Annotated in this window: 227 protein-coding genes, 1 pseudogene and 2 riboswitches (2 of these 230 only partly in view); of the genes and pseudogenes, 206 read left to right on the forward strand and 22 right to left on the reverse strand. The window is 36.9% G+C overall.

The window, feature by feature from the left end; all coding sequences use genetic code 11:
* The 10 genes in view from priA to QN089_RS03525 are tightly spaced (at most 57 nt apart) and all read left to right on the forward strand, a layout consistent with a single transcriptional unit that may run on beyond the window.
* Nucleotides 1–2,312, forward strand: the 3' portion of a protein-coding gene (priA, locus tag QN089_RS03480) for a primosomal protein N' (RefSeq protein ID WP_285215970.1). The gene continues 97 nt to the left of window position 1, outside the view; only the last 2,312 of its 2,409 coding nucleotides appear in the window; the start codon falls outside the window, past its left edge; it ends in the stop codon at nucleotides 2,310–2,312.
* Nucleotides 2,313–2,331: 19 nt separating this feature from the next.
* A complete protein-coding gene (gene def / locus QN089_RS03485) occupies nucleotides 2,332–2,829 on the forward strand; it encodes a peptide deformylase (RefSeq protein WP_285215971.1) in 498 nt (165 codons plus the stop codon).
* Between the two features lie 2 nt (nucleotides 2,830–2,831).
* Nucleotides 2,832–3,773, forward strand: a complete 942-nt coding sequence (fmt, locus tag QN089_RS03490; protein ID WP_285215972.1) for a methionyl-tRNA formyltransferase — start codon at nucleotides 2,832–2,834, stop codon at nucleotides 3,771–3,773.
* Nucleotides 3,770–5,191 carry a 16S rRNA (cytosine(967)-C(5))-methyltransferase RsmB gene (rsmB, locus tag QN089_RS03495; protein ID WP_285215973.1) on the forward strand — a complete coding sequence of 474 codons (1,422 nt, stop codon included), beginning with the start codon at nucleotides 3,770–3,772 and terminating at the stop codon, nucleotides 5,189–5,191. Before fmt ends, rsmB begins: the two co-directional genes overlap by 4 nt.
* A 57-nt stretch (nucleotides 5,192–5,248) precedes the next feature.
* Complete coding sequence (gene rlmN, locus QN089_RS03500; protein WP_285215974.1) at nucleotides 5,249–6,361, forward strand: dual-specificity RNA methyltransferase RlmN; 1,113 nt, start codon at nucleotides 5,249–5,251, stop codon at nucleotides 6,359–6,361.
* Nucleotides 6,362–6,375: 14 nt separating this feature from the next.
* Nucleotides 6,376–7,146 carry a Stp1/IreP family PP2C-type Ser/Thr phosphatase gene (locus QN089_RS03505; RefSeq protein WP_121175711.1) on the forward strand — a complete coding sequence of 257 codons (771 nt, stop codon included), beginning with the start codon at nucleotides 6,376–6,378 and terminating at the stop codon, nucleotides 7,144–7,146.
* Complete coding sequence (gene pknB, locus QN089_RS03510) at nucleotides 7,124–9,094, forward strand: Stk1 family PASTA domain-containing Ser/Thr kinase (protein WP_350310904.1); 1,971 nt, start codon at nucleotides 7,124–7,126, stop codon at nucleotides 9,092–9,094. The genes QN089_RS03505 and pknB overlap by 23 nt, the downstream gene beginning before the upstream one ends.
* A gap of 18 nt (nucleotides 9,095–9,112) precedes the next feature.
* Nucleotides 9,113–9,994: a ribosome small subunit-dependent GTPase A gene (rsgA, locus tag QN089_RS03515; protein WP_285215976.1), complete on the forward strand. Its 882-nt coding sequence runs from the start codon at nucleotides 9,113–9,115 to the stop codon at nucleotides 9,992–9,994.
* 2 nt (nucleotides 9,995–9,996) lie between these two features.
* Nucleotides 9,997–10,662, forward strand: coding sequence for a ribulose-phosphate 3-epimerase (gene rpe / locus QN089_RS03520; RefSeq protein ID WP_068454988.1), 666 nt, complete (start codon nucleotides 9,997–9,999; stop codon nucleotides 10,660–10,662).
* Nucleotides 10,659–11,315 (forward strand): thiamine diphosphokinase, encoded by a 657-nt coding sequence (locus QN089_RS03525; RefSeq protein ID WP_068454986.1) that lies wholly within the window; start codon nucleotides 10,659–10,661, stop codon nucleotides 11,313–11,315. The genes rpe and QN089_RS03525 overlap by 4 nt, the downstream gene beginning before the upstream one ends.
* Nucleotides 11,316–11,370: 55 nt before the next feature.
* Here QN089_RS03525 and rpmB read toward each other — a convergent pair whose 3' ends face one another.
* A complete protein-coding gene (gene rpmB, locus QN089_RS03530) occupies nucleotides 11,371–11,559 on the reverse strand; it encodes a 50S ribosomal protein L28 (protein WP_068454984.1) in 189 nt (62 codons plus the stop codon).
* Between the two features lie 363 nt (nucleotides 11,560–11,922).
* Here rpmB and QN089_RS03535 point away from each other — a divergent pair, with 363 nt between their 5' ends.
* From QN089_RS03535 to QN089_RS03860, 66 genes are all read left to right on the forward strand, one after another.
* Nucleotides 11,923–12,285 carry an Asp23/Gls24 family envelope stress response protein gene (locus QN089_RS03535; protein WP_068454983.1) on the forward strand — a complete coding sequence of 121 codons (363 nt, stop codon included), beginning with the start codon at nucleotides 11,923–11,925 and terminating at the stop codon, nucleotides 12,283–12,285.
* An 18-nt stretch (nucleotides 12,286–12,303) separates the two neighbouring features.
* On the forward strand, nucleotides 12,304–13,938 hold the full coding sequence (locus QN089_RS03540) for a DAK2 domain-containing protein (protein WP_087682435.1): 1,635 nt from the start codon (nucleotides 12,304–12,306) through the stop codon (nucleotides 13,936–13,938).
* Nucleotides 13,939–14,193: 255 nt separating this feature from the next.
* The gene (gene sdaAB / locus QN089_RS03545) at nucleotides 14,194–14,856 is read left to right on the forward strand and encodes an L-serine ammonia-lyase, iron-sulfur-dependent subunit beta (protein WP_068454981.1); all 663 of its coding nucleotides are present in this window, start codon (nucleotides 14,194–14,196) and stop codon (nucleotides 14,854–14,856) included.
* 12 nt (nucleotides 14,857–14,868) lie between these two features.
* Complete coding sequence (sdaAA, locus tag QN089_RS03550) at nucleotides 14,869–15,765, forward strand: L-serine ammonia-lyase, iron-sulfur-dependent, subunit alpha (RefSeq protein ID WP_068454979.1); 897 nt, start codon at nucleotides 14,869–14,871, stop codon at nucleotides 15,763–15,765.
* The gene (recG, locus tag QN089_RS03555) at nucleotides 15,758–17,806 is read left to right on the forward strand and encodes an ATP-dependent DNA helicase RecG (RefSeq protein WP_285215977.1); all 2,049 of its coding nucleotides are present in this window, start codon (nucleotides 15,758–15,760) and stop codon (nucleotides 17,804–17,806) included. Before sdaAA ends, recG begins: the two co-directional genes overlap by 8 nt.
* Nucleotides 17,807–17,909: 103 nt before the next feature.
* Nucleotides 17,910–18,488 carry a transcription factor FapR gene (fapR, locus tag QN089_RS03560; RefSeq protein ID WP_285215978.1) on the forward strand — a complete coding sequence of 193 codons (579 nt, stop codon included), beginning with the start codon at nucleotides 17,910–17,912 and terminating at the stop codon, nucleotides 18,486–18,488.
* Nucleotides 18,485–19,477, forward strand: coding sequence for a phosphate acyltransferase PlsX (plsX, locus tag QN089_RS03565; RefSeq protein ID WP_068454970.1), 993 nt, complete (start codon nucleotides 18,485–18,487; stop codon nucleotides 19,475–19,477). Before fapR ends, plsX begins: the two co-directional genes overlap by 4 nt.
* Nucleotides 19,477–20,436 carry an ACP S-malonyltransferase gene (gene fabD, locus QN089_RS03570; RefSeq protein WP_068454967.1) on the forward strand — a complete coding sequence of 320 codons (960 nt, stop codon included), beginning with the start codon at nucleotides 19,477–19,479 and terminating at the stop codon, nucleotides 20,434–20,436. Before plsX ends, fabD begins: the two co-directional genes overlap by 1 nt.
* Nucleotides 20,426–21,169: a 3-oxoacyl-[acyl-carrier-protein] reductase gene (gene fabG, locus QN089_RS03575; RefSeq protein WP_285215979.1), complete on the forward strand. Its 744-nt coding sequence runs from the start codon at nucleotides 20,426–20,428 to the stop codon at nucleotides 21,167–21,169. The genes fabD and fabG overlap by 11 nt, the downstream gene beginning before the upstream one ends.
* A gap of 117 nt (nucleotides 21,170–21,286) precedes the next feature.
* Entirely contained in the window at nucleotides 21,287–21,523 is a 237-nt protein-coding gene (acpP, locus tag QN089_RS03580) for an acyl carrier protein (protein ID WP_068454961.1), read from the forward strand.
* Nucleotides 21,524–21,684: 161 nt separating this feature from the next.
* A complete protein-coding gene (rnc, locus tag QN089_RS03585; RefSeq protein WP_068454959.1) occupies nucleotides 21,685–22,437 on the forward strand; it encodes a ribonuclease III in 753 nt (250 codons plus the stop codon).
* Nucleotides 22,438–22,447: 10 nt separating this feature from the next.
* Complete coding sequence (gene smc / locus QN089_RS03590; protein WP_285215980.1) at nucleotides 22,448–26,008, forward strand: chromosome segregation protein SMC; 3,561 nt, start codon at nucleotides 22,448–22,450, stop codon at nucleotides 26,006–26,008.
* Between the two features lie 15 nt (nucleotides 26,009–26,023).
* Nucleotides 26,024–27,274 (forward strand): signal recognition particle-docking protein FtsY, encoded by a 1,251-nt coding sequence (ftsY, locus tag QN089_RS03595; RefSeq protein WP_285215981.1) that lies wholly within the window; start codon nucleotides 26,024–26,026, stop codon nucleotides 27,272–27,274.
* Between the two features lie 543 nt (nucleotides 27,275–27,817).
* Nucleotides 27,818–28,150, forward strand: a complete 333-nt coding sequence (locus QN089_RS03600; RefSeq protein ID WP_068454951.1) for a putative DNA-binding protein — start codon at nucleotides 27,818–27,820, stop codon at nucleotides 28,148–28,150.
* Between the two features lie 12 nt (nucleotides 28,151–28,162).
* A complete protein-coding gene (gene ffh / locus QN089_RS03605; protein WP_068454948.1) occupies nucleotides 28,163–29,518 on the forward strand; it encodes a signal recognition particle protein in 1,356 nt (451 codons plus the stop codon).
* Between the two features lie 156 nt (nucleotides 29,519–29,674).
* The gene (rpsP, locus tag QN089_RS03610) at nucleotides 29,675–29,947 is read left to right on the forward strand and encodes a 30S ribosomal protein S16 (RefSeq protein WP_068454945.1); all 273 of its coding nucleotides are present in this window, start codon (nucleotides 29,675–29,677) and stop codon (nucleotides 29,945–29,947) included.
* A 32-nt stretch (nucleotides 29,948–29,979) separates the two neighbouring features.
* Nucleotides 29,980–30,213: a KH domain-containing protein gene (locus tag QN089_RS03615; RefSeq protein ID WP_068454942.1), complete on the forward strand. Its 234-nt coding sequence runs from the start codon at nucleotides 29,980–29,982 to the stop codon at nucleotides 30,211–30,213.
* Nucleotides 30,214–30,277: 64 nt separating this feature from the next.
* Nucleotides 30,278–30,793 (forward strand): ribosome maturation factor RimM, encoded by a 516-nt coding sequence (rimM, locus tag QN089_RS03620; protein ID WP_068454939.1) that lies wholly within the window; start codon nucleotides 30,278–30,280, stop codon nucleotides 30,791–30,793.
* Entirely contained in the window at nucleotides 30,793–31,530 is a 738-nt protein-coding gene (gene trmD, locus QN089_RS03625) for a tRNA (guanosine(37)-N1)-methyltransferase TrmD (RefSeq protein ID WP_068457516.1), read from the forward strand. Before rimM ends, trmD begins: the two co-directional genes overlap by 1 nt.
* Nucleotides 31,531–31,666: 136 nt before the next feature.
* A complete protein-coding gene (gene rplS / locus QN089_RS03630; RefSeq protein ID WP_068454936.1) occupies nucleotides 31,667–32,011 on the forward strand; it encodes a 50S ribosomal protein L19 in 345 nt (114 codons plus the stop codon).
* A 112-nt stretch (nucleotides 32,012–32,123) separates the two neighbouring features.
* On the forward strand, nucleotides 32,124–32,690 hold the full coding sequence (gene lepB, locus QN089_RS03635) for a signal peptidase I (protein ID WP_068454933.1): 567 nt from the start codon (nucleotides 32,124–32,126) through the stop codon (nucleotides 32,688–32,690).
* Between the two features lie 16 nt (nucleotides 32,691–32,706).
* Entirely contained in the window at nucleotides 32,707–33,561 is an 855-nt protein-coding gene (ylqF, locus tag QN089_RS03640) for a ribosome biogenesis GTPase YlqF (RefSeq protein ID WP_068454930.1), read from the forward strand.
* 104 nt (nucleotides 33,562–33,665) lie between these two features.
* The gene (locus tag QN089_RS03645) at nucleotides 33,666–34,436 is read left to right on the forward strand and encodes a ribonuclease HII (protein ID WP_087680173.1); all 771 of its coding nucleotides are present in this window, start codon (nucleotides 33,666–33,668) and stop codon (nucleotides 34,434–34,436) included.
* 7 nt (nucleotides 34,437–34,443) lie between these two features.
* On the forward strand, nucleotides 34,444–36,447 hold the full coding sequence (locus QN089_RS03650; protein ID WP_285215982.1) for a hypothetical protein: 2,004 nt from the start codon (nucleotides 34,444–34,446) through the stop codon (nucleotides 36,445–36,447).
* Nucleotides 36,444–36,722 (forward strand): EscU/YscU/HrcU family type III secretion system export apparatus switch protein, encoded by a 279-nt coding sequence (locus QN089_RS03655; RefSeq protein ID WP_285215983.1) that lies wholly within the window; start codon nucleotides 36,444–36,446, stop codon nucleotides 36,720–36,722. The genes QN089_RS03650 and QN089_RS03655 overlap by 4 nt, the downstream gene beginning before the upstream one ends.
* 171 nt (nucleotides 36,723–36,893) lie before the next feature.
* Nucleotides 36,894–38,054 carry an ADP-forming succinate--CoA ligase subunit beta gene (gene sucC / locus QN089_RS03660; protein WP_068454917.1) on the forward strand — a complete coding sequence of 387 codons (1,161 nt, stop codon included), beginning with the start codon at nucleotides 36,894–36,896 and terminating at the stop codon, nucleotides 38,052–38,054.
* Between the two features lie 17 nt (nucleotides 38,055–38,071).
* Nucleotides 38,072–38,974, forward strand: a complete 903-nt coding sequence (gene sucD / locus QN089_RS03665; RefSeq protein ID WP_068454914.1) for a succinate--CoA ligase subunit alpha — start codon at nucleotides 38,072–38,074, stop codon at nucleotides 38,972–38,974.
* Nucleotides 38,975–39,092: 118 nt separating this feature from the next.
* The gene (gene dprA / locus QN089_RS03670) at nucleotides 39,093–39,983 is read left to right on the forward strand and encodes a DNA-processing protein DprA (protein ID WP_285215984.1); all 891 of its coding nucleotides are present in this window, start codon (nucleotides 39,093–39,095) and stop codon (nucleotides 39,981–39,983) included.
* 94 nt (nucleotides 39,984–40,077) lie between these two features.
* Complete coding sequence (gene topA / locus QN089_RS03675) at nucleotides 40,078–42,165, forward strand: type I DNA topoisomerase (protein ID WP_087680169.1); 2,088 nt, start codon at nucleotides 40,078–40,080, stop codon at nucleotides 42,163–42,165.
* A gap of 151 nt (nucleotides 42,166–42,316) precedes the next feature.
* Nucleotides 42,317–43,627, forward strand: a complete 1,311-nt coding sequence (gene trmFO / locus QN089_RS03680; protein WP_285215985.1) for an FADH(2)-oxidizing methylenetetrahydrofolate--tRNA-(uracil(54)-C(5))-methyltransferase TrmFO — start codon at nucleotides 42,317–42,319, stop codon at nucleotides 43,625–43,627.
* A gap of 263 nt (nucleotides 43,628–43,890) precedes the next feature.
* Entirely contained in the window at nucleotides 43,891–44,790 is a 900-nt protein-coding gene (xerC, locus tag QN089_RS03685; RefSeq protein WP_285215986.1) for a tyrosine recombinase XerC, read from the forward strand.
* A gap of 20 nt (nucleotides 44,791–44,810) precedes the next feature.
* On the forward strand, nucleotides 44,811–45,356 hold the full coding sequence (gene hslV, locus QN089_RS03690; RefSeq protein ID WP_068454899.1) for an ATP-dependent protease subunit HslV: 546 nt from the start codon (nucleotides 44,811–44,813) through the stop codon (nucleotides 45,354–45,356).
* Entirely contained in the window at nucleotides 45,353–46,747 is a 1,395-nt protein-coding gene (hslU, locus tag QN089_RS03695) for an ATP-dependent protease ATPase subunit HslU (RefSeq protein ID WP_285215987.1), read from the forward strand. The genes hslV and hslU overlap by 4 nt, the downstream gene beginning before the upstream one ends.
* 83 nt (nucleotides 46,748–46,830) lie before the next feature.
* Nucleotides 46,831–47,610 carry a GTP-sensing pleiotropic transcriptional regulator CodY gene (codY, locus tag QN089_RS03700; RefSeq protein ID WP_068454893.1) on the forward strand — a complete coding sequence of 260 codons (780 nt, stop codon included), beginning with the start codon at nucleotides 46,831–46,833 and terminating at the stop codon, nucleotides 47,608–47,610.
* A gap of 704 nt (nucleotides 47,611–48,314) precedes the next feature.
* Complete coding sequence (flgB, locus tag QN089_RS03705) at nucleotides 48,315–48,707, forward strand: flagellar basal body rod protein FlgB (protein WP_285215988.1); 393 nt, start codon at nucleotides 48,315–48,317, stop codon at nucleotides 48,705–48,707.
* Between the two features lie 2 nt (nucleotides 48,708–48,709).
* Nucleotides 48,710–49,174 carry a flagellar basal body rod protein FlgC gene (gene flgC, locus QN089_RS03710; RefSeq protein ID WP_068454887.1) on the forward strand — a complete coding sequence of 155 codons (465 nt, stop codon included), beginning with the start codon at nucleotides 48,710–48,712 and terminating at the stop codon, nucleotides 49,172–49,174.
* A gap of 24 nt (nucleotides 49,175–49,198) precedes the next feature.
* Nucleotides 49,199–49,501, forward strand: a complete 303-nt coding sequence (gene fliE, locus QN089_RS03715) for a flagellar hook-basal body complex protein FliE (RefSeq protein ID WP_087680168.1) — start codon at nucleotides 49,199–49,201, stop codon at nucleotides 49,499–49,501.
* A gap of 45 nt (nucleotides 49,502–49,546) precedes the next feature.
* Complete coding sequence (fliF, locus tag QN089_RS03720; RefSeq protein ID WP_068454881.1) at nucleotides 49,547–51,151, forward strand: flagellar basal-body MS-ring/collar protein FliF; 1,605 nt, start codon at nucleotides 49,547–49,549, stop codon at nucleotides 51,149–51,151.
* An 18-nt stretch (nucleotides 51,152–51,169) separates the two neighbouring features.
* The gene (gene fliG, locus QN089_RS03725) at nucleotides 51,170–52,186 is read left to right on the forward strand and encodes a flagellar motor switch protein FliG (protein WP_068454878.1); all 1,017 of its coding nucleotides are present in this window, start codon (nucleotides 51,170–51,172) and stop codon (nucleotides 52,184–52,186) included.
* Complete coding sequence (gene fliH / locus QN089_RS03730; protein ID WP_285215989.1) at nucleotides 52,179–52,949, forward strand: flagellar assembly protein FliH; 771 nt, start codon at nucleotides 52,179–52,181, stop codon at nucleotides 52,947–52,949. Before fliG ends, fliH begins: the two co-directional genes overlap by 8 nt.
* 6 nt (nucleotides 52,950–52,955) lie before the next feature.
* Nucleotides 52,956–54,278, forward strand: coding sequence for a flagellar protein export ATPase FliI (gene fliI / locus QN089_RS03735; RefSeq protein ID WP_068454872.1), 1,323 nt, complete (start codon nucleotides 52,956–52,958; stop codon nucleotides 54,276–54,278).
* Nucleotides 54,278–54,730 carry a flagellar export protein FliJ gene (gene fliJ / locus QN089_RS03740; protein ID WP_276309720.1) on the forward strand — a complete coding sequence of 151 codons (453 nt, stop codon included), beginning with the start codon at nucleotides 54,278–54,280 and terminating at the stop codon, nucleotides 54,728–54,730. Before fliI ends, fliJ begins: the two co-directional genes overlap by 1 nt.
* Nucleotides 54,731–54,734: 4 nt before the next feature.
* Nucleotides 54,735–55,370 (forward strand): MotE family protein, encoded by a 636-nt coding sequence (locus tag QN089_RS03745; RefSeq protein ID WP_087680167.1) that lies wholly within the window; start codon nucleotides 54,735–54,737, stop codon nucleotides 55,368–55,370.
* 24 nt (nucleotides 55,371–55,394) lie between these two features.
* Complete coding sequence (locus QN089_RS03750; RefSeq protein ID WP_285215990.1) at nucleotides 55,395–56,768, forward strand: flagellar hook-length control protein FliK; 1,374 nt, start codon at nucleotides 55,395–55,397, stop codon at nucleotides 56,766–56,768.
* Nucleotides 56,769–56,771: 3 nt separating this feature from the next.
* Entirely contained in the window at nucleotides 56,772–57,416 is a 645-nt protein-coding gene (flgD, locus tag QN089_RS03755) for a flagellar hook assembly protein FlgD (protein ID WP_087680165.1), read from the forward strand.
* A gap of 12 nt (nucleotides 57,417–57,428) precedes the next feature.
* Nucleotides 57,429–57,797: a TIGR02530 family flagellar biosynthesis protein gene (locus tag QN089_RS03760; RefSeq protein WP_068454863.1), complete on the forward strand. Its 369-nt coding sequence runs from the start codon at nucleotides 57,429–57,431 to the stop codon at nucleotides 57,795–57,797.
* Between the two features lie 87 nt (nucleotides 57,798–57,884).
* Nucleotides 57,885–58,676 carry a flagellar basal body rod protein FlgG gene (flgG, locus tag QN089_RS03765; protein ID WP_068454860.1) on the forward strand — a complete coding sequence of 264 codons (792 nt, stop codon included), beginning with the start codon at nucleotides 57,885–57,887 and terminating at the stop codon, nucleotides 58,674–58,676.
* Nucleotides 58,677–58,745: 69 nt separating this feature from the next.
* Nucleotides 58,746–58,973, forward strand: a complete 228-nt coding sequence (locus QN089_RS03770) for a flagellar FlbD family protein (RefSeq protein WP_068454857.1) — start codon at nucleotides 58,746–58,748, stop codon at nucleotides 58,971–58,973.
* Nucleotides 58,960–59,391, forward strand: coding sequence for a flagellar basal body-associated protein FliL (fliL, locus tag QN089_RS03775; protein ID WP_285215991.1), 432 nt, complete (start codon nucleotides 58,960–58,962; stop codon nucleotides 59,389–59,391). Before QN089_RS03770 ends, fliL begins: the two co-directional genes overlap by 14 nt.
* A gap of 33 nt (nucleotides 59,392–59,424) precedes the next feature.
* Nucleotides 59,425–60,423 (forward strand): flagellar motor switch protein FliM, encoded by a 999-nt coding sequence (fliM, locus tag QN089_RS03780; RefSeq protein ID WP_068454854.1) that lies wholly within the window; start codon nucleotides 59,425–59,427, stop codon nucleotides 60,421–60,423.
* Complete coding sequence (fliY, locus tag QN089_RS03785; protein WP_285216410.1) at nucleotides 60,416–61,711, forward strand: flagellar motor switch phosphatase FliY; 1,296 nt, start codon at nucleotides 60,416–60,418, stop codon at nucleotides 61,709–61,711. Before fliM ends, fliY begins: the two co-directional genes overlap by 8 nt.
* A gap of 22 nt (nucleotides 61,712–61,733) precedes the next feature.
* Nucleotides 61,734–62,096 (forward strand): response regulator, encoded by a 363-nt coding sequence (locus QN089_RS03790; RefSeq protein WP_068454851.1) that lies wholly within the window; start codon nucleotides 61,734–61,736, stop codon nucleotides 62,094–62,096.
* Between the two features lie 5 nt (nucleotides 62,097–62,101).
* Entirely contained in the window at nucleotides 62,102–62,788 is a 687-nt protein-coding gene (locus QN089_RS03795; RefSeq protein ID WP_068454848.1) for a flagellar biosynthetic protein FliO, read from the forward strand.
* Nucleotides 62,781–63,446, forward strand: coding sequence for a flagellar type III secretion system pore protein FliP (gene fliP / locus QN089_RS03800; protein ID WP_087680164.1), 666 nt, complete (start codon nucleotides 62,781–62,783; stop codon nucleotides 63,444–63,446). Before QN089_RS03795 ends, fliP begins: the two co-directional genes overlap by 8 nt.
* An 18-nt stretch (nucleotides 63,447–63,464) precedes the next feature.
* Nucleotides 63,465–63,734, forward strand: a complete 270-nt coding sequence (fliQ, locus tag QN089_RS03805; protein WP_068454841.1) for a flagellar biosynthesis protein FliQ — start codon at nucleotides 63,465–63,467, stop codon at nucleotides 63,732–63,734.
* Between the two features lie 4 nt (nucleotides 63,735–63,738).
* Nucleotides 63,739–64,515, forward strand: a complete 777-nt coding sequence (gene fliR / locus QN089_RS03810) for a flagellar biosynthetic protein FliR (protein ID WP_285215992.1) — start codon at nucleotides 63,739–63,741, stop codon at nucleotides 64,513–64,515.
* 3 nt (nucleotides 64,516–64,518) lie between these two features.
* Nucleotides 64,519–65,601 (forward strand): flagellar biosynthesis protein FlhB, encoded by a 1,083-nt coding sequence (gene flhB, locus QN089_RS03815; RefSeq protein WP_087680163.1) that lies wholly within the window; start codon nucleotides 64,519–64,521, stop codon nucleotides 65,599–65,601.
* Nucleotides 65,602–65,613: 12 nt separating this feature from the next.
* The gene (gene flhA / locus QN089_RS03820) at nucleotides 65,614–67,647 is read left to right on the forward strand and encodes a flagellar biosynthesis protein FlhA (RefSeq protein WP_068454831.1); all 2,034 of its coding nucleotides are present in this window, start codon (nucleotides 65,614–65,616) and stop codon (nucleotides 67,645–67,647) included.
* Nucleotides 67,644–68,765, forward strand: coding sequence for a flagellar biosynthesis GTPase FlhF (gene flhF, locus QN089_RS03825; RefSeq protein ID WP_285215993.1), 1,122 nt, complete (start codon nucleotides 67,644–67,646; stop codon nucleotides 68,763–68,765). The genes flhA and flhF overlap by 4 nt, the downstream gene beginning before the upstream one ends.
* Nucleotides 68,765–69,634, forward strand: a complete 870-nt coding sequence (locus QN089_RS03830) for a MinD/ParA family protein (protein WP_231726951.1) — start codon at nucleotides 68,765–68,767, stop codon at nucleotides 69,632–69,634. Before flhF ends, QN089_RS03830 begins: the two co-directional genes overlap by 1 nt.
* Before the next feature lie 4 nt (nucleotides 69,635–69,638).
* The gene (locus QN089_RS03835; protein WP_087680162.1) at nucleotides 69,639–70,733 is read left to right on the forward strand and encodes a protein-glutamate methylesterase/protein-glutamine glutaminase; all 1,095 of its coding nucleotides are present in this window, start codon (nucleotides 69,639–69,641) and stop codon (nucleotides 70,731–70,733) included.
* Nucleotides 70,734–70,743: 10 nt separating this feature from the next.
* Nucleotides 70,744–72,792 (forward strand): chemotaxis protein CheA, encoded by a 2,049-nt coding sequence (locus QN089_RS03840; RefSeq protein WP_285215994.1) that lies wholly within the window; start codon nucleotides 70,744–70,746, stop codon nucleotides 72,790–72,792.
* 15 nt (nucleotides 72,793–72,807) lie between these two features.
* Nucleotides 72,808–73,254 (forward strand): chemotaxis protein CheW, encoded by a 447-nt coding sequence (locus tag QN089_RS03845; protein WP_068454818.1) that lies wholly within the window; start codon nucleotides 72,808–72,810, stop codon nucleotides 73,252–73,254.
* 9 nt (nucleotides 73,255–73,263) lie between these two features.
* Entirely contained in the window at nucleotides 73,264–73,893 is a 630-nt protein-coding gene (locus QN089_RS03850) for a chemotaxis protein CheC (protein WP_411257683.1), read from the forward strand.
* 1 nt (nucleotide 73,894) lies between these two features.
* Nucleotides 73,895–74,395, forward strand: coding sequence for a chemotaxis protein CheD (locus QN089_RS03855; protein WP_068454812.1), 501 nt, complete (start codon nucleotides 73,895–73,897; stop codon nucleotides 74,393–74,395).
* Nucleotides 74,395–74,757 carry a hypothetical protein gene (locus QN089_RS03860; protein ID WP_285215996.1) on the forward strand — a complete coding sequence of 121 codons (363 nt, stop codon included), beginning with the start codon at nucleotides 74,395–74,397 and terminating at the stop codon, nucleotides 74,755–74,757. The genes QN089_RS03855 and QN089_RS03860 overlap by 1 nt, the downstream gene beginning before the upstream one ends.
* Before the next feature lie 146 nt (nucleotides 74,758–74,903).
* Here QN089_RS03860 and QN089_RS03865 read toward each other — a convergent pair whose 3' ends face one another.
* Nucleotides 74,904–76,154: a M20 metallopeptidase family protein gene (locus tag QN089_RS03865; protein WP_285215997.1), complete on the reverse strand. Its 1,251-nt coding sequence runs from the start codon at nucleotides 76,152–76,154 to the stop codon at nucleotides 74,904–74,906.
* Nucleotide 76,155: 1 nt separating this feature from the next.
* A complete protein-coding gene (locus QN089_RS03870) occupies nucleotides 76,156–77,439 on the reverse strand; it encodes an MFS transporter (RefSeq protein WP_285215998.1) in 1,284 nt (427 codons plus the stop codon).
* 206 nt (nucleotides 77,440–77,645) lie between these two features.
* On the opposite strand from QN089_RS03870, the gene QN089_RS03875 reads away from it, so the two are divergent.
* The 54 genes and pseudogenes from QN089_RS03875 (at nucleotide 77,646) to QN089_RS04140 (ending at nucleotide 137,771) form a co-directional block, all read left to right on the forward strand.
* Nucleotides 77,646–78,320 carry a GntR family transcriptional regulator gene (locus tag QN089_RS03875; protein WP_285215999.1) on the forward strand — a complete coding sequence of 225 codons (675 nt, stop codon included), beginning with the start codon at nucleotides 77,646–77,648 and terminating at the stop codon, nucleotides 78,318–78,320.
* A 95-nt stretch (nucleotides 78,321–78,415) separates the two neighbouring features.
* The gene (locus QN089_RS03880) at nucleotides 78,416–79,186 is read left to right on the forward strand and encodes a FliA/WhiG family RNA polymerase sigma factor (RefSeq protein WP_285216000.1); all 771 of its coding nucleotides are present in this window, start codon (nucleotides 78,416–78,418) and stop codon (nucleotides 79,184–79,186) included.
* A gap of 29 nt (nucleotides 79,187–79,215) precedes the next feature.
* Complete coding sequence (locus QN089_RS03885) at nucleotides 79,216–79,524, forward strand: hypothetical protein (RefSeq protein WP_068454795.1); 309 nt, start codon at nucleotides 79,216–79,218, stop codon at nucleotides 79,522–79,524.
* A 15-nt stretch (nucleotides 79,525–79,539) separates the two neighbouring features.
* The gene (locus QN089_RS03890; protein WP_285216001.1) at nucleotides 79,540–80,055 is read left to right on the forward strand and encodes a hypothetical protein; all 516 of its coding nucleotides are present in this window, start codon (nucleotides 79,540–79,542) and stop codon (nucleotides 80,053–80,055) included.
* Nucleotides 80,056–80,214: 159 nt separating this feature from the next.
* The gene (rpsB, locus tag QN089_RS03895; protein ID WP_068454789.1) at nucleotides 80,215–80,937 is read left to right on the forward strand and encodes a 30S ribosomal protein S2; all 723 of its coding nucleotides are present in this window, start codon (nucleotides 80,215–80,217) and stop codon (nucleotides 80,935–80,937) included.
* A gap of 96 nt (nucleotides 80,938–81,033) precedes the next feature.
* Nucleotides 81,034–81,918 (forward strand): translation elongation factor Ts, encoded by an 885-nt coding sequence (tsf, locus tag QN089_RS03900; protein WP_068454787.1) that lies wholly within the window; start codon nucleotides 81,034–81,036, stop codon nucleotides 81,916–81,918.
* A 95-nt stretch (nucleotides 81,919–82,013) separates the two neighbouring features.
* Nucleotides 82,014–82,727 carry a UMP kinase gene (pyrH, locus tag QN089_RS03905; protein ID WP_068454784.1) on the forward strand — a complete coding sequence of 238 codons (714 nt, stop codon included), beginning with the start codon at nucleotides 82,014–82,016 and terminating at the stop codon, nucleotides 82,725–82,727.
* A gap of 18 nt (nucleotides 82,728–82,745) precedes the next feature.
* Nucleotides 82,746–83,303 (forward strand): ribosome recycling factor, encoded by a 558-nt coding sequence (gene frr / locus QN089_RS03910; protein WP_068454781.1) that lies wholly within the window; start codon nucleotides 82,746–82,748, stop codon nucleotides 83,301–83,303.
* 158 nt (nucleotides 83,304–83,461) lie between these two features.
* Nucleotides 83,462–84,247, forward strand: a complete 786-nt coding sequence (locus tag QN089_RS03915; RefSeq protein WP_068454778.1) for an undecaprenyl pyrophosphate synthase — start codon at nucleotides 83,462–83,464, stop codon at nucleotides 84,245–84,247.
* A gap of 3 nt (nucleotides 84,248–84,250) precedes the next feature.
* Nucleotides 84,251–85,045, forward strand: coding sequence for a phosphatidate cytidylyltransferase (locus tag QN089_RS03920; protein WP_285216002.1), 795 nt, complete (start codon nucleotides 84,251–84,253; stop codon nucleotides 85,043–85,045).
* Nucleotides 85,046–85,056: 11 nt separating this feature from the next.
* Nucleotides 85,057–86,202 (forward strand): 1-deoxy-D-xylulose-5-phosphate reductoisomerase, encoded by a 1,146-nt coding sequence (gene dxr / locus QN089_RS03925; protein WP_285216003.1) that lies wholly within the window; start codon nucleotides 85,057–85,059, stop codon nucleotides 86,200–86,202.
* 41 nt (nucleotides 86,203–86,243) lie between these two features.
* On the forward strand, nucleotides 86,244–87,503 hold the full coding sequence (rseP, locus tag QN089_RS03930; protein ID WP_285216004.1) for an RIP metalloprotease RseP: 1,260 nt from the start codon (nucleotides 86,244–86,246) through the stop codon (nucleotides 87,501–87,503).
* Nucleotides 87,504–87,545: 42 nt separating this feature from the next.
* On the forward strand, nucleotides 87,546–89,255 hold the full coding sequence (locus QN089_RS03935) for a proline--tRNA ligase (RefSeq protein WP_068454766.1): 1,710 nt from the start codon (nucleotides 87,546–87,548) through the stop codon (nucleotides 89,253–89,255).
* Nucleotides 89,256–89,370: 115 nt separating this feature from the next.
* A complete protein-coding gene (locus QN089_RS03940) occupies nucleotides 89,371–93,237 on the forward strand; it encodes a PolC-type DNA polymerase III (RefSeq protein WP_285216005.1) in 3,867 nt (1,288 codons plus the stop codon).
* Between the two features lie 712 nt (nucleotides 93,238–93,949).
* Entirely contained in the window at nucleotides 93,950–95,344 is a 1,395-nt protein-coding gene (gene ltrA, locus QN089_RS03945; protein WP_285216006.1) for a group II intron reverse transcriptase/maturase, read from the forward strand.
* The gene (locus QN089_RS03950; protein WP_285216007.1) at nucleotides 95,304–95,888 is read left to right on the forward strand and encodes an HNH endonuclease; all 585 of its coding nucleotides are present in this window, start codon (nucleotides 95,304–95,306) and stop codon (nucleotides 95,886–95,888) included. Before ltrA ends, QN089_RS03950 begins: the two co-directional genes overlap by 41 nt.
* Before the next feature lie 112 nt (nucleotides 95,889–96,000).
* A pseudogene (locus tag QN089_RS03955) lies at nucleotides 96,001–96,516 on the forward strand (helix-hairpin-helix domain-containing protein); the annotation flags it as partial.
* 137 nt (nucleotides 96,517–96,653) lie between these two features.
* A complete protein-coding gene (gene rimP / locus QN089_RS03960) occupies nucleotides 96,654–97,136 on the forward strand; it encodes a ribosome maturation factor RimP (RefSeq protein ID WP_068454760.1) in 483 nt (160 codons plus the stop codon).
* An 18-nt stretch (nucleotides 97,137–97,154) separates the two neighbouring features.
* Nucleotides 97,155–98,282, forward strand: a complete 1,128-nt coding sequence (gene nusA / locus QN089_RS03965) for a transcription termination factor NusA (RefSeq protein ID WP_285216008.1) — start codon at nucleotides 97,155–97,157, stop codon at nucleotides 98,280–98,282.
* 18 nt (nucleotides 98,283–98,300) lie between these two features.
* Complete coding sequence (gene rnpM / locus QN089_RS03970) at nucleotides 98,301–98,573, forward strand: RNase P modulator RnpM (RefSeq protein WP_068454754.1); 273 nt, start codon at nucleotides 98,301–98,303, stop codon at nucleotides 98,571–98,573.
* 1 nt (nucleotide 98,574) lies between these two features.
* Nucleotides 98,575–98,895, forward strand: coding sequence for a YlxQ family RNA-binding protein (locus QN089_RS03975; RefSeq protein WP_068454751.1), 321 nt, complete (start codon nucleotides 98,575–98,577; stop codon nucleotides 98,893–98,895).
* Between the two features lie 182 nt (nucleotides 98,896–99,077).
* Entirely contained in the window at nucleotides 99,078–101,051 is a 1,974-nt protein-coding gene (infB, locus tag QN089_RS03980) for a translation initiation factor IF-2 (RefSeq protein ID WP_068454748.1), read from the forward strand.
* Complete coding sequence (locus QN089_RS03985) at nucleotides 101,051–101,329, forward strand: DUF503 domain-containing protein (RefSeq protein WP_068454745.1); 279 nt, start codon at nucleotides 101,051–101,053, stop codon at nucleotides 101,327–101,329. Before infB ends, QN089_RS03985 begins: the two co-directional genes overlap by 1 nt.
* 18 nt (nucleotides 101,330–101,347) lie before the next feature.
* The gene (gene rbfA / locus QN089_RS03990; RefSeq protein ID WP_068454743.1) at nucleotides 101,348–101,695 is read left to right on the forward strand and encodes a 30S ribosome-binding factor RbfA; all 348 of its coding nucleotides are present in this window, start codon (nucleotides 101,348–101,350) and stop codon (nucleotides 101,693–101,695) included.
* A 68-nt stretch (nucleotides 101,696–101,763) separates the two neighbouring features.
* On the forward strand, nucleotides 101,764–102,675 hold the full coding sequence (truB, locus tag QN089_RS03995) for a tRNA pseudouridine(55) synthase TruB (protein WP_068454740.1): 912 nt from the start codon (nucleotides 101,764–101,766) through the stop codon (nucleotides 102,673–102,675).
* A gap of 11 nt (nucleotides 102,676–102,686) precedes the next feature.
* The gene (gene ribF, locus QN089_RS04000) at nucleotides 102,687–103,637 is read left to right on the forward strand and encodes a riboflavin biosynthesis protein RibF (RefSeq protein ID WP_068454737.1); all 951 of its coding nucleotides are present in this window, start codon (nucleotides 102,687–102,689) and stop codon (nucleotides 103,635–103,637) included.
* A gap of 171 nt (nucleotides 103,638–103,808) precedes the next feature.
* On the forward strand, nucleotides 103,809–104,078 hold the full coding sequence (gene rpsO / locus QN089_RS04005) for a 30S ribosomal protein S15 (protein WP_087680152.1): 270 nt from the start codon (nucleotides 103,809–103,811) through the stop codon (nucleotides 104,076–104,078).
* 201 nt (nucleotides 104,079–104,279) lie between these two features.
* The gene (gene pnp / locus QN089_RS04010; protein WP_285216009.1) at nucleotides 104,280–106,400 is read left to right on the forward strand and encodes a polyribonucleotide nucleotidyltransferase; all 2,121 of its coding nucleotides are present in this window, start codon (nucleotides 104,280–104,282) and stop codon (nucleotides 106,398–106,400) included.
* A gap of 105 nt (nucleotides 106,401–106,505) precedes the next feature.
* Nucleotides 106,506–107,729 carry a M16 family metallopeptidase gene (locus QN089_RS04015; protein ID WP_285216010.1) on the forward strand — a complete coding sequence of 408 codons (1,224 nt, stop codon included), beginning with the start codon at nucleotides 106,506–106,508 and terminating at the stop codon, nucleotides 107,727–107,729.
* Between the two features lie 220 nt (nucleotides 107,730–107,949).
* Complete coding sequence (locus tag QN089_RS04020) at nucleotides 107,950–108,990, forward strand: aspartate-semialdehyde dehydrogenase (RefSeq protein ID WP_285216011.1); 1,041 nt, start codon at nucleotides 107,950–107,952, stop codon at nucleotides 108,988–108,990.
* A 30-nt stretch (nucleotides 108,991–109,020) separates the two neighbouring features.
* Nucleotides 109,021–109,917 carry a 4-hydroxy-tetrahydrodipicolinate synthase gene (dapA, locus tag QN089_RS04025; RefSeq protein ID WP_285216012.1) on the forward strand — a complete coding sequence of 299 codons (897 nt, stop codon included), beginning with the start codon at nucleotides 109,021–109,023 and terminating at the stop codon, nucleotides 109,915–109,917.
* A gap of 195 nt (nucleotides 109,918–110,112) precedes the next feature.
* Complete coding sequence (locus tag QN089_RS04030; RefSeq protein WP_068454720.1) at nucleotides 110,113–111,780, forward strand: ribonuclease J; 1,668 nt, start codon at nucleotides 110,113–110,115, stop codon at nucleotides 111,778–111,780.
* Between the two features lie 83 nt (nucleotides 111,781–111,863).
* Nucleotides 111,864–114,224 carry a DNA translocase FtsK gene (locus QN089_RS04035; RefSeq protein WP_285216013.1) on the forward strand — a complete coding sequence of 787 codons (2,361 nt, stop codon included), beginning with the start codon at nucleotides 111,864–111,866 and terminating at the stop codon, nucleotides 114,222–114,224.
* Nucleotides 114,225–114,563: 339 nt separating this feature from the next.
* The gene (locus tag QN089_RS04040; RefSeq protein WP_068454714.1) at nucleotides 114,564–115,292 is read left to right on the forward strand and encodes a GntR family transcriptional regulator; all 729 of its coding nucleotides are present in this window, start codon (nucleotides 114,564–114,566) and stop codon (nucleotides 115,290–115,292) included.
* Between the two features lie 61 nt (nucleotides 115,293–115,353).
* Nucleotides 115,354–116,418, forward strand: coding sequence for a BMP family lipoprotein (locus QN089_RS04045; RefSeq protein ID WP_068454711.1), 1,065 nt, complete (start codon nucleotides 115,354–115,356; stop codon nucleotides 116,416–116,418).
* Between the two features lie 159 nt (nucleotides 116,419–116,577).
* Nucleotides 116,578–118,116 carry an ABC transporter ATP-binding protein gene (locus QN089_RS04050; protein ID WP_285216014.1) on the forward strand — a complete coding sequence of 513 codons (1,539 nt, stop codon included), beginning with the start codon at nucleotides 116,578–116,580 and terminating at the stop codon, nucleotides 118,114–118,116.
* The gene (locus QN089_RS04055; RefSeq protein ID WP_068454704.1) at nucleotides 118,116–119,183 is read left to right on the forward strand and encodes an ABC transporter permease; all 1,068 of its coding nucleotides are present in this window, start codon (nucleotides 118,116–118,118) and stop codon (nucleotides 119,181–119,183) included. Before QN089_RS04050 ends, QN089_RS04055 begins: the two co-directional genes overlap by 1 nt.
* A 1-nt stretch (nucleotide 119,184) precedes the next feature.
* Nucleotides 119,185–120,144 (forward strand): ABC transporter permease, encoded by a 960-nt coding sequence (locus QN089_RS04060; protein ID WP_068454702.1) that lies wholly within the window; start codon nucleotides 119,185–119,187, stop codon nucleotides 120,142–120,144.
* A 221-nt stretch (nucleotides 120,145–120,365) separates the two neighbouring features.
* Nucleotides 120,366–121,631, forward strand: coding sequence for an EF-P 5-aminopentanol modification-associated protein YfmF (gene yfmF, locus QN089_RS04065; protein WP_285216015.1), 1,266 nt, complete (start codon nucleotides 120,366–120,368; stop codon nucleotides 121,629–121,631).
* Nucleotides 121,632–122,930 carry an EF-P 5-aminopentanol modification-associated protein YfmH gene (gene yfmH / locus QN089_RS04070; RefSeq protein ID WP_285216016.1) on the forward strand — a complete coding sequence of 433 codons (1,299 nt, stop codon included), beginning with the start codon at nucleotides 121,632–121,634 and terminating at the stop codon, nucleotides 122,928–122,930.
* Nucleotides 122,931–122,934: 4 nt separating this feature from the next.
* A complete protein-coding gene (gene ymfI / locus QN089_RS04075; protein ID WP_285216017.1) occupies nucleotides 122,935–123,663 on the forward strand; it encodes an elongation factor P 5-aminopentanone reductase in 729 nt (242 codons plus the stop codon).
* A gap of 194 nt (nucleotides 123,664–123,857) precedes the next feature.
* Nucleotides 123,858–124,655, forward strand: coding sequence for a DUF3388 domain-containing protein (locus tag QN089_RS04080; RefSeq protein WP_068457490.1), 798 nt, complete (start codon nucleotides 123,858–123,860; stop codon nucleotides 124,653–124,655).
* Between the two features lie 21 nt (nucleotides 124,656–124,676).
* Nucleotides 124,677–125,585, forward strand: a complete 909-nt coding sequence (locus tag QN089_RS04085; RefSeq protein WP_285216018.1) for a helix-turn-helix domain-containing protein — start codon at nucleotides 124,677–124,679, stop codon at nucleotides 125,583–125,585.
* 90 nt (nucleotides 125,586–125,675) lie between these two features.
* Nucleotides 125,676–126,254 (forward strand): CDP-diacylglycerol--glycerol-3-phosphate 3-phosphatidyltransferase, encoded by a 579-nt coding sequence (pgsA, locus tag QN089_RS04090; RefSeq protein WP_068454685.1) that lies wholly within the window; start codon nucleotides 125,676–125,678, stop codon nucleotides 126,252–126,254.
* A 105-nt stretch (nucleotides 126,255–126,359) separates the two neighbouring features.
* Entirely contained in the window at nucleotides 126,360–127,616 is a 1,257-nt protein-coding gene (locus tag QN089_RS04095) for a competence/damage-inducible protein A (protein WP_068454681.1), read from the forward strand.
* A 159-nt stretch (nucleotides 127,617–127,775) separates the two neighbouring features.
* The gene (recA, locus tag QN089_RS04100) at nucleotides 127,776–128,840 is read left to right on the forward strand and encodes a recombinase RecA (RefSeq protein ID WP_068454680.1); all 1,065 of its coding nucleotides are present in this window, start codon (nucleotides 127,776–127,778) and stop codon (nucleotides 128,838–128,840) included.
* Nucleotides 128,841–129,218: 378 nt separating this feature from the next.
* Nucleotides 129,219–130,775 (forward strand): ribonuclease Y, encoded by a 1,557-nt coding sequence (rny, locus tag QN089_RS04105; RefSeq protein ID WP_068454677.1) that lies wholly within the window; start codon nucleotides 129,219–129,221, stop codon nucleotides 130,773–130,775.
* Nucleotides 130,776–130,856: 81 nt separating this feature from the next.
* A complete protein-coding gene (locus QN089_RS04110; RefSeq protein ID WP_068454674.1) occupies nucleotides 130,857–131,654 on the forward strand; it encodes a TIGR00282 family metallophosphoesterase in 798 nt (265 codons plus the stop codon).
* A gap of 270 nt (nucleotides 131,655–131,924) precedes the next feature.
* Nucleotides 131,925–133,673: a 2-oxoacid:acceptor oxidoreductase subunit alpha gene (locus tag QN089_RS04115; RefSeq protein ID WP_285216019.1), complete on the forward strand. Its 1,749-nt coding sequence runs from the start codon at nucleotides 131,925–131,927 to the stop codon at nucleotides 133,671–133,673.
* Nucleotides 133,674–134,540, forward strand: a complete 867-nt coding sequence (locus QN089_RS04120; RefSeq protein WP_087680145.1) for a 2-oxoacid:ferredoxin oxidoreductase subunit beta — start codon at nucleotides 133,674–133,676, stop codon at nucleotides 134,538–134,540.
* A gap of 114 nt (nucleotides 134,541–134,654) precedes the next feature.
* Nucleotides 134,655–134,945, forward strand: coding sequence for a hypothetical protein (locus QN089_RS04125; protein WP_121176230.1), 291 nt, complete (start codon nucleotides 134,655–134,657; stop codon nucleotides 134,943–134,945).
* Between the two features lie 119 nt (nucleotides 134,946–135,064).
* Entirely contained in the window at nucleotides 135,065–136,603 is a 1,539-nt protein-coding gene (gene miaB / locus QN089_RS04130; protein WP_285216020.1) for a tRNA (N6-isopentenyl adenosine(37)-C2)-methylthiotransferase MiaB, read from the forward strand.
* A gap of 1 nt (nucleotide 136,604) precedes the next feature.
* Entirely contained in the window at nucleotides 136,605–136,958 is a 354-nt protein-coding gene (locus tag QN089_RS04135) for a YlbF/YmcA family competence regulator (RefSeq protein WP_068454649.1), read from the forward strand.
* Between the two features lie 72 nt (nucleotides 136,959–137,030).
* Nucleotides 137,031–137,771 carry an alpha/beta fold hydrolase gene (locus QN089_RS04140; RefSeq protein WP_285216021.1) on the forward strand — a complete coding sequence of 247 codons (741 nt, stop codon included), beginning with the start codon at nucleotides 137,031–137,033 and terminating at the stop codon, nucleotides 137,769–137,771.
* A gap of 61 nt (nucleotides 137,772–137,832) precedes the next feature.
* Here QN089_RS04140 and QN089_RS04145 read toward each other — a convergent pair whose 3' ends face one another.
* Complete coding sequence (locus QN089_RS04145; RefSeq protein ID WP_068454643.1) at nucleotides 137,833–138,099, reverse strand: TIGR03643 family protein; 267 nt, start codon at nucleotides 138,097–138,099, stop codon at nucleotides 137,833–137,835.
* Between the two features lie 78 nt (nucleotides 138,100–138,177).
* Here QN089_RS04145 and QN089_RS04150 point away from each other — a divergent pair, with 78 nt between their 5' ends.
* The gene (locus QN089_RS04150) at nucleotides 138,178–139,617 is read left to right on the forward strand and encodes a DASH family cryptochrome (RefSeq protein ID WP_068454641.1); all 1,440 of its coding nucleotides are present in this window, start codon (nucleotides 138,178–138,180) and stop codon (nucleotides 139,615–139,617) included.
* Nucleotides 139,618–139,750: 133 nt separating this feature from the next.
* Here QN089_RS04150 and QN089_RS04155 read toward each other — a convergent pair whose 3' ends face one another.
* Both QN089_RS04155 and QN089_RS04160 read right to left on the reverse strand, forming a co-directional pair.
* A complete protein-coding gene (locus QN089_RS04155; protein WP_285216022.1) occupies nucleotides 139,751–141,172 on the reverse strand; it encodes a cryptochrome/photolyase family protein in 1,422 nt (473 codons plus the stop codon).
* Nucleotides 141,173–141,247: 75 nt separating this feature from the next.
* Complete coding sequence (locus QN089_RS04160; protein ID WP_285216023.1) at nucleotides 141,248–142,687, reverse strand: MFS transporter; 1,440 nt, start codon at nucleotides 142,685–142,687, stop codon at nucleotides 141,248–141,250.
* Nucleotides 142,688–142,830: 143 nt separating this feature from the next.
* Here QN089_RS04160 and mutS point away from each other — a divergent pair, with 143 nt between their 5' ends.
* The 7 genes from mutS to QN089_RS04195 all read left to right on the forward strand — a co-directional run bounded on the left by mutS (nucleotide 142,831) and on the right by QN089_RS04195 (nucleotide 151,533).
* Nucleotides 142,831–145,431 (forward strand): DNA mismatch repair protein MutS, encoded by a 2,601-nt coding sequence (gene mutS / locus QN089_RS04165; RefSeq protein WP_481810423.1) that lies wholly within the window; start codon nucleotides 142,831–142,833, stop codon nucleotides 145,429–145,431.
* An 18-nt stretch (nucleotides 145,432–145,449) separates the two neighbouring features.
* Nucleotides 145,450–147,300 carry a DNA mismatch repair endonuclease MutL gene (mutL, locus tag QN089_RS04170; RefSeq protein ID WP_285216024.1) on the forward strand — a complete coding sequence of 617 codons (1,851 nt, stop codon included), beginning with the start codon at nucleotides 145,450–145,452 and terminating at the stop codon, nucleotides 147,298–147,300.
* A 19-nt stretch (nucleotides 147,301–147,319) separates the two neighbouring features.
* Nucleotides 147,320–148,984 carry a glycerol-3-phosphate dehydrogenase/oxidase gene (locus QN089_RS04175; RefSeq protein WP_087680136.1) on the forward strand — a complete coding sequence of 555 codons (1,665 nt, stop codon included), beginning with the start codon at nucleotides 147,320–147,322 and terminating at the stop codon, nucleotides 148,982–148,984.
* Nucleotides 148,977–149,921, forward strand: coding sequence for an alpha/beta fold hydrolase (locus QN089_RS04180; RefSeq protein ID WP_285216025.1), 945 nt, complete (start codon nucleotides 148,977–148,979; stop codon nucleotides 149,919–149,921). Before QN089_RS04175 ends, QN089_RS04180 begins: the two co-directional genes overlap by 8 nt.
* Entirely contained in the window at nucleotides 149,899–150,837 is a 939-nt protein-coding gene (miaA, locus tag QN089_RS04185; RefSeq protein WP_068454623.1) for a tRNA (adenosine(37)-N6)-dimethylallyltransferase MiaA, read from the forward strand. Before QN089_RS04180 ends, miaA begins: the two co-directional genes overlap by 23 nt.
* Before the next feature lie 35 nt (nucleotides 150,838–150,872).
* A complete protein-coding gene (gene hfq, locus QN089_RS04190) occupies nucleotides 150,873–151,103 on the forward strand; it encodes an RNA chaperone Hfq (RefSeq protein ID WP_285216026.1) in 231 nt (76 codons plus the stop codon).
* A gap of 130 nt (nucleotides 151,104–151,233) precedes the next feature.
* Nucleotides 151,234–151,533, forward strand: a complete 300-nt coding sequence (locus tag QN089_RS04195) for a rhodanese-like domain-containing protein (RefSeq protein WP_068454617.1) — start codon at nucleotides 151,234–151,236, stop codon at nucleotides 151,531–151,533.
* Between the two features lie 111 nt (nucleotides 151,534–151,644).
* On the opposite strand, the gene QN089_RS04200 is transcribed toward QN089_RS04195, so the two are convergent.
* Nucleotides 151,645–153,003, reverse strand: a complete 1,359-nt coding sequence (locus tag QN089_RS04200; RefSeq protein ID WP_285216027.1) for a zinc ribbon domain-containing protein — start codon at nucleotides 153,001–153,003, stop codon at nucleotides 151,645–151,647.
* Nucleotides 152,990–154,405, reverse strand: a complete 1,416-nt coding sequence (locus tag QN089_RS04205) for a zinc ribbon domain-containing protein (RefSeq protein WP_285216028.1) — start codon at nucleotides 154,403–154,405, stop codon at nucleotides 152,990–152,992. The genes QN089_RS04200 and QN089_RS04205 overlap by 14 nt, the downstream gene beginning before the upstream one ends.
* A 124-nt stretch (nucleotides 154,406–154,529) precedes the next feature.
* Here QN089_RS04205 and QN089_RS04210 point away from each other — a divergent pair, with 124 nt between their 5' ends.
* The 5 genes from QN089_RS04210 to glnA all read left to right on the forward strand — a co-directional run bounded on the left by QN089_RS04210 (nucleotide 154,530) and on the right by glnA (nucleotide 159,864).
* Nucleotides 154,530–156,053 (forward strand): hypothetical protein, encoded by a 1,524-nt coding sequence (locus tag QN089_RS04210; RefSeq protein WP_285216029.1) that lies wholly within the window; start codon nucleotides 154,530–154,532, stop codon nucleotides 156,051–156,053.
* Between the two features lie 72 nt (nucleotides 156,054–156,125).
* On the forward strand, nucleotides 156,126–157,376 hold the full coding sequence (locus QN089_RS04215; RefSeq protein ID WP_121176210.1) for a methionine gamma-lyase family protein: 1,251 nt from the start codon (nucleotides 156,126–156,128) through the stop codon (nucleotides 157,374–157,376).
* 257 nt (nucleotides 157,377–157,633) lie between these two features.
* On the forward strand, nucleotides 157,634–157,894 hold the full coding sequence (locus tag QN089_RS04220) for a hypothetical protein (RefSeq protein ID WP_141272477.1): 261 nt from the start codon (nucleotides 157,634–157,636) through the stop codon (nucleotides 157,892–157,894).
* 206 nt (nucleotides 157,895–158,100) lie between these two features.
* Nucleotides 158,101–158,478 (forward strand): MerR family transcriptional regulator, encoded by a 378-nt coding sequence (locus tag QN089_RS04225; protein ID WP_068454597.1) that lies wholly within the window; start codon nucleotides 158,101–158,103, stop codon nucleotides 158,476–158,478.
* Nucleotides 158,479–158,529: 51 nt separating this feature from the next.
* Nucleotides 158,530–159,864 (forward strand): type I glutamate--ammonia ligase, encoded by a 1,335-nt coding sequence (gene glnA / locus QN089_RS04230; protein WP_068454595.1) that lies wholly within the window; start codon nucleotides 158,530–158,532, stop codon nucleotides 159,862–159,864.
* Between the two features lie 107 nt (nucleotides 159,865–159,971).
* Here glnA and QN089_RS04235 read toward each other — a convergent pair whose 3' ends face one another.
* The gene (locus QN089_RS04235; protein WP_285216030.1) at nucleotides 159,972–160,487 is read right to left on the reverse strand and encodes a DUF4352 domain-containing protein; all 516 of its coding nucleotides are present in this window, start codon (nucleotides 160,485–160,487) and stop codon (nucleotides 159,972–159,974) included.
* Nucleotides 160,488–160,697: 210 nt separating this feature from the next.
* Here QN089_RS04235 and QN089_RS04240 point away from each other — a divergent pair, with 210 nt between their 5' ends.
* The 11 genes from QN089_RS04240 (at nucleotide 160,698) to QN089_RS04290 (ending at nucleotide 171,086) form a co-directional block, all read left to right on the forward strand.
* Nucleotides 160,698–161,138 carry a hypothetical protein gene (locus QN089_RS04240; protein ID WP_285216031.1) on the forward strand — a complete coding sequence of 147 codons (441 nt, stop codon included), beginning with the start codon at nucleotides 160,698–160,700 and terminating at the stop codon, nucleotides 161,136–161,138.
* Between the two features lie 134 nt (nucleotides 161,139–161,272).
* Entirely contained in the window at nucleotides 161,273–162,091 is an 819-nt protein-coding gene (locus QN089_RS04245) for an ABC transporter ATP-binding protein (protein ID WP_285216032.1), read from the forward strand.
* 14 nt (nucleotides 162,092–162,105) lie between these two features.
* Nucleotides 162,106–163,014 (forward strand): iron-hydroxamate ABC transporter substrate-binding protein, encoded by a 909-nt coding sequence (locus QN089_RS04250; RefSeq protein WP_068454583.1) that lies wholly within the window; start codon nucleotides 162,106–162,108, stop codon nucleotides 163,012–163,014.
* A 70-nt stretch (nucleotides 163,015–163,084) separates the two neighbouring features.
* Nucleotides 163,085–164,089 carry a FecCD family ABC transporter permease gene (locus QN089_RS04255; protein WP_285216033.1) on the forward strand — a complete coding sequence of 335 codons (1,005 nt, stop codon included), beginning with the start codon at nucleotides 163,085–163,087 and terminating at the stop codon, nucleotides 164,087–164,089.
* 28 nt (nucleotides 164,090–164,117) lie between these two features.
* The gene (locus QN089_RS04260; RefSeq protein ID WP_285216412.1) at nucleotides 164,118–165,083 is read left to right on the forward strand and encodes a FecCD family ABC transporter permease; all 966 of its coding nucleotides are present in this window, start codon (nucleotides 164,118–164,120) and stop codon (nucleotides 165,081–165,083) included.
* 37 nt (nucleotides 165,084–165,120) lie between these two features.
* On the forward strand, nucleotides 165,121–166,212 hold the full coding sequence (locus QN089_RS04265; protein ID WP_285216034.1) for a family 20 glycosylhydrolase: 1,092 nt from the start codon (nucleotides 165,121–165,123) through the stop codon (nucleotides 166,210–166,212).
* A gap of 31 nt (nucleotides 166,213–166,243) precedes the next feature.
* Nucleotides 166,244–166,720, forward strand: coding sequence for a glutathione peroxidase (locus tag QN089_RS04270; RefSeq protein ID WP_068454575.1), 477 nt, complete (start codon nucleotides 166,244–166,246; stop codon nucleotides 166,718–166,720).
* A gap of 40 nt (nucleotides 166,721–166,760) precedes the next feature.
* Nucleotides 166,761–166,955: riboswitch (cobalamin riboswitch) on the forward strand.
* A gap of 367 nt (nucleotides 166,956–167,322) precedes the next feature.
* Nucleotides 167,323–167,961 (forward strand): GntR family transcriptional regulator, encoded by a 639-nt coding sequence (locus QN089_RS04275; protein WP_068454572.1) that lies wholly within the window; start codon nucleotides 167,323–167,325, stop codon nucleotides 167,959–167,961.
* Nucleotides 167,962–168,162: 201 nt separating this feature from the next.
* Nucleotides 168,163–169,365, forward strand: coding sequence for a quaternary amine ABC transporter ATP-binding protein (locus tag QN089_RS04280; protein ID WP_068454569.1), 1,203 nt, complete (start codon nucleotides 168,163–168,165; stop codon nucleotides 169,363–169,365).
* On the forward strand, nucleotides 169,358–170,209 hold the full coding sequence (locus QN089_RS04285) for an ABC transporter permease (RefSeq protein WP_068454566.1): 852 nt from the start codon (nucleotides 169,358–169,360) through the stop codon (nucleotides 170,207–170,209). The genes QN089_RS04280 and QN089_RS04285 overlap by 8 nt, the downstream gene beginning before the upstream one ends.
* 10 nt (nucleotides 170,210–170,219) lie before the next feature.
* A complete protein-coding gene (locus tag QN089_RS04290) occupies nucleotides 170,220–171,086 on the forward strand; it encodes a glycine betaine ABC transporter substrate-binding protein (protein WP_285216035.1) in 867 nt (288 codons plus the stop codon).
* Between the two features lie 107 nt (nucleotides 171,087–171,193).
* On the opposite strand, the gene QN089_RS04295 is transcribed toward QN089_RS04290, so the two are convergent.
* The 3 genes from QN089_RS04295 to lexA form a co-directional block, all read right to left on the reverse strand.
* Nucleotides 171,194–171,898, reverse strand: a complete 705-nt coding sequence (locus QN089_RS04295; RefSeq protein ID WP_285216036.1) for a DUF4309 domain-containing protein — start codon at nucleotides 171,896–171,898, stop codon at nucleotides 171,194–171,196.
* A gap of 203 nt (nucleotides 171,899–172,101) precedes the next feature.
* Nucleotides 172,102–173,874 carry a bifunctional metallophosphatase/5'-nucleotidase gene (locus tag QN089_RS04300; protein WP_231726949.1) on the reverse strand — a complete coding sequence of 591 codons (1,773 nt, stop codon included), beginning with the start codon at nucleotides 173,872–173,874 and terminating at the stop codon, nucleotides 172,102–172,104.
* Between the two features lie 306 nt (nucleotides 173,875–174,180).
* The gene (lexA, locus tag QN089_RS04305) at nucleotides 174,181–174,828 is read right to left on the reverse strand and encodes a transcriptional repressor LexA (protein ID WP_231727006.1); all 648 of its coding nucleotides are present in this window, start codon (nucleotides 174,826–174,828) and stop codon (nucleotides 174,181–174,183) included.
* Between the two features lie 160 nt (nucleotides 174,829–174,988).
* Between lexA and yneA the strand changes: the two genes are divergently transcribed.
* The 5 genes from yneA (at nucleotide 174,989) to QN089_RS04330 (ending at nucleotide 178,915) form a co-directional block, all read left to right on the forward strand.
* Nucleotides 174,989–175,291, forward strand: coding sequence for a cell division suppressor protein YneA (gene yneA / locus QN089_RS04310; protein ID WP_068454557.1), 303 nt, complete (start codon nucleotides 174,989–174,991; stop codon nucleotides 175,289–175,291).
* Nucleotides 175,291–175,950, forward strand: a complete 660-nt coding sequence (locus tag QN089_RS04315; protein ID WP_068454555.1) for a YneB family resolvase-like protein — start codon at nucleotides 175,291–175,293, stop codon at nucleotides 175,948–175,950. The genes yneA and QN089_RS04315 overlap by 1 nt, the downstream gene beginning before the upstream one ends.
* Before the next feature lie 140 nt (nucleotides 175,951–176,090).
* Nucleotides 176,091–176,327 (forward strand): DUF896 domain-containing protein, encoded by a 237-nt coding sequence (locus QN089_RS04320; RefSeq protein ID WP_285216037.1) that lies wholly within the window; start codon nucleotides 176,091–176,093, stop codon nucleotides 176,325–176,327.
* Nucleotides 176,328–176,486: 159 nt separating this feature from the next.
* Nucleotides 176,487–178,484 (forward strand): transketolase, encoded by a 1,998-nt coding sequence (gene tkt / locus QN089_RS04325; RefSeq protein WP_087680127.1) that lies wholly within the window; start codon nucleotides 176,487–176,489, stop codon nucleotides 178,482–178,484.
* A 191-nt stretch (nucleotides 178,485–178,675) separates the two neighbouring features.
* Nucleotides 178,676–178,915 (forward strand): YneF family protein, encoded by a 240-nt coding sequence (locus QN089_RS04330; RefSeq protein ID WP_068454549.1) that lies wholly within the window; start codon nucleotides 178,676–178,678, stop codon nucleotides 178,913–178,915.
* A gap of 61 nt (nucleotides 178,916–178,976) precedes the next feature.
* Here the strand turns inward: QN089_RS04330 and QN089_RS04335 are convergent, their stop codons facing one another.
* Complete coding sequence (locus QN089_RS04335) at nucleotides 178,977–179,963, reverse strand: alpha/beta hydrolase (protein ID WP_285216038.1); 987 nt, start codon at nucleotides 179,961–179,963, stop codon at nucleotides 178,977–178,979.
* Between the two features lie 120 nt (nucleotides 179,964–180,083).
* Here QN089_RS04335 and QN089_RS04340 point away from each other — a divergent pair, with 120 nt between their 5' ends.
* Nucleotides 180,084–180,332 (forward strand): YqkE family protein, encoded by a 249-nt coding sequence (locus QN089_RS04340; protein ID WP_068454547.1) that lies wholly within the window; start codon nucleotides 180,084–180,086, stop codon nucleotides 180,330–180,332.
* A 130-nt stretch (nucleotides 180,333–180,462) separates the two neighbouring features.
* Here the strand turns inward: QN089_RS04340 and QN089_RS04345 are convergent, their stop codons facing one another.
* Nucleotides 180,463–181,365: an aldo/keto reductase gene (locus QN089_RS04345; protein ID WP_068454545.1), complete on the reverse strand. Its 903-nt coding sequence runs from the start codon at nucleotides 181,363–181,365 to the stop codon at nucleotides 180,463–180,465.
* Nucleotides 181,366–181,441: 76 nt separating this feature from the next.
* On the opposite strand from QN089_RS04345, the gene QN089_RS04350 reads away from it, so the two are divergent.
* From QN089_RS04350 to QN089_RS04380, 7 genes are all read left to right on the forward strand, one after another.
* The gene (locus QN089_RS04350; RefSeq protein ID WP_285216039.1) at nucleotides 181,442–181,996 is read left to right on the forward strand and encodes an NUDIX domain-containing protein; all 555 of its coding nucleotides are present in this window, start codon (nucleotides 181,442–181,444) and stop codon (nucleotides 181,994–181,996) included.
* A gap of 198 nt (nucleotides 181,997–182,194) precedes the next feature.
* Nucleotides 182,195–182,662, forward strand: coding sequence for a ferric iron uptake transcriptional regulator (gene fur / locus QN089_RS04355; protein WP_068454541.1), 468 nt, complete (start codon nucleotides 182,195–182,197; stop codon nucleotides 182,660–182,662).
* Nucleotides 182,663–182,779: 117 nt separating this feature from the next.
* Nucleotides 182,780–183,685, forward strand: coding sequence for a site-specific tyrosine recombinase XerD (xerD, locus tag QN089_RS04360; protein ID WP_285216040.1), 906 nt, complete (start codon nucleotides 182,780–182,782; stop codon nucleotides 183,683–183,685).
* A 123-nt stretch (nucleotides 183,686–183,808) separates the two neighbouring features.
* Nucleotides 183,809–185,005: a phosphopentomutase gene (gene deoB / locus QN089_RS04365; RefSeq protein WP_068454535.1), complete on the forward strand. Its 1,197-nt coding sequence runs from the start codon at nucleotides 183,809–183,811 to the stop codon at nucleotides 185,003–185,005.
* Between the two features lie 16 nt (nucleotides 185,006–185,021).
* Complete coding sequence (locus tag QN089_RS04370) at nucleotides 185,022–186,344, forward strand: thymidine phosphorylase (RefSeq protein ID WP_285216041.1); 1,323 nt, start codon at nucleotides 185,022–185,024, stop codon at nucleotides 186,342–186,344.
* Nucleotides 186,345–186,524: 180 nt separating this feature from the next.
* A complete protein-coding gene (lysA, locus tag QN089_RS04375) occupies nucleotides 186,525–187,838 on the forward strand; it encodes a diaminopimelate decarboxylase (RefSeq protein WP_285216042.1) in 1,314 nt (437 codons plus the stop codon).
* A 105-nt stretch (nucleotides 187,839–187,943) separates the two neighbouring features.
* Entirely contained in the window at nucleotides 187,944–188,315 is a 372-nt protein-coding gene (locus QN089_RS04380) for a GNAT family N-acetyltransferase (protein WP_068454530.1), read from the forward strand.
* Nucleotides 188,316–188,334: 19 nt separating this feature from the next.
* Here the strand turns inward: QN089_RS04380 and QN089_RS04385 are convergent, their stop codons facing one another.
* Entirely contained in the window at nucleotides 188,335–188,838 is a 504-nt protein-coding gene (locus QN089_RS04385; protein WP_068454526.1) for a DUF309 domain-containing protein, read from the reverse strand.
* A 54-nt stretch (nucleotides 188,839–188,892) separates the two neighbouring features.
* Between QN089_RS04385 and QN089_RS04390 the strand changes: the two genes are divergently transcribed.
* The 9 genes from QN089_RS04390 (at nucleotide 188,893) to QN089_RS04430 (ending at nucleotide 198,162) form a co-directional block, all read left to right on the forward strand.
* Nucleotides 188,893–189,672: a segregation/condensation protein A gene (locus QN089_RS04390; RefSeq protein ID WP_285216043.1), complete on the forward strand. Its 780-nt coding sequence runs from the start codon at nucleotides 188,893–188,895 to the stop codon at nucleotides 189,670–189,672.
* Complete coding sequence (gene scpB, locus QN089_RS04395; RefSeq protein ID WP_068454519.1) at nucleotides 189,644–190,243, forward strand: SMC-Scp complex subunit ScpB; 600 nt, start codon at nucleotides 189,644–189,646, stop codon at nucleotides 190,241–190,243. The genes QN089_RS04390 and scpB overlap by 29 nt, the downstream gene beginning before the upstream one ends.
* A gap of 42 nt (nucleotides 190,244–190,285) precedes the next feature.
* Nucleotides 190,286–191,017, forward strand: coding sequence for a pseudouridine synthase (locus QN089_RS04400; protein ID WP_068454516.1), 732 nt, complete (start codon nucleotides 190,286–190,288; stop codon nucleotides 191,015–191,017).
* A 34-nt stretch (nucleotides 191,018–191,051) separates the two neighbouring features.
* Entirely contained in the window at nucleotides 191,052–191,582 is a 531-nt protein-coding gene (gene resA / locus QN089_RS04405; RefSeq protein ID WP_068454513.1) for a thiol-disulfide oxidoreductase ResA, read from the forward strand.
* Nucleotides 191,583–191,601: 19 nt separating this feature from the next.
* Entirely contained in the window at nucleotides 191,602–193,242 is a 1,641-nt protein-coding gene (gene resB, locus QN089_RS04410) for a cytochrome c biogenesis protein ResB (RefSeq protein WP_285216044.1), read from the forward strand.
* Nucleotides 193,239–194,426 carry a c-type cytochrome biogenesis protein CcsB gene (ccsB, locus tag QN089_RS04415; protein ID WP_285216045.1) on the forward strand — a complete coding sequence of 396 codons (1,188 nt, stop codon included), beginning with the start codon at nucleotides 193,239–193,241 and terminating at the stop codon, nucleotides 194,424–194,426. The genes resB and ccsB overlap by 4 nt, the downstream gene beginning before the upstream one ends.
* Nucleotides 194,427–194,701: 275 nt before the next feature.
* A complete protein-coding gene (locus QN089_RS04420) occupies nucleotides 194,702–195,418 on the forward strand; it encodes a response regulator transcription factor (protein WP_068454504.1) in 717 nt (238 codons plus the stop codon).
* On the forward strand, nucleotides 195,411–197,192 hold the full coding sequence (locus QN089_RS04425) for an ATP-binding protein (RefSeq protein ID WP_068454500.1): 1,782 nt from the start codon (nucleotides 195,411–195,413) through the stop codon (nucleotides 197,190–197,192). Before QN089_RS04420 ends, QN089_RS04425 begins: the two co-directional genes overlap by 8 nt.
* Before the next feature lie 92 nt (nucleotides 197,193–197,284).
* Nucleotides 197,285–197,420, forward strand: a riboswitch (FMN riboswitch).
* Nucleotides 197,421–197,580: 160 nt separating this feature from the next.
* Entirely contained in the window at nucleotides 197,581–198,162 is a 582-nt protein-coding gene (locus QN089_RS04430; protein ID WP_285216046.1) for an ECF transporter S component, read from the forward strand.
* Between the two features lie 52 nt (nucleotides 198,163–198,214).
* Here the strand turns inward: QN089_RS04430 and QN089_RS04435 are convergent, their stop codons facing one another.
* Entirely contained in the window at nucleotides 198,215–198,766 is a 552-nt protein-coding gene (locus tag QN089_RS04435; RefSeq protein WP_068454494.1) for a biotin transporter BioY, read from the reverse strand.
* Between the two features lie 282 nt (nucleotides 198,767–199,048).
* Between QN089_RS04435 and QN089_RS04440 the strand changes: the two genes are divergently transcribed.
* Entirely contained in the window at nucleotides 199,049–199,456 is a 408-nt protein-coding gene (locus QN089_RS04440; RefSeq protein WP_068454491.1) for a hypothetical protein, read from the forward strand.
* 68 nt (nucleotides 199,457–199,524) lie between these two features.
* Entirely contained in the window at nucleotides 199,525–199,689 is a 165-nt protein-coding gene (locus QN089_RS04445) for a hypothetical protein (RefSeq protein ID WP_165442635.1), read from the forward strand.
* Here QN089_RS04445 and QN089_RS04450 read toward each other — a convergent pair.
* On the reverse strand, nucleotides 199,670–200,557 hold the full coding sequence (locus tag QN089_RS04450) for a LysR family transcriptional regulator (RefSeq protein ID WP_068454488.1): 888 nt from the start codon (nucleotides 200,555–200,557) through the stop codon (nucleotides 199,670–199,672). The genes QN089_RS04445 and QN089_RS04450 overlap by 20 nt on opposite strands.
* 11 nt (nucleotides 200,558–200,568) lie before the next feature.
* A complete protein-coding gene (locus QN089_RS04455; RefSeq protein ID WP_087680113.1) occupies nucleotides 200,569–201,141 on the reverse strand; it encodes a metallophosphoesterase family protein in 573 nt (190 codons plus the stop codon).
* Between the two features lie 192 nt (nucleotides 201,142–201,333).
* Between QN089_RS04455 and QN089_RS04460 the strand changes: the two genes are divergently transcribed.
* From QN089_RS04460 to QN089_RS04470, 3 genes are all read left to right on the forward strand, one after another.
* Nucleotides 201,334–202,494: a C40 family peptidase gene (locus QN089_RS04460; RefSeq protein WP_285216047.1), complete on the forward strand. Its 1,161-nt coding sequence runs from the start codon at nucleotides 201,334–201,336 to the stop codon at nucleotides 202,492–202,494.
* Nucleotides 202,495–202,649: 155 nt separating this feature from the next.
* Nucleotides 202,650–203,819 carry an MFS transporter gene (locus QN089_RS04465; protein ID WP_240626030.1) on the forward strand — a complete coding sequence of 390 codons (1,170 nt, stop codon included), beginning with the start codon at nucleotides 202,650–202,652 and terminating at the stop codon, nucleotides 203,817–203,819.
* Between the two features lie 12 nt (nucleotides 203,820–203,831).
* A complete protein-coding gene (locus QN089_RS04470) occupies nucleotides 203,832–204,851 on the forward strand; it encodes an NAD(P)H-dependent flavin oxidoreductase (RefSeq protein ID WP_068454479.1) in 1,020 nt (339 codons plus the stop codon).
* Nucleotides 204,852–204,951: 100 nt separating this feature from the next.
* Here the strand turns inward: QN089_RS04470 and QN089_RS04475 are convergent, their stop codons facing one another.
* From QN089_RS04475 to QN089_RS04485, 3 genes are all read right to left on the reverse strand, one after another.
* Nucleotides 204,952–205,734 carry an enoyl-ACP reductase FabI gene (locus QN089_RS04475; protein WP_068454476.1) on the reverse strand — a complete coding sequence of 261 codons (783 nt, stop codon included), beginning with the start codon at nucleotides 205,732–205,734 and terminating at the stop codon, nucleotides 204,952–204,954.
* Nucleotides 205,735–205,809: 75 nt separating this feature from the next.
* Nucleotides 205,810–206,013 (reverse strand): hypothetical protein, encoded by a 204-nt coding sequence (locus QN089_RS04480; RefSeq protein WP_068454473.1) that lies wholly within the window; start codon nucleotides 206,011–206,013, stop codon nucleotides 205,810–205,812.
* Between the two features lie 140 nt (nucleotides 206,014–206,153).
* The gene (locus QN089_RS04485) at nucleotides 206,154–206,402 is read right to left on the reverse strand and encodes a ferredoxin (RefSeq protein WP_068454470.1); all 249 of its coding nucleotides are present in this window, start codon (nucleotides 206,400–206,402) and stop codon (nucleotides 206,154–206,156) included.
* Between the two features lie 105 nt (nucleotides 206,403–206,507).
* Here QN089_RS04485 and QN089_RS04490 point away from each other — a divergent pair, with 105 nt between their 5' ends.
* The 4 genes from QN089_RS04490 to QN089_RS04505 all read left to right on the forward strand — a co-directional run bounded on the left by QN089_RS04490 (nucleotide 206,508) and on the right by QN089_RS04505 (nucleotide 210,937).
* Complete coding sequence (locus QN089_RS04490) at nucleotides 206,508–207,524, forward strand: YpbB family protein (protein ID WP_068454467.1); 1,017 nt, start codon at nucleotides 206,508–206,510, stop codon at nucleotides 207,522–207,524.
* Nucleotides 207,525–208,961 carry a RecQ family ATP-dependent DNA helicase gene (locus QN089_RS04495; RefSeq protein ID WP_068454464.1) on the forward strand — a complete coding sequence of 479 codons (1,437 nt, stop codon included), beginning with the start codon at nucleotides 207,525–207,527 and terminating at the stop codon, nucleotides 208,959–208,961.
* A gap of 74 nt (nucleotides 208,962–209,035) precedes the next feature.
* Entirely contained in the window at nucleotides 209,036–209,785 is a 750-nt protein-coding gene (locus QN089_RS04500) for a LysM peptidoglycan-binding domain-containing protein (protein WP_285216048.1), read from the forward strand.
* A 189-nt stretch (nucleotides 209,786–209,974) separates the two neighbouring features.
* Entirely contained in the window at nucleotides 209,975–210,937 is a 963-nt protein-coding gene (locus QN089_RS04505) for a YpdA family putative bacillithiol disulfide reductase (RefSeq protein ID WP_285216049.1), read from the forward strand.
* A gap of 53 nt (nucleotides 210,938–210,990) precedes the next feature.
* Here QN089_RS04505 and QN089_RS04510 read toward each other — a convergent pair whose 3' ends face one another.
* Nucleotides 210,991–211,965: an asparaginase gene (locus QN089_RS04510; RefSeq protein WP_068454455.1), complete on the reverse strand. Its 975-nt coding sequence runs from the start codon at nucleotides 211,963–211,965 to the stop codon at nucleotides 210,991–210,993.
* A 74-nt stretch (nucleotides 211,966–212,039) separates the two neighbouring features.
* Between QN089_RS04510 and prsW the strand changes: the two genes are divergently transcribed.
* From prsW to aroA, 21 genes are all read left to right on the forward strand, one after another.
* The gene (gene prsW / locus QN089_RS04515) at nucleotides 212,040–212,711 is read left to right on the forward strand and encodes a glutamic-type intramembrane protease PrsW (RefSeq protein WP_068454452.1); all 672 of its coding nucleotides are present in this window, start codon (nucleotides 212,040–212,042) and stop codon (nucleotides 212,709–212,711) included.
* A gap of 124 nt (nucleotides 212,712–212,835) precedes the next feature.
* Nucleotides 212,836–213,492, forward strand: a complete 657-nt coding sequence (locus QN089_RS04520) for a flagellar brake protein (protein ID WP_068454450.1) — start codon at nucleotides 212,836–212,838, stop codon at nucleotides 213,490–213,492.
* A 121-nt stretch (nucleotides 213,493–213,613) separates the two neighbouring features.
* Nucleotides 213,614–214,288 carry a (d)CMP kinase gene (cmk, locus tag QN089_RS04525; RefSeq protein WP_197409919.1) on the forward strand — a complete coding sequence of 225 codons (675 nt, stop codon included), beginning with the start codon at nucleotides 213,614–213,616 and terminating at the stop codon, nucleotides 214,286–214,288.
* A gap of 1 nt (nucleotide 214,289) precedes the next feature.
* A complete protein-coding gene (locus QN089_RS04530) occupies nucleotides 214,290–214,889 on the forward strand; it encodes a lysophospholipid acyltransferase family protein (RefSeq protein ID WP_068454446.1) in 600 nt (199 codons plus the stop codon).
* A gap of 69 nt (nucleotides 214,890–214,958) precedes the next feature.
* Nucleotides 214,959–216,137, forward strand: coding sequence for a 30S ribosomal protein S1 (gene rpsA / locus QN089_RS04535; RefSeq protein WP_121176166.1), 1,179 nt, complete (start codon nucleotides 214,959–214,961; stop codon nucleotides 216,135–216,137).
* Nucleotides 216,138–216,366: 229 nt separating this feature from the next.
* A complete protein-coding gene (gene der / locus QN089_RS04540; protein ID WP_068454440.1) occupies nucleotides 216,367–217,677 on the forward strand; it encodes a ribosome biogenesis GTPase Der in 1,311 nt (436 codons plus the stop codon).
* Between the two features lie 16 nt (nucleotides 217,678–217,693).
* Nucleotides 217,694–218,707 (forward strand): NAD(P)H-dependent glycerol-3-phosphate dehydrogenase, encoded by a 1,014-nt coding sequence (locus QN089_RS04545; RefSeq protein WP_068454437.1) that lies wholly within the window; start codon nucleotides 217,694–217,696, stop codon nucleotides 218,705–218,707.
* 995 nt (nucleotides 218,708–219,702) lie between these two features.
* Complete coding sequence (locus QN089_RS04550; protein ID WP_068454434.1) at nucleotides 219,703–219,975, forward strand: HU family DNA-binding protein; 273 nt, start codon at nucleotides 219,703–219,705, stop codon at nucleotides 219,973–219,975.
* 200 nt (nucleotides 219,976–220,175) lie between these two features.
* Entirely contained in the window at nucleotides 220,176–220,760 is a 585-nt protein-coding gene (gene folE / locus QN089_RS04555; protein ID WP_276309714.1) for a GTP cyclohydrolase I FolE, read from the forward strand.
* Nucleotides 220,761–220,821: 61 nt separating this feature from the next.
* The gene (mtrB, locus tag QN089_RS04560) at nucleotides 220,822–221,043 is read left to right on the forward strand and encodes a trp RNA-binding attenuation protein MtrB (protein ID WP_068454431.1); all 222 of its coding nucleotides are present in this window, start codon (nucleotides 220,822–220,824) and stop codon (nucleotides 221,041–221,043) included.
* Between the two features lie 61 nt (nucleotides 221,044–221,104).
* Nucleotides 221,105–221,869, forward strand: a complete 765-nt coding sequence (locus QN089_RS04565) for a heptaprenyl diphosphate synthase component 1 (RefSeq protein ID WP_068454428.1) — start codon at nucleotides 221,105–221,107, stop codon at nucleotides 221,867–221,869.
* A gap of 20 nt (nucleotides 221,870–221,889) precedes the next feature.
* Entirely contained in the window at nucleotides 221,890–222,594 is a 705-nt protein-coding gene (locus QN089_RS04570) for a demethylmenaquinone methyltransferase (protein ID WP_068454425.1), read from the forward strand.
* A 20-nt stretch (nucleotides 222,595–222,614) separates the two neighbouring features.
* Nucleotides 222,615–223,589, forward strand: coding sequence for a heptaprenyl diphosphate synthase component II (hepT, locus tag QN089_RS04575; protein WP_068454422.1), 975 nt, complete (start codon nucleotides 222,615–222,617; stop codon nucleotides 223,587–223,589).
* 100 nt (nucleotides 223,590–223,689) lie between these two features.
* On the forward strand, nucleotides 223,690–224,112 hold the full coding sequence (gene ndk, locus QN089_RS04580; protein WP_068454418.1) for a nucleoside-diphosphate kinase: 423 nt from the start codon (nucleotides 223,690–223,692) through the stop codon (nucleotides 224,110–224,112).
* Nucleotides 224,113–224,360: 248 nt separating this feature from the next.
* On the forward strand, nucleotides 224,361–225,134 hold the full coding sequence (locus QN089_RS04585; protein WP_068454413.1) for a CheR family methyltransferase: 774 nt from the start codon (nucleotides 224,361–224,363) through the stop codon (nucleotides 225,132–225,134).
* A 179-nt stretch (nucleotides 225,135–225,313) separates the two neighbouring features.
* Nucleotides 225,314–226,495 (forward strand): chorismate synthase, encoded by a 1,182-nt coding sequence (gene aroC, locus QN089_RS04590; RefSeq protein WP_068454410.1) that lies wholly within the window; start codon nucleotides 225,314–225,316, stop codon nucleotides 226,493–226,495.
* Between the two features lie 2 nt (nucleotides 226,496–226,497).
* Complete coding sequence (gene aroB / locus QN089_RS04595) at nucleotides 226,498–227,571, forward strand: 3-dehydroquinate synthase (protein WP_068454407.1); 1,074 nt, start codon at nucleotides 226,498–226,500, stop codon at nucleotides 227,569–227,571.
* Between the two features lie 12 nt (nucleotides 227,572–227,583).
* Nucleotides 227,584–227,946, forward strand: coding sequence for a chorismate mutase (aroH, locus tag QN089_RS04600; RefSeq protein WP_285216050.1), 363 nt, complete (start codon nucleotides 227,584–227,586; stop codon nucleotides 227,944–227,946).
* 30 nt (nucleotides 227,947–227,976) lie between these two features.
* On the forward strand, nucleotides 227,977–229,077 hold the full coding sequence (gene hisC, locus QN089_RS04605; RefSeq protein WP_087680104.1) for a histidinol-phosphate transaminase: 1,101 nt from the start codon (nucleotides 227,977–227,979) through the stop codon (nucleotides 229,075–229,077).
* On the forward strand, nucleotides 229,074–230,174 hold the full coding sequence (locus QN089_RS04610; RefSeq protein ID WP_068454397.1) for a prephenate dehydrogenase: 1,101 nt from the start codon (nucleotides 229,074–229,076) through the stop codon (nucleotides 230,172–230,174). The genes hisC and QN089_RS04610 overlap by 4 nt, the downstream gene beginning before the upstream one ends.
* Before the next feature lie 13 nt (nucleotides 230,175–230,187).
* On the forward strand, nucleotides 230,188–230,686 hold the 5' portion of the coding sequence (gene aroA, locus QN089_RS04615) for a 3-phosphoshikimate 1-carboxyvinyltransferase (protein ID WP_481810424.1). Its footprint extends 788 nt past the window's final position; the window shows 499 of its 1,287 coding nt (coding positions 1–499); its start codon is at nucleotides 230,188–230,190; its stop codon lies off the right edge, out of view.

Below are 230,686 nucleotides of genomic sequence, written 5' to 3' on the forward strand. Positions count from 1 at the left end.
GTAGTCGTGTGAAAGTACCTTTTGGGCATCGCGATGTACTTGGCTTTGTCATTTCTGTAACAGAGGAGACAGAGATTGCATCGAATAAGATGAAGTCGATTTCCACATTACTTGATTTAGAACCTGTTTTAACAGAGGAAATGTTAGAGATGGCGAAGTGGATGACAAAGCAGACACTTTGCTATGAAATTGACGCACTACAAGCAATGCTACCATCTGCACTGAGAGCAAAATATGAAAAACAAGTGGAATGTTTAGTAGAAGTATCCATGTTACCACCGTCTTTACAAGCTCATTTTACGAAGAAGATGCGTGTTCCGTATAAGTTATTTGAAACGGAAGCACTCTTACTTGAATTGAAAAAAGCAGTGAAGTCTAAACAAGTACAAATTGTGACGGTTGTGAAGCAACAAGGGCGTATTAAATCAATTCGTAAGTTTGAAGTACATGCAGACCTTACTTTTTTACAGCAAAAACATGAGGAACTTTCTAATCGCGCACGCAAGCAAAAGCAAGCGATTGAATGGTGTATGGAACATGTGGGTGAGCGTTTTTTACCACAATACCTAGCAGATGAAATTTTTATATCCGCTTCTGTTCAAAAAGCACTTGTGGAATTAGGTGTTGGGAATTTTGTTGAAGAAGAGCTATACCGAGACCCTTTTACGCAGGAGATTACGCCTTCTTATGCTTTGCAACTTACGGATGAGCAACAAGTGGCGCTCGATGCGATTACAGAGAAGATGAATGAACAGCAACCAGAGACCTTCTTACTACATGGCATTACAGGTAGTGGGAAGACAGAAGTCTACTTGCGTGCGATTCAACATGCACTCGATCAAGGAAAAGAAGCGGTTGTACTCGTACCTGAAATTTCACTTACACCGATGATGACAGAACGATTTCGCGCGCGTTTTGGTGAACTTGTGGCAGTCATGCACAGTGGTTTATCACAAGGCGAAAAATATGATGAATGGCGAAAAATGCAACGTGGTGAAGTGAAAGTAGTAGTAGGAGCTCGTTCGGCAATTTTTGCACCGTTTACGAATATCGGTTTACTCATACTCGATGAAGAACATGAAACAACATATAAACAAGAAGATACGCCGAGATATCATGCACGCGATGTAGCCATTTGGCGTGGTATGCACTATCAATGTCCTGTTATTTTAGGAAGTGCAACACCTGCATTAGAGAGTTTTGCACGCGCGCAAAAAGGTGTGTATCATCTATTAACATTGAAACAACGTGCAAAAACACAAGCATTACCGACTGTCCAAGTCGTAGATATGCGTGAAGAATTGCATACAGGGAATCGCTCGATGTTCTCAAGAGCATTAGCAGATGCTATAAGAGAACGATTAGAGAAAAAGGAACAAATTGTTTTGTTCTTAAATCGACGCGGATTTTCTTCATTCGTCTTATGTCGTGATTGTGGTACAGTTGTTCAATGTGACAACTGCGATATCTCCATGACATATCACCGAAGTAGTGAAAAGTTAAAATGTCATTATTGTGGTGATGAAAAGCCTGTTCCGACCGAATGTCCAGAATGTCAAAGTGAACATATTCGCTTCTTTGGAACGGGTACACAGAAAATTGAGAGTGAGATTTATAAAGTGTTCCCAGAAGCACGCGTTATTCGAATGGATGTGGATACGACACGTCAAAAAGGTGCGCATGAACGTTTGCTGAATGATTTTGGTGAAGGGAAGGCAGATATCTTACTTGGTACACAGATGATTGCAAAAGGTTTGGATTTTCCGCGTATTACATTAGTCGGTGTTATGAGTGCAGATACATCACTTCGTTTACCAGATTTCAGAGCAGCAGAAAAAACGTATCAATTACTCACACAAGTAAGTGGACGTGCAGGTCGACATGAATTACAAGGTGAGGTTATCATTCAATCGTATGAACCAGAACACTACGCGATTGAATTAGCAAAAGAACAAATTTTTGAACCTTTTTATGAACAAGAGATGCGCATTCGACGTCGTTTTTCATATCCACCGTATTATTATGTTGTCTTAATTCAGGTAAGTCATGAAGATGTCATGCTTGCAGCAGAGTATGCGTCTTTAGTACATGAATATATTGGGCAGCATCTATCGAACCAAGTACAAATTATTGGGCCAACTGCTGCTTCCATTAGCAGAATACAAAATAGATATCGTTATCAATGTTTGATAAAATATAAAAGAGAACCACAACTACATGATGTATTAAAACAATTAATTAAGATATACCGTACAGATTGGATGAAGAAAGGTGTTCTAATGACCGTCGATTTAGACCCGACATCCATCTAGCAGTAGAAAAGAGGAAACAATGGCTATTTTACCAATTATTAAAAATCCAGCAGATGTTTTAACAACACCTGCAAAAGAAGTAACACAATTTGATGAAAAATTAGCGACGCTTTTAGATAATATGTATGAGACAATGGTTGATTCAGATGGTGTAGGAATTGCCGCACCACAAGTAAATGAAGGCATTAAAGCAGCTGTACTTGAAATTGGGGAAGAACGTGAGATTTTAGAAATCGTCAATCCTGAAATTATCGAGTACTCAGTTGATACAAATGTCGATTTAGAAGGATGCCTAAGCTTCCCAGGATTATTTGGCGAAGTAGAACGTTCAAACGGTATTCGTGTAGAAGCGCAAGATCGCAATGGTAATCTATTTGAAATCGAAGCATATGACTATGATGCACGTGTTTTACAACATGAGATTGACCATTTAAACGGTGTACTATTCGATTCGAAAATTACACGCATCTTAACGGAAGAAGAACTTGAAGCACTTTATGCAGAGGAGGAAGAATAAATATGACATCGATTGTATTTATGGGAACACCTCAATTTTCTGTGCCAATTTTACAGATGCTCCATGCAGAAGGTTATGACATTAAAGCAGTTGTCACACAACCAGATCGTCCTGTTGGTCGTAAACGGGTGTTAACACCACCGCCTGTAAAAGCAGCGGCAGTTGAGCTTGGTTTACCGGTTATTCAACCAGAAAAATTACGTGGTTCAGAAGAATTACAACAGATTATTGACTTAGGTGCAGACTTAGTTGTAACAGCTGCATTCGGCCAAATTTTACCGAAAGCATTACTTGATGCACCGAAGCTTGGTTGTATTAATGTCCATGCCTCATTATTACCGAAATATCGTGGTGGCGCACCCATTCACCAAGCTGTATTGGATGGTGAACAAGAAACAGGCGTAACGATTATGTATATGGCTGAAAAGTTAGATGCAGGTGATATCATTTCACAAAAAGCCATTCCAATTCACGATACGCATACAACGGAGCAATTATTCGATGAATTAAGTATCGTTGGGCGTGATTTATTAAAGGAAACATTACCAACGATTATCGCAGGTACGAATGAACGTATTGTGCAAGATGAGTCACAAGTGACGTTTGCTTCAAATATCTCACGTGAACAAGAGCGCATCGACTGGACAAAATCAGCGCGTACAATTTTCAACCAAGTACGTGGATTAAACTCATGGCCGGTTGCTTATACAACATTAAACGGTGAGAATGTGAAAATTTGGGCAACAAAGCCTTCAGAGCAAACAACGGATGAAAAACCAGGTACGGTCATTTCAAAATCGAAAAAATTCTTTACGGTGGCAACAGGTGAAGGACAAGCAATCGATATTTTAGAATTACAACCAGCAGGAAAAAAAGCGATGCCAGCAGTCAATTATTTAAATGGTGTAGGGTCGAAATTGGAGATTGGGGATCACTTTGAATGAGTAAAGCAAAAACAGAAAAAAAGCGTGCACGTCAAGCAGCCAACGGAAATAAAGGCGCACAAGCAAAAAAAGGTAAGCCAGCTATTTGGGATGGCAATGTACGTGATGCAGCGTTAACAATCTTACTCGCTGTTGATCAAAATCAAGCCTATAGTAACCTTTTGTTACACCAAACAATTGAAAAATATAAAATTGATGCAAAAGATCGCGGTCTTTTAACCGAGCTAACTTACGGTACATTACAATATAAAATGACACTTGATTACTATCTTGAACCGTATGTTCGTGGTAAACTAGATGACTGGGTTCGTTGGTTATTACGTCTTTCTTTATACCAAATTGTGTATTTAGACAAAATTCCAGACCATGCGGCTGTAAATGAAGCGGTTGAGATTGCTAAACATCGTGCGAGACATCGCGGTGTCAGTGCAACAGTGAATGGTATTTTACGCTCTATTTTACGTGAAGGTGTACAAGATACGACAAAAATTGAAGATGTGGCAACACGTATTTCAATCGAAACAAGCCACCTAGAATGGTTAGTTCGTCGTTATATCGATGCATTCGGTGTAGAAAAGACCGAAGACTTATTAATCGAGAATAACTTCCCGCCATTACAAACTGTACGTGTCAATGCAACGAAAGCAGACACGACAAAAGGTCTTGAAACATTATGGGAAGAAAAATATGCGGTGCGCCGTAGTCAAACTATTCCAGAATGTTTACACATTGTAGAGGGACAACCGGCAAAATCACAAGCATTCAAAGATGGTGTCATTACGATTCAAGATGAGAGTTCGATGATTCCAGCATATGCACTAGATGTCGAACCAGGCATGCGTGTATATGATATGTGTTCAGCTCCTGGTGGGAAAACAACGCATATTGCAGAGAAGATGAATAACGAAGGTGAACTCATTGCGACGGATTTACATCAGCATAAGATGAAGTTAATTCAGCAAAATGCAGATCGTCTTGGTTTATCAATCATTCAAACACAAGTAATGGATGGACGAAAAGCGACCGAAGCTTTTGAAAAAGAGTCGTTTGATCGTATTTTAGTCGATGCGCCATGTAGTGGTTTAGGCGTTATTCGTCGCAAACCAGATATTAAATATACAAAAAGTGAAGCGGATTTTGCTTCATTACATGTGATTCAACTTGATTTATTAGAATCAGCATATGAACTATTAAAAGTGGGCGGTAAGATGGTCTATAGTACATGTACAATAGACAAACTAGAGAACAATGGAACGGTAGAAGCTTTCTTAGAGAAGCATCCAGACCTTGTACTTGCGCCGGTAGTAAATGCACCAGAAGCCTTAACGGAATTACGTGAAACAGGTATGATGCAAGTATTCCCACAAGATTTTAATAGCGATGGATTTTTTGTAGCAGCCTTTGAGAAAAAAGCATAAATGAAGTGCTGAACAGGTTATAATACCTCTAAGCCAAAACGTTAGGAGATTCCAACAGTGGAACAAGAAAATTTAAAACCAGTAACAGAAACAAAACGTGTAAAAAAAGAAAAACCAGTCTTACGTGAATCGATCTATTCTCTTTTACCAGAGCAATTAGAAGATTGGTTAAAAGCCAATGGTGAAAAAGCATTCCGCGCGAAACAAATCTATGATTGGTTATACGTAAAGCGTGTCGGTACGTTTGAAGAGATGTCGAATTTATCAAAAGGTCTACGTGATAAATTAGCTGAGAACTTTGAATTAAGTACATTAACAACATTAGTAAAACAAGAATCAACAGACGGTACGATTAAATTCCTATTCCAATTACAAGATGGTTATTCAATCGAAACAGTATTAATGCGCCATAATTACGGAAATTCAATCTGTGTAACTACACAAGTAGGTTGCCGTATCGGTTGTACATTCTGTGCGTCAACACTAGGTGGGCTAAAACGTCATCTATTAGCAGGCGAGATTATCGAACAAGTTGTTAAAGTACAACGTCAATTAGACGAAGTAGATGAACGCGTATCAAGTATTGTTATTATGGGGATTGGTGAACCATTTGATAACTACGACAATATGATGCAGTTCTTACGTGTTATTAACCATAAGCAATCATTAAATATTGGTGCACGTCACATCACTGTATCAACTTCAGGAATCGTACCAAAAATTTATGAATTTGCAGATGAAGAATTACAAATTAATTTTGCAGTTTCATTGCACGCACCAAACCAAGAAGCACGTCAAAAATTAATGCCAATCGCAAAAGCTTATAAATTAGATGAACTGATTAAAGCTGTAAAATATTACACGCAAAAAACAGGTCGTCGTGTAAGTTTTGAGTATGGTTTAATGTCTGAACAAAACGACTCAGTTGAAATTGCGAACGAATTAGCTGACTTAATCCAAGATGTAAAATGCCATGTGAATTTAATTCCGATTAACTATGTACCAGAACGTGATTATATCCGTACATCACGTAACCGTATTTTTGCTTTTGAAAAAGCCTTAAAAGATCGTGGAATTAATGTAACAATTCGTCGTGAACAAGGTTCAGACATTGCCGCTGCTTGTGGTCAATTACGTGCACAAGAACGTACAGAAGAAACTGCACACTAAATGAGGTGAAAGTTGTGAGGTATACCGTTGAAAGTGATATCGGGCAAAGAAGGTCAGTCAATGAAGATCGCGCAACTGTCATTTCCCGCAGCAATAATCAAATCCACCTAGCCATCGTAGCAGATGGCATGGGTGGACATAATGCTGGGGATGTTGCCAGTACATTAACTGTAGAAGGTTTTAAAGAAAGATTTGAACAAGTCGATGACGACGAATTTTCAACCGCAGCAAATCGTAAAGATTGGCTCTTTGAAACAGTTGTTGATTTGAACCGTCACGTATATCAATATGCGATGACACACGAAAATTGTACAGGTATGGGAACGACGCTAATTGCTGCTGTAATTGTAGGAAATGAAGCGTCTATTTGTCATGTTGGCGATAGTCGTGCCTATCATATTGATGACGAAACGATTGAAATGATTACACGAGATCACTCGTATGTGAATGTTTTAGTTGATAGTGGTGAAATTAGTGAAGAAGAAGCTGAAACGCATCCGAAAAAGAACTATATTATTAAATCATTAGGCACAGAAGATGTAATTGAACCTGATTTTTATGAATATACATTTAAGCCGAACGAATATTTACTCATTTGTTCAGATGGCTTAACGAATAAAGTAAATCAGCAAGCATTACATAAAGTCATTACCTCTTGGCAATCAATCGACGAAAAAGGAAAAGAATTAGTGCAGCTGGCAAACGATCATGGTGGTGAAGATAATATTACTGTTATCCTTGCACAGCCTCTAGGAGATGGAGGTGCCGAAGTTGCTGATAGGTAAGAGAATTAATGGTCGCTATAAACTTTTAGAAGTAATTGGTGGCGGCGGTATGTCGAATGTGTATTTAGCACACGATATGATTTTAAATCGAGATGTAGCAATTAAGATTCTACATAATAACTTTAGTAATGAAGAAGAAGCACATCGACGTTTTCAACGTGAAGCATTATCTGCTACAAGCTTAAATCATCCAAATATTGTTAGTATTTATGATGTAGGAGAAGAAGAGGGGCTTCAATATATTGTGATGGAGTATGTTAAAGGAATGACATTGAAGCAATACATCACGCAATATGCACCGTTAGAGCCAGCACGCAGCGTTGAAATTATGAAGCAATTGACGTCAGCAATTGCGATGGCGCATCAAAATCAAATCATTCATCGCGATATTAAACCGCAAAATATTTTAATGGATGAAGAAGGTAATGTGAAGATTACGGACTTTGGTATTGCGATGGCATTGACTGCTACATCCTTTACAAAGACAAATTCAGTTTTAGGAACTGTACATTACTTATCACCCGAACAAGCGCGTGGTGGTATTGCGACAAAGAAGTCTGATATTTATTCACTCGGTATTGTATTGTATGAATTATTAACAGGTGAATTACCGTTCTCTGGTGAGTCAGCCGTATCAATTGCACTCAAACATCTACAGTCTGAAACACCGTCTGTACGAGCGATTGTACCGACGATCCCACAAAGTTTAGAGAATGTTGTTTTAAAAGCAACAGCTAAAGATGCACAACATCGCTATTTTACAGTGGAAAAGATGCACGAAGATTTAGAAACAGTTTTATCACCTGAGCGTATACACGAACCAAAATTCATGATTCCAGAAGATCATGATGCAACACGAGCGATGCCTGCGATTAAAGAACGTCCTATTCCACAAGAAGAAGATTTAGAAAAAACAATCGCTGTATCACCTGAACCAACACAAGAAGTGTCTCTGAAAAAGAAGAAAAAGAAAAAAGGTTTGTATGTTACATTAACTATTTTGGCTCTTATTATTGCAATTGGACTCGTTTTATTCATGAATCCGAGTATTATAACAGGTAAAAATGTTGAAGTACCTGATGTTCAAAATGCAACATTAGACGAAGCGATTGATTCACTACAAACTGCTGGTTTTACAATTGGCACACAAACAGCGCAAACCTCTGATACTGTCAAAGAGGGGGACATTGTCGGAACAGATCCAGAAGCAGGTTCAAAGCTTAAAAAGGGCACAGAGGTTAATTTAATCGTAAGTTCGGGCAAAGAAAAAGTAGCGATGCAAGATTATACAGGTAAAAATGTAGATCAAGTGAAAACATTACTAGAGAAAAAAGGCTTTAAACAAGTAACGGTTAAAAAAGCATATTCAACAGAGGAGTATGATGACGTTATTAAACATACACCTGCAGCAGGTAAAAAAATTGTGTCAAGTGCAACAAATGTTGTTTTAACAATTAGTCAAGGTGAAAAACAAAATGTCGTATCGAATCTCATTGGATTTGATGAAGCGGCACTTAAAACCTATGCAGATTCATCAGGCTTTAATATTAAAATCACTGGTGAAGATTATTCAGAAAATCTAGAAGCTGGAAAAGTGATGTCGCAAAATATTGAAGCGGGTACGACGTTAAAAGTAGGTTCAACAATCAATGTAGTACTTTCGAAAGGTCAAAAAGAAAAACCAGTAAAACTTTACATGAAGAAACTTGACCTCGATTTTGACCCTGAAGAAGATGAGAATGGACAGGAAGCGAGTTATCAAGTCGTTCAAATCTATTTACAAGATCGTACACATAACGGAGATAAGGTAGCGCAAGAATTCCGTATTAAAGATGATATGGAAAAACGCATTACACTTGAAATTGAAGAAGGTAAAAATGCATCGTATAAAGTATTAATTGACGGCGAAGTTGAATATGAAGAAACAATTGAATATGATGATGTATAAAAAATAGGGAGGTGCTGTATGGCAACAGGCCAAATTCGAAAAGCACTTAGTGGTTTTTATTATGTGTATGATGATGGACAAGTCATTCAAACAAGAGGACGTGGTGTATTTCGTAAGCGTGGAATTACTCCTCTTGTTGGAGACTTCGTCACATACAAAGTAGAAGGTAACAATGACGGGACAATTATGGAAATTGAAGAACGGAAAAATGAACTTGTACGACCGCCCATTTCAAATGTCGATCAAGCAATTCTAGTTTTTTCTGTTAAAGAACCTAATTTTAATACGATTTTATTAGATCGTTTTTTAGTTGTACTTGAGTCTTTCCACGTGCAACCCGTTATTCTTTTAACAAAGATGGATTTATTAGAAGAAGATGAAGTAGCTGCAATTCAAAGTTATCAAAAACAATATGAGGCCATTGGTTATGATGTGATGACGACATTTAAAGATGATTCTTCATTATTGGATAAGATTACGCCTTTACTAGCAAATCGTACAACGGTTTTAGCAGGTCAATCGGGGGTAGGAAAATCTACGTTATTAAATACACTTATGCCAGAGCTGGATTTAAAGACAGGGATTATCTCAGAACACTTAGGACGTGGTAAGCATACAACGCGTCATGTTGAGTTAATTGAAGTAGCTGGTGGGTTAGTAGCAGATACACCTGGATTTAGTTCATTCGATTTTGATACAATTGAGAAGGAAGAATTAACAGGATGCTTCCCAGAGATTCAACGTACATCAAAAGCATGTAAATTTAGAGGTTGTTTACACGTAAAAGAACCAAAATGTGCTGTAAAAGACGCAGTAGAATCTGGAGAAATTGAAGCAAGCCGTTATGAGCATTACCTTCAATTTTTACAAGAAATTATCGATAGAAAGCCGAGGTATTAAGGATGATTAAAATCGCCCCATCACTTTTAGCAGCAGACTTTGCGAAGTTAGGTGAAGAAGTAAGAGAAGTAGAAGCAGCAGGAGCAACATTATTACACATTGATGTAATGGACGGACATTTCGTACCGAATATTTCATTTGGTTCGCTTGTTATGGATGCAATCAAACCTTATACAAACTTACCATTAGATGTACATTTAATGATTGAGAACCCAGACCAATATATTGAGCAGTTCGCAAAAGCAGGAGCAGAATATATTACAGTACACGTAGAAGCTTGTCGTCATTTACACCGTACGATTCAATTAATTCGTTCATACGGCGTAAAGCCAGGCGTTGTTTTAAACCCACATACACCAATTGAGACAATTAAACATGTGTTAGAAGATATTGACCTTGTTTTATTGATGACTGTAAACCCAGGTTTTGGTGGTCAAAAGTTCATCGATTCAGTTGTTCCGAAAATTGCTGAATTATCATATATGATTAAACAACGTAATTTAGATGTAGAAATTGAAATTGATGGTGGAATCACTGCGGAAACAATTGTACCATGTGCAGAAGCGGGAGCAACAATCTTTGTAGCAGGTTCGGCTATTTTCGGTAAAGAAGACCGTCAAACAGCGCTACAATCAATTTTAAAAGCAGGAGAAGACGCAATCAAATGACCATTGCCTACGTTGTAGCAGGTGGTCCAACAGAGGAAATCGTTTTAGACGATTTCCTTTTTGCGCATGAAGATATATTATACATCGGTGCAGACCATGGGGCCATCACTTTATTAGAAGCAGGAATTACGCCATACGCAGCGGTAGGGGATTTTGATTCGATGACGAAAGAAGAGTGGCTTACTGTAAAAGAGAGTGTTCAGGAGATAGAGGGTTTTCAAGCTGAAAAGAATGAAACAGATACTGAACTAGCCATCTTAAAAGCGTTAGAATTTTCACCAACATGTATTTACGTAACAGGCGTGACAGGTGGACGTTTAGATCATTATGAATCGAATCTACACACAGTATATCGTATGCAAAAACAATTTCCACAAACGCCGATTTATATTATGAATAAAACGAATCGTTTACAGTTTTTATTTGCAGGTACACATCAAATTACAAAAGATGCATCATATGATTATTTATCTTTCTATCCATTTGGAGAAGCAGTTGAAAAAATGACTTTACGTGGTGTAAAGTATGAAACGACAGATTTAGATATCCCGATTGGTTCAAGTCGTTTTACAAGTAACGAAATTTTAGCAGACTTTGCGACAGCAACGTTCACAAAAGGGACTTGTTTGATGATTCAAAGTAAAGATGCTTAAAAAGATCACAAAAAAGGAAGTCGCTCAGCAGAGTGACTTCCTTTTTTAAATAGAATTAAACGCGTTCTACTTTACCAGATTTTAAAGCACGAGCAGAAACCCATACTTTTTTCGGTTTACCATCAACTAAGATACGAACTTTTTGTAGGTTAGCACCCCAAGTACGTTTGCTAGAGTTCATAGCGTGAGAACGGTTGTTACCAGTACGCGCTTTACGTCCAGTAATTACACATTGTTTTGGCATATTATTTCCCTCCTATTATAAGAAGTTGAAAGTTCATGTTTCACTTCGATATTTCACATACTTTAATAATTTAACATACACGATATTACATTGCAACTGATTTTCGCAGCCTTTCAAGAAAAAAACCTTTACACCTAAAAAAAATTCAAAACTTCTTCCCTTTTCCAAGCAATATCCATTTTCTGTAGCATAAATTGTGACGAACGTCTTGTTTTTTTAGAAATTACTTTACGTTCTGTATGAATAAGCTTAATATATAGTATTTAGTGATGTATAATAGTCACTGTATGTCTAGAAGTTGTTGAATGATTGAAAAAAAGGGTACAATGACATTAGTTAATTTTTAATTCAGGGGGCAAAATCATGTCAGTAGAATTACAAAATGAATTCGGTAACATCGAGATTTCAAATGACGTTGTGGCACAAATTGCAGGCGGCGCAGCAATCGAGTGTTATGGAATTGTAGGAATGGCTAGTAAACATCAAATACGCGATGGCTTAACAGATATCTTGCGTAAAGAGAATTTTGCTAGAGGTGTAGTTGTGCGTCAATCAGGAGAAGAACTACACGTAGATATGTATGTCATTGTTAGTTATGGAACAAAAATCTCTGAGGTCGCATATCAAGTGCAATCAAAAGTAAAATATACGCTCGATCAAACAATTGGTATGTCAGTAAGCTCAGTTAATATTTATGTGCAAGGTGTTCGTGTAGCGAACGTGTAAGAGGAGGAACTTATTCAAATGAAGTCATTAGACGGAATAAAATTTGCGGAAATGGTACAAATGGGTGCGCATCACTTATCTCAAAATGCAGACTATGTAGATGCACTAAACGTATTCCCAGTACCAGATGGTGATACAGGTACAAATATGAACCTATCGATGACATCTGGTGCAAAAGAAACAGCCGCAAAAGTAAATGCAAGTATTGGAAAAACTGCACAAGCATTATCAAAAGGCTTATTAATGGGCGCTCGTGGTAACTCTGGTGTTATTTTATCTCAGCTTTTCCGTGGATTCGGTAAAGCAGTAGAACAAGAGGATGTTTTAGATGCAAAGCAATTTGCACAAGCATTCCAACATGGTGTAGATACAGCATATAAAGCTGTTATGAAGCCGGTAGAAGGTACAATTTTAACGGTAGCACGCTTAGCAGCAGAACAAGCAGTCAAATCTGCTGAGCAAACAGATGATTTAATTCAGTTAATGGAAGAAATCGTTGTAGCTGCACAGGATGCTTTAAATCAAACACCAGAATTACTACCTGTTTTAAAAGAAGTAGGCGTAGTTGATAGTGGCGGTCAAGGGCTTCTATTCGTTTATGAAGGCTTTTTAGCAAGCTTAAAAGGTGAAGCGCTACCAGCTAAAACAGAAATGAAGTCAATGGACGACCTAATTAATGCAGAACATCATACAGCACAAGATTTCATGGATACATCTGAAATCGTTTATGGCTATTGCACTGAATTTATGGTTCGTTTTGAAGATGATAAAAAACCATTTGATGAAGCAAAATTCCGAGAAGATATGAGTCACTTCGGAGACTCTTTACTTGTGATTGCAGATGATGAAGTTGTGAAAATTCACATTCACTCTGAAACACCTGGTGAAGTCATTTCATATGGTCACCAATACGGTAGCCTTGTGAAAATTAAAGTAGATAACATGCGTTTACAACATACAGCGATTGTAGGCGAAGAACATAAAGCCGTTAAAAAAGTACCTTATGCTGTTGTAACAGTAGCGATGGGTAAGGGAATTAAAGCTTTATTCGAAAGCATGGGTGCTTCTTATGTAATTGAAGGCGGACAAACGATGAATCCTTCAACAGAAGATATTGTAAAAGCAGTTCAAGAGATTGGTGCTGAAAAAGTATTAATCTTACCGAACAATAAAAATATTGTCATGGCAGCAGAACAAGCGGCAGAGCTATTAGAGATTGAAGCTGCTGTTGTGCCAACAAAAACAATTCCACAAGGATTAACAGCGTTACTATCATTTAATCCAGAAGCTTCTGTTGCAGATAACCAACAAACAATGTCTCAAGCAATGAAAGAAGTAAAAACAGGTCAAATCACATTTGCTGTACGTGATACATCAATTGACGGTGTGGAAATTCATAAAGATGACTTTATGGCTATGGAAGAAGGTAAGATTGTCAAAGCAACACCTTCTTTACAAGAGGCAGCACAACATATCATTGATACAATGGTAGATGAAGATGCTGAAATCGTTACAGTTATTCATGGTGAAGATGTAGATGAAGAACAATTAGAAGCAGTTGTTTCATACATTGAAGAAAATTATGAAGATGTTGAAGTGGAAGTACATGATGGAAAACAACCACTTTATCCATTTATTTTCTCAGTAGAATAAAATGAACGAAATCAGAGGGGGAATCGTGCAATTGTGCGATTCCTCCTTTGTATTCTTCATTCTTCGCAAAAATAAGTGATATTTAAAAATTAAAAAACATAACTGAATAGTCTGAAAAAGTAAAAAAACTGCACATAATAGCGAAAAGTATAGAAAAAACCAGATTTTTAAGACTGGATTTGTCTAAATTGTTTGGGTTTTAAGTGCATATGTTGTAATATGAGTAAGAGAATAGACATGTAAGGAGGAAAAATTATGAAGTTCACATCGGTTTTTGACGTAATCGGACCCGTTATGATTGGACCGTCCTCATCACACACAGCAGGAGCAGCTCGCATAGGACGTGTAGCAAGAGATTTATTTGGCAAACAGCCAACATGGGCAAAAATCCATCTTTATGGATCATTTGCTGAAACATACAAAGGACATGGAACAGATGTTGCAATTATTGGTGGTTTGCTTGACTACGATACATATGATGAGCGCATTAAAACATCATTTGAAGAAGCTGAGCGCTTAGGTTTAACATTTGAATTTATTCCTGAAACAGGCAGTGTGGAACATCCCAATACAGCACGCATCGAAATTGGTGATGGTGAAAAAGAAATGAGTATGGTCGGTGTATCTATTGGTGGCGGTTCGATTGAGATTGCTGAACTGAATGGTTTCCCATTACGCATGTCAGGCGGGATGGCTGCAATTTTAGTTGTACATGAAGACCGAGCAGGTACAGTAGCAAATGTTGCAGTATGTTTAGCAAAATATGCGATTAATATTGGACATATGGAAGTATCTCGTAAAGAGCGTGGCAATATGGCTTTAATGGTCATTGAAGTAGACCAAAATGTATCACCAGAAATATTAGCTGAAATTGAACTATTACCAAACATCACAAAAGTGACGAGAATTAAAAATTAGGAGGCGTTCATAATGGAAGTACTATTTCGTAATGTGCGTGATTTAGTTGAGCGCGCAGAAAAAGAAAATAAATTGATTTCTGAAATTATGATCGAGCAAGAAATAATTGTCTCAGAACGTACACGTGAAGAAATCATGGAACAAATGAGCCGTAATTTAGAAGTTATGGAAGCTGCAGTTGAACGGGGACTAAAAGGTGTTCAATCTGTAACAGGCTTAACAGGAAATGATGCGGTCTTAATTCAAAATTACATGAAGACAGGTAAAGCACTTTCAGGTGATTTTTTATTAGATGCAGTGAGTAAAGCGGTTGCAACAAATGAAGTGAACGCAGCAATGGGGACAATTTGTGCAACACCAACAGCAGGATCAGCTGGTGTTGTACCAGGTACACTTTTTGCGGTAAAAAATAAATTAAACCCAACGCGTGAAGAAATGATTCGCTTCTTATTTACTGCAGGAGCATTCGGTCAAGTGGTTGCAAATAACGCGATGATCTCAGGTGCAGCAGGTGGTTGTCAGGCTGAAGTAGGTTCAGCGGCAGCGATGGCAGCAGCAGCAATTACGGAAATGGCTGGCGGTACACCACAACAATGTGCACACGCATTTTCAATTTCTTTAAAAAATATGCTTGGTCTTGTTTGCGACCCAGTAGCAGGTTTAGTTGAAGTACCATGTGTTAAACGTAATGCGATGGGTGCAGCGAATGCGATGGTCGCAGCCGATATGGCTTTAGCAGGTGTTGAAAGTCGTATTCCAACAGATGAAGTGATTGATGCGATGTATAAAATCGGTCAAACGATGCCTGTCGCTTTACGTGAAACAGCACAGGGCGGATTAGCAGCGACACCAACAGGTAAATGGTTAGAAAAACGTATTTTCGGAGCAGCAACAGCGAGTCGTGGCTAACGAATTAACACAATCAGTTACTGAATTGAATGGTGTCGGAAAGGCAGTAGCTGAACAACTAGAACAAATGAATGTCCATACGATTGAAGATTTAATTTGGACATTCCCTTATCGTCATGAAGATTTTCGATTAAAAGACCTAGCAGAAACACCGCATAATGAACGTGTAACAGTGGAGGGGCGTATTGAAAGCGTCCCAACTGTCTTATTTTTAGGTCATAAAAAATCGCGGCTACAAGTACAAATGTTAGCAGGTCGACATTTAATTAAGGTCGTATTTTTTAATCAAGGTTATTTGAAAAACAAATTAGAGCCAGGTATGACGGTCACTGTAACGGGAAAATGGGACCGAGGTCGCCAAGTGATTAATGGCACGAAGATTACATTCGGTACAAAAGATGAACAAGCTGATTTTGAACCTGTTTATAGTGTGAAGGGCAAATTATCGCAGACGAAATTTAGACATTTCATGCGACAGGCGCTCGACCAATATGGCTGTTATATAGAAGAAACACTACCTACTGAATTACTAGAACAGTATCGTTTACAAACAATTCAACAAGCACTCGAAGGTATTCACTTTCCAAAACAACTCCAAGATACAAAACAAGCGAGACGACGTTTTGTTTACGAGGAATTACTTCATTTTCAATTGAAAATTCAAGCACTTCGTAAAACGCGTAAAGAAGACGAAAAAGGTATTGCTATTGCATATGATGTAGAAAAATTACGTGAATTTTTTGATTCACTACCATATGAATTAACAGGTGCGCAAAAACGCGTTGTTAATGAGATTTGTACCGATTTACGTACACCTCACCGAATGAATCGTCTACTTCAAGGTGATGTTGGTTCGGGTAAAACAGTCGTAGCAGCAGCCATGCTCTATGCCGCTGTTACAGCAGGTTTCCAGGGTGCATTAATGGCTCCAACTGAAATTTTGGCAGAACAGCATGCAGAGAATTTAGCGATGTGGCTTGAACCTTTCGGTGTAAGACTGGCATTATTGACAGGTTCTACTAAGGCGAAAGCGCGTCGTGAGATTTTAAGTCGTTTAGAGAGTGGAGAAATTGACATTCTCATGGGAACGCATGCGTTAATTCAACCAACTGTTATTTTTAATCGTCTCGGCTTAGTCATTACAGATGAGCAGCATCGTTTTGGTGTGGAACAGCGTCGCATTTTAAAAGAGAAGGGTGATAATCCCGATGTTCTCTTTATGACAGCAACACCTATTCCACGTACATTATCGATTACTGCTTTTGGCGAGATGGATGTATCGATTATTGATGAATTGCCAGCAGGTCGAAAACAAATTGAGACCAATTGGGTGAAGCATGAACAATTTAATCAAGTCCTACAAAAGATGGCACATGAATTACGAGCGGGAAGACAAGCATATGTCATCTGTCCTTTAATTGAAGAATCAGATAAGCTTGATGTGCAAAATGCGGTGGATGTCTATCAACAACTTGCAACGGTATTCCATGGACAATACGAAGTAGGGCTCATGCATGGGCGTTTGAAATCAGAAGAAAAAGATGCTGTGATGCGTGAGTTTAGTGAAGGTAAACTTAATATATTAGTTTCTACAACTGTTGTCGAAGTTGGTGTGAATGTTCCAAACGCAACATTTATGGTCATTTATGATGCTGAACGATTTGGTTTAGCGCAACTCCATCAGTTGAGAGGACGTGTAGGGCGTGGAGAATATCAATCTTATTGTATTTTACTGGCTGATCCAAAAAGCGAAGAGGGTAAAGAACGTATGATTTCCATGGTTGAAGTGACAGATGGTTTTAGATTAGCTGAGAAAGATTTAGAGTTACGTGGACCAGGGGATTTCTTCGGACGTAAACAAAGTGGTTTACCAGAATTCAAAGTAGCAGACTTAGTACATGACTATCGTGCGCTTGAAACGGCAAGACAAGATGCAACAAACTTTGTAGCTTCTGAAGCTTTTTGGCAAGAAGAAGCTTATGCACCATTACGTCGTGTGATTGAATCATCTGGTATTTTAGAAGGCGAACGAATTGATTAAGCGAGAGAATGTTAGGTGTTTAAAAAACAACACTTGCATTCTCTTTTTTATATTTATATACTGATATTAGTACCAAGTGCTAAAATAAGGGGCGGAAAAAACAATGAAGTATTCAAAAAAAGAGCGACAAAAGTTGTTGAAGCAAACCATTGAAGATAATCCATTCATTACGGATGATCAATTGGCGAGTAAATTTAACGTCAGTGTCCAGACAATTCGTTTGGACCGTATGGAATTATCCATCCCAGAGCTACGCGAACGGATTAAAGATGTAGCAGCACATAATTTTGAAAATGAAGTCAAGACACTGCCGATTGATGAAGTCATTGGTGAGATTATTGATATTGATTTAGATGACCGAGCGATTTCGATTTTTGATGTAAAGGAAGAACATGTTTTTCAACGAAATGGTATTGCGAGGGGACACCATCTTTTTGCGCAAGCCAACTCACTAGCAGTTGCTGTCATTGACGATGATTTAGCCTTAACGGTAAAATCAGACTTAACGTACACAAAACCTGTACACGCTGGAAACCGTGTTGTAGCAAAAGCAGTTGTTACAAAGCAGGATGCGGATACGAACCGCACGTATGTAACTGTGACATCAACAGTTGAAGGAAAAACGGTATTTATCGGGAATTTTGAAATGTTCCGTACGAAAGGTAAGGGTGGAAACGAATGAAAATAGCAATTGATGCAATGGGTGGCGACCATGCACCAAAGGAAATCGTTGAAGGTGTATTTCAGGCAGTAGAAGATTTTAAAGATGTAGAGTTCTTACTATATGGTGACGAAGTGAAAATGGCACCTTATTTAAAACAACACGAACGCGTACAAGTCATTCATTGTTCAGAAGTAATTGAAGGAACAGATGAACCAGTACGTGCAGTTCGTCGTAAAAAAGATGCATCGATGGTGCGTATGGCACAAGCTGTAGCAGATGGCGAAGCAGATGCGTGTGTATCAGCAGGTAATACAGGTGCATTAATGGCAGCAGGGCTATTCATTGTTCATCGTATTGATGGTATTGACCGTCCAGCGCTAGCAACGACATTACCGACTTTAGATGGTGCAGGTTTTGATATGCTCGACTTAGGTGCAAATGCCGATGCTAAACCAGAAAACATTTTACAATATGCCATTATGGGTAGTATTTATGCAAAACAAGTACGCGGTATTGAAAAACCAACAGTTGGTCTATTAAATATCGGTACAGAAGATAAAAAAGGGAACGACTTAACAAAACAAGCGTTCAAATTGTTGAAAGAACAAAATGACATCAACTTTATCGGCAATGTGGAAGCACGTGAATTATTAAACCACGCAGCAGATGTCGTTGTAACAGATGGCTTCACGGGCAACATGGTATTAAAAACAATCGAAGGTGTTGCAGGAAATATTTTTGCGATGTTAAAAGAAGAGTTTTTATCATCGACAAAAACAAAAGTAGCAGCTATGATGATGAAAAATAATTTAAAGAATTTAAAAACAAAGATGGACTACTCAGAATATGGTGGCGCACCATTATTCGGTTTAAAAGCACCTGTTATTAAGGCGCATGGTTCATCGAAAGCACAGGCCATCTACAGTGCGATTCGTCAAACGCATATTATGGTCGAACACCGCGTATGCCAAACAATTGACCAAACGATTTCAAAGGAGAATGCATAATGACAAAAGTAGCGTTTATTTTCCCAGGACAAGGTTCACAAACAGTTGGAATGGGTGCAGAATTAATCGAAGCGAATGCATCAAGTAAAGCGTTTTACACAGAAGCAGATCAATTATTAGGTTTTGACTTATCAAAATTAATGTTAGAAGGACCACAAGAAGAATTAACATTAACATATCATGCGCAACCAGCTTTATTAACAACAGGTGTCATGGTTGCACAGCAATTAATGGATCATGGTATCCATCCAAACTTCACAGCGGGACACAGTTTAGGTGAATATGCTGCACTTGTTGCTTCAGGTGTTATGCGTTTTGAAGATGCGGTTGTAGCCGTACATAAACGTGGTCTTTTTATGAATGATGCAGTTCCAGCAGGACAAGGTTCAATGGCAGCTGTACTTGGTTTAGATGCAGAAGCATTACAAGCTGTAACAGATGCTGCTTCAGAAGAAGTGGGAGAAGTTGTACAATTAGCAAACTTGAACTGCCCAGGACAAATTGTTATCTCAGGTACAGCGAAAGCAGTAGAAGTAGCAAGTGAAAAAGCAAAAGAAGCAGGCGCGCGTCGCGTATTACCATTGGTTGTGAGTGGACCGTTCCATTCAGAATTAATGCGTCCAGCTGCTTCGAAATTACAAGAGATGTTAGCAGACATTCAGATGAATGATGCGAAAGCACCTGTAATTGCAAATGTCACAGCAAAAGCAGTAACGGATGCTACAGAAATTCGTTCACTATTAGTCGAACAACTATACTCACCTGTTCGTTGGGAAGAAACAGTACGTCAACTAGTAGCAGAAGGCGTAGATACATTCATTGAATGTGGTCCAGGTAAAGTATTAAGTGGATTAGTGAAAAAAGTAGATCGTAAATTAACAACATACTGTGTATTTGATGAAGCATCATTACAACAAGTTGTAGAAGCAGCGAAGGAGTGGAATACAAGTGAAGTTTAATGGACAAGCAGCAATCGTAACAGGGGCATCGCGTGGAATCGGACGCGAGATCGCACTTAAATTAGCACAAGAAGGCGCTAAAGTAGTTGTAAACTATAGCGGTTCAAAAGAAAAAGCAGAAGCAGTAGCAGCAGAAATTATTGCAAATGGTGGCGAAGCAATCGTACATCAAGCAAACGTTGCCAATGCAGATGAAGTAAAAGGTTTAGTTGATGCGACAATGGCTGCTTTTGGCTCTGTAGATATCCTAGTGAATAATGCGGGTATTACACGTGATAATCTAATCATGCGTATGAAAGAAGAAGATTGGGATGCAGTAATTGATACGAACTTAAAATCAGTCTTCTTATGTACAAAAGCAGTAAGTCGTCAAATGATGAAACAACGCTCAGGTAGTATTGTAAACGTTGCATCTATCGTAGGTGTAGCTGGTAATGCAGGTCAAGCGAACTATGTAGCATCTAAAGCAGGTGTGATTGGTTTAACTAAAACGACTGCAAAAGAATTTGCAGCACGTCATATTCGTGTGAATGCAGTAGCACCAGGATTCATCGAGACAGAAATGACAGATGTACTACCAGAAGATGTAAAAGAAACAATGTTAACACAAATTCCACTTGCAAAATTAGGGCAAGCAAAAGAAATTGCAAATGTTGTTGCCTTCCTTGCATCAGATGAAGCAAGCTATATGACAGGTCAAACTTTACATGTCGATGGTGGTATGGTAATGTAACTTTTGCATTAAATGCACGAAAAAATATATTCAAAATCAATAGAGTAAGGTATACTACAAAAAGTGGTCATACCAGTTGTGACGAATATGCAAATTTATTGAGGGGAGGTGAGTATTTTGGCTACAGTACTTGAACGCGTAACAAAAGTTGTCGTTGACCGTCTTGGTGTTGACGAAAGCGAAGTAACATTAGAAGCTTCTTTCAAAGAGGACCTAGGTGCAGACTCACTAGATGTTGTTGAACTAGTAATGGAACTTGAAGAAGAATTCGATATGCAAATCGACGATGAGGATGCTGAAAAAATTTCTACAGTTGGATCAGCAGTAAGCTTCATCGAAAGCAAAATTGGCTAATTCGATTTTACATACTTCAGAAGTATGTATACTTATCATAAAGTCCCCGTTTCTTGAAATGGGGGCTTTTTTATGCAGATTGCTAAATAATTTTGCACTATTGAGCATAAACGAGTAAAATTGACTATGTACGTAAAGCTAAAAAATAAGAGGTTGATAAAATGAGAATAGAAGAATTATCTCAGAAAAACAGTGCGATTTCTGAGCATGCGAAAAAGAAGTTTGAAGAATTACAAAAGAATTTAAAAATCAGTTTCCACAATAAAAACCTACTATATAATGCTTTCACACATTCTTCTTACGTAAATGAACATCGACGTAAAGGATTTGAAGATAATGAAAGATTAGAGTTTTTAGGAGATGCTGTATTAGAGCTAACTGTTTCTAAGTTTTTATTCCTAATGTTTCCTAAGATGACAGAGGGTGAACTAACGAAATTGCGTGCTGCGATTGTCTGTGAGCCATCATTAGTAACTTTTGCAAATGAGTTATCCTTTGGTCATTATGTCCTTTTAGGAAAAGGTGAGGAACTGACAGGTGGTCGTGAACGTCCGGCATTATTAGCCGATTGTTTTGAGGCATTCATTGGTGCACTTTATTTAGACCAAGGTTTAGAAACAGTTGTTGCATTTTTGGAAAAAGTTGTTTTCCCAAAAGTTGAGCTCGGCACATTTTCTCATGTTGTAGATTTTAAAAGTCAGCTACAAGAAATGATTCAACAAGCGAATTCTGGTGTGTTGACTTATGAGATTATTAAAGAGCAAGGACCAGCCCATAATCGTACGTTCATTTCACGCGTTACATTAAACGGTGAGACGCTTGGAGAGGGTAATGGTAAATCGAAGAAGGAAGCTGAACAAAAAGCCGCACAAACAGCGATGCGCGCGCTAAAAGAGCAGTTCCCAAAAGGATAGGTGAATTACGGTGTATCTTAAACGATTAGAAGTGATTGGATTTAAGTCATTTGCTGAACGAATTGGGATTGATTTTGTACCAGGTGTGACGGCGGTAGTTGGTCCGAATGGTAGTGGAAAAAGTAATGTAACCGATGCAATTCGTTGGGTATTAGGTGAACAATCAGCTAAATCACTTCGTGGTGCCAAGATGGAAGACATCATCTTCGCAGGAAGTGAATCGCGAAAAGCACTGAATTTTGCAGAAGTTACATTAATCCTTGATAACGAAGACGAGCGTTTACCAATTTCGTATAACGAAGTTAGTGTAACGCGTCGTGTTTATCGTTCAGGCGAAAGTGAATATTTATTAAATAAACAAACTTGCCGTCTAAAAGATATTACAGATTTATTTTTAGATTCTGGTTTAGGTAAAGAAGCGTTCTCGATTATTTCACAAGGTCGCGTTGATGAAATTTTAAATAGTAAGCCTGATGATCGTCGCGCTATTTTTGAAGAGGCTGCAGGTGTTTTAAAGTATAAAAAACGCCGCAAAAAAGCAGAACATAAATTGTTTGAAACAGATGATAACTTGAATCGCGTACTCGATATTCTACATGAATTAGATGAACGAATTGAACCACTTCAATTACAAGCTTCAACTGCTAAAGACTATTTAGAGATGAAGGACACACTACGCCAATTTGATATTGGTGTATTAATTCATGATATTGAACAAATCGACCAAACTGTTGAGAAGTTATTACAAGATCAACATCAGTGGAATACGTCGCAACAAGAAAAACTTGTCGAAATTCAAAAGTTGGAGCAGCATATTGCGTCAATGAAAGACGAGTTACTTCAAGTTGGTCAAAAACTAGATGCAGATCAAAAAACAGTTGTAGAAGTGAGTGAAAACTACGCACGACTACAGGGCGAACAAAATCTATTTGCAGAAAAGCAAAAAAATGCTTCTGCGCAATTAAGTAAGCTAAAAGAATCTTTAAAACAAGCACAGTCTAAAAGAGATCAGTGGCAGAAGTCGCTTATTGAAAAAGAGCATGCTTTAAAAGAAGCGCAAAATCATGTCCACAAGTTACGAAAACATGTGAAACAATTAGAAACGGATTTAAATCGCTCAACAGATGAATTAGATGCAGAAATTGAAGATCAAAAAAGTACATATATCGAACGTTTAAATGAACAAGCGGCAACGAATAATGAACTGAAAAGTATCGAGCAACAAATTCAACAACAGCGTCAGTCCGATGAAAAAATCACATCAAAATCAAGTGAATTAACAACTGAGTTGCAACAAGCACAAGCAACGTTAGCAGAAGTAGAGCCGAAGTTAGATGCAATTCGATTAGAAATTGCAGAGCATTTAAAAGACTATGAAGCGACACAAGCCGAATTACAAAAAGCGAATACTCAATTAGCTGAAAAGCAAAAAATGCTTTATGAAGGTTATAATCACGTACAACAATTACGTTCAAGACGTGATACATTAGCTGAACTAGAGGCTGATTTTGCTGGATTTTATCAAGGGGTTAAAGCTGTATTAAAGGCGCGTGAACAAAACCAATTACAAGGTGTACAAGGTGCAGTTGCTGAATTGATTCACGCAAAAGGAGCTTATACACAAGCGATTGAAACAGCGCTTGGGGCAGCGATGCAGCATATTGTAACGGCAACAGATGAAGATGCAAAAAGAGCCATTCGTTATTTAAAACAAGTGCGTGCAGGACGTGCGACATTCTTACCGATGAATATTATGAAATCGCGTAAGCTATCAAAAGCAGCGCTACAACCAATCCTTGATCACCCTTCATTTATTCAAACAGCCGATGAACTCGTTCAAGTTGATGAACGTTATCGCAGTATTGCAGAAAACTTATTAGGGCATATTCTAGTTGTAAAAGACTTAGATGGTGCAACGCAAATTGCGAAGTTCTTACAATATCGCTATCGTGTTGTCACATTAGATGGTGATGTTGTGAACGCGGGTGGTTCGATGTCTGGTGGCGGTGCGAATAAGCAACAAAATACCGTATTCAGTCGTAAAGCAGAACTGGAAACATTACAAGCTAATTTAGTCGAGATGGAAGCAACAATTCAGCAAGCTGAAAAGGTTGTGGCTGAATGGCAACAAAAAGCACAAGCTGCCGCGACATTACTCGATGTACAACGTGATCATGGTGAGCAATTACGTGTTCAAGAGAATGAATTAGAAGCTACGTATCAGGCGACTGTGACGCAAGAGAAGATGTTACAACAAAGCCTATCTATTTATGGTTCTGAACAACAAGATACAACGTCACGCCATGCGATGCTTGTAACAAAGCAAGAAGCTTTAGTACAACAACTCGATCAAACAGCGAAAGAAATTCAACACTTAGAACAAGAAATTGAGCGTTTGAACGAATTGAAAGTTCAAATGAAAACAGCGCGTGATACATTATTAAATGAATTAGCGAATCAGCGTGAAGACCATGCACAAGCAATGGGTAAATTCGAAAGTATTCAAACTTCTACAGAAGAAACAAGAAGTTACTTTAATGAAGCAGCCGAAGAAGTATCTAAAATTCGACGTGAAATCGAATTTGTTACAAAAGGTGATGCAACTAATGGGCTTTCTGAAGAACAGTTCGAACAAGAGATTGCAAAACAATTAAAACGTAAGCAACAACTCGAAACAGCGATTGAACAATCCGTTGAAAAACGTGCTAACTTACAGCAACGCGTTGATGAAGAAACGACTACATTAAAAGAGATGCAGCGAATTCACCAACAATTTGTCAATGAACAAAACCAAGTGAAAATTCAACTTGGAAAACTAGAAGTAAAGCGCGCAAACGCTGTTGAACAATTACAACAAAACTATGATTTAACGTTTGAAGAAGCGCAACTAGAACCTGCATTAGAAGTGGATTTAGAAGTAGCGAAACGTAAAGTAAATATGCTATCTCAATCTATTAAGGAGCTAGGAGATGTCAATATTTCTGCGATTGAAGAATACGAGGCTGTTGCAGAGCGTCATGAATTTTTAACATCACAGCGTAATGATTTACTCGAAGCGAAAGACACATTGTATGAAGCAATTCGTGAGATGGATGAAGAGATGACGACGCGCTTTGGAACAACATTTAAACAAATTCGCATACACTTCCAGGAAGTGTTCAAAGAATTATTTGGCGGAGGTAAAGCAGATTTAATTTTGCTAGAACCCAATCAATTATTAACATCAGGTATTGAGATTGTTGCACAACCACCAGGGAAAAAACTGCAAAATCTAGGTTTACTTTCAGGTGGCGAACGTGCATTAACAGCGATCGCTCTATTATTTGCCATCTTGCGCACACGCCCCGTTCCATTCTGTATTTTAGATGAAGTAGAGGCAGCGTTAGATGAAGCGAATGTATCGCGCTATAGTCAATATTTGAAAAAATTCAGTGAAGATACACAATTCATTGTGATTACCCATAAAAAGGTAACAATGGAAGGCGCGGATGTCTTATATGGTATTACGATGCAAGAACAAGGTGTATCTAAGTTAGTATCCGTTAAGTTAGAACAAGAAACAGTGTCCTAAAGGAGCGAATAAAACATGAGCTTTTTAAAGCGTATGAAAGAAAAATTGATGGGTGGACCATCAAAAGAAGAAGTGAAAGAACCAGAACAACAGGTAGAAGAAGTTGTTGAAACAGAAGAGCCAGTTCAAGCGGAATTACCTGCTGTAGAAGAAGTAAAAGAGCAGGAAGTCGTTGAAGAAACAACAAAACCTGTTGAAGAAGAAACGGTTGAAACTGTACAAGAAGAAAAACAAGAAGTTGCCATTGTTGAAGAAGTAAAAGACGAACCAGAGGCAGAAAAAGAATCAAAAGGTTGGTTCCGTTCAGCTTTCTCAATTACTGAAAAGTTCAAATCAGGATTAACGAAAACACGCGACTCATTTACATCAAAAGTAAATGACTTAGTTGCACGTTATCGTACGGTAGACGAAGATTTCTTTGAAGAATTAGAAGAAGTACTTTTACAAGCCGACGTTGGTTTTGAAACGGTTATGGAATTAACAGAAATTCTACGCTATGAAGTACAGAAGAAAAATATCAAATCAACAGATGGGATCCAAGCATTAATCTCTGAAAAATTAGTAGAGATTTATGAAAAAGCAGGAGACGACCATATTGAATTGAATTTACAACCTAAAGGCGAATTAACGGTGATTTTATTCGTAGGTGTAAATGGTGTTGGTAAAACAACAACAATCGGTAAATTAGCACACCGTTTAAAATCAGAAGGACGTTCAGTTATGTTAGCTGCTGGTGATACATTCCGTGCAGGTGCAATTGACCAATTACAAGTATGGGGCGATCGTGTCGGTGTTGAAGTGATTAAGCAATCGGAAGGTTCAGATCCAGCTGCTGTTATGTACGATGCTGTACATGCAGCGAAGAACCGCGGTGTGGACGTATTAATTTGCGATACAGCAGGTCGTTTACAAAATAAAGTAAACTTAATGAAGGAACTTGAAAAAGTACATCGCGTCATCTCACGTGAAGTACCAAATGCACCGCATGAAGTGTTGTTAGCACTTGATGCAACAACAGGACAAAATGCATTAATTCAAGCGCAAACATTTAAAGAAGCAACGAATGTTACAGGAATTGTCTTAACAAAATTAGATGGTACAGCTAAAGGTGGTATCGTAATTGCCATTCGTAATAAACTGCATATTCCAGTAAAATTCGTAGGGCTGGGTGAGAAGATGGACGATTTACAACCATTTGACCCAGAGCGCTATGTATATGGCTTATTTGCAGATGCGTTAGATGAGCAACTAAAAGAAGAAGAATAGGCTTCTCTTTGAATCCTAAGGTCTTGAGAATCTACGGATTTTCAAGACCTCTTTTTATGCCTTTCGCATGTGGACGAGACGACATCTCTTCGGTCATTCACTCAAAGTCAAAAAGCGACTTTGATTCATGCCCTGCAGAGCTGATAGCATGTGAACGAGCCGATTTTACATTCTGATAGTTCAGTAAAATACGGCTACATGCTCGAGTCACAACCATCTCTTGATTGAAGACAAAAAACGTCTTCAAGTCGAGCTGTTGAGTGCCTTCCGCATGTGAACGAGCCGATTTTACATTCTGATAGTCCAGTAAAATACGGCTACATGCCGACATCTCTTCGGTCATTCACTCAAAGTCAAAAAGCGACTTTGATTCATGCCCTGCAGAGCTGATAGCATGTGAACGAGCCGATTTTACATTCTGATAAGACAAGTAGTTTTACTTGACAGAAATAGGGTTTTTCATTAATATACAAAGGAATATGTCTACGAATGTATAAAAAATACTACACATGATAGAATAGATGTGTTAAGGAGAAGTTAACGATGCTTTTAGATAAAACAACACGTATGAATTTCCTTTTTGATTTTTACCAAGCATTATTAACGGATAAACAGAGAAGTTATATGCAACTTTACTATTTAGATGATCTTTCTTTAGGCGAAATTGCTGAATCGTATGAGGTGTCACGTCAAGCGGTTTATGATAACATTCGTCGAACGGAAGCGATGCTTGAGGAATATGAAGAGAAATTACAGCTTTTCCATAAATTCAAAAAAAGACAAAAGATTACAGACAAATTATCAGCTTGCTTACAAGATGACACAACAGAAAAGGCAGATTTATTGCCACTTGTTGAGCAATTGAAGCAAGACTAGGGGGCGACAATTATGGCTTTTGAGGGTTTAGCAGAGCGACTCCAAAGTACGATTCAAAAGATTAAAGGGAAGGGTAAAATTAACGAACAAGACGTTAAAGAAATGATGCGCGAAGTTCGTTTCGCTTTAATCGAAGCCGATGTTAACTTAAAAGTAGTAAAACAATTTGTTAAAACTGTAAGTGAACGTGCAATTGGTCAAGACGTCATGAAAAGTTTAACACCAGGTCAACAAGTTATTAAAATTGTACAAGATGAGTTGACGAATTTAATGGGTGGCGAACAAAGTCTTGTTAAATTTGCGACGAAACCACCAACTGTTATTATGATGGTCGGTTTACAAGGTGCCGGTAAAACGACAACTACAGGTAAATTAGCAAATCTATTACGTAAAAAATACAATAAAAAACCGTTGCTTGTAGCAGCCGATGTTTATCGTCCAGCAGCTGTAAAGCAATTAGAAACACTAGGTAAGCAATTAGGTATTCCTGTATTCCAAAAAGGTACAGAAGTATCGCCAGTTGATATTGCTAAAGAAGCATTAGAACATGCCAAAGAAGAACATCTCGATGTTGTGATTATCGATACAGCTGGTCGCTTGCACATTGATGAAAATCTCATGCAAGAATTAAAAGATATTCGCGCTTTAAAAGAGCCAGATGAAATCTTCTTAGTTGTGGATGCAATGACAGGTCAAGATGCTGTCAACGTTGCGAACAGCTTTAATGAAGCAGTTGGCATCACAGGTGTTGTTTTAACAAAATTAGACGGTGATACACGTGGTGGTGCGGCGCTATCTATTCGTACAGTAACTGAAAAACCGATTAAATTTGTCGGTATGGGTGAAAAAATGGATGCGCTTGAAACATTCCACCCAGAGCGTATGGCATCACGTATTTTAGGTATGGGTGATGTTTTATCATTAATCGAAAAAGCACAGGCACAAGTAGATGAAGATAAAGCAAAAGAATTAGAAGAAAAGTTTAAAACACAAACTTTTACATTTGATGATTTCCTAGAGCAAATGGCTCAAGTGAAAAAAATGGGACCATTAGAAGATATCTTGAAAATGATTCCAGGTGTGAATAAAATGAAGGGCTTAGATAATATTAATTTTGATGATAAACAAATTGATCATATCGAAGCCATCATTCAATCGATGACGATTGCAGAGAAAACCAACCCTGAAATTATTAACGCAAGTCGCAAAAAGCGTATTGCAAAAGGTTCAGGTTGTACGGTTCAAGAAGTAAATCGTCTCATTAAGCAATTTGATGAAATGAAAAAAATGATGAAGCAAATGACAGGTATGTCGACTAAGAATAAGAAAAAGTTCAAATTACCGGGAATGGATTCATTATTTAAATAAAATAATGTGTGTTAAGAAAAAATACTTTACAAGCTATTGTAATTTCATTTGATTTAAGGTAAAATAATGTGTGTTAAGAATAAACACTTTACAAACAATCGAAAGCTTGATATTATACTATCTTGTGTGAAACTTATTCGGAGGTGCAAAATAAACATGGCAGTTAAAATTCGTTTAAAACGTATGGGTGCTAACAAAGCTCCTTTCTACCGTATCGTAGTTGCTGATTCACGTTCACCACGTGACGGTCGTTCAATCGAAACAATCGGTACTTTCAATCCATTAACTTCTCCTGAGGAAGTTAAAATCGACGAAGCTAAAGCTTTAGCTTGGTTAGGTAACGGTGCGAAACCATCAGATACAGTACGTAACTTGTTCTCAAAACAAGGAATCATGGAAAAATTCCATAACTCAAAAAAAGGTAACTAATATTACTTTTTAAATAATCGGGGGTGACATTTGTGGAACAACTGATCGAAACAATCGTAAAACCTTTAGTCGATTTTCCGGATGATGTGAACATTACTGTTCAAGAGAGTTCGAATCGAATTGTTTATAAGCTTTCTGTAAATCCTCGTGATGTCGGAAAGGTCATTGGCAAACAAGGTAGCGTTGCAAAAGCAATTCGTGCAATTGTTTACTCAGCCGCAAGCAGTCACCGCATGAAGAAGACATACGTCGATATTCAAGATTAGCAGAAAAGGAGGGAGCTTATGTTCCTTCCTTTTTTGTTTAAAAAAATTAAAAGAGGTGTATCCAATGGAATGGTTTAACGTAGGAAAAATCGTCAATACACATGGTATTCGTGGTGAGGTACGTGTCATTTCGCAAACAGACTTCCCAGAAGAACGTTACGAAGTAGGCGCAGAATTAGGTATTTTTATTCCAGGTGAAAAAAAACCAACAATCGTAAAAGTGGCTTCTGCACGTGCGCATAAAAACTTTATCTTACTGACATTTGAAGGATATCCATTCATCCAAGATGTAGAAAAATTCAAAGGTTCGGAATTAAAAATTCACGAAAAATATTTAGATGATCTTGGTGATGATGAGTTCTACTATCACGAAATCGTAGGTTGTACGGTATTCGATGAAGAAGATAATGAGATTGGTGAGATTACAGAGATTCTTCAAACAGGTGCAAATGACGTTTGGACAGTTAAAGGTGTAAATGGCAAAATGCATTATATCCCTGTCATTTTAGACGTTGTGAAAGAAGTCGATGTTGATGAAAAACGCATCACAATTGAACTGATGGATGGCTTATTATCATGATGAATATCCACGTATTATCGTTATTCCCTGATATGTTTGAAGGTGTTTTCGGTTCGTCTATTCTAAAGAAAGCACAAGAAAAAGGCGCTGTACAAATGAATGTGACAGATTTTCGTTCTTTTTCACAAAATAAGCATAATCAAGTAGATGATTATCCTTATGGTGGTGGTGCAGGAATGGTGCTGAAGCCAGAACCTCTTTTCCATGCAGTAGAAGATTTAGTCGCACAAGGTAAAAAGCCGCGCATTATTTTAATGTGTCCTCAAGGTGAGCGCTACGATCAAAAGAAAGCAGAAGAATTGGCTAAGGAAGAAGATTTAATCTTCTTATGTGGTCACTATGAAGGGTATGATGAGCGCATTCGAGAGTACCTTGTAACCGATGAAATCTCAATTGGTGATTTTGTACTAACAGGTGGCGAATTAGCCGCTATGACGGTCATTGATAGTGTCGTACGCCTTCTTCCAGGTGTTTTAGGGCAAGAAGCCTCTCACGTAAATGATTCGTTTTCAACAGGTTTACTTGAGCATCCACACTATACACGTCCTGCTGATTTTCGCGGCATGAAAGTTCCAGATGTTTTAATGTCAGGGAATCATGCAAAAATTGAGCAATGGCGTATGGAGCAATCATTAAAGAGAACGTTTGAGCGTCGTCCAGATTTGCTTGAACATATTGAATTAACAAAAGAGCAACAAGCTTATTTAAAACAATTAAAAAATAATTCAAAGCTGTAAAGTATATTAGCTTGCAAGCGACTTTGAAGTATGATAGTATTTAAAATGCATTTCCTATGAGGAATGCCGTATTACGATGTTCCGCTGTAGCAACCAAGAGCGATCTATAAGAGCATCTGTCTAAGGAGAGAATAAAATGTCAAACATTATTACAGAAATTACTAAAGATCAATTACGTACAGACATCCCTGCATTCCGTGCTGGTGATACTGTAAGCATCGACGTTAAAATCGTTGAGGGTACTCGCGAACGTATCCAAAAATACGAAGGCGTTGTAATCAAACGTCGTGGTGGCGGTATTAGCGAAACTTTCACAGTGCGTAAAATTTCTTACGGTGTTGGTGTAGAACGTACATTCCCTGTACATACACCAAAAATCGCTAGCTTAACAGTTACTCGTCGCGGTAAAGTACGTCGTGCGAAACTATACTACCTACGTAACCTACGTGGTAAAGCAGCTCGTATCAAAGAAATTCGCTAATTTCTTAGCTGTTAAAGAGAGTACTATCCAATCGATTTCTTTTGGATAGTGCTTTTTGCCTGTAAAAAGAAATCCTTGTACAATGAGTATAGAATGTAGAGGGAGGCGTGCTATGGAAACGAAACAAAAGAAAGAAAAGAATGAGCTATGGGAATGGACGAAAGCTTTAATTATCGCTTTTGCATTAGCAGCCTTCATTCGTTATGTGCTATTTACACCGATTGTCGTAGATGGGGAGTCGATGATGCCTACTTTACACAGTGGTGATCGAATGGTTGTGAATAAAGTTTCTTACAAGATTTCCGATATTCATCATAGCGATATTGTCGTTTTCCACGCTCCGGAGAAAAGAGATTATATTAAGCGTGTAATTGGTTTGCCGGGTGATACGATTGAATACAAGAATGATGTATTATATCGGAATGGTAAGGCGATTGACGAACCTTATTTACAACAATTTAAAAAAGCCATTCAAGATGGTGGCACATTAACAGAAGATTTTCAATTACAAGACTATGTACAAAAAGACAGAGTACCAGAAGGATATGTATTTGTAATGGGTGATAATCGACGTAATAGTAAAGATAGTCGACATATCGGACTCATTCCAGAGAACAAAATTATCGGTAAAGCGAGTATCGTTTTCTGGCCACTCGATCAATTTGGCTTAGTGAAATAGATGTAGGAGTGAGAGAATGACCATTCAATGGTTCCCAGGGCATATGGCGAAAGCTCGCCGTCAAGTAACAGAAAATTTAAAGCTAGTCGATATCGTATTTGAACTAATCGATGCGCGTTTACCGATGTCATCACGTAATCCAATGCTAGATGATATTATTCACCAAAAAAATCGTTTACTTATTTTGAATAAAGCAGATATGGCTGATGAAGTACAAACAAAGCGTTGGGTCCAATATTTCACAGATAAAGGACATCATGTTGTTGCGGTCAATTCGCTTGATTCAAAAGGTTTAAAGCGTGTTGTAAAGGCAGCAGAAGCAGTGCTGAAGCCAAAATGGGATCGTATGCGTGCAAAAGGTTTAAAAACACGTGCTATTCGTGCGATGATTGTTGGGATTCCGAACGTTGGTAAATCTACAATGATTAACCGTTTAGCGAAGAAAAATATCGCAAGAACAGGTAATACACCAGGTGTGACGCGTTCACAACAATGGATTAAAGTTGAAAAAGAACTTGAATTACTTGATACGCCCGGAATTTTATGGCCGAAGTTTGAAGACCAAGAAGTAGGTTATAAGCTAGCTTTGACAGGCGCGATTAAAGATACGATTACGAACATGGATGATTTAGCGATTTATGGATTACGTTTCTTAGAAAAATACTATCCAACTCGTTTAGAAGAACGCTATAAAATTACAACTGTTGCAGAAGAAGTGGTGGAGACATTCGATCATATCGGACGTTTACGTAATGTAAAAGCAGCAGGTGGAGAAATCGACTATGATCAAGTATCAGAATTAATTGTACGCGATATTCGTAATGAGCATTTAGGAAAGTTAACATTCGATTTCGTCGAAGATTATGAATAATGCAATCTAAGGCTGTTCTTTCGCTATAATAAAGCGAGAGGGCAGTTTTTTTATATAAAAATAAGAAAAAGAACCGATAGAAAAGTTAGATGAGAGGGAATTAGATGAAGACAATTAAAGCGATTAAAGAAGCGTTAGCACAAGAACATACATGGCAAGAATGGATGACGGAACTTGAACAAGATGAACGAGAAGGTGTAAAGAAAGCACTGCAATCTTGGAAACGTCAGCAAGAAAAAAGAGAGAAGCTACAACAAGAGCATGAAGCGAAAATTCAATTTGATGATGCCTATCGTACACATGAAGGATCATACATTGCAGGAACGGATGAAGCAGGTCGTGGGCCACTAGCAGGACCTGTTGTGACTGCGGCAGTTATTTTACCAGCCAAATGTGATGCATTAATTGGGTTAAATGACTCGAAACAACTATCACTTGAAAAAAGAGAACAATTTATGCGACTCATTGAAGAACATGCTCTTGCAAGTTATATTCACTTTCAATCAGAAGAAGCAATTGATACATTGAATATTTACGAAGCGACAAGACAATCGATGAAGGCATCAATTGAAGGTTTATCAATTCAACCTGATTTTGTATTAGCCGATGCGATGACATTGGATATTACAATTCCACAAGAATCGGTTATTAAAGGAGATGCGAAAAGTTTAGCGATTGCTGCAGCTTCTATTTTAGCGAAAACCGCGCGTGATCATTATATGGAACAAATGGATGAAAAGTATCCAGGCTATGGATTTGCGAAACATGCGGGTTATGGCACAAAACAACATCTAGAAGCCATTCAACATTTAGGTGTGACACCGATTCATCGTAAGACATTTGAACCAATTAAATCGATGTTACAAAAGGAGTGAGAGAACTATGAATTTATCTGGTGTGAATGTGGGGCAAATTCAAGGAGCTGCGAATACTGCGCAACCTGTTTCGATGCAGGAAGGACAAGTGTTACACGGAACTATTAAAAAATTGTATCCAAATCAACAAGCTGAAATTAATATTGGCGGTCAGAAGATGATGGCGAAACTTGAAACACCAATGCAAGCAGGAAATACACATTTCTTTCAAGTAACCGCAACAACGCCCGATTTAACGTTAAAAATGGTTAGTGGTCCAGTTGATGAAAAAGCATCCTTAATGGATCAAACTAAACAAATGATTGATACGATGAAATTGCCACAAACAAAAGAGATGCAACAGATTGTGTCGCAATTAGTTAAAAATAATATTCCGTTTAATAAAGAGCAATTAATAGCAGCGGAACAATTATTAAAAGGTGCAAATGGTGCTGAAAGACCTCAAGCATTGGATGCTTTACAAAAGATGATTGAATTGAAACTACCCATGACATCAACAAGTTTACAAGCCGTTATGGAAGGGAGTTTAAAAGGTGGTTTTACAAATTTACTTGGAAATTTAGAGCAATCAATTCGACTAGATACACAATTAGCATCTCAATTAAAAGAAGCGATCTTACAACAGTTGGCACAGCTGAAGTCACCTTTAAGTGAACAAACTGGAAATATTGCACTTGGAAAATTACTTGGTAGTAATACACCAGAAGCAGGGCAAATTTTACAACAAGCGGGTGTTGGAGCAAAAGCGGAAACGACTGACATTGTAAAACAGTTATTTCAACAATTTAAGACGGAACCGAATGAAGCCATTCGTCAATTGTTACAACAGCCGATGACGAAAGAGAATTTGCAAAACTTATCGCAAGCGATTCAACAACATCCGACTTTAACAAAAGATCAACAACAAGCGATTCAGCAGGCGATTACGCGTATGCAATTAGCGCCGAGTGCATCGAATCAAGCGCAAGTCATTCAAGAAGTCACAACACAACTAGCAAGTGCGAAGGAGAGTATTCCTCAGTTGATGAGCCAACTGAAAAACGCAACAGCTGAAACGCAACCAGCGATTATTCAAAAGTTAGCTACTGCTATTGCAGAGAATCCGACTTTAACCATGCAACAAAAACAAGAAGTGATTGCACAATTAGGACAAGTGCAGAAGAATGGGGCTGAAAACGTCTTTAAAGCGCTTGTAACTGCTTTTTCAACACAAGTTGGTTTACAACCTACAGAAGAAGCAACAAGTCAATTAAGCCAATTACTAGGCGTTTCAAAAGACCAGTTAAGTTCACTTATGCAAAATCTAACACGTACATTGCAGCAACAATCGACACCTTTTGCACAGCAAATGTTACAAGATGTTGAAAATCTGCAAATGACCCAATTATCTGGACATGCTGTACAAGCTTCCATGAAAAAGACACTAAGTGAGCTTGGATTGAGTCTTGAAGCGAACATTTTACAATCGAACCCAGAGCAGGCGCAGCTCTCATCGACATTGAAATCACTCATGCATGCCCTTGTCCATGAAAATGTCACAAATTCGACAAGAAATTTAGCAGAGCAAGTAATTGGACGTATGAATGGACAACAATTACTGTCAATGGATCAAGGACAACAGCAACAAATCGTTATGCAAATCCCATTACAATTCTTCGGAAAACGAATTGATGCGACATTACAGTGGTCAGGAAGCAAGAATAAGGATGGGAAAATAGACTCAAATTTTGCACGAATTATGTTCTATTTACATCTTGAAAATCTGCATGAAACGGTTATAGATATGCAAGTGCAAAGTCGCGTTGTGACGCTAAATATTTATACTGAAAATCAGCAAAGTCAAGGGATAATTGACCCTTTAAAAGAGGTGTTAAAGGCTCGATTAGCAGAGCAAGATTATCGCCTTTCAGGTGTTTTTCTGAAAAAGTTCGATGAGCCTAAACCAACTGTTAAACAACAGTCGAAAATCATCGGCAAAAGTGAAGATGGAGGGGTCGACTTTAGAATATGAAAAAAGAAAATCGTAAAGAAGCTGTCGCCTTATCATTTAATCCTGAACAATCAGAAGCACCAAAAGTCATTGCGAAGGGAAAGGGGCTTGTTGCGGACTCTATTTTGAACAAAGCACAAGAAAGTGGTGTGCCAATTCAAGAGGATCCAAACCTAGTACAGTTATTAGGACAGTTAAATCTAAATGAATCTATCCCTGAAGAACTGTATCAAGCTGTAGCGGAAGTATTTGCATTTATTTACAAATTAGACCGAATTAATGGTAAAAATAAATAAAAAAAACACTGATTTTTTATGCGAAAATCAGTGTTTTTTTACATTAATTTAGAAAAAAGGCGTATATTGAATGATATTTTAGCATAAAATAGATTGTGGACAACTTTTTGAATATTTAATACAATGGAGGAGAAGTAGCAATGCTTTACAATTGAGATGGGAGGCAATTTGATGAATATCCATGAATATCAAGGTAAAGAAATTCTTCGCCAATACGGGGTGGCGGTTCCGAAAGGACGCGTAGCTTTTTCTCCAGAGGAAGCAGTGAATGTGGCGAAAGAACTGAGCTCAGATGTTATGGTAGTAAAAGCTCAGATACATGCAGGGGGTCGAGGTAAAGCAGGCGGTGTTAAAATTGCGCGCAACCTCGAAGAAGTACGTGCTTATGCGAAAGAGTTATTAGGAAAAGTTCTTGTAACACATCAAACAGGTCCACAAGGTAAAGAAGTGAAACGACTGTATGTTGAAGAAGGTTCAGACATTAAGAAAGAATATTACTTAAGTTTAGTCGTAGACCGTCAAACATCACGCGTTACATTAATGGGTTCCGAAGAAGGCGGTATGAACATAGAAGAAGTCGCTGAAGAAACACCAGAAAAAATCTTCACAGAAGTAATTGATCCAGTGGTAGGTTTAACAGGTTTCCAAGCACGTCGTTTAGCGTTCAATATCAACATTCCAAAACACCTAGTAAATAAAGCTGTGAAATTAATGCTTGGTATTTACGAAGCATTCATTGATAAAGATGCATCAATTTTAGAAATTAACCCACTTGCTGTAACAGGTGATGATGAGGTAATCGCATTAGATGCGAAATTTAACTTTGATAGCAACGCATTATATCGTCATAAAGATATCGTCGAGTTACGTGATTACGATGAAGAAGATGAAAAGGAAATTGAAGCATCAAAATACGATTTAAGTTACATCGCATTAGATGGTAACATTGGTTGTATGGTAAATGGTGCTGGTTTAGCTATGGCTACTATGGATACAATTAGTTACTACGGTGGTTCACCGGCTAACTTCTTGGACGTTGGGGGCGGTGCTTCTGCTGAAAAAGTAAAAGAAGCATTTAAAATTATCCTTTCTGACCAACAAGTTAAAGGTATTTTCGTTAATATCTTTGGTGGGATTATGAAGTGTGACGTAATTGCTGAAGGTGTAGTAAAAGCAGCTTCAGAACTAGGATTAGAAGTACCGCTTGTTGTGCGTTTAGAAGGTACAAACGTAACAAAAGGTAAAGAAATTCTAAATGAATCAGGCTTAAATATTACTGCAGCTTCATCATTAGCAGATGGCGCAGAAAAAATCGTAAAACTTGTTGGATAAGAGAGGCGGACTATAAAATGGCTATTTTTATTGATAAAGATACAAAAGTGTTAGTTCAAGGGATTACAGGCTCTACAGCTCTTTTCCATACGAAGCAAATGCTTGAATATGGAACAAAAATTGTGGCAGGTGTTACACCAGGTAAAGCAGGCACAGTAGTTGAAGGTGTTCCGGTATTCAATACTGTTTCAGATGCAGTTGCAGAAACTGGTGCAAACGTATCCGTAATCTATGTACCAGCACCATTCGCAGCAGATGCAATTTTAGAAGCTGTAGACGCAGAATTAGATATGGTGATCTGTATTACAGAACATATTCCTGTAATCGATATGGTAAAAGTGAAACGTTATATGGAAGGCAAGAAAACACGTTTAATCGGACCAAACTGCCCAGGTGTTATTACAGCAGATGAGTGTAAAATCGGTATTATGCCAGGATACATCCATACAAAAGGTCATGTAGGTGTTGTATCTCGTTCTGGTACATTAACGTATGAAGCAGTACATCAATTAACTGAAGCTGGAATTGGCCAAACGACAGCAGTTGGTATTGGTGGAGACCCAGTAAACGGTACAAACTTCGTGGATGTTTTAAAAGCATTTGAAGAAGATCCAGAAACATATGGTGTTGTAATGATTGGTGAGATTGGCGGTACAGCTGAGGAAGAAGCAGCTGAATTCGTTAAAAATCACATGACAAAACCAGTTGTCGGTTTCATCGGTGGTCAAACAGCACCTCCAGGAAAACGTATGGGTCACGCAGGCGCGATTATCTCAGGTGGTAAAGGTACAGCAGCTGACAAAATCAAGGCTTTAAATGAAGCCGGTATTGAAGTTGCACCAACACCAGCAGCAATCGGTGAAACATTTATTAAAGTTATCAAAGAAAAAGGTCTATACGAAAAGTGTAAAACACATTAAGATGTAAATAGATGAGCTAATTATTTTAGCTACGAGTAAACAGGAATCTTGCGCAAGCGGTTCCTGTTTTTCGTTGCTAGAAATCAGGTCATCTTTATATGAAGAGGAGGCGAATGCCATGCATCCATTTGACGCGGCACTTCACGCACTACATTATGTGCGTCAGTACCCACTGAATCGCTTGTACCCCTTATTACAAGTAGATCCAGAACTTGAAACCCTCCCTCATATGAAACCCTCACAACTTGCATACTATTTTCAAATTACATTAAAACAAGCAATACAACTTCATGCAGAATTTCATCAAGTTTACCAAACAGACTGGCATGCTTTTTATGCAAAACAGCAGATAGTCCCAATCCCATTTTATAATGAACACTATCCTATTTCTTTACTAGATGTGTATGATCCACCCGCGATGCTTTACTGTAAAGGTGACATAACGTTATTGCAAAAATATAAAAAAATCGCTATAGTTGGTTCAAGAAAAGCTACCAATTATTCACAAAAATGTTTAACAGCTATCATACCACCTCTTATTTCGCAAAATATCGCGATTGTAAGCGGTTTAGCGAGAGGGGCAGATAGAATGGCTCATGAGACAACAATCGCTCATTTAGGCAATACTATAGCTGTTTTAGGAAATGGTTTACATTATCACTATCCGAGGGAACATAAAACATTGCAGCTAGAAATGGAAAAAAAACATCTCGTTTTAACAGAATATCCACCGCATATGCCACCTCAAAAGTGGCAGTTTCCGAAAAGAAATCGCATCATAAGTGGACTGAGTGATGGTATTGTACTAACTGAAGCAGAATTAAAGAGTGGAACAATGAGTACAGTTGAATATGGTTTGGATCACGGTAGAAATATTTTTTCAGTTCCTGGAGATATTTTTTCACCCCTCTCTGCAGGTCCAAATAAGTTGATATATGAGGGTGCAACGCCTGTTTTACATGGGCAACAAATAATAGAAGAAATGAAGAATAATTCATCACGAAAATGAAAAATGGTTGCAAAACTTGATTTTCTGTTATACATTTTGCAACAGGTAATTGTTTTCAAAATATGAAACTTCACCTCTACAAGGGGGCAAACACATGTCGGATTATTTAGTTATAGTGGAATCGCCCGCAAAAGCAAAAACAATCGAGCGATATTTAGGAAAAAAATATAAAGTAAAAGCTTCCATTGGTCATGTGCGTGATTTACCACGTAGCCAAACAGGAATTGATACAGAGAACAACTATGAACCGCGTTATATTACAATTCGAGGCAAAGGTCCTGTCTTACAGGAATTAAAAACAGCTGCTAAAAAAGCAAAAAAAATCTATCTCGCAGCCGATCCAGACCGCGAAGGAGAAGCGATTGCTTGGCATTTAGCAACTGCTTTAAATATTGATATTGAATCAGATTGTCGCGTTGTTTTTAATGAGATTACAAAAGATGCAATCAAAGAATCATTCAAACATCCACGTCCAATCGATTTAGACTTAGTTGATGCACAACAAGCACGTCGTATTTTAGACCGTCTTGTTGGATATAATATTAGTCCTTTACTATGGAAGAAAGTCAAAAAAGGTTTGTCAGCAGGTCGTGTTCAATCAATTGCACTGCGTCTGATTATTGACCGTGAAAACGAAATTAAAAACTTCCAACCAGAAGAATATTGGTCAATCGAAGCTTCTTTTGAAAAAGGTAAAAAAGTATTCGATGCAGCATTCTATGGTACGACAAGCGATAAAATTAAATTAACAAATGAAGCCGAAGTTCAAAACATATTAAAACAAATCAAAGGTGAAGATTTTGAAGTGGCAAAAGTTTTAAAGCGTGAGCGTAAGCGTAATGCAGCGCCGTCATTCACAACATCTTCTTTACAACAAGAAGCAGCGCGTAAATTAAACTTTAGAGCAAAGAAAACGATGATGTTAGCACAGCAATTATACGAAGGAATTGACCTTGGTAAAAAAGCAGGTGGCATTGTCGGGTTAATTACCTACATGCGTACAGACTCAACGCGTATTTCAGAAACAGCGAAAAAAGAAGCGCATGAATACATTCTTGAAAATTATGGTGAAGAATATACAACACCTGTTGAACAACAAGCGAAAAAATCTGAAAAGGCACAGGATGCCCATGAAGCAATTCGTCCAACATCAACAATGCGTCATCCGGATACATTAAAAACAGTTTTATCTCGTGACCAACTTCGTTTATACCGTTTAATTTGGGAACGATTCATCGCCAGTCAAATGGCTTCTGCTGTATTAGATACAGTAACAGCAGACTTACAAAACGGTGATTTACTATTCCGTGCAACTGGTTCACAAGTGAAGTTCCCAGGTTTCATGAAGGTATATATCGAAGGTTCAGATGACCAAAAAGAAGAAAAATCTAAAGATAAGTTATTACCACCGATGGAACAAGGCGATCTTGTTAAAACGGTTGAAATTGAACCGAAACAACATTTCACGCAGCCACCACCACGTTTTTCAGAGGCACGTCTTGTTAAAACGTTAGAAGAGCTAGGTATAGGTCGTCCATCTACGTATGCACCAACGCTAGATACAATTCAAAAGCGTGGTTATGTCACACTTGAAACAAAGCGCTTTGTACCAACGGAGCTAGGTGAAATTGTGCATAGTCTAGTGCTTGAATTCTTCTCAGACATTGTGAATATTGAATTTACAGCGAAGATGGAGAATGACTTAGACTTAATCGAAGAAGGACAAAAGCAGTGGGTAGAAGTCATTGATGAATTCTACAAAGACTTTGAAAAAGACTTGAAACATGCGGAAGTAGCGATGGAAAAAGTCGAAATCAAAGATGAACCTGCAGGAGAAGACTGTGAATTATGCGGTCATCCGATGGTATTTAAATTAGGTCGATACGGTAAATTCATGGCATGTAGCAACTTCCCAGAATGTCGTAACACAAAAGCGATTGTGAAGGAAATTGGTGTGAAATGTCCAACATGTAAAGAAGGCGAAATTGTTGAGCGTAAGAGTAAAACAAAACGTATCTTCTACGGTTGTAATCGTTATCCAGACTGTGACTTTGTATCATGGGATAAACCAATCAGTCGTCCATGTCCGAAATGTAACGAAATGCTTGTTGAAAAGAAAATCAAAAAAGGTGTTCAAATTCAATGTACGTCTTGTGACTACAAAGAAGAACCGACACAATAAAACAAAAGAAGGAGTCGTTTTTAAACGGCTTCTTTTTCTATGTTAGGAACAATATTTCGCGTAAATAACACTTTCAAGCTAAGCTATTTTTATGATACAGTAAGCAAGAACATTTTATTTTAAGAAGTAGAGAAAGTAGGTCGTACAATCCATGACATATGTAAATGTAATTGGTGCTGGTTTAGCAGGTAGTGAAGCAGCATGGCAAATTGCCAAACGTGGTATTCAAGTAAAACTTTATGAGATGCGTCCAGTAAAACAAACACCGGCACATCATACAGATAAATTCGCAGAGCTTGTATGTTCAAACTCATTGCGCGCAAATAACTTAACAAATGCAGTTGGCGTAATTAAAGAAGAAATGCGTAAACTTGATTCAATTATTATTGAAGCAGCAGATTCTTGTTCAGTACCAGCAGGTGGCGCTTTAGCAGTTGACCGTCATGAGTTTGCTGGCTATGTAACAGAAAAAGTGAAAAATCACCCGCTTGTTGAAGTGATTCATGAGGAAGTAACTGAGATTCCGAAAGATGGTATTACCGTAATTGCAACAGGTCCGTTAACATCACCAGAACTTGCAAAATCTATTCAAGAGGCGACAGGACAAGACTATCTATACTTCTATGATGCAGCAGCTCCAATCATTGAAAAAGATAGCATTGATATGGATAAAGTGTATTTAAAATCACGCTATGATAAAGGCGAGGCAGCATACCTAAACTGCCCAATGAACGAAGAAGAATTTAATGCTTTCCAACAAGCTTTAATTGAAGCAGAAGTAGCACCTTTAAAAGAATTTGAAAAAGAGAAGTATTTTGAAGGGTGTATGCCAATTGAAGTAATGGCAGCACGTGGTCCGAAAACGATGCTATTTGGTCCAATGAAGCCAGTAGGTTTAGAAGATCCTAAAACGGGCAAACGTCCACATGCCGTTGTTCAACTTCGTCAAGATGACGCAGCTGGAACACTATATAATATAGTAGGTTTCCAAACGCATCTAAAATGGGGCGAGCAAAAACGTGTATTCCAAATGATTCCTGGACTTGAGAATGTTGAAATCGTTCGTTATGGTGTCATGCACCGTAATACATTCATCAACTCACCAAAAGTATTAGCACCGACATATCAATTAAAATCACAACCGAACGTATTCTTTGCAGGTCAAATGACAGGTGTTGAAGGATATGTAGAGTCAGCTGGTAGTGGTCTAATTGCAGGGATTAATGCGGCGCGTATGGCAATGGAACAAGATTTAAAAATCTTCCCTGCTGAAACAGCGCTTGGTAGTATGGCGCGCTATATTACAGAAGCAGATTCAAAACACTTCCAACCAATGAATGTAAACTTCGGTTTATTCCCAGCACTTGGTGAAAAAATTCGCTCAAAACAAGAACGCGGCGAAAAACATGCTGAACGTGCTTTAGCAAGTATTGAAGCATATATTGAGTTCGAAAAATTGTAAAAAAGTCCACCTAGTACGGACATTTGTTTGTATTAGAAAAAGATTTGATAAAGCCGAGCAAAGTTGATATACTTTGTTAGGCTTTTTTATTGTGTTTTTGACTTGTGTGCTATTTAATGGCATGTCCTTTTTTAGTACAGTTCACGAAAACGCCGTAAATCTACAGAAAATTAGCATAGTCAATATAATTTGAAGTGCTTTGACTTTCTTTTATTTTCTGATAATGCGAAAATAAAAGAAAGTATGGAAAACGAGGTGTTCAAATGCGTATTAGTCAACATGAAGCACTCCAACAATTTATTACATATATTCAGTTGGAGAAAAACTATTCTGCTCTAACATCTGAAGCGTATCAACAAGACTTACAAGAATTCTTTTCATTTTTAAAACAAGAACAAGTAACTACGCTAGAAGAAGTAGAATATGTACATGCGCGTTTGTTTGTCACACAACTATACAACGAAGAAAAAGCAAGGGCGACAATCTCACGAAAGATTTCGTCTATTCGTTCGTTCTTTCGCTTTTTAAACCGTGAGTTTCAGTTGAATGATGCATCTTTCCAATCGCTTTATCATCCTAAAAAAGAAAGTCGACTACCACGCTTTTTTTATGAGGAAGAATTGAAAATGCTATTTGAAGCAAATGAAGGGGAAACACCTAAAGAGAAAAGAGAACTCGCAATTTTGGAGTTATTATATGCAACAGGCATTCGCGTAAGTGAATTAACATCGATTCAATTAAAAGATGTTGATTTTTCATTAAGTATTTTACGCGTAATGGGGAAAGGGAGAAAAGAACGATATGTTCCTTTTGGACAATTTGCACACGAAGCTTTGCAACTGTATGTGACCGATGCGCGTCCTATTTTAATGAAGAAACAGCAACATGATTCGCTTTTTGTTAATATGAGAGGTGAGCGACTAACTGCTCGTGGTGTACGGTATATTTTGAATGAGATGGTAAAAAAAACAGAATTAACGACGACGATTTATCCACATATGATTCGTCATACATTTGCCACACATTTATTAAATCAAGGGGCAGACTTACGTACAGTGCAAGAGCTACTTGGACATGCAAGCTTATCATCTACACAGGTGTACACCCATGTCACCAAGGAACATCTTCGCAATACCTATATGAACGCTCATCCAAGAGCGTAAAATGACGAGGAGTGAGCAATATGGAATTACATGCAACAACGATTTTTGCAATCCAACATAAAGGGCAGAGTGCAATGGCTGGTGACGGTCAAGTAACACTCGGAAATTCAGTTGTAATGAAGCATACAGCAAGAAAAGTAAGACGATTGTTTAATGGACAAGTGCTTGCTGGTTTTGCAGGTTCTGTAGCAGATGCTTTTACGCTCTTTGAAATGTTTGAGGGTAAATTAGTTGAGTACAATGGTAACTTACAACGTGCAGCTGTAGAAGTAGCCAAGCAATGGCGCGGCGATAAAATGTTACAAAAATTAGAAGCACTTTTACTTGTAATGAACAAGGATACACTACTACTTGTGTCTGGTTCTGGAGAAGTAATTGAACCAGATGACGGGATTTTAGCAATCGGTTCAGGTGGGAATTATGCGTTATCAGCAGGTAGAGCTTTAAAACAATATGCAGGTGAACAAATGACAGCAAGAGAAATTGCAGAGGCTTCACTAAATATAGCTGCAGATATTTGTGTCTTTACAAACCATAATATTATTTTGGAGGACTTAGACATATGAATGAACAAACACCAAAACAAATGACAGAGTATCTCGATCGTTATATTGTCGGTCAAACGAATGCAAAAAAGTCTGTAGCGGTTGCATTACGTAATCGTTATAGAAGACAACTACTATCTGAAGAAATGCGCGAAGAAGTTGTACCGAAAAATATTTTAATGATTGGACCAACAGGTGTTGGTAAAACAGAAATTGCACGACGAATTGCAAAATTAGTTAAAGCACCTTTCTTAAAAATTGAAGCAACAAAATTCACAGAAGTCGGCTATGTAGGACGCGATGTAGAATCGATGGTGCGTGATTTAGTTGAGGTGTCTGTTCGCCTTGTAAAAGAAGAAAAACGTGCAGAAGTAAAAGACGAAGCAGAAATATTAGCGAATGAAAAAATCGTGAAATTACTTGTACCAAGTCTCAAAAAGAAAAAGCAAGCAAATACGACGAATCCATTCGAAATGTTATTTGGTGGTCAACAACCTCAAGAAGAAACAACGGAGGATGATCCACAAATTCGTGTTAAACGTTCTCAAGTGGCAGAAGATTTAAAAGCTTTGAAACTTGAACAAGAGATTGTAACAATCGAAGTGACAGAGCAACCTTCTAATATGTTAGGTGCTTTTACAGGTATGCCAGGTATGGATATGGGTGGTAATAATATTGGGGACTTACTGTCAAATATGATGCCATCACAGAAGAAAAAACGTAAAGTGACAGTGGAAGAAGCACGTCGTTTATTAACAATTGAAGAAGCAAATAAATTAATCGATGAAGATGAAGTATCGGCAGAGGCTGTTCGACGCGCAGAACAATCAGGAATTATCTTCATTGATGAAATCGATAAGATTGCTGTAAAAGGTAATAGTGGTGGTCCTGGTGTGTCACGTGAAGGTGTACAGCGTGATATTTTACCAATTGTTGAAGGTTCAACTGTGAATACAAAATACGGTAGTGTCCGTACAGACTTTATGCTATTTATCGCAGCAGGTGCATTCCACATGTCAAAACCATCTGATTTAATTCCAGAATTACAGGGACGATTCCCGATTCGCGTTGAATTAGATAAGCTGACAAAAGAAGATTTTGTACGCATTTTAAAAGAACCACATCATTCACTAATTACACAATATAAAGCACTTTTAGCAACAGAAGGTGTTGAAATTGACTTTACAGATGAAGCAGTTGATAAGTTAGCTGAAATTGCTTCAAAAGTAAATCAAGAGACGGATAATATTGGTGCACGCCGTCTGCACACTATTTTAGAAAAGTTATTAGAAGAATTATCATTTGAAGCTTCAGATATCTCACCAGCACATATTGATATCACGCCAGCTTATGTAGAGCAAAAATTAGGTGATATTGCTGAGGACAAAGATTTGTCAGAGTTTATCTTATAGTTTATAATGTGAATTGAACAAACAATTAAAAAACTTTTGAATTTTCTGTAAATAATAGAAAATTCATGGGAGGACATAAATCAATGAATTTATTAGAAAAAATCCGTAAAATTAACTCGATGCTACAAGCATCAGCTGGTAAAGCGGTTAACTTTAAGGAAATGGCGAATACTTTAGGTATGGTAATTGAAAGTAACGTATTCATCGTTAGTCGTAAAGGTAAGTTATTAGGTATTGAGATTAACCAACAAATTGAGAATGAACGTACTGCAAAAATGTTTGAAGAACGTCAATTCCCAGAAGATTATACAAAAAAACTATATGACTTTAGCGAAACTGTATCCAATATCGACGTTGACGATGAACATACAGCATTCCCAGTTGAAAATCGTGATGTATTTAAAAACGGTTTAACAACAATCGTACCAATCAATGGTGCTGGTGAACGTTTAGGTACACTAATTCTTGCGCGCATTGATAACCGTTTTGAAGACGAGGATTTAATCCTTGCTGAGTACGGTGCAACTGTAGTTGGTATGGAGATTCTTCGTGAAAAAGCAGAGGAAATCGAAGAAGAAGCACGTTCAAAAGCTGTCGTACAAATGGCAATTAATTCATTATCTTATAGTGAGTTAGAAGCAATTGAGCATATCTTTGAAGAGTTAGATGGTTCTGAAGGTTTATTAGTTGCCTCTAAAATTGCAGATCGTGTAGGGATTACACGTTCAGTAATCGTAAACGCATTACGTAAGTTAGAGTCAGCGGGTGTAATTGAATCACGTTCTTTAGGTATGAAGGGAACGTATATTAAAGTATTAAACGCAAAATTCCTAACAGCATTAGCTGAAATTAAAATGCGTTAATTAAAAGAATAAAAGCTTGAGGCACAAAGCTGTTGTCTCAAGCTTTTTTTATTCCAAAGATATACAAATTTTTATTTTTGCGTTATATTTTGTTAGAAGGTAGAAGAATGGATTTTTTAAAAAACAATATATTCCTTTAAAGTACATATTTTCAATATTAAAATATGTATTTTTTGTGAAGTTAAAAAAAGGGGTAACAAAAAATAGTTGATATACCAACCTTCTTTATTGTTTTTTTGATAATTATTAAAATCTCTGAGATAAAAAGCGAAAAAATATACTTTTTGAAAAAGCTTTGAAATGTTATAGTATTCACTTGAGGACGAGGCAACAGTAATTTTCTCATATCTTACAAATCGAAAAAAATTCGTCTAGTAAAAAAGTCTTTCTAATTTTATGATGAGGTTTTTCAAACAATTTAATTTAGAATTTGAAGATTATTTTTAATTGTTTCTAAACGAATTGAAAAGGACTTAAGATGGGTGTATAAAGTAACATGGTGATAGTGTAAACTTCTGAAAACAACATTGAGATGATGGAAAAACTTTTGTATGCAATAAAACTAGCTCCTAAACAATAAAATAAGTATTTATACCTATTCTAATGTATCTAATATCAATAGACACTTTGGATTATCTTTATTACAATTATAATAGCTAAAGAAAAATTTCCTACGTAAATGAAAAAGTAATGAGGTGAGTTAATTGGATCTTTTTGGGGGAACAATTAAAAATCTAGAAAATGGATTAAATTATGCAACGGTCAGACAAAAAACAATTGCACAAAATATCGCAAATGTAGATACACCGAACTATAAAGCAAAATCAGTTAGTTTTAAAGATTTACTACAAGAAGCAAATAATGAAGTTTTAACAGCAAATCGTACAGATGCAAGACATATTAACTTCACTGGTGAATCGACAACACAAGGCGTATATAGTTATGCAAATTTAAAATACCGTCAAGATGGTAATGGTGTTGACATGGATACAGAACAAGCTAATTTAGCTAAAAATGCAATTTACTATAATGCTCTAATTGAACGAGTAAGTAGTAAGTTCAATACGTTACAAACTGTGCTCAAAGGAGGTAACTAGAAATGTCGATTTTTCAAAGTTTAGATACGACTGGTTCAGCCTTAACAGCGCAACGTTTAAGAATGGATGTTATTTCATCGAATATGGCAAATGCTGAAACAACTCGCGCACGTCAAGTGAATGGTGAGTGGGAACCATATAGAAGAAAATCAGTTGTCCTGACAGCGCAAGAAGGTTCAGGGTCTTTTGCGAGCCATTTGAATGCAGCGATTGGCTCAAGTAGTAAGTCAGCAGGAAATGGCGTAAAGGTAACACGAATTTCAGAAGATAATGAAACACCTTTTAAATTATCATATGATCCAAGTAATCCAGATGCTGATGAACAAGGCTATGTGAGGTTACCAAACATTGATTCTTTAAAAGAGATGACAGATTTAATATCAGCAACACGATCGTATGAAGCAAATGTAACCGTATTTAATGCAAATAAAGCAATGTTAACAAAGGCTCTGGAAATAGGAAAATAATAAAAAATAGAAGGGGTGAATCCGATGGATGTTTCACAAGTAGGTCTTACACAACCGATTGCACCAACACTGAATCAAGCTGCACCAACCAATCAAGTTGAATCAAAAGTGAGTTTTGGAGACACATTGAAACAAGCGATTAATTCGGTAAACGAAGCACAACAAAAATCCGATTTAATGACGAATAAACTAATTGCAGGCCAAGACGTTGAACTGTCAGATGTTATGATTACTGCTCAAAAAGCAAGCGTCACATTAAATACAGCATTGCAAATTAGAAATAAAGCAGTAGAAGCTTATCAAGAAATTATGCGAATGTCTGTTTAATTTGTAGCAAAGACGTATTTAATGTAATCGGAGGCCAAACATGATATGAATGAAAGAATAACCAAACTAAGAACCGATTTGACTAATTTTTGGAAGAGTAGGTCAAAACGACAAAAAGGAACAATGATTGGTTTATTAGCAGCCATTATTATTGGTGCAGCACTCATTACATACTTTATGACACGTGTAACGTATTCACCATTATATTCAAATTTGACAGCGGCAGAAGTGGGTCAAATCAAAGCACAATTAGATACACAGGGTGTTAAGTATGAAATTACTGCAGGTGGTACAGCTATTTCAGTACCATCAGATAAAGTAGATGAATTGGTAGTAAACTTAGCTGCTCAAGGTCTTCCAAAGAGCGGTGAAATTGATTATTCATTTTTCTCACAAAATGCAAGTTTTGGTATGACGGATAATGAATTTAATGTTATTAAAGTAGCATCTATTCAAACTGAATTAGCGAATTTAATGAAAAACATCGATGGTGTTAAAGATGCTAAAGTTATGTTGAACTTACCAGAACAAAGTACATTTGTTAGTGAAAGTGATAAAAATAAAGATGCGAGTGCTTCTATTGTTTTAAATACAGCACCTGGACAGCAGTTTAGTGAAGAACAAATTCGTACATTATATAACCTAGTAGCTAAAAGTGTGCCGAATCTAAGTACTGATAATATTGTCATTACGAATCAATACAATGAATATTTTGATTTAGCAGGTGGCGATGCAGAATCATCGAATGTAGCGAATGCAGGAAATCAATTGGCAGTTAAAAAGCAAATTGAAAGAGATTTACAACGTCAAGTACAAGGTCTACTAAGTAATATTATGGGTAACGGAAAAGCAATTGTAACAGTTACTTCTGATATTGACTTTACAAAAGAGAATCGTGAAGAAAATTTAGTTGAACCAGTAGACAAAGAGAATATGTCCGGTATCGAAATTAGCGCTCAAAAAATCAATGAAACATATACAGGGAATGCAGCTGGTGCAACTGGAACACCAGAAGCCGAAACAAATACAGATAATTTTACAAACTATCAAGAAGGAACAAGTAATGGCAATGGTGATTACGAAAAAACTTCTGAAACAGTAAATAAAGAAGTGAATCGAATTAAACGTCAGATTGTAGAAAGTCCATATCGTATTCGTGATTTAGGCATTCAAGTGGTAGTTGAACCACCAACAGCCGATGATCCAGCTTCATTAGATCCAGCAACGCAAAATGATATTAAAACGATGTTAGATTCAGTTGTTCGTACATCGATTGATAAGAGTTCGGCAGGAACATTATCTGACGAAGCAGTTGATCAAAAAGTAACCGTTTCTGTGCAACAATTAAACGGTAAACCAGATACAACACCGAATACAACACCAGCAATTCCTTGGTGGGTATGGGTAATCGGTGGTATTTTAGTTGTTGTAATTGCATTATTAGCATTCTTCATTATTCGCTCACGTCGTCGTCAAGATGAAGAGGAATACGAGGAGTATGATGAAGAATTTGATGAGATTAATGTAGATGATATATCAGATGAAAAAGAGACAGAAGGCACTGTGAGAAGAAAACAACTTGAAAAAATGGCGAAAGAAAAACCAGAAGACTTCGCTAAGTTACTTCGATCATGGATTTCTGAAGAATAGGAATGGGAGGTTAATGCAGTGGCAACAAAGAAAGAGAAAGAATTATCTGGCAAACAGAAAGCTGCACTCTTGTTAATTTCTTTGGGACCTGAGGTGTCGGCATCGGTTTATAAACATTTAAATGAAGAAGAAATCGAACGTTTAACATTAGAGATTTCGAGTGTAAAGCGTGTTGAACCAGAAATTAAAGAAGAAATTATAGAAGAGTTTCATAATATTGCATTAGCGCAAGATTATATTTCACAAGGTGGTATTGGTTACGCTAAAACTGTATTAGAAAAGGCACTTGGAAACGACCAAGCACAGGCGATTATTAATCGCCTAACTTCTTCTTTACAAGTAAGACCTTTTGATTTTGCTCGTCGTACAGATCCAGCGCAAATTTTTAACTTTATTCAAAATGAGCATCCACAAACAATCGCTTTAATTTTATCTTATCTCGAACCACAACAAGCGGGAACGATTTTATCGTCGTTACCACAAGAAGTGCAAGCAGACATTGCGAAGCGTATTGCAACGATGGAATCGACTTCACCAGAAGTAATTAGTGAGATTGAGTCTGTTTTAGAAAGAAAGCTATCGTCTACAATGACACAAGACTACACAGAAACGGGTGGCGTAGATGCAGTTGTAGAAGTTCTGAATGGTGTAGATCGTCAAACAGAAAAAACAATTTTGGATGCACTCGAAATTCAAGATCCAGAACTTGCAGAAGAAATCAAGAAGCGCATGTTTGTATTCGAAGATATCGTCACATTGGACAACCGTTCGATTCAACGTGTTATTCGTGATGCAGAAAATGCTGATTTAATGTTAGCGATGAAAGTATCGAGTGAAGATGTAAAAAGTATTCTATTTAAAAATATGTCACAACGTATGGCAGAGACATTCCAAGAAGAGATGGAAGTTATGGGACCTGTTCGTTTACGTGATGTTGAAGAAGCACAAACAAGAATTGTTGCGATTACAAGACGTTTAGAAGACGCAGGCGAAATTATTATTGCTCGTGGCGGAGGAGATGACGTCATTGTCTAGAATTATTCGTTCCACAGCTGAAGAATCAAATATACGTGAAATTAAAATTCGTAAATTTTCTTTTACAGAAGAATTGGAAACAGGTGAAATAGAAGGGAATATGTCTGTGCCCTCTATTTTAGATGAACAAAATCGTATTCGGCAAAGCTTTGAAGAGGAAGTAGCAAGTACGCGTGCACAAATGGCACAAGAACAACAAGCGCTTCAAGAAAGCTTGGCACAACAACGTCAAGATTGGGAACTAGAAAAACAACAATTACAACAACAGGCATATGAAGAAGGTTTTCAAAAAGGTTATGCAGATGGCGAGATGAAAATTCGTGAAGACCTGCAACAAAAAGTAAATGAAGCAAATGAATTAGTTCATGCAGCCGTTGAAAATGGAAATGTATACTTACAAGAACAAGAACGTATTATTTTAGATTTAGCAATTGAATCTGCAAATCGAATAATCGGACGCAAAATTGAAGAAAATCCAGATGTGTTTTTAGATATTGTGAAGCGGGCATTGGTAGAAGTAAGAGAATCTGAGTTTATTAAAGTATTTACTTCAAGTACATACTATTCATATGTAACAAGTAAGCGAGATGAACTCGAAACACTGTTACCACCGAACTTATTATTTACAGTGTTTGTTGATGATCAATTAGATGAAACAGCATGTTATATCGAAAGTAATCATGGGCGTATGATTGTTACGCTAGATGAACAGTTAAATGAATTAAAAAAAATATTATTAGCAATTTTAGAAAGTGAGGATTGAACGTGAATGAAAGCAGTCGACTTATTAAAACGAATTACCGAAGTACCGACGTTTAAAAAGTACGGTCGTGTGTCAAGAGTTGTCGGCTTAATGATTGAATCCAATGGACCAGCCAGTTCGATTGGGGATGTCTGCAAAATTCACGTACATTCTTCTCATACAGGTCATCAAGAAATTTTGGCTGAAGTAGTTGGTTTTAAAGATGACATTGTTGTTCTAATGCCTTTTACATCATTAAAGGATATCTCGATTGGTTGTTTGGTAGAAGGTACGAACCAACCTCTTGAAATAAAAGTAGGTCCAGAACTTATAGGGAAAATTTTAGATTCGATGGGGCGACCGATTGACGGTTCATTATTACCACGAGGCTTAGCTACGGTACAAACGGAAGGAGAGCCACCTAATCCGTTAACAAGACCACCAATTAATGACACATTAGAAGTTGGCGTAAAAGCGATTGATGGAATGTTGACGGTTGGGAATGGTCAGCGTATCGGTATCTTTGCTGGCTCTGGTGTTGGTAAAAGTACATTATTAGGTATGATTGCCCGCAATACAAAAGCTGATTTGAACGTTATTGCGTTAATTGGTGAGCGTGGTCGTGAGGTGCGTGAATTTATTGAGCGTGATTTAGGGCCTGAAGGTTTAAAACGTTCCATTGTGGTGGCTGCAACGTCAGACCAGCCTGCATTGATGCGTATTAAAGGTGCTTTTACAGCAACAGCTATTGCAGAATATTTTAGAGAACAGGGCTTAAATGTCATGCTCATGATGGACTCTGTTACACGTGTAGCGATGGCGCAGCGTGAGGTTGGACTGGCAACAGGGGAACCCCCAGCGCAAAAGGGTTATACCCCTTCTGTTTTTGCGATTTTACCAAAACTCTTAGAACGAACGGGTACAAATGAAAAAGGCTCAATCACAGCTTTTTATACGGTCTTAGTAGATGGTGATGATATGAATGAGCCGATTGCTGATACTGTACGAGGTATTCTTGATGGCCATATCGTATTAGACCGGAACTTGGCAAATAGAGGGCAATATCCTGCGATTAATATTTTAAAATCAGTTAGTCGTTTAATGAATCATATTGCAACACCTGAACACGTAGTAGCCGCAACAAAATTGAGAGAACTTTATTATACGTATATGAAAAATGAAGATTTAATTAATATTGGTGCATATAAAAGAGGCTCTTCACAAGAAGTGGATCAAGCGATTCAATATGAACCAATCATTACGTCGTTTTTAAAACAAGGTTTTATGGACCCCGTTTCAATGGAACAAACTGTGAATGAATTAACGAATCTTGCAAGAGGTGTTATGTAGTGGCGAATGCTTATCAATATCGTTTTAGTCAAGTAATGGACATAAAAGAGCAAGAAAAGAATGAAGCCGAAATGGCTTATAAAGAATCAGTTACTTCTTTTGAAGAAATCGCTACACATATGTATGACGCATTAAAAAAGAAAGAAGACTTACTTGCATTTCAACAAGAAAAAATGCAGTCGGGTCTTAGTATTTTAGAAATGCATAATTATGCGAATTTTATTGATAGTATGGAAAAAAAGATTGCTGATTTACAAGAAAAAGTTATTCAAGCACGTTCGAAAATGCAATGGTTTGAAGAAAAACTTTTAGAAGTATCGCTTGAATTTAAAAAATATGAAAAAATGCAAGAACGTGATTATGAGGCCTATCAAAAAGAAGAAGATCGTTTAGAAATGATTCAATTAGATGAGATTTCGCAAATTGCATTTTATAACAAGGAAGTATGGTGAAGTCATGGCAAAGAAACCTGTAGCGTCTAAAAAACCGCGTAAAAAACAGTCTGTGATGGATCCGAATGAGCAAAATTCTGAACCAAAAGGACCAGGGAAATTACAAAAACTATTCTTTTGGGTCATTATTCCTGTGCTATTTGCACTGGCCGTTGGATTAATTGTAGCGGAAGTAACAGGTACGAACGTATTTGAAAAAGCAAAAACACTCGTGGGGAAAAATTCGGACCAAACAGAGCAAACAACAGAGCAATCAATTGAAGATTATAATAAAGAAATTGTGAAATTGCAGGCGCAAGTAAAAGAAAAAGAAGCTCTTGTAACGAAATTACAATCACAAATTGATGCCAATAAGACAGATACATCAAAATTAGAAGTAGAGAAAAAGCGATTAGAAAAAGAAGTCAAGAAATTACAAGATGGTAAAGCAGATAATAAAACTGACTCCACACTTCTAACGAAAACATATGAGCAAATGGCTCCTAAATCAGCGGCAGCAGCGATTTCAGCAATGAAAAATGAAGAAGCTTTAAGTATCTTAAATAATTTAAAGCCTGCAACACTGGCACCAATTTTAGAAAAAATGACACCTGAAAAAGCAGCTTATTATACAGAAGCAATGTCTAAAGGTGAAAAATAAAATGGTTTGAAGGGAGGTGAATATATGGTAATGGTCGGGTCTTTAGATCGTGTTGCAATAGGAAAGTCAGATGCGAAATCGGTTGCGAAGTCTAGAAGCAATACAACAGATTTTTCATCTACACTAAATAAAGCGCAACAAGCGTCAAAAAACGAAACAAATCAAAGTACTTCTTCAAAAAGCGGTGTGACAACTGCACAAAAGCAAAAAAATGAGGTTCAAACACCTGCAACAAATACAGAAAGTCAACAAAATAAAGTAGAAGAAATAAAAGAAGATGTAGTAAATGAGCAGTCTTCATCTCAACTAACACTTGAGTTTTTATTGCCCACTCAAAAAGTAGATGAACAAGTAACTAAAGTAGAAGAAGTTGATTTTTCATCTTTACTACAAGCAACGTCTGTTCAGCAAATTATTGAGATGATGGGTGGACAACCTTTAGTTGAAGGCGAACAATTAAATTTAGATCAAGTAGCAAAAGCTTTAGGGATGCAAACACAAGATTTACAAAATTTAATTACCAAGCTCATAAATACAAATCAACAAACACAGCCATCAGGGGCTAACGATTTGTGGACAGAGTTAGGAAAAGTAGATCAAAAAGTAATGGCCGCTCTACAACAAATTGCTGCTGCAATTAATGGGCAGGGAGATGCAAAATTAACAAAAAAAGAAGCGCAACAAGCAGTTGCTTTGTTTAAGTTAATTGATTTAGCAGCACCTAAAACAGATTTGACTTTAAAACAAGAATCACAAGCAGCACAAATGAAGAATTGGTTATCAAATTTGGCAGGACAAATTTCTGAAAAGACGGCTGAAAAAGAAACTATGTTACCTTTTGCGAAAGCAACCATTCGATTCTCAGTACCTAAAGCAGTAGAAGTACCTACAAATCAAGTTACAACTGCCGCAACATTACAAGGCACAAAACCTTCTGTTGTTACAATACAATTGCCAAGCAACGGAACTTCACAAGCACAATCTGCTAAATTCGTAGAAGAATTTCAGAATGTACTAAATCGTGCTCAATTTGCAAGTAATGCAGCTGGAACAAGATTATTAATTAAGTTATATCCAGAACATCTAGGAACGATTCGAATTGAATTAGTTCAAAAAGATGGGATGTTATCTGCTAAACTATTAGCTTCTAACACAGCAGGAAAACAAATGATTGATAGTACATTACACCAGTTAAAACAAGGTTTTGCAAATCAAAATATCCAATTGGATCGCTTAGATGTAGCGCAGGCACTTACGGAACCAAATAAGAGTGATCGTGGCAATCAATTCGGGCAACAGTCACCTCAATCACAGCAAACTGAACAGGATGAAACAAACGAAGGTAAACAAGACGAGTTGAAAAGTTTTGATGAAATATTAGCAGAAATGGAGGAGTAGGAAATGGCAGACGTTAAGGGAATTACAGCAGATTATTATTTACCGACAACTGAAAAGAAAACAGGTAATAGTAATCTAGGTAAAGATGACTTTTTAAAAATTCTTATTACACAACTACAAAACCAAGACCCTACAAGTCCGATGGATGATAAAGAATTCATTGCGCAAATGGCTCAGTTTTCTTCATTAGAACAAATGAGTAATATTGCGACAGGTATGAATAATTTGACTGCTATAACGCAGCAATCGCAATTAATTCAATTCAATTCATTCGTTGGTAAAACTGTGACATGGCATGAAGCTTCAAAAGAGTTAGATGAAGCAGGTAAGCCAATTGTGAATACAGGAACTGAGAAGGTAGTCAAGGTTCAATATGATGGTGCAGAAGCAAAATTTGTTTTAGAAAGTGGTAAAGTAATTAGCGCTTCAAATATCTCAGAGGTAACAGAAGCAACAAATGCTGGTGGCTCTAATTCATTGATTGACGCGAGTATGTTAATTGGTAAGAAAGTAAGCTTTTTAGATGATGAGGGTAAAACAACAACAGATACAGTAACCTCTGTATCAAAAAAAGATGGCAAAATTCAATACGCTTTATCGAATGGTCAAACAATTACAGCAGACCAAATGACAGCTATTTCAGCTTAATCGAGGAAGATTTTGAATCCTATTAGAATTGTCCAACCACCCATCACATATAATAATAAGCTTACACAACCAAAAAATAATGAAACAGCAAATACGCATTTTCAAAATTTACTAAATGAAGCACAACAAAAGCTCAAAATTAGTAAACATGCATCACAGCGAATTACACAACGTAATATTAACATCAGTGATGTGGAGTGGAATAAGATTGAAGAAAAGATGCAAGTTGCTAAAAGTAAAGGTTTAAATGAATCCTTATTTTTAACACAAAATGCAGCTTTAATTATAAATGTAAAAAATGCGATTGTTGTAACCGCATTGGATCGAACAGAAGCCGGTAATCAAATATTTACGAATATTGACAGTGCTATTTTAATTTAAATCTGGCGGGACCTTGTAAAAGGGCGCCTTCTGTACTATCGACTGACTGAGATAGTACACTTGAAAATCGAAGGGAGAAAATCAATTATGCTACGTTCTATGTATTCAGGTATCAGCGGTTTAAAGAATTTCCAAACTAAGTTAGATGTCATCGGGAACAATATCGCAAATGTTAACACATATGGCTTTAAAAAAGGCCGTGTTATTTTCAAAGACTTAATTTCACAAACTGTTGCAGGTGCCAGTGCTCCAACAGATAATCTAGGGGGTACGAATGCAAAACAAATCGGTTTAGGATCGAGTTTGGCTGCAATCGATACAATCCATGATAAAGGTTCAACACAAAGTACAGGACGTACGCTAGACGTCGTAATTAACGGTGATGGCTACCTATCATTTACAGATGGGGATAATACGTTTTATACACGTGCAGGTAACTTATATTTAGACCGTGAAGGAACGCTTATCGCACCAGACGGTAAAAAATTAGTTTCTGCAGACGGGAACCAAATTCAAATTCCTGCTGATGCTACGAATTTGACAATTGGTCAAGATGGTACAGTTTCTTATACGCAAGCAGGAGCAATTGTAGCCGCTGGTCAAATTGGTATCACACGCTTCCCTAACCCAGAAGGTTTAACAAAAGTAGGCGGTAACTACTACCAAGTGTCGAATAACTCAGGTGATCCATCAGATACAAAAACACCTGGAGCAGATGGTAATGGTACAATTGAATCTGGTTTCGTTGAGATGTCAAACGTTGACTTATCAGAAGAATTTACAGAAATGATTGTTGCGCAACGTGGTTTCCAAGCAAACTCTCGTATCATCACAACATCAGATGAGATCTTACAAGAGTTAGTTAACTTAAAACGTTAATTTTTGATATTGTTTAATTAAAAAGGAGGGGGGCTGGGCTGGCTCTATCCAGACTAGCCCTATATTCCTATGATTCATGTAACAAGATTAAATGGAAAAACATTCACTTTAAACGCATTATACATAGAATCGGTCGAGGAGTTTCCTGATACAACCATCACGTTAACGACCGGACGAAAATATGTTGTGTTGGAAAAAGCGATGGAAGTAGAAAAACAAATAGTCGCATTTTATAGACAAGTACAACTCCTATCAAACCCGCATTTAAGAGGTGAAAATGAAGATGAAGAAGAATAAATTATTAACCATTATGCTTATAATTTTAGTATCTATTACATTGATTGGTGTGGTTGCGCTTGTTGTAGTAACACAGCTTTCAAAAGATGGTGGTGCTAATGCTGAACCAACTATCGACGAAATAATTGAACAATCTGTAGATGTACCAGAGATTAGTACAAATCTAAATGACCGTCGTTATGTGAAATTATCTTTAAAAATTCAAACTGATAGTAAAGAAGCAGCTGAAGAATTAACAAAACGAGATTTTCAAATTAAAGATATTCTTGTAGAAGTTCTTTCAGATATGAGTAGTAAAGATTTACAAGGTACAAAAGGTAAGGAATTATTAACGAATGCATTAAAAGCTAAGTTTAATGGCTTAATGCAAAACGGGGAAGTACAAAAAGTATATATCACCTCATTTGCAGTATCGTAATCGATGAATTAAACAAGAAGAGGAGGTGAGCAGATGGCTGGAGATGTTTTATCACAATCCGAGATTGATGCGCTCTTATCCGCATTGTCGACAGGAGAAATGTCAGCAGATGATATTAAAAAAGAAGAAGAAACAAAAAAAGTAAAAGTATATGATTTTAAAAGAGCTTTACGTTTTTCAAAAGATCAAATTCGTAGTTTAACTCGTATTCATGAAAATTTTGCTCGCTTATTAACTACATTCTTCTCTGCTCAACTTAGAACATATGTACAAATTACAGTAGCATCTGTCGATCAAATACCTTTTGAAGAATTTATTCGTTCTATTCCAAATATGACATTAATTAATGTCTTCGAAGTACCGCCTTTAGATGGAAATGTCTTGATGGAGATTAATCCTAATATTGCCTACTCTATGTTGGATCGTTTAATGGGGGGAGAGGGGTCAAGTCATAGTAATGTTGATAATTTAACAGAAATTGAAACGAAAATTATGACGAATCTTTTTGAGCGCTCTTTTGATAATTTGAGAGAAGCATGGGTAAATATAGCGGATATTGATCCAATCATGACGGAATTAGAAGTTAACCCACAGTTTTTACAAATGATTTCACCAAATGAAACAGTGGTTGTCATTTCTTTCAACTCTATTATTGGTGAGACGAGTGGTATGATTAATATTTGTATTCCTCATGTTGTATTAGAACCTATTGTACCGAATTTATCTGTACGCTATTGGATGCAAGCTAATACGAAAGAGGTATCGCCAGAACAAAAAGCAATTATCGAAAATAATGTAAATAAATCTGTACTGCCATTAGTTGCTGAATTAGGTACTGCACAAATAAGTATCGAGGATTTCTTATTATTAAGAGAATCGGATGTTTTACAGTTAGATAAATTAATTACAGATCCACTTTATTTAAAAGTAGATGAAGTACCTAAATTTATTGTGCAACCTGGTAAAGTGAAAAAGAGAATGGCTGTTCAAATTTTAGAGTCTCTGGAAGGAGGAGATGGTGATGATGAGTGATGAGATGTTATCACAAGAAGAAATTGAGGCACTATTACGTGGTGAATCATTAGATAAAAAATCAGATGAGGATGTTGAAGATCCTTTAAACAGTGACTCAGAAGAGTATAAAATAGAAGACTATTTAGATGATATGTCACGCGATGCGCTAGGTGAAATAGGAAATATTTCATTTGGTAGTTCGGCTACAGCATTATCGTCACTTCTTGGTCAAAAGGTTGATATTACAACACCTTCACTTAGTATGATTAATCGTAATAAATTAGAAGAAGAATTTCCACATCCGTATGTGGCTGTACAAGTCGAGTATACAACAGGATTAATGGGAATGAATTTATTAGTTATTAAACAATCAGACGCTTCGATTATCGCAGATTTAATGCTTGGAGGAGATGGATTAAACCCTGCAGAAGAATTGAATGAGATTCACTTAAGTGCTGTACAAGAAGCGATGAATCAGATGATGGGGTCGGCAGCGACGTCAATGTCTACAATCTTCAATAAAAAAGTGGATATTTCACCACCTTCAATTGATTTGATGAATTTTTCAAATAATGAAGGCACTGAAAATATTCCAGATGATGACTTATTAGTAAAAGTTTCGTTTAGATTAAAGATTGGTACACTAATTGATTCAAATATAATGCAATTATTACCTTTAAATTTTAGTCAAAACTTAGTAAAATCATTGATGAACCCTGATGCGGAAGAACCAGTTGAATCTGTTGAAGAACAACCGACTCCAGAGCCAGAGCAACAAATAAGCCCACAAGCTTCAGCAAATGGACAAACTACTTCACAAGAGCAACAGGTACAACAACCGATGTATCAACAACCTGATCCAATGCAACAAGCACAACAACCAATGTATCAGCAGCCAATGCAGCAGCAACAGCAACAACCGATGTATCAGCAACCGACGCAACAGCAACCAATGTATCAACAACAACCTGTACAACAGCCACAAATGAATGTACAGCAAGCTCAGTTTGTTGATTTTGAACAGGCTAATTTAAAACAAACTGAAGCGCGTAACTTAAATATGTTGATGGATATTCCATTACAGGTAACAGTAGAATTAGGTCGTACGAAGCGTTCAGTAAAAGAAATTCTTGAATTAGTAAGTGGTTCAATTATTGAATTGGATAAATTAGCAGGTGAACCTGTAGATGTGTTGGTAAATAGTCGTCTAATTGCAAAAGGAGAAGTAGTTGTAATTGATGAAAACTTTGGGGTTCGAATTACGGATATCTTGAGTAAAGAAGACCGTTTAAATAATTTAAGATAGATTTTATTGGAGGAATATACAGATGGCAAAAAAAATATTAATTGTAGATGACGCAGCATTTATGCGTATGATGATCAAAGATATACTAACAAAAAATGGTTTTGAAATTGTAGGAGAAGCAGCCGATGGTGCACAAGCAGTTGAAAAATATGCAGAATTAAAACCAGATTTAGTTACAATGGATATTACAATGCCAGAAATGGACGGAATTGCAGCCTTAAAAGCAATTAAAGAAACAGATCCAGGTGCTACAATTATTATGTGTTCAGCTATGGGACAACAAGCGATGGTAATTGATGCAATTCAAGCAGGTGCAAAAGACTTTATCGTAAAACCATTCCAAGCAGATCGCGTAATTGAAGCAATTCAAAAAGCGTTAGGTTAAATTCAATGTTCAAGCAATCATTCAAAAAACGCTATTTATTGGCTTTAATCGTAATGATTTCTGTATTCTCTTTTTCAGCATGGAGCACACCTGTTGCTTATGCTGAAAAAGATGGTATGGTAAGCGATAATTTCGAGCAAAATAACAAAGAAAATCAAAATAAAGCTGAAGTAAATAAGGCGGACTCATCTGAAGATTCGACAATTAGTTCTGGGATGACTGCATGGGAATACTTGAAAATTTTGTTAGCCTTAGCTTTTGTTGTAGGGCTTTTATTCTTTGTGCTTAAATTAGTCAATCGTAATAATAAAAAGTACCAATCGAACCAAATGTTACAAAATTTAGGTGGAGTATCTTTAGGCCAACAAAAATCAGTGCAATTACTCAAAGTGGGAAATTCGCTATTTTTAGTGGGTGTTGGTGAAGATGTTCAAATGATTAAAGAGATTACAGATCCAACAGAGCAAGAGGCTTTAATAAAAATGCATGAAGAGAAGCATAATCTAGCTGTACAAACACCTTATATCGCTGAAATGTTTCAAACAGTCAAAGATAAATTTTCAAAGCAGCCTGTAGAACCAGCTACAAGCGATTTTAAAGAAGCATTAGATGAAAAACTTAACAAAATAAAAAAGAATCGTCAGCAACAATTAGATGATTGGAGTCAAAAGGAGAAGAAAGACGATGAGTGATTTACTTCAAGCTTTTTCCGATGGTAGTGGCTCAACCGTCTCAACTTCTGTGAAATTAATGCTGTTGTTAACTGTTCTATCATTGGCACCGAGTATTTTAATTTTAATGACATCGTTTACGCGAGTTGTTATCGTACTATCCTTTGTTCGAACATCTTTAGCAACACAACAAATGCCACCGAACCAAGTCATTGTCGGTTTAGCCTTGTTTTTGACATTTTTTATAATGGCTCCTACATTCCAAGAAGTAAATAAAGAAGCACTACAGCCGTTATTTAAAGAAGAAATTACATTAGATGAAGCATATGATAAAGCAAGTGTTCCATTCAAAGAATTTATGAGTAAACATACGCGTCAAAGTGATTTAGATTTATTTTTAAGTTATGCAGGTGAAGAACAGCCTAAATCTGTACAAGATATCTCTTTAACGACGCTTGTTCCAGCTTATACTCTCAGTGAATTAAAAACAGCATTCCAAATGGGATTCATGATTTTTATTCCATTTTTAGTTATTGATATGATTGTCGCCAGTGTTTTAATGTCGATGGGTATGATGATGTTACCACCGGTTATGATTTCATTACCATTTAAAATTTTATTATTTGTACTTGTAGACGGATGGTATCTCGTAATGAAGTCTCTATTACAAAGCTTTTAAAGAAAGGGGAAGGATTATATGTCACAAGAGTTTGTTATATCAGCAGCTGAAAAAGCAATCACAGTTATTTTAATGGTTTCCGGCCCCTTACTATTAGTTGCTTTGATTACGGGATTACTGGTTAGTATCTTCCAAGCTACAACACAAATTCAAGAGCAAACACTTGCTTTTGTACCTAAAATTGTTGCTGTATTAGTTGCCTTAGTTTTCTTTGGTCCTTGGATGTTAACGCATATGTTATCTTATACACGTGATATTTTTGCAAATTTAACGCGGTTTATAGGGTGAGTATATGACAGAGATTATACCTAAGCTTCCGGTATTCTTTTTAGTTCTAATTCGTTTAAGTGCCTTTTTTGTGACAGTACCTTTCTTCTCATATAAAACAATACCTGTAAAAGATCGCATCTTTTTAGCTGTAGTATTTGCTTGGATTATGAGTTATACGATGGAAGAAACGGTTATTAAAATTGATGATGCTTACGCGATGCTGGTTTTAAAAGAAGCGGTAGTAGGACTTTCACTTGGTTTACTTGCATATATTATTATATCGGCCGTGCAAATTGCTGGTAGTTTTATCGATTTTCAGATTGGCTTTGCAATTGCTAATATTATTGATCCAATGACAGGAACTCAAAGTCCATTAATTGGTCAGTTTTTCCAAACAATTGTACTTTTATTATTAATTACAACAAATGCACATTATATGTTGCTAGATGGAATATACTATAGTTATGAATATATTCCATTACAAAGTGTATGGCCGAACTTTGGTGATCCAGCAGCAAGTACATTTATTATGAAGACATTTACAGCCGTATTTGCAATTGCTTTTCAAATGGCAATTCCAGTTGTTGCAACGGTATTTTTAGTCGATTTAGCTTTAGGGATTACAGCAAAAACAGTACCACAATTAAACATTTTCGTTGTAGGTTTTCCGATAAAAATTGGTGTTAGCTTTATCATTATGATTGTTACAATGGGCGTTATGGTAGCAGTTATGCAAAAGCTATTCCGCGTGATGTTTGAAGCAATGCGAGATTTTATGGTGATATTAGGTGGTGGATAGTCAATGCTTTTAAAATTAGATCTACAGTTTTTCGCAGGTGAAAAAACAGAGAAAGCAACACCGAAGAAAAGGCAAGATGCACGAAAAAAAGGTCAAGTTTTAAAAAGTCAGGACGTAACCAGCGCGTTTGTCTTGCTTGCCATCTTTATGTACCTCTTAATAATGGGGTCATATTTAAGAGAAAATTTATTAACATTTTTTAGAGAAACATTTACGCATACCGTGTTAATTGAATCGATTTCTGTTGAGTCGGTTATGGAAATGTTCAAAGATATTTTAGTCGAAATGGCTATAATCCTCTTACCTATTATGGCAATAGCAATGATTGCCGCAGTTGCAGCGAACTTTTTTCAATTCGGTTTGCTTTTCACAACTGAAACGTTAAAGTTTGATTTGAAAAAAATTGATCCTATTAAAGGATTTAAACGTATTTTTTCAATGCGTGCGATTATTGAATTGCTTAAATCAATTTTAAAAATCTCTTTTATCGGAACAGTTACAACGGTTATTATCATTTTAAATTTGAGTGATGTACTTAGTTTATCGTTTAAGACACCAGGAGATTCTTTAACTACAATCGCTAAATTAACGGTATTAATGGGATTAACAGCAAGTGTTGTATTAGCATTTATCGCTGTTTTAGATTATTTTTACCAAAAATTTGACTATGAAAAAAATCTGAGAATGTCGAAGCAAGATATTAAAGATGAATATAAGAATACAGAGGGAGATCCCCTCATTAAATCAAAAATTAAGCAACGCCAACGTGAAATGGCGATGCGCCGAATGATGCAAGAAATTCCAAACGCAGATGTCGTTATTACAAACCCGACACATTACGCGATTGCATTAAAATATGACGATGCGACAATGGAAGCACCAAAAGTAGTTGCTAAAGGTACAGATTATGTAGCGCAAAAAATTAAATTAATTGCGAAAGAACATGATATTGTGATGGTAGAAAATCGACCGTTGGCTCGTGCAATGTATGATCAAGTTCAAATTGATCAACGCATTCCAGATGAGTTTTTTAAAGCAGTTGCTGAGGTACTCGCATATGTTTATCGTATTAAACAAAAAATTTAGGGAGGTACAACAATGAAAATTCGCGATATCGGTGTTTTAAGTGCAGTCATCATGATTGTCGCAATGCTTGTAGTACCTTTGCCACCTTGGTTAATTAGTTTTTTAATCATTGTGAACTTAACATTGGCCTTACTCGTATTACTAACTTCTATGACGATGAAAGAAGCTTTACAGTTCTCGATTTTCCCATCTCTACTACTATTATTAACCCTATTTCGATTAGGTTTAAACGTGTCTACAACGCGAGCTATTTTATCACATGGTGACGGGGGTAACGTAGTAGAAACATTTGGTACATTCGTTGTCGGCGGAAATATTCTCGTTGGTCTCGTTGTGTTCGTCATCCTCGTAATTATACAATTTATTGTTATAACGAAAGGGTCAGAGCGTGTTTCAGAAGTTGCAGCTCGTTTTACATTGGATGCGATGCCAGGGAAACAAATGGCCATTGATGCTGATTTGAATGCGGGATTAATTTCTGAAAAAGATGCACGTGAACGACGTGAAAAAGTAAGTAATGAAGCAGATTTCTATGGTTCAATGGATGGTGCGACAAAATTCGTAAAAGGTGATGCCATTGCTGGTATTATCATTGTATTAATCAACTTAATCGTTGGGATGATTATTGGGATTGTTCAAATGGATATGGATTTTACAGAAGCAATTACACATTTCTCTACATTAACTGTAGGTGATGGTCTTGTTTCACAAATTCCAGCTTTACTTATTTCAACTGCTACAGGTATTGTAGTAACACGTGCTGGGTCAAAAGGTGACTTAAGTGAAGATATCACAGGTCAGTTATTATCAAACCCTAAATTGTTATACATAGCAGCAGCTACAATTTTACTTCTTGGTTTTGTAACACCGATTCAAATTATCTTTACAGTACCGGTAGCGGCAGTTGTGGCATTTATAGGCTACCGTATTCAAAATATGAATAAAGAAACAGAAGAAGCTATTGAGGAAATTGAAGAAGAAGTGACAACAGATAACTTGAAGAGCCCAGAGAATGTGGTGAACTTATTAAATGTAGATCCGATTGAATTTGAATTTGGTTACGGATTAATTCCATTAGTAGATGCATCACAAGGTGGCGATTTACTAGATCGTGTTGTGATGATTCGTCGTCAATTAGCGTTAGAGTTAGGTATTGTCATTCCGGTAGTGCGTATTCGAGATAACATTCAATTACAGCCGAATGAATATCGAATTAAAATTAAAGGGAATGAATTAGCAAAAGGTGAATTATTATTAGATCACTATTTAGCGATGAGTCCTGGTGATGATGATTCAATTGATGGAATTGATACAATTGAGCCTTCATTTGGTTTACCTGCTAAATGGATTAATGAGCAAGTAAAAGAAGATGCAGAAATGTTAGGTTATACAGTAGTCGATCCGCCTAGTGTCGTATCAACTCATTTAACTGAAATTATTCGTGCGAATGCCTCTGAACTATTAGGTCGTCAAGAAACAAAACAATTAATTGATCACTTACGAGAAACTTCTCCAATTTTAGTTGAAGAATTAACACCTACACCAATGAGTATAGGGGAAATTCAAAAAGTATTATCTAAATTATTGGATGAAAGTGTATCTGTACGTAATTTGCCAATTATTTTTGAAACACTGGCAGATTATTCGAAATTAACATCAGATGTAGATGTGTTAACTGAGTATGTACGTCAATCTTTAGCACGTCAAATTACGACACAATATGCTGGAAATCAACAAGAATTGAAAGTACTAACGGTTTCAGCAAAGATTGAAAAAGCGATTGCAGATAGTATTCAACAAACAGATCATGGGAATTATTTAGCTCTCGACCCACAAATGTCACAAGCCATTTTAGAATCGATTGCAGCTGAATTAGAGCGTGTATCATTTATTGATCAGTCACCGGTTATTTTATGTTCACCAGCAGTAAGAATGTATGTACGTCAATTAACCGAACGTTATTTCCCACAAATTCCGATTTTATCTTATAATGAATTAGATGCTTCAATTGAAATTCAAAGTGTTGGAGTGGTGAATGTAGAATGAAAATGAAGAAATATATAGCTCAAACAATGCCAGAAGCCATGAAAAAAGTTAAAAATGATTTAGGAGATGACGCAGTTGTCGTCAGCTCCAAAGTCATTTATACAAAAGGCTTTTTAGGTCTATTTAAGAAAAAACAATTTGAAGTGCTTGCAGGTGTTGATGCGGTTGAAGTAGCCGATACAAGACCTGATTTAGATGTGTTTGAAAAACAACGTGATTTTGAAGAAAAATACGCGTTGAGTCAACAAAATGAAGCTATTCAAAAGCAATTAAATGAATTAAAAAAAATGATTAAGCAAACATCAACTCAGAAAACAATTAATCATATCCCTGCGATTATTCAACCAATTTATATGCACTTACAAAAGCAAGAATTGAATGAAGAACTCATCACAGAAATTTGTGATGAGCTTTTTGACATCGTGCGAAATGAGCCGGCTACAACATATGAGCAATTATTGATGCATGCACAAGAATCAATGTATAAGAAATTATCGAAGTACCCAATGGGTGGCGTTAATTTTGAACGGAAATTTGTAAATATTTTAGGTCCAACAGGTGTAGGGAAAACAACAACAATTGCTAAAATTGCTGCTCGTGCCGTATTAGAAAAAAAGAAGAAAGTGGCGTTTATTACAACAGACACGTATCGCATTGGAGCAATTGAACAGTTAAAAACGTATGCTAATTTATTGCATGCGCCCGTAGAAGTTGTTTATACAAAGGAAGACTATGAACGCGCAATTAAGCAATTCTCAGGTCATGATCTCGTATTGATTGATACGGCGGGTCGAAATTATAAAGAAGCGAAATTTATCGCCGATTTAGAAGAATTAATTGATACAAAACAAAATGTTCAAAATTATTTAGTACTCGCTTTAACGGCGAAACAGCTTGATATGGCAACGATTATTGAACAATTTTCGACATTTGACATCCAACAAGTCATTTTTACAAAGATGGATGAAACAAATACTATTGGCTCAATGGTGAATTTAATGGTTAAATATAATAAAGGACTTGCTTACTATACGGATGGTCAAGAAGTACCAGAAAATATTGAAGAAGGTTCTGTGTCTAAACTCGTGGAATTAATTTTTCAAGGAGTTGAATCATAATGGATCAAGCAGCCCTATTGAGAGAAAAAATGCAACAACAACAGACGACAGTTTGTAAAACAATTGCTGTCGTCAGCGGTAAAGGCGGTGTAGGAAAAAGTAACTTTACTACAAACTTTGCACTTACTCTAGCACAACAAAATCATCGTGTCCTAATTGTAGATATGGATATTGGTATGGGGAATATCCATATCTTATTAGGAAAAACAGCTAGAAATAGTTTAACGAACTATTTACAAGGAGAGTGTTCCATACAAGAGGTTATTCATCAAGATGAAAAGAATTTAGATTTTATCGCTGGTGGTTCCGGAATGTCTTCGCTATTACAATGGTCAGACTTTATGTTTGAGCGTCTTATTTTTGCTTTTAATGAGCTACAAAAGAACTACGACTTTATTCTCTTTGATATGGGAGCGGGTGCTACAGAATGGTCATTGCAATTTATGATGTCTGTCCATCATATCGTAGTAGTGTCTACAACAGAACCGACATCCATTACAGATGCTTATTCCATGATGAAGTATATACATATGAAGGATGAAGAAAAAGATTTTTACCTAGTATGTAATCGTGCATTATCAAAAGATGATGGACTCTTAACGTTGGAAAGGCTGAAAACAACGATGTCTCGTTTTTTAGCAAAAGAGGTATTAGAATTAGGAATGATTCCAGAAGATTTACAAGTTCGTAAAGCAATTAATCAACAGATTCCTTATAAAAAGCGATATCCTACTTGCCAAGCCTCTAAAGCAATGGACGGAATTGTCGAACGCTATTTGACGAATGATTTAAATAATCCAATTCAATTGACGCAAGAAAATCAATTTATTTCAAAATTAAGAGGTCTATTTTCTAAAAGGAGGTCCTGAGTCCATGAAAAAATTGCTCATCGTAGATGATTCAGCCTTTATGAGAAAACTAATTACAGAATTTTTTTCAGAAAATGCACATATAGAAGTGGTTGGGACTGCACGTAATGGTAGAGATGCTTTAGAAAAAGTGAGAATACTAAATCCAGATGTTTTGACAATGGATGTTGAAATGCCAGAAATGACAGGTGTTGAGGCCGTAAAGCAGTTAATGATTGAAAATCCAAAACCAGTCGTCATGCTTTCATCTACTACGACAGCAGATGCAGCTATTACGATGGAAGCAATAGCGAATGGTGCAGTAGATTTCATTGCCAAGCCAAGTGGTACAATTTCACTTGATTTAGATAAAATTAAGGATGATTTAATTGAAAAAGTCATTGCTGCATCAAATATACCAATAGAGAAGTTACGCAGAAAAGAACGTATATCAAAAATACCAATCAAGAAACCGATATTTGAAAAACCTATAATAGTAGAAAAGAGAATACAAGAAAAGACAAATCAAGTTTGGCATAAAAATCATAAAAAAATTATTTTGATTGGTACATCTACAGGTGGACCAAGAGCACTTCAAGAAGTTTTAACACGATTACCAAAAGATATAAAGGCACCCATCCTAATCGTACAGCATATGCCACCAGGTTTTACAAAATCTTTAGCAAAAAGATTGGATCAACTATCCGATATAACAGTTAAAGAAGCTGAGCAGGGTGATTTATTACAACCAGGCACAGCTTATATTGCACCTGGAGGTTATCAAATGACCGCTAGAAAAGTAGGTATGACATATTCAATTCATATTGATGAACATGCTCCAGTCGTAGGCGGGCATAAACCAGCAGTAGACGTGTTATTTGATAGTGTAGCTACATTAACAGACATTGATCGTATTGCTGTCATTATGACCGGTATGGGTGCAGATGGTTCTAAGGGAATTAAAATGTTAAAGCGATCTGGGAATACACGTGTTATTTCAGAAGATGAGCGTACGTGCGTAGTATATGGTATGCCGAAATCGGCAGAAAAAACGGGGTTAGTTGATCGCGTTGCACCATTAGACGAAATACCTCAAGCTATTTTGAATTATTTATACTAGGAGGGGAACTATGGATACAAATCAATATTTAGAGGTATTCATTGATGAAAGTAATGAGCATCTACAATCATGTAGTGAAAGTTTATTAGTATTAGAACAAAATCCAGACAATATCGAGATTGTAAATGATATTTTCCGTAACGCACATACATTAAAAGGTATGTCAGCGACGATGGGATTTGAAGATATTGCCGATTTAACACACAAAATGGAGAATGTTTTAGATGCAATACGTAATCATAAAATTCAAGTAACAGCTGAGTTATTAGATGTAGTTTTCGAATCAGTAGATCACTTAGAAGAAATGGTGTCTGATATTTCAAATGGTGGAGACGGTAAAAAAGATGTCACACAAACAGTTGAAAAGTTAAAACGCTTAGAATCAGGCGAATCAATCGAAAATATTGAAACAGTCGTAGCTGCACCTTCTGAAACTGTAACTGAAGTAGCTGAATCAAAACTCATCTTTGATGACTTTGAACAAACAGTTTTAGAACAATCAATGGAACAAGGATTTTCAGCTTATGAAATCAATATCTCATTACGTGAAGACTGCCTATTAAAAGCAGCGCGTGTATATATGGTATTTGAGATTTTAGAAAAGTTAGGTGAGGTTATTAAATCTACACCGACAGTTGAAAAATTAGAAGAAGAAAAGTTTGATACGGACTTTTCAGTTGCTTTTGTAACAAAAGAAAATCAAGACGATTTAAAACAAAAGCTTATGAAAGTTTCAGAAGTAGATGTTGTTAATGTACAACCTGTTCAATTGAAGAAGATGGAAATGCCAAGTGATGTAGTAGAAAAGAAAGTGGAAGAAGTAGCGGCAGTAGAGACGCCAAAGCCAACTCCTACAAAAGCTACACCGACAAAAACAGAAGCACCAAAAACCGTGAAAAATAATAATTCAAGTAAAACAATTCGCGTCAATATCGAGCGTTTAGATATCTTAATGAATCTATTTGAGGAATTGGTTATTGATCGAGGACGTTTACAATCCATTTCAATGGAATTAAACCATAACGAATTAAACGACACAGTAGAGCGTATGACACGCGTGTCGGGCGATCTTCAAAATATTATTTTAAATATGCGTATGGTTCCTGTAGAAACGGTATTTAACAGATTCCCTAAAATGGTTCGTCAATTATCGCGAGATTTAAAAAAGAAAATCAATTTAGAAATTATTGGTGCTGAAACAGAATTAGATCGTACAGTGATTGATGAAATTGGTGATCCACTTGTTCACTTAATCCGTAATGCATTGGATCATGGTATCGAATCGCCAGAAGAGCGTTTAGCAGCTGGAAAACCAGAAACAGGTTCAGTCGAATTGCGCGCATATCATAGTGGTAACCACGTATTTATTGAAATTGAAGATGATGGTGCTGGTATTGATCGTGAACGCGTATTACAAAAAGCAATTTCTAAAGGTGTCGTAACTGAAGAAGCAAGTCATTCTATGACAGATAATCAGATTAATGAGTTGATTTTAGCTTCTGGTTTCTCAACAGCTGAAGTTATCTCAGATGTATCAGGACGAGGCGTTGGTTTAGATGTTGTGAAATCAACAATTGAGTCATTAGGTGGAAGTATTAGTATTGAGTCTGAACATGGTAAAGGTTCATTATTCTCAATTCAGTTACCATTAACATTATCAATTATCTCAGTTATGCTTGTTGAAATCGAAAAAGAAGTGTATGCAGTGCCGCTATCTTCAATTATTGAAACATCGATTATTAAACGTAGCGATATTTTAAATGCACATAATCAAAAAGTCATTGATTTCCGAGGTAAAGTTGTGCCACTTGTTTTCTTAGATGAAATCTTTGAAGTACCGCGTGAAGATCGTGAAGATGATGGATTCCTATCTGTTGTTTTAGTGCGTAAGGGCGATCGTATTGCAGGTTTAGTTGTGGACTCATTTATTGGACAACAAGAAATTGTATTAAAATCTTTAGGAAACTACTTAACGAATGTATTTGCGATTTCTGGAGCAACAATTTTAGGAAATGGACAAGTTGCATTAATTGTTGATTGTAACGCACTTATTAAATAGAAAGAGGTGTCAGCTATGACAGAATTATTAGATACAGAAGTCGTAAAAGTCATCGTCTTTCAATTAGGCGATAAGGAATATGCTATTCCAGTATCACAAGTACAGGGAATCGAAAAAACGGTCTTTATTACACGTGTGCCAAGTACCGTACATTATGTAAAAGGTGTTATTAATTTACGTGGTGTAGTAACACCGATTATCGATTTACGTGAGCGTTTTGGTATTCATTCAGATGTTCAAGGTGAGGATACACGTATCATTATTATTTCATACGCAGATATGGAAGTTGGATTAATCGTTGATGCAGCAAATGATGTAATGGACTTACCTAAAAATGCAATCGAACCACAACCAGAAGTGGTTGGATCATTAGAAGAAGAATTCATTGCTGGCGTAGCAAAAATTGATAAACGTTTGCTTATTTTATTAAACTTAGAAAAAGTACTAAATACCTTAAAGTAAAGAAGGTAGATGAATATGACAAATATTACTTCATTTCATTTAGATGTATTAAAAGAGATTGGCAATATCGGTGCAGCACACGCAGCAACTGCATTATCAGGATTATTAAATACAAAAATTGATATGCGTGTACCAGCAGTTGAGATGGTTTCGTTTGATGATATGGTTGAACGTGGCGGTGGTGCTGAACAAGTAGTCGCAGGAACTTATTTACAAATTGATGGAGATGCAGAAGGTGGTATGTTCTTCATCCTACCAATTGAACAAGCAAATCGTTTTATACGTCGTTTAATTCATGATGAACATTTTGATTTACAGAAACAAAATAACTTGGAGCTAGGCGTATCAGCAATGCAAGAGTTAGGAAATATTTTGTCAGGTTCATATCTATCTGCATTGTCAGATTTTACAGGGCTTAAAATTTATCCCACTCCACCCGCTTTAAGTGTTGATATGTTCGGTGCCATCATTAGTTTTGGATTAATTGAACTGTCACAAATAAGTGATCATGTAATTGTGATTGATACATCGATTTTTGAAGAAACGATGACAGAAGATGAACAAGTTAATGGACATTTCTTTTTACTACCAAACCCAGAGTCTTTTAAAGCCATTTTTAAAGCATTGGGAGTGTCGTAAAATGATTATTGGAAGTCAAAGTGTTGTCAAAGTGGGCATTGCCCAAATGGACATCGTAACAGCACCCTCAACAATTCGAACATCAGGACTTGGTTCATGCGTTGGGGTGGTTGTTTACGATCAATCTAAAGGTATTGCAGGACTTATTCATATTATGTTACCAGATTCAAAAGTAGCTAAAAGTGGAACGATGAATATTGCGAAATTTGCAGATACAGGCATTCCAGCATTAATTGAAGCATTAAAAAAAGCTGGAGCTTCATCTTATAAACTAAAAGCAAAAATTGCAGGCGGCGCGCAAATGTTTCAGTTTACATCTTCAAATGATACGATGCGTATCGGACCTCGTAACGTAGAAGCGGTAATCGAGCAATTAAGAAAATATATGATTCCTGTATTAGCACAAGATACAGGTGGGAATAGTGGAAGAACAATTGAATTTAATCCTGAAACGGGTTTGTTAAATATTAGAACAGTAAATCAAGGGGTGAAAGATCTCTAATGTTTGGTTCAATATTTTATAACTTTTGGTTTGCTTTAGCAGGTTTCACAATTTACTTTTTTGCGCGATTTCAAAGTAATCAAGCTCCTCTAACAACTATTTTATACGGTTTAATGTGGGCAGCTATTGCTTTTATAGTGGCTTATATTGTACGTGCATTAATTGCTTATATTATAGCGACACCTTCAGATCAGTTAGAACAGCCTGATGAAGGTGTTGAATCAGGTATAGAAGCTATAGCAAAAGAGGAAAGAAGTAGCGAAGAGTCATTACCTTCACCAGAACCGACTGTTGAGTTTTCAGATGAACAGTCAGAGGAGATTGCTAAAGCGATTCAAACGATGATGCAAGATGAAAAATAAAAAAGAAGAGGTTGGGAAACATGTTATCTTCTTTTTTTAGAGTTCGCAACGAAAAACTGGAACCGCGCCACAGCGCGATTCCAGTTTTTCTTATGCTCATGTGGGATGTGTTTTTTGTACTTATGTCCCAACCTCTTCTTTTTATCTTATAAATTAGTTACAGCTTGTTCTGAGACATTTACTTGTTGTGCCAGCCACTGCATCGCAATATGTGCGTGTAATGCTGCACCGTATTTAAAAATTTCTTCCTGCTGTTGCATACGTGGGTTATGGACAGGCGCATTTCCTTCTTTTCCTGTTCCTAACACGATGAATGTAGCAGGTACTTCTTGTGAGATATGTGAGAAGTCTTCTGAACCACTCAACATACCTAAATCTACAACTTGTTCTTTTCCAACAATTTCTTCAATGAATGGAGTAAGTAACTTTACCATTGTTGGATCATTATAAGTTGTCGGTGTATGAAACTCAGTTACTGTGTAATCACCGCGCCATGCTTTTACTGTATGGTCAATCATTTCAGGGATTCGTTTACATAAGTGGTCACGAATTGTTTGGTCATAACTACGCATATTTCCTTGTAATACAGCTTTATCAGGAATAACATTCGTGACAGTCCCACCGCTCATCGCACCAACTGAAAAAGTAACGTGCGCGCTCGGGTCAGCCTCTCTTGTAAATAATAGATTTAAACTTGTATATAGTTGATTCATAATCATATTCGCATCAATTGTCTTATGAGGTTGCGAGCTATGACCACCATTTCCTTGAATATCTACAATATAAGAATCCATCGCTTGGGAGACGATGCCCTCGTGAATTGAAACTGTACCCGCTTCTTGATCGGGCATAATATGAATAGCAAAGGCGGCATCTACTTTTGGGTTTTCAAGCAATCCATCATTTAACATGAGTTTAGAACCGAATCCCCATTCTTCACCAGGTTGGAACATCAATTTAACAGTACCTTGTAAGTCAGCTTCATGTGCTTTTAATATTTGCGCCGCACCAAGTAGCATCGCAACATGGGAATCATGTCCACATGCATGCATTTTCCCAGGTCTTGTTGATTGATAAGAAACGTCTACTTCTTCCTCAATCGGTAAAGCATCCATGTCGGCACGAAGTAATATACAAGGTTCACCTTGTCCGATTGTAGCTACAACCCCTGTACAATGTGCTTGCTCTGGGAACCCAGCACGTACATATTTCTCTCTTACCTCATCTGGTAGTACACCACAAGGCTTCCCTTCAATCCCCATCTCCTGTAAACGATTTAAGATGTATTGCTGTGTTTCAGGTAATTCAAATCCTAATTCTGGATGTTGATGTAAATGGCGACGATCTGCAATAATTTGCTGCTCAATTTTTTCGGCTTGTTTTAAAATCGTATGCATGTTAAATTCCCCCTTCATGTGTTATAGGTGCTGTTTCAACAGTTAATTCTTCATCTGCTTTCGGCTTTGTTTTAATTGCGACTGTAAATAAAATAATTTCTGCAACAGTTAGTCCCAGTAATACATAAATTAATAAATCATAGGATTGATTAATTGAATAAATGGCACCTGATACAATCGGTGTAATCGCTGCTCCAAGTGATGTGAAGATGGCAACGATTCCATATTTTGCACCATAGTCTTTTTCACCGAATAAAGCGCCTGTTAAATAAGCAGGTGTTACTGTAACAGCTGTGCCGCCAATACCCATACCAATCGTGAATAAGATACCTGGGATCAGTAGATTCCCGTGCATCATAAAGAATAATGCTGCGAAAGAGCCAATACAAATAATCGTAATTGTAATAAATAAGCCGAGTGAGTCATATAATTTACCGATTAGTAATTTACCACCGATGACCATAATAGAACCAAGTGAAAGAAGTAGTGCTGCATGTTGTGGTGAAGCACCTAAGTCGGTTAAATATGGGACCATGTTGATAATCAATCCATTAATAACAATACCTGCAACTAAAATAGCTAGACAGAAGCACCAGAAAGATAGAGATAAAAATGTTCTCTTTTGTGAAACACCTGATATAGGTTTGTGAGCGTTTTCATTTGTTGGTATATCTTTCGCGCCTAAAGGTAACAAACCTTTGCTTTCAGGTGTAAGTGTGACAATGAAAAGTGTAAATGGAATAATCGCTACAATGATGATGATCCCAATTGTTAAGTAAGCTGTGCGCCACCCGAAGTCTGTAATTAACCAAGAGGTAATCGGACTTAAGATTGCACCACCTAAACCTGTACCTGCTAAAGCAATACCAAGTGCTAGACCTCGTTTTTCAACGAACCAGTTTGTAATTAATACAGACACAGGAATCATTGCAGCACCAGCAAGAGCAGCTCCCATAGGAATTGCGAATAAATAGAATTGCCAAGCAGTTGAAGAAAATGAAAAACCAATATAAGAAATAGCACCGAATAATGTGAAAGTCGTTAAATAAATACGAATTGGAATACGCTTCATTAAACGACCAGCAAGTGGAGCAGCAACCATCGATGCGAGCGCCATAATCGTGTAATAATTCATAAAATCAGCACGTTCCATTTTTAAATCTTCCGTAACAGGTTTAATAAACAAGGATACTAAGTTTGCAATTGGTGCGTATAAAAAAGTCATAATCATAATTGAAGCGAGTAAAATCCACCAACCGTAAAAAATCTTCCCATCTTTTTTCATAAGTGTTTTCCCCTTTGTGTTAAAATGGCGAATATTCAGTTTTTTAATTGCAATTATGTTTTGAGAAAGTGTTGCTTTATAATATTAGCTAAATTATATATTATATATTATATATAATTTTATAAAATGTCTACTTGAAATAGAAGATTTGGTAAAATTAAATTATCTTTCACGTGAGAACGAAAAAAATGAGGGGCTGACAAGCTGTGGAATTAAAAAATTATTATATGTTAGATGAAGAACAAAAAGAGTTATTACCTTATACAATTGCCAATCAGATTTTACTTAAAGTATTTACAGGCGAATTAAAACATGGCGAACGGGTAAAAGAATCAAATGTTGCAATCGCTCTTGGCGTAAGTAATATTCCTGTTAGAGAATCGTTTTATATTCTAGAAAATTTAGGTGTATTAGAACGCTTACCGCGTAAAGGTGTGCGTGTGAAGGAGTTTACGGACAAAGAATTTATCGCGTATACAGATGCTTTAGTAGAACTGACATGGATTATTTTGACATATGCGCAACCACTTTGGACAGAAGAACATATTGAACAATTAAAAACATTAGCAATAGAAGCAAAGAGAAGTTTAGATGAAAAAAATATTGTCGCATATATTTTAGATTGTGACCGAATCCTCCGTTTGATGACAGAAGTAGCAGATAATTTAGCATTTAAAAAGATGTACAATGATATTTCTTGTATCACACTAACGTACTGCCGTGTGTATTGGACGGACTTTAATCGTTTAGAAGAGCGTTATGAAAGTTTATTGCAAACAATCGAAGCGATTGAAAAAAATGATATTGAGATGGCAAAAGAACAAGTGGAAATTTTCATTCGAAAGCAAGAACCTTCACTATATCGTTACAAAAAAGTATAGAAGGTTAAGAAGTTCCTTGTTTAAGTTCCCATTTGTAAAAAGTATTTGTTATAATATTTCATAAGTATTGAACGAAGAAATGGAGGGCGTAGCAGATGCAATCGGCTTCAACGCAAGAAACGAAACTATGGCAAGATTGGTCCGCTCACAAAGATCCTCGTGCTGGCGATTTGCTCATGAAAAAATATAAATCTTTAGTGTCGTATCATGTGCAACGAATTAGTACAGGATTACCTAAAAGTGTATCAAGAGATGAACTAACGAGCCTTGGAATGATGGGACTTTTTGATGCGCTTAATAAATTTGATATTACACGTGATTTGAAATTTGATACTTATGCATCTTTTCGTGTGCGAGGTGCAATTATAGATGGTTTAAGAAAAGAAGATTGGTTGCCGAGATCAGCACGTGAAAAAACGAAAAAATTAGATGCGAAAATTGAAGCGATGGAACAGCGCCTACAGCGTCATGTGACACCAGAAGAAGTAGCAAAAGAATTGGATGTACCAATCGAAGAAGTATATCAAACGATGCAAGAGCATCTTTTTTCGAATGTCTTATCAATCGATGAACAACTACAGGACTTTGATGAAGTCGATAATAAAAGTTTCGTCATTCGAGATGAAGTAACAAAAACACCCGAACAGCAAGCGGTTCAAACAGAGTTGTTGCAAGATTTAGCAGAAAGTATTAAGCATCTTAACGAAAAAGAACAGCTTGTATTAAGTATGTTTTATACAGATGAATTAACATTAACTGAGATTGGTGAAGTATTAAATTTATCGACATCACGTATTTCTCAAATTCATTCTAAAGCGTTATTTAAACTAAAAAATTTATTACAAGATGAAATGAATAATACGTGATTTTTTAGTGTGTAGAGGAGAGATGAGCGATGAGTTTAAAAGGCATAGAGTTACAAATTGCGATACCTAAGACTTTTGATGCGGGAAAACAAGTTGAACAAGCGCAGCAACAAGTAAATGCTGGGCAAGACTTGGCAAATGCAGCTTTGAATAAACAAATCGAAAAGAATCACACCTCTTTGTTAGAATCTGAAAAGCTCAAAGAATTGCGACAAGATGAACCGAAAGATCAAGAGAGAGAAAGAAAAGAAAAAGAAGAACGCGAAGAAAATGAAAAACTAAATAAAAATCGAACAAAGCATCCCTATAAAGGAAACTTTTTTGATTTTAGTGGATAAGGAGGAGAGAATGAGATGGTAATCATAGTGACGATTCTATTCATTCTCCTTTTACTTTGTTTTTATTTTTTAGTATTACTCAATATGAAGATGAATCGTTTTAAACAAAATGAACAACGACAAGAACGATTAATTGAAGAAATGGAAGCCTCAATCTCGTCGTTCTTAGTAGATATTGAAGATGAAAATGCACGATTGATTGAAGCTTTAAAAAAACAAGCATCACCTTCTAAAAAAGAATCAGATCATCAAGTAGCTGAAAAACAACAAGTAAAAGAAGAAGTACTAATCGAAGAGCAAGAAAAAGACGCGAAGGAGCCAGCGTTTACTTTACCAAAATCTTATGCAAAAAAAGCATATGGTGCACAAACTTCGACACAGCCTGTACAAGAAAAAAAGGTTCAAACAATTGATGAACGGGTAAAGGCTATGTATATGCGCGGTAAATCAATCGATGAAATTGCGAAAGAATTGAATCGCGGTAAAACCGAAGTAGAATTAATGATTAAGTTCCAAGAAAAAAACAAGTAAAATAACTTGTCACACTGTTAATATTATGGTACTATTACAAACGGTGTTAAATACACACGTATTCTGATGCAATGAGTGGTGCTCTTTCAATGAAGGAGTTCTCATGCAGTGGATGAATGCGGAGGAAATCAAATACAAAACCTTTAGGAGGCAATACAAATGTCAGTAATTTCAATGAAACAATTACTAGAAGCTGGTGTACATTTCGGTCACCAAACTCGCCGTTGGAACCCAAAAATGAAAAAATTCATCTTTGTGGAGCGTAACGGTATCTACATCATCGATTTACAAAAAACAGTTAAAAAATTAGAAGAAGCTTACGACTTCATGCGTCAAGTTGGTGCAGACGGTGGTAAAGTTCTTTTCGTTGGTACTAAAAAACAAGCTCAAGAAGCAATTAAAGATGAAGCTGAACGTTCAGGTAACTACTACATCAACCAACGCTGGTTAGGTGGTACTTTAACTAACTTCGGTACAATCCAAAAACGTGTTGCTCGTATGAAACAAATCGAGCAAATGGAAGAAGACGGTACTTTCGCTGTACTTCCTAAAAAAGAAGTTGTTCAACTTAAAAAACAACACGAACGTCTTGTGAAATTCTTAGGCGGTATCCGTGATATGAAAGCTATTCCAGATGTAATGTTCGTGGTTGACCCACGTAAAGAACGCATCGCTGTAGCTGAAGCTCACAAATTAAACATTCCACTTGTGGCAATGGTTGATACTAACTGTGATCCAGACGAAATCGATTACGTTATTCCTTCAAACGATGACGCAATCCGCGCTGTAAAATTAATCACTTCTAAAATGGCTGACGCTTTAATGGAGTCTAAACAAGGTGAAGATGAAGCTCAAGTTGAAGCTGAAGAAGCTGCTGAGTAATTTCTAGGCAAGTTTGAAATAGGTGATAAGCGGCTAAACCCTCTTATCACCTTTTTTTGAGAATATAATAGGATAGATATTAGGAGGAAAAATATCATGGCAATTACTGCTCAATTAGTAAAAGAATTACGTGAAAAAACTGGTGCTGGTATGATGGATTGTAAAAAAGCATTAGTTCAAACTGATGGTGACATCGACGCTGCTGTAGACTTCCTTCGTGAAAAAGGTCTTGCTGCTGCAGGCAAAAAAGCTGACCGTGTTGCTGCTGAAGGTACTACTTTCATCGCAGAAAAAGGTAACACAGCTGTATTATTAGAAGTAAATGCTGAAACTGATTTCGTTGCTAAAAACGAAGGTTTCCAAGTTTTAGTAAAAGAATTAGCTGACCACTTACTAGAAGTACAACCTGCTGACGTAGAAGCTGCTTTAGAATCTACAATGTCTAACGGTGCAAAAGTATCTGATCACATTTCTTCTGCAATCGCTACAATCGGTGAAAAAATCAGCTTACGTCGTTTTGTAATCGAAACTAAAACAGACGCTGACGCTTTCGGCGCTTACCTACACATGGGCGGACGTATCGGTGTATTAGCACTTGTTGAAGGTACTACTGATGCAGAAGTAGCGAAAGACGTTGCAATGCACATCGCTGCTTTAAACCCTAAATACATCTCTCATGACCAAATCTCTGCTGAAGAAGTAGAACATGAGCGTAAAGTATTAACTGAACAAGCACTTAACGAAGGTAAACCAGAAAACATCGTTGCGAAAATGGTTGAAGGTCGTCTTAACAAGTACTTCAAAGAAATTTGTGTTCTTGACCAACCATTCGTTAAAAACCCAGATGTAACTGTTGGTACTTTCTTAACAACTGCTGGTGGTAAATTAACTTCTATGGTTCGCTTCGAAGTAGGCGAAGGTATTGAAAAACGTGAAGATAACTTTGCTGAAGAAGTAATGAGCCAAGTTAAAGGTAACTAATTTCAATAAACATACAATATGTCATTTCTAGGGAGCACAAGCTAAACTTCGTGTTCCCTATTTTTCAATAAAAAAGTATGATGGAGGTCCAGAAAATGCCGCAATATAAACGCGTTGTCATTAAATTAAGTGGGGAAGCTTTAGCAGGAGATCAAGGTTTTGGCCTATCGCCACAAATCGTTAAATCGGTTGCCCAACAAATTAAAGAAGTAGTAGATCTAGATGTGGAAGTTGCCCTAGTAGTAGGTGGCGGAAACATTTGGAGAGGTAAAATTGGTGCCGAAATGGGCATGGAACGAGCAAATGCCGATTATATGGGTATGTTAGCAACCGTAATGAATGCACTAGCACTTCAAGATTCATTAGAGAACCTAGGAGTCGAAACGCGCGTTCAATCATCGATTGTGATGACACAAGTTGCAGAGCCGTATATTCGTAGAAAAGCAGTTCGTCATTTAGAGAAAAAACGCGTTGTCATTTTTGCTGCAGGTACTGGGAATCCATATTTCTCAACAGATACAACAGCTGCATTACGTGCTGCTGAAATTGAAGCAGATGTCATTTTAATGGCTAAAAATAATGTAGATGGCGTATATTCAGCAGATCCAAAATTAGATACAACTGCTGTGAAATATGATCAACTAACATACTTAGAAGTTATCCAACAAGGTCTACAAGTAATGGATTCTACAGCATCTACTCTATGCATGGATAATAATATCTCATTAGTTGTATTCTCATTGATGGAAGATGGAAACATTAAGCGTGCTGTATTAGGTGAACCAATCGGTACAGTTGTAAGTAAATAATTATTAGGAGGAATTCAAATGTCTAAAACAGTTGTCGATTTAGCTTCAGAAAAAATGTCAAAATCAATCGCTGCTTTTTCACGTAATCTAGCAAGTATTCGTGCTGGTCGTGCAAATGCATCTTTACTTGATCGTATTAATGTTGAGTACTATGGTGCACCAACACCTTTAACTCAAATGGCAAGTATTACAGTGCCAGAAGCGCGTCTATTAGTTATTACACCATACGATAAAACAATCTTAGGTGAGATTGAAAAAGAAATTATGCGTTCAGATATCGGTATTACACCAACAAATGACGGTAATGTAATTCGATTAACAATTCCAGCATTAACAGAAGAACGTCGTAAGGAATTAGTAAAACAAGTAAGCAAAGAAGCAGAAGAAGCGAAAGTTGCAGTTCGTAATATTCGTCGTGATGCAAATGATGAGTTCAAAAAACTTGAAAAAGCAGGCGAAATTACAGAAGACGACTTACGTGGATACGGTGAAGATGTTCAAAAATTAACAGATCAGCACATCGCAAAAATCGATGAATTAACTGCTGAAAAAGAAAAAGAAATTCTTGAAGTATAATCATTAGAACTTTGTGGGTTTATAAGACGTCCTATTGACAAAGGGACGTCTTTTTTAAATCAATTGGAAAATACTTTTTAAAAGAGGAAATATATTCGTATTTTTGTTATGATAAGTTCAGTATACGTTCCGATTTGTAAGCTAGTGGAGGATTCTAAATGTTAGATAAACTTGGATGGAAGAAATCAGAAAAAGCAATTCAGTCAATCGATGAACGAGTGGCGAGTTTAAGCCAACAAGATGTACCGAATCATATTGCAATTATTATGGATGGAAATGGTCGCTGGGCAAATAAACGTGCGCTGCCGAGATTTTTAGGGCATCGTGAAGGCATGCAAAATATTCGACGTATTACGCGCGCAGCGAATCGTATGGGTGTTGGTGCGATTACTTTGTATGCTTTCTCAACGGAAAATTGGAAACGACCATCTAAGGAAGTAGAATTTCTTATGCGTTTACCGGAAGAGTTTTTAAATTCTTTTATTCCTGAACTCATGGATTTGAATATTCGTGTTGAGATGATTGGCGAGATGGATGGTGTACCAGAATACACAAGTCGCGCGATTCAACATGCAATGAAAGAAACAAAAAACAATACAGGTATGATACTGAATTTTGCATTCAATTATGGAAGCAGACGTGAAATTGTTTTAGCGATGCAACGTCTAGCGCAACTTGTCAAACAGGGCGATTTGCAACCAGAAGAAATTACAGAAGAAGTCATTTCGGATTATTTAATGACATCTAAGCTACCAGAGCCAGATTTATTAATTCGAACAAGTGGCGAAATTCGTCTAAGCAACTTTTTATTATGGCAGCTGGCGTATACTGAATTTTGGTTTACAGACGTACATTGGCCAGAGTTTACAGACGAAAAATTATTAGATGCAATTGAAGATTTCCAAAAGCGTAATCGTCGTTATGGTGGGTTGAAAGGAGAATAAAAAGTGAAACAGCGTATTATCACAGCCGTAATCGCTGCCGCTTTGTTTATTCCATTTGTCGTATATGGTCATTTACCATTTACGATTTTGGTTTATGCAATGGCAGCGGTAGGGCTTTTTGAAATGCTAAGAATGAAGGGACTTTCCCTGTTCTCAGTTCCGGGTTTACTCGGTTTTTTAGCAATGTGTGTTGTATTAATGCCTCGTGAATGGGCGATTAAAGTAGAGGATGCAACTTCCTTTTCACAGTTAGAATATCTGTCAATTTTCGTACTTTTACTATTAATTTATACAGTTGTAGTGAAAAATAAAGTAACATTTGATGCAGTAGCATTCATTGTAGCAAGTGTATTTTATGTTGGTGTCGGTTTTCATTACTTTATTTCAACAAGAACAGAAGGCATTGCTTATATCGTATTTGCCTTAGTTATTGTATGGTCTACAGATTCAGGCGCCTACTTTGTTGGACGTAAACTAGGAAAACATAAATTATGGCCTGAAATTTCACCGAAAAAGACAATTGAAGGTTTTGTTGGTGGTATTGTCATTGCAGTGATTGCGACAGTGATTTTCCAATACTTTGCACAATTAGATGTGAATTATGGTTTATTACTACTTGTTGCTGTTGTAGCATCGATGATTGGACAGCTTGGTGATTTAGTAGAGTCAGCAATTAAAAGACAATATGGTGTGAAGGATTCGGGGAATATTTTACCGGGACATGGTGGTATTTTAGATCGTTTTGATAGTTTAATTTTTGTTCTACCATTGTTACACTTCATTCATTTTGTTGGATAGGGGAATGAAACATGAAATCAATTAGTTTATTAGGTGCGACAGGATCGATCGGTCGACAAACACTTGATATCGTAAAAGAACATCCAGAATCATTTCAAATTTCAGCGTTATCAGTTGGACGAAATATTGAAAAAACAAAAGAGATTATTCGAGAGTTTCAACCGAAATTAGTCTCTGTGTTACAAGAAGAAGATGCACGCGCATTACAAAAAGAGTTTCCAAAAACAGATTTCACATTCGGCAATCAAGGTTTAATTGACGTAGCTACATATGCAGACTCAACGTATTTACTGAACTCCGTTTTAGGTTCAGTAGGTTTAGAGCCTACGCTAGCCGCAATTCGTCAAAAAAAAGCGATTGCGATTGCGAATAAAGAAACACTTGTAACAGCAGGACATCTTGTCATGGCAGAGGCGAAGAAATATGGTGCGCCAATCTTGCCTGTTGATAGTGAACATTCGGCGCTATGGCAAGCGATGGTTGGAGAAGATCCCAAATCGATTTCGAAACTGATTTTAACAGCTTCTGGTGGTAGCTTCCGCGACCAAACACGTGAGCAATTAAAAGATGTAACTGTAAAAGAAGCGCTAAACCATCCCAACTGGTCGATGGGTGCGAAAATTACCATTGATTCAGCTACATTAATGAATAAGGGTCTTGAAGTAATTGAAGCGGCTGTATTATACGATATGTCTTATGATGATATCGATGTTTTAATTCACCGTGAGAGCATTATCCATTCAATGGTTGAATATCATGATACATCGGTTATGGCACAACTTGGTACACCGGATATGCGTACACCAATTCAATATGCACTAAGTTACCCAGAGCGCTTACCACGACCTAACGCACAACGTCTAGATTTAGCGAAAATAGGTCAACTTCATTTTGAAAATGTAGACTTTGAGCGTTTCCGTTGTTTAGGGTTTGCTTATGAAGCAGGTCGTATGGGCGGCACAATCTTAACGGTAATGAATGCTGCAAATGAAGCGGCAGTAGATGCCTTTTTACATGAAAAAATTAAATTCTTGGAGATTGAAGATGTGATTGAACGTATGATGCAATCGCATGAAAACATCTTAAATCCTGATTTAGAAACAATTTTACATGTAGACCAAGAAACAAGAAAATCTGTTCGAAGCATGATAAAATAAAAATGTAATACAACTTTTTAACTCGAAGAAGGTGGGAGAACATGCAAGCAGCAATTGCGTTTATTTTAGTGTTCGGTTCCATCGTATTCTTCCACGAATTAGGCCATTTTATTTTCGCAAAACGTTCAGGTATTTTAGTACGTGAATTTGCGATTGGCTTTGGACCAAAAATTATTGGGATTACAAAGGGAGAAACACTCTACACGATTCGTCTACTGCCGATGGGTGGATATGTACGAATGGCTGGAGAGGATATGGATACGACCGAGTTACAACCAGGTTACCGCATTGGTTTTTTATTAAATGATCAAGACGAAATGTCACGTATTGTGTTAAATCAGAATAAACAACTGCCCGATATGCTCTTTTTAGAAGTTGAAAAAGCAGATCTTTTAAAAGGATTATGGGTAGAAGGCTATGATGAAGATGAGAATTTAGTACGTTATAATGTAGCGCGCGATGCTATCATTGAAGAAAATGGTCAACAGACGATTATTGCGCCTTATGACCGTACATTTAATGCGAAGTCATTAGGAAAGCGTGCAATGACGATTTTTGCAGGTCCTTTATTCAACTTTATTTTAGCGATTGTCTTCTTTATGATTATTGGTCTTGTTCAAGGTATTCCAACGAATGAACCAATTATCGCAAATGTTGTAAAAGACAGCCCTGCACAGCAAGCAGGCATGCAAAAGGATGATTTAGTCGTCTCTGTAGATGGTAAGTCCATTTCAAAATGGGAGCAACTATCAGAAGTGATTCAAAGCAGTGCGAATAAACCAATCGATTTAGAAGTAAAGCGAGATGGCAAAATCGTACCGATTGAAGTAACGCCAAAAGCAGCTGAAGTAAATAAAGAAAAAGTAGGGCAAATCGGTATTCAATATGCGAACACGTATGAAAAAAATCCGCTAAAAGCTATTCCTTATGGATTTGAACAGACGTATAATTGGATAGTGAAGATTGCTGAACTTCTAGGTCTGTTAGTGACAGGTCACTTTACGCTGGATGCTTTATCAGGACCGGTTGGAATTTATAAAGCAACAGAAGAAGTTGCAAAGTATGGCTTTATGACATTAATGAACTGGGCAGCCGTATTAAGTATTAACTTAGGTATTATGAATTTATTACCGCTACCAGCATTAGATGGCGGACGCTTATTATTCTTTGGATATGAAGCAGTTCGAGGGAAGCCAATTGATAAACAAAAAGAAGGTATGGTTCATTTTGTCGGTTTTGCATTGTTGATGGTATTAATGATTGCTGTGACATGGAACGATATACAAAAATTCTTCTTTTAATTAAAGAGAGAAAATAGAATAGCCAAAAGGTGAGGTTAACGAATGAAACAATCAAAAACATTTATTCCAACTTTACGCGAAACACCAGCAGATGCTGAAGTAAAATCGCATCAGTTGTTATTACGCGCAGGATTTATCCGTCAAAATACAAGTGGAGTATACTCTTATTTACCGTTAGCTCGTAAAGTGCTTTCTAAGATTGAAAACATTGTACGTGAAGAAATGGATGCTATTGGTTCAAATGAAATTTTAATGCCTGCTTTACAATCAGCAGAGCTATGGGAAGAGTCAGGTCGTTGGGAAGCATATGGTCCAGAACTAATGCGTTTAACAGACCGTCACAACCGTCAATTTGCATTAGGACCAACACATGAAGAAGTTGTTACATCACTTGTTCGTGACGAGTTGAAATCGTACAAAAAATTACCATTAACGCTATATCAAATTCAAACAAAATTCCGTGATGAAAAACGCCCTCGCTTTGGTTTGTTACGTGGACGCGAATTTATCATGAAAGATGCTTATTCATTCCACGCATCATATGACAGTTTAGATGAAACATATAACGATATGGTGCAAGCTTATACAAATATCTTTAACCGTCTTGGTTTGAACTTCCGTGCAGTAATTGCTGACTCTGGTTCAATTGGTGGTACAGCAGGTACACATGAGTTCATGGTACTTTCTGAAATCGGTGAAGATACAATTGCTTACTCAGATTCTTCAGATTATGCAGCAAATATTGAAATGGCTGAAGTAAAAGTAGAATATAGCCATTCAGATGAAGACATGAAAGAATTAGAAAAAGTAGCAACACCAGACCAAAAAACAATCGAAGAAGTATCAGCTTTCTTAGATATCGTATCTGAAAATATTATTAAAACATTAGTATTTAAAGTAGACGAAGAATTAGTTGTTGTTTTATGTCGTGGCGACCACGAAGTAAATGACATTAAATTAAAAAATGCATTAGGTGCAACTTCTGTTGAACTAGCAGAAGATGCTGAAATTCATGAATTACTTGGTAGCCATATTGGTAGCCTAGGTCCAATTAAATTACCAATCGGTGTGAAAGTCGTTGCAGACCATGCGATTAAGTCGATTCGTAACGGTGTAGCTGGAGCGAACGAAGATGGTATGCATTATATCAATGTAAATCCAGGTCGTGACTTTGCGATTGATCGCTATGAGGATATCCGTTTCATCCAAGTTGGGGACCCATCTCCAGATGGTGAAGGTACAATTAAGTTTGCAGAAGGAATCGAAGTAGGACATGTCTTCAAATTAGGCACAAAATACTCTGATTCAATGAAAGCAACATTTTTAGATGAAAACGGTCGTGCGCAACCATTCATTATGGGTTGTTACGGTATTGGTGTATCACGTATTCTATCTGCAGTAGCAGAACAATGCCAAGATTCATACGGGTTTGTATGGCCAAAACAAATTGCGCCTTATGATGTGCATTTAATCTCGGTTAATCCAAAAGATGAAGCACAATTAGAACTAGGTGAAGAACTGTACAAATTATTAAAATCATATCGTTATGATGTATTATTTGATGAACGTGCAGAACGTGCGGGCGTTAAATTTACAGATGCAGATTTAATTGGTTTACCTGTTCGTATTACAGTAGGTAAAAAAGCTTCTGAAGGTATTGTAGAAGTGAAAATTCGTCATAGCGGCGAAACATTCGAATGTGCAAAAGAAGAAGTTGTGGATCGAATCAACAACATTTTTCAAACACTATAAGTCGATTGAAAAATACGTTATAAACGAATGAAGGAGGAAGGTTGTCTCTAAAAGTCATGTGTATAGATGACTTTTCAGGGCAGCCTTTTCGACTTTTAAACGAAAGGAGATTTATATGTCACAAGAAGCAGCAGAAGCACGTCAACAGTTTCATATTTTGTTACAACAAATTGGTTTAACTGAAGACCAAGATCTTCACTATGTAGAAGGCGGTGAATTACAGCGCTTAACGGTTCAAAAATCAAAACGTGTATGGTTATTTGCTTTGAAACTACCTCGTATTTTACCATATAGCTATTTTGCGCGTTTTGAGCAACATGTGATGAATGCTTTTAAAAGTATTGCAACAACACAATTAGCCATTACAGTTGCACAACCTGAAATAGATGAGGAGCTTATTCGTTCTTATTGGACGCGCGTCGTACAAGACCAAGATGAATTATCGCCCCCATTACGTGAAATTTTATCGAAGCAAGTGCCTGAAATGATGGGACAGAAGCTGGTTCTATATTGTAACCAAGACTTTGAACAAGCAACACTACGTAATAAATATGCAGAAAAATTAAGCGAAACTTATCAGCAATATGGATTCCCATCATTACACTTTGATTTCCAAGTGAAAGATGTTACACAGGAAATGGCGGAAGCACAGCAAAAATTCTTAGAACAGCGTCGTATTGAAGAAGAAGAAATTTCGAAAAAAGCAGTGGAAGACTTACAAAAACGTGAGAAGGAACGTCAACAAAATCCAGATGGTATTGATGTATCAAATCAACCATTCCAACTAGGTATTCCAATTAAGAATGATGAGAACTTTATGGAAATCCATCAAATTCAAGATGAAGAACGTCGCGTCATTATCGAAGGATTTGTATTCGATGCAGAGGTGAAAGAGCTGCGTAGTGGTCGTTCATTACTGACATTAAAAGTTTCAGACTACACAGATTCGATTCTTGTGAAGATGTTTTCGCGTGATAAAGAAGATGCTGCTATTATGCAGATGGCGAAAAAAGGGATGTGGGTGAAGGTACGAGGTTCTGTACAAAATGATACATTTGTACGTGATTTAATTGTGATGGCACAAGATATCGTTGAAACAAAACCGGTTATTCGACAAGATACAGCACCTGAAGATGAAAAGCGTGTTGAACTGCATCTACATACACCGATGAGTACGATGGATGCCGTTACACCAACAGCTGATTTAATTGCAGCAGCTGCAAAATGGGGGCACCCAGCCATTGCAATTACCGATCACAACGTAGCACAGTCATTCCCCGATGCACATAATGCAGGGAAAAAGCATGGCGTAAAAGTGATTTATGGTGTCGAAATTAATCTGGTAGATGATGGTGTACCAATCGCTTATGATGAACAACATATCGCTTTAGAAGATGCGACATATGTCGTCTTTGACGTTGAGACAACAGGTCTATCTGCAGCCTACGATACAATCATCGAATTAGCAGCTGTTAAGATTGTGAATGGTGAAGTAGTGGACAAGTTTGAGAGTTTTGCAAATCCACATCATAAATTATCTTCTACAACGATTGAATTGACAGGTATCACAGATGATATGGTACAGGATGCACCGGAAGTCGTCGATATGATTGCGAAATTCCATGACTTTATTGGTGATGGCATTGTTGTTGCACATAACGCATCATTTGATATTGGTTTCTTATACGAAGCATACAAACAAGCGAATATTGATGATTTCCATCATCCTGTAATTGATACATTAGAATTGGCACGTTTTTTACATCCAACGATGAAGAACCACCGTTTAAATACATTATGTAAAAAATTCAATATCGAATTAACACAGCATCACCGTGCGATTTATGATACGGAAGCGACAGGTTACTTACTACTTCATTTAATGAAGGAAGCAACTGCAAAAGGAATTGCATATCACGATGACTTTAATAAATATATCGGTGGTGGCGATGCTTACAAACGTGCACGACCAACGCATTGTACAGTACTTGCAAAAACAAATGATGGTCTAAAAAATATGTTCAAAATGTTGAGTGAATCTTACACAGAGACATTCTACCGTATGCCACGTATTAAGCGTTCAACACTACAGCGTTATCGTGAGGGCTTAGTTGTAGGATCAGGATGTAGTAAAGGTGAATTCTTTACAGCAGTCATGCAAAAATCATTAGATGAAGCAATCGAAATTGCGAAGTTCTATGATTATTTAGAAGTACATCCACCAGCAGTGTATGCACCACTTATTGAGTCAGAGTTAATTAAAGATGAGTGGAACATGCAAGATATTATTCGCAAAATTATTAAAGTTGGTAAAAAGTTAGATAAGCCTGTTATTGCGACAGGGAACGTACATTATTTACACAAAGAAGATGCGATTTTTAGACAGATTCTGATTCGTTCACAGGGTGGTGCGAATCCATTAAATCGTAATACACTACCAGACGTACATTTTAGAACAACGAATGAAATGCTCGATGAATTTGCTTTTTTAGGCGATGATGAGGCAAAACGAATTGTTGTAGAGAATTCACGTGCGCTAGCTGAACAAATGGATGAAGTTATTCCGTTAAAAGATGATTTATATACACCAAAAATTGATGGTGCTGAAGACGAAGTACGTCGTATGACATATGAGATGGCGCATCATATTTATGGTGAGGAATTACCTGAAATTGTCGAAAAACGGATTGATAAAGAATTGAAGTCGATTATCGGTCATGGTTTCTCTGTCATCTATTTAATTTCACATAAGCTTGTAAAAAAATCATTGTCTGATGGTTATTTAGTAGGTTCGCGTGGTTCTGTAGGTTCGTCACTCGTTGCGACCTTTATGGAGATTACAGAAGTAAATCCATTGCCACCACACTATGTCTGTCCAAACTGTAAAAAATCAGAGTTCTTCGATGATGGTTCTGTAGGTTCGGGCTACGACTTACCGAATAAAGATTGTCCAAATTGTCATGTTCCATACAGTAAAGATGGACAAGATATTCCGTTTGAAACCTTCTTAGGGTTCAAGGGAGACAAGGTACCCGATATTGATTTGAACTTCTCAGGTGAGTATCAACCACAGGCGCATAACTATACAAAAGTATTGTTCGGCGAAGACTATGCATTCCGTGCTGGAACAATTGGTACAGTAGCTGAAAAGACAGCATATGGTTATGTAAAAGGATATGGAACAGACCATAATATTAACTTTAGAGGAGCAGAAGTAGACCGCCTCGTTCAAGGTTGTACAGGCGTGAAACGAACAACAGGACAGCATCCAGGTGGTATCATTGTTGTACCGAACTATATGGATATTTTCGATTTTACACCGATTCAATATCCAGCAGATGATCAAGGTTCAGAATGGCGAACAACACACTTCGACTTCCATTCCATTCATGATAATATTTTAAAACTCGATATACTTGGACACGATGATCCGACTGTTATTCGTATGTTACTTGATTTAACAGGAATTGACCCGAAAACCATTCCAACAGATGACCCAGAAGTAATGGCAATCTTCCAAGGACCCGAACCTCTTGGTGTAACACCTGAACAAATTAAAGCAAAAACAGGAACGTATGGTATTCCTGAGTTTGGTACGAAGTTTGTACGTGGCATGTTAGAAGAAACGAAACCATCTACTTTCTCAGAGTTAGTTCAAATTTCAGGACTTTCACATGGAACAGATGTATGGCTTGGTAATGCAAGTGAGCTGATTGAAAATGGAACGTGTGTATTATCTGAAGTAATCGGTTGTCGTGACGATATTATGGTTTATTTAATCTATCAAGGGTTAGAACCTTCATTAGCCTTTAAAATTATGGAGCATGTGCGTAAAGGTAAAGGGTTAACGGAAGATATGGAAGAAGCGATGATGGCTGAAAATGTACCGAAATGGTATATCGAATCATGTAAGAAAATTAAGTACATGTTCCCGAAAGGTGCGACACGTTGGCAGTACAACCCTAACAGAAATGTTGGATAAAACTGCCCCGTTAAGAAAACGAAGACATTAAACTAAAACAGTTTTCTTATAGAGAACTGTATAAAACGATTCGGAAGGTGAAATCCCTTTCCACTACTTACAGGGAGTAGTGAAACACCCTAAACACTGCGACTGGCTTGGAATTTCTCACAAAGGAAAAGTCAGAGAGCTCGCTAAAGTTCATCTCGAAAGCATGACAAGTAGATGTCAGTAGAGGTGGGGGTCCTATAAAAGTTGCTATGGTAAGGAGACGAACTCTCGCTTGGAAAGGCTCGTAAGGACAGCTTCACTGAGAAGTGGAGACTACTGCTTGCAGTAGTTCATCTGTGGTCATCCTATCTTTTGGGGGTGTGACTGCGTTTATCCATTCGAAGGATATTCGGCACAGCAAGTAACCTGCTTTTGCTGTACTAGGTGACGGGTCAGAGAGAGTACCTAAGGCAACCATAATGAAGGGATAGTTTTATACGGAACGTGTGAAGGCTACTAGACTGATGGAGGAGCCAAATGAAGTCTTGAAAGTAGGAAATGACTTTCTTAAAGTAGCTGGCAGCAGCCCGTAGTAGTGTTGAAGCATTTGTAATGGATGTGGAGCGAAGGGGCATAGTCAAACGAAGGATTTATAAACAATCGCTAATGCTAAGAAACTCCGTTGAGAATAAATTACTTGGTAAGTGTAACTAATACGATTTTATTGTAGAGGTGACTACCATTGAAACTTAGCATACCGAAATCAGAAGAAGAATTTCAACAATTAAAAGATAGGTTATATGAAGAAACGAAAGTAGCTCTATCTCAAAATAAACAACCAATTTTTAAAGGTATGCTTGAAGTAGCACAATGTGACGTTGTGATTCTAACTGCAATTCATAAACTGAAGAGCAATAAAGGTAGCAATACTGCTGGTGTAGATGAAAAAACGATGCGTACTGATATTCTAAATAAAGACTTTAAAAAAGTCTTAAAGGAAGTTAAAAATCAGTTTCAGCAATATACACCGAATATGGTTAGAAGAGTACACATCCTAAAAGATAATGGAGAAACAAGACCACTTGGAATTCCAACTATCACTGATAGAGTAGTTCAGGAGTGCATTCGAAGTGTATTAGAACCAATATGTGAAGCTCAATTTTTCGAGCATTCTTATGGTTTTAGACAATGGAGAAGTACAGAACATGCACTCAGTCGAGTAACAGATGTCGTACAGAAAACAGGTTATCATTGGGTTATTGAAGGCGATATTTCAAAATTTTTCGATACAGTCAATCATACGAAATTGATTAAAATACTTTGGTCGTTTGGCATTCAAGATAGACGCATTTTAATGATGATAAAAGCAATGCTTCGATCAGGCGTGATGGATGAGATTATAAAAAATGATTTAGGAACTCCACAGGGTGGTATTATTTCACCACTATTAGCAAATGTATATTTAACTCCTTTTGATAACTTTGTTACAAGAGAGTATGAACGAAAAAAGTTGAGAAAAAAATACAGTTCAGGACAGCGAAGTTTGATACTGCGGGGATTGTCTGGGAAACCTAGAATTAAACCAATTCCATGTTACCTCATTCGTTATGCGGATGATTGGGTAGTTGTAACGAACAGTAAAGAGAATGCTGAAAAACTTGTATATAAATACGAAAAGTATTTGCGGGGAACCCTGAAACTTACACTTTCCACAACAAAGACGAAAATTACAAATGTTCGTTCAAAAGCTATTGAGTTTTTAGGTTATAAATATAGACAAGTCCGAGGAAAAGCACAAAAAGGCTATATTTCTAGAACAAAGCCGATTGAAGATAAATTCGATAAGAAAATGATCGAATTGCTAAAAGACATTAAGATGCTGAAAAAATGTAAAGATACCGAAACACTTATTTCAGATGTAAACATCATCAACTCAAAAATACGGGGGCTTATAAACTATTATCAAGTGACAACTTGGGGTTCTGAGTCTATGAAAAAGTATAATCAACGAGTGAGATGGGCGGCTTATAGAGCGATTAGGCGAAGGCTTGGTGCAAAAAGTGCTAAAGGGAAAAACAAAAAGGTTGACTGGATAAGTGCCAACCAACCTTTGTACAAACTTATTAGAACTGCATAGCAACTATACCACAGCTTTACCAGCACTGAAATATAAAGAGCATGTAATTGGTATAACAGACTTAGCGTTTATTAAGTTTCAACAACCTACTTTGTTTAATCAAATGGAAACACCATTTACTAAAGAAGGTAGGAAACGTCATTTAACACGATTAAGAAAAAGACCAAAACAGTTTCGTATGGATTTTATATTCGGTGCAGATGCCATGGCAACACGAAGATTATTGGCTAGTAAGAAAAAGAAAAAACGGTTGTATAACTTTGAGTTTTATCTAAATAGGGCATATGCTTTTAATCGAGATAAAGGGAAATGTAGAATATGTGGAAAAGAAATTGCTCCACATGAAATTGAGACACATCATGTTAATCCGAATTTAACAACTGAACTTGTTAATCGGGTAAACAACTTAGCTTCATTACATGATATTTGTCACAATGACATGCATAATTCCTCATTAACTGAAACTTTATTATTTGCTAAAGGTTATACTACAACTTCAGTAAAGAAAATTCTTAACTTCAGAAATAAAATAGCGATGAATTAGTTTATAAACGTTTGATGGAACGCCGTATGAATCGAAAGGTTCACGTACGGTGTGAAGTGGGGGAAAATGAAGTCCTAACGAGTAAGGTCGAGGATGGACTTACCTATCACTATCCCATGCGGCTGCCTATGTCTTAATGGCGGTGCGTATTGCTTATTTCAAAGTTCATTTCCCAATCGTTTACTACTGTGCGTACTTTACAGTTCGTGCCTCTGATTTTGATTTACTTGCGATGGTGAATGGCTCTGAAACAATCAAAGCACGTATTGAAGAAATTGAGAGCAAGGGATTAGAGGCATCGGTTAAAGAGCGCTCTTTACAAACAGTTTTAGAACTTGCTTTAGAAATGACAGAACGTGGTTTAACAATTCAAAAAGTGGATTTATATCGCTCAAAAGCAACAGAATTCGTCATTGATGGGGATTCTTTAATTCCACCATTCAATGCGATTCCAGGCTTGGGAAATAACGTAGCTGAAGCGATTGTACGCGCAAGACAAGATGGTGAATTTTTATCAAAAGAAGATTTACAAATTCGTGGTCGCGTATCGAAAACATTGATTGAGTATATGGATAAATTAGGTTGTTTAGAAGGTATGCCAGATGCTAATCAATTATCGCTATTCTAGGGTTTACTTGCATAAATCGTGAATTGATGCTAAAATAAAAACAATTACTTTGTTGATAGAACAGACGGCAAAAGAGTGGGGATTCCTCACTCTTTTCTGTTTGTATTTATCAGTAACTCTAAAGTCAGGAGGATTGTATGAGCAAAATTACTACGGAAATCGAAGAACTTGTAAAGCCAATCGTTGAGGAGCTTACATTGGAGCTAGTAGAGGTTGAGTTTGTAAAAGAGGGGCGCGATTGGTTTTTACGTGTATATGTTGATACTCCTGAAGGCAATATTGATATCGATCAATGCGCACAAGTGAGTGAGCGTTTAAGCGAAAAGTTAGATGAAAAAGATCCGATTTCACAAAATTATTACCTTGAAGTATCTTCTCCAGGAGCAGAACGCCCTTTAAAAAAGGAAGCTGATTACATTCAAGCAATTGGCCAATACGTTCACATCAAGACATACGAAGCAATTGATGGCAAAAAAGTATTTGAAGGTTACTTAACATCTTATACAGATGAAGGTGCCGCATTAGACATGTTAATCAAAACAAGAAAAGTAAAAGCATTAATTCCGAAAGAGAAAATTGCGACAGCTCGCTTAGCAATTGATTTTTCTAAAGAACAATAATCTAGGAGTGAAACAAAAATGGGCAAGGAACTAGTAGGTGCTCTTAAAGCGCTTGAAGAAAAAGGAATCTCACGTGAAATTATCGTAGATGCAATTGAAGCGGCATTAATTACAGCATATAAGAAGAACTATGACGAAGCGAATGTACGTGTTGACTTAAATCTTGATAAAGGAACAATGCATCTGTATTCACGCAGAGAAGTTGTTGAAAAGTCAGAAGATGATTTATTAGAAATGTCTTTAGAAGATGCACGCCAAATCAACCCAGCGTATGAGATTGGTGACATTGTTGAAACAGAGGAAGTGCCACGCGACTTCGGACGTATTGCAGCAACAACAGCAAAACAAATTATGACACAACGTTTCCGCGAAGCAGAACGTGGCTTAATTTATGAAGAGTATGTAGATCGTGCAGACGATATTATCAACGGTGTTGTAGAACGTCTTGATGCACGTAATATCTATGTAGGAATTGGCAAAATCGAAGCGGTATTATTACCGAACGAGCAAATTCCAGGTGAATCATATGAGCCACATGATCGTATTAAAGTGTACATTACAAAAGTAGAACGTTCTTCTAAAGGACCTCAAGTATTCGTTTCAAGAACACACCCAGGTTTATTACGCCGTCTATTTGAATTAGAAGTACCAGAAATTTTTGAAGGTACAGTTGAAATCAAAACAATTGCACGTGAAGCAGGAGATCGTTCAAAAATCTCTGTTATCGCGCATAACGATGAAGTAGATCCAGTTGGTGCATGTGTTGGTACAAAAGGTGCACGTGTCCAAACGATTGTAAATGAATTAAACGGTGAGAAAATTGACATTGTAGAATGGTCAGAAGATCCAGTTGAATTCGTAGCGAACGCACTTAGCCCATCAAAAGTATTAGATGTTCAAGTAAATGAAGAAGAAAAATCAACATTAGTTGTCGTACCAGATTACCAACTATCATTAGCAATTGGTAAACGCGGTCAAAATGCACGTTTAGCAGCGAAATTAACAGGTTGGAAAATCGATATTAAATCTGAAACAGACGCAACAGAGCAAGGCCTATATGACCCAGCGAATGCAACAATCGTTGTAAAAGAAGAGTCATCTGTAGAAGAAGATGTAGAAATCGATTTATATCACGACGAAGATTAATTGAAAGGTGTTTAGAAGATGCCAGTCAATCGAAAAGTACCATTAAGAAAATGTTGTGCAACAGGTGACATGTTACCGAAAAAGGACATGGTACGTGTTGTACGTTCAAAAGAAGGCGAAGTATCCGTAGACGAGACTGGTAAAAAGTCTGGTCGCGGTGCTTACGTATCGAAATCAGAAGCTGCAGTAGAAGCAGCAAAGAAGAAGAATGTTTTGAAAAATCAATTAGAAGTTGAAATTCCAGAACATATCTATGATGATTTGCTAGCAGTTATTCGAAAGGGTAAATAACATGACAACTGAACAAGCCATTTTAAATTTACTAGGAATTGCAGCGAGAGCAAGACAAGTAGTATCAGGCGAAGAACAAGTGGTGAAGGAAGTTCGAGGACAATCGGCTAAACTTGTGATTTTATCCACAGATGCTTCAAAGAATACGCAAAAAAAGTTGCGCGATAAATGTAACTCATTTCAAGTTGAATTGCATGAATTTAGTACACGTGAAGTACTAGGTCATGCGACAGGTCGAGAAACACGTGTATCCTTAGCAATTATGGACCGCGGTTTTGCGAAAAAACTGTCGGAGTTATTCCAACAACTTGAATCACAATAATGCAGTACATGAGGAATCAAGACAGAAGCTGTCAAATAAGATCCAAGTGTGAAAGTCCTTATTTCACCAAGTCATCAATGAGCGCCAAGGGACAGCCAGGAACTCGTCCTGCTATTAGTTCGATGACGATGTAAGAAATTAATAGCGAACACTCAAAAATTTCATATGAATAAGGATGTACTATGACAAATAACTCATCTAATAATAATAAAACAAATACTTCACGCCCGTCTTCAGGCGGCAATAACGCAGGTCGTGGCGGACAACAAAATCGTGGCGGACAAAACCGCGGAGGACAAGCAGGTGGTCGTCCACAACAACGTCGTCGTCCAGGAATTAACGGAGGTCAACGTCGTAAAAACCGTCCAGCTCCACAACCTGTAGCACCAAAAGCATTACCAGAAAAAATCACGTTTTATGAATCATTAACTGTAGGAGAGTTAGCGAAAGAGCTAGGTCGCGAGCCTTCAGAAATCGTTAAAAAATTATTCTTACTTGGTGTAATGGCAACAATTAACCAAGAATTAGATAAAGATACAATCGAATTAATCGCTACAGACTACGGTGTAGAAGTAGAAGAAGAAATTCGTATTGACCGTACTGATTTAGAAACATATTTCGAAGATGAAGAAGTAGTAGAAGATGCTGAAGCAGTAGAGCGTCCTCCAGTTGTAACAATTATGGGTCACGTTGACCACGGTAAAACAACATTACTAGACTCAATTCGTAACACAAAAGTAACTGCAGGTGAAGCAGGTGGTATCACACAACATATCGGTGCTTACCAAGTAGAAGTAGAAGGCAAAAAAATCACATTCCTTGATACACCAGGACATGCTGCATTCACAACAATGCGTGCACGTGGTGCGAAAGTTACTGATTTAACAATTCTAGTTGTAGCAGCTGATGATGGTGTTATGCCACAAACAGTTGAAGCAATCAACCATGCGAAAGCTGCAGAGGTTCCAATTATCGTTGCAGTAAACAAAATGGATAAACCTTCAGCGAACCCAGATCGTGTTATGCAAGAATTAATGGAACATGGTTTAGTAGCAGAATCTTGGGGTGGCGAAACAATCTTCGTACCAATTTCTGCACTAAAAGGTGAAGGAATTGATCAACTTCTTGAAATGATTTTATTAGTTTCAGAAGTAGGCGAATTAAAAGCGAATCCAAAACGTAATGCAATGGGTACTGTAATTGAAGCACAACTTGATAAAGGTCGCGGTTCAGTTGCAACACTTTTAGTACAGAATGGTACATTAAAAGTAGGTGACCCAATCGTTGTAGGTCATGCTCACGGTCGTGTACGTGCGATGATTAATGACCATGGTCGTCGTGTAAAAGAAGCAGGTCCATCAACACCAGTTGAAATCACAGGTTTAAGTGATGTGCCACAAGCTGGCGATCGTTTCGTTGTATTCGATGACGAGAAATCTGCACGTCAAGTAGCAGAAGCACGTGAAATGACAGCAATCCAAGAACAACGTGGCGAAGGTCAACGTGTAACATTAGATAACCTATTCGAACAAATGAAGCAAGGCGATATGAAAGAATTAAACTTAATCGTAAAAGCTGACGTACAAGGTACAGTAGAAGCGATGGCTGCTTCATTAATGAAAATTGAAGTAGAAGGCGTTAACGTGAAAATTATTCACACAGGCGCAGGTGCGATTACAGAGTCTGATATTTCATTAGCAGCAGCATCAAATGCAATCGTAATTGGTTTCAACGTACGTCCAGATACAAATGCAAAACGTGCAGCAGAACAAGAAGGCGTTGATATTCGCCAACACCGTATCATCTACAAAGTAATCGAAGAGATTGAAGCGGCGATGAAAGGGATGCTTGACCCAGAATACGAAGAAAAAGTTGTGGGTAATGCAGAAGTACGTGAAACATTCAAAGTATCAAAAGTGGGTACAATTGCAGGTGGTTACGTTACAGACGGTAAGTTAGTACGTGACGCAGGTGTACGTGTTATTCGTGAAGGTATCGTTATTTTCGAAGGTGAATTATCTTCATTAAAACGATTCAAAGACGATGCAAAAGAAGTAGCAAAAGGTTACGAATGTGGTTTCACAATTGCAAACTTTAACGATATTAAAGTGGGCGATGTAATTGAAGCATACGTAATGGAAGAAATTAAACGCTAATGATTGTTTATGTGGAGTGTGAATTTATGATTCCAGCCGCACATTCATTAAAAGAAAAAAGAGCTGTGTTAGAAAAGATGAAAGTCCGGACCAAACAGCGTTATAATATAGCTATCTCAGAGATTGATCATCAAAATGTTTGGCAAAGAACACGCTTAGCAATCGTGACCGTTTCCTCGAATAAGCAAGCTGCTGATCGGGAAATGGATCACGCCATTGCACATTTAGAGTCGAATCCTGAGTGGGAACTTCTTGATTTATATCGAGAATATTTATGAAACTGAGGTGAATCGATTATGTCATTACGTTCAAATCGAGTAGCTGAGCAAATTAAAAAAGAGCTTGGCGATATTATTGGTCGTAAGCTAAAAGACCCTCGTGTAGGATTTGTTACAGTTACAGATGTAGAAGTAACAGGCGATTTACAACAAGCGACAATTTATATTACTAGTTTAGGTACAGAACGAGAAAAACAGGAAACATTAAAAGGGCTCGAAAAAGCAAAAGGCTTTATTCGCTCTGAAATTAGCAAGCGTATCCGTTTACGCATTGCTCCTGAACTATTTTTCGAATTTGATGCCTCAATTGAGTACGGTAATCATATTGACGATTTGTTACGCAAACTGCACGAATCTGATAGATAACAATCGTAAAAAAGAGGCTGTCCTTTATTGGATCAGCCTCTCTTTTTTATGTAAATGGAGGTATATAAATGCACGGGATTTTACCATTATGGAAAGAAGCAGGCATGACATCTCATGACTGTGTATTTAAATTAAGAAAAATTTTAGGCACGAAAAAAGTAGGGCATACAGGTACACTTGATCCAGCAGTAGAAGGTGTGCTACCGATTTGTGTAGGCAATGCAACACGTTTAGCAGAATATATTACAGACGCAGGAAAAGTATATGAAGCGGTTGTATCGATTGGAACTGCAACAACGACAGAAGATGCAGAAGGTGAAGTCGTTGCACAAGATCACACGCATAAAGTGATTACACGTGAAGCAATTGAACAAGCTTTGCACTCACTAACAGGTACAATTGAACAAACACCGCCAATGTACTCTGCTGTTAAAGTAAATGGTCGTAAACTATATGAGTATGCACGTGCTGGTCAAACAGTGGAACGTCCGACACGACTTGTCGAAATCAAAGAATTAACATTACTTGAGCCGCAAGAAGTATATGAAGGTGAAGAAGTAGCATTTTCTATTCGAATTGCTTGTGGAAAAGGAACTTACATTCGTACGCTTTCAGTTCAAATCGGTGAGATCCTTGGCTACCCAGCTCATATGAAACAACTTGTACGTACGATGTCAGGGAGTTATACACAGGATGAATGTAAAACACTTGGTGAATTACAAGAGATGAAAGAACAAGGAACATTGAATGAAGTGATTCGCCCGCTTGAAACCGCATTAACAGAATACCCACAAATTGCGATTACAGATGCAAATCGAAAAGAAATTTCGAATGGACAAGTGCTTCCAGTACACCCTTCTCTAAAAGAATCTGATAAGATAGTGTACGTGGAAAATAATCAGGCTGTAGCTATTTATGTAGTACATCCAACTAAAACAGGATTAATGAAACCCGAAAAGATGTTTCCTAAAGTAAACTAGGAGGTTACGACATGCAAGTTGTACAATTATCATATCCAAACCAAATTACTTCAGAACAATTAACAGGTCCTTACTCACTTGCGCTAGGATTTTTTGATGGCGTACATAGAGGGCATCAAGCGGTGATTAATAAAGCGAAAGAAAAAGCGGAAGAAACGGGGACAAAATTAGCAGTTATGACATTTGACCCTCACCCTTCAATTGTTCTTGGTCAAAGTAAAGAAAAAGTATTTTACATTACACCACTACAACAAAAAATCGCGATTTTAGAAGAATCGGGTGTTGATACGTTATTCGTCGTTCGGTTTACATCTGACTTTGCACAATTATCACCAGAGGAATTCGTCCAACTATTTATTAAAGACTTAGGTGTACAACATGTCACAGCAGGTTTTGATTATACATTTGGACGAAAAGGTAGTGGAACGATGACGGATATGCCCGCGCTATGTGGTGAGGACATTACCGTGCAAGTAGTTGAAAAACAAATAAAAGATGATGAGAAAATCAGCTCTACTCGTATTCGTACATTATTAAAAGAAGGTAATCTAAAAGAGGTTCACGCATTATTAGGTAGACCATATCGTACACCGGGAGTAGTAGTACATGGTGATAAACGTGGACGCACAATTGGATTCCCAACGGCAAATGTACAAGCAGATGAAGGTAGTTTTATTCCAGCAAATGGTGTCTATGTAGTCAAGGTGCGTGTACAACAAGAATGGTTTGTTGGTGTATGTAATATTGGGTACAAACCAACATTTAAAAATCCAAACGAGAAAAACTTAACAATCGAAGTGCATATCGTAGATTTTGATAAAAATATTTACGGAGAAGCAGTAGCGATTGATTGGTACGATTGGGTACGTCCAGAGCAAAAATTCAATGGAATTGAAGCACTTGTTGCACAACTCACAAAAGATAAACAAGCCGCAATCGATTTCTTTAAAGAAGCGGAGTAAGGTAGAGAGAATCGTTTATTTTACTGTGATTTTAGTTGCGTAGAGACCTTCTTTATGTTACTATTTCATAAGTGACTTGATAAAAGCACAGAACCTTTACTTGGTATTTCGATTCTCCAACGAATCACTCAGTAACAGGGGATATTTTATAATTTGGGAGGTGTATTCAAGATGGCATTAACACAAGAACGTAAAAATGAAATCATCGCTGAATACCGTACACATGAAAGTGATACTGGATCTCCAGAAGTACAAATCGCTGTACTAACTGAAGATATCAACAACTTAAACGAGCACTTACGTACTCATAAAAAAGATCACCATTCACGTCGCGGTTTATTCAAAATGGTAGGTCGTCGTCGTAACTTACTGAAATATCTTCGTGAAAACGATGTTCAACGTTACCGTGAATTAATTGGTAAACTTGGCTTACGTCGATAAAATGCAACTTGAAAAAGCGGGCTAGTCCCGCTTTTTCTTTATGTTACAGAAAAAAAGAATCACACGCCAATCCCAAAATATGAAAAATTGCTTCATCAAGTATGAAATGTTTCGCAATGAAAACACATTTTTGATAAACTAGCTAGTGATTACATAAATAAAATAAATGGCAATACGGTTTTTGAGAGAGGAGTTCAATAAATGAACGAAAAAAAGGTATATAGCTATGAGTGGGCAGGTAAGCCATTAGTTGTAGAAGTAGGTCAATTAGCAAAACAAGCAAACGGTGCAGTTATGGTACGCTACGGTGACACAGCAGTACTTTGTAACGCAACAGCTTCAAAAAAACCAAAGCAAACAGATTTCTTCCCATTAACAGTAAACTACGAAGAAAAAATGTATGCTGCTGGTAAAATTCCAGGTGGATTCGTTAAACGTGAAGGTCGTCCTTCAGAAAAAGCCGTTTTAACATCTCGTTTAATCGACCGTCCAATCCGTCCGCTATTCCCTGATGGTTTCCGTAATGAAGTACAAGTAATCTCTATGGTTATGTCGAATGATCCAGATTGTAGTTCAGAAATGGCTGCAATGCTAGGTTCTTCACTTGCATTAATGGTATCAGATATTCCATTTGATGGCCCAATCGCAGGTGTAACAATCGGTATGATCGATGGTGAATTCATTGTCAACCCAACAGTGGAACAATTAAAAAATTCAACAATTGATTTAACAGTTGCAGGTACAAAAGATGCCATTAACATGGTTGAAGCTGGCGCACTTGAAGTACCAGAAGAAACAATGTTAGAAGCGATTGTTTTCGGTCATGAAGAAATCAAAAAAGTAATTGCCTTCCAAGAGCAAGTTGCTGCTGAATGTGGTAAAGAAAAAATGGAAGTACAGTTACAAACAATCAATGAAGAATTATATGAAGAAATTAAAGCTGCACACGAAACAGAAATGAATGCAGCCATTCAAACACATGAAAAACATGCACGCGATGAAGCAATCGAAGCTGTTAAATCAGTTGTAGTAGCTGCATATGAAGAGAAATTAGCAGACGCAGAAGATCGTGATGCAACATTAAAACAAGTAAATGAAATTTTAGATAAAATGGTGAAAGACGAAGTACGTCGTTTAATCACAGAAGATAAGGTACGTCCTGATGGTCGTAAATTAGACGAAATTCGTCCTCTATCATCTGAAGTTGGTTTATTACCACGTACACACGGTTCGGGTCTATTCACACGTGGTCAAACACAAGCACTATCAATTTGTACACTAGGTTCATTAAGTGATGTACAAATTATCGATGGTTTAGGTGTAGAAGAAAACAAGCGCTTCATGCACCACTACAACTTCCCACAATTCTCTGTTGGTGAAACAGGACCAATGCGTGGACCAGGTCGTCGTGAAATTGGTCACGGTGCATTAGGTGAACGTGCATTATTAGCAGTTATTCCAGATGAAGCAGACTTCCCTTACACAATCCGTTGTGTATCTGAAGTATTAGAATCAAATGGTTCAACTTCTCAAGCGTCAATCTGTGGTTCAACACTTGCGATGATGGATGCAGGTGTACCTTTAAAAGCACCGGTAGCAGGTATTGCAATGGGCTTAATCAAAAAAGGTGAACACTACTCAATCTTAACAGATATTCAAGGTATGGAAGACCACTTAGGCGATATGGACTTCAAAGTAGCAGGTACAGCTAAAGGTGTAACAGCACTACAAATGGATATTAAAATCGACGGTTTATCACGTAAAATTTTAGAAGAAGCATTAACACAAGCAAAACACGGTCGTATGGTGATTCTTGAGTCAATGTTACAAACAATTGCTGAACCACGTGAGCACTTATCTGCATATGCACCAAAAATTAAATCAATTCATATTAAACCAGATAAAATCCGTGATGTTATTGGACCTGGTGGTAAACAAATCAATAAAATTATTGATGAAACAGGCGTAAAAATTGATACGGAACAAGATGGTACAATCTTTATCTCATCAGTTGATGAAGAGATGATTCAACGTGCACAAGATATGATCGAAAGTATCGTACGTGAAGCAAAAGTAGGCGAGTACTACTTAGGTAAAGTAAAACGTATCGAGAAATTCGGTGCTTTCCTTGAAATCTTCCCAGGTAAAGATGGTTTATTACACATCTCTGAGATTCAAGATGAGCGCACGAAAAATGTTGAAGACGTATTAAAAATCGGTGACGAGCTATTTGTAAAATGTATCGAAATCGACCGTCAAAATCGTGTCAACCTTTCTCGTAAAGTCGTTGTTCAAGAAGAAAAAGAAAAAGCAGCTGATTAATTTTTAATGTAATGAGTTGAATGCAGAAAGAGGTATGCCTTGTCGCTTTTCGAACGTAATTGAAAAGCAAAGGGTATACCTCTTTTTTAAAATAGGAGTGAAAAAATGTTAGAAAAATATACAGCTAAAAATGGTTTGCGTATTGTAGCAGAAAAAATGCCTCACGTTCGTTCTGTATCTTTTGGTATTTGGGTAAATGTCGGTTCGCGTTATGAAACACCAGAAGAGAATGGTTTAACACATTTTATTGAGCATATGCTATTTAAAGGAACGAAAACACGTAGTGCTAAACAAATTGCAGAAGACTTTGATCGCATCGGTGCCCAGACAAATGCTTTTACATCAAAAGATCAAACATGTTATTACGTTGTCGCGATGGATCAACAAATTGAAGAAGCTGTGACGATATTAGCGGATATGTTTTTCCATTCTGTATTTGATCCAGAAGAAATGGAAAAAGAAAAACAAGTGATTGCAGAGGAGATGGCAATGACAGAAGATACACCAGATGATGATGTAGATGAACGTTTGTGGGCAGCGATGTTTGAAGGACATCCACTTGGCGCACCGATTCTAGGAACAGAGAAAACATTACAATCGTTTACGCAACAACAAGTAAAGGATTTTATTCGTACGCACTATACTCCAGATCAAGTAGTGTTATCAGTTGCGGGGAATTTTGATGATGCACTCATTTCAAAACTACAAACATTATTTAACCAATTTGAAAATGAAGAATCACGCGGTGTGATTACATTCGATCAGCCTGTTTTCCATGCAGTAGAAACAACGAAGAAAAGCCAAGTTGAGCAAGCACATGTTGTCATTGGCTTCCCAGGTCTTGCTGTAACAGATGAGCAAACAATCCCGTACCTTGTCATGAATAATATCTTTGGTGATTCGATGTCGTCGCGTTTATTCCAAAAAGTACGTGAAGAAAAAGCGCTTGCTTATACGGTATATTCATATTACGCAGCTTATCAAGATACAGGTGCATTCATGATTTATGGTGGTACATCGGTGAAACAGCGTGAACTAATGGAAAAAACAATCTTTGAAGTAATTGAAGAGTTTAAACAGACAGGTATTACAGAAGAAGAATTAATTTCAGCGAAACGTCAGTTGGAAAGTGATTTATTGTTAGGGCTTGAAACATCGTATGATTACATGACACGCAACGCGAAGAATGAAATTATTTATGGTCGTGAGCGTACAATTGAAGAAGCGCTAGAACTATTAAGCCATGTAACGGTTGAGCAGGTGAATGCTCAAATTGCAGCAACTTTTAATCAACCACATGCGAAATCAATCATTAGTAGTGAATTTTAAAAAATCTCCCTTATTGGGAGTTTTTTATTTGGATATGAATCGATTGTATTTTAAAAACCATTTAACACTTAAAAATAAAAAAAGAAAGAAAATGGTATTTCAATAGCCTTTTAAGTTGAAAAAAGATTTAATATACTAAATAATTGAATTATTATACACAATTCAATTGGGGTATGGTACAATTACGCCATTATATATTGGAATAGGGAGAGATGTTTGAATGGCTAAAGAATTAACAGTAGCTGTTGTAGGAGCTACAGGTGCAGTAGGAACAAAGATGATGGAGCAGCTTGCGAAGCGAAAGTTTCCAGTTGGTAAGCTGAAATTACTTGCATCAAAGCGCTCAGCAGGGAATACACTGGATTTTGCTGGTCAAACATACACAATTGAAGAAGCAACACCAGAAGCTTTTGAAGGCATAGATGTTGCGTTATTTAGTGCAGGAGGTTCGGTTTCAAAAGCATTAGCAAAAGAGGCTGCAAAACGTGGTGCAGTTGTGATTGATAATACAAGTGCATTCCGTATGGACCCAGAAGTACCACTTGTTGTACCAGAAGTAAACCGTGCGGATTTAAAAGAACATAATGGAATCATTGCGAATCCAAACTGTTCAACAATCCAAATGGTTGTCGCACTAGAGCCAATTCGTCAAGCATTTGGTTTGAAAAATATTATTGTATCTACATACCAAGCCGTATCTGGTTCAGGTGTCAGTGCAATTGAAGAATTACATCAGCAAAGTCTTGCGTGGGACGAAGGTAAAAATGTAGAAGCCAATATTTTACCTGTAAAGAGCGACAAGAAGCATTTCCCAATCGCACGTAATGTACTACCACAAATTGATGTATTCACAGAAAATGGTTTTACGTACGAAGAAATGAAAATGATTAACGAAACGAAGAAAATTATGCATGATGATGCATTAGCAGTTGCAGCAACATGTGTACGTGTACCAGTTGTAGCAGGTCATTCTGAGTCTGTATTTGTAGAAGTAGATAAAGCGGGTGTAACAGTAGAAGAATTCCGTAAAGCATTAGAAAATGCACCAGGCGTTGTTGTACAAGATGATATCACGAATCAACAATATCCAATGCCGTTATTTGCAGAAGGCGAAGATCCAACATTTGTTGGACGTATTCGTAAAGACTTAGCAAATGATTGCGGATTCCATCTATGGATTGTAGCAGATAACCTATTAAAAGGTGCTGCACTGAATTCAATTCAAATTGCGGAAGCCATGTTAGAAGACGGACTACTATAATATAAAAATAATAAAGGGGTTGGATTTTTTATGAATATTGGTAATATTGGGACGGCAATGGTAACACCATTTACAAAAGACGGCGGGATGGTTGACTATAAACATTTAGCAGGCATGATTGAACATTTAATTAAAACAGGTACAGATACAATTGTTGTATTAGGTACAACAGGGGAAGTACCAACACTTTCGACAGAAGAAAAATTAGATGTATTAAAATACACAGTCGATCAAGTAAATGGACGTGTACCAGTTATCGCGGGTGTAGGTGACAACGAAACATACTACTCAAAAATTATGGCACAAAAAGCTGAAGTTGCTGGGGTAGACGGGGTTATGCTTGTAGCACCGTACTATAATAAGCCGAACCAACGTGGCATTTATGCTCACTTTGAGGATATTGCGCAATCTGTTTCAGTTCCTGTCATGCTTTATAATATTCCAGGACGTACTGGAATTAATATCGAACCAGATACAGTAGCAAAATTAAGTAAAATTCCAAACATCCAAATTATTAAAGAAGCAAGTGGTGATTTAGATCAAATGACTGAAATTCTTTCTTTAACAGATGATGACTTCACAGTATATAGCGGTGATGATGGTATTACATTACCACTTCTTGCAGCAGGTGGTCATGGCGTTATTTCTGTAGCAGCACATGTTGTTGGGGAAGATATGCAGCGTATGATTTCTTTATTTAAAGAGGGACGCCATGCAGAAGCAGCAAAAATTCACCAAGCATTATTACCATTAATTCGTGCTCTATTTGCACAACCAAGTCCAGCACCTGTTAAATATGCATTATCGAAACTAGGTTTATGTAACGAAAATGTTCGTTTACCAATCGTTAGTTTAACAGATGAAGAAAAAGCAGCATTTGATCAAGTTTGGGATCACTATTTCCAAACACAAAAAACATTTGCTTAATTCAATAATTATAATGAGCTGTTCATCTGAAACGCATAGATGAACGGCTTGTTTTTTATTTTTTAGAAATAGAGTCTAGATTTTTTCTGAAATAAAAATAGAAGGAACCGTCATTTCTTAATTGTGAAAAACGGTTTCAAGCCTTATAATGAATGTAAGTGGTTGCTGTACGGGATTATTTTAGGAGGAAAAGAAGTGGCTAAAACTAAAAATGAAGTTATACGCGTCATTCCACTAGGTGGCGTTAGTGAAATTGGCAAAGCGATGTACGTCGTAGAAATTGACGAAGATCTATTTGTCGTAGATAGTGGATTAATGTTCCCAGAAGATGATATGTTAGGAATCGATTATGTTATTCCAGATATGTCGTTCTTAGTAGAGAACAAAGAACGTGTGAAAGGTATTTTCTTAACGCATGGTCATGAAGATGCGATTGGCTCAATTGCTTATTTATTAAATAAAGTAAATGCACCAGTTTATGGCTCTAAATTGACGATTGCTCTTGCAAAAGAACATTTAAAAGAGAAGCCTGCTCCACATCAAGTGAAGTTCTTTGAAGTAACAAATAAAAGTCGTATGAATTTTAAAACAACCTATGTAACATTCTTTAATACAACACATAGTATTCCAGATTCATTAGGTATTGTGTTCCATACATCAGAAGGTGCAATTGTACACACAGGTGAGTTCAAATTCGACCAATCTGCACAAGGAAAGTATCGTCCAGATATTTCAAAAATGGCGCAACTAGGAGACGAAGGCGTATTTATTTTGATGTCAGATTCTACAGAAGCAGAACGTCCTGGTCATACAATTTCTGAAAATGTCGTAAAAGAAAGACTAGAAAAAACATTCCATCAAGCAGAAGGACGTATTTTAGTTGCTTGTTATGCTTCAAACTTTATTCGTATTCAACAAGTCTTTGACCAAGCAGTAGCACTTGAGAAAAAAGTAGCGATTGTTGGTAGAAGTTTAGAAAATACATTTGAAGTTGGAATGCGCTTAGGTTATTTATCAATCGACCCAGAATACGTAATCCCAGTAAGTAAGATGAACGATTATGAAGACCAAGAAATTGTAGCAATTATTACAGGAAATCAAGGTGAACCACTAGAAGGTTTAGAAAAAATTATCCGTAAACATCACCGTGATATCCGTTTAAAACCCTCAGATACGGTTTTAATTACATTCACTCCATCTCCAGCAATGGAAGTGCAAATTTCTGAGACAATGAACACATTAGCAAAAATGGGCGTAAAAGTAATGGCTGCTGATAAGAAAGTACACGTATCAGGTCATGGTTCTCAAGAAGATTTAAAAATGATGATCAACTTAATGCGACCAAAATATTTCATTCCAATTCAAGGTGAATACCGCATGTTAATTTCACATTCGAAATTGGCACAAGAATTAGGTATGAATAAAAAACAAATTTTCATCGCAGATAAAGGCGATATCGTTGAATATAAGAACGGTAAAATGCGTATGGCAGGTCGTGTCAATGCAGGTAACGTTCTAATTGATGGTATTGGTGTCGGTGACGTAGGTAATATCGTATTACGTGACCGTAAACTATTAAGTCAAGATGGTATTTTTATTGTCGTTGTGACAATCAATAAAAAATCAAAACAAATTGCTTCAGGTCCAGAAATTTTATCTCGTGGTTTCGTATATGTACGTGAATCAGAAGAATTAATGGATGAGTCTGCGAAATTAGTTCGTGGCGTTGTAGAGAAGTATGTAAGTAAAGGTTCATATGAATGGACTGCAATCAAACAAGAGATTCGTGATACGTTGAATAGTTATCTATTCCAACAAACGAAGCGTCGTCCAATGATTATCCCAATTATTATGGAATACTAAGAAGCAACGAATAAAAGGATTTCCTTACCAATACGGGTAGGAAATCCTTTTTTGTTTTATAATAGAGAAAAGGAGGTGGAATCATGGCAACTTCAAGAAAAACAACAAAAAAACCAACTACGATAAAAAGGCAAACTACGCGAAAGAAAGCGGCACCTACTAAACGAAAAGTGACGGCAAAGAAGAAGGTACTTTCGCCTTTAATATATGAAATTATAGGACTCGCCATTATTGCGATTGCAATTGTTTCTTTTTTTAGATTAGGAATTGTCGGTGATAGTCTACAAGCGGTCATGAAATTTTTATTTGGTAATTGGTATGTGGTGGTTCCGTTTCTAATGACGGGATATGCTGTATATATGATGATTATTCGCGCATTACCAGAATTTAAAAATCGTTTTGTATGGGGATTTTCCATTTTATTAGCAAGTGCAACATTATTTAGTCAAATTGCTTTATTTAAAGAGAGTATGTCTGAAAAACAATCTGTACTAGTTCAAACATGGCGTGTATTAGTAAGTGAGAGAGGTGTACTTGAACTAGATGCATCGCTTGGTGGTGGCATGGTAGGTGGTTTATTATTTGCATTTTGCCATGTTTTATTTGATACAACGGGTGCTACCATTATGGCGTGGTTACTCGGTGTTGTCGCATTTATTCTGATTACAGGACGTGCATTAGTACCCTATCTTATGCAGCAATGGCCTATTTGGAAAGAGTCTATTGTAAGTCGTCGCAAAGAAGTAAGAGAAGCAAGAAAATATCGACGTGCTGTCAAAAAACAATTACAAGATCAAAAAGTAGAAAAAGAAACAAAAACTACAATCATTCCAATGCCTGAAAGAGAGCAAGAGCAAGCTGTAGAAGAAGTAGTAGAAGAACAACCACCTTTACCGAAAAAAGAACCGAAAATCTCTGCTTTTACGCAGCGCGTAGAGGAGACTCTTATGGAAGAACCAACAGCTGAGCAATTAGTAGAAGAAGAATTAACAGATGGTGTGGTGCTACAAGAAGAGGGAGAGCTTGAAAATAAACAATATAAATTACCTCAAATGACACTACTAAAAATGCCGAAACCAACGGATCAAAGTGGCGAATTCTCTGTTATTCAAGAAAATGCGATGAAGCTAGAGCAAACATTCCAGTCTTTTGGTGTGAAAGCAACTGTAACAGAAGTACATCTCGGTCCTGCTGTAACAGAATATGAAGTATTACCAGATCGCGGTGTAAAAGTCAGTAAGATTGTTAATTTACAAGATGATTTGGCTTTAGCACTTGCCGCAAAAGATATTCGAATTGAAGCACCGATTCCAGGAAAATCTGCTGTAGGAATTGAAGTGCCGAATAAAGAAGTGGCGATGGTCGGTTTACGCGAAGTATTAGAGGCAAAAGAAAACAATCAACCAGATGCCAAATTATTGATTGGTTTAGGACGTGATATTTCAGGTGAAGCGAAACTTGCGCAACTCAATAAGATGCCCCATTTACTTGTAGCAGGGTCTACAGGTAGTGGTAAATCGGTTTGTATTAATGGGATTATTGTTAGTATTCTAATGCGTGCAAAACCACATGAGGTTAAATTAATGATGATTGATCCAAAAATGGTGGAACTGAATGTGTATAATGGTATTCCTCATTTACTTGCCCCTGTTGTAACAGATGCACGAAAAGCTTCACAAGCATTAAAAAAAGTTGTGTCAGAAATGGAACGTAGGTATGATTTGTTCTCACATACGGGTACAAGGAATATAGAAGGGTATAATAATCATGTGGATCGATTTAATGCAGAAAATGATGAAAAGCATCCACACCTACCTTTCATTGTTGTTATTGTAGATGAATTGGCAGATTTGATGATGGTGGCTTCCAATGATGTTGAAGATTCTATTACACGTTTAGCACAGATGGCACGTGCAGCAGGAATTCATTTAATCATTGCGACACAAAGACCTTCTGTAGATGTCATCACAGGTGTTATTAAAGCCAATATTCCATCGCGAATCGCTTTCGCTGTATCTTCAGCGATTGATTCGAGAACGATTTTAGATATGGGGGGTGCTGAGCGCTTACTTGGACGAGGAGATATGTTGTTTTTACCGGCAGGTGAATCGAAGCCTGTACGTGTACAAGGTGCTTTCGTATCGGATGAAGAAGTAGAAGAAATCGTGAATTATGTAATCGGTCAACAAAAGGCACAGTATCAAGAAGAGATGATTCCAAGTGAGGAAGAGGAAGCAACGGATCACGAAGATTTAGATGAGCTTTATTTACAAGCGGTGGACTTAGTTATTGAACAAGATACAGCAAGCGTCTCATTCCTACAACGTAAATTAAAAGTAGGTTATGCACGTGCAGCACGTATCATGGATCAAATGGAAGAGCGAGGCATCGTTGGACCAGCTGAAAAAAGTAAGCCGAGACAAGTATTGCAAAATCGATATTAATACAGATATTTGTATGTAATATGCGAGATGTATGGTTAAGGAAAATAAAAAATCAAAAAATCGAGTAAGTATTTTCGAGCATAAACGGAACTTTAAGCAAGGAAACGCGTAGTGAGAGTGAGTAGTATAGATGTATAAAAAGTGAATTATAAATAACTAAAAATATACATCTGTGACAAATAAATAGTAAAACCATGACAGTTTTAAGAAAAAAACGACTGTTTTAACACAGATTTTTTTGAAATCTATTTATTTCATGTTTTAAAAATGGTATAGTAATGTCTGATTAGCAGGAATGTTTTACGTCTGATGTCTGATGTCTAATTGGTGGTGATTTGAATGTCTATAAAATCAGATCATCGTCATTTGTATCTACAGGTGATTGATCACTTGAAGGCTGATATAGAAAATGGAGTTTTTAAAGAGAATGAAAAACTACCATCTGAATTTGAGCTTTCAAAATCACTTGGAGTCAGTCGTGCAACACTCCGTGAAGCACTGAGACTGTTGGAAGAGGAAAATATCATTGTTCGTCGACACGGAGTTGGTACGTTCGTCAATCCTAAGCCAGTATTCACTTCCGGCATTGAACAACTTAGAAGTATTTCATCCATGATTCAAGATGCAGGAATGGAACCAGGGACCATTTATTTGAATTCAACAAAGACCCTTTCGAATGAAGAAGATATTAAACGCTTTCAATGCGATGAAGGTGATTATGTATTAACGATTAAACGTGTTCGTACTGCAAATGACGAGCCAGTCGTTTACTGTGTAGATCAAGTACCTAGTCAACATATGCCTAGGGATTTTGAGAACCGACATGATTCTTCCATTTTTTCAGCTTTAGAAGAAACAGGGGAAATTCATGTAGCCTATGCGGTAACATATATTAACCCAGTCGGAGCACATCCAGAAGTATCTGCAATACTCAAGAGTGGACAAGACGTTCCACTGCTCTTATTAACACAGCTCCATTACGATGATAACGATCGTGTGGTACTGTATTCTAAAAACTACTTTAGAGCTGATAAATTCAGTTTCCACGTAGTTCGAAAACGCGTTTAACATCAACTATTCGTTCCTGCTATCGAAAATACAACTAATTACTTTTTGGGAGGACACCAAAATGAAAAAGCGTAACTTAGGTTTAGCATTAACAGCTGTTTTAGCTTCAAGTACTTTATTAGCTGCTTGTGGTTCAGATGATGCAAAAAAAGGCGATACAAAAAAAGAGGACAAAGACAACTTCACAGTTGCTATGGTAACTGATACAGGCGGTATTGACGATAAGTCATTCAACCAATCTACTTGGGATGGTATCCAAGAGTACGGTAAAGAAAACGGCCTAACAAAAGGTGACGGTGGAATTGACTACCTACAATCGAACCAAGATTCAGAATTTACTACAAATCTTCAAAAATTAGTTCGTCGTGACTTCGACTTAATTTTCGCTGTAGGTTATAAACTACACGATTCAGTATCACAAGTTGCAAAACAACAAAAAGATTCTAAATTTGCAATCATTGATGAAGTTGTTGAAGGTCAAGATAACGTAGCATCAATTATGTTTAAAGCAAACGAAGCTTCATTCTTAGCAGGTGTTGCAGCAGCATTACAAACAAAAACAGATAAAGTTGGATTCATTGGCGGTATTAAGAGTGAAGTAATCGACGGTTTCCAAGCTGGTTTTGAAGCTGGTGTTAAAGCAGCTAACCCGAAAGTAAAAGTTGACGTTCAATACGCTGGTTCATTCGGTGATGCAGCAAAAGGTCAAACAATTGCAAAACGTATGTATGATTCAGGTGCAGATATTATCTTCCACGCAGCTGGTGGTACAGGTACAGGTCTATTCACTGAAGCAAAAGAACGTAAGAAAAAAGATCCTAATGCAGACGTATGGGCAATCGGTGTAGACCGTGACCAATACGACGAAGGTAAAGTTGGCGACAAAAACATCGTATTAACTTCAGTGTTAAAACGTGTTGATATCGCTGCAAAAGACGTTTCTAACTTAGGTAAAGACGGTAAATTCCCTGGCGGTAAAACAATCACTTACGGTCTAAAAGACGATGGTGTTGGTTTAGCTGATTCTCACGGTGCAATCACTGCAGAAACACAAAAGAAAATTGACGAATATAAAGAAAAAATCATCAAAGGCGAAATCACAGTTCCTGAAAAACCAGGTAAATAATTTTGCATTACTGCATCATGGAGGAATACTCCTCCATGATGTTTTTAACATTAAAATTAATAGAGGGAAAAATATACTTTTCTGTATTTTTCGTTGTGTTAATTTTTTAACCTTTGTTAACTTATTTATTACTATATAGAGCCTGAAGGAGTGAGCACATTGGAATATGTGATTGAGATGCTGGGAATTCGCAAGCAGTTTGGGGATTTCGTTGCAAATGATGATATCACCCTTCAACTGCAAAAAGGTGAGATCCATGCCTTACTTGGTGAGAATGGAGCAGGTAAATCAACTTTGATGAACGTACTTTTTGGTTTATACCAACCAGAAGCGGGCCAAATCAAAGTAAACGGTAAAGAAGTTCAAATTACCGACCCGAATAAAGCTAATGAACTTGGCATCGGGATGGTTCACCAACACTTTATGTTAGTTGAAAATTTTACGGTGACGGAAAACATCATTTTAGGTAGTGAACCTACGAAGATGGGGTTAATCAATATTCGCAAAGCTGCGAAAAAAGTAAAAGCCCTATCGGAGCAATATGGATTGAATGTTGATCCATACGCAAAAATTGAAGATATTTCGGTTGGTATGCAACAACGTGTTGAGATTTTAAAAACGTTGTATCGTGGCGCTGAGATGTTAATCTTTGATGAACCAACCGCTTCTCTTACACCACAAGAGATTGAAGAGTTGATTCAAATCATGAAGCGTTTAATCGCTGAAGGTAAGTCAATTATCTTAATCACACATAAATTAAAAGAAATCATGGAAGTATCAGATCGCGTAACGATTATTCGTAAAGGTAAGGGGATTGGAACAGTAACAACTGCTGAGACGAACCCAGACCAATTAGCTGAGATGATGGTTGGACGACAAGTTGTTTTCAAAACTGAAAAAACACCTGCACATCCAAAAGAAGTGATTTTACAAGTGGAAAATTTAACTGTAACTGATAACCGTAATATTGAGCGCGTTAAAAACTTAAACTTATCCGTTCGAGCTGGGGAAATTGTGGGGATTGCCGGAATTGATGGAAATGGTCAATCTGAGCTAATCGAATCAATTACCGGTCTTCGCAAGGTATCAAGTGGTAAAGTTACCTTAAAAGGAAAAGATTTAACGAATTTAAAACCGCGTAAAATTACTGAAACGGGTGTTGGACATATTCCACAAGATCGTCATAAACATGGTCTTGTACTTGATTATCCAATTAGCTATAACATTGCATTACAAACATACTATCAAAAGCCAATTTCGAAAGCCGGCATTATTGATTACAAAGAAGTAAACAAGTTAGCAAAAGCAATTATCGAAGAATATGATGTGCGTACACCAAGTCCTTCAACAGAAGCACGTGCGTTATCTGGTGGTAACCAACAAAAAGCAATTATTGGTCGTGAAGTAAATCGTGACCCAGAATTATTAATTGCGGCACTACCAACGCGTGGTCTAGATGTAGGTGCGATTGAATTTATTCACAGACGTTTAATTGAACAACGTGATAAAGGAAAAGCAGTATTACTTATTTCATTTGAATTAGATGAGGTTATGAACGTATCGGATAGCATTGCAGTTATTCATGATGGTTCAATCATCGATACAGTAAAACCACAAGAAACAACAGAACAAAAGCTTGGTTTATTAATGGCTGGTCAGTCACTACATGCTGAGCAAGATAAGGTAGGTGACGAATAATGTCTAGTCGTTTTACTGCGATTATGATTCCAATTATCTCGATTATTTTAGGTTTAATCGTTGGGGCAATCGTTATGGCTTCTACAGGCTTTAACCCAGTCGACGGTTATCTAGCATTATGGGAAGGTATTTTTGGTGACACATATAACATGGGTGAAACTGTTCGTACAATCATCCCATATGTATTTGCCGGTTTAGCGGTTGCATTTGCATTCCGTACAGGTATGTTCAACATCGGTGTTGAAGGTCAATTAATCATGGGTTGGTTAGCAGCAGCATACGTAGGGTATGCATTCAACTTACCAACAGGTTTACATGCAGTTGTGGCTATCTTAGCAGCAGCAGTAGCAGGTGGTTTATGGGCATTCATTCCAGGTCTATTAAAAGCAAAGTTACAAGTGCATGAAGTAATCGTAACAATTATGATGAACTACATCGCACTTCATGTAGTCAATGCGGCGATTAGTGCAATGTCAAATGGTGGCGAAAAGACGCCAGATATTCATGATTCAGCTCGTATTTCTTCTGAATTTTTATCAAGTATTACACAATATTCACGTTTACACTGGGGCTTCATTGTCGCAATTTTAGCCGTTATTATTATGTGGTTCATTCTAGAAAAAACAAAGACAGGTTACGAATTAAAAGCAGTTGGATTCAACAAGAATGCTTCTGAATATGCAGGTATGAATGTAAGTCGTAATATCATCATGGCAATGGTTATCTCAGGTGCCTTTGCTGGTTTAGGTGGTGCGATGGAAGCGCTAGGTACATTCGGAAATATCTCACGTATGACAGCCTTCACAGGAATTGGATTTGACGGGATCGCGGTTGCATTATTAGGTGCAAACCAACCATTCGGTGTATTGCTTGGCGCAATCTTATTCGGTGGTTTGAAAAATGGTGGTACAAACATGCCAAGTGCAGCAGGTATCCCAGACGAAATCGTAACAATTGTTATTGCATTAATTATTTTCTTCGTAGCTTCAGGCTACATCATCCAATTAGCTTTATCTAAAATTGCAAAAAATAAAGCTGCTAAGAAGACTGTAAAGGAGGAGAAATAATATGAGCTTTTTAGATGTGTTGGAGTTCATTATTCCTTCTGCGATTCTATATGCTTCTCCATTAATTATCACAGCAATCGGTGGCGTATTCACTGAGCGTTCTGGTGTTGTAAATATCGGTCTTGAAGGTATTATGGTAATCGGAGCATTTATCAGTATTGTGTTCAACTTAAGTTTTGCAGATCAACTAGGTACGTGGACCCCGTGGGTAGGTCTACTTGTAGCAATGGTTGTTGGTTTACTTTTCTCATTAATTTTAGCAGTCGCAGCTGTATCACTTCGAGCTGACCAGACCGTATCTGGGGTAGCGCTGAATATGCTAGCTTTAGCAGTTGCAGTGTTTTCAACAAAATTAATTTATGAAAAAGGTCAAACGGATTCGATTAGTCAACGTTTTTCGCGTTTTGATATTCCAGTATTAAGCGATATCCCTGTTTTAGGGAAGATGTTCTTTACAGACGTATATGGTACATCGATTTTAGCAATCGTCGTAGCGATTCTAGCATGGTTTGTTCTATTTAAAACACCATTTGGTTTACGTATTCGTTCTGTAGGTGAACATCCAATGGCAGCAGATACAATGGGTGTTAAAGTAACACGTATTCGTTACTATGCGGTTATGATTTCAGGCGCATTAGGTGGTATTGGCGGTGCGATTTATGCACAAGCAATCACTGGTAACTTTGCAGCTAACACTATTAGTGGTCAAGGTTTCATCGCGATTGCAGCGATGATCTTTGGTAAGTGGCATCCACTAGGTGCATTAGGAGCAGCTCTATTCTTCGGTTTAGCGCAATCACTAAGTATTGTTGGAACGTCGATTCCATATGTAAGAGATGTACCAGAAGTAGTATTATTCATCCTTCCATACGTATTAACAATCTTAGCTTTAGCTGGATTCGTTGGAAAAGCGACAGCACCAAAAGCATCAGGTAAGCCTTACATTAAAGGTAAAAGATAATAGTTGAATGACTAATTATTCTATGAAGCGTAACGATTCAAGACGAGTCGTTACGCTTTATTTTATTTTAAAATAAAAAACATCCATAATATTTTCCTATTTAATATGAAAGGCTTACAATAAACATTATATAACTATATTTTTAAATACAATTAGTTGCCAAATAGGGAATTAGACAGGTATGATGAAAATAGCGCTTTATTTACGACAGGAGGGTTTTTATGTTTAACACAACCGAAATTGCTAAAGGTGTTAACGTTTTTACGAGAAAGACAGACCAATTTAAAACGGTGAATTTTTCAATTAAATTTAAAAAAGAATTATCAACAAAAGATACAGCCGTACGAACGGTTTTAACAAATGTTTTACAACATAGTAATGCGGTATATCAAACTGCTGCATCACTTCGTATGTATTTAGATGATTTATATGGAACGGTCATGTATTTAGATACAACGAAAAAAGGTAACGAACAAATTGTTTTATTGAATGTAGAAACTGTAAACGATCACTATTTAAAAAGTGGTGACGTATTAAATAAAGTACTCGATTTAGTGCATACAGTATTGTTTAAACCAAACTTTACAAACGATTTATTCCAATCGAGTATTGTAGAGCGTGAAAAGGCGATGGTTATTGATCGTATTCAATCTATTTTCGATGAAAAATCACGCTATGCACAAACGCAATTACAAAAAATCTTCCGTCCAAATCACCCAGCTTCTATTTCAGTAAACGGAACAGTCGCGGATGTAGAGGCGATTACACCTCAAACTTTGAAAGATGCGTATGAAGCGATGCTTCAATATGATGATGTGGATATTTTCGTTGTAGGTGATATCAATGAAGAACAGATGGTGGCGTCATTAAAAGAAGCGTTACCTCTTGCTGACCGCCCAAACCCATATGAAAAGGTAACATTCAAAGATACAGAGCCACTAACAGATTATAAAAAAGAACAGGTAGAAATGCGTCAGGCGAAACTTCATATTGGCTATAAAGCACCTGTACGTTTTGACAATCCGAAATTCTTTACAATGCAAATTTTTAACGGTATTTTCGGTGGCTATCCACATTCAAAGTTATTTATGAATGTACGTGAAAAAGAAAGCCTAGCATACTACTGTGGAAGTTCGTATGTGTCACAGTATGGTGTATTATATGTGACGTCAGGAATTGAAGCAGAGAATGAGGAAAAGGCAGTTCGTTTAATTGATGAGCAATTACAAGCGATTCAACAAGGGGATATTTCAGATATGGAATTGAATCAAACGAAAGCCATGTTAAAAAACCAATTAAAAGAGGCTTTGGATTCTGCACGTGGACAGATTGAAGTATTTGATCAATATCGTGAGTTACCAATTCCATTTACTGTAGAGGCATTAAGTGAGCAGTGGGATGCTGTTACAAAAGAAGATGTACAAGAAATAGCAAAACAAGTTGAAAAACAAACGGTATTCTTCTTAACAGGAATGGAGGAAGCATAGATGGAAAAAGTACAATTTGAACAATTAGGTGAAGAACTTTATTATGAAAAGCTAGACAATGGCTTAGACGTATACATTTTACCGAAAAAAGGCTTCTCGAAGACCTTTGTAACCTTTACAACGAAGTATGGTTCAGTTGACCGTACCTTTGTGCCACTAGGCGAAACAGAGCCTGTAACTGTACCAGATGGCATTGCGCATTTTTTAGAGCATAAAATGTTCGAAAAAGAAGATGGCGATGTATTTCAAAAGTTCTCGCAATATGGAGCATCAGCAAATGCTTTTACATCATTTACGCGTACAGCGTATTTATTCTCAGCAACGAATCATATTTACGAAAGTACAACTACTTTATTAGACTTTGTTCAGCAACCATACTTTACAGAGCAAACAGTCAATAAGGAAAAAGGGATTATTGGTCAGGAAATTACAATGTATGACGACCAACCAGACTGGCGTGCATACTTCGGTTCGATTGAAAATCTATACAAAAATCATCCTGTGAAAATTGATATCGCTGGTACGATTGAAACAATTGATGAGATTACAGCAGAACATTTATATACGTGCTACAACACATTCTATCATCCTTCAAATATGCTGTTATTCGTCATTGGCTCAGTAGAACCTGAAAAAATGATGGCGCATATTCGTGAGAACCAAGCACAAAAAACATTTGCAGAGGCGACACCGATTCAACGCATCGAAGTCGATGAGCCATTGGAAGTGAACTGTGTAGCGAATGAGTTACGTATGGATATTCAAAAACCAAAAGCATATGTATCGTTCAAAGCGCGTGAAACACATTTACAAGGGCGCGAAATGTTAAAACAAGAGTTAGCCATTCAATTAGCTTTAGACCTCATGTACGGACGTTCATCAGCGTTTTATGAAGAAATGTATGAAAAAGGATGGATTGATGAATCCTATTCATATGATTTCTCTTTAGAAAAAGGGTTTGGCTTTGCAATGGTTGGGTCAGATACGAATCATCCAGTTGAATTAGAGAATGCCATTAAAACAGTTATGAATGAATCTGAAGTGGCACTACCGTTCGATGCAGAAAAGTTAGAACGTGTAAAACGACGCAAGATCGGTTTCTTCTTACGTGCGATGAATTCAATTGAGTTTATTGCGAATCAATTCACACGTTATAAATTTAATGATATGAATTTATTCGATGCAGTTCCAGTCATTGAAGAATTAACGATGGCAGATGTCGAACAAGCAATGAAATCCATTCAAGGCATTACACAACAGTCGACATTTACAGTAAAACCATTGAAAGAAGCGAAATAAAAGAATGAAGAAGTTTAGTTTAATACTTGGGGCTTCAGGTGCAATTGGTTCAGCGATTGCACAAAAACTAGCCGCAGATGGTTGGTCGCTCTATTTACAATATAATTCGCAAGTAGAACCAGTTAAAGTATTGCTAGAAGAATTAGAAATGATGTATCCACAACAAGAATTTTTAATTATACAAGCTAATTTACTAGAAGAAGGTGCAGCAGAACGGATTACACAATCTGTTTTTTCGCTGCAATCCATTGTCGTAGCAAGTGGCCAATCTCTTTATAAATTAGTAGAAGATACAACACCAGAAGATATGCAAGCACTTTGGCGTGTACATGTTCAAACACCAATTGAATTAATTACAAAATTAGGGTATAAGTTAAGACAACATGAAACATCCTACGTTACGATGATTGGTTCAATTTGGGGCGAAGCGGGTGGTGCTGGTGAAGTACTTTACTCTACAGTAAAAGGTGCCGTTCACGCATTTGTGAAAGCTTATGCGCAAGAAGTAGCGTATAACGGAATTCATGTAAATGCTGTAGCACCTGGACTTATTGATACGAAGATGAATGGACATTTGTCGCATGAAGAACTAGCGAGTGTATTAGCAGAGATTCCGATGGAACGTGCTGGAAAGCCAGAAGAAGTAGCCGATTTAGTTCAGTTTTTACAATCAGGAAAAGCAGATTATATGACGGGACAAGTATTACGTTTGAATGGTGGCTGGTATATTTAATATTTCCTGGGGAATGATTTTTTGTTTTTTTACGATAATAAATAAGTCATTTGTTTATTTTTCAAAATAAAGGATAAAAAAACAGTGAATTCATTGTACACATTCCCCATTTCCCCTTTAAATGTAAGCGAAAATCAGCTATCATGGAACATAGAAATGTTTTATTCGTTGTATAAGAGAAGGGATCGTTGTATGTGAAAGAATGGTATTTTGAATACGAAATTCAAGTCAATCGTCCAGGGTTATTAGGAGATATTTCTTCATTGTTAGGTATGCTGCGAGTAAATATTGTTACAATCAATGGTGTAGACCAAGTACGTCGAGGCATGTTACTACGTGCAGAAAAAGAAGAACAAATCGAACGTTTTATGAATATCGTTTCCATTATGGAGATGATTAAGGTAACAAAGTTTAGACCACCAACAACACGTGATCGTTTAGCGATTCGTCATGGGCGTTATATTCAACGAGAAGCAGACGAAAAGAAAACGTTTCGCTTTGTACGCGATGAACTAGGTATTTTAGTGGACTTCATGGCTGAGATTTTTAAAAAAGAAGGACATAAATTAATTGGTATTCGTGGTATGCCGCGTGTCGGTAAAACGGAATCAATTGTAGCTGCAAGTGTTTGTGCGAACAAAAAGTGGTTATTTGTATCTTCAACAATGATTAAACAAACAGCTCGTAATCGATTACATGGAGATGAGTACGGCGATCAAAATATTTTTGTGTTAGATGGTGCTGTAACACGTCGCTCAAACGACGAACGTCATCATCAGCTTGTACGAGAAATCATGAAGTTACCGACAATTAAAGTCGTGGAGCATCCGGACATCTTCGTACAACATTCGGAATACACAATTGATGATTTCGATTATATGATTGAATTAAGACATCATCCAGATGAAGAAATCACATATGAATTATTGGAACGTGAAAATAGTTTTCAAGATTCAGACGGTTTTGGCGGTTTTGGAGGATTTAATTTTTAAGAGATAGGTAGGTGTGTAAAATTGACTGAATTAGGTGCGCGCTTGAAAGAAGCGAGAATAGCTAAAGGTTATAGTCTGGATGATTTACAAGAAAAAACAAAGATTCAAAAAAGATATCTTTCTGCAATTGAAGAAGGTAATTACGGCGTGATGCCAGGTACGTTCTATGTAAGAGCGTTCATTAAACAATATGCAGAAGCAGTCGATTTAGATGCAACGGAACTTTTGGAAACGTATAAAACGGAGCTCCCTACTAACAAGACTGCAGAAACACTAGGTTCAGGTGTATCAATACAAAAAGGGGACCAAGTGTCTGGAAATAAACGTCGCTCGAATGTTGCACGTTCTTCAGGTCCAAATAAGAAATTTGGAGATGTAATGCCCAAATTTGTTGTTGCTCTATTTATCGTTGTGATTATTGCTGGTTTTGCATTCTTAATGTTAAAACAACCGAGTAATACCGTCGAAGAGCCAAAAGAGACACCAAAAACACAAGAAAATACAAATGTAGATACAAGTAAAAATAATGCAACAGATGCTACAGACAAAAAAGAAGAAACTAAAAAAGAAGAAACTAAAAAAGAAGATCAACCAAAACAGAAATTATCAGATGGTGAAGTAAGTGCTGATAATATTACAACAACATATACTTTATCAGGTACGAAGAAGTTTAGTATTCGCGTGGACGTAACAGGTGAAAACTGGGTGGGCATTACAGATGAAAATGGAACAACACTTGGAGAATCTGGTATGTTCGCAGCAGGCGACCAAATTAAAGAGAATGCAAAAGGTAAGAAAAGTGTTCGTATTCGACTTGGAGCAGCTGCAAATGGTAAAGTATTTGTAAATGGTGAAGAAGTGAAGTTTGTTACATCACCATCGGAACAACCGACACAAAATATTGTAATCAAATTGGCTGAAGAAGAGTAACAGCGAATAACAGGAGCCTAGTATGATAGAACTATGCTCCTGTTGTTGTGCTTATAAAAACGAACGTCAGCGTTAAGAAGGGTGAAAAATATGAACATTCCTAATAGAATTACACTATCCCGCATCGCCTTAATACCTGTATTTGTCATCTTAATGGTCGTGAATTTTGGGTGGGGGAATATGACACTATTAGGTGCTACATTACCAGTAGAACATTTTGTAGGTGCAATGATTTTCATTGTGGCTTCATTAACAGACTGGATTGATGGTCACTATGCACGCAAACATAATTTAGTTACAAATATGGGTAAGTTTTTAGACCCATTGGCTGATAAGCTACTTGTATCAGCAGCTTTTATTTTACTTGTAGAGTTAGACAAGGCACCAGCATGGATTATTATTATCATTATTAGTCGTGAATTTGCAGTAACAGGTTTACGTTTAATTTGTGCAGAACAAGGTGAAGTTGTGGCAGCCAACCAATTGGGCAAAATCAAAACGTGGGCACAGATTTTAGCGATTGTATTATTATTGCTAAATAATATGATCTTTGACATGTGGCATATACCAGCTGATATCATCATGTTATGGGTAGCTCTTGTATTTACTGTTTGGTCAGGAATCGAGTATTTCTGGTTGAATCGTCGTGTGCTATTAGAATCAAAATAAATTATGTATGACTCATTTTGTGACGAATTTTCACAACCTTTTAAAAGGCGCTTTTGCGAATGAGTCTTTTTTTGTCGATTAACTATGGAAATGGGAGTGTATGAAATGAATGCAGAAATTATTGCAGTAGGGTCAGAATTATTATTAGGACAAATTGTAAATACGAATGCTCGTTTTATCTCGAGTCAATTATCAGAGTTAGGCATTAATGTGTTTTATCATACTGTTGTAGGTGATAACCCAAAACGTTTAGAAGAAGTAATTGAACATGCTGAAAAACGCGCAGATTTAATTGTTTTTTCAGGAGGACTTGGGCCAACGAAAGATGATTTAACAAAAGAAACGATTGCAAAACATTTAGGCGTACCACTTGAACAAAATGATGATGCGATGGAATACATTACGACTTTCTTCGAAAAGCGTAATCGCAAAATGACAGAGAACAATCGTAAGCAAGCTCTTGTATTAAAGGGTTGTGAAGTACTGCGAAATGAAAATGGTATGGCTCCGGGGATGCTTTTTGAAAATGATACACATACGTACATTTTATTACCAGGACCACCAAAAGAGATGCAACCAATGTTTCAATTTGAAGCGAAACCAAAGTTAGCAAAACGTGTATCTGATGGTGGGTTAATCGTGTCACATGTACTGCGTTTTTACGGCATTGGCGAAGCGGAGTTAGAAGATCGCGTACAGCATTTATTAGATGCACAAACAAATCCAACAATTGCCCCATTAGCAGGTGATGGGGAAGTAACACTTCGTATTACAGCAAAAGCAGATACAGAAGAAGAAGCTTGGGGACTGATTACACCAACACGTCAAGAAATTTTAGATTTAGTAGGCGAGTATTTATATGGTGTAAATGATGACTCGCTTTCTTCTAAATTGGCAGACATGTTAATCGAAAATAAGATTACGATTTCTGCTGCTGAGAGCTTAACAGCTGGTTTATTCCAATCAGAACTAGCTGCTAACCCAGGAATTAGTGAAGTCTTATATGGTGGTATGGTCACATATAATGAAGATGTGAAAGTGAATCAACTAGGCGTATCGCGTGAGTTAATCGATAAATACTCTGTTGTCAGTGCGGAATGTGCAGCAGAAATGGCTGTTCGTATTAAAGAGAAGTTTGGAACGGATTTAGGGGTTGGTTTAACAGGCGCAGCTGGTCCAGCAGAACATGGTGGGCGTGCAGTTGGCACAGTATGGATTGGGATTGCGTATGGTCAAGATGAGCCACTTACGTATCAATTGAATTTACAAGGTATGCGTAATACGAATCGAATTCGCGCCGTTAAAACGGCAATTCACCATATTATTCAATTATTAAGTTCAAAAGGCTACCGTAAAATCTAATAATAAAAATGAGAATGTATATGTTTTTTGAAAATATATATTAAAAATAGCTTAAAATAAAAAAACGAATAAATGTTCCCTTTTTACTTGAGCTTTTCTCAAAAATAAAGTATAGTTATGATATAAAAAGAGAACGTACTTTCTGGAGGAGGAAATGATTTGAACGAACGTAAAGCGGCATTAGATAATGCTTTAAAGCAAATCGAAAAACAATTTGGTAAAGGATCTGTTATGAAGTTAGGTGAACAGGCAGACCGCAAAATCCAAACATCACCAAGTGGCTCTTTAGCACTTGATACAGCACTTGGGGTAGGTGGCTATCCTAAAGGACGTGTAGTAGAGATTTATGGGCCTGAGAGTTCAGGTAAAACAACAGTAACACTACATGCAATTGCTGAAATTCAAAAAGCAGGCGGTCAAGCAGCTTTCATTGATGCAGAGCATGCGCTAGATCCTGTATATGCACAAAAATTAGGCGTTAATATTGATGAATTATTACTTTCACAACCTGATACAGGTGAACAAGCACTTGAAATTACAGAAGCGCTTGTACGTAGTGGCGCAATTGACATTATTGTTATTGACTCTGTAGCAGCACTTGTACCAAAAGCTGAAATTGAAGGCGAGATGGGTGACTCACACATGGGTCTACAAGCGCGTTTAATGTCTCAAGCTTTACGTAAATTATCAGGTATTATTAATAAATCAAACTGTATCGCAATCTTCATTAACCAAGTACGTGAAAAAATTGGTGTTATGTTCGGTAACCCTGAAACAACAACAGGTGGACGTGCATTAAAATTCTATTCTTCTGTACGTTTAGAAGTTCGTCGTGCTGAATCAATTAAGCAAGGTAATGATATCGTTGGTAACCGTACAAAAATTAAAGTTGTTAAAAACAAAGTAGCTCCACCATTTAAAACAGCTGAAGTAGATATTATGTACGGTGAAGGGATTTCAAAAGAAGGCGAAATCATTGATATTGGTGTTGAAAAAGAGATTGTTCAAAAATCAGGTTCTTGGTATGCATATGGCGATGAGCGTTTAGGTCAAGGTCGTGAAAATGCAAAAGAATTCTTAAAAGAAAATCCAGAAGTTCAAGCTGAAATCGCACAAAAAATCCGCGAAAAATCAGGTATTGCAACAACTGAGTTCGTAGCAGCTCCTGAAGAAGATGAAGTAATGGATGAAGAGTTAACGTTATTATTAGACGAAGAAAAATAATAATTAGATTGTATGAAAAGAATTGTGTCATTATGGCACAATTCTTTTTTGTATTTAATTTATGTGAAAAGAAAATAAATACGAATAAACGGATAATTGTACATACCTTAAAAAAACTTTGATGTTAAAAAATGTATGTGAATAAGTAGCTAAATATCTCTATAAAAGTCTTATAAAGCGAGAGATGAAAGGGGTTAGAAGCCAGTGAATAAAAGGCTTACAATAACTGTGAAACCTTGACATCGTTACATGACATCTATACAATTAAGGATGTATTCTTTTAAATTTCTAAAATCGAAATGAAATAGGCAGTATATTGTCAAAACAATTCACAGCCGACTAAAAATCACAAACATTAGAGCTAGAGGAGGTGTTCGAATGAGTAGTTACATCATCCCCGCTTTGATTGGTCTGATCGTCGGTGCCGTTGTTAGCTATGTCATAATTAAACGAGTGAATGATTCAAAAGTGACTGGTGCAAAAAGCTCCGCAGAACTAATCGTTGAAGAAGCGAAACGAGAAGCGGAAGCCTTGAAAAAGGAAGCTATCCTAGAAGCAAAAGATGAAACTCACGTACTTCGAACTGAAGCAGAGAATGACATTCGTGATCGTCGTTCTGAACTTCAGAAACAAGAGAACCGTTTATTACAAAAAGAAGAAAATCTAGATCGTAAAGATGACGCTCTTAATAAAAGGGAAGCTGGTTTAGAACGCAAAGAAAGCGGTCTAGCTGATCGACAACAGCATATTGAACAGATGGAAAGCAAAGTGGATGAACTTCTACAAAAGCAGGAGTCAGAGTTAGAGCGAATTTCGGCATTAACACGTGATGAAGCACGTACGATCATCTTAAAAGAAGTAGAAGATGAACTGACAACAGATGTTGCAGTGATGACGAAAGAAGCAGAACTTCGTGCAAAAGAAGAATCGAACAAAAGAGCACGTGAAATTTTATCACTTGCGGTACAACGCTTTGCTGCAGATCATGTCGCAGAAACGACAGTATCTGTTGTAAACTTACCAAATGATGAAATGAAGGGCCGTATTATTGGTCGTGAAGGTCGAAATATTCGAACACTCGAAACATTAACAGGTATTGATTTAATTATTGATGATACACCTGAAGCGGTTATTTTATCAGGCTTCGATCCAATTCGTCGTGAAACAGCACGTTTAGCACTTGAAAAATTAGTACAAGACGGTCGTATTCACCCAGCACGAATTGAAGAAATGGTCGAAAAATCACGTCGTGAAGTAGATGAACAAATTCGCGAAACAGGCGAACAAACAACATTTGAATTAGGTATTCATAATTTACATCCAGATTTAATGAAAATTTTAGGACGTATGAAATATCGTACAAGTTACGGTCAAAATGTGTTGAAACACTCAATTGAGGTAGCACATTTAGCAGGCTTGCTTGCAGCTGAACTTGGTGAAGATGTGACGCTTGCGAAGCGTGCAGGTTTATTACATGATATCGGTAAAGCAATTGACCACGAAGTAGAAGGTAGTCACGTTGAGATTGGCGTAGAGCTTGCGACAAAATATAAAGAACATCCTGTTGTCATTAACAGTATTGCTTCTCACCACGGTGATACAGAAGCAACATCAGTTATTGCGGTATTAGTAGCAGCAGCAGATGCTCTATCAGCAGCTCGCCCAGGTGCTCGTAGTGAAACACTTGAAAACTATATTCGTCGTTTAGAGAAGTTAGAAGAAATCTCAGAGTCTTATGAAGGCGTTGAAAAATCATTTGCGATTCAAGCAGGTCGTGAAGTACGTATTATCGTTCGTCCGGATGCAGTAGATGATTTAACAGCCCATCGTTTAGCGAGAGATATTCGTAAGCGTATTGAAGAAGAACTGGATTATCCAGGGCATATTAAAGTAACGGTAATCCGTGAAACACGTGCAGTAGAATACGCAAAATAACTATAAAATAAGAGGAGAGGGTATTTCTTAAAGTGATTACTTCTAAGAAACCCTCTTTTTTTCATAGAAAAGGGAGTTCAAATGAAAGTATTATTTATTGGTGACATTGTAGGCGATTTAGGAATTGATGCGGTTGAAAAGTATTTACCGCGTTTAAAGAAGAAATATCAAATTGATGTAGTTATTGCAAATGGTGAAAATGCAGCGAAGGGTCGCGGTATTACAAAGCGTATTTATCAAGACTTATTAATGATGGGTGTTGATGTAATTACAATGGGGAATCATACATGGGATCAGCGCGAGATCTATGATTTCATCGATGATACGGATTATTTAATTCGTCCAGCTAATTTCTCAAAGGAAGCACCAGGTAAAGGAATGACAACGATTACGAAAAATGGACAGGCAATCTCTGTAATCAATTTACATGGTCGTGTATTCTTACCGGCACATGATGAACCATTTGCGATGGCGGAAGAATTAATTGCAGAAGCGAAGAAACAGTCACCGATTGTTTTCGTTGATTTCCATGCAGAAACAACATCTGAAAAAATTGCACTCGGTTGGCACTTAGCAGGACAAGCGTCTGTTGTTGTCGGTACACATACACATGTACAAACAGCTGACGAACGTATTTTACCAGGTGGCACAGCATATATTTCAGATGTAGGTATGACAGGGCCGTATGATGAAGTGCTAGGTATGAAAAAAGAAAGTGTCATCTATCGTTTTAAAACGAATATGCCCGTACGCTTTGAAGTACCAGAAAGAGGCGCGGAAGTACTCAGTGCATTCTTTGTAGAGATTGATGATAAGAATGGTCAAGCAACGCACTGTGAGCGTATTTTAATTAATAAGGATCATCCATTTAAAGGTTAATGAAATAAAATCATTATAAAGCGAACGTTTTATTTTTTTAAAAATAGAATGTTCGCTTTTATGTTTCTTTTATTGGTTTAAAAGGCGTATAAAAATACGATTTCAGCAGAAAAGACCGAAATGTTTTGAATTCTGTCAATTTTTATTCCGTCAAAGGTCTGAAATTCCTAAAAAAGTATGATTAACAATAGTGAAACGATAGCCTTCATGATAAACTGATGAAGTAGAAATGAATTTAAAAAATAACCTGTTTTAAGGAGATGTTTATATATGTTACATCAGCTTTCATGGAAAGTCGGTGGGCAACAAGGGGAAGGTATTGAAAGTACCGGCGAAATGTTCTCTACTGCCATGAACCGTCTAGGATACCACTTATACGGATACCGTCACTTTTCTTCACGTATTAAAGGTGGTCACACAAACAATAAAATCAATGTTCGTACAACAGCCGTTCATACAATTCCAGATGATTTGAATATTTTAGTTGCATTCGATCAAGAAACAATCGACGTCAACTATAAGGAATTAGATGAAACAGGTGTTATTTTAGCGGACGCAAAATTCAAGCCAGTGAATCCAGAAGATTCAAAAGCAACATTATATATTGTACCGTTCACAGAGACAGCAAAAGAACTAGGTACAACATTAATGAAAAACATGGTAGCGATCGGTGCAACTGCGGCATTAATGAACTTAAAGGATGAAGTATTCCAAAGTGTTGTAAGTGAAATCTTCGGACGTAAAGGTGAAGAAGTTGTCGCGAAAAACATGGAAGCAATCGCACAGGGACATCAAATTATGCACGACTTACTTGTGGAAGCAGGTTTAGAAGAAGGTCAATTTGAATTAGCACCTGGTGATGGAAAACATCGTATGTTTATGATTGGGAATGAAGCATTAGCGATGGGGGCGCTTGCAGCAGGCGTTCGACTAATGGCAGCATATCCAATTACACCAGCAACAGAAATTATGGAATATCTAACGAAGAAGTTACCAAAATTCGGTGGCGCTGTTATTCAAACAGAAGATGAGATTGCAGCAGCAACAATGGCAATCGGCGCAAACTACGGTGGTATTCGTGCATTCACAGCATCAGCTGGCCCTGGTCTTTCATTAATGGTGGAAGCACTTGGTCTTGCAGGTATGACAGAAACACCGCTTGTTGTAGTAGACACACAACGTGGTGGTCCATCAACAGGTTTACCAACAAAACAAGAACAATCGGACTTAATGGCGATGTTATATGGTACGCATGGTGAAATTCCAAAAGTAGTCATCGCACCATCAACAGGTGAAGAAGCTTTCTATGATATGATCCAAGCATTCAATATCGCAGAAGAGTTACAATTACCTGTTATCGTCTTATCAGACTTACAATTATCACTTGGTAAACAAACAGTTGAACCATTTGACTTTAATAAAATTGAAATTAAGCGTGGTAAACTAAACTTAGGTGAGTTACCAGAAGCAGAAGATAAAGCATACTTTAAACGCTATGAAGTAACAGAAGACGGCGTATCACCTCGTGTTGTACCAGGGCAAAAACATGGTATTCACCACGTAACGGGTGTAGAACATAGTGAGATTGGTACACCATCTGAATCAGCATCAAATCGTCAAGCACAAATGGATAAACGTATGCGCAAATTAGAGCATGTACACTTTGATACACCTGTATTTACAGATGCACCGCATGACGAAGCAGATGTATTAATCATCGGTTTCGGTTCAACAAAAGGTGCAATCGAAGAAGTGCGTCCATTATTAGACGAAGCAGGAATTAAAGCGAATCATGCACATATTCGTCTGATTCATCCGTTCCCAACAGAAGAATTACAACCACTTGTTGACGGTGCGAAAAAAGTAATCGTTGTAGAAAATAATGCAACAGGTCAATTAGCAAGTATCTTAAAAATGAACATGGGTGCACATCATAAAGTAGTCAACTTAGTGAAATATGATGGTACACCATTCTTACCACTAGAGCTTTTAAATCGCGTAAAGGAGTTGCTAAAATAAATGGGAACATTTAAAGATTTTCGTAATACAATCAAACCAAACTGGTGCCCAGGATGTGGCGATTTCTCTGTACAAGCAGCGATTCAACGTGCCGCAGCAAACCGCGGTATTGAACCACATGAATTAGCAGTGGTTTCAGGTATTGGCTGTTCAGGTCGTTTATCAGGTTATATTAATGCATACGGTTTACATGGTATTCATGGTCGTGCATTACCAATTGCACAAGGTTTAAAAATGGCAAATCGTGATTTAAATGTTATCGCAACAGGCGGTGACGGTGACGGTTTCGCAATTGGTATGGGACATACTGTACACTCAATTCGTCGTAATATCGATGTCACATATGTTGTTATGGATAACCAAATCTATGGTTTAACAAAAGGGCAAACGTCACCACGTTCAGCTGCTGGTTTTGTCACAAAATCAACACCAGGTGGCGCAATTGAACCATCATTAAAACCATTAGAAGTAGCTTTATCTTCAGGTGCAACATTTGTCGCACAAAGCTTCTCTACAGATTTAAAAGAATTAACAGCGATTATTGAAGCAGGTATGGCACATAAAGGTTTTGCGTTCATCAACGTATTCAGCCCATGTGTAACATATAATAAAGTAAACACATATGACTGGTTCAAAGAGAACTTAACGAAGTTAGCTGATATCGAAGGCTATGACCCTTCAGACCGTCAAATGGCGATGAAAACAGTTATGGAGCATGAAAGCCTTGTAACAGGAATCATCTACCAAGATACAGAAACAACTTCTTATCAAGACAAAGTAATCGGCTATGATGAAGCACCACTTCACGAAGCAGATATTAACTTAAAAGAAACAGACTTAGACAGCTTAATGAAGGAATTCATGTAAGTAAAAGATATAGGGAGCATCACATGCCTAATGCGTGTGATGCTTTTTTGTCTAAAAATGGAACTTTCATACAATCACTCCGTATAACTAAAGATAAAAGGAGTGATCGAATCAATGAACAGATGGTTAATCGAAACGTATTATAAACTGTACACAAAACTGCATTTATTAGGTATGGCAGTATTAGTTGAAGTCTTTTTAGCATTAGATGTATCACTATTTTTAGCTTTTCCTCAGTTACTCATTATGTTCGCTATGATTGCTTTATATCGGAAATTTAGTGAAGCTATGCTAGAAAAAGCATATGAATGGGCGGGGAAATACCGTCCACTCTTTTACATCATGTTGTTTCTGATTGCTTCCAACTACGCATTCTATACAGGAATCAATCTCGACATATTTTAATGGATGAAATCAGTGAGTATTCGTGTGATTTTTGGTATGATAGATTAGATATGTTCAAATTGAAAGAACATCTAACTGATGTAAAGATCAGTGCGTAGATGAGGGGAGTTATACCGAAGATGAACGAAGAACAACGATTACAAGGCCAACAAGTGAAGCCTTTTAAACCATTACAACCAGTGAAAGAAAAAGATTATAGTCAATTTTTCCAAAAGACACCTTCTTTAAAAGACGCGAAAAAGCGTGGTAAAGAAGAAATTGAATATCATGCAGATTTCAAAATTGATGAGCGTTTTGCGGAGATGGGTAGAGGACGTAAATTCTATATTCGCACATATGGCTGTCAAATGAATGAACATGATACAGAAGTAATGGCAGGTATTTTTGAGCAATTAGGCTACGAAGCGACAGATGAAGTGACAGAGGCGAATGTCATTTTAATGAATACATGTGCAATTCGTGAAAATGCTGAAAATAAAGTGTTTGGTGAACTAGGACACTTCAAGCCTTTAAAATTACAAAATCCAGATTTATTAATCGGTGTTTGTGGCTGTATGTCGCAAGAAGAAGCCGTTGTTAATAAAATTTTAAAAACATATGATCAAGTAGATATGGTATTTGGTACACATAATATTCACCGTCTACCAGAAATTTTAAATGAAGCGTACTTATCAAAAGAGACAGTCATTGATGTATGGTCTAAAGAAGGCGATGTCATCGAAAACTTACCGAAAGTGCGTAAAGGCCAAACAAAAGCTTGGGTTAATATTATGTATGGCTGTGATAAATTCTGCACATACTGTATCGTTCCTTACACACGCGGGAAAGAGCGTAGTCGCTTACCACAAGACATTATTCAAGAAGTACGTGAGTTAGCAGCAGCAGGTTATCAAGAGATTACATTACTTGGACAAAACGTGAATGCATACGGTAAAGACTTACCTGATTCATCTATTGGTTTAGGCGATTTAATGGATGAACTGCGTAAGATTGATATTCCGCGTATTCGTTTTACAACAAGTCACCCACGTGATTTCGATGATTATTTAATCGAAGTATTAGCGAAAAAAGGAAACTTAGTTGAACATATTCACCTACCTGTTCAATCAGGTTCAAGCGATATGTTAAAAATTATGGCACGTAAATATACGCGCGAAAGCTATTTAGAATTAGTGCGTAAAATTCGTACAGCAATTCCAGATGTCGCATTAACAACAGATATTATTGTTGGTTTCCCGAATGAAACAGAAGAACAATTTGAAGAAACATTATCTCTTTATAGAGAAGTAGGCTTTGAAATGGCATTCACATATATTTATTCACCACGTGAAGGTACACCGGCAGCGAAAATGATGGATAATGTACCAGCAGAAGTGAAGAAACAACGTCTACATCGCTTGAATGAAGTTGTTGCTGAATATTCAGCAAAAGCGTTGAAAAAGTTAGAAGGCGAAATTGTTGAAGTACTTGTCGAAGGTGAAAGTAAACGAAATGATCAAGTATTAGCAGGTTATACACGTAAAAACCGTTTAGTGAATTTTGTTGCACCGAAAGAAGTCATTGGACAATATGTACATGTACGTATTACAGAAGCAAAAACACACTCATTAGCAGGAGAATTCGTTGAGGTTGTGTCAAAAACCGCTGAGGTGAAATAATATGAGCCACACAAAAGAAGAAGTATTAGCAAAAGCACGTCAAATCGCACAGATGATGGAAGAAACAGAAGAAGTTGAATTTTTCAAACGTGCAGAAAAGCAAATTGATGCCAATGGTAAAGTAAGTGAAATTATTGCACAGATGAAAGCTTTACAGAAGCAAGCAGTCAACTTACAACATTTTGGTAAGAAGCAAGCTTTAGCAGAAGTAGAAGCAAAAATTGAAGCATTAGAAAGTACATTATATGCGATGCCAATTGTTGAAGAATTTCAAGTTGTGCAGCAAGAAGTGAATGAATTGTTGCAAATGGTTTCGCAAACAATCGTTCAACGAGTTGATGAAACAACAAAATAATTAAATTACCAAACAATACCATGTTTTAGAAAGCTCTTTTTTGGAAATTAAATGAAAAAGGAGATGTTTCTATTGTTAGCATATAAAAAACAAGGAACTGGTCCAGCAATTGTTTTTGTACATGGATTTTTAAGCGGCGGTCATAGTTTTGATTTTATTATTGAAGACTTAGCCGCAACACATACTGTATATGTTGTTGATTTACCAGGTATTGGCGAGAGTCAAATTGAAAAATCAGATTATCAAGTTGAAGATTATGCAAAAGAAGTAGCCGAAGTATTAGAGCAAGAAGGTGTAGAGGAAGCTATCTGGGTAGGGCATTCAATGGGTGGCTACGTTGCCTTAGCAGCTGTAGATGAAAAGATTGCACCTGTTTCACAACTTGTTCTATTATTCTCATCAGATTTAGCTGATGGAGAAGAAGCGCGTGAAAAGCGTGAAAAACAAAAAGGTGAGATTCGTGAAAAAGGAGTCGACGTCTTTGTTGATTCTATGATTGAAAATTTCTTCCCAGAAGGTTCTTCAGAAGAGTCAATTGATTACATGCGAAAAGTGGCGAAGTATGCGACACCTGAAGGGATGGTCTATCAATTAACAGCGATGCAGCAAAGACCTGAACGTACAACGGTTATTACTGAAGGGTCGATACCTGTTGCAATCATTGAAGGGATAAATGATTCAATTATGAAACCAATTGAAACGGATGGACCGAATGTACAAAAAGTGCGTATTCCAACAGGACATATGGGCATGGTTGAAAAGCCAGCGCTTGTCATTGATGCAATTCGTATGGTTTTGACAAAAGATGATTAGAATAAGATAGACACACCAAAATTCCGTATGATTTTTCGAAATCATACGGAATTTTCTATGTTTAAAAAGTATATGTTTTTTGCATTGGTGAACGGAAGCGTTTTGTATCTGGTGTGCGAAAAGCTACGTGTTTTGGCTTTCGGTTATGCATGCGTTTACGCCACATTTTAAATGAAGAAGCTTTCATCTCTTTACGCATGAGTTGGACGACATCTTTTTCCTTTAAACCGAATTGAATTTCAATCGCTTCAAAAGGTGTACGATCTTCCCATGCCATCTCAATAATACGGTCAATTTCATCTACTGTTAATGGTTGACTTGTCGTCATATTCATTCTCCTTTAGACGTGAAGTTATTTGAGCATATTGTATAATGAAGAAGAATGAAAGTACAGGGAGATGAATTTATGGATTATTCAGTTGTATGGTTTCGCCATGATTTGCGTGTGACAGATCACGAACCACTCGTACAAGCAGTTGCTTCAGGTCTTGAAGTGATGGGTGTCTATTGTTTTGATCCACGTGAATTTACAAAAACGAAATATGGATTTTTAAAAACTGGTGTACACCGTGCGCAGTTTTTACGAGAAAGTATCGCTGATTTACAAAATAGTTTAGCAAAACTTGGCTACCCACTACACATTGAAATAGGCGAGCCAGAAGTCGTGCTAAAAAAGTTAGCTAAAGTGCATACGATTAAAAAAATATTTTATTCTGTTGAAGTAGCAAGTGAAGAAATGGCAGTAGAAAATGCAGTGAAAAAACAATTACCTCACGTGACATTCCATGCGTATGATACGCATAATTTAATTCATCCAGCCGATTTGCCTTTTTCAATTTCACAGTTACCAGACGTATTTACGCAGTTCCGAAAAATAGTAGAGAAGCAGTGTGTTGTGCGTACGCCACTCGACTGTCCAAAAGGTTCTACTAAAGAAGTTGAGAAAATACCAATTCCAACATTACAGGAATTAGGGATTCACGAAACACCACCTGCACAACCAATTGAACATGGTGGCGAGCAAGCAGGGCTACAACGCATTCAATCTTATTTCTTTGATCAAGATGCATTATGTGTCTATAAAGAAACACGTAACGGCATGTTACGTCGCGATGATTCATCCAAACTTTCCTCTTACTTAGCATATGGTTGTTTATCACCACGAACGATTTATGCAGAAATTCAGCGCTATGAAAAATCCCGTATAAAGAATCGCTCAACATATTGGCTATTCTTTGAATTATTATGGCGCGATTATTTCTCTCTTGTTCATCGTAAATATGGCAATCGTTTATTTCAAGCAGGTGGAATTGATGATTTAGCCATTCCTTGGTCACAAGATGAAGGTTTATTTGAAAAATGGTTACAAGGTGAAACAGGTTATCCGTTAGTAGATGCCAATATGAAAGAACTACAACAAACAGGATATATGTCGAATCGAGGTCGTCAAAATGTCGCAAGCTTCTTAACGAAAAATTTAGGAATCGACTGGCGTATGGGAGCAGCTTGGTTTGAATCACAGCTCATTGATTATGATGTGTCAAGTAACTATGGTAATTGGTGTTATGTTGCGGGCGTGGGGAATGATGCACGCGAGTTCCGTGTATTCAATGTAGCAAAACAAGGAAAAGATTATGATCCAAAAGCGCAATACGCGAAACGATGGTTACCAATTTTGAAAGACGTTCCAGCGCATCGAGTTTACACAACAGAGCCTTTAACAGATGATGAGCAAAAGCAGTATGGTGTGATATTAGGCATCGATTATGCAGCACCAATCGTTGACTTATTTTCCTCTGCAAATGAACAAAAACAGAAGTACTTACGTGCAGTGAAAAAAGATTAGTTATACGTAAACTATAGATTTTACATCATCTATTATTATATGATGAACAAAAGTTCAGCTTATTATAAACCAATATTGGAGACATAAAAAAAGTCCTGCCACATCAATGCATGCGGAAGGACTTTTTCTCATATTATTTACTTTTCTTAATCACATCATACGCTTCAAGCGCACGCTTTCGTCCTGCTTTATGATCAACAATCGGGAATGGATAATTACGTCCAAGTTCCACGCCAGCTTCTTCTAGTACACGCTCAGGTGCTTCGAATGGTGCGTGAATATATTTGTCTGGTACATTTTCTAGTTCGGGTAACCATTTACGAATATAATTGCCTTTTCCATCAAATTTTTCTGATTGTAAAATCGGATTAAAGACGCGGAAGTAAGGAGCAGCATCTGCGCCACAACCAGCAACCCACTGCCATCCCATGCCATTATTCGCTATATTAAAGTCTACAAGCGTCTCTTTAAACCATTCATATCCTTTTTGCCATTCAATCAATAGATGTTTGACTAAGAAAGATGCACTAACCATTCGCACACGATTGTGCATAAAGCCTGTCGCATATAATTCACGCATGCCCGCATCAATTAATGGATAGCCTGTTTGTCCTTTTTGCCATTCCACAAATGCTTGGTCATTATTTAACCAAGGGAATGCTTCGAATTCTTTTCTTAGCGGGACAGCATCTAAATCAGGGTTGTAATGCAGTTGATAATACGAGAATTCACGCCATACGAGTTGGCGTAAGAAACTATCAATTTCATCGCTTTTTGCTGTATATTGTTCAGATTGCATCATACTACGACCTGAAGCCCATAAAGCACGTGCGCTAATACTACCGCAAGCAAGATGTGGTGAGAGTAAAGATGTACTCATTTTTGCAGGGAAATCACGGTCTTCTGCATAGTTTGCAATCGGTTCTTCTCTAAAATGAAGCCATTGGTCAATCGCAGCACGCTCACCAATTTTCCAATGCGCAAGTACATCATCATACCAATTAACAGAGTCGAGTAGACCGAGGTCATCTACAGAGAGTGAAGGCGCTGATTCACCTTGCTCAATTGTTTCAGGCTCTGGTAGAGAAGAAGGAATATGTTCACCGCGATATCGTTTCCAAAATGGTGTAAACACTTGATAATGTTCTTTTTTGCCGTTCACGATTTCTTCAGGTTGTAATAAGAGCGTGCCTTCAAATTCATGCACGTGTACGCCTTTTTGTTCAAGTGCTTGACGTAATTTTTGCAGTACCTCGATCCGTTCTTTTTCATATGAACGATGCCAATGAACTGCATCGCATTTCAGTTCATCTATTAACTTTAGCACCTCATCAACGAAGTCACCTTGTCGTAAAATAAGCGTTTGATTTTTTTTCTTTAAGGATTGTTGTAAATCAAGTAGTGCATGGTGTCGCCACACATCTGAAGCTGTTGGACGACTTTTTAGTGGTTGAGCAATATAAGCAGTCGCTACACGACCGTTTTCTGCGGCATGAAAAAGCGCAGGATGGTCATGTAGACGAAGGTCTTGTTGAAAAAGCACCAATGTAAACATCTCAGATCATCTCCTACATAAATTCAATCTAACTTATCGTATAATGCACTATAAGACTTGTCAAAAATAGTGAATTTAACCTTTTCTCTCACGTAAAAAAAATACGACGATACTAAAAGCAAGTAGTGAAACACCTGTAAATAAAAATCCTGGTTGATTAATTAAGTCGAGTGAACCAAGTACAAAAGAGCCAGCAACGGTTCCGATGGAGAAGAACGCATAAAAATAGCCGTAAGCTTTTCCGCGAATCTCTTTTTCAGTTGCTTCCGCAAGTAATTTATTAATAGCTGGGAATGTGAATGAGAACCCAATTCCATAAAGCGATAGTACACCGTATAGTGGAATCGTCGTCGTCGCTTCACCTAATAAGATTTGACTGACACCAAGTAAGACAATCCCGATGAAAAGAGATGTAGAAGCTGATAAATAATCGAAAATCCGATTGAGTGGTGTAATGAAAATGATGACAGCAACGATCCCGAACATACTTAATAAAGTTCCCGACATGCGCGAAGTATAACCTAACTCTTGTACATAAATAGGTAATAAATAAGCAAGGCTACCTTGTGAAAACATTAAAAAGAATGCACCGACATAAGACTGAACGAGCTTTTTAGACCAAACAAGTGGGACACGTTCTTTCATTACATTTTGACTGCGCTGCTGTTTTGTTCGTTGTAAAAATAACAGTGCAATTAATAGAAGTGCTCCAATTCCACCAACGATACTTAAGACGTTTGGAACAGACATTTTCGTCGCTAAAATACCACCTGTTGCAGGTCCGATAATCGCTGCAAGTCCGACGAATGCACCTGTAAATGCACTACCACTACCTTGTGTACCTTCTCTGCGTAAATTCGCGAGTAACGCAAAGGCAGCGGGAGTAATAAAGCCACTACTAAAGCCATGAAGTGAGCGAACGATTAATAACATGGTTGGATCTTCAATGAATTGATAACTAAAAAGAGATGCGACAGATAACAGCAGTCCGAGCATGAGCATTTTATATGCGCCAATTTTATCTGTAAAAATACCTGAAAAAATATTACCGAATGTATTCGTAAATGAGTACAGACCAACAACAATCCCGACAACGAATGTCGAAGCGCCGAGTGAAAGTGCATATGTACTCATAACAGGTAGTTGTACAAATAAATCAAAGAATGAGAAGAAGATAATCCCATACACAATCCAAATTTTTTGGAATGGTTGCGTCGTTGTTGTGTGTTCCATCTTTTTTAATTGCCGGTCGAGCGCAAAGTTTCCAAGCGGGATAAAAGCAGCAAGGAATGATAAGAACGTCCAATGACCGCGCCATTGAATACGTATTTGAACATATAAAATCGCTAAACAGTAGAGAATGAAAATTCCACCGTGAAGCGCACCATTGATCGTAACAAATTGTGGATGGTCCCATATATATTTGAGCGGCATGGAGATGCAAAGTAAAACAAGTAAAGACAAACCGTCAAGAATGCCCATGATACGTAAAATTCTAATTGGATGAGCTTGCATAAAGAGACTCCTTTGTTCATAGTAATCTAATTCTAAGTGTAACATATTCAAAGCCTGAAACAATTCAATTGCTTAGAACGATTTATGAACATATTTTTGTTATAATAGAATGAAATGAAAAGCACGAATGTGAGGTTTTAATAATGGCATATACGCCCATGATTCAACAATATTTAGCTGTAAAAGCAGATTATAAAGATGCCTTTCTTTTTTATCGTTTAGGTGATTTTTACGAGATGTTTTTTGATGATGCAACACGTGCATCACAAATTTTAGAGATTACATTAACAAGCCGCGATGCAGGAATGAAAGAACGTATTCCAATGTGTGGTGTACCCCACCATTCGGCTAAGAATTATATTGATACATTAATTCAAAAAGGATATAAAGTAGCGATTTGTGAGCAAACAGAAGATCCAAAGCAGGCAAAAGGTGTTGTAAAGCGAGAAGTTGTACAAGTGGTTACACCAGGTACTGTAATGGAAGGGAAAAATGTTGACCAGAAGAGTAATGTGTACATTGCAGCCGTTGAGAAGTTAGCGCAGCAATATGGTTTTGTATATTTAGATTTATCGACAGGGGAAGCAGTTGCTACATATATTGATGGTGACGTGAAGGATGTATTCCAACAACTCCAATCACTCCAAATTCGTGAAGTTGTCGTTAGTCCTGAACTATATGATGAATGGTTGGAGTTAGCAGACCGTTATGCGATTGTTTTATCCATTGCTGAAAAACAAGTTGCTGATGCCAAAGAATATATAGAAAATATTCCAACGCATTTACATGCAGTAGCCAAGCGTTTACTCCATTATTTAGAGGAAACACAATTGCGCGCTCTATCACATATTCAGCCATTTACGTTTATTGAAGTGCAGTCGATTTTAAAAATTGATGCCAATTCAAAACGTAATTTAGAGTTGATTCAAACGTTGCGTGGTGAGCTAAAAGGCTCGTTATTATGGCTTTTAGATGAGACGGTCACAGCGATGGGTGGACGTAAACTCAAACAATGGATTCACCAACCATTAGCGAACCGTACTGCGATTGAGAAAAGACTGCAAACTGTTTCTCATTTAATGGACAGTTACTTTATTCGTCTAGAATTACAAACCTTATTAAAAGAAGTGTATGATTTAGAGCGTTTAGCAGGACGTATTGCGTTCGGTAGTGTGGGTGGGCGTGATTTAGCACAGCTACGTGCATCACTGCGCCAAATTCCGTTCATTCGTGAACAATTAGAAGAATCAGGGCATGAGCAACTGATTGCACTTAGTCGTCAAATGGATGATTGCCAAGACATCGAAGCCTTCTTAAGCCAAGCCATTACAGATCATCCGCCGATTTCGATTAAAGAAGGCGATGTCATTCGAGAAGGATATAACGCGCAATTAGACGATTATCGCTACGCTTCTCGTAATGGAAAAGATTGGATTGCCCAATTAGAACAAAAAGAACGTGAACGAACAGGTGTTAAAAATTTAAAAATTGGTTATAATCGCGTCTTTGGTTATTACATTGAAATGACAAAATCGAATGTCCATTTAGCTGATTTAACACGCTATGAACGTAAGCAAACATTAGCAAATGCTGAGCGATTTATTACAGAAGAATTAAAAGAAAAAGAGGCAATCATTTTAAATGCGGAAGAAAAAAGTTTAGAGTTAGAATATACATTATTCACTGAAATACGTGAAAAAATTAAACCATTTATTCCGCGTATTCAGCAACTCGCTTCTCAAATTAGTGAACTTGATGTATTCGCAAGCTTTGCGACGGTGGCAGAGAACTATCAGTTTGTACAACCAACATTCCATGATGAGCAAGCATTAAAAATTGTGAATGGTCGTCACCCAGTCGTTGAAAAAATGATGAATAAATCACTCTATGTACCGAACGACTGTATTTTAACAACGGATGAAAATATGTTATTAATTACAGGACCGAATATGTCTGGTAAATCAACTTTCATGCGTCAAGTGGCATTGATTACAATCATGGCGCAAATGGGCTGTTATGTGCCAGCAGATGAAGCGGTATTACCTGTAACCGACCAAATCTTTACACGTATTGGTGCAGCGGATGATTTAGCAGGCGGGCAAAGTACATTCATGGTAGAGATGATGGAATCACAACATGCGATCATGCATGCGACAGAGCGTAGTTTATTACTGTTTGATGAGATTGGTCGTGGCACATCCACATATGACGGGATGTCTTTAGCACAAGCGATGATGGAATATATTCATGATGAAATCGGAGCGAACACGTTATTTTCAACACATTATCACGAACTAACAACACTTGAACAAGCACTACCTCGTTTACGTAATGTCCATGTAGCTGCCACAGAGCAAGATGGTAAAGTTGTATTTTTACACAAAGTAAAAGAAGGACCTGCTGATCAATCATATGGTATTCACGTAGCTGAACTTGCTGAATTACCAGAAGCAATTATTTCACGTTCACGTGAGTTACTTGCAAATTTCGAGTCAAATACTCAAAGTGGCGAAGTGCAAGTGATTGAAAAAATTGTAGAGAAGATTGTCGAAGTGCCTGTAAAAGAGCAGGTCAAAGAAAGTTCAGATCAACTTTCATTCTTTGAAGCGCAGGAAGCTGTACCAGCATTAACACAAGAAGAACAAGAAGCGTTAAATAAGCTTCGTTCACTGAATGTATCTGGTACAACACCGATGGATGCACTGCAACTTGTGTATCAACTACAGCAAACATTATTAAAATAAAAAAAGGAGGTCTTTTGCATGGGGCAAATTCAAATAATGGATGATTTTTTATCAAATAAAATTGCAGCGGGTGAAGTAGTAGAGAGACCAACATCTGTTGTCAAAGAGCTTGTTGAAAATGCCATCGATGCAGGTAGTACCTCCATTGAAGTCATTTTAGAAGAAGCAGGTCTAACATCCATTCAAGTCATCGATAATGGGCATGGTATGGACGAGGAAGATGCGCTCATCTCATTCCAACGTCATGCGACAAGTAAGATTCATCATGAACACGACTTGTTTCGTATTCGTACATTAGGTTTTAGGGGAGAGGCACTCGCGTCCATTGCATCTGTTTCAAAAGTGCATCTCATGACTTCAAATGGTGAAACAGGTTTAGAAGTGTATTTAGAAGGTGGACATGTGAAAGAGAAAAAGCCAGGACTACTTCGTCGTGGAACGGACTTGCAAGTGAAGCAACTTTTTTATAATACACCCGCACGTTTAAAATATATGAAAACCATTCAAACAGAGTTGGGACATACAATTGATTTGATGAACCGTTTAGCGCTCTGCTATCCGAATATCGCATTTAAATTGCGTCATCACGATCATATGCTACTTCAAACAAATGGTCGTGGCGATTTACAACATGTTTTGGCGGCAATTTACGGTGTATCCAACGCGAAAAAAATGGTCGCATTTGAAGGTGAGTCACAGGACTATAAGATTTACGGTTTTACAACAATCCCGGAAATTACGCGCGCATCTAAAAATTATATGTCCATCTTTGTGAATGGGCGTTGGGTGAAGCATTATACAATTCAAAAAGCGATTTTAGAAGCATACCATACGTATTTACCCATTGGACGTGCGCCGATTACGGTTATTCATATTGAAGGGGACCCTCACTTAACAGATGTGAATGTGCATCCAGCAAAGCAACAAATTCGTCTTAGTAAAGAAGGCGAATTGATGCAGTTAATTGAAAAAACAATCCATGAAGCCATTCGTTCACATATGCATGTACCTGAAATTGCTAAGCCGAAAAAGAAGTTAGCTCCTTCAACAGAACAAGTGAATTTTTGGAAACAAATAGACTATGCGAATACAAAAATCGAACAGTTTGGTGAGTTGCCAAGAAAAGCACAGCAAGTCCAAGAGAAAGTTGAAGAGCCTTTTGTTGATTCAGTAAGTTTGGACGCCGCAGAAACGTGGGAAGATATAATAGATACACCTTTTGAAAACCTCGATGTAAAAGAGGTTGAAAAAGATGAATTGGTGGAAAAAGAAGTAGAGAAAGAACCTTTTCCAGAATTAGAAATGATTGGACAAATTCATGGGACGTATATTGTGGCACAAAGTGAAGATGGTTTTTACTTAATTGACCAACATGCAGCGCAGGAGCGTATTAAGTATGAATTCTTCAAGGAAAAAGTAGGTGAAGTTCATGCAAATGAGCGTCAAGCACTTTTACTACCACTGACTTTTCATTATTCAGCAGATGAGGCACTTACGCTTCGTTCTGCGAAAGATGAACTCGAACAAGTTGGCGTATTTTTAGAAGAATTTGGTCAACATTCATTTGTGGTAAGAGAATATCCCACATGGTTTCCAAAAGATTTAGAACAAGAGATTATTGAAGATTTAATTGAACAAGTATTAAATGAAGGCAAAGCAAATGTAAAAAAGTTAAGAGAAGATGCAGCAATTATGATGAGTTGTAAAAAATCCATTAAAGCGAATCATTATCTCAATCACGCACAAATGGTCCGATTAATTGCTGACCTAAAACAATGCCATCAACCATTCACTTGCCCCCATGGCCGCCCTGTAATTGTCCATTTTAGAACGTATGAAATCGAAAAGATGTTTAAACGTGTGATGTAATTAAAAGGAGGACGACAGAATGTTTTCAGCAGCTCGTAGACAAGATCAAATTGATCAATTGAACCGACAAAGTTTTGATGTAGTTATTATTGGTGGAGGAATCACAGGAGCAGGTATTGCACTGGATGCCATATCACGTGGTTTAAGTGTAGCAATTATTGATATGCAAGATTTTGCAGGAGGAACATCGAGTCGTTCAACGAAGTTAGTACATGGAGGACTTCGTTATTTAAAACAAGCACAAGTAGGGATTGTAGCAGAAGTGGGGCGTGAACGAAAAATCGTTTATGAAAATGGTGTGCATATTACAACACCACTTGGCATGCTACTCCCTTTCTATAAAGGTGGGCAATTTGGTCCTACAACAACTTCAATTGGACTGAAGGTTTATGATAGTTTAGCCGGTGTAAAAAAGTCAGAGCGTCGCGTTATGCTTAGTCCAGAAGAAACGCTTCAAAAAGAACCACTTTTAAAGAAAGATGGCTTACGCGGTGGCGGTTTATATGTAGAGTACCGTACAGATGATGCACGTCTAACAATTGAAGTATTAAAAAGAGCTGTTGAGCTAGGTGCAGTGGCTTTGAATTATGTAAAAGCTTTATCATTCATTTACGATGACAATAAAAAAGTAGCAGGTATTTATGCAATTGATCAAATAACAAAGCGTGAAATAACAATTCGTGGAAAAGCAGTTGTCAATGCAGCGGGCCCATGGGTGAATGAAGTAATGGAACGTGATCCATTAGCATCAAGTAAAAAAGCACTGTTACGTACAAAAGGTGTTCATATCGTAATTGATCAATCTATTTTCCCATTAAAACAATCTGTGTATTTTGATACGGAAGATGGACGTATGATTTTTGCCATTCCACGAGAAGGAAAAGCCTACGTAGGGACAACTGATACGATTTATCATGATGATCCAGTTGAGCCCGTCGCTACAAGTGAAGATGTAGCCTATATTTTAGATGCAGTTCACTATATATTCCCAGATGTTGATGTTTCATTCAAAGACGTAGAATCTACTTGGTCTGGGGTACGTCCGTTAATTTATGAAAAAGGTAAAGATCCTTCTGAAGTATCACGAAAAGATGAAGTATGGGAGTCTGAATCGGGTCTCTTAACAATGGCAGGCGGAAAGTTAACAGGTTACCGTCGAATGGCGGAAGAAGTAGTAGACCGTTTGGCGAAACGTAAAGAGTTTAGAGGTACAGGTCCTTGTGTTACGAAAGAGTTATCTTTATCAGGTGCAACTATGCTAACACCAGAAAATTTTGACGCATATGTCGCGTTTAAAGGCGATGAAGGTGTGCAGTATGGCTTGACGAAAAAAGTTGCAGAAGAACTTGTACACAAATATGGTACAAACATTGAAGACATCTACCGTATTTTACGTGTAACCAAAAATGACTACAAAGACCGCGGTCTACCTGTCGATTTATATTTAGAAGTGATTTATGGTATGCAGTTTGAAATGGCTTATACACCAGCCGATGTATTCATTCGTCGTACAGGTAAATTGTATTTCGATATTCAACAAGTGCGTAAGTATAAAGATGAAGTCATCTCTTTAATGAGTGATTACTTGGAATATACAGATCATGAAAAAGCACTTCATCAACAAGAGTTAGAACAACTTCTTGAAGATGCGACGCATTTTGCAAAGGAAGGTTCACATGGATAAAATACAAAAAGAAATTCGCGTACAACATGACCATATCATTGTAGCGAATGTCTACATGCCCGAAAAAGAAATACGCGGGCATGTACATATTTTTCATGGTATGGCGGAACATCAAGAACGTTATGAAAAGTTCGCCCGCTTTTTAAATGAACATGGATACGTCGTATCTACCCATGACCATCGTGGACATGGTCAGACAGCTAGTAAAAATAATGCGCCTTATGGTTTCTTTGCCGAAGAAGATGGTTTTGAAGTTGTCGTACAAGATGCTCATGATGTCATTCAAGCGATTCGACAAGAGCATGATTGGCCAATGCCAATTTTAATTGGTCATAGTATGGGGTCGTTTATTTTAAGACGTTATATCGAATTTTATAGTCATGAAGTGAAAAAAGTAATTTTGATTGGTACAGGTGCTTTTTCTTCATTACATCGTGTGGGGCTTTATACTGCTCGTTTATTAGCAAGTCAAAAAGGCAAAACGAAGCCCGCAAAATTACTTGAACAGATGTCGTTCGGTTCGTATAATGCCAAAGTAGAAAATAGTAAGACATCTTCGGATTGGCTCTCAACAGATTCAAGAGAAGTGCGAAAATATATTGAAGATGACTTATGTGGATTCACATGCACCAATCAATTTTATGTCGATTTATTAACGGGGCTTGCGACATTATCAAAAGAAGCCGAAGTGAATCGAATTAGTAAAGACTTACCAATTCTACTGATTAGCGGTAAAGAAGACCCTGTTGGTGATTATGGTAAAGGAGTATGGCGCGTTGCACGCCAATACTATCATGCTGGTTTTACACATGTGACTGTACACTTATTCGAACATAAGCGACATGAGATTTTAAATGAACAAAATAATACAATGGTTTATAAAACAATATTAAAATGGTTGGAGAAAAAAAGTCATGAACGAGCAACAGCAGTATGATGTATTGGCGATTGTGGGGCCTACAGCAGTAGGGAAAACAGCGCTTAGCATCGAACTTGCCAAACAATTAAATGGTGAGATTATTAACGGTGATTCCATGCAAGTCTATAAAGATTTAGATATTGGAACTGCTAAAATACGAGAAGATGAAAAAGAGGGGATCGTGCATCATCTCATTGATATTAAAGAGGCAACAGATGAATTTTCAGTTGCAGAATACCAGCAGTTAGTACGTGAAAAAATTGAAGAAATTCAACACCGAGGTAAGATGCCTATTATCGTTGGTGGAACAGGTTTATATGTGCAATCGGTCTTATATGATTTCCGTTTTACCGATGAGAAGATTGATGATACTGCTCGTAAAGCCTATTACGAGGAGCTTGAAAAAGTAGGTCCTGAGAAGATGCATGAAAAATTGATGGCTGTTGATCCTGAAACAGCGAAAACCATTCATCCGAATAATACGCGTCGTGTTATTCGTGCGCTTGAAATGGCGGAACATAGTGAGCAAAAGAAGTCAGATGAAGCGTCGAAACAAGGGAATAAACCACTATATCATCATTTTATTATTGGTTTAAATATGGACCGCGATACACTCTATGAACGCATTAATCTTCGTGTGGATATCATGCTAGAGCAAGGTCTAGAAGAAGAAGTACGAGGACTTTATGAGCGCGGTGTACGCGATTGTCAATCGATTAAAGCGATTGGCTATAAAGAACTCTATCAATATTTTGATGGGAGTGTGACGAAAGAAGAAGCGATAGAGAATTTAAAGCAAAATTCACGTCGCTACGCAAAACGTCAATTAACGTACTTCCGAAATAAGTTGGATGTGAACTGGTTTGATGCGAAAGAAGAAAAAAGTAGTTTAGTTAGTAATATTTTGAAAAAAACAGGGTATAAAGATTGGTAGTTAGAAAAGTTTAGCCAAATCTAAGGGGGATCTATATGAAATCGATGAATCTACAAGATTTATATTTAAATCAACTCCGCAAAAACTCTATTTTTTTAACCGTATTCTTATTGAACGGTTTCCAGTTAAAGGGAACGGTTAAATCATTCGATAACTTTACGGTATTACTAGAAGCAGATGGTAAGCAACATTTAATTTTCAAGCATGCTATCTCAACCTTCTCACCGTCAAAATCAATTGGCTTAGAAGGCCCAACAGAAGAATAAGAGAAAGAGGAATTGTGCAGTCGTACAATTCCTCTTTGTTTTTACTAGAATTTAAGTCAATCGACTATTCAATCGCTATAAAAAACTTTATACTGAAGAAAGGTAAAATCAAAGGAGGATTTTTTAAGACATGAAATCAATTACAACAGATGAAGTACTTGCATTACTAGATGCAAATGAAGATTTACATATTATTGACGTGCGCGAAGATGAAGAAGTGGCAAATGGCATCATTCCAGGTGCGGTTCATATTCCACTAGGTCAAATTCCAGAACGTTTTGAAGAGTTAGATCCAGAAACACCATACATTATTGTTTGCCATGCAGGTGGACGTAGCTTTAGCGCTTGCACATACCTAGAAGGAAAAGGCTATGATGTAACGAACCTTGAAGGCGGTATGAGTGTTTGGGATGGCGAATTAGAGTTCTAATTTAGTTGCATATAAAATGGCTGGGATATACGTGTAAAAATACTCCCCCATATGAGCATAAGAAAAACTGGAATCACGCTTTGAGGTGGTTCCAGTTTGTTTTTTTTGTGCTTAAAAATAAAAATCTTTTTTTGCTTGTACGCGCTTCTTTTTACTTTCATCGAAGTACGAATACCATGTGACGTAATGGAAATCTCGTTGGTTTTCATCTTTCTTTACATGTTTAACTTTCTCGACTTTTTCAATTTTTAGTGTAGGAAGAATGGTATCTAATTGAATTTCATTTGAGTCGAATCCTACTACACCACCAGGATGCAAAATCATATACGTTTGTAATTCCTGTTGGGATAATTGATCTAGACGTATTCCGCTTTGTAGATACATTTTTGTGAGGTCATGTGAGCTAGAAGCGACTTCCTTTACATCAAATTTTTTAGTTTGTTGATTATAGTCGAATCGAACGCCCATCATTTTCTCGTTCTTTAACGACATATACAAACAGATGCCTGTAATCTCATTTCGATCATTGTAGTAAAGCATTTTCGTCGTTTCTTCTAAGTTATGAATCGGTACCTTTTGTTTTGCCGTTTTGTTATATGCTTTGAGATGATTTTTTAGTTCTTTTAGTTGTTTAGGAGTTACCAAGTAGTTCCCGTAAAAAAATGCATCTTCTTTATGCAATTGACTCTGTGTTTTTCGTACATCTTTCCAAGGATAATGGATTGTATAAATGAATTCATTATCGTCGTATACAGGTAGTGCTACCGCATGATTCGATACAAATTCAGTCAGAGGTGCGGTCTTTTTGCCAAGTGTAATCTCTGTTTGTAATAACGGAACTTCTCTCTCTGGTAAAAGATAATTTGCAGAAATAGTAGAAGACAGTTCGGTTTGCGCTGCTGAAATTTCTCGACTCATCGTCTTTTTTTCATCTAAATACGTTGGTGCAATATTCACATCGATTTTATAAATACCTGGAATTAAATTATTTATATCGGTATTTTTAATCGAAAGTTCAATATTTGCTGTTGGTTGAACGAGAGCCGTCTTTTTCGCACGTATTTGATAAGGTTTGAAGTAAGAATTATTTTTCACCGCTTTAAAATACGGCAATACATATACCTCTCCCTTTTTCTTCACAAGTTCAATTAATGCATGCACTTCTTCTTCTGAAATAGATGTGCCATCATGATGTGTTATGATCTTTTGTAGTTCACCTTCATCTCGTTCATCGAGTGCCTGTTCAAAGCGTTCAACCATTTTATCTTTTGAATGATTCGCACGATTTGCAGAAACGATTAAAAAAGTACTCGATAGTGCAAGACATAGACCAGTAAAAATCATTGTAAAAAGTAAAATTCTTTTAGTATAAGGAGAATGTACTTTTTCACCACATACGTTACATCGCAATGTATTGTTTGGTAGTTCATGTAGACATTTAGGACAATGTGTAGGTTTATTCTTTAACAATTTCAGCTACCTCCCAGCTATAGTCTCTTTTTTTAAGGTCAACTTTTAATTGTAAATTATATGAAGATAGGTGCAAGATGACGCGATTTTCATTTTTTACGTCAATGGATTTAATTTTTTGTTGTGGATAGTTGAATAAATAAGCATATTCGGATGAAATTTCGGCAAATAACGCGTTTTGTAGATGCATGTTAAAAAGTGCTTTTAAATCTTCTTGCGATAAGTAAAGTGGGTTTAAAGTTAAATAGCGCATCCACTTATTTGCTTTTTCATCACTTTCAAATACAGCGTGATTGTTTTGATAATAGGATAAATTGTGTAATTCAAAATGATGTTTAGATGACTTAAATAAGAAATGTGCTGTTAGATGCGTTTTTTTTGCATCATTTACATAATACTGTGCAATTACACCATTCAATTCATTTTTCTTGTTCAGAGCAGGTATGACGGAAATCAGAGAAAAATCTTCATTTATAATGGGAATCCTATTCATTTTCTTTTTGAAAGACATAGTTGTAAATGCTTGTTCATCTTTTAACAAAGCTTTTTTTAGTGTTGCCTCTAGTTGTTTTTGTTGTTTCACTGTTAAAAATCTTATGTTTATAAAATCAGTAAACTGCTCTATACTCGATTCCTTCTGATGTAAATCTCCCCAAGGTGCATGAAAAGTATATTCCACTCGAAATGGTTCTTGTGCATAAACTGAAATGGGGCTATTCATCATTAAGTGAGAAAGTGATGTTTGTACATTTTGCTTTTTGACAGTTATAAACGGTAAAATCGATTCAAAAATAGAATTAAATTTGAATGAAACCGTTGTTTCTGTGATTTCAGGTATCGTATCTGGACTTGATAGTGGAGCACTTACAACTGTGCTTGAAGGAAAAGAATCAGATAGCATTGTTACGCGAACTGGGTAGACTCCTGGGATTAATGGTTCTTTTACTTGATGAAAAGCATAGCTCATGTTACGTCTCTTTTTGATTAATGAAACAGAAGGTGCCGTTACGCGATAGGGTTTTATATGTGAATTTGTTTTAATAGGACGAAATAAAGCGACTGTTTGCACTTCACCAAGCGTTGAAATTAATTGGATGAGTGCTTTTGCTTCATGTGCTTGAACTTTTGTTTGATCTTCATGAATTAATAATTTTTGTAAAGTACGTTCATCTCGTTCGCTAATCGCTTTTTCAAACTGCGACATGACATTTTCTTTTGAATAATTCGCTCGTTGCAATGAAAAAAATAAAAAAGAAGTAGAGCAGAGTAAACATAAACAAATAAAAGCGGTTGTCATACGAATGATTTTCTTTTTATTTATGGGTTGTTTTGTATGACAAATTGAGCATGTTTTTTCATTCTTTTGAAGTACATGTAAACATTTCACGCAAATTTTTTCCATAATCATCCACTCCTTCTAATTAGAAGTATAGCGAATTCAAATTTCCTTTACAATCAATGTTTTACAAAAATCGGTTACGGGAAAAGTTCAAAGACATAAATGAAATAGTAGGAGGAGATAACTTTTGAAACAACCTAAGATGATACTCCTATTCATGCTCTTTTTTTGTTGTTCTATTTTTTATGTACAGCAAACAAAAGCAGCAAGTGAACCTGTTGTTCGTGCTAATGAAATCGAACGGGGCATTTGGCAAGTTGACACACCACGACCTACAGCTAAACAATTAATGAAATTATATGCAATTGAAGTAATTGGAAGTACAAAACGTGTCATTGTAGATGATGCCTCAGTTAATTATCATCAAACAGGAACGTACACAATTCGTTTTTTAATAGATGGTCAAGTTCTTGCGACTGTGCCGATGATTATACAAGAACAAACACCTCTCCCAGTCCCTTATGATTTGTTATTCGAACGTGACCTTGATGAAAAAGAGTCACTCAAAACATTTATGATGACGGCACTTTTTGGTGGAAAAATGGCTGATTATACACTTGAATGGCTTGCACAACCACCTGTATTGAATGAAGTTGGAACCTACATAGCGCCACTTCGCCTGATAGATTCCTATGGACGACAAGTACAAAAAACTGCAACGATTCGCGTACTTAACCGGAAAAAGCCACAATTCACAATTGATCGTAAGCATGTTTACTATCATCAAGGAGAGCGCATGACACAAGACCAAGTAATAAAGGATGCAAATATTACAGTACAAGAACGTTCCACTGTAACAGAGGTTCAAATTGATTTATCACAGGTGAATCGTTTTAAAGAGGGACGATATACGGCAATGGTCACAGCAAAAGATACAGCAGGAAATGAAGCAACACCTCAAGAAATGTTCATTCATATCGGGCGAAAAGAGATGAATGAATTACAATATGAGTTAGGCGAGCCAATCTCGATACAGAAATTAAAGCGTGATTTAGCTCCTTTATCAATTCAAGGAATGGACTTAACACAAGTCGACTTTAAAAAAATTGGACATTATGAATTACCTGTCTATTTAAATAACCGCCAAACTAAACAAATTCCTCTCACAATTCTAGATACAACCCCTCCAACTATTTCAATCCAAAAGAAAAAATATGTGTATGAACAAGGTGATGACATAACTGTAGAAAAAATTTTAAAAGACTTACAAGCGACAATTCGTGACTATGACCGAACGGATTTAACATTAGAATTATCAAAACCAATTGAAGAAATTCGCCGATCAGGGAAGCATAAAATACAACTAATCGGACGTGACAGAAGTGGAAATGAAACCTTTATCCCTGTTCAAGTCGATGTCTTAGAACATGCATGGATTAGTTCGGGACAACGTGGAGATTCGAAAAATACAAACAAATTATTTAAAACAAAAACGATTACAGCTGAAGCGAATCAAGTAGGGCAAGAAACAGAAATTTTAAAAGCGAATCATCATACAACAACGGTGAAAACGAGTGACTCGCCTATTCTGCCCATTAAAAAGTGGCTACCCATTGGAGTTTTTCTTTTATTAATTGGTATGCTCGTATTTCTTCGCACGAAGCGAGTATTGCGAAAAAATACGTTCTTTCATCGTCGCTCTTTAAAATGAGAAACCTGCTTTTTTCAAGTTTCCACATATGATACTATATGAAAGGAAATAAAGAACGGAGATGAAGCAAATATGGCATTTATGTCAACATTACACACCGATACAATGGAGTTTGCTAAAAGAGTAGAGGCGAAAATCAAACCTCAATTTGAACGAGTAGAAGAATTGGCTTTTTATAATCAACAAAAAGTACTACATGCATTTGCTAAAAATCATGTGAGTGAAAACCACTTTGCAGGAACAACAGGTTATGGTTACGATGACGAAGGTCGCGATAATTTAGAACGTGTTTATGCAGATGTTTTTGGTGCAGAAGCAGCGCTCGTACGCCAACAAATCATTTCAGGTACACATGCCATCACATTAAGTTTATTTGGCGTATTACGTCCAGGAGATGAATTAATGTATGTTACAGGGCAACCGTATGATACATTACAATCTATTGTAGATGGCGGTGATCAAGATACAGGGTCATTAAAAGACTTTGGGATTGATTATCAACATATTGATTTAACAGCAGATAACAAAGTAGACTGGACAGCTGTAGAACAAGCTGTATCAAGTAAAACACGCGTTATGGCGATTCAGCGCTCAAAAGGTTATGCAGAACGTCCTTCATTTACAATTGATGAGGTAGGAGAAATCATTCGAAAAATTCGTGCGATTAAAGAAGATGTCATTATTTTCGTCGATAATTGCTACGGTGAATTTGTAGAAGCGATAGAACCAACAGAGTTAGGTGCCGATTTAATGGCAGGTTCATTAATTAAAAATCCTGGCGGTGGCTTAGCAAAAGTGGGTGGCTATATTGCAGGGAAAGCGAAATACGTCGAGCAATGTGCCTACCGTATGACAACACCAGGGATTGGTGCAGAAGCAGGTCCATCATTGAATACATTGACAGATATGTATCAAGGCTTCTTCTTGGCTCCACACGTCGTATCGCAAGCAGTAAAGGGTGCTATTTTTGCAGCAGCTGCATTAGAAGAGATTGGGATGGTAGCGGAACCGAAGTTTGATGCAAAACGTACAGATTTAATTCAATCTGTGCAATTCCAAACACCAGAGCAAATGATTCAGTTCTGTCAAACAGTTCAAAAGAACTCACCTGTCAATGCACAGTTCGCACCAGAGCCAGCATTATTACCAGGTTATACGGATGATGTGATTATGGCAGCAGGAACATTTGTACAAGGTGCCAGTATTGAGTTTTCAGCAGATGGACCGATTCGCGCACCTTATACGGTGTATATGCAAGGTGGATTAACATATGAACATGTAAAATTCGCCATTTTAAGTGCGGTACAGGAATTACAAGCATAAAATAGTGTGTTTAGAGGCTGGAACAGAACAAATCCCGTATGATTTCGAAAAAAATCATACGGGATTTGCTATGTTGAAAATACTTTTGTCTCAGGCACTGCATATTCACTATTTTGAAAGCAAACACGAAAAATACGCTATATCTACAAAAGATAAAGCATTCACATTAACAACTGATAATCAAAAAAAAATGGAGCGATTATATAGGTTTAAAGCCGTCATCTAAATATCGAAAAATTATTATTCAAGTACCCCAAATGAATATTCAAGAAATGAGTTTATCTTCAAATGGTGGTAATCTTTTATTTGAAAAACTAAATGTAAGAAAAAAACTTAATCTAGAAAATAAAAATGGTACTGTAAAAGGAAGTATTATTGGTAATGAATCGGATTTTTCTATTCATTCCAAAGTTAAGAAGAGCAAGAGCAATATAAAAAGTAATAATGGAAATAAAGAAAAGCAGCTTCATTTAATAGGGAATAATAGTAAAGTAAATGTTGAATTTACTAAAGAATAAAATAAACTAGCTATTTCATAATTCAAACTTAAAAAAAGACTAAGGTGCAAATAAATATAACCTTAGTCTTTTTTTATAAGAATTTGTATTCATCTATATAAAAGAATGAATTGTTCGAAAAAAGTTATGTTAGTTTTTCTAACATGTAATTGACAACAAAGCTAACATCTAATAAAATAAAAGACATGGAAGGCGTGGTGAAGTACATGAATCGCGAAATCAGACGAACAATGCCGCTGTTGCCAATTAGTATTGTCATGCAATTAACTGATTTAACAGCACGTCAAATTCGTTACTATGAAGAGCATGAATTGGTTCAGCCTGCCCGCACTGAAGGTAATCGCCGTATGTTCTCATTGAATGACGTCGATATACTTTTAGAAATTAAAGATTTATTAGATCAAGGTATTAACATGGCAGGTATTAAAAAAGTATTTGCAATGAAGAATCAACCTTTAGAGCAACAGAAAAAAGATATTACGGATGCCGATTTAAGAAGAATCTTACGAGAAGAAATGCAACAAGCACAGCGTATGCAACGAACATCCATTAGACAAGGTGATTTATCTCGATTCTTCCAATAAGTAAGTCGAGTTTGTCAATAAAAATGAAAACAATTAGGAGTGTGGAGAAACATGGGGAAATATACGAAAGATGATATTCGTCGATTAGTACAAGAAAAAGAAGTGAAATTTATTCGTTTACAATTCACAGACATTTTAGGAACAATCAAAAACGTTGAAATTCCTGTATCACAATTAGAAAAAGCATTAGACAATAAAATGATGTTTGATGGTTCTTCAATTGAAGGGTTTGTACGTATTGAAGAATCAGATATGTATCTATTCCCAGATTTAGATACATTCATGATTTTCCCTTGGACAGTGGACAAAGGTGCTGTATGTCGTTTTATCTGTGATGTTTATAATCCAGATGGTACACCGTTTGCAGGAGACCCACGTAATAACTTACGCCGCATTATTAAACGCATGGAAGACATGGGCTTCACAGATTTCAACTTAGGACCAGAACCAGAATTCTTCCTATTTAAATTAGATGAAAAAGGCGAACCAACTCTAGAGTTAAATGACCACGGCGGTTATTTCGACTTAGCACCAACAGATCTTGGTGAAAACTGTCGTCGTGATATCGTATTAGAATTAGAAGAGATGGGCTTTGAAATTGAAGCTTCTCACCATGAAGTGGCACCAGGGCAACATGAGATTGACTTCAAATATGCGGATGTATTAACAGCTTGTGATAACATTCAAACATTCAAATTAGTTGTAAAAACAATTGCACGTAAACATGGTTTACACGCAACATTCATGCCAAAACCAATCTTTGGTTTAAGTGGTTCAGGTATGCACTGTAACGTTTCACTATTTACAGATGGTAAAAACATGTTCGTAGACGAAGAAGCACCAATGCAATTATCAGAAACAGCAATGCAATTCATGGCTGGCGTATTAAAACACGTTGAAGGTTTTACAGCGGTGACAAACCCAACAGTAAACTCTTACAAACGTCTTGTACCAGGTTATGAAGCACCTTGCTATATCGCATGGTCAGGTCAAAACCGTTCACCATTGGTTCGTATTCCAGCTTCACGTGGTTTATCTACACGTATCGAAGTGCGTTCAGTAGACCCTGCAGCAAACCCATATTTAGCACTTGCTGTTATTTTAGAATCAGGTCTAAACGGAATCGAAAACAAATTAACACCACCACCAGCAGTAGATCGTAACATCTATGTGATGAGTGCAGAAGAACGCGAAGAAGCAGGTATTGGTAACTTACCAGTTAACTTAGATGATGCATTGCAAGCACTTGCTAAAGACCCAGTTGTACAAGGGGCTCTAGGTTCTCACATTTATGAAAACTTTAGAGAAGCAAAAGAAATCGAGTTCGATATGTTCCGTACACAAGTTCACCAATGGGAACGCGATCAATATTTAAAAACGTATTAATCAGGTAGAATCCAACTCTATTTAACTATAATAAAAGCCGGAATTACGCTGTGACGTGATTCCGGTTTTTTGCTTTGACCTAAAAGAATCCAATTTTTTTACCTAAATCATTTACTACTCGCTGTAGAGGTAGGTGCTGGAATATCAAAATGAATTTCTGTTTGGTCTGCTGTAAAATTTGGTTTATATACGAGTTCGTATGAATCGGCTGGCTTCACATCAAAATATAGTTTTCCATCTGCTTGTTCTTCGCGATTGACTTCTTCTGATAAGGGCAATTCTTCATAACCATGATAGCCGACTGCTTTTTCACCTTTTGAAACGAGGTCGAAATCATGTCGATCGATAAAAATAGAATCCTTACTATTATTTCGCACGTCGACATCAATCGTCACGATTTTTCCTTTTTTCGATTTTGTAAATTGTATGGGATCTGTCTGTTTTGCATCTGTAATTTTGACAATGACATCATCAATTTTTATTGTATCACCTAATTGATAGGCCTCATCTGTTTTTGTTGAATTGCTTCGCTCCTCACCGCCCACTTTTTCAACAGAAGTCTGGCTGCAAGCTGTTAATAGTAAAAGAACTGTAATCGGTAATGTATAAAATGCTTTTTTCATGCCAAGTCCCCTTTCGCTCAATTATCGTCATTAACCATACCCGAATGCGTTTTAATCTATGCACAAGACGGGTATGGAGATTTGAAAAGGGACTGTGGAAATGTAGATGAAAAAAGTTTTATTCTATTATTTGTATGTATTTTAGGATTTACGTCATTTCAAATAGAAGGAAGCGCTACGAAAACTAAAAATAGTCCATGAAAAAACTAGGTGGTATTCATCAATCAACCAACTCCTTACTATAAAAAAATGAATGGTAAAAAGTTAGGAACTATCCCAGATAGTTTTACAAATAAAAAAGGAGTCTATACACCGAATGTTTTAAAAATAACACACTATGTCAATACGAAATGGGCAAAAATCCATTTTTCAAAAACACTAAATGGAAAAAAGAGTACAGCCTATATTCCAACTAAGTATATACGCGCAAATACATTTTCATTAGAGTATGGAATTATTAAAAATTCTAAAACTGCATTGAAAGCAGGTATTACAAAAAAATCAAAAACCATTCATATCATTCCATACGGAACACGGTTATCCATTATACAAGTACGCACATTAGGAACGCGAACATTTTATCATGTAACATATTATAAAAATGGAAAATCATACAAAGGGTATATAACGGAAAAATCCATCCAATTATAAGGAGGAGAAGGAGATATTGAATGTATCTGTTCAATACTCCTTTTATTTTTTAAAAATAGCAATTGACAATCAACTAAGATAATCTATAATAAAGCAGTAATGATTATCATTCTCATTTGAAAGGAGGCGCACATATGCGATTACAAGTAAATCAAATTCGTGTGGGGTATGACGAAAAAACAATCGTTCATGATTTAACGATTACGATTCCAGATGGAAAAGTAACCACAATTATTGGTGCCAATGGTTGCGGAAAGTCAACTCTTTTAAAAGCGATTACACGTATCATCCCCTATCAATCTGGTGCAGTGATTTTAGACGGTGAAAATATTCAAAAGACAAATACAAAAAAGCTAGCGCAAGAATTAGCGATTTTACCGCAAAGTCCTGAAAGTGCTAGCGGATTATTAGTTGAAGAGCTCGTATCCTATGGACGTTATCCATATCAAAAAGGATTTGGAAATCTAACAGAAAAAGATCGTAGCGTGATTGAATGGGCACTTCAAGCAACTAATACAGCGATGTTTCGAAAACAGACTGTGGACGCACTCTCTGGTGGGCAAAGACAACGTGTATGGATTGCGATGGCACTCGCACAAGAAACCGACATCATCTTTTTAGATGAGCCAACTACCTACTTAGATATGGCACATCAGTTAGAAGTACTTGAATTGCTTCAGGAATTAAATGAAAAAGAAGGACGTACAATCGTCATGGTATTACATGATCTCAATCAAGCTGCACGTTTTTCAGATTATATGATTGCTTTGAATCAAGGACACTTAATCAAAGAAGGCACACCTGAAGAAGTCATGACGCACGATACATTAGAACATGTATTTCAAATTGATGCTGTTATTGGTGAAGACCCACGTACGAAAAAGCCAATGTGTGTCACTTATAATTTAATTGAAGAAAAAGTGGATGAACCAATTCCATCTATTCAACGATAAAAAGGAGCTTATTTATGAAAAAATTAATAATAGCATTCATCGCATTAATGGTTTTAGCATTAGCTGCATGTGGTGGAAAAGAAGAAACAAAAGATAAAAAAGAAGATTCAGGTACATTCACGTATAAAGCTGTAAATGGTGATATTAAGGTACCAAAAAATCCGAAGCGTGTAGTAGTTCTAGCAGGCTATACAGGTGATTTAATTAAATTAGGTATTCCAGTTGTAGGAGCAGATCAGTGGTCAATGGATAACCCACAATTTAAAGATGCTTTAAAAGATGCGAAATTAATTTCCGATGAGGACGTTGAAAAAATTGCAGAATTAAAACCGGACTTAATCATCGGATATGATACAGTTAAAAATAAAGAGAAAATCGAAAAAATCGCGCCAACTGTATTATTCACATATAATGCATACGATTATTTACAACAAGCTGTAGAAATCGGTAAAGTAGTCAATAAAGAAAAAGAAGCACAAGCATGGGTGGATGACTTTAAAACACGTGCAGCAGATACTGGAAAAGAAATTAAAGCAAAAATTGGTGAAGATGCTACAGTATCGGTCATCGAATCATTCGGTAAAGAAATCTACGTTTACGGTAATAACTGGGGACGTGGTACAGAAATTTTATATCAAGCAATGAAATTAAACATGCCAGAAGCTGTTAAAAAAGATGCTTTAAAACAAGGGTATTATGCTGTATCAAGTGAAGTATTAAAAAAATATGCAGGCGATTACATGATTTTATCTGTATTCGGTGATCAAGATCCAGCATTCACAAAAACAAAATACTATAAAGAAATTCCAGCCGTTAAAAATAATCGCGTATTCCGTGTCAATGCAAATGAATTTTATTTCAATGACATGATGACACTTGATTTCCAATTAGATTTCTTTAAAAAGTCATTTTTAGGAAAGTAAAATGATGATAATAAAAAGAGGTTATCCATAGCTGGGTAACCTTTTTTACATAGAAAGGACGGAGGAAAATATGCTGAAATTATTTCGATCATGGTCACTTTGGCTCCAATTGCTTATCGCCTTCGTACTCTTACTCATTACTATATTTTTTGCGATTTCACTCGGAGCGGCCGTCATACCACTTCAAGATGTATGGCATGCAATTTGGTCGAGTGAGGGTGGCGAGAAAATTGATATTTTACGAGAAATACGATTCCCTCGTGTGGTTGCAGCAGTCTTTGTAGGGGCGGCTTTAGCAGTAGCAGGTGCAATTATGCAAGGTGTAACACGTAATCCATTAGCAGACCCAGGTTTACTGGGGCTTACTTCAGGAGCAAATGCCGCATTAGCCATTGGTCTCGTTGTTGTTCCAAAACTCGATTATATGGGTTCTGTTATTGCCTGTTTAATCGGCGCTGCTGTTGGTATGGGGATTGTGTACGGTATTAGTGCCACAAGTAGAAAAGGAATGTCTCCTTTAAAATTAGTATTAGCAGGGGCTGCTGTTTCGATGTTTTTACAAGCAGTAGCAGATGGTACAGGTCTATTATTCAAAATTTCAAAGAATGTTTCGATGTGGACATCAGGTGGTTTACAAGGTATTACATGGAGTGCTTATATCGTTATGCCACTTATCATCATTGCATTAATCGGTAGTATTCTTATTAGTCGACAACTAACGATTCTAAGTTTAAATGAAGAACTAGCTGTAGGACTTGGACAAAAAACGATGCAAATTAAGACGATTATGTTCATCATCGTCGTGTTACTAGCAGGGAGTGCGGTTGCGTTAATCGGTAACTTAGCCTTCGTCGGTTTAATGATTCCGCATATTGTTCGTACATTCGTTGGTGGCGATTACCGAGCAGTTATTCCAATGTCGATGATTGTAGGCGGTATGTTTATGGTCATCGTTGATTTGATTGGACGCACGATGAATGCACCATATGAAACACCTGTTGTGGCACTCGTTGTTGTGATTGGTCTACCATTCTTCTTAATTTTAGTGAAGAGGGGAGGGCGTTTCTTTGCTTAAAAAGAGTACGTATACATTTTATTTAGCGATGGGTGTCTTTTTAGTTATTTGTTGTGCTTTTTTAGGGTTATCTGTTGGTTATTCTTCAATGGGTTTTCGAAGTGTGATTGCTACATTCTTCGGTTACGGTGAAGTGTCAGATGAATTTATTTTATTCTCTATTCGTTTACCACGTATTTTAATTTTAATTTTAGCAGGTGTTGCGTTAGCAGTGGCTGGTGCAGTACTTCAAACATTGACAAAGAACGACCTAGCAGACCCTGGGATTATCGGGATTAATGCAGGTGCAGGTGTTGGAATTACGGTACTTTACTTATTTGCAAAAGGAGAGCTAACGAATTTTTCATATGCATTACCGATTGTTGGGTTTGTCAGTGCGATTATAACAGCTCTCCTCATCTATAGTTTTTCTTATGAACGAAATCGTGGGATTCAACCATTCCGATTAATTCTTGTCGGTGTTGGATTTGCAGCGGCTTTATCGGGCATCATGGTCATGCAGATTTCTTCAGCAAATCGCTCAGATGTCGACTTTATTGCAGGGTGGTTAGCAGGGAATGTTTGGGGAGCCGATTGGCCGTTTGTATGGGCTCTACTTCCATGGGTACTCATTCTCGTTCCATTTACTATAATGCGTTCGAACCATTTGAACATTTTAGGGCTAAGTGAGCCGATGGCAGTAGGATTAGGTGCTTCATTGAACAAACAGCGTATGTACTTCTTATTATTAGCAGTTGGTCTAGCAGCAGCTGCAGTATCTGTGACAGGCGGAATTGGCTTTATCGGTTTAATGGCCCCTCATATTGCCCGTTCACTTGTTGGACCACGCCATCAACGTTTTTTACCGATGACGATTGTCATTGGCCCGATTCTCTTATTAGTGGCAGATGCGATTGGTCGCTCGATTTTAACAGAATCGAGTATTCCAGTTGGGATTGTTGTCGCTATTATTGGTGCACCATACTTCTTATATTTATTAAAAAAACAAGTATAATAGATAGTAGAAGTAAGGAAACATCAGGAGGATTTTTATGAAAAAGTGGCTATTTGGTTTATCTATTTGTATGCTTATAGGCTTAACAGGATGTGGTGAACAAAATGTAGCACAGGCGCAGGAGCAAAAATACGGTATGAATTTAGATTTAGCACGTCGCCCTTATACAATCGATGTTTTAAAGAAGTATATAGATGATGTGAAAAAATCAGGCGGGAACTATGTACATCTTCATTTAACCGATGATGAAAACTATGCATTAGAGAGTCGACTTTTAGGACAGCCAGCAAAAAAATCATGGCAGCAAAAAGACGGACTCTATCGCAATCCATTAACGAAGCAAACCTTTTTATCGATGAAGCAGATGCGCTCTTTAGAAGCGTATGCGGCGAAGAAAAAGATTGAATTAATACCCGAGATTGATATACCTAGTCATATGGGAGCTATTTTAAAACTGTATGAAAAAGCGAATCCGAAGGTAGCGAAAAAGTTGGTGCGTGATGAGTGGAATCAAATTGCACCGAATCAGTCGAGTATAAGATTCGTACAAGCATTATATCGTGAAGTTTTACAAGCTTTACCGAAAACAAAAACGATGCATATTGGTGGAGACGAGATTGCCTATGATGAAGAAGATCATGTGAAATACATCCATTACTTCAATCAAATGAATCGTTATTTGCAAAAGAAGCATGTGCGTACATGGATTTGGAATGATTCTTTATTGAAGGCAGATTTAAAAAAGTTAGATCAAACGATTGCGATTACATTTTGGAGTTGGACGGGTGAACCCGAAAGTACAACTGAAAAGAAGCATCGTGAAAAAGTTCGTCCCAGTGCGCCACAGTTAATAAAAGCAGGACACACAGTGTATAATTATAATGATTACTACTTATATGTAGATTTTACATCAAAAGGTTCAATTCGTTCGGATTTGCAGTATATGAAACAAGATATTAAAAAGAACTGGACGTTAGGGAGATGGAATTCATCTCATCAGCAAACTACGTCAAAAATTTCTGGTGCAGCCATCTCTATATGGGGAGAAGGTTCAAAGAAATCTACAGCCGACCAAGTTTACAACTATACGAAAGAATTGTTTCCGACAATGATGAAAAAGGTAAAGTAGTAGTAATACATTATTTTTGAGGGGTGTTTTGATGTCTATTTATGATTTAGACGTTACATTAGAAGATGGAAAAACGTATTCAATGAAAGAGTACGAAGGAAAAGTATTATTGATTGTGAATACAGCATCAAAATGTGGTTTTACACCGCAATTCAAAGAACTCGAAGAATTGTATCAAAAGTATAAAGACAAAGGATTAGTCGTACTCGGCTTCCCATCAAATCAGTTCAAGCAAGAATTAGATTCAGGTGAAGCGGCAGCAGAACAGTGTCGTTTACAATATGGTGTTACGTTCCCGATGCATGAATTAGTTCATGTAAATGGTAAAGATGAGCATCCATTATTCACGTATTTAAAAGAACATTCAAAAGGGTTTTTAGGTAGTAGCATTAAGTGGAATTTCACAAAGTTCCTTGTAGATCGCGACGGTCATGTCGTGGCGCGTTATGCATCGAAAGATAAGCCAAGTCAGTTTGAGGAAGATATTGTCAAATATTTAGAAATTTGATTGACAATTTAGACATTTTAAGATAATATATAAATTGTAAATCAATAGTGCTTGAATTGGTGTGAGGGAATCCTTGAATTCGCCTCGCTTAAAAGGGAAGCTGGTGTGACTCCAGCGCTGTCCCGCAACTGTAAATGTGAGTGTAGTAAGCATATCCACTGTCTTTAAATAGATGGGAAGGGGCTGTTACACAGTGACCATGAGCCAGGAGACCTGCCAATTCTACTGTGCATCTTTATTTACCTACGAGGATAGGTTGATGTTAGCTACTTATGTTTTTAGTAGATGACAGCTTTCCTGTGGGGGAAGCTGTTTTTTGTGCTCTCGTTACGATTCCCATTCAATGATTCAATACGACTATTTAGAACTCCCCAACTTCCGAATAGTATAATACAAAATTTGTTTCGTTACGGGACCTAACAGAACTAAACTCTAGAGAAGAAGGAATTGCGTGTTTATACGTGATTCCTTCTTTTTAATACAGTAAAATGTTTCGTTTACTTTAAAAATGTATAAATTATTTGTAAAGATATAGAAAAGCAATGTATTTAGTGCTACTATATGGACTATATATTTTGAGATGGAGAGTGAGGTTTCGGTAAATGACCGAACATGAGAAAAAAACAAAAATAAAGCAGGCGCGTTATCAAATTATTGCGGCTGACCTTGCCTCTAAGATTGTAGATCGAGAATATGAGGTTGGGCAAAAGCTATATGCACGTTCCTCATTAGCGAGTAAATATGGTGTTTCATCTGAAACGGCGCGCCGTGCCATTGCAGTACTACAAGATTTAGGAATCGTTCAAGCTACAAAGGGGAGTGGCGTCTTCATCAAGTCTTATGAAGAAGCTGCAAAATTTGTACATCAATTAAAAGATGTGCAATCAGTCAATGAAATTCAGCATGATGTCTTTCAATCCATCGCCAAACAAAAAGAAGAATTAGAGCGCTTGGAACAACTGTCACAAGAGTTAGTGTCGCGAACAAATCGTTTTCATTCGCTCAATCCATTTGCACCATTCAACGTGACTGTAACATCGGAATGCCTGTATTTAGATATGACCATTCAAGAATTAAATTTCTGGCAAAATACGACAGCTACAATTGTCGGGATTCGTCGCGGTGAAACGATTTTATTATCACCTGGACCATATGCATCAATTAAAGAAAATGATGTACTATACTTTATTGGAAATGAAGCATCTTTCGATATTGTAAAAAATTTTTTATACAAAGGATAAATCGACTTTTTAAAAGGTATATAAACCTTGTTGTGACAAGGATTCATAAACATAAAATAATGATAGGAAATGCCATGTTTCTCCCAGGGGAAACATGGCATTTTGATGCTTACATTTGACATAAGTAACAACTTTTTGTTAGGGTTAAGTTGTTACTTATTTTGTAACAAACTGATATCGCAACGAATTGAGGTGTAGCTCTTGGCTAAAATAAGAGTGGAAAACGTAAGTAAAATTTTCGGAAAAAAAATTACACAAGCAGAAGAGCTTGTAAAGAAGGGGAAAAGTAAATCAACTATTTTAAAAGAAACAGGTGCAACTGTTGGTGTTTATGATGCAAGCTTTGAAGTAAAAGAAGGTGAAATCTTCGTTATTATGGGTTTATCAGGTAGTGGTAAATCAACACTTGTACGATTACTTAATCGTTTAATCGAACCAACAACAGGGCAAATTTACATTAACGATGCAGATGTATCGAAAATGAATAAAACACAATTACGACAAGTGCGAAGAAATTCAATTAATATGGTCTTTCAGAATTTTGGGTTATTCCCACATCAAACGATTTTAAAAAATACCGAATATGGATTAAAGGTTCGAGGGGTTCCAAAGGAAGAGCGTAAAGTCAAAGCTGAAAAAGCACTTGAGAACGCGGGACTCATTGATTTCAAAGATCAATATCCAAAGCAATTATCCGGTGGTATGCAGCAACGTGTAGGTCTTGCACGGGCACTCGCAAACGATGCCGAAATTGTTCTAATGGATGAAGCCTTTTCAGCCCTCGACCCTTTAATACGGAAAGAGATGCAAGATGAGTTGTTAGAACTTCAACAAAATATGAAGAAGACAATTATCTTTATTACGCATGATTTGAATGAAGCACTACGCATTGGTGACCGAATCGCCATTATGAAAGATGGACAAATCATTCAAATTGGTACGGGTGAAGAAATTCTAACAAATCCAGCTGATGAATATGTAAGTAGCTTCATTGAAGACATCGACCGTTCTAAAGTATTAACAGCTGAAAACATCATGGTGAAACCAGTAACGATTAATCCGGCACATGATGGACCAAAAATGGCATTAAAACGTATGAAAGATGAACAAGTGAGTATGGTATTAGCAGTGACACCGCCAAAACAATTAGTTGGCTACATAACTGCAGACGACGCATTACGTTGTGCAAAAGAAGGCCAAACAAATTTAATCAATTGTGTACAACAAGATATTTTAACAGTGCCACACGATTTACTATTAGAAGAAGTGTTGCCAATTATTTCAGACTCAAAAACACCAGTAGCTGTTATGAAAAATGATCAGCTAGTTGGGGTTCTTATTCGCGGTGTAGTGATTGAAGCTCTCGCAAAAGAAACATCTGCGGAGGTGACGGCACATGAATAATTTACTCGATCAAATTCCGATGATGCCACTTGCAAAATGGACGAATAATGCAATGGATTATATTACGGAACACGGACAAGGTTTCTTTGATGCAATTCAAGAGAATACAGAAAGCATGATGCTTGCCGTTACAGATTTCTTACTTATGGTTCCAGCAATTGTATTTATTTTATTAGTTGCAGTATTAGCATTTTTTGCAACGAAGAAAAAACTCGGTTTAACGATTTTCGCAGTACTTGGTTTACTGTTTATTTATAACCAAGGATTATGGAGTGACTTAATGAATACGGTCACGCTTGTACTATTTGCGAGTTTAATTTCGATTATTATCGGGATTCCTGTTGGTATTTGTATGTCAAAAAGTAGAGTATTTGAAAGTATTATGAAGCCGGTTTTAGACTTCATGCAAACAATGCCAGGTTTTGTGTACTTAATTCCAGCTGTTGCATTCTTCGGTATTGGTTTAGTACCAGGGGTGTTTGCTTCGATTATTTTCTCAATCCCACCAACGATTCGTTTTACGAATTTAGGGATTCAGCAAGTACCAAAAGAATTAATTGAGGCATCAGAATCTTTCGGTAGTACAGGACCACAGAAATTATTCAACGTAGAACTACCATTAGCAAAATCAACAATTATGGCTGGTGTAAACCAAACGGTTATGCTATCGCTATCAATGGTTGTTATTGCATCGATGATTGGTGCAGAAGGTTTAGGTCAAAAAGTATTAACAGCTGTACAAAGAGCAGACGTTGGACCAGGTTTTGTAGCTGGTTTAGCACTTGTTATTTTTGCAATCTTAATTGATCGTTTAACACAAAGTTTCAATACTAAAAAAGGGTAGGGTGAATTAGATGAAATTTTCAAAAACAATGAAAGCAGCAGGACTAGCTTTAGGTCTTGGTCTATCAGCAGTCCTTGCTGGATGCGGTAACTCTTCAAGTTCAGATAAGTCAGATCCAACTGTTGAACTTGCATATGTAGAATGGGATACAGAAGTAGCTTCAACAAATGTTATTGCTGAAGTTTTAAAAGAAGAAGGCATTAAAGTCAAAACAACTTCACTTGATAATGCAGTGATGTGGGAAGCTGTCGCAAATAACAAAGCAGATGCAATGGTAGCTGGATGGCTACCACATACACATGGTGCGCAATATGATAAGTATAAAGACCAAGTAGAGGATTTAGGTGTTAACTTAAAAGGTGCTAAAATTGGTTTAGTTGTACCAGATTATATGAAGGTTGATTCAATTGAAGATTTAAAAGACCAAGCGAAAAAAGAAATCACAGGTATTGAGCCAGGAGCAGGCATCATGGGTGCTACAGAAAAGGCTTTAAAAGATTATAAAAACTTAAGTGATTGGAAACTAAAACAATCTTCTTCAGGTGCGATGACTGTAGCACTTGGTCAAGCTATCAAGAAGAAAGAAGATATCGTTATTACAGGATGGGCACCACACTGGATGTTCCAAAAATATGATTTAAAATTCTTAAAAGATCCGAAGAAAGTATATGGTGGCGAAGAACAAATTCATACATTCGCTTCTAAAAAGCTAAAAGAGAAATCACCAGATGCTTATAAAATTTTGAAAAACTTTAACTGGACAACAGATGATATCGAATCAGTTATGTTAGATATTCATGATGGTACACCACCAGAACAAGCTGCAAAAACTTGGATTAAAGAAAACCAAACAAAAGTAGCAGAGTGGACAAAATAATCGTGTAATAAATAAATCCTATGTAGTGAACATATGAAAGTTCACGCATAGGATTTTTTACATTAAAAAACGAGGTCTACGCACGGTAAGACCTCGTTTTTAATCAATTAACCACGTCCGCCCATTGGCTCTGAAGCACGTTGATTAAAGATTGAAATATGGTGTAATTTTTTTGTTTTTGTTGGACCAACAAATTTAAGTGTATTTTTTCCAACTTTGTAATTTAAAATCGTGTCTTTACCGTTATAAGTTGTTGAAGATGGCTTACCACCAACAGCTATAATATCTGAAAATGTAATATCAGATAGTTTAAATGAAGAATCAGGCGCTACGAAAGTACGCACATCATAAACACGATCTCCGCGTCCAATAGCAAAAGCATAGGTTACTTTGCCTTTCTTTTTGTACTCAATATAGTTCGTATTGTTAGAGAATGTTGTAGCGGGTTTTCCCCATTTGTTTGTAATGTCTTCATAAACTGATTTTCCACTCTCAAATGGAACACCTTCTGTCATACCATTTTTCGCTGTTTTGAATTGGTTTTGTAAAAAATCACGTAAGATAGGTTTTACCGTGTCTTTTGATTTTGTTTCGATTTTTTTAGAAGAAGTAGATGTTACAGTAGTGTCTTCTTTTTTACTAGCCTCTGTTTGTACATCCTCTGTTTGTACATCTTCTGTTTTCGCTGTCGTGTTTTCAGCTGCCTGTGTTTTCGGCACTTCCTTTTCAGGAGTTGCTTCTGGCTCTCCGCAAGCAACAAGTAGCAGTGAAGAAGCTGCAAGTAAACTAGCTAGTTTTGTATAAGTTTTCATCGAATCTCCTCCTTTTAATCGTTTATATTCTCTATTAAATTATACCAAATAAAAAGAATACAACTACTACAAATAGCAGCAAAAATTGTTAAGAAGTTTCAATATTTGTTATCTTTTTGTTATATTCATAAAATAAAGAGATGGAATGGTCAAAGTATAAAACCCGAAATTGCACTATATGACGCAATTTCGGGTTTTAAAATTTATTGTACTTCTTTTAAACGAGGTTCTACAACAGAAGAAGCATCTACTGTTTTTAAGTTTGTAATATATTGAATGAATGCATCTGTATCTAAACCAAGATCATCGATTACTTTTGCTTCTTTAAATGTAGGGAATTGGTCACCGCCACCTACTAAGAAGTCGTTGATTACTGCTTTATATGTTTTTGCTTCATCAATCTTTTCGCCATTTACGAATACATCAACTACTGCTTTATCTTTATATGTGTATGTTAAACCAGAAACTTCTAAACCATATCCACCTGTAAATTGATTATTAATTGCAGATTTAACTTGAGCGCCTGTTAATTCAACGATTTTTAAAATGTTACCGAAAGGTTGAACGCCTTGTGCAGCGCCACGTGAAATTACAAATGAATCGCCAGAAGCAGTTGCATCTAAGTCAGAGCGAACGCCACCAGAGTTTGTGAAAGCAAAGTCAACTGAAGCATCTTTTGCTTTTGCAAATGCTAACTGTCCATCTGTTACAAGATTCCCTACAGGTGAGCCACCTAGTGGGTAGGCTACACGTTCACGTGAGATTTTTGCTGCATTCATATTTGCGATTGGTTGGTCCATCACTTTCCCAACAATACCTTTTGCTTCTTGAATAATACCATTTACTTTTTTAGATACTTTATTTTTCATAATTGTTGTTTCTGTTTGTGTGTAGTTATATTTAATTTTAGCTGCTGGTGTCTTCATAAAGTCTTTTGTTTTTGAACTTAGTGTACCTGTTACAACTGAATAAGCAGATGCATAGTTATAGGCTTCAACTACACGAACACCTTTGTACGTTCCGTTAGCATAGCCATGATTATGACCAGCAAAAACAACATCAATTGAGTTCGATGGATCAAGTTTGTTTGCTGTTTTTAACATATCAATTACATCGCCTGTTAAACGTGAATTTTCTTGTGTTTCAATAGAAGAATTTGCTTCTTTATCGACTTCGACAGACGAGTGAGCGACAACGGCGATTGCTTTTACGCCTTGTTTACGTAATTCTTTTGTATATTTTGCAACAGCTTGACCAGGGTCCACTACATCAATATCTTTTGTATGTTGTGCTAAAACGACTTCTTTAATACGTGGTGTTACAATGCCGATGAAGCCGACTTTTACACCGCCGATTGTTTTAACTGTATAAGGTTTGAAGCCTTTAACTAATTTTTTTGTCTTTTTATCAACTACATTTGCTGAAAGAATCTCCATTTTAGAAGTTGTTTGTTTATAATCTTTTACGAATTCATAGTTTTGTGTTACACCTTTGATGGGTTTTTTACCTTTCCAAATACGTTGGAATTCGTCTAAACCTTCATCGAATTCATGGTTTCCAAGTGCCCCAATCGAGAAATTCATTGCATTTAAAATATTCATTGTTGGTTCATCTTGTAAAAGACTTGAGATAGCAGGAGAGCCACCTACTGTATCACCAGCATGAATTGAAAGTGAATTAGAAGTTGTTGATTTCAACTTATTTGCTTTTGCAAAAGCAGCTTTTTCTTGCTCAAAGTTATACGCTAAAGAAGCCATCCCACCGACTGGCGTACCTACACTATCTTTTTTGTTATTCCCGTCAATATAACCATGTAAGTCGTTCATACTTAAAAGTTGTACAGGGATTTTTTTCTCTACTACTTTTTTACTTGTTGTTTTAGCTGTTGCATTGATTCCTGCACCGAAAGAAAATGGTACGGCAGTTAGTAATGCAGCAACGCTTAATGAAGTAATAATCTTCGATTTAAACATCATTTCGCCACCCCTTAAAATAGAATTGTTTCCTCTTAAATATAAGAATTACATCCTGAAATAGCAATATATTATTGAATTATTCTATTTAACAGAAAATAAAGATTATTTAGATATTGTCATAAAAATACAATAAGTATAAATTGAAAATAATCTAAAAGTAATAAGTCAGACATTAGACGTTAGTCATTTGAACATCTACTAGCAAGTGATTAATTAAGAAGTCTATAGTAAAAAAATAAATTTAGACAAAATAAAAAAACTAGTAATGAATGTGGAAAAACACATCCTTTACTAGTTGAAATGTATTTAAAATGAATGAATATTTCTGTATAGCCCGACTACTTTACCTAAAATCGATACATTTTGAACAATAATTGGTTCCATTGAAGAATTCTCAGGTTGCAAACGGAAATAGCCGTCTTCTTTATAGAAACGTTTTACCGTTGCTTCGTCGTCTTCAGTCATTGCCACAACGATCTCACCGTTATTTGCAGAAGACTGTTGTTTCACAATGACATAGTCACCATCTAGAATACCTGCTTCAATCATCGACTCACCCATAATTTCTAGCATAAAAATATGGTCATCAGATGTACCATATGTATGTGGAATTGGGAAGTACTCTTCAATATTTTCAATTGCTGTGATGGGCATACCTGCTGTTACTTTACCAAGAAGTGGAACATGCATCACACCTTGTTTTGTAGCCGTAGTCGATTCAAAAGGATTTAAAATTTCAATTGCACGAGGTTTCGTTTTATCACGACGGATATAACCCTTACTTTCTAAACGTTCTAAATGCCCATGTACAGTTGAACTAGAAGCTAATCCAACAGCCAATCCAATCTCACGCACAGAAGGCGGATAACCCTTACTTTGTACTTCATCTTTAATAAAATTTAAAATCGCTTCTTGACGCTTTGAAAGTTTTGTTTTTTTCAATGCAGTATTCACAACCTTCACCTCAACTTCCTACTATATTTTGTATTTTGAGTATAACATCGTAGAAAATCAAATGCAAACAATTGTTCTGAAAAAACCGTTGACAAAAACAAGTGTTCGAGTTTATGATGAGAACAAACATTCTAGTAAAAAGTTGGAAGGGGAAATTCAGATGAAGTGGATCAAAAATAATGTGATGGTGATTTGTTTTTCGGTAGTTGTATTATTGTTTGTTGGTAATGTTGTGCGTGATACAATAGCGAAGACGCATGTAACTGAAATTCGAATTACAGAAGGTGATACATTATGGTCTTTAGCTCAAAAATATAGCGGAGATATGAAACCACAAAAATGGATGAACCAAGTTATTAATGAAAACAATTTAGTTGATGGGCAAATTATGGCGGGAGAGAAATTAACCGTACCGATTACCAATCATGAATTACAACAAATAGAATTAGCGAGTGATCAATAATGAAATCAAAAAAAGCTGTGGCTTACTGTCGCGTAAGTACAGAAAAAGAAACACAAGACCAGTCTTTAGAGAGACAAAGAATTGAATTAACTGCCTATGCTAAAGAAAAAGGGTACACATTAGATTGTATTTTTGAAGACCGCCATAGTGGTTATGATATTGAGCGTGAAGGATTATTAGAATTGTTAGATTTCTTAAAACAATATCCGCAATCTGCTCTATTTATTCAAGATGAGACACGTATTGGACGTGGGAATGGTCGAATGGCTGTTTTACATCTTTTACAAAAATACGATACAACGATTTATTCTATGTCATCAGATGGTGAAATGAAATTAAACGATATGGATTCGATGTTACTGGAGATTTTAGCAATTGTAGAGGAGTACCAACGCAAAATACATAATGCAAAAATCAAACGAGGGATGCGTCGTGCTGTTGAAAATGGCTATCGTCCAGAATTAAATATTAGTAATCGTGGTAATCCAGAAGGACGCGAAAGAATTGATGTGCCACTTGACCAGATTGTTGCATTAAGAAAAAAAGGGCTTACTTATGAAGAAATAGCTGCTACGTTAAAGATTGCCGGTTTTCATGTGAGTAAAGCAACTGTGCATCGTCGTTATACAGAGTATGTGCAAGAACAACAAAATCAATAGAATTTTTTCTTTAAAATGTCTTTTTAAGTCTTTAAATCATTATTTTTAAGCTTTTTTCAGGATTTTTGAGCTGAATACTTGCTAAATTGCTGTATTTTTCATACCTTTAATGTAGTGACTAGGTCGAAAGGATGAAAATTATGCTATCAAAAGAAAAACTAGCGCGTATTAGTGAATTATCAAAAAAGAAAAAAGCAGGTACATTAACTGTTGAAGAAGCAAAAGAACAGACGACACTGCGCCAAGAATATTTAGACACATTCCGTAAAACAATGCGTAATACAATCGAAAACGTTCGTATTTTCGATCCAAATGGTGAAGAAGTAACGCCAGATAAAATTCGTGAAAAGCAAAAAACAAACGGACGTCTAAATTAACAAGTAAAAACGCACACAATTATGACGAAAATCCACAATTGTGTGCGTTTTTTCATGGATAATCGTCTAACGTCAATTATAACCATTGTTTTATAGTCGATTCTTGACTAAACTAGAGATAGTAATACATTTTGTATAGAAGAAAGGATGTCAACTTTAATGACGCAACAAGCAGATCAGTTAGCAATTAATGCGATTCGTACTTTATCAATTGATGCAATTGAAAAAGCAAATTCAGGACACCCAGGTTTACCAATGGGCGCAGCACCAATGGCGTACACGCTATGGACAAAACAACTACAACATAATCCTCAAAATCCATCATGGTTCAACCGTGATCGTTTTATCCTTTCAGCGGGTCATGGCTCAATGCTTTTATATAGCCTACTTCACTTAGGTGGTTACGGCTTACCAATGGAAGAAATTAAAAACTTCCGTCAATGGGGTTCTTTGACACCAGGTCACCCTGAATTTGGACATACAGTCGGTGTAGAAGCTACTACAGGTCCATTAGGTCAAGGTATTTCAATGGCAGTAGGTATGGCAATGGCTGAATCTCATTTGGCAGCAGTATATAACAAACCAGAACACAATATTATCGATCACTATACATACGTGTTATGTGGTGATGGTGATTTAATGGAAGGTGTTTCTGCCGAAGCCGCGTCATTAGCAGGTCATCTACAATTAGAAAAATTAATCGTATTATACGATAGTAACGATATTTCATTAGATGGTGATTTAAACAAATCATTCTCAGATGATACAGCTGCACGTTATAAATCATATGGTTGGAACTACTTATTAGTAGAAGACGGTACAGATGTGGCAGCAATCAATCAAGCAATCGAAAATGCAAAAACATCAAATAAACCAACATTAATTGAGATTAAAACAATTATTGGTCATGGTTCACCGAATAAATCGGGTAAATCAGATTCTCACGGTGCACCATTAGGTACAGAAGAAGTTGCATTAACAAAAGCGAATTACGACTGGACATATGAGCCATTCGAAATTCCAGAAGAAGTATATGAAACATTCAAGGAAGCAGCTGAAACACATGGTGTAAAAGCAGAAGCAGCTTGGAATGATGCGTTTGCAGCATATAAAGTAGAATTCCCAGAATTAGCAGCTCAATTAGAGAAAGCAATCAAAGGTGAATTCCCTGAAAACTTCGATGCAGAATTCCCAGTATATGAAGCAGGTAAATCAGTTGCGACACGTTCATCTTCTGGTGATATGATTAATGCAATTGCTAAAACTGTTCCTTCATTCTTCGGTGGTAGTGCCGATTTAGCTGGTTCAAACAAAACAACAATCAAAGGTGCTGGTGATTTCTCAGCACATGACCGCGCTGGTCGTAACATTTGGTTTGGTGTACGTGAATTTGCAATGGGCGCAGCATTAAACGGTATGGCACTTCATGGTGGATTGAACGTCTTCGGTGGTACGTTCTTCGTATTCTCTGATTATGTACGTCCAGCAGTTCGTCTGTCTGCATTAATGGGATTACCTGTAACATATGTATTCACACATGACTCAGTAGCTGTTGGTGAAGATGGTCCAACACACGAACCAATCGAGCATTTAGCCGCTTTACGTGCAATGCCGAATTTATCAGTAATTCGTCCAGCAGATGCAAATGAATCAGTAGCAGCTTGGAAGTTAGCATTAACTTCTAAAAACCGTCCAACTGCACTTGTTTTATCACGTCAAAACCTACCTGTTCTTGATGTAGATCAAACTGTATTACATGCAGGTGTTGAAAAAGGTGCTTACGTTGTAGCGAAAGCTTCAAAAGAAGTAGCAGATGCATTATTAATCGCAACAGGTTCAGAAGTGCAACTAGCAGTAGCTGCAAAAGAAGTATTAGCAAAAGAAGGTATTGAAGTATCTGTTATCTCAATGCCTGATACAGCACGCTTTGATGAGCAAGATGCTGCATACAAAGAATCTGTATTACCAAAAGCAGTAACAAAACGACTTGCAATCGAAATGGCTTCATCATTCGGTTGGCATAAATATACTGGTTTCGAAGGTGATGTTCTTGCAATCGATACATTCGGCGCAAGTGCACCTGGAGATACAGTGATTGAAAAATACGGTTTCACAGTTGAAAATGTTGTTGCGAAAGTGAAAGCATTATTTAATTAATCCGTACACAATAAAATCCCGAAATGTTTGACGTTTCGGGGTTTTTTTATTCAACAAACGATTTCTCATATGTAGCATAATTAATTAATTTTTCATGAAATCTACGACAAATGTAGATAGGCTATGTTTTTTATTGTATAATCCTTCATGGAGAGTATTATCTCGTATGTGAAAATAGAGGAGGAACACAAGTGAGTACAGGTCTTGCCATTACATTCATCATCCTTGCGTTAATCGTTGGTCTTGTGGGTGGATTTTTCATCGCACGCCAATACATGATGAAGTATTTAAAAGAAAACCCGCCAATCAACGAAGATATGCTTCGTATGATGATGACTCAAATGGGACGCAAACCATCTGAGAAACAGGTTCGCCAAGTGATGAGCCAAATGAGTAAAGCAACAGATAAAATGGATAAAAAGAAGAAATAATTTATTCGTTAAGATAAACCAAAAAAGTGAGGTCTCATTAGTAGGTCTCACTTTTTGTATGTTATGCAGGTTGAATAATACGTGTGCGACGTTTCTTCTGTGGGAATTGATAATCTTGTGGTAAATAACTAATATGAAAGTCTACTAAAAATTTAATAATTTCTTTTTCATAATCAAAAGGTTGTTCATTAAATGATTGCGCATGCTCACCTTTTTCGAATAACACAAGTCGTGTATTTTCAGGTTTTGCCGCATGTAACGCTTCTGACATTGTATGTGGAATATACGTATCTTCTAAACTATGAATATATAAAATCGGTTTTGAAATCTTTTGAACAACTTCAATCGGTGCGACTTCACGCAGTGTATAACCATCACGTTTTTGAATAAAGAAGTCAGCTAATTTTACCGCGTAAGCAGTTTTAATCGGTGTATCGCGCATGAGTACATGGTGGAGTTGTTTTTCAAATGTTGAGAATGCGCAATCTGCAATAATAAAATCAAATAATGTATCATCTAATCCACCATATTGAAGAGTTGTAGCAGCACCCATTGATTCACCTTGAATTCCTAACAGCGCATCATGTGTCATCTGTGAACGAACAGCTTCTACAACAGCTTGTAAATCATACTTTTCATAAAAGCCATAACTTGTCGTTTTGCCATCTGTTTTTCCGTGGCGCCGTTGATCGTAAACAATAATATTATAACCGAGACGAGCAAATACTTGTGCGTATTTTAAGGAATTGATATGTGTTTCAGTTACTCCGTGTAAAATAATGATTGTATTAAGACTTGTCGTACTCTGAATCTTATGGCATGTAATGGGGTAACCATTTGGTGATTGTACAATGAAACTTTCTTTAGCTACATGTGTAAACCAGTCTTCATCAAGCCGATTGGATTGTACTTCGCGATTCCAGATAAACTGCTCATCTTTTTGTTTCATATACATAACACGATTGGAAATGGTATAGCCAAGGGCAGCGATGGAAGCGCTCGCAGCACTTGCAACTACAGAAGCAAGTAAAGGCCATTTCTTTTTCAAATTCATCACCTCATGTTCATCATAATTAAATATGTTAAAAAAATCCATAGCCATTTCAAAACCTTACAAATGATTTACTTTCTGCTAAAATAAATATAAATCAAATACGAGGTGACAGAAATGGCGAAAAAGAAAAAACAAATGACTCAACCGAAGTCGACTTCAGATGACGGATTGACATTAAAAGATCAATTAAATGCAGATGTCTTAAGTCAATTAAAGTTAGCGAAACAAAGCTTAGTTGCACAAGAAAAAGAACAAGAAGAAGAGCGTCGTGCAAAAGCGCTATTTGAGAAAAAACAACGCGAGAAAAATATGAGTTTTGAAGAATTGTTAGAACAATACGGCGATCAAGGTTCAAAATTTTAATCGTACATTTTTAAAACAGACACTATCAGTGCAATTCCCATAAATAAGAGAATCTAAACAAAAAACTGAAGCCGCGACACAGCGCGATTTCAGTTTTTTTTAATCTTTATATATTTTTTCAGCCATACATTTATTTCATACGATGTTCTTCGTATCGATTTGCTTTTGTCATGTTCATCCATTGTTCTAAAACATCCTGTGAAGCAGGATGATGATAAGCGTCGATAATTTCATATAATTGTGGCAAACTGCTAACACCTAAAACTGTACTCGCAATGACATCTTGTTTTAAATTATAGCCAATGGCACCGTTTAACATATAATCTGTAGATTGTTCAAGTTGTTTGAGTGTATGTGCTAATTCTTCTTTTGAATAGTCTAGAAAACCATTGTCTGTCATTCGTTGTTCCCATTCATTTGTTAAAAGACCTTTCGCAATTGTACCACGTGAAATAACCGATATACGTCGTTCTTTCATCCACTCAAACCATTCCTCAGGACGACGGTCTAATGCGCTATATTGCATCATGATAGCGCTTGGACGACCCATTGTTGCCATTTGTTCAATAACATTTGGGCGAATAGAAGAAATACCATATTGACGAATAACGCCTTCACGTTTTAAATCCTCAAATGCTTCTGCAATTTCTTCGAAGTTATCTTCTAATGTTCCACCATGTAGCTGATATAAATCGATATAGTCTGTACCTAAACGGACGAGGCTTTTCTTAACGGCCTCCATGATATATTTTTTTGACGCATCCCAATGCCAGCTGTCACCAGAAGCATCCCATACGTTTCCGACCTTTGTTGAAATGATAACATCTTGGCGTTTTTTACGTAAAATATCTCCTACAATAATTTCGTTACGTCCATGATTATATAAGTCTGCTGTATCAAAAAAGTTAATGCCAGCGTCTACTGCTGCGTCAATGATATTACGCGCCTCTTGTAATTCCATCGGTAGTGACATGCAACCTAAACTTAATTCTGACACGCGTAAATCACTTGGACCTAAGTTTCTATACTCCATATATAACGCCTCCTCATACTTAATGGTACAATGTAAGTGGAAAAATAATCAATCTTAAAAGCATGGAGTGAATAAGATGAACAAAAAATTTGAAGAAGTAACGATTTCATCTGAAACAATTTATGAAGGACGCATTATTGATGTAAAAAAAGATCAAGTACGTCTGCCAAATGGAAAAAATGGAACGCGCGAATTAGTGAAACATCCTGGAGCAGTAGGTATTATTCCAATTACAGCAGATGGTCGTTTAATTGTTGTTGAACAATATCGCAAGCCTTTAGAGCGTAGTATTGTTGAAATTCCAGCTGGTAAACTAGAGCCGGGTGAAGAACCAGCCATAACAGCAGTTCGAGAATTAGAAGAAGAAACTGGGTATGGCGCGCATGACTTTACGTATCTTCAAACGATTGCAACATCACCAGGCTTTGCAGATGAAGTCATTCACCTTTATATTGCAAAAGACTTATATAAAATCGAGCAACCGGCAAGTCCAGATGAAGATGAATTTGTTGAATTAATGGAGATTTCTTTAGAAGAAGCAGAAGAAATGATGCAAGATGGTCGAATTTATGATGCGAAAACAGTCATTGCTGTGATGTGGATGCGTCAAAATATGTCGGTAAACAAATAAATTTGTATAGATGAAGTAAAAAAGGTTTTCTTTTTGAGAAAATATGTTTATCATAGTTGCTGTGAACAATATTCTCAATTGACTTGTTATTTAATAATAATTATTATAAAAAGATAGTCATTCCATTTAAATTCCACTATTTGTTGTCAATCAAACATGGGTTTTGGTATAATGTGAATAGTTTAGGAGGGCGTCACTATGGAAAGCCGTATAGATCGAATAAAGAAGCAATTGCATGGTGCGAGCTATAAACTGACGCCACAACGTGAGGCGACAGTGCGCGTACTACTAGAGAACGAAGAAGATCATCTGAGTGCTGAAGATGTCTATTTATTAGTAAAAGAAAAAGCGCCAGAGATTGGTTTAGCAACAGTGTATCGTACACTAGAGTTGTTAACAGAATTAAAAATTGTCGATAAAATTAATTTTGGTGATGGTGTATCACGCTACGATTTACGCCAAGAAGGTGCTGCACATTTCCACCACCATCTTGTATGTATCGAGTGTGGTGCAGTCGATGAAATCCAAGAAGATTTATTAGAAGATGTGGAAGCAATTGTTGAAAAGCGTTGGAATTTCCAAGTGAAAGACCACCGTTTAACATTCCACGGGATTTGCTGGCGTTGTTCAAGTAAAAAAGATCAATCACCAAATGACCAAAACTAGAAGGGTTGTCCCTAAAGTTTAAAAAGCAGCTTAAATCAATTACTTGATTCTAAACTGCGCGCTTAAACTGATGTGGACAGCCTTTTTTCTATCTTGAATAGAGAAGGAGAGAAAACGATGAATCCAGAAGTACGAGATGCAGTAGAAGAATACATACACTTTTTACGTGTAGAGAGACAACTTGCGCAGAATACATTAACATCGTATGACAAAGATATTCGGGCATATGTCCATTCGATTTTTGAAAAGCAACAATTAGCAACTTTTGATGAAATTGAGCGGTATCATATTTTACAACATTTAAAAGTACTGCAAGAAGGCGGGAAAACAGCGCGTACGATTTCACGACATATTTCATCTATTCGTTCATTCCATCAGTTTTTATTGCGTGAAAAACGCTGTCAACAAGACCCGACAGTTCATTTGGAGATGCCGAAATTAGAACAGAAGTTACCACAGATTCTATCAATTGAAGAAGTCGACAGATTGATGGAAGCGCCGAATACACAAAAGCCAGCGGGTAAAAGAGACCGCGCAATGTTAGAGCTTTTATACGCTACAGGTATGCGCATAAGTGAATGTATTGAGTTGAATGTAGAAGATGTCCATCTTTCTATGGGGTTCATTCGTGTATTTGGCAAGGGAGGAAAGGAACGTATTATTCCACTTGGACGAGCAGCGATTGAAACATGTACGGTTTACATTAATCAAGCTAGACGTGAATTAGAAAGTACAAAAGGACGAAGTGAAGCGTTATTTTTGAATCAGAGAGGGAACAGATTAACAAGGCAGGGCGTATGGAAATTGTTAAAAGGCTATGCACAAAAAGCACATATTCAGCATGAATTAACACCACATATTTTACGACATTCATTTGCGACTCATCTAATTGAGAATGGCGCAGATTTGCGTGCTGTACAAGAATTATTAGGTCATGCGGATATTTCAACAACACAAATTTATACGCATGTCAGTAAAACACGTCTATCTGATGTCTATAAACAATACCATCCGCGTGCATAAATTTTAAAATGTCAGATGTCTGACGTTTATTTTTCTAAAAAATTTGTTAAAATAAAGAAGAACAATCAACGACTGACTTTTTTCGGGAATCAGTAATGAAATCGATTGTAGGAGGAACTAAAAATGAAACCATTTAAACGTATACATTTAATTGTGATGGACTCAGTAGGTATTGGTGAGGCACCAGATGCAGCTGCTTTTAACGATGTAGGTGCAGATACACTTGGACATATTGCAGAGGAAATGAACGGGCTGAATATGCCACATATGGAGAGCTTAGGCTATTCAAATATTCGTCGTATGATTGACTTAGAGCCACTTAAAGGCATTCAAGAAGTTGAAAAACCAAAAGCTTACTATGGTCGCATGCAAGAAGCCTCTGTAGGAAAAGATACAATGACAGGTCACTGGGAGATTATGGGTTTAAATATCGACAAACCTTTTAAAGTTTATCCAGAAGGCTTCCCACAAGAATTATTAGATGAGTTAGAAGAAAAAACAGGTCGTAAAGTATTATGTAATCAACCATACAGTGGTACAGCAGTTATTGAGGACTTTGGTAAAGAACATATGGAGACGGGCGCTCTGATTGTTTATACATCAGCAGATCCAGTATTACAAATTGCAGCACATGAAGATATTGTGCCGCTAGAAGAACTATATAAAATTTGTGAAATTGCACGTGAGATTACAAAACGCCCTGAGTACTTAGTCGGTCGTGTCATTGCGCGTCCATTCGTAGGCGAGCCAGGAAACTTTACACGTACTGCAAATCGTCACGACTATGCCCTAACACCATTCGGTCGTACAGTAATGAATGAGATGAAGGATGCGGGGCTTGATGTCATCGCGATCGGTAAAATCTCAGATATTTATAACGGTGAAGGTGTAACGGAAGCGATTCGTACGAAAAGTAATATGGACGGAATGGATCAATTAGTCAATGTCATGAAACGTGATTTCCACGGACTATCATTCGTCAACTTAGTAGATTTTGATGCAAACTTTGGTCACCGTCGTGACCCACAAGGTTATGGTGAAGCACTAGAAGCGTTTGATGCGCGCTTACCAGAAGTATTTGAAAATATGCATGAAGATGATTTACTACTAATTACAGCAGACCACGGGAATGATCCAACATTTGAAGGAACAGACCATACGCGTGAATATGTGCCTTTAATTGCGTACTCACCACGCTTTAAAGAAGGTAAAGCGCTTGACCACATGCAAACTTTTGCAAGTCTTGGTGCGACAGTTGCAGATAATTTTGATGTGAAGTTACCAGAGTACGGTGAAAGTTTCTTATCCCAATTGAAATAAGGAAGGACAGACGTATATGCATATTTTAGATGTCATTGAAAAAAAGAAAAACAATCAACCTTTAACAAAAGAAGATATTCAATTTTTTATTGATGGTTATGTCAATGATACAATTGAAGATTATCAAGCATCTGCTTTACTAATGGCAATTCGTATCAATGGATTAGATTTTGAGGAAACATTAGCATTAACGAATGCGATGCTACATTCAGGTGACATTATTGATCTATCTGCTATTAATGGTTATAAAGTCGATAAACATTCAACAGGTGGCGTTGGCGATAAAGTGACACTAATTGTTGCGCCGATTGTTGCCGCATTAGGTGTGAAAGTAGCGAAGTTATCAGGTCGTGGTCTTGGTATTACGGGTGGCACACTTGATAAATTAGAAGCGATTGATGGTGTAAGGATTGATTTAACAGAAGAACAATTCTTAAATCAAGTGAATGAGATTGGTTTTGCGTTAGCAGGACAAACACAAAACTTAGTACCAGCAGACAAAAAGCTCTATGCATTACGTGATGTGACAGGTACAGTCGATTCACTGCCACTGATTGCAAGTTCTATCATGAGTAAAAAGTTAGCAAGTGGTGCTGATGGTATGGTACTTGATGTGAAGTATGGTTCAGGTGCATTTTGTAAAACGAAAGAAGTCGCAACTGAGTTAGCTAAAATTATGATTCAAATTGCAGAAGGCTCGGATAAATCAATCGTGACGGTATTATCTTCAATGGATAATCCATTAGGTCGTGCAATTGGGAATAAAAACGAAGTAAAAGAAGCATATGATTTATTAAAAAATCCAGATGAAGCAGATCCAAATCTTTTAAATACAAGTATTGAAGTATCTGCTTATATGTATGAAATCGCAACGAAGAAAACACATGAAGAAGCAAAGCAAGCTGTACTCGATGTGCTACATTCAGGTGAACCAGTGAAGAAGTTTGAAGAGATGGTGAGAGCGCAGCGCTTGAACGATTCAAATGAAGAAATTGATTTGAACTTTGAACCAGCATATCGTGTAGCTGTAAAAGCGCCGAAAGAAGCGCATGGCTATATTGAAAAAATTGATGCACAAACAATTGGACAAATTTCATTAGATTTAGGTGCAGGTCGTCATACAAAAGCAGATGAGCTCGATTACTTTGCAGGTGTAGAATTACACAAAGTAAAAGGTGACGCTGTAAAGCCAGATGATGTCGTGATGGAACTGTATGCAAGTAAACCAATTGATGAAGCATTTGCAGTGCGTGCACAACAGGCAATCACGTATAGTGAGCAGCCAGTCGATGCAATTGATGCGAAAAGTGTTTTGAAAAGTAAAGATTTAAGTCAATAATTGAAAACATCTTGAGGTTTAAAAAATCTCAAGATGTTTTTTTGTCTTTTAAGAAGAATTTTAAAATAAAAACGTTTTCATAGAAAAACAATGATTGGCACAATTCCCCATCCTATGATAAAGTTTTTAATAAAGAAAATTCCGACCATTCACACAATGGCGGGTTCAGGGGGATTTGACATGCATTTATATGGCACACAAGCAGTAAATGAAAAAGGGCATTTAACAATTGGGGGAGTCGATACAACAGAACTAGCCGCTACATACGGAACACCACAATTTGTATACGATCTAGCGCTATTTAGAGAACGTGCGCGTGGTTTTGTAGATACATTTGAAAAAGCAGGTGTGAAAGCACAGGTAGCCTATGCTTCAAAAGCTTTCTCATCAGTAGCGATTTATCAAGTGGCTGCACAGGAAGGTTTATCGGTGGATGTCGTGTCAGGTGGAGAACTATATACAGCTTTAAAAGCTGGATTCCCAAGTGCTAAAATCCATTTCCATGGCAATAACAAATCACTAGAGGAATTACATCAAGCATTCGATTCAAAAATCGGTTGTATCGTCATTGATAACTTCTATGAAATTGAACAATTAAAAGAATTAGCAACAGTAAAGCAACAGAAGATGGATGTATTAATTCGTGTAACACCAGGTGTTGAAGCACATACACATGATTTTATTACAACAGGTCAAGCTGATTCGAAATTCGGATTTGACTTAAGTAATGGTCAAGCAGATGAAGCTTTTCAACAGCTTTATCAACATGACTTCCTTCAATTAAAAGGCATGCACTGTCATATTGGCTCGCAAATCTTTGAAACAGAAGCATTTAGCTTAGCTGCACAAAAAGTAGTAGCGAAAATGGCTGAGTGGGAAAAAACAACAGGATTCAAAGCGACAGTATTAAATCTTGGTGGTGGATTCGGTATTCGTTACACAGAAGAAGATGCACCTCTTGAGCCAGCTGTTTATGTAGATGATATGATTCAAGCTGTGAAAAAAGAAGCAGCGGCACACGAAGTCGCTTTACCTGAAATTTGGATCGAACCAGGTCGTTCATTAGTAGGAGATGCTGGAACGACACTTTACACAATTGGTTCAAGTAAAGTAGTACCAGATGTACGCAACTATATCGCAATCGATGGTGGCATGAGTGATAACATTCGTCCAGCATTATATGATGCAAAATATGAAGGTGTACTTGCAAATAAGATGAATGAAAAAGCAGATACGGTTTATACAATTGCAGGAAAGTTATGTGAATCAGGCGATAAAATTATCGAAGATTTAACATTACCAAAAGCAGAAGCACATGATTTACTTGCGACATTCTGTACAGGTGCTTATGGTTATGCGATGGCAAGTAATTATAATCGTATGCCGCGTCCAGCAGTTGTTTTCGTTGAAAATGGCCAACATCAATTAGTTGTAAAAAGAGAAACAATGGAAGATTTAGTGAAATTAGATTTACCATTCACGCTAGGTGAATAATTCTGTTTTATCCTAAAAAATGGCAAAAAAGTTGCGGGATAGTAAAATTTCGTGTAGTATAGCCAAGTATATAGTTTAGGTTTAAAAAAAGAGGGATTATAATCTATGTTAAATCGATATAAAAAAACATACGAAAAAATCGCAATGGGGCTACTTTCTTTTATGCCAGATGAAAAAGATTTAAAAGTACTGCAACAAACGATTCAAAAGTATGATACCGAACAAGATTGGGAATTATATTTGTATAAGCTAGATGCCGACTATATTGGTTTAATCGGTGTGGAACGATTCGATACAGAATTGATTGTCCGTCATATCTCAGTTGACCCTTCTCATAGAGGAGAAGGAATTGGGACAACGATGGTACAAGAGTTAGCAGAGCAAAATCCTACTTGTCGTGTAAGTGCTTGTCAATTGACTAAGCCATTTATCGAAAAATGTCTTCATACAAAAGAAGAAGCAGACATTCACGTATAATGTCTGCTTCTTTTCATGTTTAGCGTTGTTTTGTAGCGAGTGCCAACTCACGCGCTTCAATGACTTCTGTTCGGTCACGTAAGCAGTGTTTATTCAGTAAATAGTCTGGGTCAATTACAGGAAGCTGTTCTATCTCATTTTGAACCATTTCTTTTAATAGATGATCGGTTATACCAATTGAAAAAGTTTCAAAACGAGCACCTTCAGTAATAGCAAGTCTTGTCTGTTCAATTTGATGTAGCAAGTCATCATAGTCGATTTTTTCAGCGAAAGGCGTAGTTCGTGCTGCATGCAATAACGCATGACTTCGTACCAATAACGTTTTCGCACCGCGGCTATTTCCTCGGCGCCAATGATATAAACCCGTCGCAAGTTGAATATAACCTACAAGTGGATGTTTACGCTCTCTTTCTGCAATCTCCTTCCAATAATCTTCTAATACTTCATGGCATTCAAAAAAATCTTGATTCCCGTTGAAATATGTGAGAAATTGGACGAATGCAGGATGGTTCATCGGGTGCATTTTATTCACCTTTCCTCTATACTAAATTTGATATGAATGTTAGGTGGTTATCATATGTCTTATGAAGTGAAAGTAGAGGTCTTTGAAGGACCTCTCGATTTATTATTACACTTAATTCATCGTTTGGAAATTGATATATATGATATTCCAATGCGTGAGATTACAGCTCAGTATATGGAACATATTCGTGCAATGCAAGTACTTGAATTAAATGAAGCAAGTGAATATTTAGTAATGGCAGCGACATTACTTGAAATTAAAAGTAAAATGCTCTTACCTGTTCATGAAGGTGAACTCGATGAGATTGATATCGACGATGATTTTACGGATCCTCGTGACGAATTAGTGGCAAAACTGATTGAATATCGCAAATATAAAGAAGCTGCTTTAAAATTAAAAGAAAAAGAAGAAGAACGCGTTCAAATTTATACACGTCCACCAAGTGACCTATCCGACTATATGCAAGATGAACAGATGCAATTATTTGATACAAGTGTGAACGTTTATGATTTAGTCGCGGCTTTTCAAAAAATGTTACGTCGAAAACGTTTAAAAGCACCACTAAGTACACGAGTAGCTAAACAAGGTGTATCGATTCGACAACAAATGCAGTCGATTGTGGAACGACTAAAACAAGCAAAACAACCGCTTGATTTTTATGATTTATTTGAATCAGATGATAAACCGACGCTTGTTTTAACGTTTTTATCACTACTTGAATTAATGAAGCGTCAAATGGTCATGGTGGAACAACAACAAAATTTTGAACAACTATTTGTCATTTTAAAAGAAGGAGATGTCGATGATGCAACATTCGAATCCATTGATGAGTAAAATTGAAAGTCTTCTCTTTGTCATTGGTGAAGATGGCTTAACTATTTCACAACTAAGCCAATTAACAGAGTCGACAGAACAAGAATTAACAGAAGCACTTCAATTCATGATGAATCAATATGAATTAGATGCTTCAAGAGGAATTACATTAAAAGAGATTGCAGGTACATATCAACTCGTATCGAAGCTTGAAAATGTCGAAGTGATTGAAAAGTTGGTTGAAAATCCACCAGCACAATCACTTTCGCAAGCAGCGCTCGAAGTGTTAGCGATTGTTGCTTATAAACAGCCCATTCCTCGCGTTGAAGTAGAAGAATTACGTGGTGTAAAGTGTGAACGTGCACTGCACACGCTTAATCAAAAAGGACTTATTCAAGAAGTAGGTCGTGTCGAGGGAACAGGTCGCGCCATTTTATATGGTACGACGAAAGAGTTCCTAAATTACTTTGGTCTAAAAAATATAGAGGAATTACCTCCTTTAGAAGAACAAGATCAATTACCGGAAGATGGACAAGATTTATTCATGTCAAAATTCCAAGAAGCTTTTTTAGAAGAAGAAAATCAATCATAAAATATAAACAAAATCAGGATGAATTCCTATGAGGTGAATAGAATGGAAAGACTACAAAAAGTAATTGCACACGCAGGTGTTGCATCAAGAAGAAAAGCAGAACAACTAATTTTAGAAGGTAAAGTAAAAGTGAACGGTGTCGTTGTACGTGAACTAGGTACAAAAGTGACAAGCTCAGACCAAGTAGAAGTTGAAAACGTAAAAATCGAATCAGAGAAAAAAGTATATTATTTACTATATAAACCACGTGGTGTCATCTCAGCTGTATCAGATGATCGTGGTCGTAAAACAGTTGTCGATTTATTCCCAGAAGTAGAAGAACGTATCTTCCCAGTCGGTCGTCTAGATTACGATACATCGGGTGTTCTGTTATTAACGAATGATGGGGATTTTGCGAATAAATTAACGCACCCTCGTTATAACATTGATAAGACATATGTAGCAAAAATTAAAGGTGTTTTACGTCGCGAAGAAATTCGCCAATTAGAAAAAGGCGTGATGCTAGAAGATGGGAAAACAGCTCCTGCTCGCGTACGTGTTATTTCTTCAGATGTAAAATTAGATAAATCAATTGTTGCAATTACAATCCACGAAGGACGTAACCGTCAAGTTCGTCGTATGTTTGAAGCAGTAGGGCACCCTGTAAGTAAATTAAAGCGTGAAGAATTTGCATTCTTAACACCAATTGGTCTAAATGCAGGGGAATCACGTGAATTAACAGCACATGAAGTAAAGCAACTTCGCGTGTTAGCTGAAACAGGTAAAATCGGGTAATCATCAATTCGTCTATAAGGAGGTAATGGAATAAATGCAACGAAAGAGAAAAAGATTATTCATTCGTTCCATTATTTTAGCCGTCCTCGTAGCAGCAATTGGTTATACAGTGTATGTCACCGCTACGGGTGGTTCAAAAAAAGTCGTCAAAGAAGGCGACCAAGCACCAAACTTCGTATTAACAGATTTAAACGGGAAAAAACATCAACTGTCTGATTATAAAGGGCAGGGCGTTCTTCTGAATTTTTGGGGAACGTGGTGTCCGCCGTGTAAAAAAGAAATGCCTGCTTTAAATGAAGCGTATAAAGCATTTGAAGATAAGGGCGTCCAAGTAATTAGTATTAATATTGCGCAATCTGATTTTGAAGTACGTGATTTTGTGTCTTCTTATGGACTGGATTTTCCAATGACGATTGATCAGACAAAATCCGTTATGCGTGCGTACAATGTAGACCAATTACCCGCTACATTTTTAATTGATTCTAAGGGGAAAATTAAGCGCATTCTAACATATGGAATTACAGAAAAAGAATTTAAACAGTATATGGAGAGCATTCAACCTTAAATAAGGGAGTTTTCTAAATATGAAAAAAATTGTGTGTGCGTGTGGTTATGAAAATCCAGAAGGGACACATCTCTGTGCACAGTGCGGTAGACCGCTAACAAAAGAAGATGAAGAAAAAAAGGTTGTTGATATGCGTTATGATGGAACAGCCATTCGTTCTAAAACGTATAAAACATCTTTTATAGATCGAATTTGGAATTTCTTTTCAAGCGTCAAAGTAGGCGTATCGCTCATCGTTATTACGCTCGTTCTTGCTGCCATTGGTACATTTTTACCGCAAATCATGTTTGTATCCGTCCCACCAGGTATGGAAACAATCGATGTTTATGAAGAAAAGTATGGTTTTTTCGGTAAAATCTATTATGTATTAGGATTTTCAAATATTTATGCTTCTTGGTGGTTCCAAACAATTGTCGGGATGTTAGCTGTCTCGATTATTATCGCTAGTCTTGATCGTGGTATTCCACTTTATAAAGCTCTAAAACACCAACGTGTGCGTCGCCATGCATCGTTTATGAAGCGTCAGCGCCTTGTATCGGAAACAGTACAAGATGAAAAGCAAGCTGTTGAAACATTTGAATTAGCAGAGCAAACGCTAAAATCAATGCGCTATCATGTCAGAAGAGAACAAGATGCATTACTGGCTGAAAAAGGACGTTTTTCTCGTTTTGGACCGTATATCAATCATGTTGGGTTAATTATTTTCATAACAGGTGTCATGTTACGCTTGATGCCTGGTTTTTATGTAGATGAAAGCCTCTGGGTGCGTGAAGGTGAAACAACGGCCATTCCAGGTGTAGAAGGTTATTACATAAAAAATAATCAATTTATTTTAGAAACATATGATGAAAAAGATTTAAAAGGACAAGATTCTGAGCGAGTAGAACAAGCGATTAATACACGCGCTAAAAACTATCAGACAGATGTGACCTTGTATAAAGAAGATGGTACACCTTTAGCTGGTGATACAGCCGATTTACAAAAAATCGGTCAATATAGCATTCAAGTAAACAAACCATTAAAATATGATGGTTTTGCTCTATATCAAACAGACTTCAAACAAGATGAATTGAAGACGATGACGTTTGATTTAGTTAATAAAACAAGTGAAAAATCTTTAGGACAAATTACGATTGATTTACGTAACCCGAAAAAAGAATATGTAATTAACAAACAAACAAAAGTAGAACTACAAAAATACTATCCAGATTTTACGGAATTTAAAGATGGTGAACCTCAAACAGCTTCATCTATTCCAAACAATCCAGCTTTTATTTTTAAGATGGTAACACCTGAACAGCCAAAGGGTGAAACAAGTTTTGTAGCAATTCGCCAAACATTAGAGCCATTTGGAGAAACGACATATAAAATGAAGTTCCAATCTGTTGAAACGCGAGATGCTTCGAATCTAACCGTTCGAAAAGATAAAACATTACCGATTTTGTTAGTCGGAGGTATTATTTTTATGATTGGTGTAACAATGGGTTCTTATTGGAGTCATCGTCGTATCTGGTTGCAACGAACAGAAGATGGTCGTGTGTTACTTGCAGCGCATACGAATAAAAATTGGTTTAGCATGAAAAAAGACGTAAGTGAAGTATGCACATCTGCGCATTTAACAGACTATCATGATCAGCTAGAGGAGAGAGAGAAACAATGAATCTATTAGATCTTAGTGGGACATTACTATTAATCGCTTTCATCGCTTATTTACTTGCTATTTTATTATTTGGTGGTGCGATTCGCCATAAACAACGCGATGTTTCTACCTCAAATAAACATTGGGGTAATGCTGCGATAGTTGTGACGATCATGGGGTTTATAAGCAATGTAGGGTATTTTATTACACGTTGGGTTTATGCAGAACATGCGCCTGTTAGTAATATGTTCGAATTCGCTACAGCCTTTGGTATGTTTATTGTTGGTGCGTTTTTAATTATGTATTGGATGTACCGTTTAGCAACACTTGGTATCGTAGCTCTATCAATTGCGGTGCTACTCATCGCATTTGCAAGTATGTTCCCAAGTGATGTGACACCACTGATTCCAGCATTAAAATCATATTGGTTAACTATTCATGTTATTACGACGGTAATTGGCGAAGCTATCTTAGCGATGAGTGCTGTAGCAGGTCTCGTTTACTTACTTAAAACAGTATCATTTAAAAAGCCAGGTAAGGAGCGCTTCTGGTTAGAAGTTGTGATGTATAGTTTAGTAGTCGTGATTGGTTTTGTTGTTGTAACCGCAACTTTTAGTAGTATGCACTATGAGGCGAAGTTTAGTTATATCGACAAAGAGCAACAACAAGCGGAAATTACGTATAACACACCACCACTATTCGGTATGCATGAAAGTAAGGCATTAACGCCTGAGCACATGAAACCACTCATCGATATGCCCGCTAGCATTAATGCGAAAAAGTTAACAACCGTCGTTTGGTCATTTATTGTCGGTACGATTTTATATGGATTATTGCGTTTATTCTGCCGAAAACCTTTGGCGCAAGTCGTACAACCACTTGTGAAACAGACGAATATTACGCTGATGGATGAAATCGGCTACCGAGCTGTATTAATCGGATTCCCTGTTTTCACGCTAGGTGCACTTGTCTTTGCGATGATTTGGGCACAAGAGGCATGGACGCGTTTCTGGGCGTGGGATCCAAAAGAAGTTTGGGCGCTCATTACATGGTTGTTCTATGCGGCTTTCTTACACCTTCGTCTATCAAAAGGGTGGGAAGGAAAAAAATCGGCTTGGTTAGCTGTGATTGGTTTTGCAATTATTATGTTTAACTTTGTCGCAGTGAATTTAATTATTGCAGGCTTGCATTCATACGCAGAATAGTAAAAATAAAAGAGAGTAGTATTCGCTTCGAGAGGAGAGAAGCTGCTCTTTTTTTACTCGAAAAGTAACTGTGGCATAATCAGAAAAAGTCATTTAAAATAGAATTTGTATGGTAAAAAAAGGATGATTTATTCCGTTTTCCTGTTTAATTTGAACAAACGGTGGATAAAAGCGTCAAAATCGTGTCAATCCTGTGTACACTAGATGTGGTTTCCTTTTCATTTATATGACGGGGTTGTACAATAAGACTATAAGAGTCCGGGGAGGAATTATTTGTGAGTGAACAAATTTCAATTTTAGTTGTAGATGATGAAGATCGTATTCGTCGTCTCATTCGAATGTACTTAGAACGTGAAGGATACTTAGTAGAAGAAGCAGAGAATGGTGTAGAAGCCGTAGAGAAAGCTTTAGAAAATGACTACCACTGTATCATTTTAGATATCATGATGCCAGAGATGGACGGCTTACAAGCGGCAGAAAATATTCGTGAGAAAAAGACAACACCAATTGTCTTATTAACAGCAAAAGGCGAAGAAGCGAATCGTGTACAAGGGTTTGAAATTGGTGCAGATGACTATATTGTAAAACCATTTAGTCCACGTGAAGTTGTATTGCGTATTAAAGCGATTTTACGCCGCTCAGCTGCTTACTCACCTATTTCATCTACATCTGCTTCAAAAGATTTAGTGGTCTTCCCGCATCTAACAATTGACCATGATGCGCACCGCGTTTCAGCAGATGGGGAAGAAGTGAACTTAACGCCGAAAGAATACGAATTACTTTATTTCTTAGCGAAGTCACCAGATAAAGTATTTGACCGTGAGCAGCTATTAAAAGAAGTATGGCATTATGATTTCTTCGGTGATTTACGTACAGTAGATACGCATGTAAAGCGTTTACGTGAAAAGTTAAATCGCGTATCAGAAGATGCGGCGAAGATGATTGTAACGGTTTGGGGCGTAGGTTATAAATTCGAGGTCGTAAATGACTAGAATATGGAATAGTGTTGTCGGGAAGCTATGGGTAACCATATTGCTTCTCGTTTCATTTGTACTGTTTATTTTCACAGTACTCATGCTCGAATTTTTATCGAATTTTAATACACAACAAGCAGAAAAAACATTACGCCAAGAAGCTACAACCATTGCACGAATTGTGAATGAACATGATTCGCTCGCTGCTACAGAATCCATTATTAATGATATTTTAGGAGAAGAAACGAATGCTTTAATTTCTTCTAAGCAAGGGAAGATTCAATATTCACTTCAAGAAGGGTTAAACCAAAAAGAAATTCGTGAAAAAATCATTCAAAATCATGCTTTTGACAAGGTCTATGAATCAGATGAACCGATTGTAAAAGAGATGTTATTACCATCTACAACAGATAAAGAACATATGGAGAATTATATTGTACTCGCGTCGCCGATTAATGTAGACCAAAAAGTGCATGGTGCAGTTTTCATCTATCAAAGCCCAGATGCTGTTCATCGTACGACAAAAGAGACAACAAAAATCGTCTTTTTATCTGCTGCAATTGCTTTAGTGTTAACGACATTCTTTGCGTTCTTCTTATCAAGTCGTATTACTTCACCGCTTCGTAAAATGCGTGAAGCTGCATTTGAAGTCGCAAAAGGCAAGTTCGATTCAAAAGTACCTGTATTGAGTCGTGATGAGATTGGACAGCTTGCAACAGCCTTCAATCAAATGGGTAGACAGTTAAAGCACCATGTGGAAGTCATTAATCAAGAGAAAGAACAGTTATCAAGTATTTTAACGTCTATGACAGATGCAGTAATTACGTTTAATCGTGATCGTACGATTTTGTTAAGTAATCCACCAGCAGAGTTGTTATTACAAAAATGGTTCTTATCGAAAGAAGATCAGTCAAAACCATTGCCAATAGCTATCTATCATATGCTAGAACATGTACTTGATTTAGAAGAAGAACTAGAAGAAGAATTAGAAATTGATGGTGCATATTATGTCATTTCAATTAGTCCTTTATATAGCGCTGAATCAGTACGTGGTGCAGTAGCTGTTTTACGAGATAAGACAGAAGAACACCGCCTTGATAAATTACGTTCAGACTTTATTGCGAATGTATCACATGAACTACGCACGCCGATTTCGATGCTTCAAGGATATAGTGAAGCGATTTTAGATGGTGTTGTATCATCTGAAGAAGAACGAAATGAAATGATGCGTATTATTTATGATGAATCACAGCGTATGAGCCGATTAGTAACCGATTTACTCGATTTAGCGCGTATGGAATCTGGGAAGATGCGTTTATATCTTGATGACTTAAGTATTAATCAAGTATTTGAACGTATGACACAGAAGTTCGTACAGCGCGGGAAAGAAAAAGGAATCGAAGTAAGTTATGAAACAGAGTTCTCAGATGATGCGCGCGTTCAGATTGATGAAGACCGCATCGAACAAGTTGTAACGAATTTAGTGGATAACGCAATTCGTCATACAGCAAGTGGTGGCCATGTAAAGGTGCTAGCAGACCAATATGCAGGACAAGTGCGCATTCGTATTCAAGACGATGGTGCTGGTATTCCGAAAGAAGACCTTGCATATGTCTTTGAACGCTTTTATAAAGCAGATAAAGCACGAACAAGAGGTAAGGGTGGCACAGGTTTAGGTTTAGCTATTGCGAGTAATATTATTAATGCACATCGAGGTCGTATTACAGTAGAAAGTGAAGTAGATGTAGGTACAACCTTTACATTCTTCCTACCACTACCAGATGAAATTTAATGAATAAAGAAAAAGTCTTGGATTCGAGAGAAACTTCTCTTTACAATTCAAGACTTTTTTTGTATGATGAATGTGTGAAAAAAATAAATACGGTTCATCTTCGGGGCAGGGTGTAATTCCCGACCGGCGGTAATGAAGTGTTTAACATTTCTCAGCCCGCGAACCTTAACAGGTTGATTTGGTGCAACTCCAAAGCCGACAGTATAGTCTGGATGGGAGAAGGTGAAGGTACAGCGTTGTGTTCAAAAAAAATGAGTGAACAACGTTTATTTAATGTTGCCTAATTCTCCCGCGTAGAAGTACTTCTACGTGGGATTTCTATTTTAAATAAGCACACGCAGCCTTACCTCTTTTTGAAGTGATCCGCAACAAAAGGAGAAAACAGAATATGAAGAACAAGAAGTTACGTCGCATGATTGCAATTGGGATGTTAAGTAGTATTGCATTTTTACTACACTTAATTAATTTCCCAATTCCGCCATTCCCGAATTTTTTAGAGGTAGATTTCGGTGATATCCCAGCGTTAGTCGCAATGATTATTATGGGACCACTTGCAGGGATTTTAGTCGAGTTACTAAAGAATGTCATTGACTGGGTATACACAGGCAGTCCAACGGGTGTACCAGTAGGGCATATGGCAAACTTTGTAACAGGCTTATTATTTATCCTTCCAACGTACTTTGTTTATAAAAAATTAAGTACAAAAAAAGGATTGGGAATTGGTCTTGTTGTAGGTACAATCTCTATGGCAGTAGGTATGAGTATATTAAATTACTTCGTCTTTATGCCAATGTATAATTACTTCTTAAACATGCCTGTTGAAACAGGGGCTGCATTACGTGCTACAATTGTAGCGGGTGTGCTACCATTCAATATTATTAAAGGTGTTCTTGTAACAATTGTCTTCCTACTATTATTTAATGTAATGGGTAAGTGGATGACGAAAGAACGCAGAAGCTTCCAAGCATAACGATAAAAAAGCTTTGGCATTTTCTTAAATGCCAAAGCTTTTTGTATGAGTTTTAATGTTGTACACGTAGTAATTGCGCATGTAATAAGCGATTTCGTACAACAATACCTGCTAATGCAGATAAAATGGCTTTAATCACACCAACAAGTAAGAATGGATAGACACCACCCATAAATGCACCAGTCCAAGATAAATCAGCACTGAATTTTAGCCAGATTGTACCGAAAGCAAGTGTTACAATCATTCCGATAATATTAGCAATGATTGCTTGTACCTTTGTAAAACCGAATCTTTCAAGGTATAAACCGATTGCTACAGCTGCTGGTAAGAAGCCGATAATATAGCCACCAGTTGGTCCTGCAACAACGCCTAGACCACCTGACATACCACTGAAGACTGGAATCCCAATTGCGCCTAGTAATATGTAAATAAACACAGATAGTGAGCCATAACGAAGTCCTAGAATTGTAACAGCTAAACCAATTGCAAATGTTTGTCCTGTAATTGGAATGAGTGGCAGTGGAATCGTAACCTGTGCAAAAATCCCGATAATTGCTGCGAATAATGCGGAAAGAATCCACATCTTCAATTGTTCATTTCTCATAAAAATCCCCTTTGTGTAAACTTATTTTAAAACTAGTTAACCAAAATATAATGAAAAAATGAAAAAAGGTCAACACTTTTTTTCGTGACAACAACGTAAAGTATGCGACGAATATGACAGAAAAATATCATTTTAAAGTAACAACTTACAATAAATGTCAGAGAATTTGCAAAAAGATTAGAAATATGTATAATAAGACAAAGACGATTGAACAAATTAAAAAATAAGAAATTTGCTTCAATATGAGAAAAAATGACTGATAAAATAGAGAGGGGAAGCTTTGTGACCGAAAGGAAACTACTCAGTGCTTTCATTACATCTCTTGCTGCGTTTTTTATATTACCGATGCTATATAGTAATCAGCAAGATGATTTTTTGACTTCGGCATTAAACATTAGTATGTATTCATTTCCTTTGATTTTTACATATGGATTAATCATATCCTATGTATCGGACTTTTTTGCTTCATCCAAACGAAATATTTCAGGTGTATCTTTTTTATTCCATTCTTTACTAGGTTCAACAGTAGCTGTACCGATTTTTATTTATAGTTGGATGAATGATGAAGTCGAAACGGCGATGCAACCAGAAATTTGGACAGCAGGCTTTACATTAGGCGCGGTATTTTTCACAGCCGATGTTTCGTTAAAGTATTTAGGGAAGTATTTAGTATTAAATAGAGGAGCTTAGTTCATTCGAATGAATTGGGCTTTACGTAATTTGAAACATACATAACTAAAAGTATAGAAGTATAACATATGAAAACAGGTTGGGATATACGTGTAAAAAATATCATCCCACATAAGCATAAGAAAAACTGGAATCGCGCTGTGGCGCGGTTCCAGTTTTTCATTGCGAACGCTAAAAAGGAAAGTGAAATATTTGCCCAATCTTTTCTTACGATTATTGGGAAGGTGATTTAAAGTAGTCAAAGATAAACTGTTGGAATTTTTGAGCAGCAGGTGATAAATAACGTCCTTCAGACCAAGCCATACCAATAATACGCTCAGCATTGACATCTGTTAGTGGGATTTTGGTAATACGTTTTTGATTAATTTCATCACCTTCAGGCAGAATTGATACACCGAGTCCAGCAGCTACAAAACCAGCAACGGTTGCTACTTCATCGCCTTCGAATGTAATACGTGGTTCAATATTTTTCTCTTGGAATAACTCATCCATTTGAATACGAAGAGCATAACCTTTTTTTAATAAGATGAAAGATTCTTGACCAAGTTCTGTTAATGTAATCGACTCTTTATTTGCTAGCTCATGGCTGCTTGGTACAATCGCAACTAATTGCTCCCGCCATAACTCCCGCCATTCAATTGGCTTCTCTACTTCCATTTCTGCAAGTAAACAAAGATCTAAATCACCAGACTTCAATTCGAGTAATTGTAAATGCGTATGGTTTTGTTTTAAAGAGAAGTGGATTTGTTCATTTTTTTTACGGAAATGTCGAATTAAATCAGGTACCACATTCGTTCCGAGGGTGTGCAAAAAACCGAGTGATACTTCACCATGATTGGGGTCAACAATTTGTTGAATCTCCTGTAAACCAGCCTGATATTCTCGCATAATATTATGTACACGTTTTACAAATAGTTCGCCGTAGCGATTGAGGCGAATTGAGCGTCCTTGACGTTCGAATAACGGGACCCCAAGCTCGTCTTCTAATCTGGCAATAGAGCGACTAAGAGCAGGTTGAGAAATGGATAATTGTTCTGCTGCTTTTGTCATATGCTGAATTTTTGCGAGCATTTGAAAATACTCCAGTTGTTGCCATTCCATCTGTTTTCCCCCTAAACTTTCATAAATGTAATCGTTCTTTGATCCGCGTCATATAAACACCATTCGCGATGAAAGATGACAGAACCGACATTGATGGCATAACGTTTTTTTGTTAAATGAATAGGTTCATTCCATTTGAAAGGTTGTGTAATTCCCTTATGGAAAAGTGCAGAATGATGACTATGCCCAAAAAAAGTAAGTGGCTCACTATTTTTTTTAATGACAGGTGTAACATCATCTAACCATTCAAATTGATGCCCGTGAATTAATAGAGCGCCTTCAATCTCCATTGTTTCAGGTAAAGATTCAAAAAGTGTTTGCCCAGTTACTTGCATGATGCGCAATTCTTGGTTTCCGATAATAGAAGGGAAATCAAGTAGTTGAATGAAATCATATGGTAATTTAGCAGCCACATGTAAAGGAAGTGACTGTTTTTTATGTGCCTTCTTTTTACTAATCGTACATTCAAATAAATCACCCAAGCCGATACGAATAGCAGAAGAAGCTGTTGCATCAATATGTTCTAAAACGGATTGTGTATCCTCTTTATGGGAATGTAAATCCCCTAATAAAGCATATTTCATAAAATAACTCCTTTTAATCCTCAATTAATAATAGTTTACCAAATAATTAGGTCACTTTATATAAACATGTATTTTTAAAAAAGCATAATATGGGTAAATGAGTAAAAAATAGTATAAAGAACTTGTATCAATGATATGATAGAAGTCATTCTATGGGGAAAAGGACGTGTATCTGTGAAAGATTTAAATAGAATGAAGCAATCAATAGTACTCGCTATTGGTATTCTTTTAGCGAGCGCCTCTTTTACACCAATAATATTAGTACATGCGAAAATGACTTCACAAGAACTAATACAGAAAAAGTTAATAATCGATAAGAAAATTATACAACTAGAACGTGAAATAGAAAGACTCCAAGCGAATCTACAATATAAAATCAAAGAATTTCGTCAAACACAATCGGATATTGCAGATACAGAAAAAGAGTTAAAAGAAGTAGAAGGACGTATGCAAGATCGCTCAAAAATAATTGATGAGCGCATGGTTGCCTATCAAAGTCAAAAATCAACGATTAATTTATACGTCGATGTGTTATTAGAGTCAGAGAGCTTATCTGATTTATTAACAAAATCAATATCAATTAAAACATTATTAGATGCAGATCGTTCATTACTAAATCAACAAACAGAAGATCGAGATGAATTAAAGACATTGCAAATAACGCTACAAATGAAAAAAGAAAAGTTGCAAAAACAATTTCAAGCGATGCAAGAACAAGAAAAAGATTTAGAAGTGAAAAAAGTAGAAAATAATGCTAAATCTTTAAAATTAAAAGAACAAATTGCAACAAAGAAGAAAAAAGAGAAATTAGAACGTGAGCGAATCGTCAAAGAAAAAGAAGCAGCTCGTTTGAAAGCTTTAGCAGAAAAAGAATTTTTAGCACAACAAGTAGCTGGAGAGTCAGAAGAAGTAGGAGCAGCGATGAATGCAGGGAATGGTACAAATGGAGCGAAGGTAACAGATGCGAACCAGCAAGTACCTACTGTCGAAGGTTCAGCAAAAGTTAAGACAATTATAGAAGAAGCAAGTAAATATCTAGGAACATCTTATGTATGGGGAGGTTCTAATCCAGCAACGGGCTTTGATTGTTCAGGTTTAACCCATTGGTCATTTAAAAAAGCAGGTATATCTATTCCTAGAACTTCTGCAGCACAGTATTTAGCATCTAAAAAAGTTAGTGCCACAGAAGCACGAGCAGGAGATTTAATCTTCTTTAGTTATGGAAGTGGCGTAGCGCATGTAGGGATTTATCTAGGGGATGGACGCATGTTAAATGCTCAAAATAACGGTGTCGTTGTTGAGTCATTAGATTGGTGGAATCAATATTTAGTAGGATATGGACGCTTCATATAAACGATTTATCAAAATCTAGAATTGCCTTAGCAAGAATAGATTTTGATAAATTTTTCATGGTACACTAGTATAGGCAATTATGTACATAGAATAAGGTATTTTCATAATTGTGTAAAATGGTTACAATAAAATACACAGAAGGGAGCTTTTCTTGTTTGAATAATAAACTAAATCCAAAGATTTGGTTTGTATTATCAAACTTATTGATTGTTTTTTTAGGAATTGGATTAATTGTTCCAGTTATGCCGACGATTATGCGTGAAATGGGATTAGACGGAAAAACAATGGGATATCTCGTTGCCGCTTTTTCATTGACGCAATTACTCGTTTCACCCATTGCTGGAAAATGGGTAGATCGTTTTGGGCGTAAACGCATGATTGTTATCGGGATGTTCATCTTCGGATTATCTGAGTTACTATTTGCAGTAGGTCATGTTGTTGAGTTGCTTTATTTATCACGTTTTATTGGTGGGATAAGTGCTGCTTTTGTCATGCCAGCCATTACAGCATATGTAGCCGATGTTACAGATATCAAACAACGTCCAAGAGCGATGGGCTATGTATCAGCCGCAATTAATACAGGATTTATCTTAGGGCCAGGAATTGGCGGTTTTTTAGCGGAAATTAATATTCGCGCACCATTCTTCACAGCAGCTCTTTTAGGGTTTATTGGTGCTGTTTTTTCGGTTCTGTTTTTAAAAGAACCAGAACGAGAACAAGTGCACTCTGAAAAACCAATAAAAACAGAAGCAACAAGTTTGAAAATTTTACTACAACCAATTTTCTTTATACCTTTTTTAATTATTTTTATTTCTTCTTTTGGACTTTCGGCATACGAAACTATCTATGGGTTATTTTTAGATCGACAATTCCAATTCACAGCGAAAGATATTGCGATCTTATTAATTTTGAGTGGTGTACTTGGTACGGTATTCCAAGTCTTTTTATTCGACGGTTTAACACGGAAATTAGGAGAAATTAATTTAATTCGTATCTGTATTTTTGTAGCCGCAATAATGATGATTTTTATGATGAATGTATCATCATTTATATCAATTTTACTTGTGACATTAATGGTCTTTTTGACTTTCGATTTAATTCGTCCGGCCTTAACAACATATTTATCTAAAGTTGCTGGTCAACAACAGGGATACATTAGTGGATTAAATTCGTCATTTACAAGTGTAGGGAACATTATTGGACCAATTATTGCAGGTGCATTATTTGATTACCAAGCATATTCACCCTATGTTTTTTCGATGGCTGTGCTGTTAATTAGTTTAGTAATCGCTATGTTTTGGAGACAACCAAAAAAGTTATTGTAGGGGGCGTGTAACATGCATTTACACAAAAAACTTTCAATGAACTACCCAATTATACAAGCACCAATGGCTGGTGTGACAACACCTGAAATGGTCATCGCAAGTCTAGAGACAGGAATTTTAGGCTCGATTGGTGCAGGGTATATGTCTGCAGATGCAACACGAGATTTTATTCGCCAAGTAAAAAAATATTCATCTAAACCATTTTTAATTAATCTTTTTGCACATGAAGTACCACCAGTTGTACAACACGAGATTACCATTGCAAAACAAGCATTGATTGATGCGAAAATTGACAATCAAATTAAAAGGGATGAGGTGAAATTGTCTAAATCCCAATATGATGAGCAATTAGCTGTTGTTTTGGAAGAAGGTGTTGCCGCTTGTTCGTTTACATTTGGCGTACCTACACCTTTACAAATTCGTCTTTTAAGAGAAAAAGGTATTCTCGTTTTCATTACAGCTACTTCACTTGAAGAAGTTCATGTAGCGAGTCAATTGGGTGTAGACGGTATATTCTTGCAAGGAATGGAAGCAGGAGGTCATCGTGGTTCGTTTATTGAGCCATTTCAGTATATACCGTTAAAAGATTTATTTACACAGGCAAAAGATATAACGAATATTCCGTTAATTGTTGCAGGTGGGATTGCAACAAAAGAACAAATGGATTGGTATTTAAAACAAGGGGCAGAAGCGATTACATTAGGAACTGCTCTATTAGTAAGTGACGAAAGTGGCGCTCCTTCAGCACATAAAGAACGTATTTTATGTGCGGAAACAGATGAAACCGTTCTCACAAAAATGTTTTCTGGAAAACCAGCTCGAGGTATTATGAATGGTTTTATTGAAAAGATGGAAATGATGCCTGTTGCTCCTTTTCCATATCAAAATGATTTAACAAAAGGGATTCGTGCAAGAGCAGCTTTTGCAAATAATTCCGAGAATATGTCTTTATGGGCAGGAACAAATTTACACCATGCAACGAAAGGAACAATTCGAGAGATTATTGAACGATTTGTTCATGCAGATTTATAAAATAAAGCGAGAATCGTACGTGAACAGTACGTTTCTCTTTTTTTATGTATGAAGCATAAAAAAAGAAGCAGGAATAAGATCCCTACTTCTTCGCTTATTATTAAATACCTAGAATATTATAGCCAGAATCTACATAAATAACTTCGCCTGTTACACCGCTTGAAAGTTGGCTTAACATAACAATTGTCATATTCGCTACTTCTTCTTGTGTAATGTTGCGACGCATTGGTGCAGCTTCTTCGATTTTATTTAGAATTTGATTAAATGATGGAACAGCTTTCGCTGAAATTGTTTTGATTGGTCCTGCTGAAATGGCATTTACACGAATGTTGTCTTGACCGATATCTGCTGCTAGATAACGTACAGATGCTTCAAGAGCTGCTTTTGCGATACCCATTACATTGTAGCCTTCTAACACACGGTCAGCGCCTAAGTAACTCATCGTTACAATCGAACCGTTCTCTGTCATATAAGGATGTGCAGCTTTTGCAACAGCGATTAATGAATAAGCACTTGTATCTTGTGCGAAAGCATAACCATCACGAGATGTTTCAAGGAAGCGGTTTTTTAAATCCTCTGTTAAAGATGAAGCAACAGAGTGTACGATACCATGAATAACACCACGTTTTTTACCGATTTCATCAAATGCTTGTTGGATACTCTCATCACTGTTAACATCACATTGAATGACATCATAAGTAGACGCATCAACATCTGCTAATAGCTTTTGTAATTTTGCTAGTGAACGATCTTTACGGTATGTAAATGTAACGTGTGCACCAATTGAGAATAATGATTTTGCAATACCCCATGCAATACTACGGTCGTTGGCAACACCCATTACGACGATATTTTTATCTTTAAAGTTTAATAAATTTTCCATAATAGCCCCCTACATATAGTTACTATTAGTACCTGATACTAAAATTTTAACGTACTCATAGCGCGAATGCAACTATTATTTTGCAACAAAGCCAAATACATTTTTAATAAGATGAACAGAGGCAAGGCTTAAAATGCTCGCTACTATGAGTAATAATACATGTCGAACATTCTCAGAGAAAAAATAAAGAGGCGTAAAATGTGTCATAAATTGAGCGTATGCAGCACCTAAAATAATAAATAACACGAGTTGAATGGAATAGTTGATAAAATATTTCATTTTAAACCTCCTTATAATCATAGCAGTATGTATATAACACGATACCCATTTAAAGTAAGTATAAACTAAATTGAGAGAAAATTGAAACATTTAATAACAAAAGAAAAGAGACTAAAGCAAAGGCTCAGTCTCTTATCGTATTATTCGTATTTTAATGCATCGCCGTCGAAAGTTTCATCGGCAACCTTAATTGAGTCAGTTGGACAACCTTCAAACGCGTCCTCCATGTCCTCCATTAAGTCTTCTGGTACTTCAGTTGTCCCTGTGTTATTATCTAAAATAACGAAGGCAATACCTTCATCATCGTAGTCATAAATATCAGGTGCAGCAGCGCCACAAGCGCCACAAGCGATACAAGTATCTTGGTCTACAATTGTAAACTTAGCCATATATTTTACCTCTCCTTTTGTGTCGTTCCCAATAGCTTCATTCTTATTCTAAAGTGCTTTGCATTTCATTTCAACCATAATCAACGAAACGAGGAGGAATTTGGCTTGTTTTTTGAACAATTATTATTACATATACTTCAAAAGTATGATGGACAACGAACAGTGTTTTCTGCATATCATTTATTAAAAGGGAAAAAGTCAGGTCAAACTATTCAAGATGTAGGGTTATTTCAATTACAGCCATACTTTAATTTATTCCCTCGTTTAACAAAAGAGAAATTTTATACACAAATTCAACATCTAGAACAAAAAAATAAAATTACGATTTCAGAAGATGAACATGTACACGTTCTAGTTGCACCTCACCTCACATTTGATGGTTTAGATGGTTGGCATTTACGCGGTGGTGAACATGTTTTTTTTGACCGATTCCAATTAGTTGTGCAAACGATTTCTAATCTACGTATGCAAGAGTCGCGCTTTTTACCGATTGTACGAGATGAACGTGTGCAACAGTTTGTTCGTCAGTATTTGACGTGGCTACATTATCAAGAAGAAAAGCAACAACATGCTTTTATTGAAGCTTTCCATCAATTGCTAGAAGAACTTCCTGTGACTGAACAAGAAAAAAATATCTTCATGTATCGCTTGAGCGGGTTTCAACAAATTGGTTGGACATGGCAACAATTAAAAGAACAAACGAATAGTTCGGAACTTGATTTACAATTACAATATGTACATACACTCCATCATATGATTCGTTTTATTGAAGAACATGTTATCGCTTTGTTTGAACCACTTTTATATCAAGTGCGTGTACAAACAGTGTTAACAGCTTCTACACAACAAACAGCTAATTTATTGATGCAGGGAATGAACATGGAACAAATTGCACAGATTAGACGTTTGAAGATGAGTACAATTGAAGATCATATTGCAGAAATTGCAATGAATGTGCAAACTTTTCCGATTGAGCAATTTGTACCAAATGAGATGCGTTTAGCAATTGAAGCAGTTGTATCTGAAGTAGGGAGTAAAAAACTTAGACCAATCAAAGAAAAGATACCAGAAGCGAGTTATTTTCAAATTCGCTTAGTTTTAGCATGGGCAGGGGGTGTTTAAATGTTAGAAAAAGCATTAAAAAAATACTTTCATTACGATACATTTCGTCCAGGTCAAAGAGAAGTGATTGAAGCTGTTTTACAAGAAAAGGATGTGATTGCACTTCTTCCAACAGGGAGTGGAAAATCACTATGTTATCAATTGAGTGGTTATCTTTTAAATGGAGCGGTAGTCATCGTTTCGCCATTACTATCACTCATGCAAGATCAAGTAGAGCAGATGAAGCGGTTTGGTGAAAAACGCGTAGTTGCCATCAATTCATTTTTACAAGGCGAACAACGTGAACGTGTGTTAGCGAATTTACAAGCGTATCGCTATATTTTTGTATCGCCTGAAATGTTAGGACAAAAAAGTTTTAAGCGAGCTCTTTCGCGTGTTCATATTGCATTAATTGCAGTAGACGAAGCACACTGTATTTCTCAGTGGGGGTTTGATTTTCGACCAGAATATTTAAATATTGGTGATACTATTCGTACATTTTCACGTGTACCAGTTTTAGCATTAACAGCTACTGCAACGAATCGTGTGAAAGAAGATATTCGAAAATATTTACATATGGAAAATCCTTATGAATGGATTTCAGCTGTGGATCGCCCGAATATTTGCTACCAAGTAGTACCTATTCAAAAACATTATGAGAAAATAGGTTGGTTAGTTGCGCATGTACAACATACGACTTCACCTGGCATTATTTATACACAATCACGTAAGAAAACAGAAGAATATGCAGAAGCTTTACGTGAATCTGGCGTGCGTGTAGCAGCCTATCATGCAGGGATACAACAAGATGAACGGCAATTGATACAACATCAATTTATTGCAGGTGAGCTTGATTGGATTGTTGCGACGAATGCTTTTGGTATGGGTGTTCATAAAGAAAATATTCGTCAAATTATTCATGACCATCTACCAAGTTCGATGGGGAATTATTTACAAGAAGTAGGTAGAGCTGGACGAGATGGTGAACAGTCTTTTGCAACATTATTATTTACAGAAGAAGATGATCGTATTACAAAATCAGTGAGTGTAATGGATTACCCTCAAGAATTTCATATTGATGAATATGAGCGGTTAGCGAATCAAGGCGTTAATCCTTTTATTATGGTAGAAGAAAGTAGAATCACTGAAACAAGTTATCGTATTTTACATTATTGGATGCATAAATTACCAAAAATAGAGGTAATAGAACAAATAAATCAAATGAAATTTGAAAAAGTGAAAGAAGTCGACCAATTGCAACAAATTTTAACAGGGAAAGACTGTATAAGAGAAGAAATTAGCCGATATTTTGAACAGGAACTCCTAACGAAGCCTGTGTTATGTTGTTCCGTATGTGGTCTACCAGAAGACGTAATACCGAAGAAGCGATTAATAAAAGAAGCATCAGCTCAACTTTTTTCATGGCAAGAACGTTTTAAACAAATATTTCCAAATTAAATTGAGATTCATTTACTTTTATTAAAATTTTAGTCATAATAGTATTATGATTATATAGAAAAAGGGGGATACACATGTCTCAAAATGATTATAAAGAGCGCGTAGAGGCGCATCGCCAATCCATCCAAGTAGAAGGTAATGGGACAAGTGAGAAGCCTACACGCATGTCACGTAAGCAGCAAAGAGAAGCAAAGGGTGGTGGGAAACCGCCGAAAAAAAATAAGAATAATTCTCTTTTGACAGTGTTAGCAGTTGTCTTTGTTATGATTCCAGCCGCTATTTTAATTTATACATTCGTTATTAAATCGGATACACCTACTAAAGAAGCTCCGAAAGCAGCAGGCACTGAACATGTAGAGATTGAAACAAATCAAAATGACGAAAAAGACACAAAAGAAACACAGAAAAAAGAAACACAAACAAAAGATTCAACAGCTAAAGCTGATGATGTAACAAAAGAAGAAAAGCAAGCAGCAAAAGAAAAAGAACAACAAAAGCTAGCAGAGGAAAAGGCAGCAAAAGAAAAAGAAGCGAAACAAAAGGCTGAGCAAGAAAAAGTAGAGCAAGAAAAACGAGCTGCTGAGAAGAAAAAAGAAGAAGAGGAAAAGAAACAACCAGTTGAAACTGTAAAGCCTTCTTCAGCTTATACAGCAGCAATTCAAGGCGGATATTTACACAATGCTGTAGAAGGCGACACGATTCAAAGTATTTCAATTAAATACTATGGTAGTGAAGCATATGTGAATCAAATTAAACAACTAAATGGAATTACGGCGGATCGCGTACCAGCAGGTACAAAAGTAGCTTTAATTAAAACACAATAAAAATAATCGTTCTTATATTTCAAAAGTCATAGGTATCACATAATATGGAGAGGAATCGTTTTGTAAAATGATTCCTCTTTTATTTTGGTGGAAAAGGGAAGAGTACACATAATTCAAATACTGTTTTTTAAAAAAGAGAAGCGTATAATACGATAGAAGAGTTTTTTAGAAATAAAAGGAGTGACAGATATGCGTCGAGAAGAAGCTATTATTGTTGGAGGAGGTCCTTGTGGATTATCAGCAGCAATTGCTTTGCAAAACATTGGTTTGAAGCCGATTGTAATTGAAAAGGGGAATATTGTGAATTCAATTTATAATTATCCCACCCACCAAACATTTTTTAGTTCAAGTGAAAAATTAGCCATTGGCGACGTTCCTTTTATCGTAGAAGCACAAAAACCTAAAAGAAATGAAGCGCTTGTCTACTATCGTGAAGTGGTTAAAATGAAAAATTTAGATATTCATCGCTTTGAAGAAGTACGTCATGTAGAAAAAGACGGTGAGGAGTTTGTTGTCGAGACATCAAAAGAAGTGTACCGCACACCATATGTAGTCATCGCGACAGGGTACTACGACCATCCAAACTATATGAATATCCCTGGTGAAGAATTACCGAAAGTGATGCATTACTTTAAAGAAGGGCATCCCTATTTTGATACAGATGTATTAATTATTGGCGGTAAAAACTCTGCGATTGATGCAGCGCTTGCACTTCATAAAGCAGGTGCACGTGTAACAGTTGCTTATCGTGGCAGTGTTTATTCGCCAAGTATTAAACCGTGGGTGTTACCTGACTTTGATGCACTCGTACGTACAGGTGAAATTATCATGCATTTTAATACAGTTGTAACAGAAATTCGTTCGCATGAAGTCGTTCTTGTTGAAGAAGGTGTAGAAAAAACAATTGAAAATGATTTTGTTTTCGCTATGACTGGATATCATCCGGACCATCGTTTTATTAAAGAGATGGGTGTTGAACAAGATGTAGCGACAGGACGACCTGTTTTTGATGCTGAAACGATGGAAACGAATGTACCGGGACTTTTCATTGCAGGTGTTATTGCTGCTGGAAATAACGCGAATGAAATCTTTATTGAAAATGGACGATTCCATGGAGAGCAGATTGCCAAATGTATTGAACAAAAAAAGTAAAATCTTAAAAAAGAGGGAACGCTTAACTGGCTGTTCCCTCTTTTCATATTTTATTAGTTTCGATAGAAAAACTCAGCAATTGAGATTTTAGGGTTTTGTTCATTTAATGCGACCAATAATTTTAAACGCGCTTTTTGCCCGTTAATCCCATTTGTATAGATAGCGCCTAAATCCTCAAGCATCTTCCCACCGCCTACATAACCATAAACACCTTGAGCAATCCCATTAAAGCAACGTGACACAATGACAACAGGAATACCGTCATCTAATAGTTTTTGAATACTGGGTACAATCGAAGGTGGAACATTTCCTTGCCCAAAACCTTCGATAACTAAGCCATCGTATTTAGCTAATCGAATGGCTTCAACGATATCTGCTTCCATTCCTGCATATGTTTTGAGTAATGCAACACGTTTTTTAAAATCATGCACTTCTGCAAATTCGCGAAGAACAGGTGAATGATGAAAATGAATATTTTTGTTTGTAATCAGACCGATTGGGCCATATTGAGGTGATTGGAAAGTAGCAACATTACTTGTCGATGTTTTTGTAACATTTGCTGCAGCATGAATTTCATCATTCATGACAACTAAAACACCTAATCCATGTGCTTTTTCTTCACTAGCAACACGAATAGCAGCTACTAAATTATAAATACCATCTGAACCAATTTCATTAGATGAACGCATTGCACCTGTTAAAATAATGGGGATGTCCGTATGAATAGTTAAATCTAAGAAATAAGCTGTTTCTTCTAATGTATCAGTACCATGTGTAATGACAATACCATCATAAGCTGCTTTTTTTAGTTGTTCTTCAATTATTTTACGTAGTGTCAACATGTGCTCAGGTGTCATATGTGGAGAAGGAAGATTGAAGGCATCAATCTCTGTAATATGTGCAAACTGTTCTAATTTTTCACGCTCTTTTGTTAAGGGATTGACTTCATCAGGGACAACTGCACCATTTTCTTCAACATGCATTGAAATTGTACCACCTGTATGAATTAATAAAATTTGTTTTTTCAATATGAATACCTCCTATTAATATCGCGTTCGCTAATGCTATAATAAGCAGTAATAAAGGTGAGAGGAGCTTAATTATGTTCATCTTATTATCTGTTGCGATTGCACCAGGACTTGCTTTGTTTAGTTTTTTTTATTTACGCAATCAAATGGCAACAGAACCTAGAAAAACATTGCTACAGTCATTTATCTATGGCGCAATTTTAACATTTCCAATCATGTTTTTACAGTATGTATTTAAAGAAGAACAAGTCTTTCAACATATAATTGTGCAAGATGTCTTTTTTACAGGCGTTATTGAAGAATTTTTTAAGTGGATTTTTCTGATTTTAGTTATTTATCATCATGTTGAATTTGACGACCCCTATGATGGCGTATTGTACGGGGCAGCTGTATCTTTAGGTTTTGCAACGGTTGAAAATGTGATTTATTTAATGTCTTATGGCATGGACACAGCGTTTTTACGCGCAATTTTACCTGTTTCAAGTCATGCTCTATTTGGGGTTGTGATGGGTTATTATCTCGGTAAAGCAAAATTCCAGTCTTCTCAAGCGAGTTTACGATACAGGGCACTTGCCTTATTTGCCCCGATGACCTTACATATTTTATACAATGCGATTTTCATTTCTCAAAATCACTGGGTATACTATATGGTTCCATTCATGCTGTTTTTATGGTGGTTTAGTTTACGAAAAGTAAAGCAAGCACATAAAGCGCTGGTTCAATTATTGATTCAAAAAGCGAATTAGTTCAAAGGTTGTGTATCTGTATTATGATATGTGTAAATTGAAATGTTTTTTTGAAAGAATTGTGGAAAAAGTTGTGTTATAATGCCATAATATACATATAATTAAACAGATATGGGTGAAAAGTATGGAGATTAAATTAGGTACAAACTTACTGTTAGCGCCTTATGATGAAGAAACAGATGAAAAGTTTAAATGTAAAGTAGTTGATCAACAAGGAGATATCTTATTTATCGATTATCCTGTTAGCACACTGACACATCGTACAGCTTTTTTAATGGAAGGAACTCGTTTTCGTGCATCTTATATTGATGAAGCGAAGATTGGGTTCAGTTTTAAAACAACAATTATGGGACGCGAAAAGGGAAATATTCCAACATTAAAGCTTGCTCTTCCATCAGATGAAGAATTTGAAAAAGTACAAAGGCGAGAATATGTACGCGTCGAGACACCAGTTGATGTTGCAATCTATCGTAATGAACATTATAGTCAATATGTATCAGAAGATATTAGTGCAGGTGGATTAGCGATTATTGCTTCACAAGCAGATCAATTTAAGCCATTAGAACAAGTTGAGCTTACGATTGCACTTCCCTTTGAAAACCGAGAAGAAGGTGTAAAATACGTACAGACTTCAGCTGAAGTAATTCGTGTCATTGATCAAGAAGGTGTTATTATTGTACCGCTTAAATTTATGAATACAGACGAAATTGACAAGCAGCATATCTTACGTTTTTGTTTTGAACGTCAGTTGTTAATTCGAAAAAAAGAAACAAAAATTTAATTTTAAAAATGACATTTCATGGACAAATTCGTCGTGTTGAAATGTCATTTTTTCATGTTCTCAAGTGGTACAGTTACGCATTTTTTATGGTACAATGTTACGAAAGAAAGGGTTGAACAAAGTGACAAAGAAAATTCAAATTGCAATCGATGGACCAGCTGGAGCTGGTAAAAGTACAATCGCAAAAATTGCGGCTGAAAAATTAGGTTATACGTATATTGATACAGGTGCGATGTATCGTGCTTTAACATATAAAGCATTACAACATCAAATTGATTTATCAAGTGAAGAAGCAGTAACAACATTACTAAAACAAACAGTAATCGAACTACAACCGTCTCCAAATGGCCAACTTGTATTTTTAGATGGGCAAAACGTATCAAGTGAAATTCGCTCAAATGAAGTAACAAGTCAAGTTTCAACTGTTGCAGCTCATGGCACAATGCGTGAAATTATGGTTGAACGTCAATATGAGATGGCTGAAAAAGGCGGCGTCATTATGGACGGTCGTGATATTGGAACAGCTGTATTACCGAATGCAGAGTTAAAAGTATTCATGTCTGCAACAGTAGAAGAACGTGCGCGTCGACGTTATGAAGATAATAAACAACGTGGTATTGACTCGTCATTTGAAGCGTTAAAAGAAGAAATCGCACTTCGTGACAAGATGGATAGTGAACGAGAAGCTTCTCCGCTTGTACAAGCAGAAGATGCTATTTATTTAGATACGACAGAATTATCAATTGATGAAGCGGCAAACGCAATTTTAAAATTAGCGAGTGAAAGGATGGCATAAGATGGACTTTTACCATTTTGCACGATCAGTTGTTTATGCAGCATTAAAACCACTCTACCGTATTCAAATTATCGGACAAGAAAATTTCCCTAAAGAGGGTGGTGTCCTACTTTGTTCAAATCACATTGACGAATTAGACCCACCAGTTGTTGGTGTAACAGCTCCTCGACCAGTTAATTTTATGGCGAAAGAAGAATTGTTTAAACTACCAATCCTTAAGGGTATATTACCAAAGGTACACGCTTTCCCTGTAAAACGTGGTTTAAGTGACCGTCAAGCATTACGAACAGCAATCTCTTTATTAAAAGAGGGGCAAGTTGTCGGTTTATTCCCAGAAGGAACGCGAAACCGCACAGGACAATTAGGAAAAGGTTTCTCAGGTGCAGGCTTTTTTGCACTACGTGGTGGTGATGCGGTCGTCATGCCATGTGCAGTTATTGGACCTTATAAGATGTTCCGTAAAGTAACGGTAGTTTATGGTCAACCAATCGATATGACACCTTATCGTGAAAATAAGGCAAAACCTGAGGAAGTAACTGAAGTAATTATGGCGAGTATTCAAAAATTGTTAGATGAATATCACCCAGATAATAAAAAATAAAGGGTAATTTTTGTCTTTCTGTTAGAAATCTACTAAAATAAAGGTAACTGAGGCGAAGGAGGATTACATATGTCTGAAGAGATGAATGTGAATGAATTACCAGAAATTCAAGAAGGTACGGTTGTAAAGGTAAAAGTTGAAACGGTTGAAGATAATCGTGTCATTGTTTCGATTCCAAATGCAAAGTACGATGGTATTATCCCTATTAGCGAGTTATCCAGTTTACATGTGGAAAAGGCATCAGACGCTGTATCAGTAGGTGATGAATTTGAAGCTGTAGTTACAAAAGTGGAAGACCCAGCGACAGATGCAGATGAAAAAACAGGTAACTATGTTTTATCAAAAAGAAAAGTAGACGCAGAACATGCGTGGGAAAAACTTGAAAAGCAATTTGAAGCGGGAGAAATTCTTGAAGCAGAAGTAAAAGATGTCGTTAAAGGTGGCCTAGTTGTTGATTTAGGCGTTCGCGGTTTTGTACCGGCTTCTTTAGTAGAAGATCACTTTGTTGAATCATTTGAAGACTACAAAGGAAAAATGATTTCATTTAAGATTGTTGAAATGGACCGAGAAAAAAATCGTTTAATCTTATCACATCGCGCAGTTGTTCAAGAACAAAAAGAAGAACAAAAAGGCGAAATTATTCAAAACTTACAAGCTGGCGATGTCGTAGATGGTGTCGTACAACGTCTTGCAACATTTGGTGCGTTTGTTGATTTAGGTGGCGTAGATGGTCTTGTCCACATCTCACAACTATCACATGAACATATCGAAAATGTGGAAGATGTACTAGAAGAAGGTCAAAAAGTAAAAGTGAAAATCTTAGCTGTTGACCCAGACGAAGGACGCATCTCATTATCAATTAAAGATACACTACCAGGACCATGGGAAAATATTCAAGAAAAAGTACAGAAAGATGCCATTCTTGACGGTGTTGTACGTCGTCTTGTAACTTTTGGTGCATTTGTTGAAATTTTACCTGGTATTGAAGGGCTTGTGCATATCTCACAAATTTCTCATAAGCATATCAACACACCGCATGAGGCTTTAAAAGAAGGTCAAGATGTGCAAGTGAAGGTACTTGAAGTGAATGAGAATGAAAAACGTATTGCATTGAGCATTAAAGCGTTACTTGAAGATGATACAGTAGTTGAAGAAGTAGTTGAGTATGAATTACCTGAACAAGAAACTGGCTTCTCATTCGGGGATTTACTAGGTGACAAATTAAAAGACTTCAATAAAAAAGACTAATAATAGAGCGTGTATAACATCCTATAAAGAGATGTTATGCACGCTTCTTTTTATCATGTAATGAGATATGAAAAAGCAGAAAGTTCCTTTATATACGGTTTTCCTTTTCATAGTGCTTTATTTTTGATAAAATAGAAGCACTGTAAACAATGAGTGGTTAGGTGATGGAACCCCCATCATCTTTTTTATTGTATAATAAGTAATTTTGAAAGTGGAAGGATGAAACAAAATGACGAAACCAGTTATAGCAATCGTCGGCCGTCCTAATGTCGGAAAATCGACAATCTTTAACCGAATTGTAGGCGAGCGTATATCAATCGTTGAGGATGTTGCGGGCGTAACACGTGACCGTATCTATAGTTCAGCGGATTGGTTAACACATGAATTTAATATTATTGACACAGGCGGTATTGATATTGGTGATGAACCATTCTTAGATCAAATCCGTGAACAAGCTGAAATTGCCATGGATGAAGCAGACGTGATTATCTTTATGACAAATGGTCGTGAAGGTGTAACATTAGCAGATGAGCAAGTAGCGAAAATTTTATATAAAACAAAAAAACCAGTTGTCTTAGCGGTTAACAAAATTGATAACCCTGATATGAGAGATATGATTTATGATTTCTATTCATTAGGGTTTGGCGATCCATTCCCAATCTCTGGTTCACACGGTTTAGGACTGGGTGATTTATTAGATGAAGCAGCAAAACATTTCCCAGAACAAGATGAAGTAGAGTATGACGAAAATGTCATTAAATTCTCTTTAATCGGTCGTCCAAATGTAGGGAAATCATCTTTAGTGAATGCATTCTTAGGTGATGATCGTGTTATCGTAAGTGACGTTGCAGGCACAACACGTGACGCAATTGACTCAGAATATGAATACGACGGTCAAGAGTATGTCATCATTGATACTGCAGGTATGCGTAAGAAAGGTAAAGTGTACGAGAGCACAGAAAAGTATAGTGTATTACGTGCATTACGTGCAATCGAACGTTCCGACGTTGTTTTAGTCGTTTTAAACGGTGAAGAAGGTATTCAAGAACAAGATAAAAAAATTGCTGGTTACGCGCATCAAGCAGGTAAAGCAGTCATCATTGTTATGAATAAATGGGATGCTGTTGATAAAGACGAAAAGACAATGAACGAAAAAACAAAAGAAATTCGTGAGCAATTCCAATTCTTGGATTATGCACCGATTGTTTTCACATCTGCTAAAACAGGTAAACGCGTACACAATTTACTACCTGTAATTAATCGTGTAAGTGAAAATCATGCAATGCGTATTCAATCAAGTATTCTAAATGAAGTTATTTCAGATGCAGTTGCACGTAACCCTGCTCCAACGGATAAAGGGCGTCGTCTACGCATTTACTATGCAACACAAGTGGCAATCAAGCCACCGACATTCGTTGTGTTCGTAAATGATCCAGAATTAATGCACTTCACATACGAACGTTTCTTAGAGAATCGTATTCGTGATACGTTTGAATTTGAAGGTACGCCAATTCGAATTATTACTAGAGCGCGCGATTAGAGGAGGAAATGGACAGATGAGTAAAGTTACAGTATTTGGAGCTGGCTCATGGGGAACAGCATTAGCGACTGTTCTTGCCGAAAATGGACATGATACATTATTATGGTCTCATCGAGAGGACCAAGCACAAGAAATTCAACAGCAACATACAAATGAAAAGTATTTGCCGGGAACAGTATTACCGCAAAATCTTTGTGCAACTTCAGATGTAGCATCTGCAGTGGAGCATGCTGAAGTTATTGTGATGGCTGTGCCTACTAAGGGAATTCGTGAAACGTGCCAAAAAATTATGAAGACGTTAAACCGTCAAATTATTTTTGTACATGTTTCAAAAGGAATTGAACCAGATTCATTAATTCGTATTTCTGAAATTATGAAAGAAGAATTAGCAGAAGAAGTTGTAAAAGATATTGTGGTCTTATCTGGACCAAGTCATGCGGAAGAAGTTGTTAAAAAACATCCAACAACAGTTGCATCTTCTTGTGAAAACTTGGAATCAGCTGTCGTTGTACAAGATTTATTTATGAATCATTATTTCCGTGTTTACACGAATGAAGATGTTGTTGGTGTAGAACTAGGTGGTGCATTAAAGAATGTTATTGCTCTTGCGGCAGGTGTTTCAGATGGTATTGGCTTTGGTGACAATGCAAAAGCTGCACTCATTACACGTGGTTTAGCTGAAATTTCACGTTTAGGTATTAAAATGGGTGCAAATCCAATGACATTCATGGGCTTAGCTGGTATGGGTGACTTAATTGTAACGTGTACTTCTGTTCATTCTCGTAACTGGCGAGCAGGTAATTTATTAGGTAAAGGTTTGAAACTAGAAGAAGTATTAGAGCAAATGGGTATGGTTGTAGAAGGCGTTCGTACAACAAAAGCAGCACACCAACTTGCTGATAAATACGAAGTTTCAATGCCGATTGTTCAAGCCTTATACGCAGTATTATTTGAAGATCAATCTGCAAAAGAGATGGTTGAGAAACTTATGTTGCGTATGAAAAAGTCAGAAATGGACGGACAATACTAAAAAATTTCTACTATTATATAGTAATTTACAAATTAACACATAATGTTACAAGTTATATGTAATGTTATGTGTTTTTTAGATTTTAAATTCCTTTTTAAAAAGTACCTAAGATATTTGTATTCAAATATCTTAGGTACTTTTGTGCAAATGATATAAAAACTTATCATTTCAGAAAAAAATTTTAACGAAAAAAATAGCAATATTACAAAGAAAATAAGCTGTAGAAAATATATAATTTTAAAAAAAGGGGTATTTTTTTATAGTTATCTCAAGAGAAAATATATACTTAGAAAATAAAAAGAAGTGGAAAAAGCTTTAAAAGATAACTCTTTTTTGAGATAAAAAGTCTATTTACTTACAAAAAATAAAAAGAAATATATGTATTTAAAACGCATATTCGAGTGTATGAAAGTGATTAAGAGAAAGAATAATTTTTTTGAGAAATTCACTTTGTTGTATTTAAGAAAAAATAATCTTTTCTAATATATATACATTTCTATAAAAGAAATAAAAATATATAAGTTAAAATGGTATGAAAAGGTATTTTTTGCGCTTTAAACCCTTGCAAAATCAATGTTTTCAAATAGAAATAAAAAAATAAAGTAAATGTGTTTAAAAGTTCTAAAGAACGGTAATCTATAAGGTGTGGAACGGTAATATGTGGTAAATGTTGGTGTAGCAATGTTTTAGAAAAAAATAAAATTATTTTTATTCATATATTTGAATAAAAAACCGATTTATTGAAACTTTAATTTTTTTCTGAAAAATGATGTGGTTTGTAAAATAAAGTTATTTTTGTTTCAATGAATGTTATGAGAAGTTATTTTATGCTTATTTGAAATCTATATTTACTTTGAACTGGCATGAAGTAACTAAATAGTTTACAGTTGATAAAAGTTGGTAAAAGAAGTATAAATATTATTGCGAAGTAAATCGTGTTTATGATACTCTTTTACATGATTTAAAACAAAAGTCTTTGAGAGGAGGTGAATGGTGTGAACAAAACAGAATTAGTAAACTCAGTAGCAGAAGCTGCAGAACTTTCTAAGAAGGATGCTGCGAAAGCAGTTGAATCTGTATTTGAAACAATCCAAGAGGCTCTAGCTAAAGGTGATAAAGTACAGTTAATCGGTTTCGGTAACTTCGAAGTTCGTGAACGTGCTGCTCGTAAAGGACGTAACCCTCAAACAGGTGAAGAAATCCAAATCGATGCAAGTAAAGTACCTGCTTTCAAACCAGGTAAAGCACTTAAAGACGCGATTAAATAATCGAATCGAATGCGGTACATAAGAGTAGTTAATCTTTTGATTAGCTGCTCTTTTTGTATGCACTTTTATACAAATCGAAAAAATTGCATATTTTCACAGAAATAATAAGTCTTAGCCCTTTGCCTTGCATGGTCGTATATGCTAACATCAAAAAGAGAATTTAACAAGCAGATTGATTAAGTGATAATGGGGGAGTAATTTTGACAAAGGAAATCAGTTCACAAGTTGACATAAATAAAATTCAAACAGCTGTAAAAATGATTTTAGAAGCTGTAGGAGAAGATCCGTCACGCGAAGGATTACTTGATACACCAAAACGTGTAGCTAAAATGTATGCAGAAATGTTTGAAGGTTTACATAAAGATCCAAAAGAGTATTTTGAAACGGTATTTCATGAAGGACATGATGAAGTCGTTCTTGTAAAAGATATTCCATTCTTTTCAATGTGCGAACATCATCTTGTACCGTTCTATGGTAAAGCACATGTAGCATACATACCAAAAGACGGTGTTGTAGCTGGATTGAGTAAATTAGCGCGTACCGTTGAAACAGTCGCACGTCGCCCACAACTACAAGAACGTATTACAGATACAGTTGCACAAACACTGATGGATATGCTATCTCCACAAGGTGTATATGTAGTCGTAGAAGCAGAGCATATGTGTATGACGATGCGTGGCATTAAAAAGCCGGGTGCTAAAACGATTACATCCGTTGCTAAAGGTGTATTTGAGGAAGATTCTGTAAAAAGAAATGAAATTCTCTCGTTCATTCAAATGCCTTAATTTTAATAGGCTTTTGTGGTATGATAGAATGAGAAAATTCGAATGATAGGAGAGCTGTCTTATGTCTCAAAATGATTTTATTGTAATTAAAGCAGAAGAAGATGGTGTACACGTAATAGGCCTTACACGAGGCGATGACACAAAATTCCATCATTCTGAAAAATTAGATCAAGGCGAAGTTATGATTGCGCAATTTACCGAACATACATCTGCGATGAAAATTCGTGGTAAAGCGATTATTCAATCTGCAAATGGTACAATTGAAAGTGACGCAAAGAAGTAACAAGTATTAAACATCGTGTTGATTGAAACATCAGGAAATGAATTGAATGGAGATTTTTTTTATGAATGCAGCTAACATGGAGCAACTTGTAACAGAATTAAAAGATGAAATTTACAATAAATTGCATCATAGAACCCTCCTAGCATATACAGGTCAGCCACCAATTTGGGATGATCAATTGTTTTATTTATTGCTACCAAGAGTAAACGGTGAACAGTGGACGAAACAACATCAAGTAGCTGCTCAAAGTGTTGCCATGATTCAGACGGCTTTAACAACGCATGATTTGGTAAAAGAACAACAAGCGACGTCAAAAGCACAACAATTGATGGTATTAGCTGGAGATTACTATAGTGGCATGTACTATGACACCTTAGCAAAACTACCAGATATTCAGTTTGTACAAAAATTATCAAATGCCGTAGCAGAAATCAGTGAGCAAAAAACCGCATTCTATGAACCGAAAGAGTGTACACTAGAAGAGTTGCTCCTTCGCTATGAAACCATCGTTAGTAGAGCAGTAGAACAATTTATGGGGCATTTTGGCTTTACAGTATATATTGAATTGATGAAAAAAGGCATGTTACTCAGTCGTTTATCAGCAGAACTCAAAAAAGTAATAAATGATACAAGTACAATACGTCTTTTTCGTGTGATTTCAGAAAGATTTTCTTCAAAGGATGAAGCCATCCAAGCAATCCAACAAGAAATTACCACACGAGCTACAAAGCTAACAGAAGAAATTCATACTATGGGATTTTTAACGAATGTTGCAAAAACTGCCATTTTAAGTCGAATTGAGGCGCTTAATCACAGTGCAACGTAGGAAGAGGGAAGGTTGAAAAATTGGCACAATCAAAATCAGAACGCGTACATGAAGTCTTTGAGAATATTTCAGGTGACTATGACAAAATGAACTCGGTGATTAGTTTCCAGATGCACAAAAGCTGGCGTAAAGATACGATGCAGCAAATGAACATCCAACCAGGAACTAAAGCATTAGATGTTTGTTGCGGTACAGCAGATTGGACAATTGCGCTTGGTGAGGCAGTTGGTAAAGATGGCGATGTTATTGGTTTAGACTTTAGTCAAAATATGCTGAATGTCGGCATCGATAAAACAAAAGATATGGACAATGTGAATTTAATTCAAGGGAACGCAATGGAACTACCTTTTGAAGATAATTCGTTTGACTATGTAACAATTGGATTTGGTTTACGTAATGTACCGGATTATATGCAAGTATTACGTGAAATGAATCGTGTTGCAAAACCAGGCGCAAAAATCGTTTGTCTTGAAACGTCACAATCAGAGATCCCTGTCTACAAACAGCTATTTAAATTTTACTTTAAATATATTATGCCGATCTTTGGTAAATTATTAGCTAAAAGTTACAAAGAGTATTCTTGGTTACAAGAGTCGGCAGATACGTTCCCAGGACGTAAAGAGTTGAAAAAAATGTTTGAACAAGCAGGTATGGTGAATGTATCTTATACCTCTTATAGCGGTGGGGCAGCTGCAACACATATTGGCTATAAAAAAGAAAAATAGGCGGGAGAAGGTTTATTCACGTGGAAAAGATGAAGCTAAAGATGCTCTACTCTGGTATGAAATCAGAGATTGACATCATCGAAAAAGAATTAGAAACGGCGCTGAATTCCTCTTCACACTTTTTGAATGAAGCTTCTTTGCATCTTTTGAAAGCTGGGGGAAAACGCATTCGCCCAGTTTTTGTTTTGCTCGCTGCAAAATTTGGACAATATGATATTCAACAAATCAAAAATGTTGCTGTGCCACTCGAATTAATTCATATGGCATCACTTGTTCATGATGATGTAATTGATAATGCGGAATTACGTAGAGGTCGCGAAACAGTAAAAGCACAGTATAATAACCGAGTAGCAATGTATGCAGGCGATTTTATTTTTGCAAAAGCATTAGAATATATGACGCAAATAAAAAAACAACAAGCGCATCAAGTATTATCAAATACAATGGTTGAGATTTGTGTGGGAGAAATTATTCAAATTGAAGATAAACAGGTACTCAAGCAAAACTTACGTGATTACTTCCGTCGGATTAAGCGTAAAACAGCTGTTTTAATTTCTTCAAGTTGTGAGCTAGGAGCAATCGCTTCAGGCGCATCGCCAGAAGTTGTACGTCATATGCGCCGTTTTGGATATTATGTAGGGATGTCATTCCAAATTATTGATGATATTTTAGATTTTACGGCAACGGATAAGCAGCTAGGTAAACCAGCAGGAAGCGATTTAATGCAAGGGAACGTTACATTACCAGCGTTATATGCTTTAGAAGATGACCAAATTCGTCCAATGATTGAAAAAGTGATTGAAGGGCCGATTACTGAAGGCGAACGTCAACAACTATTGAAGGCGATTCGAAAATCTGACGCAATTCAAAAAGCAAATCATATAAGTGATTTATATTTACAGAAGGCGTTAAAAGAAGTAGACAAGTTACCGAATCATCCAGTGAATAAATCACTTGTAGATATTGCAAATTTCATGGGGAAACGTAAATTTTAACCAAATTGTCATAGTATTTGTTGAACATTATGGCATTCAATGATAGAATTTTACGGTAGGTAAAATACCTGTAGATATTATTAAGGAGTGTAATTTAAACATGGCTATCCAACAAACATTTTTAATGGTTAAACCTGACGGCGTAAAACGTCAAGTAGTAGGTGATATCGTAGACCGCTTCGAACGTCGTGGCTTCGAATTAAAAGGCGCTAAACTAATGAACATCACAAAAGAATTAGCAGAAAAACACTATGCAGAGCATGCAGAACGTCCATTCTTTGGCGAATTAGTAGAATTCATCACTTCTGGTCCTGTATTCGCAATGGTATGGGAAGGCGAGAACGTAATCGCTTTAGCTCGTCTTATGATGGGTGCTACAAACCCAGCTGAATCTGCTCCAGGAACAATCCGTGGTGACTACGCTACAACTGTAGCTGAAAACATCATTCACGGTTCTGATTCTTTAGCATCTGCTGAACGCGAAATCGGTCTATTCTTCGGTGAAGAAGGTTTAGTAAAATAATTTTCATCTCGTAGATGAAAATTATAAGTAAAGTAAAAACATCTTTACTAACCGTAAAAATGATTTGATACTTTGAATGAAAGAGTTGCACATCTGTGTGGCTCTTTTTTTATTGTGCTTCAGATTATGTCCGTTTTTTAAAAATAAATGAATGAAAGCGCTCTGATAAACATCTTTTCACGTTACACTATTTCAGAATATGAAAAAATGTTTTATAATGGTAAGTATGAATAGAGGGAGGAAAAGGTATGACAGATTATGAAATGTTCGTTGAACGTGTAAAGACGAAAACCGGCATTGATTTAGCTCTTTACAAAGAGGCACAAATGAAACGACGCTTAACGTCTTTATATGAGAAAAAAGGTTTTAGTAATTTTGTAGACTTTTTCAAAGAGATGGATGTTAATCGTGAACTTATGGACGAATTTTTAGATCGTATGACGATTAATGTATCTGAATTTTATCGTAATGGTAAACGATGGGAAGTTTTGGAGAAAAAGATTTTACCACGTCTCTTGAAAGCAAGCCCACGCTTAAAAGTATGGAGTGCAGCTTGTTCAACAGGTGAAGAACCGTATTCACTTGCGATGGTACTATCAAATCATCAGCCATTATCTCAAGTATCTATTTCAGCTACAGATTTAGATGAGAATGCAATTGCTAAAGCAAAAGCAGCCATCTATCCGGAGCGCTCCCTTGCCGAAGTTCCAGCACAAATGAAACAAAAATATTTTGAGCAAGAAGGTTCTTTTTATAAAGTAACGCCTGATATTAAAAGAACGGTTACATTTAAAAAACATAACTTATTAAATGATCGATATGAACAAAATCATGATTTAATCGTTTGTCGTAATGTCATGATTTATTTTACAGAAGAAGCGAAAGATCAAATTTATCATAACTTCAGTAAAGCTTTGAAACCAGGCGGTGTACTATTTGTTGGAAGCACTGAACAAATTTTTAATCCAGCACAATATGATTTTGAAGTAGAAGATACATTTTTCTATCGTAAAAAAGGTTAACTATAAGAGGAATGCGCTTTTCGCATATGTGAAAAGCGGTTTTTTATAAATAAAAATAAATTCAAAAAACATCAAAATTTCAGTTAATTTATTTTTATTATAAAATCAACTGAAATTTATAAAAATATATGTTATAGTGAAAAACATATACTTTAGCGATGTGAAGGGGGAAAGCGTAAATGAGATACTTAACAGCGGGTGAATCACATGGCCCACAATTAACAACAATTATTGAAGGACTTCCTTCATTACTACCAATTACAGCAGAACAGATTAACCATGAATTAAAAAGACGCCAAGGAGGGCATGGTCGAGGTCGACGTATGCAAATCGAAACCGATACGGTAGAAATTACATCAGGTATTCGTCATGGTAAAACGCTCGGCTCACCTGTTGCGCTTGTGGTAACGAATGATGATTGGAAACACTGGACAAAAATTATGGGTGCAGAGCCACTTCCAGAAGATGTTGACCCGAATGAGATCAAACGTCAAATCTCGCGTCCACGTCCAGGACATGCCGATTTAGTAGGCGGTATGAAATATGGTCACCGCGACTTACGAAACGTCTTAGAACGCTCATCAGCACGTGAAACAACTGTACGTGTAGCTGTTGGTGCAGTAGCTAAAATTCTTTTAGAACAATTAGATATTCGTATCGTAGCGCATGTTGTAGAAATCGGTGGTATTACAATCGACCGACAAGCAGTTGAAGGAAAATCAGTAGAAGAAATCCGTACAATCGTAGAAGAAGATCCATGTTACTGCGTGGACCCAGAAGCTTCAGCAAAAATGGTCGCACTAATCGATGAAACGAAAAAAGCAGGCGATACAATTGGTGGCGTTGTTGAAGTCATCGTAGAAGGTATGCCAGCAGGTGTCGGTTCATATGTACATTACGACCGCAAGTTAGATGGTAAACTGGCACAAGCGATGCTTAGTATCAATGCTTTTAAGGGTGTTGAATTTGGTATTGGCTTTGATGCAGCACATGTACCTGGCTCACAAGTACATGATGAAATCATTTGGGATGAGGAGCAAGGTTATACACGCCGTACAAATCGCCTAGGCGGTTTAGAAGGCGGTATGTCTACAGGTATGCCAATTGTTGTACGTGGCGTTATGAAGCCGATTCCAACACTTTATAAGCCATTACAAAGTGTGGATATCGAAACAAAAGAGGCATTTAAGGCTTCTGTAGAACGTTCAGACGCATGTGCAGTACCAGCTGCATCAGTCGTAGCAGAACATGCGATTGCCTTTGAAATTGCGAATGCAATTTTAGACCAATTCCATGCAGACCAGTTACCACAACTGCAACAACAAATCGAGCAAATGAAACAACAAGCGAAGGAGTTTTAATGATGCGTATTCCCGTACAAACACCATCTCACGCCTATGAAGTCGTGATTGGTTCACATCATTTAACAGAAGCTATTACATCACTTGCTAGCAAAATCGAAACAGCCGATCAATTGGTTGTATTTACAGATGAACACGTTTGGGCGCTTCATGGAGAACATTTTTCAAAAGCTTTTCCACATCCATTCAAATTGCATATTTTAGCTGCAGGTGAAGCATGCAAGACATTTGACAGTTATTACGCAGCGCAAACATTCCTTTTAGAACAAAAATGCACACGTAAATCAATGCTTTTTGCATTCGGTGGTGGAGCAGTAGGCGATTTAACTGGTTTTGTAGCAGCTACTTTTATGCGTGGTATCCCATTTGTTCAAATTCCAACAACTATTTTGGCGCATGACTCAGCTGTAGGTGGAAAAACAGCCATCAATCATCCACTAGGTAAAAATATGATTGGTGCGTTTTATCAACCAGAAGCTGTTTTATATGATATTGCATTTTTAGCTTCATTACCTGAAAAAGAAGTACGTTCAGGCATGGCAGAAGCGATTAAACATGCCCTCATCTCGGATGAACAGTGGTATGAAGAATTTTTAACGCAAGATATTCAGCGTTTATCAGAAGAGCAATTAGCGCACTATTTAGAGCGTGGAATCACAGTAAAGGCAGACATTGTTTCACAAGATGAACAAGAACATTCCGTACGTAAATACTTAAACTTCGGTCATACGTATGGTCATGCAATTGAAGCTGCTTCTGGATTTGGAAAGTTAGCACATGGTGAGGCGATTATGATTGGTATGGTCTATGCCTTATTGTTAAGTGAAAAGTATGGTCAACTAAATCGTGCGAATACGTTAGAGTTCTTAGCTTTCGCTCAAAAGAATGGCTATACATTCAAACCAGTACATGATTTTACGTTTGATACGTTATTACCATACTTAATGACAGATAAAAAAGCAGAGTACGGTATTTTACAATTCGTTCTATTAGATGAAATTGGTAAGCCGTTTGTTCAAAAAGTAACAGTAGAAGAGTGTCGCGAAATCGATACACTACTACGAACAATTGTTTAGGAGGTGTCCCATATGATTCGAGGTATTCGAGGTGCAACAACGATTACAGTAAATGATGCTGTACAAGTAGAGATTGAAACAACGAGATTATTAAAAGAAATCATTGAGCGCAATGAAGTAAAAGCAGAAGATGTATCATCCGTTATTGCAACAACGACGTCAGATATTACATCTGCTTTTCCAGCAAAAACTGTACGCACGTATGAGGGATGGGATTATGTTCCGGTTATGTGTATGCACGAAATGAATGTCGCGGGTGCGTTACCACTTTGTATCCGTCTACTTGTGAATGTAGAAACGCAAAAAGCACAGAAAGAAATTGCCCATGTCTATTTGAATGAGGCAGTGAAATTAAGACCAGACTTAGTAAAATAATGAGATGAGGAAGAAAGAGGCGACTTAACGATGAAGTGGAAAGAATCAGTAAAAGGGTTGAAAGCATACCAACCTGGAAAATCAATTGAAGCAGTGAAGAAAGAATTCGGGTTATCGGAGATTGTAAAATTAGCATCGAATGAAAATCCATTAGGATGCTCACCAAAAGTAACGGCTTATTTAGAGAATGCAGTGCATAACTTTGCATTATATCCAGACGGTTATGGTACAGCGATGCGTGAAGCAGTTGCAAAACATTTAGGTGTAAACGGTGACGAATTAATTTTTGGTAACGGCTCAGATGAACTGATTAGTATCGTGACACGCGCGTTACTTCAACCAGGTGTAAATACAGTTATGGCAACACCAACATTCTCACAATATAAATTAAATGCACTGATTGAAGGTGCGGAAATTCGTGAAATTCCATTGAAGAATCGCACACATGATTTAGATGCGATGCTTGATGCAATTGACGAAAATACAGCAGTTGTATGGGTATGTAGCCCGAACAATCCAACAGGTGTGGTCATTGAAGATGCACCACTACAAGCATTCCTGAAAAAAGTACCGAAAGATGTACTTGTCGTTTTAGATGAAGCATACTTTGAATATGTAACAAATCCAAATTGCACAGATTCACTACCATTATTAAAACAATACGACAACTTAATCATTATGCGTACGTTCTCAAAAGCATACGGTTTAGCAGCTTTCCGTGTAGGCTACGGTATTGCCAATAAAGAATTGATTGCGCGACTTGATCCTGTGCGTGGTCCATTTAATAATACGGTATTAAGTCAGGCGATTGTTCCGGTAGCAATAGCGGATCAAGCATATATTGAGTCATGTCGTGAAATCAATGAAGCCGGTAAAAAACAATATATTGCATTTTGTGAAAAACACCAATTAGATTATTACCCAACCGATACAAACTTCATCTTATTTGAAGTGAAGATGGATAGTGATGTCGTATTCCAAGAGTTAATGTCACGAGGTTATATTATTCGTAGTGGTAATCCACTGGGTGTTCCAAACTATATTCGTGTGACAATTGGCACGAAAGAACAAAATGAAGGCTTACTCGCACAGCTAGAAGAAGTGTTACAAAAACATGGGGTATTCGCTTGAGTAAAAAGCGAATTCTCATCGTAGGCTTAGGCTTAATTGGCGGTTCGATTGCGCTTGCTTTACAACGCTCTCCAGAACATGAAATTATCGGTTATGATGCAAATGCCGATACACTTCAAAGTGCGAAAGTATTAGGCGTTATTCATAAAGCAGCAACACATCCGAAAGAAGCCGTAAAAGAAGCCGACTTTGTCATTTTTGCAACACCTGTGAATGCAACACTTCAATGGATGAAAGAACTTCAAACATGGACTGTACCATCACATACAATTGTGACAGATACAGGAAGTACAAAAGCTATCATTATGGAAGAAGCGCAACATTTAGCTGAAAAAGGTATTACGTTCATTGGTGGGCATCCAATGGCAGGTTCACATAAAAGTGGTGTTCTAGCAGCTAAACCAATTTTATTTGAAAATGCATATTATATGTTGACACCTTTGGGAAGTACAAAGGAAGAACAAGTGAAAGCTTTAGAAGGAATTTTAAAACTAACAAATGCCAAACTCATGGTTGTTCCTGCTGAAGAACATGATCATATGACGTCGGTTGTTAGTCATTTCCCGCATATTGTGGCAGCGTCACTTGTGCATCAACTAGCAAATGAAAATGCAGAGCATCCATTCACGAAACGATTGGCAGCAGGTGGATTTAGAGATATTACACGTATTGCTAGTTCCAATCCAACAATGTGGCAAGATATTACGGTGCAAAATCGCGCGCAAATACAAGACCAATTAGCAAAATGGCAACAAGAGATGTCACGTGTGCAATCGATTTTAGAAAAAGGTACCGAACAAGACATTTATCAATTTTTTGAAGAAGCAAAACAATTTCGTGATGCATTACCTGATACATCAGGTGCCTTATTTACAACATATGATTTATATATTGATGTACCAGATTATCCTGGTAGTATCGCTGAAATTACAGGTTATTTTGCAGAAGAAAAAATCAGTATTACAAATATTCGAATTGTCGAGACAAGGGAAGACGTTTTCGGTATTTTAGTTGTAAGTTTCCAATCAAGTGGAGATCGTAAGCGAGCAGCAGAATGCATTCGTACACGTAGTCCATATGAATTTTATATTTCGTAAAGGAGAGATGACGATGCAAAAAATCGTTCAATTACAAGGGCAATCATTAAAAGGAACGATTACGGTTCCAGGCGATAAATCCATTTCACACCGTTCCATTATGTTCGGAAGTATGGCAAAAGGTAAAACAACAGTTACAGGTTTTTTACCAGGCGAAGATTGTCTTCGTACAATTGAAGCCTTTAAACAAATGGGTGTTAAAATTGAACAACAAGGTACAGATGTGACGATTGAAAGTGAAGGTATGGACGCATTCCAAGAGCCGATGGATATTTTGTACATGGGGAACTCTGGCACAACGACACGTCTATTACTTGGTTTACTCGCTGGTTCACACGTACACGCAGTATTATCTGGTGACGAATCGATTGCCAAACGTCCAATGAAGCGTGTCATTAATCCTTTACGCGAAATGGGTGCACATATTACAGGACGAGAAGATGGACAATTTACACCAATCGCAGTGAAAGGTACGACATTACAAGCGATTGATTACACATTGCCTGTAGCGA

This window comes from Kurthia sp. YJT4 (genome assembly GCF_030219945.1).
Lineage (GTDB): Bacteria > Bacillota > Bacilli > Bacillales_A > Planococcaceae > Kurthia > Kurthia gibsonii.

Bases quoted from the DNA above. Each gene is read 5' to 3' on its own strand.
- QN089_RS04565 (WP_068454428.1), top strand. From the start codon at position 221,105: ATGAATGCAGCTAACATGGAGCAACTTGTAACAGAATTAAAAGATGAA.
- rimP (WP_068454760.1), top strand. From the start codon at position 96,654: ATGAGCAAAATTACTACGGAAATCGAAGAACTTGTAAAGCCAATCGTT.
- nusA (WP_285216008.1), top strand. From the start codon at position 97,155: ATGGGCAAGGAACTAGTAGGTGCTCTTAAAGCGCTTGAAGAAAAAGGA.
- ftsY (WP_285215981.1), top strand. From the start codon at position 26,024: ATGAGCTTTTTAAAGCGTATGAAAGAAAAATTGATGGGTGGACCATCA.
- tkt (WP_087680127.1), top strand. From the start codon at position 176,487: ATGACGCAACAAGCAGATCAGTTAGCAATTAATGCGATTCGTACTTTA.
- resB (WP_285216044.1), top strand. From the start codon at position 191,602: ATGAAAAAAATTGTGTGTGCGTGTGGTTATGAAAATCCAGAAGGGACA.
- hslV (WP_068454899.1), top strand. From the start codon at position 44,811: ATGGAATTACATGCAACAACGATTTTTGCAATCCAACATAAAGGGCAG.
- QN089_RS03840 (WP_285215994.1), top strand. From the start codon at position 70,744: ATGGATACAAATCAATATTTAGAGGTATTCATTGATGAAAGTAATGAG.
- QN089_RS04265 (WP_285216034.1), top strand. From the start codon at position 165,121: ATGAAAAAGTGGCTATTTGGTTTATCTATTTGTATGCTTATAGGCTTA.
- miaB (WP_285216020.1), top strand. From the start codon at position 135,065: ATGAACGAAGAACAACGATTACAAGGCCAACAAGTGAAGCCTTTTAAA.
- QN089_RS04155 (WP_285216022.1), bottom strand. From the start codon at position 141,172: ATGTTTACATTGGTGCTTTTTCAACAAGACCTTCGTCTACATGACCAT.
- sucC (WP_068454917.1), top strand. From the start codon at position 36,894: ATGAATATCCATGAATATCAAGGTAAAGAAATTCTTCGCCAATACGGG.
- QN089_RS04015 (WP_285216010.1), top strand. From the start codon at position 106,506: ATGTTAGAAAAATATACAGCTAAAAATGGTTTGCGTATTGTAGCAGAA.
- QN089_RS04225 (WP_068454597.1), top strand. From the start codon at position 158,101: ATGAATCGCGAAATCAGACGAACAATGCCGCTGTTGCCAATTAGTATT.
- QN089_RS04215 (WP_121176210.1), top strand. From the start codon at position 156,126: ATGGCATTTATGTCAACATTACACACCGATACAATGGAGTTTGCTAAA.
- QN089_RS03600 (WP_068454951.1), top strand. From the start codon at position 27,818: ATGCTTTTAGATAAAACAACACGTATGAATTTCCTTTTTGATTTTTAC.
- fliF (WP_068454881.1), top strand. From the start codon at position 49,547: ATGAATGAAAGAATAACCAAACTAAGAACCGATTTGACTAATTTTTGG.
- QN089_RS04095 (WP_068454681.1), top strand. From the start codon at position 126,360: ATGAATGCAGAAATTATTGCAGTAGGGTCAGAATTATTATTAGGACAA.
- rimM (WP_068454939.1), top strand. From the start codon at position 30,278: ATGGAATGGTTTAACGTAGGAAAAATCGTCAATACACATGGTATTCGT.
- QN089_RS03645 (WP_087680173.1), top strand. From the start codon at position 33,666: ATGAAGACAATTAAAGCGATTAAAGAAGCGTTAGCACAAGAACATACA.
- rnc (WP_068454959.1), top strand. From the start codon at position 21,685: ATGAGAATAGAAGAATTATCTCAGAAAAACAGTGCGATTTCTGAGCAT.
- flhF (WP_285215993.1), top strand. From the start codon at position 67,644: ATGAAAATGAAGAAATATATAGCTCAAACAATGCCAGAAGCCATGAAA.
- dapA (WP_285216012.1), top strand. From the start codon at position 109,021: ATGAATATTGGTAATATTGGGACGGCAATGGTAACACCATTTACAAAA.
- def (WP_285215971.1), top strand. From the start codon at position 2,332: ATGGCTATTTTACCAATTATTAAAAATCCAGCAGATGTTTTAACAACA.
- QN089_RS03795 (WP_068454848.1), top strand. From the start codon at position 62,102: ATGTTCAAGCAATCATTCAAAAAACGCTATTTATTGGCTTTAATCGTA.
- ccsB (WP_285216045.1), top strand. From the start codon at position 193,239: ATGAATCTATTAGATCTTAGTGGGACATTACTATTAATCGCTTTCATC.
- rsgA (WP_285215976.1), top strand. From the start codon at position 9,113: ATGGCAACAGGCCAAATTCGAAAAGCACTTAGTGGTTTTTATTATGTG.
- QN089_RS03790 (WP_068454851.1), top strand. From the start codon at position 61,734: ATGGCAAAAAAAATATTAATTGTAGATGACGCAGCATTTATGCGTATG.
- ribF (WP_068454737.1), top strand. From the start codon at position 102,687: ATGCAAGTTGTACAATTATCATATCCAAACCAAATTACTTCAGAACAA.
- QN089_RS04055 (WP_068454704.1), top strand. From the start codon at position 118,116: ATGTCTAGTCGTTTTACTGCGATTATGATTCCAATTATCTCGATTATT.
- QN089_RS04035 (WP_285216013.1), top strand. From the start codon at position 111,864: ATGGCAACTTCAAGAAAAACAACAAAAAAACCAACTACGATAAAAAGG.
- fur (WP_068454541.1), top strand. From the start codon at position 182,195: ATGGAAAGCCGTATAGATCGAATAAAGAAGCAATTGCATGGTGCGAGC.
- mutL (WP_285216024.1), top strand. From the start codon at position 145,450: ATGGGGCAAATTCAAATAATGGATGATTTTTTATCAAATAAAATTGCA.
- QN089_RS04520 (WP_068454450.1), top strand. From the start codon at position 212,836: ATGGAGATTAAATTAGGTACAAACTTACTGTTAGCGCCTTATGATGAA.
- dxr (WP_285216003.1), top strand. From the start codon at position 85,057: ATGAAATCAATTAGTTTATTAGGTGCGACAGGATCGATCGGTCGACAA.
- scpB (WP_068454519.1), top strand. From the start codon at position 189,644: ATGCAACATTCGAATCCATTGATGAGTAAAATTGAAAGTCTTCTCTTT.
- QN089_RS04180 (WP_285216025.1), top strand. From the start codon at position 148,977: ATGGATAAAATACAAAAAGAAATTCGCGTACAACATGACCATATCATT.
- rny (WP_068454677.1), top strand. From the start codon at position 129,219: ATGAGTAGTTACATCATCCCCGCTTTGATTGGTCTGATCGTCGGTGCC.
- deoB (WP_068454535.1), top strand. From the start codon at position 183,809: ATGAAACCATTTAAACGTATACATTTAATTGTGATGGACTCAGTAGGT.
- ylqF (WP_068454930.1), top strand. From the start codon at position 32,707: ATGACCATTCAATGGTTCCCAGGGCATATGGCGAAAGCTCGCCGTCAA.
- rpsP (WP_068454945.1), top strand. From the start codon at position 29,675: ATGGCAGTTAAAATTCGTTTAAAACGTATGGGTGCTAACAAAGCTCCT.
- flhA (WP_068454831.1), top strand. From the start codon at position 65,614: ATGAAAATTCGCGATATCGGTGTTTTAAGTGCAGTCATCATGATTGTC.
- topA (WP_087680169.1), top strand. From the start codon at position 40,078: ATGTCGGATTATTTAGTTATAGTGGAATCGCCCGCAAAAGCAAAAACA.
- QN089_RS04120 (WP_087680145.1), top strand. From the start codon at position 133,674: ATGGGAACATTTAAAGATTTTCGTAATACAATCAAACCAAACTGGTGC.
- QN089_RS04145 (WP_068454643.1), bottom strand. From the start codon at position 138,099: ATGACGACAAGTCAACCATTAACAGTAGATGAAATTGACCGTATTATT.
- hfq (WP_285216026.1), top strand. From the start codon at position 150,873: ATGAAATCGATGAATCTACAAGATTTATATTTAAATCAACTCCGCAAA.
- QN089_RS04285 (WP_068454566.1), top strand. From the start codon at position 169,358: ATGAATAATTTACTCGATCAAATTCCGATGATGCCACTTGCAAAATGG.
- ymfI (WP_285216017.1), top strand. From the start codon at position 122,935: ATGAAGAAGTTTAGTTTAATACTTGGGGCTTCAGGTGCAATTGGTTCA.
- truB (WP_068454740.1), top strand. From the start codon at position 101,764: ATGCACGGGATTTTACCATTATGGAAAGAAGCAGGCATGACATCTCAT.
- QN089_RS04205 (WP_285216028.1), bottom strand. From the start codon at position 154,405: ATGGAAAAAATTTGCGTGAAATGTTTACATGTACTTCAAAAGAATGAA.
- QN089_RS04115 (WP_285216019.1), top strand. From the start codon at position 131,925: ATGTTACATCAGCTTTCATGGAAAGTCGGTGGGCAACAAGGGGAAGGT.
- QN089_RS04455 (WP_087680113.1), bottom strand. From the start codon at position 201,141: ATGAAATATGCTTTATTAGGGGATTTACATTCCCATAAAGAGGATACA.
- QN089_RS04530 (WP_068454446.1), top strand. From the start codon at position 214,290: ATGGACTTTTACCATTTTGCACGATCAGTTGTTTATGCAGCATTAAAA.
- yneA (WP_068454557.1), top strand. From the start codon at position 174,989: ATGAAGTGGATCAAAAATAATGTGATGGTGATTTGTTTTTCGGTAGTT.
- hslU (WP_285215987.1), top strand. From the start codon at position 45,353: ATGAATGAACAAACACCAAAACAAATGACAGAGTATCTCGATCGTTAT.
- rplS (WP_068454936.1), top strand. From the start codon at position 31,667: ATGTCAAACATTATTACAGAAATTACTAAAGATCAATTACGTACAGAC.
- QN089_RS03850 (WP_411257683.1), top strand. From the start codon at position 73,264: ATGAATATGACAAATATTACTTCATTTCATTTAGATGTATTAAAAGAG.
- QN089_RS03915 (WP_068454778.1), top strand. From the start codon at position 83,462: ATGTTAGATAAACTTGGATGGAAGAAATCAGAAAAAGCAATTCAGTCA.
- trmD (WP_068457516.1), top strand. From the start codon at position 30,793: ATGAATATCCACGTATTATCGTTATTCCCTGATATGTTTGAAGGTGTT.
- fliE (WP_087680168.1), top strand. From the start codon at position 49,199: ATGGATGTTTCACAAGTAGGTCTTACACAACCGATTGCACCAACACTG.
- QN089_RS04480 (WP_068454473.1), bottom strand. From the start codon at position 206,013: ATGAAATATTTTATCAACTATTCCATTCAACTCGTGTTATTTATTATT.
- QN089_RS04315 (WP_068454555.1), top strand. From the start codon at position 175,291: ATGAAATCAAAAAAAGCTGTGGCTTACTGTCGCGTAAGTACAGAAAAA.
- fliY (WP_285216410.1), top strand. From the start codon at position 60,416: ATGAGTGATGAGATGTTATCACAAGAAGAAATTGAGGCACTATTACGT.
- ffh (WP_068454948.1), top strand. From the start codon at position 28,163: ATGGCTTTTGAGGGTTTAGCAGAGCGACTCCAAAGTACGATTCAAAAG.
- QN089_RS03935 (WP_068454766.1), top strand. From the start codon at position 87,546: ATGAAACAATCAAAAACATTTATTCCAACTTTACGCGAAACACCAGCA.
- QN089_RS04275 (WP_068454572.1), top strand. From the start codon at position 167,323: ATGACCGAACATGAGAAAAAAACAAAAATAAAGCAGGCGCGTTATCAA.
- QN089_RS03865 (WP_285215997.1), bottom strand. From the start codon at position 76,154: ATGCATACGATTTTAAAACAAGCCGAAAAAATTGAGCAGCAAATTATT.
- QN089_RS03890 (WP_285216001.1), top strand. From the start codon at position 79,540: ATGGTAATCATAGTGACGATTCTATTCATTCTCCTTTTACTTTGTTTT.
- codY (WP_068454893.1), top strand. From the start codon at position 46,831: ATGAATTTATTAGAAAAAATCCGTAAAATTAACTCGATGCTACAAGCA.
- QN089_RS03540 (WP_087682435.1), top strand. From the start codon at position 12,304: ATGAAGTCATTAGACGGAATAAAATTTGCGGAAATGGTACAAATGGGT.
- fmt (WP_285215972.1), top strand. From the start codon at position 2,832: ATGACATCGATTGTATTTATGGGAACACCTCAATTTTCTGTGCCAATT.
- QN089_RS03880 (WP_285216000.1), top strand. From the start codon at position 78,416: ATGCAATCGGCTTCAACGCAAGAAACGAAACTATGGCAAGATTGGTCC.
- QN089_RS04435 (WP_068454494.1), bottom strand. From the start codon at position 198,766: ATGAGAAATGAACAATTGAAGATGTGGATTCTTTCCGCATTATTCGCA.
- QN089_RS04160 (WP_285216023.1), bottom strand. From the start codon at position 142,687: ATGCAAGCTCATCCAATTAGAATTTTACGTATCATGGGCATTCTTGAC.
- mutS (WP_481810423.1), top strand. From the start codon at position 142,831: ATGGCATATACGCCCATGATTCAACAATATTTAGCTGTAAAAGCAGAT.
- yfmH (WP_285216016.1), top strand. From the start codon at position 121,632: ATGGAAAAAGTACAATTTGAACAATTAGGTGAAGAACTTTATTATGAA.
- QN089_RS03860 (WP_285215996.1), top strand. From the start codon at position 74,395: ATGTTTGGTTCAATATTTTATAACTTTTGGTTTGCTTTAGCAGGTTTC.
- QN089_RS04380 (WP_068454530.1), top strand. From the start codon at position 187,944: ATGTTAAATCGATATAAAAAAACATACGAAAAAATCGCAATGGGGCTA.
- fapR (WP_285215978.1), top strand. From the start codon at position 17,910: ATGAAGTATTCAAAAAAAGAGCGACAAAAGTTGTTGAAGCAAACCATT.
- aroH (WP_285216050.1), top strand. From the start codon at position 227,584: ATGATTCGAGGTATTCGAGGTGCAACAACGATTACAGTAAATGATGCT.
- QN089_RS04505 (WP_285216049.1), top strand. From the start codon at position 209,975: ATGCGTCGAGAAGAAGCTATTATTGTTGGAGGAGGTCCTTGTGGATTA.
- QN089_RS04460 (WP_285216047.1), top strand. From the start codon at position 201,334: ATGAAGCAATCAATAGTACTCGCTATTGGTATTCTTTTAGCGAGCGCC.
- trmFO (WP_285215985.1), top strand. From the start codon at position 42,317: ATGACATATGTAAATGTAATTGGTGCTGGTTTAGCAGGTAGTGAAGCA.
- QN089_RS04445 (WP_165442635.1), top strand. From the start codon at position 199,525: ATGAAAACAGGTTGGGATATACGTGTAAAAAATATCATCCCACATAAG.
- QN089_RS03830 (WP_231726951.1), top strand. From the start codon at position 68,765: ATGGATCAAGCAGCCCTATTGAGAGAAAAAATGCAACAACAACAGACG.
- fliR (WP_285215992.1), top strand. From the start codon at position 63,739: ATGACAGAGATTATACCTAAGCTTCCGGTATTCTTTTTAGTTCTAATT.
- fliI (WP_068454872.1), top strand. From the start codon at position 52,956: ATGAAAGCAGTCGACTTATTAAAACGAATTACCGAAGTACCGACGTTT.
- sucD (WP_068454914.1), top strand. From the start codon at position 38,072: ATGGCTATTTTTATTGATAAAGATACAAAAGTGTTAGTTCAAGGGATT.
- QN089_RS04470 (WP_068454479.1), top strand. From the start codon at position 203,832: ATGCATTTACACAAAAAACTTTCAATGAACTACCCAATTATACAAGCA.
- tsf (WP_068454787.1), top strand. From the start codon at position 81,034: ATGGCAATTACTGCTCAATTAGTAAAAGAATTACGTGAAAAAACTGGT.
- QN089_RS03745 (WP_087680167.1), top strand. From the start codon at position 54,735: ATGGCAAAGAAACCTGTAGCGTCTAAAAAACCGCGTAAAAAACAGTCT.
- QN089_RS04045 (WP_068454711.1), top strand. From the start codon at position 115,354: ATGAAAAAGCGTAACTTAGGTTTAGCATTAACAGCTGTTTTAGCTTCA.
- QN089_RS04495 (WP_068454464.1), top strand. From the start codon at position 207,525: ATGTTAGAAAAAGCATTAAAAAAATACTTTCATTACGATACATTTCGT.
- pnp (WP_285216009.1), top strand. From the start codon at position 104,280: ATGAACGAAAAAAAGGTATATAGCTATGAGTGGGCAGGTAAGCCATTA.
- QN089_RS03985 (WP_068454745.1), top strand. From the start codon at position 101,051: ATGATTGTTTATGTGGAGTGTGAATTTATGATTCCAGCCGCACATTCA.
- aroB (WP_068454407.1), top strand. From the start codon at position 226,498: ATGCGTATTCCCGTACAAACACCATCTCACGCCTATGAAGTCGTGATT.
- QN089_RS04400 (WP_068454516.1), top strand. From the start codon at position 190,286: ATGGAAAGACTACAAAAAGTAATTGCACACGCAGGTGTTGCATCAAGA.
- QN089_RS04220 (WP_141272477.1), top strand. From the start codon at position 157,634: ATGAATATTCAAGAAATGAGTTTATCTTCAAATGGTGGTAATCTTTTA.
- xerD (WP_285216040.1), top strand. From the start codon at position 182,780: ATGAATCCAGAAGTACGAGATGCAGTAGAAGAATACATACACTTTTTA.
- QN089_RS04390 (WP_285216043.1), top strand. From the start codon at position 188,893: ATGTCTTATGAAGTGAAAGTAGAGGTCTTTGAAGGACCTCTCGATTTA.
- flgD (WP_087680165.1), top strand. From the start codon at position 56,772: ATGGCAGACGTTAAGGGAATTACAGCAGATTATTATTTACCGACAACT.
- QN089_RS04585 (WP_068454413.1), top strand. From the start codon at position 224,361: ATGACAGATTATGAAATGTTCGTTGAACGTGTAAAGACGAAAACCGGC.
- QN089_RS03870 (WP_285215998.1), bottom strand. From the start codon at position 77,439: ATGAAAAAAGATGGGAAGATTTTTTACGGTTGGTGGATTTTACTCGCT.
- pyrH (WP_068454784.1), top strand. From the start codon at position 82,014: ATGCCGCAATATAAACGCGTTGTCATTAAATTAAGTGGGGAAGCTTTA.
- QN089_RS04485 (WP_068454470.1), bottom strand. From the start codon at position 206,402: ATGGCTAAGTTTACAATTGTAGACCAAGATACTTGTATCGCTTGTGGC.
- QN089_RS04260 (WP_285216412.1), top strand. From the start codon at position 164,118: ATGGGTGTCTTTTTAGTTATTTGTTGTGCTTTTTTAGGGTTATCTGTT.
- QN089_RS04500 (WP_285216048.1), top strand. From the start codon at position 209,036: ATGTCTCAAAATGATTATAAAGAGCGCGTAGAGGCGCATCGCCAATCC.
- QN089_RS04245 (WP_285216032.1), top strand. From the start codon at position 161,273: ATGCGATTACAAGTAAATCAAATTCGTGTGGGGTATGACGAAAAAACA.
- ndk (WP_068454418.1), top strand. From the start codon at position 223,690: ATGGCTATCCAACAAACATTTTTAATGGTTAAACCTGACGGCGTAAAA.
- QN089_RS04385 (WP_068454526.1), bottom strand. From the start codon at position 188,838: ATGCACCCGATGAACCATCCTGCATTCGTCCAATTTCTCACATATTTC.
- QN089_RS03535 (WP_068454983.1), top strand. From the start codon at position 11,923: ATGTCAGTAGAATTACAAAATGAATTCGGTAACATCGAGATTTCAAAT.
- QN089_RS04450 (WP_068454488.1), bottom strand. From the start codon at position 200,557: ATGGAATGGCAACAACTGGAGTATTTTCAAATGCTCGCAAAAATTCAG.
- QN089_RS04320 (WP_285216037.1), top strand. From the start codon at position 176,091: ATGCTATCAAAAGAAAAACTAGCGCGTATTAGTGAATTATCAAAAAAG.
- resA (WP_068454513.1), top strand. From the start codon at position 191,052: ATGCAACGAAAGAGAAAAAGATTATTCATTCGTTCCATTATTTTAGCC.
- QN089_RS04350 (WP_285216039.1), top strand. From the start codon at position 181,442: ATGAACAAAAAATTTGAAGAAGTAACGATTTCATCTGAAACAATTTAT.
- QN089_RS04255 (WP_285216033.1), top strand. From the start codon at position 163,085: ATGCTGAAATTATTTCGATCATGGTCACTTTGGCTCCAATTGCTTATC.
- QN089_RS04125 (WP_121176230.1), top strand. From the start codon at position 134,655: ATGAACAGATGGTTAATCGAAACGTATTATAAACTGTACACAAAACTG.
- flhB (WP_087680163.1), top strand. From the start codon at position 64,519: ATGCTTTTAAAATTAGATCTACAGTTTTTCGCAGGTGAAAAAACAGAG.
- rpsO (WP_087680152.1), top strand. From the start codon at position 103,809: ATGGCATTAACACAAGAACGTAAAAATGAAATCATCGCTGAATACCGT.
- mtrB (WP_068454431.1), top strand. From the start codon at position 220,822: ATGTCTCAAAATGATTTTATTGTAATTAAAGCAGAAGAAGATGGTGTA.
- QN089_RS04020 (WP_285216011.1), top strand. From the start codon at position 107,950: ATGGCTAAAGAATTAACAGTAGCTGTTGTAGGAGCTACAGGTGCAGTA.
- lepB (WP_068454933.1), top strand. From the start codon at position 32,124: ATGGAAACGAAACAAAAGAAAGAAAAGAATGAGCTATGGGAATGGACG.
- QN089_RS04290 (WP_285216035.1), top strand. From the start codon at position 170,220: ATGAAATTTTCAAAAACAATGAAAGCAGCAGGACTAGCTTTAGGTCTT.
- miaA (WP_068454623.1), top strand. From the start codon at position 149,899: ATGAACGAGCAACAGCAGTATGATGTATTGGCGATTGTGGGGCCTACA.
- QN089_RS04195 (WP_068454617.1), top strand. From the start codon at position 151,234: ATGAAATCAATTACAACAGATGAAGTACTTGCATTACTAGATGCAAAT.
- xerC (WP_285215986.1), top strand. From the start codon at position 43,891: ATGCGTATTAGTCAACATGAAGCACTCCAACAATTTATTACATATATT.
- QN089_RS04295 (WP_285216036.1), bottom strand. From the start codon at position 171,898: ATGAAAACTTATACAAAACTAGCTAGTTTACTTGCAGCTTCTTCACTG.
- QN089_RS04040 (WP_068454714.1), top strand. From the start codon at position 114,564: ATGTCTATAAAATCAGATCATCGTCATTTGTATCTACAGGTGATTGAT.
- sdaAA (WP_068454979.1), top strand. From the start codon at position 14,869: ATGGAAGTACTATTTCGTAATGTGCGTGATTTAGTTGAGCGCGCAGAA.
- QN089_RS04340 (WP_068454547.1), top strand. From the start codon at position 180,084: ATGGCGAAAAAGAAAAAACAAATGACTCAACCGAAGTCGACTTCAGAT.
- aroC (WP_068454410.1), top strand. From the start codon at position 225,314: ATGAGATACTTAACAGCGGGTGAATCACATGGCCCACAATTAACAACA.
- QN089_RS04370 (WP_285216041.1), top strand. From the start codon at position 185,022: ATGCATATTTTAGATGTCATTGAAAAAAAGAAAAACAATCAACCTTTA.
- rpsB (WP_068454789.1), top strand. From the start codon at position 80,215: ATGTCAGTAATTTCAATGAAACAATTACTAGAAGCTGGTGTACATTTC.
- QN089_RS04060 (WP_068454702.1), top strand. From the start codon at position 119,185: ATGAGCTTTTTAGATGTGTTGGAGTTCATTATTCCTTCTGCGATTCTA.
- QN089_RS04150 (WP_068454641.1), top strand. From the start codon at position 138,178: ATGGATTATTCAGTTGTATGGTTTCGCCATGATTTGCGTGTGACAGAT.
- rpe (WP_068454988.1), top strand. From the start codon at position 9,997: ATGATTAAAATCGCCCCATCACTTTTAGCAGCAGACTTTGCGAAGTTA.
- QN089_RS04345 (WP_068454545.1), bottom strand. From the start codon at position 181,365: ATGGAGTATAGAAACTTAGGTCCAAGTGATTTACGCGTGTCAGAATTA.
- fliP (WP_087680164.1), top strand. From the start codon at position 62,781: ATGAGTGATTTACTTCAAGCTTTTTCCGATGGTAGTGGCTCAACCGTC.
- QN089_RS04425 (WP_068454500.1), top strand. From the start codon at position 195,411: ATGACTAGAATATGGAATAGTGTTGTCGGGAAGCTATGGGTAACCATA.
- QN089_RS03975 (WP_068454751.1), top strand. From the start codon at position 98,575: ATGACAACTGAACAAGCCATTTTAAATTTACTAGGAATTGCAGCGAGA.
- glnA (WP_068454595.1), top strand. From the start codon at position 158,530: ATGGGGAAATATACGAAAGATGATATTCGTCGATTAGTACAAGAAAAA.
- flgG (WP_068454860.1), top strand. From the start codon at position 57,885: ATGCTACGTTCTATGTATTCAGGTATCAGCGGTTTAAAGAATTTCCAA.
- prsW (WP_068454452.1), top strand. From the start codon at position 212,040: ATGTTCATCTTATTATCTGTTGCGATTGCACCAGGACTTGCTTTGTTT.
- QN089_RS03835 (WP_087680162.1), top strand. From the start codon at position 69,639: ATGAAAAAATTGCTCATCGTAGATGATTCAGCCTTTATGAGAAAACTA.
- QN089_RS03770 (WP_068454857.1), top strand. From the start codon at position 58,746: ATGATTCATGTAACAAGATTAAATGGAAAAACATTCACTTTAAACGCA.
- fabD (WP_068454967.1), top strand. From the start codon at position 19,477: ATGACAAAAGTAGCGTTTATTTTCCCAGGACAAGGTTCACAAACAGTT.
- dprA (WP_285215984.1), top strand. From the start codon at position 39,093: ATGCATCCATTTGACGCGGCACTTCACGCACTACATTATGTGCGTCAG.
- QN089_RS04545 (WP_068454437.1), top strand. From the start codon at position 217,694: ATGAGTAAAGTTACAGTATTTGGAGCTGGCTCATGGGGAACAGCATTA.
- pgsA (WP_068454685.1), top strand. From the start codon at position 125,676: ATGAACATTCCTAATAGAATTACACTATCCCGCATCGCCTTAATACCT.
- QN089_RS03525 (WP_068454986.1), top strand. From the start codon at position 10,659: ATGACCATTGCCTACGTTGTAGCAGGTGGTCCAACAGAGGAAATCGTT.
- QN089_RS04270 (WP_068454575.1), top strand. From the start codon at position 166,244: ATGTCTATTTATGATTTAGACGTTACATTAGAAGATGGAAAAACGTAT.
- QN089_RS04135 (WP_068454649.1), top strand. From the start codon at position 136,605: ATGAGCCACACAAAAGAAGAAGTATTAGCAAAAGCACGTCAAATCGCA.
- QN089_RS03845 (WP_068454818.1), top strand. From the start codon at position 72,808: ATGACAGAATTATTAGATACAGAAGTCGTAAAAGTCATCGTCTTTCAA.
- rpsA (WP_121176166.1), top strand. From the start codon at position 214,959: ATGTCTGAAGAGATGAATGTGAATGAATTACCAGAAATTCAAGAAGGT.
- plsX (WP_068454970.1), top strand. From the start codon at position 18,485: ATGAAAATAGCAATTGATGCAATGGGTGGCGACCATGCACCAAAGGAA.
- fliL (WP_285215991.1), top strand. From the start codon at position 58,960: ATGAAGAAGAATAAATTATTAACCATTATGCTTATAATTTTAGTATCT.
- flgC (WP_068454887.1), top strand. From the start codon at position 48,710: ATGTCGATTTTTCAAAGTTTAGATACGACTGGTTCAGCCTTAACAGCG.
- QN089_RS04235 (WP_285216030.1), bottom strand. From the start codon at position 160,487: ATGAAAAAAGCATTTTATACATTACCGATTACAGTTCTTTTACTATTA.
- fliQ (WP_068454841.1), top strand. From the start codon at position 63,465: ATGTCACAAGAGTTTGTTATATCAGCAGCTGAAAAAGCAATCACAGTT.
- rpmB (WP_068454984.1), bottom strand. From the start codon at position 11,559: ATGCCAAAACAATGTGTAATTACTGGACGTAAAGCGCGTACTGGTAAC.
- QN089_RS03655 (WP_285215983.1), top strand. From the start codon at position 36,444: ATGAAAAAAGAAAATCGTAAAGAAGCTGTCGCCTTATCATTTAATCCT.
- QN089_RS03650 (WP_285215982.1), top strand. From the start codon at position 34,444: ATGAATTTATCTGGTGTGAATGTGGGGCAAATTCAAGGAGCTGCGAAT.
- sdaAB (WP_068454981.1), top strand. From the start codon at position 14,194: ATGAAGTTCACATCGGTTTTTGACGTAATCGGACCCGTTATGATTGGA.
- rseP (WP_285216004.1), top strand. From the start codon at position 86,244: ATGCAAGCAGCAATTGCGTTTATTTTAGTGTTCGGTTCCATCGTATTC.
- hisC (WP_087680104.1), top strand. From the start codon at position 227,977: ATGAAGTGGAAAGAATCAGTAAAAGGGTTGAAAGCATACCAACCTGGA.
- QN089_RS04430 (WP_285216046.1), top strand. From the start codon at position 197,581: ATGAAGAACAAGAAGTTACGTCGCATGATTGCAATTGGGATGTTAAGT.
- QN089_RS03940 (WP_285216005.1), top strand. From the start codon at position 89,371: ATGTCACAAGAAGCAGCAGAAGCACGTCAACAGTTTCATATTTTGTTA.
- yfmF (WP_285216015.1), top strand. From the start codon at position 120,366: ATGTTTAACACAACCGAAATTGCTAAAGGTGTTAACGTTTTTACGAGA.
- QN089_RS04475 (WP_068454476.1), bottom strand. From the start codon at position 205,734: ATGGAAAATTTATTAAACTTTAAAGATAAAAATATCGTCGTAATGGGT.
- lysA (WP_285216042.1), top strand. From the start codon at position 186,525: ATGCATTTATATGGCACACAAGCAGTAAATGAAAAAGGGCATTTAACA.
- der (WP_068454440.1), top strand. From the start codon at position 216,367: ATGACGAAACCAGTTATAGCAATCGTCGGCCGTCCTAATGTCGGAAAA.
- infB (WP_068454748.1), top strand. From the start codon at position 99,078: ATGACAAATAACTCATCTAATAATAATAAAACAAATACTTCACGCCCG.
- rsmB (WP_285215973.1), top strand. From the start codon at position 3,770: ATGAGTAAAGCAAAAACAGAAAAAAAGCGTGCACGTCAAGCAGCCAAC.
- QN089_RS04250 (WP_068454583.1), top strand. From the start codon at position 162,106: ATGAAAAAATTAATAATAGCATTCATCGCATTAATGGTTTTAGCATTA.
- rnpM (WP_068454754.1), top strand. From the start codon at position 98,301: ATGCCAGTCAATCGAAAAGTACCATTAAGAAAATGTTGTGCAACAGGT.
- QN089_RS04300 (WP_231726949.1), bottom strand. From the start codon at position 173,874: ATGATGTTTAAATCGAAGATTATTACTTCATTAAGCGTTGCTGCATTA.
- QN089_RS03855 (WP_068454812.1), top strand. From the start codon at position 73,895: ATGATTATTGGAAGTCAAAGTGTTGTCAAAGTGGGCATTGCCCAAATG.
- fliM (WP_068454854.1), top strand. From the start codon at position 59,425: ATGGCTGGAGATGTTTTATCACAATCCGAGATTGATGCGCTCTTATCC.
- rbfA (WP_068454743.1), top strand. From the start codon at position 101,348: ATGTCATTACGTTCAAATCGAGTAGCTGAGCAAATTAAAAAAGAGCTT.
- QN089_RS04110 (WP_068454674.1), top strand. From the start codon at position 130,857: ATGAAAGTATTATTTATTGGTGACATTGTAGGCGATTTAGGAATTGAT.
- QN089_RS03750 (WP_285215990.1), top strand. From the start codon at position 55,395: ATGGTAATGGTCGGGTCTTTAGATCGTGTTGCAATAGGAAAGTCAGAT.
- QN089_RS03885 (WP_068454795.1), top strand. From the start codon at position 79,216: ATGAGTTTAAAAGGCATAGAGTTACAAATTGCGATACCTAAGACTTTT.
- QN089_RS04175 (WP_087680136.1), top strand. From the start codon at position 147,320: ATGTTTTCAGCAGCTCGTAGACAAGATCAAATTGATCAATTGAACCGA.
- frr (WP_068454781.1), top strand. From the start codon at position 82,746: ATGTCTAAAACAGTTGTCGATTTAGCTTCAGAAAAAATGTCAAAATCA.